This window comes from Flavobacterium qiangtangense (genome assembly GCF_042658345.1).
Classification (GTDB): Bacteria; Bacteroidota; Bacteroidia; order Flavobacteriales; family Flavobacteriaceae; genus Flavobacterium; species Flavobacterium qiangtangense.
On sequence record NZ_JBHSQB010000007.1, the window covers coordinates 1 to 230,686 of the forward strand.

Below are 230,686 nucleotides of genomic sequence, written 5' to 3' on the forward strand. Positions count from 1 at the left end.
GAATTGCGTGTGCTGGCAAAAGAAAGGCCTTTCGCTGCCGGGAAAAATTACATATATATAAGGAAGGGGTTTTGTTTTCTGTTTTGGGGAATTGGCCTGGGGTTGCCGCGCAAATAAAAAGACAGCCTAGTGGGCTGTCTCTACGATAAAATCCATACACATATATAATGTATGAATTTATAGTGTACATATATATTGTATGTGTTTTCAGAATCGTTTATATTTGCGCTCATAAATTTTATAACATGATAAAGATTACGTTACCCGATGGGTCGGTTAAAGAGTTTGCGCAGGGCGTGACTCCGATGGATGTTGCAAAAAGCATTAGTGAAGGATTGGCAAGAAATGTTATTTCTGCTTCTTTTAATGGAACTACTGTGGAAACCGCGACGGAACTGACGACGGATGGGTCACTCATATTATATACTTGGAATGACAAAGACGGGAAGAAGGCTTTTTGGCATTCGACTTCTCACGTTATGGCGCAAGCCTTGGAGGAATTGTTTCCTGGAATCAAACTAACATTAGGACCTGCGATTGACAACGGATTTTATTATGACGTAGATTTTGGCGACCAAAAGATCACCGATGCCGATTTCAAGAAAGTGGAAGATCGCGTTCTTGAAATTTCAAGAGGAAAATATGAATTTACAATGCGTTCGGTTTCAAAGGCGGAAGCTCTAGAAGTATATAAGGACAATGAATATAAGACAGAATTGATTTCAAATCTGGAAGACGGAACGATTACTTTTTGTGATCATGCTGACTTTTTTGATTTATGCCGCGGTGGGCATATTCCGAATACCGGAATTATCAAGGCTTTTAAAATCATGAGCGTTGCTGGTGCGTATTGGAGAGGTGATGAAAAGAACAAGCAATTGACTCGTGTTTATGGAATTTCATTTCCTAAGCAAAAAGATCTGACGGATTACCTTGAATTGCTTGAAGAAGCAAAACGTCGTGATCATAGAAAACTTGGAAAGGAATTGGAATTGTTTGCTTTCTCTCAGAAAGTAGGTCAAGGGTTGCCATTGTGGTTACCAAAAGGTGCTGCTTTGAGAGATCGTTTGGAACAATTTTTGAAAAAAGCACAAAAGAAAGCGGGTTACGAACAAGTGGTTACGCCACACATCGGGCAGAAAGAACTTTATGTAACTTCTGGACATTATGAAAAATATGGGGCAGACAGCTTCCAGCCTATTCATACTCCGGCGGAAGGCGAGGAATTTTTATTGAAACCGATGAACTGTCCGCATCACTGTGAAATTTATAATGTGAGACCTTGGTCGTATAAAGATTTACCTAAGCGTTATGCTGAATTTGGAACTGTTTATAGATATGAGCAATCTGGAGAATTACACGGTTTGACTCGTGTTCGTGGGTTTACTCAGGATGATGCGCATATTTTTTGTACTCCGGAACAATTGGATGAAGAATTCAAAAAAGTGATCGACCTTGTATTATACGTATTTGGATCTTTAGGCTTTGAAAACTTTACGGCTCAAATTTCTTTGAGAGATCAAGAAGACAGAGCAAAATATATTGGTTCTGATGAAAACTGGGAAAAAGCCGAGAATGCGATTATAAACGCTGCAAAAGATAAAGGACTAAATACTGTTGTTGAATATGGCGAAGCGGCTTTCTATGGTCCGAAATTGGATTTCATGGTAAAGGATGCTTTGGGAAGACAATGGCAATTAGGGACGATTCAGGTGGATTATAACTTGCCAGAACGTTTTGACCTGACTTACAAGGGTTCAGATAATGAATTGCACCGTCCGGTGATGATTCACAGAGCACCTTTTGGTTCGATGGAACGATTTATAGCGATTTTATTAGAACATACAGCAGGAAATTTCCCAATTTGGTTGATGCCTGAGCAGGCTATTATATTGTCTTTGAGCGAGAAATATGAAAATTATGCTAAAAAAGTTTTAGATTTGCTAGAAAATCACGAAATTCGCGCCCTAATTGACAACAGAAACGAGACCATCGGTAAGAAAATTAGAGAAGCCGAAGTACAAAAATACCCGTTTATGCTGATTGTAGGCGAGGAAGAAGAGAAAAACGGTACGATTTCAGTTCGTCGTCACGGACAGGAAGGAAAAGGAAATATCACTGTTTCTATCGATGAATTTGCTTCAATTATCAATGAAGAAATAAAAAAGACATTAAAAACATTTACAGTTTAACTTAAATTTTAAGGCCATAGCAATAAGAAACAACAGAGGTTACCAGCCTCGAGTAGAAAAAAAAGACGCACATAGGATTAACAATTTAATTCGTGTTCCAGAAGTGCGCCTTGTTGGAGACAACGTAGAGCCAAAAGTTTATAAAACTTCAGAGGCTTTGAGAATGGCAGAAGAGCAAGAACTTGACTTGGTTGAGATCTCTCCAAATGCTGAACCTCCGGTATGTAAAATTATGGATTATAAAAAGTTCGTTTACATGCAGAAAAAGCGTGATAAAGAACTTAAGGCAAAATCTACTCAAATTACAGTAAAAGAGATTCGTTTTGGTCCTCAAACTGATGAGCACGATTATGAATTCAAGAGAAAAAATGCTGAGAAATTCTTAAAGGAAGGTTCGAAGTTGAAAGCTTTTGTATTCTTCAAAGGTCGTTCAATTATCTATAAAGATCAAGGACAGATTCTTTTGCTTCGTTTGGCTCAAGATTTAGAAGAATATGGTAAGGTGGAAGCATTGCCTGTTTTGGAAGGAAAAAGAATGATTATGTTCTTAGCTCCAAAGAAGAAAAAATAAATTATTTGCTGTAAGCAATAAGCAATAAGCAATAAGCAAAATGTTTTCAAGACAACTTTGCTTAAAGCCTAAAGCCTAAGGCCTAAAGCTTTTGAAAATAAGTAAGTAAGACAAATTAAATACACTAGGAAAAAATGCCTAAAATGAAAACCAAATCTAGCGCTAAGAAACGTTTTAAAGTTACTGGCTCTGGAAAGATTAAAAGAAAGCACGCTTTTAAAAGTCACATCTTGACTAAAAAATCTAAAAAGCGTAAGTTAGCTTTGACTCACTCTGCTCTTGTTCACAAGACAGATATGAAAAGCATCAAACAACAATTAAGAATTATCTAATAAAGGCTTAAGGTAAAAGGTTCAAGGCACAGGGAAATCCCTAAACCATAAATCCAATACCATAAACCCAAGATATCTTTAGGTTAAAAAACAATTTCATAACCTTGGAGTATGGCCAATAAGTTCCTTTGATTAAATTCAGGACGCCTGCTACAAAAACACATTAAAATTATGCCAAGATCAGTAAATTCAGTTGCTAAAAGAGCAAGAAGAAAAAAGATAATGAAGCAAGCCAAAGGTTTCTTTGGTAGACGTAAAAACGTTTGGACAGTTGCTAAAAACGCGGTGGAGAAAGCCATGGTTTATGCTTACCGCGATAGAAAGCAGAACAAAAGAAATTTCCGTGCATTATGGATTCAACGTATCAACGCTGGAGCTAGATTGGAAGGAATGTCTTATTCTCAATTCATGGGGAAAGTAAAAGCTAACGGAATCGAATTGAACAGAAAAGTTCTTGCAGATTTAGCAATGAACCACCCAGAAGCTTTCAAAGCAGTACTTAATAAAGTAAAATAAACGTTTTATAAATCTATTTGTCTTACTTACTTATAGAAAAACCATCTCAAAAGAGGTGGTTTTTTTGTTTTCATTATATTTGTTTTATGAATCTGCTAATCCAACATATAGAAAAATTCTTTTCCTTGACTTCAGAAGAAGCCGAGATTACGCTTTCTTATTTTAAGCCAGAAAACTTCAAGAAGAAAGAAATCCTTTTAAGCGAAGGACAGATTTGCAACAAGCAATATTTTATAACCAAAGGATGCATTAGGTTTTATATCAACAATTCAAAAGGCGTGGAACAGACAATGCAATTTGGAATTGAAAATTGGTGGATTACCGATTACTTAAGCTTTCAATATCAAACTCCGACTCGCTTCAATATTCAAGCCATTGAAAATATCGAAGTACTTTCTATCGACAGGAAATCATTTGATGAATTATTAGAACAAGTTCCAAAGCTGGAAAAATACTTTAGATTAGTTATCCAAAAATCATTTGGAGCTTCGCAAGTTCGCATTGCTTATCTTTTTACAATGTCTGCCGAAGAACGTTTTCATCACATGAACAAGATGTTTCCGGAGTTTATCCAACGCGTACCGCAATACATGGTTGCCTCCTATTTGGATTTTTCTCCTGAATTTATGAGTAAGATTCGTGCTGGAAAAGTATAAATTCATTTCTTGAAGTACTTCAAGTTTTTTGAAAAACCTTTGGCGGAAATTTGTAATGAACTTAAAAACACATTCAAAATGGAAACCAGAGTAAACATTTTACAGACACAACCGGAAGCTTACAAAGCAATGATTGGATTAGAAAAATACATTGCATCAACTTCCTTAAATCCAATTCACAAAGAGCTGATCAAGATTAGAGCTTCACAAATTAACGGCTGTGCTTTTTGTATCGATATGCATACAAAAGATGCCAGAAAACTAGGATTTACAGAACAGCGAATCTATCTTTTAAACGCTTGGAACGAAACAAATCTTTATACCGATGAAGAAAAAGCAATCCTTGCAATGACCGAAGAAGTGACTTTGATTCAAAAAAATCATTTGACTCAAGCCACTTATGACAATGCCAAAAAGTATTTCGATGAAAATTATATCGGTGCGATAATCATGATGATTACCATTATTAATGCTTGGAATCGTATTGCAATTACAACAGAATTACAGCCCGCAAACTAATCAACGTTGATTTACAGTCAAAAAAAATCCTGATGAAAAATGAATCATCAGGATTTTTTTATTTATTTCTATAATTTCTTACTGAAAAACTTCTTCTTTTTCTCCGTCGAAACTAGCAAAAACCATACTTGGATGTGAATCTTGATGAAAGATATTTCCATCTTTGTCAATTGCAATTGCTCCTGCAAATCCGTCAAAAGGTTTTAATTCTGCGAAAGTTTTTGCAAAAGCTTCCTTCAAAGAAAATCCGTCGGTTACGCGAGTTACAATTTTTGCAGCAACGGCTCCGCTGACAATATCTTCTCCCACTCCTGTTAAACTTACGCCACAAAATTCATTGGCATAATTTCCTGCAACGGTTGCAGAATCTGAAATTCGCCCTGGAATTTCAAAACCTTTTCCACCAGTGGAAGTTGCCACAGCAATTTTTCCGTCTTTGTCTAAAGCTACACAACCCACAGTTCCGGTTCCGGCGGAAGCTAATTTGGCTTCATATTCAGAACGCCGTTGCGGAATTTCCGTAGAAAAAACTTCAAAACCATGTTTTCTGGCAAAGTTGGTAGCACCGCTGCCACCTAAAACTTTATCATCAAAATCAAGCAAAACCTGAGCAACTTGCACCGGATTTTTCACTTCTTCGATATTAATAACACCGCTCATTTTTTGCGTAAAGCCATCCATTAAAGAAGCACTCATTCTGATTTTTCCGTCGCTTTGAATTTGAGAACCAATTCCGGCGTTGAACAATTCATCATCCTCCAATTGAGAAACTGCGTAAACTACCGTTTCTAAAGCCGAATGTGTTTTCAAAAACTCATAAGAATCTTTCGCAATTCGCACCAAAGCATTTTGCTTTGCTACTTTTGTCTCGTGATTTGTGGACGATTCTGAGAAAAATCCGCCGTGAATTATTATTTTCATTTTACTGATTCTGGATTTTTATGAAGAAGGTCCACTTCATATTGCGACGATTGGATGTGCATTTTATTCGTTTTCAAGTCATAAGTATCATATTTACTCATCACATGAACCACCAAATTGTTGATAGAAACAGGTTGCCCCAGTTCCACTTGTGTCAAATTTGTATCTTTAATTTGCCTTCCATCAACTAAAATTACCAGTCCAGAACCAATTGCTTCCATCTTATTTTCGATTATCAGCAAACCTGTATCTTCTCCCAAACCAATTCCAAGAACCCTTGGATTTCCAACAACAGCTTGAAATAATCTGCCAATTCTGCCCCTTTGAACAAAATGCGTATCAATAGTTACATCGTCAATTAAGCCTAAACCGCTTGTGATCTTCACTTCGCCTTTCAGCAAAGCTTCTGAACTGCTTCCTTGATAAATCATATTATTTGAAGCTGCAGCAGCTCCAGCCGAAGTTCCTGCGTACACAAAATCTTCGTTTCTATATTTGTCTAAAATAATATCGTGAAGTTCAGTTCCTCCTAAAATTGAAGTCAGTCGAAGTTGGTCTCCGCCAGTAAACATTACAACATCAGCTGCTTTAATTCTAGCCAAAACCTCAGAATCAGTCGCCTGTTCGCGTTTTTCGATGTGCAAAACATCCACATTGTTGGCATTTAAAAACTGAAACGCTTTTACATATTCTGGCCCAACTTCTCTTGGTATTTTTGAAGCGGTTGTAATCACTTCAATTCTTGAATTTTCTTTGTGTTTTGATTCTAATATTAGTCGTTTTAAAATTCCCGTTTCGAAGAAATTTAAATTGTTAGCAACATTTGCGTCAAAACTGGCTTCTGTAAAACTTCCTTTATCTACAGCACCTCCGATAATCATTAATTTTCCTTGTATATTCATTCTATATTGGTATGTCAATTCGGTAAAAATAACCAAAAAGTTAAAAAAACTACTGAAAACATCGAAATTTTATAATAATTTTTTAAAACTAATTTCATATAGAAATTAATTTCAAATTAATTAAAGAAATATTTTGATTGATATTTAAAAAAAATTATTTTAGTACATTAATATTATAATTTTTTTAACTAATTTTCTAAAAATTACTTATATATTTTTGAAAGAGTTTAGAAAAACTATCAAAGTTCTTAGAGTCAAACGATTACCTTAATAATACCAAAGCAAACACATCAATTTATGAAAATATTAAAAATACAAGCCTTACGTGGTCCCAACATTTGGAGCGTACAGAGAAAAAAATTAATCCAAATGCGTTTGGATCTGGAAGAAATGGAGCAATTTCCAACCAATAAAATTGATGGCTTTGGAGAAAGGATTCAGGCGATGTTTCCAACAATGTATGATCACCGCTGTTCTGAAGGAGTTCCCGGAGGATTTTTCTCGAGGATTGAAAGAGGAACTTGGATGGGTCACGTCATTGAACATATTGCTTTAGAAATTCAGACTTTGGCCGGAATGGAAACCGGTTTTGGAAGAACTCGCGAGACAAAAACTTCGGGTATATATAATGTAGTATTCAGTTATACGGAAGAAAATGTTGGGCTTTTTGCTGCAGAATCTGCTGTTGCGATTGCAGAAGCTTTGATTGCCGGAACAGATTATGACTTGGAAGCTGACATTCAAAAAATGCGTGAAATTAGAGAACGCGTTCGACTCGGACCAAGTACGGGAAGTATTGTGGAAGAAGCCGTTGCGAGAGATATTCCTTGGATTCGATTGGGAACAAATTCCCTCGTACAGTTAGGTTACGGAATTAATCAAGTTCGTTTTCAAGCCACAATGACTGCAAAAACAAGTAGCATCGCCGTTGATATTGCCTGTAATAAAGAGGAAACAAAACGAATGTTGAGCAATGCTTCGATTCCCGTTGCTGGCGGAGATATTTGTGTGGATAACGAAGGTTTAGAAAAAACAATTGCTAAAATCGGTTATCCAATCGTGATAAAACCTTTAGACGGAAATCACGGAAAAGGCGCTTCTATTAATGTGATGAATTTGGAAGATGCGAAAGAAGGATTGATTTATGCCCAACAATATAGTCGTCGCGTAATCGTTGAAAAATTTATTACCGGATTCGACTTTAGAGTTTTGGTGATAGATAATAAAATTGTTGCAGCCGCACAAAGAGTTCCGGCGCACGTTAAGGGAAATGGAACGAGCACGATTCAAGAATTAATTGACACTGAAAATCTAGATCCAAGACGTGGTTATGGTCACGAAAATGTTTTGACTGAAATCACAGTTGATCGTGATACCACAGATTTATTGGCAAAAATGAATTATACTTTGGAAACAATTCCAAGGAAAGGTGAAATTGTATATTTAAAATCGACGGCAAATTTAAGCACCGGCGGAACTTCTGTTGATGTGACGGATATGATGCATCCAGAAAACATCTTTTTATCCGAAAGAATTTCGCGTGTAATTGGTCTTGATATTTGCGGAATTGATATTATGGCCGAAAATTTGACGCAACCTTTGAACGAAAATGGAGGTGTTATTTTAGAAGTAAATGCTGCGCCAGGTTTTAGAATGCACTTGGCTCCGTCAGAAGGTTTGCCTAGAAACGTTGCCGCACCAGTAATTGACATGCTTTATCCACCAGGAAAACCGAGCAGAATTCCGATTATTGCGGTTACCGGAACTAATGGAAAAACTACTACTACCCGACTTTTAGCTCATATTGTAAAAAATAACGGGTATAAAGTTGGCTTCACAACTTCGGATGGAATTTATATCCAAAATCACATGTTGGAAAAAGGTGATACAACCGGACCAGTTAGTACCGAATATATTTTAAAAGATCCAACCGTGGAATTTGCCGTTTTAGAGACAGCTCGCGGTGGAATTCTTCGTTCTGGATTAGGCTTTAGTCGTTGTGATATTGGAATTATTACCAATATTTCTGCAGATCATTTAGGCTTAAACGACATCGATACATTGTCAGATTTGGCAAAAGTTAAAAAGACGGTTGTCAGAAGTGTGAAGAAAGATGGTTGGGCAGTTTTAAATGCTGACGATGCTGAATGTGTGAAAATTGCTGGCGAATTAGATTGCAACGTAGCTTTTTTCAGCATGGATGAAGAAAATCCGTTGATTAAAAAATTAGGAAAAGAAGGAAAAATTGTAGCAGTTTATGAAAACGGATATGTTACAATCAAAAAAGGCGACTGGAAAATCAGGGTTGAAAGAGCGACTCACGTTCCATTGACTTTAGGCGGAAAAGCGAAATTCATGATTGCGAATGTTTTGGCAGCGACTTTGGCTTCGTATTTATATGGTTTCAAAACCGAAGATATTAGCTTGTCACTTCAAACTTTTATTCCGAGTGTGGCACAAACTCCTGGAAGAATGAACATTTTTGACTTCAAGAAATTTAAAGTTTTGATTGATTTTGCTCATAATCCTGCTGGCTATATGGCAGTCGAAGATTATTTGAACAACGTGGAAGCCACTAAAAAAATCGGAATTATTGCCGGAGTTGGTGACAGACGCGATGAAGATATCAAAGAATGTGGCTTGATTGCAGGAAGAATGTTTGACCATATTATCATCCGTCAGGAGAAATATCTAAGAGGAAGAACTGAAGAAGAAATCATCAATTTGATTTTGGAAGGAATCGAATCTTCGGGAAGAGATATCACTTATGAAATTATTCCAAAGGAAACTGAAGCTATTAAACATGCCATAAATAGCGCTGAAGAAGGTTCTTTTATCACAGCTTTAAGCGATGTCGTCACAAATGCTATCGATATAGTTCAGAGATACTTAGATAAAGAAAACGAAGAAAATATTTCATAATACAACTAAAGCCGTCAATTTTGTGACGGCTTTTTTTATTTCGTATTTTGTAACTTTTTATTTATAAATTTGAAAATACTTCACTTCAAATACTTTATAAATAATTAATAACTACAATTTTATGAAAAAAATTACACTGCTTATTTTATTTATCTCAACTTATGCAAACATGTCTGGACAAGAATGGGTTTGGGCAAAAAGTTTTCAAAGCAATGATTACTCGGCCTTTTACAACACGTTTATTGACTCAAACAAAAACATTTACACGCTTGGCACTTTTAACACCAGCACTGCAACAATAGGAAATGTGACACTCACAAATTCCAGCGAACCTCCAACTGTTCCCACAATTCAATATTCAGACGCGTTTATTACAAAGCATGATTCTGACGGAAATTTGGTATTTGCAAAACATTTTACTGGTTCAAAGTTTGAATCTTTTTCATCGATAACATTTGATGGCGCTAATAATTTTTACGTAACCGGATATTTCAACGGAAATATTGTTTTAGGTACAAATACTTATGAATCGCAAAATAATGAGACAAAGTCATTTATCGGAAAATTTGATCTTGACGGAAACTTGATCTGGACAAAACAAATAAATTATCACGGAAATTCGATTCTAAAAACCAAAAATGGATTTTTATATTTAGCGGGAACGCATTCCGGAAACACTTATACTTACGATAATTTAGTTACGCCATCGGCAAATTATACTGCGGTTGTAGACTTTATGGACAAAACTTTTGTAGCAAAATTAGATCTTTCTGGAAATGCAATTTGGCTAAAATCTTCCACTTATAATGGAACTGCAAGCATTCAAAATCCGCACAGAGTTGGAACGCAACCAAAAGGCTTGACAGTTGATACTAACGGAAACGTATTTGTAGCAGGACATTTTTTCAGCAATTCCACAACTTTCGGAACCCAAACTTTAACTAGAAATGCATCATCCGGAAACGCAAATTTATTTATAGCAAAATTCGACAGCTCCGGAAATTTTGGCTGGGCATCAACTGCGGTTACTTCGTCGAGCTCTCACAGCCAAGTTAATGATATTCAAGCCGACAACTCAAATAATATTTTCCTTATTGGAACGGTTTATAATTCGACAGCAAATTTTGGCGGAAGTACCATAAGTTTCTTCGGAAATTCAGGCTCATACCTTACAAAATATAACACAAACGGCGTGGTTTCGTGGGTAAAAGGCGGAAGAATTGCAACCGATGCGCTACCAAACGCCAACTTGGGCAACAATTCTTTCGATAAAATTTATTTTGATGCTTCCAATAATATTTATGTTTCTGGAGTATTTTCAGGATATATAAATTTCGGAAACAATTATTTTGTGCAAAACCAAAATTTTGCAACGAATTTATTTTCGGTAAAATTTGACCAAAGCGGTCTTGCTTCTGATTTTTATAAAATAGCCGATGTTGCACAATCGCGAGAAGTGAAAATTTTAGATATACAAGGAAGTACCTATTATTATTCAGGAAGATTAAATGATCCCACGCTGACATTGGGAACAATAAATTTGCAAAACGCCACAAGTGGCCAAACGTTTTTAGCGAAAAGAGATGCCAGCTTAGCAACAAAAGAATTCTCTCTTTCCAATTCAATTTATCCAAATCCAGCGAATTCATTTGTAACAATTTCAAATTTTCAGGAAAATATGCAATACAAAATTTTCGACATCACCGGAAAACTAGTGAAAGAAAACAAATTAGATTCTGCAAACTTGTCTGTTGAAGAACTTTCAAGTGGCAATTATATTCTTCAAATTGAAAACGGAAAATCAAAAGAAAGTTTTAAATTGGTCAAGAATTAAATCAAACAAAAAAGTCCTAACATTTAAGTTAGGACTTTTTTTATGTTTTCAATTTCTTTTTTCTCGCTGCAGGAAATAAAACGTTATTTAAAATCAATCGATAACCTGGAGAATTTGGATGCAAATCTAAAACCGTCGGCGCATCGCCCACTCGATGTTGATAATCTTCGGGGTCGTGGCCTCCAAAATAAGTGAACATTCCTTTTCCTTTTGTTCCGTGAATGTATCTCGCTTCGTTATTCACTTTATTTTCGCCCATCACCAATACATTTGATTTGATTCGTTGGCCATCAAAAGAAGTCGTTTGGCCCATAAAACCTTTAACCAATTGCGTATGATTTTGGCACAACATACTCGGAATTGGATCCCATTTTGCAGAATAATCCATCAAAGTAAAATAATCTTTGTCGGGCATTATGCTTCTTTTCATCGTCATGTCAATATCCGAAAATTCATAAACAACAGGATTTCTTTCTAAAATATAATCTTTGAAAGCAAAACTATTATTGTAATCGATTTTCGATTGGTAATTTCCTTCGCTTTCGTCTCCGTCAAACATCGGTTCGCAAATATCAACACCCTCTGCCGCCAAAGCAATGTCAAAACTATCGGTCGCCGAACACATTGCAAACATAAAACCGCCACCGATTACAAAATCGCGAATCTTTTTTGCTACCGCTAATTTTTCTTCAGAAACTTTACTATAACCTAATTTTTGAGCCAAAGCTTCTGCATCATTTTTTTGTTCGATATACCAAGGCGCATTTTTGTAAGCTCCAAAGAATTTTCCGTATTGGCCGGTAAAATCTTCGTGGTGAAGATGCAACCATTCATATAAAAGTAATCCGTCAGATAAAACCTCTTCGTCATAAATTGGTGTAAACGGAATTTCCGCATACGTTAAAACCAAAGTCACCGCATCGTCCCAAGGCTGTTTTCCTTTTGGAGTATAAACCGCAATTTTCGGCGCTTTTTCCAAGACCACAGTTTCCATATTTTGTGACGGACTGCTGATTTCATCCAAAATAGAATTGGCTTGACCATCCGATAAAAGTTCAAAACTCACGCCTCGAATTTGGCATTCTTTTCTAATTTCTGGAGCATCAGGCAAAAGAAAAGAACCTCCGCGATAATTTAAAAGCCAACTGACTTTGTAATGTTTATCAAGAGACCAATACGTGATTCCATAAGCTTTCAAGTGATTTTGCTGTGAACTTTCATCCATCGGAAGCAAAATAAAAGATGCCCAAGACGAGATTGAAATCAGGAAAAATAAAAATATAAAAGATAACTTTTTATGCATTCTAAAAATTTTTAAGCTTCGGAAGATTGCGAGGCTTTTGTCAAAGATAACGGTTTTTGACAATGTAAATTATAAAATTTGCTCTCTCAAAACACATAATTTGATATAATAAAAAAAAAAAATAGATTATTTTTAAGATTAAAAACAATATCGTAATATTGCAATATTAAAATTAATCTTATGGGAGCTTCTAAAACAGAACACTTTACAGCACATCAAAACCAAATTGCAACAATCGCTAAAGCGTTAGGACATCCTGCTAGAATTGCCATAATTGAATATTTATTAAGTGTGGATACTTGCATTTGTGGTGATATTGTGAACGAGCTTCCTTTGGCGCAACCCACAGTTTCACAGCACTTAAAAGAATTGAAAAATGCTGGACTCATAAAAGGAAGCATCGATGGAAATGCTATTTGTTACTGTATCGATGAAAATACTTTCGATATTCTCAAAAATTATTTCTCAATGATTGTCACAACGGCTACGAAACAAAAATGTTGTTAGCCTTTTTTTAAAAACAAACATCGCAATATTGCAATAAACAAATTTATACGATTATGAAACTATCCCAAATTAAAGAGATTTTGCCAAATTTAGAAAATGTTGCATTTCAGTTAGAAAATGGAAAATTTGTACCCGAACATTTTCACGTAACCGAAATAGGTCAAATTACTAAAAACTTCATTGACTGCGGTGGCGTAATTCGTAAGGAAACTGTGGTGAATTTCCAATTGTGGAACGCAGACGATTTTGAACACCGCTTAAAACCTAAAAAACTTTTAAATATTATCCAACTTTCTGAAAGAAAATTAGGCATTGAAGATTCAGAAATTGAGGTCGAATACCAATCTGAAACTATCGGAAAATATGATTTAGAATTCAACGGGGAAAATTTTATTCTGAAAAACAAAACGACAGCTTGTTTGGCACAAGATGCTTGCGGTATTTCTGAAAATCAAATTACTATAAAGTCAAGTGAATGCAGTCCAAATTCTGGATGCTGTTAAAATTTAATCGAATTATTATGTATCCAAAATTATCAGAAACTGTCAAAGATTTGTTGAAAGATCAGGAAATTGAAAAAGACCGTAAAAATATCCTACAACCTTTAATTGATTATATTCGACAAAAGTCAGATACAAAGTCGCCAATAAACATCAATTTTATTTGCACCCACAATTCTCGCAGAAGTCATTTGTGTCAAATTTGGGCACAAGTCGCTGCTTATTTTTACAGCGTCAATAACTTGCATTGTTTTTCTGGCGGAACAGAAGAAACAGCATTATTTGCAAAAGTTGCCGAAATTTTACAAGAACAAGGCTTTAAAATTGAAAAAATTTTTACAGAAAAAAATCCTGTTTATGCTATCAAATTCAATGAAAATTCGCAACCAATCATTGGATTTTCTAAAAAATACGATCATTTTTTTAATCCAGTTTCAGAATTTGCAGCAATCATGACTTGCTCGCAAGCTGACGGTGGCTGCCCATTTATTACTGGCGCTGAAAAACGCATTTCCATTACATTTGAAGATCCAAAAATTTCAGATGGATTACCAAATCAAAGCGAGGTTTATGCTAGCCGAAGCTTAGAAATTGCTTCTGAAATGTTTTATGTTTTTTCACAAATTAAAAAATAAAGAATGCAACCAAAATTAAAATTTTTAGACCGATACCTTACGCTTTGGATATTTTTAGCTATGGGAATTGGCATTGGCTTAGGTTATTTATTTCCAGGAATTTCGAATATTACTGACAAATTATCTGCTGGAACTACAAACATTCCTCTGGCAATTGGATTGATCTTAATGATGTATCCGCCTTTGGCAAAAGTGGATTATTCTTTACTCTCGAATGCTTTTAAAGACAGAAAAGTGATCAGCATTTCATTATTATTGAACTGGATTATAGGTCCGATTTTAATGTTTTCGTTGGCCATTTTATTTTTAAGAGACGAGCCTGATTATATGATCGGCTTAATTTTAATTGGTTTGGCAAGATGCATTGCAATGGTTATTGTTTGGAATGACTTGGCCAAAGGAAATAGAGAATATGCGGCAGTTTTAATCGCTTTAAATAGCATTTTTCAAGTACTAAGCTATAGCTTTTTTGTATGGCTTTTTATTAATTTTCTTCCAAAAAAGCTAGGTTTGGCAAATTTCGATGTAAACGTATCCATGCAAGATGTGACTGAAAGCGTTTTAATTTATTTAGGCATTCCTTTCATCATGGGATTTTTAACACGATATATTTTAGTAAAAACTAAAGGAATTGAATGGTACAATCGAAAATTCATTCCGAAAATTTCACCGATTACCTTGTACGCATTGTTGTTTACAATTGTTCTGATGTTTAGCTTAAAAGGTGAAAAGATCCTTGAATTGCCAATGGATGTAATAAAAGTCGCTATACCGCTAATCATCTATTTTGTCATAATGTTTTTGATAAGTTTTTTTATAAACAAGTCAATGAAAATACCTTATGACAAAAATGCATCGATAGCATTTACGGCAACTGGAAATAATTTTGAATTGGCAATTGCGGTTTCGATTGCGGTTTTTGGCATCCATTCTCCACAAGCATTTGTTGGCGTAATTGGTCCTTTGGTCGAAGTACCTGTACTAATTTTACTAGTAAAAATTAGTTTGTGGTTTAAGAGAAAATATTATTCTGGCATTCAAAACTGAATTAAAAAAATCCGCACAAAGCGGATTTTTTATTTTGAATCTTAAATTTTTAATTAAAACGGAACATCGCTGTCATCGTCAATACTATTCATATTGCTTCCGAAAGCATCATTTGCCGAAGGAAGATTTTTTGTCAAGAAAGGCGCGTCCATATTCATTTTTGAAGGAAGATCGTCAAAAGATGTTCCGTATTCGTCAAGGTTGTCGAACTTACCGAGATTTCCGATGAACTTTAAACGAACGTTTTCCAAACTACCATTTCTGTGTTTTGCAATGATAAATTCGGCTTGACCTTCAGTTGGCGAATGCTCATCATCATCCCATTCATCAATTTTATAATATTCTGGACGGTAAATAAACGAAACAATATCGGCATCCTGCTCAATCGCTCCAGATTCACGAAGGTCAGAAAGCAAAGGTCTTTTGCTCGATCCACGCGTTTCAACCGCACGAGAAAGTTGCGAAAGTGCAATTACGGGAACGTTCAATTCTTTTGCTAAAGCTTTTAAGTTTCGGGAAATTGTAGAGATTTCCTGCTCACGGTTTCCGCCACCTTTTCCATTTCCACCGGCTGTCATCAACTGAAGATAATCGACAATAATAAGACGAATACCGTATTGTGAAGCCAAACGTCTTGCCTTCGCACGCAAATCGAAAATCGAAAGCGAAGGCGTATCGTCAATATATAAAGGTGCTTTTTCTAAGTTTTTAACTTTGATACTCAATTGCTCCCACTCGTGTTTCTCTAATTTTCCGGTACGCAATTTTTCAGAAGAAAGTCCGGTTTCCGAAGAAATTAAACGTGTAATCAACTGAACAGAAGACATCTCCAAAGAAAAAAGTGCAACTGCGTGTCCAAAATCGATAGAAATATTTCGAGCCATCGAAAGTACGAAAGCCGTTTTACCCATACCCGGACGTGCCGCGATAATAATCAAATCTGAAGGTTGCCATCCTGAAGTAATTTTATCTAATTTTTCAAAACCTGTGGCAACACCGCTCAAACCTTCTTTTCCTGCAATTTCTTCAATTCGCTTTTTTGCTTGGATTACCAAACTTTGTGCTGTTTCAGAACTACGCTTGATATTTCCTTGCGTAACTTCGTATAATTTAGATTCGGCTTTATCTAGCAAATCAAATACATCAGTTGATTCATCATACGATTCTTCGATGATTTCTGAAGAAATTTTAATCAAACTTCTTTGGATAAACTTTTGAAGAATAATCCTTGAGTGAAATTCAATGTGTGCCGAAGACGAAATCTTTTGCGTCAGCTGAATCAAGTAAAAATCACCACCAGCTAAATCAAGTTTTGCCGTTTTTCTCAACTGCGCCGAAACTGTTAATAAGTCAACAGGTTGCGAATCGTTGAAAAGTGTGACGATTGCTTCAAAAATGTGCTTGTGCGCTTCTTTATAAAATGCTTCGGGCTGGAGAATATCGATCACCTCGTCCACCCCTTTTTTATCAATCATCATCGCACCTAAAACTGCCTCCTCCAAATCGAGCGCTTGTGGCGGGAGTTTTCCTTTTTCGAGATTGATTATTGTAGTTTTATCTACTCTAACCGGGTTTATATTCTTGAGATTTTCCATAGTGCGAAAGTAGCTAAAAAATAAAAAAAATAACTCTTGACTTGTTAGCTAGTTTTGTTTATAAGTAATGATTTTTTGTTGATAACCAAAAAAAAATCCGAAACCACGGGGCTTCGGATTTTATATCTGTTTGTAAAGAATTACTCTTTAAACTCGCCCATCTTGCTGTATTTGTCCATTCTTTTGGCTACTAAATCAGCTGTTGATAAGTCTTTCAATTCGTTGAATCCTTTCAAAATATATTTTTCAACCGCCGCAAAAGCAGTTTCTCTGTCATAATGCGCTCCACCAAGTGGTTCTGGAATAATATCGTCAACCAACTTTTGTTTTTTCATATCAAAAGAAGTCAATTTTAAAGCTTCTGCTGCTTGCTCTTTATATTCCCAGCTTCTCCATAAAATTGAAGAACAAGATTCTGGAGAAATTACAGAATACCAAGTGTTTTCCATCATATATACTTTATCTCCAACACCAATTCCGAGTGCGCCACCTGAAGCTCCTTCACCCACAATTACTGTGATGATTGGCACTTTTAAGCACATCATTTCAAAGATATTTCTTGCAATTGCTTCTCCTTGTCCTCTTTCTTCAGCTTCTAAACCTGGATAAGCTCCGGGAGTATCAACTAAAGTTACCACAGGAATCCCGAATTTCTCTGCCATTTTCATCAAACGCAACGCTTTTCGGTACCCTTCTGGATTTGCCATACCAAAATTGCGATACTGACGTGTTTTTGTATTAAAACCTTTTTGCTGACCAACAATCATAAAAGACTGACCGCCAATTTTTCCTAAACCACCGATCATAGCTTTGTCATCTTTAAAACTTCTGTCTCCAAAAAGTTCTAAGAAAGTATCGCCACATAAAGCGCGAACGTGATCCATCGTGTAAGGACGGCTTGGGTGTCTTGATAATTGAACACGTTGCCAAGCGGTTAAGTTTTTGTATATATTTTTCTTAGTTTCTTCTAATTTTTTCTCGATTTGCTTACAAGTATTAGACACATCAACATCAGATTCTGCTCCAATAATTTGGCATTTGTCTAACTGGTCTTCAAGTTCTTTTATAGGGAGTTCAAAATCTAAATATTCCATAGGACTTGTGCGTTATAGTTTTTTGTTCGAACTGCAAAGATAGAATTTTCATTTTTAAACTTTAGCAAAATTTCAAGATTTATGATTTATACAAAATTTTATATTTAGTTTTTTTTAAGAAAAATATTTTGTACTATATTTGTAAATGGTTTCTTCTAAATTCATACTCCCCCCAGTATTTTTAGGATTGCTTTTATGTCTAAATGTAAGAGCTCAGAGCTATTCTACGCGAGAAATTGACGCTATGCTTTTTTCAGCTAGATCAACATTGACTACGTACCCAGAACAAACAATTGAACTTTCTGAAAAAATTCACAAACTAAGCGTCGAAAATAATTATGCTCAAGGGGAAGATGATAGTTTATTGTTACTTTATACTGGTTGCTTAAATTCTTACAAATATGATTTTGTTATTAAGAATCTATACGAGCTGGAAGAGTCTGCTAAAAAACATGGAAACTACCAAGTTTTGGCAAACACAAAACTCATTAAAGCCTGCGTATTGAGTAAAATTCAATACTATAAGAGAAGCGTGGAAGAAGCACAAAATACACTTCCACTTGTTCAAAAAATTGATTCTAAAAATTCAAAAAACATTTATAACGGATTGACTTACCAAACGTTAGGATGTCTAAAACAGACCCAAGTGGAGAGTCGCGACAGTGTTCTTCACTACCTTTTGCTAGCGAAAAATGAGTTTGAAAAAGTGCAAAATTTCGAAACAGACGGTTTTACAATGTATACTCGAGATGACCTTTTATATAACAATTATGCAAGCTTAGCCAATGAGTTTATGGCGCAGAATATTGGGTTTGATTCTGTTGACTATTACCTGAACAAAGCCTTAAAATTAAATCCAAAATACGAAAACAGTACCAGCAAAGCGGTAATACTCAACAATATTGGTTGCAGCCTTTTGCATAAAAAAAATTTTAACGGAGCCATACAAAATTATAATGTGAGCGTTAATATCTCTAAAAAATATAATAACACAGAAACTCTTATTGCGGCTTATGATGGATTATCAATAGTGTACCAAGAGATGAAGGATTATAAAAACGCATCCAAATATGGCAATCTTATGAAATTGCTACAGGCTGAATTTATCGATTCAAATAAAAATATGATAAGCTCTTCTGTAGATAATGTTTTTTCTCAAAACGAGAGTGCTTTTAAAAAAACCAATAACAATCTTTCCCGGATCATTATTTTGATAGCAATATTGACATTTCTTTGCCTCTACGCTGCTTTTTTATTTCACAAAAAATTTAAAGATGAAAAACTTACGAAAAAAGAAATCGAATCACTGCTAGAAGAAAAGATCGCGCAACTTTCAAATTCGATAGAGGAAAATGAAGTGATATTAAAAAAAGTAGACGTCGAACAAATTGTTAACCTCGCGATGTGTGACGAAGCCACATTTTATGTGAAGTTTCAAGAAGCTTTTCCTACTTTTAAAAAAAAATTGACAGATATTGCCCCTACACTTGTGGCATCTGAATTAAAATTTGCAGCTTATTTAAAACTTGATTTTTCTGCTAAAGAAATTGCTATATATACCAATTCTTCGGTTAGAGCAATTGAAGCTAAAAAATATAGACTTAGAAAAAAATTAAATATTCCTTCGGAAATTGATACCAATGTTTGGTTTTCACGAATCTAAATTTCTTCAATTTCAATGATTTCTTTTGGCTTTTTATAGTTTTTCAAAACTCCGTTTAAGATAACTGTTGCCAATATTATCAACGCACCGATATAAAAACCCGGACTCATTTGTTCTTTGTCTCCGAGTATGAAAAAGGCAAGAATAATTCCATAGACGGGTTCCATATTTGTGGTCAACATTACAGTGTAAGGCGACAATTTTTTCATGACATTTACTGAAGCGGTAAAAGCATACGCCGTACAAACCGAAGAAAGAATCAGCAGCAAAACCCAGTCTCTAGTTGAAACGTCAAAGAATTCAGATGTGAATTTTTGTCCAAATAAAAGATATAATGAAACAAACGAAACTCCGGCAAAAAACTCATATAAAGTGATTACAGAAGGATCATATTTTTGGATTAATTTTCCGTTGAATAACGTAAACATTACGCCTAAAAATACCGAAAGCAAAGCGTAAGCCATTCCTAAGATATACTTGGTTTCCACTTGCATAATCATCAGTAATCCGCCGATAATTATCAATCCGAAGAAAACTTCATACCAAAGCATTTTTCTGTTAAAAAAGATTGGTTCCAAGATAGATGCAAAGAAGGCTCCGGTTGAAAAAACAGCCAAAGTAATCGACACATTCGAAACATTTATGGCCTTAAAAAAGAAAATCCAATGCAATGCAATCAGCAACCCAACGCCAATTAAATGAGCAAATGATTTAAACGGAAGTCGCCACGGTTTCTTTGTTACCAAGACATAAATCAACATAAAAATTCCGGCCAAGAGCATTCTGTACCAAACTACAGCTTCTTCCTTTACAGAAATTAATTCGCCTAAAATGGCGGTAAATCCCCAAATAAAAACGATTAGGTGAAGATTTAGGTAACTTTTTAAATTGGGATTATCTTTTTGCATTTCGAAGTAAATAAACAGCTAAAATTCCAAACACAAAATTTGGCAACCAAACTGCAACAAATGGTGGAATACTCGACTTTTCGGCAAGCGTTCCAAAGATTTTATCGAAGAAAATAAAGGTAAACGCCAAACCAATTCCAATGGCAAGATTCATCCCCATTCCTCCTCTTCTTTTCATTGAAGAAACCGCCACAGCAATGATTGTCAGGATAAATGCTGAAACCGGCAAGCTATATTTTCGATATAAAACAACCAAATAGGTGTCAATATTTGACGAACCTCTATCGCGTTCTTTGTCAATAAATTCATTTAATTCTCCAACGGTAAGCGTTTCTGCAATGTAAATTACCGGCGTTAAATCTTCTAAATCAAATTTAAAAACGGTGTCTTTTTTCTTTTCAGAAATCAGCTTATCATCCAAATCACCAACTTTTCTTTTCGTGTAATTGTATAACGTGTAAGTCGTATCTTTTTCGTTAAATTTTATGCGGCTGGCGCCAATGATAAAATCTAAATTTTCGCCTTTAAATTTCTTCAGTGAAAAGTCAAATGCGGTCTTTGAATCTGGATTAAAATTACTCACATAAATAAATTCACCCGGACTAATTTCTCTATAAACATTCGCGGTTTCACGAGTCTGCTTATTACTTTTCAAGAATTTATACCTAAAATCATTGAATCCCTGGCTCGCTTTTGGAACAATAAAAAATCCCATCAACAGGGCAAAAACAGAAATAATTGTAGCTCCAATGATATAAGGACGCAAAAATCTGGTAAATGAAATTCCAGAACTTAAAATCGCGATAATCTCTGTGTTATTGGCCAGTTTTGAAGTAAACCAAATTACGGACAAAAACAAAAAAATCGGAAAAAGTAAATTGGCAAAATAGATAGTAAAGTGCAAATAATACAAAGCCACATCAGGAAACGGCACTTTATTGGCCAGAATCTTGTTGATTTTTTCAGATACGTCAATGACAATCCCAATTGGAATGAACAAAAAAAGCATCACAAAAAACGTCGCTAAATACCTCTTTAATAAATACTTGTCAATTATTTTCATTTAATCTTAAAGTCTGTTATCCATTTGTTTTACCATCATTTCTTTCCAAACTCGGAAATCTCCGGCTAAGATATGTTTTCTCGCTTCACGAACCAACCACATATAAAATCCAAGATTGTGAATTGTGGCAATTTGTTTTCCAAGATATTCGTTCGCTGCAAAAAGGTGTCTTAAATAAGCTTTTGAATATTCTGTATCGACAAAAGTATGCGCCATTTCATCAATTGGAGAAAAATCATCTTCCCACTTTTTATTCTTGATATTGATGGTTCCATAAGCCGTGAAAAGCATTCCGTTTCTGGCGTTTCTCGTCGGCATCACGCAATCGAACATATCGATTCCCAACGCTATATTTTCTAAAATATTGATAGGTGTCCCCACTCCCATCAAATATCTTGGCTTATCTTCTGGCAAAATTGCAGTCACAACTTCTGTCATTGCGTACATTTCTTCAGCTGGTTCTCCTACTGAAAGTCCGCCGATAGCGTTTCCTTGAGCGCCTGCATTTGCAATATATTCCGCTGATTGCTGACGTAAATCTTTATATGTACTTCCCTGCACGATTGGGAAAAAAGTCTGCTCATAACCATATTTAAACGGCTGTGTTTCCAAATGTTTTATACATCGGTCTAACCATCTGTGCGTCATGTGCATCGAACGTTGCGCATAACGATAATCACACGGATAAGGCGTACATTCGTCAAAAGCCATAATGATATCGGCCCCAATGGTGCGCTGAATTTCCATTACATTTTCTGGCGTAAAAACGTGGTAAGAACCGTCAATATGCGACTTGAACTTCACTCCTTCTTCCTTAATTTTTCTATTTGAAGAAAGCGAATACACTTGATAACCTCCAGAATCGGTCAAAATATTTCGGTCCCAATTCATAAATTTATGCAAACCGCCGGCTTTTTCCAAGATTTGAGTCTGTGGACGAAGGTATAAATGGTAGGTATTTCCTAAGATAATATCCGGATTTATTTCCTCTTTCAGCTCTCTTTGGTGCACTCCTTTTACCGAAGCAACCGTCCCAACAGGCATAAAAATAGGCGTTTCAATAACTCCGTGATCTGTGGTAATCTTTCCAGCTCTTGCCTTTGACGCAGGATCTGTGTGTAATAAGTCAAATTTCATTCTTCTCTTTTTATCGCAATCCCGAAATTTCGGAACGGTGGCAAAGATAATTTATTTGTGATTTATTCTTGAAACTTCGTGATGCGATTTATGATTTAATTTAACATCCTTTTGAAATTGTGGAAGTTGATACAAAAAAGTGGCGCAATTGCCCATAGAAATTGTCCGTTTCGCACAGCTAATTTTGCTATAAAAAAAAATAACTTTGATAGAAACAAAACTAAAAATCAATTTTATGGCAACAATGCAAAAAATAACGCCGAACTTGTGGTTTGACAACGTGGCTGAGGAAGCAGTAAATTATTACGTTTCCATTTTTAAAAATTCCAGCATCGGAAGGAAATCATTTTACACAAAGGAAGGTTTTGAATTTCACCAAAAACCCGTTGGAACACCGATGACAATTGAATTTCAAATCGAAGGACAAGAATTTGTAGCACTAAACGCAGGGCCAGAATTTCAATTTACTGAAGCCGTTTCATTCATCGTAAGTTGTGAATCTCAGGAAGAAATCGATTATTATTGGAATAAACTTTCTGAAGGAGGTCCGGTTGAATCGCAACAATGTGGCTGGCTGAAAGATAAATTCGGAGTTTCTTGGCAAATTATTCCAACGATTTTAACCGAAATTATGTCGGGAAATGATTCTGAACAAATGTCAAAAACAATGAACGCGATGTTTCAGATGAAGAAATTAGACATTGAAAAATTAAAAAACGGATAAATTTAAACCGAAGCCTTTCTAACCCGAAAGGCTTTTTATTTGGAAATAAATCTGATAAATCATTACTTTTAGCCTAGAAACAAAAAATAAATCTATGAAAAATCTAGTTTTTATTGCCTTAGTTTTTCTCACCTCAAAAATTTACAGCCAAGAAATGAAAACAGATTGGGCAAATATTTTAAAATATTCGAATGAAAATCAAAACCTGCAGGTACCTTCTAAAAACGAAAAGCGAGTAGTTTTTATGGGAAATTCAATTACCGAAGGTTGGAAAATGAGCAGTCCAGAATTTTTCTCTCAAAATAAATATATCAATCGAGGAATCAGCGGTCAAACGACATCGCAAATGCTTGTTCGATTTCGCCCAGATGTGATTGCGTTGAAGCCAAAATTGGTTGTTATCCTTGCCGGAATCAACGACATCGCACAAAATAATGGCCCAATTGAGTTGAAAGATGTTTTTGGAAATATAGTTTCAATGGCAGAATTGGCAAAAATTAATAACATCAAAGTAATTCTTTCTTCGGTTTTGCCAGCAAATGATTTTTCTTGGAAAAAAGGAATGGAACCCGCAGAAAAAGTGATTCAGCTAAATTCGATGCTTGAAAAATATGCTTCAGAAAATAAAATTCCTTTTGTAAATTATTATCTAAAAATGGTTGATTCTGAAAAAGGCTTGGACAAAAAATACACAAATGATGGCGTTCACCCAACGCTTGCTGGTTATAAAGTGATGGAACCAATTTTGCAAGAAGCGATTCTGAAAGCTTTAAAATAATATAAGATTTTGCCAATTTTATAATGAGTTTAAGGAAATTAGGATTTTGATTTCTTAACTTTAATTAAACCTAAAAACAAAAAATATGGCAACTCCAGAAAATACTAGAGCAAAATCAAAGTTGAAAAGAAACATCGGACTTTCAATCTTATTTATCCTCCTCGGGATTTATTTGACCACGAAGAAAGCAAATGATAGCACAGATTTTAATCCGACGATTGTCGTTGGTCTTGGCGTTTTATTGATTGTCGTGTTTTTATTAGTGATTATTTTAAGCGTGAAAAAGCTGAATAACTACAAAGACAAAATCTAAGCGATGAGCAAACGTGTCAAAAAAGCAAAAAAGCGAAGTAAGAAAAATAAGCTTGGAGTAAAAAACTCTTTAGTAAACAATATCAATGCCAGAAAGAAAAAAGGCAAATCACGAAGCAAAAGAAAATCCACAATTTCAAAGAAATCTTACAAAGAAATGAAGGACAATTGGGGAAAAAAGAAAGATTGAGTTTCACTTCAGAATAAAAAATTAAAAGGCCTTTTATAAGGCCTTTTTTTATTGATAACCTTTTGACAACTTTATGAAAATCTAAAATTCCAATTCTTTATTAATCCAAATATCTGATTATCTTTGCGCCAGTTTAACTTTATCACATAAAATGAAACCTAACACACAACAATTAAACAACTTAACTATTCAAGTACGAAGAGATATTCTTCGAATGGTTCACGCTGTAAACTCTGGGCATCCGGGTGGTTCGCTGGGCTGTACTGAATTTCTTGTAGCCCTTTACCAAAACATCATGGACAGAAAGCCAGGATTTGATATGGACGGAAAAGATGAAGATTTATTCTTCCTTTCAAACGGACATATTTCTCCACTTTTTTATAGCGTTTTGGCAAGAAGCGGTTACTTTCCGGTAGCTGAATTGGCAACTTTTCGTTTATTAAATTCTAGGCTTCAAGGACATCCAACAACTCACGAAGGTTTACCAGGAATTCGTATGGCTTCTGGATCTTTGGGTCAAGGAATGTCTGTGGCAATTGGTGCTGCATTGACAAAAAAATTAAACAATGACACTCACTTGGTTTACAGTCTTCACGGAGACGGTGAATTGCAAGAAGGTCAAAACTGGGAAGCGATGATGTATGCTTCTGCTTATAAAGTGGACAATTATATCGCAACAATCGACTTGAACGGAAAACAAATCGACGGACCAACAGACGAAGTGTTGCACATGGGAAGCATCAGAGCAAAATTTGAAGCTTTTGGTTGGGATGTTTTAGAAATTGAAAAAGGAAACGACATCGAGGCAGTAATCGCGGGAATGACTGACGCCAAGTCAAGAACAGGAAAAGGAAAACCAGTTTGCGTTTTGCTTCACACTGAGATGGGTAACGGCGTTGATTATATGATGTTCAGCCACGCTTGGCACGGAAAAGCGCCAAATGACGATCAATTGGCAACAGCTTTAACTCAAAACTATTGCGAAGGCGAAAGCGACTATTAATTAGGAGTTATGAATTATGAGTTATGAGTTTTTCTCGTAATTTTTAAATTCTTAAATCTTTCAATTTTTAAATTCATTATGAAGAAATACACAAATACAGGAAATAAAGATACTCGTTCTGGTTTTGGAGCGGGATTGACTGAATTAGGTCAAAAGAATGAAAACGTAGTAGCACTTTGCGCTGACTTGATCGGATCTCTTAAAATGGACGATTTTAAAAAGAATCATCCAGAGCGTTTTTTCCAAATCGGGATTGCGGAAGCAAACATGATTGGAATTGCTGCAGGAATGACCATTGGTGGAAAAATTCCTTTCACAGGAACTTTCGCTAACTTTTCTACAGGAAGAGTTTACGACCAAATTCGTCAATCTGTTGCTTATTCAGATAAAAACGTAAAAATCTGTGCTTCTCACGCTGGTTTAACTTTGGGTGAAGACGGTGCAACTCACCAAATTCTTGAAGACATCGGTTTGATGAAAATGTTGCCTGGAATGACTGTAATCAATACTTGTGATTACAATCAAACTAAAGCGGCTACAATGGCAATTGCAGATCACCACGGACCAGTTTACTTGCGTTTTGGCCGTCCATCTGTTCCAAATTTCACTCCAGAAAACGGAACTTTTGAAATCGGAAAAGCAATTCTTTTAAACGAAGGAACTGACGTAACAATCGTTGCAACCGGACATTTGGTTTGGGAAGCTTTGGTTGCTGCAGAAGCTTTAGAAGCAAAAGGAATTTCTGCCGAAGTAATCAATATTCATACGATTAAACCTTTAGACGAAGAAGCAATTTTGAAATCTTTGGCTAAAACAAAATGTATCGTTACAGCTGAAGAACACAATATTTTAGGAGGTTTAGGAGAAAGCGTTGCCAGAGTTTTGGCTTTGAACAATCCTGCTCCACAAGAATTTGTAGCAGTAAATGATAGCTTTGGAGAATCAGGAACTCCAGCACAATTGATGGAAAAATACAAGCTAAACAATCAAGCGATCGTTGAAGCCGTTGAAAAAGTAATCAAGAGAAAATAATTTCTTCTTACTATAAATAAAAAATCCCGTTCAAATTAATGAACGGGATTTTTTTATACTTATTGGTTAATTATTGACAACTTGGATCTAAGTGTTTCTTCAAACCACCCGTTGTGCCTTGACAATTCGGAATCAAATCAAAAGGATATTTATTTCCAAATGAATCTGAAATCTCATACAAGGTCAACATTCCATCGCCATCATCATCGTTATCTAAGAAATTTGGAAAACCATCACCGTCAGTGTCATCATCAAAAAGATCGCCATTACCGTTCACATCCTCATAAATAGAATAAATTCCGTCGCCATCATTATCGCTATATTTTAGAGCAATCAAATTAAACGTAAAAACCATTGGAGAATAGGCAGGCAAATTCGTTCTCGGAACAGCAAAATAACCAAGACCAGAAGGAATAAACATTACTCCAATTCCGTGATCCGCAAAAATTACATTTCCAGGATTTTCAGGATCTTCAGTAGCACTTCCTGTTTTAAATTTTTGCATCATTTTTCTCCAACCAGAAACAACAGATGACTGGTTTATCCAAACTGGATTTTCTCTATAATCAAAGTCAACATCACTCAAGTTCGTTCCTCTATATGAAATAAAAGTAGAGTCAACCTGAGATGGCGAATTACCATTTCCTTCTCTTAATTTAATATAATAAAATTTATATTCCACTGATTCATCAACCAATTCTCCGACATAAGGATTAGCTTCAGTAGCAATACGTTCATCACTCTTAAGCATTTCAAATTGCAATGGATATTCTGTTTGATCCCAAATTGAAGTTTGCGGCGTTCCTTCTCCAATGGCAAATATCCTTGGTATTGGATTTCCGTGAGCATCTGTAGTAACTTCCAAATAGTGCGTATGCAAATAGTCTTCGATAGAAATTAAATCTGCTGCATATTGTGTAGCACGGTCTCTTGGAGGCGCAACATAAACACCGTCATCATCCTTTTTACACGAGAAAAGCGACGCACTCGCAACAATTGTTAGTATAAGAAACTTAATTCTGTTCATTATTCATAGATTTTAGAGGCGCAAGATACAATTTTGATTTATTTTTGTAAACTAATTAACGTAGATTTTCAGTTTTAGTATGAGAGTAGACAAATACTTATGGTGCGTTCGATATTATAAAACCAGAAATATGGTGACCGAAGCTTGCAAGAAAAATCATATCACCGTAAATGGTCAGGTGGCAAAGCCGTCCAAAGAAGTTTTTGCAACCGATAAAATCACTTTTAGAAAAGACCAGATTACTTATAAAATTTCGGTTTTAGACATTCCTGCCAATCGCGTGGGAGCAAAATTGGTTGATATATATAGGAAGGATGAAACGCCGGCAGAATCTTTTGAGCATTTAGAATTATTAAAACTTTCAAAAGAACATTACAGAAAACATGGTGAAGGTCGCCCAACGAAAAAAGACCGCCGTGATTTAGATGATTTTGGTTCTGATTTTAATGAGGAAGAAGATTCAGAATAAATTCTTATAAAATAAAACAGTTTTTTATCTTTGGTAAAAATTAGCACAATGAGCAAAAATATCATTCTTAACAATCAAGAAATAGCCCACAAAACAAAGAGAATCGCTTACCAAATCTATGAAACTTTTGTAGAGGAAGAAGAAGTGGTTATCGCCGGAATCTCAAAAAGCGGTTATGTTTTTGCCGAAAAAATTGCTCAAGAACTCACTGCTATTTCAGAATTGAAAGTGTCTTTGTGCGAAGTTCATATCGATAAAAATAATCCAGCCAACGAAATTACGACGTCGTTAGATAAAAGCGAATATGAAAACAAAGGATTGGTTTTGGTCGATGATGTTTTAAACTCAGGAACTGTTTTAGCATACGGAATTCGATTTTTCCTAGACGTTCCGCTAAAGAAATTCAAGACAGCGGTTTTGGTGGACAGAAATCATAAAAAATACCCGGTAAAAGCTGATTTCAAAGGAATTTCATTGTCAACTTCACTTCAAGAACACGTGCAAGTGGTTTTCGAAAAAGACGACAATCACGCTTATTTAAGCTAATTTTTCTAAAATAGCATTTACGACATCTTCTATTGATTTCTCGTCAATAGAAATTTTATGTGTCGCTTGATTGTAGTAAAAACTGCGGTCAAATAAGTGCTTCGCGATATATTCTTTCATTTCTTCCTCGCTTTGGTCAGCAATCAACGGACGATTTTCTTTTATGGAAATTAATCGTTTATAAAGCGTTTCAATTGAACCTTTCAAATAAAACGAAGCGATCCCGTCGCCGTTCAACATTTCGTGATTATTTGCGTAGCAAGGTGTTCCTCCGCCCAAACTAATAATTGATTTTTCATCGGAAGCAATTAATTCTTTAAAAATTTCGTGTTCTAATTTCCTAAAATAGACTTCGCCTTTGGTTTCAAAAATAGATTTTATCGACAAATTTGTTCTGTCTTCAATAATTTTATCCAAATCAAAAAGCTTGATTTGCGTTTTTTCAGACAACGATTTTGCAATTGTTGACTTTCCGGAACCCATATATCCTAATAAAATAATTTTTGCCATTGAAATAAATCCTTATAAATTAAGGCGTTAAGAGATAATTAAAAAAAAAGACAAATTTAAAGCAATTTTACTTGGAAAAATAAATAATAACGCCTTATATTTGCACCCGCATTCAAGGAAATAAAATGACTCGATAGCTCAGTCGGTAGAGCACATCACTTTTAATGATGGGGTCCTGGGTTCGAGCCCCAGTCGGGTCACAAATGACCAGTCATTTAAAACATTTTCTTGAAAGCAATGACTCGATAGCTCAGTTGGTAGAGCACATCACTTTTAATGATGGGGTCCTGGGTTCGAGCCCCAGTCGGGTCACAAAAAGAAAGTTATTTGCCTTGGTAAATAACTTTTTTTGCTTTAAGGCCACGTGGAGAAACGGTAGACTTGCCATCTTGAGGGGGTGGTGCTCGAAAGGGCGTGTGGGTTCAAATCCCACCGTGGTCACGAATTAATTTTTTAAAATAAAAAGCGCCAAGTTTACTTGAGCGCTTTTTATTTTAAAAAAAATTTTCAAAGCGGAGCTTTGTGGGAAAGACAGAGTCAATCCCACCGTGGTCACTTTTTAAAATGCAAACATCTTATTTTTAGGCGTTTGCGTTTTTTATACCCTTACTTGCCCGACATCTTCCCTATTAACACTTTCTTTAAAATTAAAAAAATCGAATAGTTGAGTAAAGAGATTTCTCTAATCTCTCTAATTTTTAAATTCCGTGTTGCAAACAACAAGTAATTTAAACAAACACAGATTTGAGAAATTTTTAAATAAAATTCGTTATTTTTGTTTAGGAAACTTACAAAAACAATGAACAGTATCAAGAGCGTATTTAGCATAAAAGACCTGGAAAACCTTTCGGGAGTCAAAGCCCACACCATTAGAATCTGGGAAAAGCGGTACAATATTCTTGAACCGATGCGAACAGATACAAACATCAGGCTTTATGATATTGAAAATTTGCAACGCCTTTTGAACATTACGCTACTTCACAGTCACGGCTACAAAATTTCTAAAATATCTAAGTTTCCACCAGAAAAAATTCCGCAATTAGTCAAAGACATTATTTCTGAAAAAAGCGCCAAGAATCATGCTTTAAATGCGTTCAAAGTCGCGATGATGAACTTTGACCAAAGCCTTTTCTTGAATACTTACAATAATTTGCTCGCTGAAAAATCGTTTAGCCTGGTTTTTAACGAAGTTTTTATCCCGCTGTTGAACGAAATGGGCTTGTTGTGGCAAATTGGAACCATCACGCCTGCGCACGAGCATTTCATTACCTATTTGATTCGCCAAAAATTATTGAGCAATATTGAATCACTGCAACTCCAGGAACCCACGAACAACGAAAAAGTATTCGTGCTTTATTTACCGCACAACGAAATCCACGAATTAGCGCTGATTTACCTCAACTTTGAGATTTTATCAAAAGGTTATAAAACGATTTATTTGGGCCAATCCATTCCTATGGAAAACTTGAAGGAATTTTCGGCTTATTTTGAAAAAACCGTTTTTGTAACCTATTGGTCGGTTTATCCAGAGACGGATCAAGTCGATGCTTACGTGCAAAAATTCCAAAATGAAATTGTATCTAATTCAGAATCTGAGATTTGGATTTTAGGGAAGATAGCGAAACACATCGACAAGAAAAACCTCAACAAGACGACGTCAGTTTATTTCAATTTGCAAGACGTAATAAACAAACTTTAAATGTTTCTTAAAACCGAAGTTTTGTTTATCTTTTTGCTATATTTGTTAAACAGATGAATAAAGATATTAAAATAATAGGTTCCGGATTTTCAGCCTTGGCAGCTTCTTGCTACCTGGCGCAACAGGGACACACCGTAACGATTTACGAAAAAAATGCCACGATTGGCGGAAGAGCGCGTCAACTAAAACGAGATGGTTTTACCTTTGACATCGGCCCAACTTGGTATTGGATGCCTGATGTTTTTGAAAGATTCTTCGCCGATTTTGGTAAGAAACCTTCAGATTATTATGAGTTGACCAAACTTTCTCCTGCGTATCAAGTATATTTTGGGATCAACGAATTTGTAACTATTTCAGATAATTTGGAAGAAATTGCAAACACCTTCGAAAGCATCGAAAAAGGAAGTTCTGTTGCCTTGAAAGAATTTATGGCCAATGCCAAAAGCAATTATGACATCGCCATAAAAGATTTGGTTTACAGACCCGGAGTTTCTCCCTTGGAACTAATTACTTTGGAAACCGCGAAAAAAGTCAGTCAATTTTTCGGAACTATTTCAAAAGATGTTAGAATCAAATTCAAGAATAAAAAGCTCATTCAAATATTAGAATTTCCGGTTTTATTTCTCGGAGCAAAACCTTCTGATACGCCATCGTTTTATAGTTTTATGAACTACGCTGATTTTGGGATGGGAACTTGGCATCCAAAAAACGGAATGTATTCGGTGATTTTAGCGTTGGAAAAATTAGCAAAAGAACTTGACGTTGAAATAATTACAAATGCAAACGTCGAGAAAATTATTGTAATAAACGGGAAAGCCGACAGCCTTGTTGTAAATGGTGAAGTTATCGAAGCCGACATCATTTTAAGCGGCGCCGATTATCACCACACCGAAACATTGCTCGACGAACGCGATCGGGTTTATTCTGAAAAATATTGGGAAAGCAAAACTTTTGCGCCTTCTTCACTCCTATTTTATGTCGGTTTTGATAAAAAAATAGAAAATGTAGAACATCATTCATTGTTTTTTGATGTGGATTTTGACATCCACGCCGAAGCAATTTATGATAATCCAAAATGGCCTGACGAACCATTATTTTATGCCAGCTTTCCGTCAAAAACAGATTTGAATGCGGCGCCTGAAGGACAAGAAGCTGGAATTTTCTTGATTCCGATCGCTCCAGGAATTGAAGATCTTCCCGAAATTAGAGAGATATATTTTGAAAAAATTATGACTCGTTTTGAGAAATTGACACAGCAAAATTTAAAAAATAATGTTATATTTAAGGAATCGTTCTGTGTGAAAGATTTTATAAAAGACTATAATTCTTATAAAGGAAATGCTTATGGAATGGCTAATACGCTCTTTCAAACAGCATTTTTAAGACCGAAACTGAAAAGTAAAAAAGTCAAGAATTTATATTTTACCGGACAATTAACGGTTCCCGGACCTGGTGTTCCCCCCGCTTTGATTTCTGGAAAATTAGTATCAGAATTGATTCGCAAGGATAGATCATAATAATATTGCCATTTCAAACTACCACCAATGAAAGCTATTTTTGACACAATTTCTTTTGAATGCAGCCAGAATGTGACGAAGTCATACAGCACATCTTTCGCCTCGGCTGTAAAAATGTTAGCGCCGAGCATTCGCCAAGACATTTATAATATCTATGGATTTGTGCGTTTTGCTGACGAAATTGTGGACAGTTTTCACGATTATAACAAAGAAAATTTGTTTGAACTTTTTGAGCAAGATTTTTATCGCGCTTTAGAAAATAAAATTAGCTTGAATCCCATTTTAAATTCGTTTCAGCATACGGTTAGAAAATACGATATTTCATTAGAATTGATTGACGCTTTCTTAAAAAGTATGAAACTTGATTTGGTTAAAACAGAATATAAAACGACTGAAGAATACCAAGAATATATTTATGGTTCGGCCGATGTTGTGGGCTTGATGTGTCTGAAAGTTTTTGTAAAAGGTGACGAAGCAAAATATGAAGAATTAAAGAATGGCGCGATGAAACTGGGTTCTGCGTTTCAGAAAGTAAATTTCTTAAGAGATTTGAAAGCCGATTTTGAAGGATTAAGTCGCACTTATTTTCCGAATACGAATTTGAATCAATTAGACGAAATTTCAAAACAGCAAATTATTGCTGAAATCGAAGCTGATTTTGCTTTAGGTTACGAGGGAATTTTGGGTCTTCCGCTGGAAGCTAAATTTGGCGTTTACACGGCTTATGTTTACTATAAAAAATTATTGTCTAAATTAAAAAAGACACCTTCCGCTGAAATTAAAAACGCAAGAATCAGGGTTCCAGATTATGAAAAGTTTGGTCTTTTTGCCAAGTGTTATTTCAGTTATAAATTAAATATTATCTAAGTTATGTGGATTCATATATTGGTATTTTTCCTGACGTTTATTTTTATGGAATTTATGGCTTGGTTCAGCCACAAATACATCATGCACGGATTTATGTGGCATTTTCACGCCGACCATCACAAGAAAGACCACGATTCTTGGTTTGAAAGAAACGACGCTTTTTTCATCATTTATGCCGTAATCAGCATTGGTTTTTTTCTGCTTTGGCGATATGATATTTTTGAAATTGGTTTGGCAATTGGCCTTGGAATTTTTGCTTACGGATGCGCTTATTTTATGGTTCACGATATTTTCATCCACCAAAGATTTAAAATGTTCAGAAATGCTGATAATCCTTACGCGAAAGCGGTCAGACGTGCGCACAAGATGCACCACAAACACACGGGAAAAGAAGATGGAGAATGTTTTGGGATGCTCGTTGTTCCTTATAAATATTTTAGAGAAAGTTTCAAAAGCAAAAAGCCAATTGCTAAAAAAAATACCGCAGATTCACAGATTTAATCAACTTGGAATAATTAAGAAAACAAAAAAGCGTCTCGAGAAATCAAGACGCTTTTTTCATAACCAAACCAACCTAAATTTTATTGCGGAACCATTGCTTGCAACGGTTTCAATTGTTCTAAATCAATATTTGATTTTTTTAAAATGGATAGCATTGTCATAATCGACGCGGGATTCATATCGTCTCCCAAAACTCTTACGACTGCAAAACCAGCTTCTTTTTTATTTGCAAAAAGAACAAATTCGTCAATGGCATTGTCTTCGCCCACGAAGTAAATGGCGCCACCTTCTTTACCAGAACTCACTTTCATCAATTCTTGATACTTTGGGTCTTTTAGAATTGTTTGCACTTTTGCTCTTTCAGTTTCAAATTGTTTCAAATTCGTGCTATCTGATTTGAAAGCCAGAATATTCATTTTCTCTAAAGTTTCTAACGCTTTATTTTCTTCTGGAGACAATTCTGTTTTTTTCAATTGTAAAATTCGGGTTGACAAATCAACAGCAATAAAATCTTTTGATTCTGTGCTTTCCACGAAATACTTTTGAAGCGTTGGTTCTGAATTGCAACTCATTAGCGTCAAGCTCAATCCAATTGCAAGTAATGCTACTTTTTTCATCTCTAAATTATTTTGGACCTTTTGAGCCTTTTGTTCCTTTTTTCAACGCATCGCCACCCGGAAGATTCATTTTTTCTGTCAACATCGAAAGCTCATTCAAGTCAAAATTTCCTGTCAATGACATCAAAACCGTTTCGTCTTTTCCGCCACCTTCGATGAACATTAAAAGTTCTTTTACTTTCGTGGAAGTTGCACCAGATTTGACATAAATCTTGATGTTTTTTCCTCCGTCGTTTACGCGCATCAATTCTTCGAGCGCGGCAGTTTTTAAATATTTTGTGGATGTGGCTTTCATGTCAGCGGTTAACTTTGGGCTTGAAGTCACAAACACTTTCAGGCTTTCCAGTTTTTTGACCAAGTTCATATATTGCTGGGCATCCTTGTCATTTGATTTGACATTCCCCATCATTTCGAACATTTTTTTGCCAATTACCACTGCTGTTACACCATCTTGGCCGTCGTACTTATCAAAAGCACTTTGCCCAAAAAACAACGATGGCATAAAAGTCAAGACGAGTGTTACTAAATACTTTTTCATTTTCTTTTTATTTTAAATTGTCTGCTTATTTTGTAAAGTCACCAAGACTCGCCAAATCAATATCTCCTAATAATGAGATCATTACTGTTTCTTCTCCTTTTTCATCGCCACCTTCAATAAACATTAAAAGTTCTTTCACTTTTGAAGCGCCGTTTCCTGATTTCACATAAATCTGAACATTCTTACCTTTGTCATTCACTCGCATTAATTGCTCTAAATTTTCTTTTTTGCGATATGCTTCAAAAGTAGATTTCATGTCAGCCGCAGCTTTGATGCTTGAAGTGGAAAACATCTTGAAATTCTCGATGTTGTTTGCCAAATCCATGTATTTCGCCACAGCTTTATCTTTAATGTCAGCTTTAATTCCGCCAAGCATTTCAAAGGTTTTCTTGTTTACAACCACCGAAGTGATGTTTTCTTGTCCGTCAAATTTATCAAAAGCCGCTTGTCCAAAAAATAATGTTGGAACTAAAGCTAAAACCATGGTAACTATAAATTTTGTCATTTTTTCTAATTTTTAAATATTAATTCTTTTGATTCTTGGTACTCATTAACGTATTCCATACTCTGAACGCCTACATTCACATTTTTTGACAACAGATTCAAGGCTTTTTGGGTTTCCTCAAAAGCTTTTTGAGGATCATCATACGTTCCTAAATCTTGATTCTGGTTCATATTATAATTGTAAAAAGTAAACATCCCAAGCAAAACAACAATCGAAGCTGCAATTGATAACCACGCCACATTTCGTTTCGTAGTTTGTAGTGGAATCTTTCGCTCAAACTTTTGCTCTTTTGCCGATGAGAAATAGCCAAACATTGCTTTATACTGGTCTAGATGCTGCGCAACATCATTAGACGAAAAATAAACTTTTAGTTCTTTTTCTTCAGCAATCGTTGTTTCTCCCTCAAAGTATTTTTCTAATAAATTTTCTATTCTATCTAATTCCATAGCTGTGTGTTTTTGTCATAAATTCTCTAATTGTCTTCCTTGCTCTTGAAAGCGCGACGCGAACCGCGGTTTCATTCATGTCCATCATTTTGGCAATTTCTTCAAATTCATATTGTTCGATATCCCTGAATTGAACAATCATTCGTTGTTGTTCTGGGAGTTCATTTATTATTTTTTCGACCCAAGTCAAACTGTCAGAATCTTCAAGTTGCTGTTGCATCAAAGGCGTTCGGTCAGTAAAATGATTGTGGACGATTTGCAGATTGCTGGCTCGTTTTGATTTTAATTGGTCCAGACAATAATTTTTAGTCATTGTCATCGCAAAAGCTTCCACACTATTGTATTTATCCAAACCTTGTTTTTTGTCCCAAAGTTTTACCAAAACTTCCTGAGTGGCATCTTCCGCTTCCTCCGTACTCACCAGCAAACGCTTGGCAAGTCTAAAGACTTTATCCTTAAAAGGAGTGATGAGATTGACAAACTCAAGTTGGTTCATTTGACGGTTATTGGTCGGTTATATTAGAAAGACGAGGCACAATACTTTTTGTTACAAGAAAAAATATTTTTTTGAAACTAAATGCCATAAATTTACGTTAATATTTATTCTGACCAATAAGAACACCAAGAATGAAAAAGACTTTTATAATCACAATCGCACTATTTATAGGGATTTCCACATTTTTTTCGTGCCAAGATGACCTTGACGATATTGAAGTTCCTGCGAGTCTTCAAGTACGAGATTTTATTTGGAAAGGATTAAATCTTTACTATTATTGGCAAGAAGATGTTCCAAATTTGTCAGACGACCGTTTTTCTGGTCAAGCCGAATTGAATACTTTTCTGCAAGGATACGCTTCTCCAGAAACATTGTTCCAAGAATTAAGATTTGAACCAGGACAAACCGATAGATTCAGTGTAATGTATAGCGATTATACTGCGCTGGAAGGAGTTTTGAGTGGCGTAACCACAAATAACGGCGTCGATTATCAATTAATCAGAAAATCAGAGGGTTCCAATGATGTTGTGGGCTGGGTTCGATATATTATTCCAAATTCTGATGCTTCGACCAAAAACATTCAGCGTGGCGATATATTTTATGCTGTTGATGGTACCGCTTTGACCGTTGACAATTATCGAACTTTATTAGGAAGTCAGACTTACACTTTAAATCTAGCCAATTATGACAACGGAAACTTTACGCCAAACGGCGAATCGGTTTCTTTGACCAAAACGCAGTTGTCTGAAAATCCAATTTTATTGAGCCAAGTTTATGATTATGCGCCAAAAAAGATTGGTTATTTGATGTACAACGGATTTTACAACGAATATGACGGACAATTAAATGCTGTTTTTGGGCAATTTCGTTCACAAGGAATAACTGACTTGGTTTTAGATTTGAGATATAACGGAGGCGGTTCGGTTCAAACTGCAACATATTTGGCAAGTATGATTACCGGCCAATTTGACGGTCAGGTTTTTGCAAAACAGCAATGGAATTCTAAAGTAGAAGCGCATTTTTCTCAAAATAATCCGGAGAATTTAATCAATAGATTTACAAGTTCTATTTCTGGAGTTGGCGCCATCAACAGCTTAAATTTAACGAAAGTCTATGTCTTGACCACCGGAAGCACGGCTTCTGCAAGCGAATTAGTCATAAACGGATTGGCTCCTCACATTCAAGTTATCAAAATTGGAGAAAAAACAATCGGGAAAAATGTGGGCTCGATTACCTTATATGATTCGCCTACTTTTCAAAAATCGGGAAGAAGTTCTCGACATAAATATGCGATGCAACCCATTTGTTTTAAAGTCATAAATTCTGATGGTTTCGGGGAATATCAAGATGGAATTGACCCAACAGGAACTCCTTTGGAAGAAGATTTAGGAAATTTGGGACAATTAGGCGATGTAAATGAACCTTATTTGAGCAATGCAATTAGTCAAATTACAGGAAACGGCAGAATTAAATCGCCAGCTCCGTTAAAATCCTTTGCACGACTGAAAGACAGAAAAGCATTGCAACCTTTTGGGAATGAAATGTATCTGAACGAGATTCCGTTTGAATCTTTAAATATCAAGTTTTACGAAAATCAATAAAAAAAGGCTTCCGAATTGGAAGCCTTTTTTCTGATTGAAAATTGAAACTAAAAACTAATCGTTGAAATAAAATCCAGCCGGAGTTACACCAACAGTGTATTCTTTTTCAAGGCTTCCTGTCAATGAATAAATGTAAACTTTTCCGTTTGAACTGTAATCTCCCGCGTCTCCAACAAAGATTTTATTGTTTTCAACTGCAAAGCTGTACACGCCGTAAACACCTTGAGAAGTCGTGCTGAACAATGGTTGGGTTGGTAAAGTTGCATTTGTCGTTTTCACGAAAATATCAGAATCTACCGTATAATACATTTTATTGTCTTCAATTACCAAGTTTGAAGGATGTTGTCCTGCTGGAAAAGCGTAGCTAGTATTTTGGTTTCCGTTTAAGTTAATTTGGTGCAAAGCTCCAGGTGTTTCGTCGTTTGTCCAAGATGCTTTTCCTGCACATAAAACGTAAAGAACGCCATTTTCAATTTCCAAAGAATTTGGAACATCGCCTACAGCAATCGTTGAAGTCACGGTGTTTGTTGAAGCAGAAATCACAGAGACAGAATTACCGTAACCATAACCGCCTTGGTGCGCCACATACAGTTTATTATCTTCTTCAATGATTCTTTCTGGACCTTCAACAACCGGAATTGTTGCTGTAACCGCATAAGAATTTAAGTCTAAAACAGCTACATAATCATCGGTTGCAACACCGCCGTCGCCCCAGTTTGTCACGTATCCTTTTCCGTTTGCAAACGCAATATATCTTGGATTGCTCAATCCTGTGGTAATTGTAGCAAGCGTTTCAAAAGTATAACGATTTACCACTTGAATGCTGTTTGAACCGTTTAAAACGATAAACGCTTTCTCATCGTTAAAACCAATATCTTGACCTGTATCGCCCAAAGTCGTTGGATTTACCGTAGAAAAAATTTCGTTTTGTTGTGTTGCAAAATCATTTGAAATATAAGTAACTTCAGAATTTCCTGCTAAAAAATTTCCTTGGTTTAAAACCAAAAACCCATTGTCATAAGCGCCTAAAGGCAATTGTGGTGCTTTGTCATCGTCAGAATTACACGAAACAAAAAATACGGCACCTGTTAAAGCAACTAAAAATAATTTGCTGAACTTCATTGTATTAAAAATTAAAGGTTAGATTCACAGAATAATTTCGCCCTGGCAACGGACGATTTAAGGTACTTTGGTAATTTTCATTCCAAAGATTTAAAACTTCAAAACCAAGGTTGGCAGTTTTGAAAAAAGTATAATTCACACCCACATTTGAAACCGAATATCCATCAAGAGTATACGCATTATCCGATGAAGTAAACACTTCTCCGTTAAATAAATATTGATAATAAGCGGTAAAATTTCCAAAAGAATACGAAGCCGAAGACGTCAATTTATGATACGGAACGTAAATCAATTGCTTGTCTAATTTCTCGTCTTTTGAAATCGTGTACGCATACGAAGCATTAAAATCGAAAGTGTTTTTGCCAAAATTTTTGTTCCAATTTAAATAGCCTTCAGCGCCATAAGTTTCCACTTTTGCAACATTATTTGGTGTCCAAATTCCACCAGTTCCTGGTGACCAACGAAGCATATCGTCGATTTTAATGTAATATCCAGTTGCCGAAAAAGTGAATTCTCTATATCTAAATTCATTTCCAATTTCTGCCTGATACGAACTTTCTGGATTCAAATCTGCGTTCCCGCTTCCTTGCCAGTACAAATCGTTAAACGTTGGAATCCTAAAATTTCGTGACGCATTTAATTTAACCGTATAAAATGAAGCTATTTTGTAATTTGTTCCAAGAGAAAACAAAACCGGACTTTCATAAGTATTGGTCAGCTCTTTTCTCACCGATATTTCATATAAAAATTTATCTGAAACGGAATGTTTGAAAAGCAATGTTCCTGCGCCAATTTCTCGCGTAGTTTCTTGAATATCCGAACCAAAACCTTTGGTTTGATTGTATTCAAAAATAGAATTAATAGAAATATTTTCGCTCAGATTAAACGCCAAATCATACTTTGCGATGGCAGTTTCGGCTTTTCCGTGCGTGAAAAAATCAGCCTGCGCATTTTCAAAGTACTTATAGTTTTCACTGATAAATGCGACTTTCAGCTTAGACGTAAATTTGCTGTAAAGTCCAATCCATTCCAGCATATTTCGAGTATTCAAATCTTGATATTTACTTTTTGAAACTGCATTTATGGTTCCTGAAAAGTGTCTTTCGCTATCAAAAACTTGGCTATAAAGCTTGAAAATATTGGAGTCATTTAATTTATAACCTGCAACAACATTGACGCTCGTATTATAAAATTGCCCATTTTCGTTTTTCTTATTGGTGTCTAAAAACTCATAATCATTATCAGAAGAATTTCTGGAAACGCTCGCTTGAACCGAAAATTTTCCATCAGAAACATCTACTTTATAATTTCCACCAAAAGTGTTGAAACTGCCATAATTCAAACGAAGTTCGTTATCAAAATGATTGCTGAAACTTATATTATTATTTAGGTGAATGCTTCCGCCAATGGCGCTGCTTCCATAAATCGAGCTTCCTCCACCCGCTCTGACTGTGATATTGTTAAAATTCCGAGTAGTCAAAGTGTTGAAATCCGTCTGTCCGTTTAACTGCGAATTGATGTTGATTCCGTTCCAAATCACTGCAGTTTGTTGTGCCGTCGTTCCTCTAAAAGACGGCGAAGAAACCATCCCAAATCCGTTTTCTTTGAAATAAATTACGGTGTTGTAATTCAGCAAAGAAGTCAGCGATGATTGATTTTTGTTGATGATGGAATCGTTCAGTTTTTGAACCGACTGAGAATTAGAGTAATTTTTTAATTGCAAATCAGAAATTTCGACAACCTCCAAAGTGCGGATGCTGTCATTCTGTGCCAAAGCGAATTGGCATGCAAAGAAAATAGAAACTAAAAACAGCTTTTTAAAAGTCATAATTTCCGAAACCTTTTTCCCGAAGGTTTGATAATTGTTAGAAAAAAGGCAGGTCTCCTGGCTTGCGTCTTGCTGTTTACCTTCCCATTCGATTTTAGAATTTTGATTTTAGATTTTAGATTGAATCTAAAATCTAAAATCTACAGTCTAAAATTAGAACAGTGGTTTTGTAGATAACAGCGAGCTTTGTAGCTTACAGTTGCGGGAACAGCTTTGGTTTTAAACCAAATTCCCTTTTAATGTGATTTCTAAAAATGTAAATCACAACCTTAATTCGGGTGCAAATATAGCAGATTAGATTGAATTTTTATCGAAAATGTATTTATTACAACCAAATCATTTAAAAAATTATCAATAATTAATTCTGACATTTGTTCTTTGTAAAGCATAACTTTTATCTTTGCGCACTCCACAAATACCTTTTTATGAAATTATTTCTCTCAAAATATTCGGTTTTCCTGTTTTTAATCTTTGCCGTAAGCTGTAAAAAAAACGAGGGAAATCAAGCGGTTTCCAATCAAAAAATTGAAAATTCAATTCAATATGCAAAAGGTTTGGAAATCTATAAATATGATGGATATTCAGTTGTAAAAGTTTCACATCCGTGGCCGGAAGCGGAGAAAGGATTTTCGTATGTCTTGCACAAAAAGGATGTTACAGTGCCAGATAGCTTAAAAAATTATACCCAAATTCAAGTTCCGATAAAGTCGATTGTAGTCACTTCAACAACGCACATTCCTTCGTTGGAAACGCTGGGCGTTGAAAACACACTTTTAGGTTTTCCAAATACCAATTATGTTTCTTCCGAAAAAACGCGAGCTTTAATCGATGCTAAAAAAGTCAAGGAAATCGGTACAAATCAAAGCTTAAACACAGAAGTTTTGATTGATTTAGCACCCGATGTCATCGTTGGTTTTAGCATCGACAATAACAATAAAACCTATTCCAACTTAGAACAAAACGGTCAAAAAATAATTTATAACGGAGATTGGACGGAACAAACGCCACTTGGAAAAGCAGAATGGATTAAGTTTTTTGGCGCTTTGTATGGCTTGGAAGAAAAAGCCGACGCTGAATTTAAAACCATTGAAAAAGAATATAATGATGCTTTGGCTTTGGCCGAGAAAACGACTTCAAAACCAACCGTGTTCAGCGGCGCGATTTATCAAGACAAATGGTATTTGCCAGGCGGAAAAAGCTGGGCTTCGTTGTTCATAAAAGACGCCAATGCAACGTATCTTTGGGCGACAACTCCAGAAACCGGAAGCCTTTCTTTATCATTTGAAACGGTTTTGGAAAGAGCTGAAAACGCTGATTTTTGGATTGGTCCAGCACAATTTACAACTTTGAAAGAAATGACAGATACCAACCCAAATTACAAGTTTTTTAAAGCTTATAAAAACGGAAATGTGTATTCTTTCAGCAGTAAAAAGGGAAAAACAGGCGGTGTTTTATATTATGAGTTGGCACCAAATAGACCAGATTTGATATTGAAAGATTTGATAAAAATTATGCATCCGGAGATTTTGCCTGATTATGAATTATTCTTTTTTGAAAAATTAAAATAGAAGTGACCGCAGATTCGCAGATTATTAAAAATTATAATTATTTCGAAAATCTAAAATAAAATCTGCGGTAGAAAAAAATGAGCACAAAAAAAAACAATATTATTTTCATCGGATTGCTGGTTTTTCTGGCAGTTTGTTTCTTGCTGAACATCAGTTTGGGTTCGGTAAAAATTCCGGTGGATGATATTGTCAGTTCCCTTTCTGGCGGTCAGGCGACTAAAAATTCTTGGGAAATAATCATCTGGAATTACCGACTTCCAAAGGCGATTACTGCAATTTTAGTGGGAATGGGATTGTCAATCAGCGGATTATTAATGCAAACTTTATTCAGAAATCCGCTTGCTGGGCCAGATGTTTTGGGACTAAGTTCTGGAGCAAGTTTGGGCGTGGCTTTTGTCATTCTTGGCGCAGGATTTATGCCTTCGTTTTTGAGTGAATTTTTTCTTTCTGCTTATGGAATGGTTTTGGCATCCATCTTGGGAAGTTCCTTGGTTTTACTGGCCGTTTTAGTGGTTTCGCAAAAGCTTCGGGATACAATGGCAATTTTGATTGTCGGCTTGATGTTTGGCAGTTTTGCAAACGCAATAATTGGCGTCCTCACCTATTTTAGTTCTGCCGAAGAATTGCAAAAATTCACTTTTTGGTCACTCGGAAGCCTAGGAAATCAATCCTGGAACAACATTTTGATTTTAGGAATCACTTGTTTCATCGGATTATTTTTGAGCGCGATTTGTATAAAACCCTTAAATGCGTTGCTTTTGGGGGAACGTTATGCCAAAAGTTTAGGAATAAATTTCAATAAAACACGATTGTTAATCATCATCGCAACCAGCATCTTAGCCGGAAGCATTACCGCTTTTGCAGGACCGATTGCCTTCATTGGTTTGGCCGTTCCGCACATTGCAAAAATGATTTTCCAAACCAGCAGTCATTACATTTTATTTTGGAGTACGTTGCTCTTGGGCGCAATTGTTTTGCTGATTTGCGATACGATTGCTCAAATGCCTGGAAGCGATTTCACGTTGCCAATCAACGCAATTACGTCAATTATCGGAGCTCCGATTGTCGTGTATTTATTAGTCAGAAAACGTAAATTTATGGTCTGATGAAAAACAAAATTATACTTTCGGCAGTAAAATTAAGCACAGGATATTCTTCCAAAAAAGGCAAGAATGTAATTGGTTCAGAAATTAATTTGGAACTAAAATCCAAAACTTTAATCTCGTTAATTGGCGCCAACGGAATCGGGAAATCGACGTTGCTCAGAACCTTGACTGGTATTCAGAAACCGCTTTCAGGCGAAGTTATTTTGAACCAAAAAAATATAGACAGCTATAATCAGAAAGAATTGGCGCAACAATTGAGCATTGTTTTGACCGAAAATCTTCCGCCGAGCAATTTGACTGTTTTTGAATTAGTCGCACTCGGCAGACAACCTTACACCGATTGGATTGGGAAATTGACTCCAGAAGATATTTCAAAAGTAAACGAAGCCCTTTCTTTGACGCAAGTCAGTCATTTGGCGACCAAAAAACACTTTGAAATCAGCGACGGACAATTACAAAAAGTGCTGGTAGCGAGAGCTTTGGCACAAGACACGCCTTTAATAATTTTAGATGAACCAACAACGCATTTAGATTTGGTTCACAAAGTATCACTGTTGAAATTATTAAAAAAATTAGCTTCCGAAACCAACAAATGTATCTTGTTTTCAACGCACGATTTAGATTTGGCCTTGCAGTTAAGCGATGAAATGATTGTCATGAATTCCGAAAAAACGGTGATGGATTCTCCGGAGAATTTGATTGAAAATGGCATTTTAAATTCTTTGTTTGCAGACGAAATGATTTATTTTGACAAAGAAAAAGCCAAATTTATTCTTAAAAACCTTTAGAATAAAAATCGCTTCCGCTATCTTTATGAACATAAACGACTTTGCGATGAAACGAATTTTACAATTATTTTTGATATTTTCTGCTTTTGCAGGTTTTGGCCAAATTAATGTTGAAGTGACTTCAAACGGAATTAATCCAAATCCCGTTACCGGAACGCTTCCCGCTATGACCGACGAGCGATTTATTGAGTTGACGCAAATGTGGGCTCCAGAATTTTCGCGCGGTGAATTTGACATAACTGAAGTCACAGAAAATTCAATTACAATCGATGCTTTTCGCGACAACGCTTTTTTGTACAGAAATAAAGGCGAAACATTTTTTCACAAAATAAAGTACCAATTAAAGGTTTCAAAAAATGGAAACTCTTACACTTCTTCGTTTAAAATCTTAGAAATTTATGCCAATAAAGTACTTTTAAAATCCACAATTTCTGATTATTTTTTATCAAACGAAAATTTAAAAGAAGGTTTTGAAGAAGTAAAACCAACGCTGGAAAGGTCGGTGAATATCATCTTAAATTCGTTTGACAGCTATTTAAAAAACACCAAATCTTAAAGCTCAATCTGTCTTTTTGCTTCACCAATTGCAAAAGCTACCGAGTTTGCCAAGTTATAACTTCTGACCAAAGGCGAGATTGGAATGCTGAGATGATTTTCGAACAGAGCCAAAACTTCTTTACTTAAACCAACTGATTCTTTTCCAAAAACCAACCAATCTCCATTTTGAAAATTCTCTTTCAAATATGATTTTTCGGCATGTGAACTAAACAGAAAAACACGCGATTTATCCGGAATTTGTTGCATCCATTCGCCAACATTTTGGTACTCTTTCCAATCTAAATGTACCCAATAATCCAAACCAGAACGTTTTAAATTTTTGTCAGTAATTTGAAATCCGAATGGATGAATTAAGTGGAGACGATTCTCTGTTCCCACACAAAGACGGCCGATGTTCCCTGTGTTATTTGGTATTTCTGGTTCAACTAAAACGATATTGAGCATTGATTTTGGTTTTATTTTTTGGATAAAATTTTTATTATTTTTTGTCTAAATCTCTAAAGTTTCAACTTCCTGAACTTCTCCCGATTTTAAGTCGTTTAAATGTATGTTTCCTATTCTCACACGAACCAATCTTAAAGTTGGAAAACCAACTGCGGAAGTCATTTTGCGCACTTGCCGAAACTTCCCTTCATTTAAAGTAACCGAAAGCCAGCTTGTTGGGCCGTGTCGTTCGTCTCTAATTTTCTTGGAACGTTCTGCGAAATTTGGATTATCAATTTTAAAAGCGTCACATTTTCTTGTGATATATTTTTTTCCGTCGAAGCCGATTTCCACACCTTTTTTTAAACTTTCAATCGCTTCGTCAGTAACAATTCCGTCTACTTGCACATAATATTCCTTGCTTACTTTTTTGCCTCTGACGATTTCGCTCATCATTCCGTCGGTCGTTAAAAGCAACAAACCTTCCGAATCTTCGTCGAGTCTTCCGATGGCCATCGTGCCTTCTGGAAAATTGTGAAGTTCTCCCAAAAGTTTTTTCTTGCGTTTCAATTCATAAATAAATTGGCTCAGATAGCCATAAGGTTTATGAATTAAAAAATGCTGGTGCGACATAAATTGTTTTTTGCAAATTTACTATTATCCTTTTAAAACACGACACAATTTAAAGCAATGTTAAACCAGTAGCATTTAAGTTTTTATAGCTGTAACTTAACAATATCAACTAAAAAATAACCAATTATGTCATCAGAAAAAGATCAAGATTTAAACGACAAAAAGTGGAACGGACAGCAAACGGAAGCAAATAAAGACGTGAACGAAGGATTTAGCGGAAAAAATATTCCGGATGATTATGATCCATCGAAAGGGAAATTGAAGCCAGAAACTGAAAAAGATGAATCTGGAGAAAAGGAAACCGTTAAGCGCGCCCGCGACGTGGACGATTATGACGCTGAAGCAGAAACTTCTGGCGAAGGAATTAAGTCGCAGAAAAACCCAGAAAACCGAGATAAAAACTCAGATTCTGATCCAAATCGATATCCTTCTGGTCATCCTGAAAATGAAAAAGACCGCGGAAATATGGATTTAGATGATGAATAAATAAAAAAAACAGGCTCGATTGAAGCCTGTTTTTTTTTGTTTTTATGTGTAGATTAAAATTAATCTTCCTCTTTGTCAAATTCAATATTTGCATGAATTTTTATTTCATCCCCGACGATTAAGTTTCCTGTTTCTGTTCTATCATTGGTCAAAATTCCGAAATCGTTTCTGTCTATTTTTCCCGAAATCTCAAAACCAGCTTTCATCTTCCCGAAACCATCTTTGGCCTGACCGCCAAATTCTACGTCAAGAATAACTTCTCTAGAAACACCTTTTATCGTCAAATTTCCATACAATTTATAATCGTCTCCTTCTATTTTTTCTAATTTTGAAGAAGTAAAATTAATTTCCGGAAATTGATCGGCATCTAAAAAATCCTTTGACTTGATATGTTCGTCGCGCTCAATATTATTGGTATCAAAACTATAAACATCGATGGACAGCGAGATTTCTGCGGTCTCAAAATTATCTGTGTCGGTCGTCATTTTTCCGTTAAAAATCTTGAAAGCGCCAGAAATTTGAGAGATAAGCAAATGCCTAATCTTAAATTCAATACTGGAGTGATCTGGGTCAATTGACCATTGAGTAGTAAAATTCATAACTTTTTTTGATTGGTTTTCTTCAACTTAAAGTTACACTTTCATAATCTCAAATGGTTAACAATCAGCGTGAATTGTTTGTTAAAGTTTAAACGCGGTTATAATCGCCTTTCCAGTTTTTAATGCTTTTTTTGATTTGAGTTCCCGATAAATTTTCTGAAATAGTTCTTTGAATCAAATCGACAAGTTCTTCATCAGGCGCAAAACGAAGCGCAAATATCTGCGAATCATTCAAGTTGTTTTCTAACAATTCTAATCTTTGACTGGTCAATGTAAAATAACGGTAACGCAGTTCTAATCGCACGATTCTGTTTTGCAAAATCAACGAATAATGCTGGCGTAACATAAATGCAACCCAAATAATCAAAGCGATTAATGTGGCAATAAATATCCAGATTGCTCGCTGATCTTCGCAAGTTGAAGCAAAATAAATACTTATTCCGAGTAAAATTAGCGTGATCGGATAAAACACAAAATGGTGCGGTGGATAAAACCGAATATGATTTTCTAAGTTTTGCTTTTTCATACTGTTTAAGAATTTTATTACCTAAATATATGGAAAAAAGCGCAATTATTAATTTAAAGCGAATATTGACTTTCTACTTTATCAAATTTTTCAAAAACTTTTTCTTCTGAAAGTGATTTTGCCAAATTCATTTTGAATGATTTTTTTCTAAAAAATCCATAAACAATAATTTCGATGTTTTCTGGAGATTCGTTTTCAGAGAAAATAAATTGTCTTTTCTCAGTGCGCTGATTATTTATTTTGTACCAAATCGCATTTCTGAATCGAAAGTTAAGGACATAAAAATTGTTTCCGAGGGAATGTTTGTTTGAATAATCTGAGTAAATCATTTTGATTTTTTTATCAGACCGAAGCATAATTTTAAAAAATCTGACAAAGACTTGAGAGACGAATTCATAGTCAATAGACGAATTGGTCACCTGTTGAGGAGATAATTGTGGTAGCATTTTGGTAGTTTTTTGATAGTTTTTAGCAACGCAATGATAACTAATCTGAATTCTTTTACACAAAATTTCCGATGAACGGCAGAAATAAACTTTGAAATGCTGTTGTAAAAAACTTAAGATTATGGAAAGTGAATATTCTATAAATAAAGTACTACAAGAATTATTTTCTTAAATAATGTGGAGTTTATGCAACGTTGGGAAGTGATAACAAATATTCGAAAATGACTCTCAAATAGCCCTGATGATGGCGAGTATCCTTTTATTTTTTTCTTTAAAAAATAAAAGATACTGCCAATCAGCAGGAATTGCCTTTGCTGAAAATGCCTGACGATTCGCTTCAAAAAAAAACAATCGATTGCTATTTAATTTTTTACTTTTACTAATTGAACTACAAACGAAATCTGATGAACGAAACCGTCTTGACCGCCATAACTTTTTGCATCGCCTTATTTATTGGAATCTTCATTGGAAAATTACTGTTTTCTTCAAAATCTAATTCGGAAAAAGCGGGTTTGGAAGAGCGAATTAACGGACTGATTTATCAGTTGGAACAGTTTAAATTGCAACAACAGCAAGAGCGCTTGTCGTTTGAAAAGCAGTTGCAACAGGTTTCTTCAGACCGCGAAAACATTAGGATTGAAAAGGAATCTTTGGCGATTCAATTGTCGAAAAAAGAAACCGATTTTGAAAATCTTTGGGAGCGAAATAAGGAGCAAAAACAGGAAGTGGAACAGCTTCAGGAGAAATTTACGAAGGAATTTGAGAATTTGGCCAACAAGATTTTAGAGGAAAAATCGAATAAATTTACCGAGCAAAATAAGGAGAATTTGAAAAGTATTCTTTCGCCATTGCAAGACAAAATTCATCTTTTTGAGAAAAAAGTGGAAGACACGCACAAGGAAAGTATTGATTATCACGCTGCGCTTCGTCAGCAAATACTGGGACTTCAGGTGATGAACGAGCAAATGAGCAAGGAGACGATTAACCTGACCAAGGCGCTGAAAGGCGACAGCAAAATGCAGGGAAACTGGGGCGAACTGGTACTGGAGCGCGTTTTAGAAAAATCTGGTTTGGAAAAAGGGCGTGAATATGAAGTGCAACAAAGCTTCACAAATGATGAAGGTTCGCGCGTTTTTCCGGATGTGGTTATCAATCTTCCTGACGGAAAAAAGATGGTTGTGGATTCAAAAGTCTCGCTGGTTTCGTATGAAAGATATGTAAATGAGGAAGATAATCCGTTGCGATTGGTTCATTTAAAAGAGCACGTTAATTCGATAAAAAGGCACGTGGAACAGCTTGGCGACAAGAATTACCATGATTTGTACCAAATTGAAAGTCCGGATTTTGTGTTGTTATTTATTCCAATCGAGCCGGCGTTTGCGATTGCTTTGAACGAAGATGCGTTTTTGTATAATAAAGCGTTTGAGAAAAACATTGTGATTGTAACTCCGTCCACGTTACTGGCGACTTTGCGAACAATTGACAGCATGTGGGCCAATCAAAAACAGCAAGAAAACGCGTATGAGATTGCGCGACAAGCGGGCGCTTTGTATGATAAATTTGAAGGTTTTGTGAATGATTTGGTGAAAATCGGGAAGAAAATGGACGAAGCCAAATCAGAATATGGAAATGCGATGAACAAGCTTTTTGACGGAAAAGGAAATCTGATAAACAGCGTTGAAAAATTGAAAAAAATGGGCGCAAAAGCTAAAAAGGCATTGCCGGAAAATATATTAAAAAGAGCGGATTCTGAAGAATCTGACGATTAAAAAAAACTACAAATGGAAAAGAAATACAAAACGATTAAAAGTTCAAAAGTCACAATTTCAGAATTGATGCTTCCGTCAAATACCAATTTTAGCGGAAAAATTCACGGTGGTTACATCTTGTCATTGATGGACCAGATTGCATTTGCTTGTGCGTCAAAATTTTCGGGTTCTTATTGCGTGACAGCTTCTGTGGACACGGTTGACTTTTTAAATCCGATTGAAATTGGCGAATTGGTGACTATGAAAGCTTCGGTGAATCATGTGGGAAACAGTTCGATGGTGATTGGGATTCGAGTGGTTTCTGAAAATATCCAAACAGGAAAAGTGAAACATTGCAATTCGTCTTATTTTACGATGGTGGCAAAAGATAGCGAAGGAAAAAATGCTATAGTTCCTCGATTAATTCTTACAAATCATGAAGAAGTCAGACGATTTTGTGAAGCTTTACATAGAAAAGAAGCGAAACAGGACAATAAAAACATCAAGAAAACCTTTGACTACACGTCTCCAGAATCGTTGAGAGATATTGAATCTATGGATATAAAAATTGAGCTGTAATTATTTTATTTACAGTCAAGTAACTTTTTCTTCATTTTAATTTTTTGAATTAACTTTTATAATATATTTGCTAAATATTTCCCAATATTTTCAAATATACCTATGAAACAAAACTACTTTTTAAGAAATTACTTATTATTATCTTTATTCTTTATCATTCTCTCTTGCGGAACGGATGATAGCCAATATGTTGCTGTGCCCGAACCAACGTCGCCAGTGACGGTTGATTTGACACAAGTTCCTTATCAAAAACTTTCTGATTATCATTTTTTTGACGGAGAAATAAAAAACCAAAGTCCGTCGCTGAATGTGCTTCCTTATGAACCCGCAAGTTCACTTTTCACAGATTATGCACACAAAAAGAGATTTGTTTGGATGCCAGACGGAACCTCAGCTACTTTTAATGGCGATGAAAAAGTTTTAGAATTGCCAGTTGGCGCAGCGCTAATCAAGACGTTTTATTATACAAATGTTCAGAATACAACTCCTGTTGGTGGCACTAGAATCATTGAAACCAGAATTATGATTCGAAAAGCATCAGGATGGATTTTTGCGAATTATGTTTGGAATACTGAACAAACCGAAGCATTTCTTGATTTAGAAGGAAGTTACACCGACATTTCTTGGAAAGACGAAAACAATGTCATTAAAAGCACAAGCTACAGAATCCCAAACGAAGTTCAGTGCATTGTTTGTCATAAAACGAATCAAGTTGTGAATGGAATTACGACTTCTGTAAACATCCCGATTGGTATCAAACCTCAGAATTTAAATTTCGCAAAAACGTATGGAACTTCAAGCGCCAATCAATTGACAAAATGGATTCAGGAAGGCTATTTGGAAAGCAATTTTAGCTTGCCGACTACCGCAAATACTGTGATCGATTATAATGATGTTTCAAAATCAATTTCACTTCGCGCCAGATCTTATGTGGACATCAATTGTGCACATTGTCACCAAACCAATCAACATTGTGATTACCGCCCGATGCGATTTGCGTTTAATGAAACTGGTGCGCAAAATGGTTTGACAAATATGGGCGTTTGCGTGGAAACACAAGATATGCAAGATTTTGACGAAGCGCTTTCGCAAATCGTAAATCCAGGAAATATCAACCGATCGATGATGCATTTTAGGCTAAATACAACGAACGAAGCTTACAGAATGCCACTTCACGGACGAACAATCATTCACGAAGAAGGCGTGCAACTTGTGGAAGCTTGGATCAACTCGCTTTCTTCTTGCCCATAAACTGATTACAAACAACCAACAAAACTACCAAATATGAAAAAAATTACATTATTATTAATTTTACTGTTAGGCGCAAAATTATCATTTGCCCAAAATTCGTGCGCCGGCGCAACTCCCATCACGGCAGGAACTTATGTTATTGACGCAGTTAATGGAGCGCAGATTACAACATCTTGTTTTGGAACCGGACTTGGAACTGCGGCAGAATGGTATGCCTACACTCCTACTCAAAATTATTCGGTGACGGTGACTACTGATTTGCAAGTTAACATTTGTAAAGACACGCGCCTTCACGTTTACACAGGAACTTGCGGTAACTTAACTTGTTTTGCTGGAGACGATGACAGCGGCGTAATTTCTTGCAATTCAGGAAATACAAATTCTTATTTGTCAACTGTAACTTTCAGCGCTGTGGCCGGAACCACTTATTATATTGCCTTTGACAACAAATATCAATCGACAGGATTTTCATTTCAGTTGATTCAGGGTGCTGTGGTTGTGCCGGTTCCAACGCCAATTTCTTATACAACTCAAACCATTTCCACTGTCAACAGCGCCTACAATTACTGTGTTGTCGATATGAATAATGACAAAAAAGACGATATCGTTGGCGTAAGTCCAAATAATTTGAGAATTCATTTTCAATCTACGCCAGGAAATTTCACGATTTCTGATTTTGCAATTACTGGCGTTAGCAAAATGCCTTATTGGAGTATTGCTGCGGGAGATTGCAACAAAGATGGTTTTAACGATTTGGTTTTAGGGGCAAACGACGGACTTTCTGTCTGGAGGTCAAATAACACCGGAACCGCTTACAGTAATTTCACTCCCGGAAACTATATTTTCTGCCAAAGAACAAATTTTGCCGACTTGAATAATGACGGAAATTTAGATGTTTTTTCTTGTCACGATATCGCTCCAAACGTATATTATTTGAACAACGGCGCGGGAACTTTGACGTATTATCAATCAACAGTTACCCCGGGTGCGATGAGTATCGGAGCAATTGGAGGAAATTATGCAACGCTTTGGACCGATTTTGATAACGACGGAGATTCTGATGTTTTTATCTCAAAATGTTCCGGCCCAGCTTGTGAATTGCATAGAAATGATGGAAACGGAATTTTTACGGATATTTCTGCAGCGGCGCAAATCAACATCACGCCAATTCAAACGTGGTCTTCTGCAATTGCAGATTTTGACAACGACGGCGATATGGATATCATCATTACAGCAAGTTCTGGAACGCACAAATATTTTAGAAATAATTTATCAAACGGAACTTTGGGCGCTTTCACGAATATCACCGCAGGTTCTGGCTGGGACACAAATACTTCAGTAAATATTGACAATGTGGCGTATGATTTTGACAATAACGGCTATGTTGATGTTCTTGGCGGTGGCGGAAAAATTATGTTCAACCAAGGAAACGGAACATTCTCACCGGCAAATTACAGCGGAATCAGTGTTGGTGCGGTTGGAGATTTAAATAACGACGGTTTTCTTGATATTTTAAACGGATCAACTGTTCGCTACGCAGTTCCAAATACTAACAAATGGCTAAAAGTTGCATTAAACGGAATTCAAAGCAATAGCAATGGAATTGGCGCTAGAGTTGAAATTTATGGCACTTGGGGAAAACAAATTCGTGACATCAGAAGTGGCGAAGGTTTTAAATATATGAGTTCTTTAAACGCACATTTTGGCCTTGGCCAAGCGACAGCAATTCAGCAAGTAATTATCAGATGGCCGTCGGGGATCGTTGATACCATTACAAATCCAGCGGTAAATCAAACTTTAAATATTACTGAAGGAGCCACTTTAGGTTTATCAGAAAACAATAGCAATCAATTTGCTTTGTACCCAAATCCTGTGAAAGACTTCATTAATATTCAGTTGAAAGACATACAAGAAATTGCCGATGCAAAAGTTTATGACATCAACGGAAGAATGGTTTCTAATCCAAAAATTTCTGACAATAAATTAAACGTTCAAGAATTGACAACCGGAACTTACATCTTGATTTTACAAGATCTTTCAGGTAACAAATTCTCGCAAAAATTCATCAAGCAATAGTTTCCCCTTTTGTAAATTCAAGTCCCGATTAACCTCGGGACTTTTTTATTTTAAAAATTTCTGTTTCAATTTTTATCTGCCAAAAAACCAAATTCTTATCTTTGAAAATCAATAACTGAACGATGAGAAAAATTCAATTCCTCTTGCTATTATTTACAATTTGCTTCAACGGATATTCCCAAGAAAATACTTTTGAAAGTCCAAATTATAAAACTATTGAAACAAATATAAAAGACAAAAAATCAGAGTTTTATTATCCAAAACTTTTGGCAAAATATGAACTTTCTGATTCAACTATGACTTTGCAACAAAAAAGACATTTGTATTACGGCTACATTTTTCAGCCAAAATACAGTCCGTATAATCCATCAGAAGCTTCTGAAAAACTAAGTGAAGTTGTCAATAAGGAAACACTTTCTCCAGAAGATTTGGCAGAAATTATCAAACTTTCCAATCAAGCTTTGAAGGAAAATCCGCTTGATATTCGCTCTTTAAATTACCGACTGTACAGTTTAGAGCAGCAACAAAAATTTGACGAACTTAAAAAAAACCTCATCAAATTAGAAATTATCGTTGACGCTCTGGTCAGTTCTGGCGACGGAATCAGCAAAGAAACTGCTTTTTATGTCATCGATACTTCCCACGAATATGACTTGCTGGCGATGTTTGGTTTCCGTTTTGGAGGTGAACAAAATCTGATAGAACATTTTGATTATCTGACCGTTGCACAAAATGACGATAATATAAAAGGATTGTATTTTGACGTTTCGCCGTGTTTAGAACATTTGGCTAATCATAAGTAGAAGCTATTTCCAGCTTTTTCTGCAAGCTTTTTAGGTAAAGGTAATTTTTGTAAGCTGAAAAAAGAGCTTCCTCTGGTCGCTTTTTTACAGCACAAAAATAAACCTTTCCCTGAAAAAGACTTTCCGTGTAATCTGGGCTAGTGATGCAGTTTGTCGCAAAAATTGAACATAAAAAAAGCCTCCAAATCGGAGGCTTTATTAGTTATTTCTCAATACTCAATTCTAATAGCTGAATACTATTTACTCAAGTACATTTTTCTTCTTGAATACAACTCATAGAATTGATCGTCTTTTAAATCATCAATAAACAAGATGCTTTCTCCCGTTGATTTCATCTCTGGACCTAAAGCTTTGTTGACACCGGCAAACTTGCTGAAAGAGAAAACTGGTTGTTTGATCGCATAACCTTTCAACTGCGGATTAAAGTTAAAATCAGTCACTTTATTGTGGCCTAACATCACTTTTGTCGCATAATTCACATAAGGTTCGCCATACGCTTTTGCAATAAAAGGAACCGTTCTCGAAGCTCTTGGATTTGCCTCAATAATATAAACCGTGTCGTCTTTAATTGCAAATTGGATGTTGATCAAACCAACAGTTCTCAAAGCCAAAGCGATTTTCTTCGTATGATCTTTAATCTGCTGCATCACAAATTCACCTAAATTAAATGGTGGCAAAGTCGCGTTTGAATCTCCAGAGTGAACGCCACAAGGTTCTATGTGCTCCATGATTCCGATGATGTACACATTTTCACCGTCGCAGATTGCATCAGCTTCCGCTTCAATCGCTCCGTCTAAATAATGATCTAAAAGCAATTTATTTCCAGGAATCGATTTCAATAAATCAATCACGTGCTCCTCCAATTCTTTTTTGTTGATGACAATTTTCATTCCTTGCCCGCCCAAAACATACGAAGGACGAACTAATAACGGAAAATCTAAAGTATCTGCCAAAGCCGAAGCTTCATCAGCACTTTCTGCAATCCCAAATTGTGGAAAAGGAATTTTTAATTCGGTCAACAATTCAGAAAAACGTCCTCTGTCTTCTGCCAAATCCAAAGCATCAAAGCTAGTTCCGATGATTTTGATTCCGTATTTAGACAATTTTTCTGCTAATTTCAAAGCCGTTTGACCTCCCAATTGAACGATTACACCTTCTGGTTTTTCGTGCTGAATAATGTCATAAATATGTTCCCAAAAAACTGGCTCGAAGTACAATTTATCTGCCGTATCAAAATCGGTCGAAACCGTTTCTGGATTACAGTTGATCATAATCGTTTCATAACCACATTCTTTCGCTGCCAAAACTCCGTGAACACAAGAATAATCGAATTCAATTCCCTGCCCAATTCTATTTGGTCCTGAACCCAGAACTACGATTTTCTTTTTGTCTGTTACGATGCTTTCGTTATGCGTATATTTTTTTCCGTCAGCAGTTTCGATTTCTGCTTCAAAAGTAGAATAATAATAAGGCGTTTTTGCCGTAAATTCTGCTGCACAAGTATCCACCAATTTATAAACTCTGTTGATGTTTTTGTCCTCGCGAAGCTTGTGAACTTGGCTTTCAAGACATTTCATCATGTGTGCAATCTGCCTGTCTGCGAAACCTTTTTGTTTTGCTTCAAGCAATAATTCTTTTGGCAAAGTTTCAACCGTGTAGTTTGAAATTTCTTTTTCCAAAGAATATAATTCTTCATATTGTTTCAAAAACCACATATCGATTTTAGTGATTTCGTGGATTCTGCTCAACGGAATTCCCATTTGAATCGCGTCATAAATCACGAAAACTCTGTCCCAACTCGCATAAGTTAGTTTTTCAATAATTTGGTCGTAATTGGTATAACTTTTTCCGTCAGCGCCAAGACCATTTCTCTTAATTTCAAGGGATTGTGTCGCTTTGTGCAAAGCTTCTTGGAATGAACGGCCGATTCCCATAACTTCTCCAACAGATTTCATCTGAAGTCCTAAAGTTCTGTCAGCACCTTCGAATTTGTCAAAGTTCCAACGTGGAATTTTTACGATTACATAATCCAAAGTCGGCTCAAATAAAGCAGAAGTTGATTTTGTAATTTGGTTTTGCAATTCATCTAAGTTATAACCCAAAGCTAATTTTGAAGCGATTTTTGCAATTGGATAACCTGTCGCTTTTGATGCCAAAGCCGAAGAACGAGACACACGAGGATTGATTTCGATCGCCACGATATCTTCTTTTTCATCTGGAGAAACCGCAAACTGAACGTTACATCCACCTGCAAAATTCCCGATACTTCGCATCATTCTGATCGCCATATCACGCATCTTTTGAAAAGTTGCATCTGATAAAGTCATCGCTGGCGCAACCGTGATCGAGTCACCAGTGTGGATTCCCATTGGATCCATATTTTCAATTGAACAGATAATCACGACATTGTCATTTTTATCTCTCAATAATTCTAGTTCGTATTCTTTCCAACCAAGCAAAGCTTTGTCTATCAAAACTTCGTGAATTGGCGACATTTCTAAACCATAAGTCAGCTTGTCGTCGAATTCTTCTTTCGTATGAACAAAAGCCGCTCCGGTTCCACCCAAAGTAAATGACGGACGAATTACCAACGGAAACCCAAATTCTTGTGCAATTTCTTTTCCTTGCAAGAAAGAAGTTGCTGTTTTTGCTGGCGCCGCAGGAATTCCAATTCTTTCCAAAAGCTGTTTGAACTGCTCTCTGTCTTCGGTAATATTAATCGCATTGATATCAACACCGATTAATCGCACTCCAAAATCTTCCCAAATTCCTTTTTCATCTGCTTCCAAACATAAATTTAATGCAGTTTGACCTCCCATTGTTGGCAAAACGGCATCAATTTGTGGATGTTCTTTAAGAATTTCAATGATAGATTTGGTTGTCAAAGGTTTCAAATAGACGTGATCGGCCATTGACGGATCGGTCATAATTGTCGCTGGATTTGAATTGATCAAGATAACTTCAATTCCTTCTTCTCTAATAGAACGCGCAGATTGTGAACCAGCATAGTCAAATTCGCAGGCCTGACCGATAACGATTGGACCTGAACCGATGATTAAAACTGATTTAATTGAATTGTCTTTCGGCATTGTTGTGTGTTGTTGTAGTTAATTTTTGGGTAAATGGTTATGGGTTTTGGGCACAAGGAAATCCTTGATGGTAGTTACAAAATCCTTAACCTCTCGTATTCTTTAATTTTAATAATCTGAATTTCTATTTTTGAACACGGATTTGAGAAATTAGAAAAATTTAAAAAAATCTTTTCTTCAAACTCTTTTTTTGGATTTCAAACTCGGTACTTTCACTAAGAAAAGCCCTTGAACCTGAAACCTATATCCCTGAACCTTCGGTTTTTACCGACAAGGTATAAAAAAAGGCGATACTAAAAAAAAGTAACGCCTTTATGTATGTTTATTCAAACATTATTTTTTGTGTCTTGGTTCAGAAGAAACAGTCAATTTGTGTCTTCCTTTAGCTCTTCTTCTAGCAAGGACTTTTCTTCCATTGGCAGAAGCCATTCTGTCCATAAAACCGTGCTTATTTCTTCTTTTTCTTTTCGATGGTTGAAACGTTCTTTTGCTCATTGCTTTGTATCTTTAAAAATCTTTGTTAAATATCTTTTTATAGGTTCGAAATCAATGCTGTTCCAAAACCGAGTGCAAATATACAAAGACTTTTTTTTCTGGCAAGTGGTTTTTGAAAAATATTTTTAATTCATTTTACTACCTTTGCAAACTTAAACACAAATATTATGTTTCACAGAAATATCAAACTAATTTTAGCCGGACTTATCATCGCCACAGGCATTTGGCAATTTACAGAAAACAATATTGGAAACGGTATCTTCCTTATCTTGTTCTCTTTAATCTTCATTTTGCTTTATTTCAAGAATGAATTTATCCTTTTGGCTTTCCTTAAATTAAGAAAACAAGACTTTGCTGGCGCTCAAAAATGGTTGGCTTACATCAAAAATCCAGAAACGTCTTTGGTCAGAAAACAACAAGGTTACTATAATTACCTTCACGGATTGATGCTTTCGCAGACAAATTTAACGCAAGCGGAGAAATATTTCAAGAAAGCAATCGAACTTGGACTTTCAATGGATATGGATTTGGCCGTTGCTAAATTAAATCTTGCCGGAGTTGCAATGTCTAGAAGAAGAAAAATCGAAGCAACAAATCTTTTGGCGGAAGCTAAAAAATTAGACAAACAAGGAATGCTGAAAGATCAAATCAAGATGATGAAAGATCAGATGAAGAAAATTTAATTTAGACCAGTTAGACTCCTTAGATTGTTAGACTTTTTAGACTATCTAAAAAATATACTTTAAAAAAAACCACTTTTAGATCAAACTAAAAGTGGTTTTTTATTTTTACGAAAGTCTAAGAAGTCTAAAAATCTAACTTTCTAAGAAGTCTGAAATTAATATCCTTCCGTAGGAATTTCAAGAACATATTTCTTTTTAGTTGCATTTGTCAACTTTCTGTCGCGTAACCACGGATTGTGGATTTTCAAAACTTTATAATTGATTCCTTGTGATTTTGCAAAAACAGCCAAGTCTTCAATCGTGCTGTCAATTTCAATTTTTCTAGTTGGAATCAACGGATACAATTCTGTCGGATTTACTGTAAAACCATATTGCACCGGATTTTTCATAATTTCTTTCAAAGCAATAATTCTAAAAACATAACGCGCGGTTTCATCCGTCAAAAGCAAATCATAATAGTTGTTTTCGCCTTGAAAAGTAATTTGTTTGTTCACGCCGCCAAGTCCGCCGTTATAAGAAGCTGCCGCTAAAGTCCAGCTTCCGAATTTTTTGTAGGCACCTAATAAATATTTACAAGCGGCTTCGGTTGACATTTCAAGATGATAACGCTCGTCAACAATATCATTGACTTCCATTCCGTATTCCTTTGCCGTTGCGGGCATAAATTGCCAAAAACCTTTTGCGCCAGCAGAAGAAGTTGCGTTGATCAAAGCGCTTTCGGCCACAGCCAAATATTTAAAATCATCAGGAACTCCGTTTTTCTTTAAAATTGGCTCGATGATAGGAAAAGCTCGGTTGGCTCTTTTTATAATCAACAAAGTTGAGGCATCAAGATTGGCATTTACAAGCAATTCTCTATCAAAACGTTCTTTTACGTCAGCAATATTTAAAGGCGTTTTTTCTCCTGCAAAATTCACCTCCGTTGGAAAATAATGATTTTTTACAATCGAAGTTTTATCTTTTATATTTTCGTTGGAAACTGCGTGAATTAAAATTCCGCTTACCAAAACTACAGAAGCAATCAGGCCTGTTTTCTTAATCAAATTCATATTCTTTTTCTTTTTTGAGTGTATTTTGTAAACCTACAAACTTTTTTTGTTTTCGCTAATCTTTGAAATAACTATTTCAAAAACCAAACCGAAATTATTGTCTGGTAAAAATTATCGAATTAATCAATTTTCTAAAATAATCCTCGGCAAATTTTCATTCAGCCATTTGAATTTGTTGATAATCATAATATGTGTTCCGCCTTTTATCGGAATAAAATTCTTGATGTATTTTGGCGGAAAAACCTCGTCAGCATCGCCGTGGATGTGAATCACTTTTTCGTCTGGTTCTGCCCTATCCCAAAGAATTATTTTCTCCAAAGCCCAATCGAGATATTTTTTATCGCGCATCGACAGAAACTTTTCATACAATTTTAATCGCTGATTCATTTTTCCTTCGCCAAAAGGAAGTTTCGCCAAAAGTTCTACGTTTTGCGCCCATCCGGTCGGGAAAACTTTATATGCTTTTATGGTTTTAGCCAATTTCATTCTCCTCGGAAATTCCGCATTGCTTTTTACGCTAGAAATGATAATTACTTTTTTTGCTTTGACAATTTTGCCCATTTCCTGTACCAAAACACCTCCGAAGGAAACTCCGATCAAAACTGCATTTTCGTGTTTGATATCCAAGGCGATTCGTTCGGCATATTCTTGCAAAGTTTCTTTATCCAAAGGCAAAACCCATTCTAAAAGATGGATTTCAAATTGGTCTTTTGGAAGTTCAATTCGCTCAAAAATTGTTGAACTTGCTGCCATTCCTGGCATAAAATAAACGTGTGTTTTTTCCATCAGAATTGTTTTAACGGTATCATAACAGCAACAAAAGCTTTTTATTACGAAATTTGTATAAAATTATGGTTTTTATCTGAAAACTCACTTCTCATTATTTTAATTAATCAACAAATTATGCAAACGCGACTGTTTCCAAAAAGCGAACGAGGAAAAGCAGATTTTGGTTGGCTTCAGGCCAATTTTTCATTTTCATTTGGCAATTATCAAAACCCAGAAATGGTGCAATTCGGAATGCTTCGTGTTTTAAATGACGACACAATTGCTGGCGGCATGGGCTTTGGAACACATCCTCACGACAATATGGAAATCATCACGATTCCGCTGGAAGGCGGTTTGACGCATCGCGACAGCATAGGAAATCAAGCGACGGTTTCTTTTGGCGAAGTGCAAGTAATGAGCGCCGGAACCGGAGTTGAACATTCTGAAATGAACGCGAGCCAATCGGACAATGCAAAAACGTTGCAACTTTGGATTTTTCCTGAAAAAGAAGACGTAACACCAAGATATGACCAGAAATCTTTTGACCTAAAAAACAATTTGAATTCCTTCGTAAACATAGTTTCTCCTGCAGCTAAAAATGACGGAAATGCGCTTTGGATTCACCAGCAGGCGTTTTTGCATTTGGGTGTTTTTGAAGAAAACCAAACAATAACTTACGATATAAAAATACCTTCAAACGGAATTTATATTTTCTTGATTGAAGGCGAAATCGAAATTGAAAATCAGACGATTAACGAGAGAGATGCTTTTGGAATTATTGATTTTGAGTCTTTTCAAATCAAGACAAAAGCCAAATCAAAAATCCTGACGATTGAAGTTCCGATGCGATATAACTAGAAATTAAACAATTATGGAAATTAAAGACAATACTTTTTCAAGACAATTTGAAACCCAAAGTGAGGATGGAAAATTAATTTCTGTGGAATATTCTTTTCAAGAGCGAAAAATATTCTTGACGAAAGTAAATCTTCCGGAAGCTTTTGATAATGAACAATTTCTGACTGATTTTTTAAAAGAAATCATGGCTATTGCTGTTGAACGAAAACTAAAAGTAGTTCCGACACATCCAAAAATCGCTTCGTTTTTTAGGAAAAATCCGGTTTATAAGGAATTACTTCCACCAGGAATTCGAATATAGTTTAGTCACAAAAAACACATGATTACCTTAAATGTTCTTATATGCCTTATATGGTTGGCTTTACTTTTACCATATAAGGCATATAAGAACATTTAAGTTTTAACTATTGGGAGAATGTTTGGCAAGGATTTTTTATTATTTTTATCAAATGACTGAAGAAATAAATACCAAAATCCTCCACTTCTTCGAAAACATCGAAAAATATTACGGAAGCAAAACCGAAATAACTGAAGGTTTATACAGCCTGACGGAAAGTTTTGACAGCCATTCCACAACTTGGAATTTATCTGAATTTAATTTGATTCGTTCTGGATATCGAAAAACAGGCGAAAGATTAATGCTGGAAGGCGAAAAAATGTATTATGAAATTTCGGCAGCACTGATTGTAAGCTTTGAGCAAAAAGGAAGAAATTCTTTCGAGTTTGTAGAAAAATATGGCGATTCTGTTTTTAGAGTGACTAAGATTAGCTTTCAATATAAATATTAGGTTAGACTTCTTAGATTTTTAGACGAATTAGACTTCTTAAACTTTGTAATTTAGACTATTTAGATTTTTGGACTGGTTAGATTCTAGACTTTGTGTAAAGTATAATTTATATTTACACTTCTTCGTTTTTAGACATTTTAGACCATACGCAAAGTCTAAAAAGTCTAAAAATCTACTTTTCTAACAATCTTAACTAAGCTTCCACATTCAAAAACTCCAATCTTACCGAACCGTCGTCATCAATTTTTGTCAGGTTGATTTCGTGTAAAGTATTCACCAATTCTGGATTCCACGGTGTTTTTACTTTTACATAATTTTCTGTAAAACCGTGAATATAGCCTTCTTTATTTTCTCCCTCAAACAAAACCGTTCTATTTGTCCCGATTTGAGTTTCGTAAAAAGCACGACGTTTTTTCACCGAAAGGCCTCGTAACATCTTGCTTCTTTTCGCTCTGACATTTGCCGGAACCGGATTTGGCATATTCGCCGCTTCGGTATTATCTCTTTCAGAATACGTAAAAACGTGCAGATAAGAAATATCCATTTCGTTCAAGAAATTGTATGTTTCCAAGAAATGTTCGTCGGTTTCACCCGGAAATCCAACGATTACGTCCACGCCAATACAAGCGTGTGGCATCACTTCACGGATTTTATTTACTCTTTCTGTATAAACTTCTCGCAAATAACGACGTTTCATTTTCTTCAAAATATCGTTGCTTCCTGATTGCAACGGAATATGAAAATGAGGCACAAAAGTTCTTGATTTTGAGACAAATTCTATGGTTTCATTACGAAGTAAATTTGGCTCAATCGATGAAATTCTCAAACGTTCAATTCCTTCAATTTTATCTAATTCTTGAACCAATTCATAAAAAGTATGCTCGTGTTTTTTATTCCCGAATTCGCCTTTTCCGTAATCGCCAATGTTGACGCCGGTCAAAACGATTTCTTTTATATTTTGCTGTGAAATTTCCTTTGCATTTGTCAAAACATTTTGCAAAGTATCGCTTCTAGAAATACCTCTGGCCAGTGGAATCGTGCAATACGTACATTTATAATCACAACCGTCTTGTACTTTCAAAAATGCTCTGGTTCTGTCTCCGATGGAATAACTTCCTACGTAAAAATCGGCTTCAGAAATCTCGCAAGAATGCACTTCGCCAAAATCATTTTTGGACAAATCATTGATATAATCGGTAATTTTAAATTTTTCTGTCGCGCCTAAAACCAAGTCAACGCCATCAACTGACGCCAATTCTTCAGGTTTCAATTGTGCATAACAACCCACTGCCGCAACAAAAGCTTTGTCGTTCAATTTCATTGCTTTTTTCACCACTTGCTTGAATTGCTTATCCGCATTTTCTGTAACCGAACACGTGTTGATTACATAAATATCAGCAATATCTTCAAATTCAACGCGGTCAAAACCTTCGTCTTGAAAATTACGAGCAATGGTGGATGTTTCTGAAAAATTCAGTTTGCATCCCAATGTATAAAAAGCGACTTTTTTTCTGTTCTCTGTCATTATAAATCCTCCCGAAAATTGGGAAATTGGTATCTTTAGCTATATTTACATTCTGCAAATAGCCTGCAAATTTACATACAATATTTTTCAAAATGAAATCAATAATTCACTACATATCAATATTTTGCATATCGTTAACTTTATTCTCCTGCGGAAAAGACACTACTAAAAACCGCGACAATCAAGTTTTTCGATTTAATCAAGATGCAAATGTGAGTTCTTTGGATCCTGCTTTTGCGAAATCTCAGGACAATATTTGGATGTGCAATCAGCTATTTAACGGCTTGGTTCAATTGGATGACAGCTTGAACATAAAACCAGATTTGGCTAAATCTTGGACGATTTCTGAAGATGGAAAAACATATACTTTTACTTTAAGAAATGATGTTCGTTTCCATAAAAATAAAGTTTTTAAAGATTCTACACGTGTTGTAATCGCTGGAGATTTTGAATTTAGTTTCAATCGGCTTTTAGATGAAAAAGTAGCGTCGCCTGGTGGATGGATTATGCAGAATGTGGAAAATTTTAAGGCTAAAAACGATACAATTTTTGAGATAAATTTGAAGAAATCTTTTCCTGCTTTTTTAGGATTGCTTTCGATGAAATATGCTTCGGTGGTTCCGAGGGAAGCTTTTGTTTCTGGCTATGATTTTCGAACAAATCCTATTGGAACCGGTCCTTTTCAGTTTAAGCTTTGGGAAGAAAATGTGAAATTGGTCTTGAGAAAAAATCCGTTGTATTTTGAAAAGGATGAAAACGGAAAACAATTGCCTTATTTGGAAGCTGTTGCCGTGACTTTTTTGCCTGATAAACAAAGTGGATTTTTACAATTTGCGCAAGGAAAAATCGATTTTATTTCGGGTTTGCATCCTTCTTATAAAGATGAAATTTTGACGCAAAGCGGTCAATTGCAGGAGAAATATAAAAACGATGTGAATATGATTACAGGTCCGTATTTGAATACCGAATATCTGGGTTTCAGAATGGATGGAAGCGATAAAACGGTTTTGGACAAACGAATTCGTCAGGCTTTAAATTATGGTTTCGACCGGCAAAAATTGGTTACCTATTTAAGAAACGGAATGGGAACTCCGGCGATAAACGGAATAATTCCTGCTGGACTTCCTGGTTTTGACGAGACTAAAATTGGATATAGTTATGATATTCAAAAAGCTCGAAGTTTGGTTGCCGAATATAAAAAGGCGACCGGCGATTTGAACCCAAAAGTGGCTTTGAGCACGAACGCTACTTATCTAGACATTTCAGAATATTTGCAACGCGAGTGGAAGAAAATTGGTGTTGATGTTTCGATTGACGTGAATCCGCCGGCGACTTTGAGACAGGCGATTTCCACGGGGAAAGTCTCGTTTTTTAGAGCGAGCTGGATTGCCGATTATCCTGATGCGGAGAATTATCTTTCATTGTTTTACAGTAAAAACTTTGCTCCGAATGGACCGAATTATACGCATTTTAAAAATGCTGAGTTTGATGAATTATATGAAGATGCTTTTTTGGAAACGGATGATTTGAAACGGTTTGTTTTGTATCAAAAGATGGATCAGCTGGTAATGAAAGAAGCGCCGGTTATCCCTTTGTTTTATGATAAGGTGGCGCGATTTACAAGAAAAAATGTGGTTGGTTTGGGAATAAATCCTTTGAATATGTTGGATTTGAGACGAGTAAGAAAATTGGATAATTAGATAATTTTTGGATTGTGGTGATTGAATATCGGTGACTTTAATTCAAGATTTTTGCTAGGTTTTTTTTAGAACGCGGATGACACGGATTTCGAGGATAAACGCGGATTTTTTAAATGTATTTCAAATTCATTCTTATTGCGTAAAGTTTATCGATAACGATTGGTCCAGAAGACAACAAAAATTCGGAAAGTTTCTCAAATAGCCCCGATTGCAGGGGAAATCCTTTTCATTTTTTCTTTAAAAATGAAAAAATTGCACCGGAAAGCGGGAATTGCCTTTCCTGAAAATGCCTTTTGTTTCGCTTCATAAAAAAAACCTTAGAAATTAAATCTATCTTAAATGAATTGCTTCTGGAAATATGATTTTGTAAATTCGGGTAAACAACTTGATTTATGAAAACAATCTTACTTTCGGCATTTATATTTCTTTTTGGGATTGGTGCCAACGCTCAAGAAACTCCGATAAAAAATACTGAATTGCCTGCTGAATCGATGGCTTTTATCAAGAAATATTTCGGCAAAAACACGATTCATCACGCGATTAAGGATCAGGACAAGTCGAAAATTACGTATGAGGTGATGCTGGATAATATGACGGAACTGGAATTTACCGAAAAAGGAACTTGGAAAGAAGTGGACGGAAAAGACAAGGCGATTCCTACAGGTTATATCTTAAAACCGATTTTAGACTACGTAAAAAAGAATTATCCAAAAGCTTCGATTACGCATATTGACAAGGGTTTGAACGACATCGATATTGATATGGATAACGGAATTGAACTTGAATTTGACTTAAAAGGAAAGTTTTTGAGAATTGACAAATGAAATTTCTACCTAATATGTAAAGTCCCGAGGCAAAGTTGTTTTGGGACTTTTATTTTGGGAAAAAATTCCTAATTGTTTCCAAAATTGGGCTTTAATTTGGTCCTCAAATCCTACTTTTGGATTGCAAAATTTGCGCTTATGAAAATTTTAATCATCGAAGACGAAGCCGGACTGCGGGAAGTGATTCAGCAATCGCTGGAAAAAGAAAAGTATATTGTGGAAACGGCTCATGATTTTATTTCGGGTTTAGATAAACTTGGGAGTTATGATTATGACTGCGTTTTGATCGATATTATGTTGCCCAACGGAAGCGGTCTTGACTTGCTTGCAGAAATAAAAAAACAGCGAAAACAGGAAGCTGTGATTATAATTTCGGCGAAAGATGCGGTGGATGACAAAGTAAAGGGTTTGGATTTAGGCGCGGACGATTATTTGAGTAAACCATTTCATTTGGCCGAATTACACGCCAGAATAAAATCGGCGATTCGAAGAAAAAGTCACAATGGCGATACTTTAATTACGTTTAAAAACCTGACTTTATCGCCTGAACAACGAACTGTTTCTGTGGAAAATAACGACTTGGTTTTGAATCGAAAAGAGTTTGATTTGCTGTATTATTTTGTCATCAATCCGAATCGTTTGATTAACAAAACCGCGCTTGCAGAATATGTTTGGGGCGATCACACCGACCAGGCTGACAACCTGGATTTTGTATATTCGCAGATAAAAAATCTTCGTAAAAAACTAAAAGATGCCGATGCCGATGTTGACCTCCAGGCGGTTTATGGAATTGGGTATAAAATGAGCTGATGAAATTACAAAACTACACGCTTCGCTATCTGGCAATCACGCTTTTGGCCGTCATCCCAATTTGGGCTGGGCTTTTTTATGTGCTGATTTTAGACGAAGTGTATGATAATATTGATGATGATTTGAAAAACTCGAAAATCATCATTATTCGTCAGGCTTTTGCGGATGAAAAACTGCTGAATACGCCCGAATTTGGGATTAATAAATTCACCATAAAACCCTTGCCGAAAGGCAATTATTCGTTAAAAGACAAGTTTAAAAATTCGAAAGAATTTATGGAATATGACGATGATGATGAACCAATCAGAACATTAACAACCGTTTTTAACGACAAAAAAGGAAACTCTTTTGAACTGAACATTAAAGCTTCGGTTGTGGAAGAAGATGAACTTTTAGAAGATTTGTTTTTGGCCTTAATCGGTTTGTATATTATGCTTGTCGTGAGTATTTTGGTTGTAAATCATTTTCTTTTAAAACGAATTTGGAAATCATTTTATGGGATTTTGGGCAACCTGAAAAACTTTAGATTAGGAACCGGAATTCGCTTTGAGGAAGTTAAAACTCCGATAGATGAATTTAAAATTTTATCGAACGAAGTGGAAGAAATGTTGCACCGAAATGAAGTAATTTATTCAAGTCAGAAACAATTTATTGAAAATGCTTCGCATGAACTTCAGACACCATTAGCAATCAGTATCAACAAGTTAGAACTTTTTGCAGAAAACAATATTCTTCCGGAAGAACAAATGATGGAAATTGGGAAAATCACGGATACTTTAAATCGTTTGGTTCGAATGAACAAATCACTTTTAATGCTTTCGAAGATTGAAAACCAGCAATTTGGTGATGAAGAAGTTGTAAATTTCAATGAACTTATTATTCAATTGACCGAAGATTTTTCTGATTTAGCCGAATTCAAACAAGTGAAAATTTCCATTGTAGAAAATGCTATTTTGAAGTTTAAAATGAACCGAGGTTTGGCCGGAGCTTTGATCAACAATCTCTTGAAAAATGCTTTGGTTCACAATCATCCCGAAGGTTTTGTAGCATTTTCTATCGATGAAAACAGTTTTTCAATTACCAATAGTGGTGTCAATTCTCCGTTGAATTCTGAGGCCATTTTCAACAGATTTTATAGACATACGACTACAAATGAATCGACTGGTTTGGGCTTGGCAATTGTAAAGTCGATTATCAACTCCTACTCTATCTCGATTTCTTATTCGTTTAAAAGCAATCACACTTTTAAAATCACTTTCCCGAAAAAATAATTTGATTTTTCTTTTTTATTCCTAATTGTTTCCAAAATCGTATTCGACCTTTGAGTATAATTTAAAAACAAATACTATGAAAACGCACATAACTTTAGGCTTGAGCCTTGTTGCCGGATTATTTTTCAGCTTTTCGGCCAACGCACAGAAAACGACAATTACAATGGCAGAACTTCCTGCGAAAGCGCAGACTTTTTTGAAGAAACATTTTGGAACTGAAAATCCTACCTATATTATTAAGGATAAGGAAACTTTTTCGACAGATTACAAGGTGCAATTTGCCAATAAAATTGAAGTAGAATTTGACGGAAACGGCGATTGGGAAGAGATTGACGGACATCACACCGCAATTCCGGTAGCGGTAATTCCTGTAAATATCGCTTCTTATGTGAAAACGAATTTCAAAGATTCACAAGTAACAAGCTTGGACAAAGGCCGTTGGGGTTATGAAATAAACTTAAGCAACGGACTTGAATTGGAATTTGATTCTAACGGAAAATTTATCAGAATTGACGATTAGCCAAAAAATAGAATCCAAAAAAAAACCGCAATTTCAGCAATCGCGGTTTTTTTATTTTATTCTTTTCTCCACTTTTTAGTTTCCTCAAAAACGTGCTCTAAAATCGAAGCGTCTTGTTCGCTGAATTCGATATTTCTTCTGGCCATCACGATTTTTGCGGTATCAAAAGCTTTTTTAGTAATGTAAGTTGTGAAACCTGAAGCACCGCCCCAAGAGAAACTTGGAACAAAATTTCTTGGAAAACCGCTTCCAAAGATATTTGTGCTCACTCCCACGACGGTTCCGGTGTTGAACATCGTGTTGATACCACATTTGCTGTGATCGCCCATCATCAAACCGCAGAATTGTAGTCCGGTTTTTGCAAAGTTTTCGGTTTCATAACTCCACAATTTCACTTCTTCGTAATTGTTTTTTAGGTTGGAATTGTTGCTGTCGGCTCCAATATTACACCATTCTCCCAAAACAGAATTTCCTAAAAATCCGTCGTGACCTTTGTTTGAATAGCCAAAAAGAACCGAATTGCTGACTTCTCCTCCAATCACAGAATGTGGACCTACAGTCGTTGCGCCATACACTTTTGAAGCCAATTTCACTCTTCCAGATTCGCACAAGGCAAAAGGCCCGCGAATAACAGAACCTTCCATTATCTCAGCATTCTTTCCGATATAAATTGGTCCGGTTGACGCGTTTAAAGTTACAAATTCCAGCTTTGCTCCTTCTTCGATAAAAATATTTTCGGGAGAAATTACGTTGACGCTTTTCGGAATGGGCTGTGAAACTCGGTCTTCCGTCAAAAGCTCAAAATCCTCACGAATTGCTATATCATTCTTTTGGAAAATATCCCAAGTATGTTCGATTTTTAAACAATCTTCATTGTATTCTAAAATTTCATAACTGTCAAAATCAACTTCTTCTTGAGATTCTTCGGCGAAAAAAGCGATAACTTCTTCTCCTTTAAATATAGCTTGATTTTTTTCTAGCGATTTCACCATTTCTGCCAAAACATCATTTGGCAAAAATGAAGCATTTATCATCACGTTTTCCTCCATTTCCACCATTGGAAATTTTTCAGAAAGATATTCTTCGGTAACCGTTGTGGTCGTGTAACCCAAATATTTTTCCCACTTTTCTCGAATGGTCAAAATTCCAACGCGGATTTCTGCGACAGGTCGTGTAAAGGTAAATGGCAGTAAAGAATTTCTAACGGTTCCGTCAAAAAGGATATAGTTCATTTTGTTTTTGTTTCAGTTTGAAGTTCAAAGTTACAAAGAAATCATTGCGATGAAATTATTTGAACAAAAAAAAGCTTCTCGATGGAGAAGCTTTTCATGTAATATTTTTAAAATTATGCTTTTGTAAACGTGATTTCAGAAATTTCTGTATCTCCTTCAAAAGTATCTGAAGACCTTAAAACTAATTTATTAGAAGTAACTTCAACGATTTCCAAAGTAACCACATCGCCATCTTCAGTTACAGTTAAGGAATTTCCGTTAAGGGTATAAGTACCTGCATATGTATCAACATCACAATCACTATTGAAGTAATCTGTTTCTAATGTAGTACCATTCTGAAAAATTTCAATGTTATCAGACGCGCATCCCACTTCGTTATCTTGATAAGGACCGTTGTAAGCAACTGTTCCATTCACGGTAAATTTTTCGGAACTGAAATTCCATTTCCCAACGATTGAATCATTATTTGAACTATCATCATCTGAAGTACAAGACGTAAATGACAATCCCATTACCAAAGCCGAAGCGACTAAAATACCAAATTTTTTCATTTTATTTTTTTTGTTTTGTTCATGCAATTGTACAAATAAATCTCTAATTAGCAATTACATACTTCTATTTTTTCTTAAAAAAATATTGTTAATTTAAAAAATACAGTTTTCTGATTTTTATTTTAATTTTGGAAGAAATCATTACTAATGAAAACATTAAAGATTCAACTTATTTTTTTCCAAATTTTAGGTACTTTATTTATCATCTTTGGGTGTTTTAGAATAGTCTATTATTTTTATTCCGATTTTTATAAATCTTTAATTAGTAATAAAAGAATGGACATGAATGTTTATTCAGAAATCACTAACGTTCAAATGACTTTAGCCTTAATTGCGCCAATATTAATTGTTTTAACTGTTTCCATTTTAAACTACAAAAGAAAAATTTCAGCCTTAAATTCAATCCTTCTTTTTGTTTTAATAATTCTTCTTTTCTTATTACATGCTGTCAACAATCCATATTTAAATCCTTACATAAATTCCTTTGGATACATTTTCGTAAATGATTTTAAAACAGCTTTCCTTATAACATCACTAACTTGCTTCATTCTGGGCGGTATTTTCATAAAGAAATCATACGATTGGGATTCCTTAGTCACCTTTCGTAAAAAAGAGAAAAAAGAAATAGAAACAATCGACGACATAAAAGGAAATCTTTAACGGACTTGTGAAACATTTCCCAAAAAAACAAAAACCACTCTAAATTAAATTTCTATTTTTGCCAAAAGAAAACATAACACAACTTTTATGCTCATCATTGGAATTGCCGGAGGAACCGGAAGCGGAAAAACAACTGTCGTTCAACAAATTATGAACGAATTGCCTCAAGCAGAAGTGGGAATTATTTCACAAGATTCTTATTATAAAGAAAACCACGGACTCAGTTTTGACGAGCGCGCGCTCATTAATTTTGACCATCCGCGCGCCATCGATTTTGAATTATTGGTCGCGCAGTTAAAAGAATTAAAAGCCGGAAACAACGTTGAACAGCCCGTGTATTCGTTCGTAACTCACAACAGAACAGACGATACCATCAACACGCATCCCAGAAAAGTAATGATTGTGGAGGGAATTTTAATCCTTGCCAATCCAGAACTTCGCGATATGTTTGACATCAAAATTTATGTCCACGCCGATTCTGACGAAAGATTGATTCGCCGTTTAAAACGTGACATCGCAGAACGCGGTCGTGATATGCAAGAAGTTTTGAATCGCTACCAAAACACGCTTAAGCCAATGCACGAGCAATTTATCGAGCCAACAAAAGCCTTTGCCGACATCATTATTCCAAATGATAAATACAATACCGTGGCCATTGACGTGGTTCGCGCCGTAATTAATCAAAGAATTCTATAAAATTTGCCTAAATTTATCAAGTGAAAAATCCATTCAAAAAAACCGCAAACCGCTATCCGTTGTTCAGATTCTTGACCAACAGGTACTTTCTTGTGTTTGCCATTTTCGTCGTTTGGATGATTTTCCTTGACAATTATTCGTTGCTTGACCACCGAGTTCTCGACAAAGAAATCGACGAACTAAACGACAACAAAGAATATTACAAAGACGAAATAAAAAACGACCAGCAAAAGATAAAATTGCTCAAAAATCCAGACCAGATAGAAAAATACGCCCGCGAAAAATATTACATGAAACGCGACAGCGAAGACATCTATATCATTGAATTTGAGGACGATTTGCCACCAGACGAAAAAGGAAAATCGCTTTAAGGAGCGAACCATCTGGCATTTTCAGTAATTGCAATTCCCGCTGGAGCCACTCGCTTTGTGCCAGCTTTTTAGGCTGGCACAAGAGCTCAAACAAAGGCACCATCGGGGCTATTTGAGAATGATTTTCGTATATTTGGAAACGCCAGTTCGCCAATAGAAACGGTTACTGCCGTAGTCAAAAGTCTGAAAGTTGTAAAGTCAAAAGTAGAAAATCAAAGAATTCTAAAAATCTAAGCAGTCTAAAAATCTAAAAAAAATGGCCGAAAATCTATTTGACGATTTCAATCCCGTTTCCTCAAAACAGTGGAAACAGCAGATTCAGTATGAGCTCAAAGGCGCAGATTACAACGAAACCCTCATTTGGGAAAGTCCCGAAGGCATCAAAGTCAAGCCTTTTTACCACATCGATGAATTTGAAAAAACAATCACATCAAATCCAAACGAGCAATCTTTTAAAATAACCCAAGACATTTTTGTCCACGATTTAGATAAATCCATCGGTCGTGCCTTAGAAACCTTGAATCGCGGCGCCGAAAGCATTCGCTTTTCTATTGAAGATGAAACTATCAACGTAGAAAAACTATTGGAAAAACTTCCTCTAGAAAAAACATCTATTTACTTTCATTTATCGTTTATTTCAATCGATTTCGTAAAAAGAATTGATGCCATTGCCAAAAGCAGAAATTCCCAGATTTTTGTGCAAATTGACCCAATTTCTAACCTCGCAAAAGATGGAAATTGGCACAAAAACTTAGAATCAGATTTTGACATTTTAAACACGATTTCCATTTCGTGCCAAAACATCAACTTTTTGAGTATCGACGGAAGTTTATATCAAAACGCTGGAGCCAATATTGTGCAACAAATTGCGTACACATTAGCACACGCAAACGAATATTTCAACCGAATCGCCACAATCTCAAAACCAATTGTGTTGCAAGTTGCCGTTGGAACCAATTACTTTTTTGAAATTGCAAAATTGCGTTCGTTGCGATTGCTTTTTGATTTGATTGCTAAAGAATACGACCATAATTTAAGCTGTCACATTTTAGCAATTCCCACGAAAAGAAACAAAACCTTGTATGATTATAACGTGAATATGCTTCGCACAACGACAGAATGCATGAGTGCAATTTTAGGCGGAGCCGATGCAGTTTCGAATTTGGCTTATGACGCGTTGTATCACAAAGACAATGAATTTGGAGATAGAATTTCCAGAAATCAGTTGCTTGTTTTAAAACACGAAAGTTATTTTGACAAGGTTGCAAATCCCGCAGACGGAAGTTATTATATCGAAAATCTGACACAACAATTGTCTGAAAAAGCATTGACTTTATTTAAAGATATTGAAGCAAATGGCGGTTTCATCACGAAATTAATCGAAGGAACTATCCAGAGAAAAATTCAGGAAAGTGCTCAAAAAGAACAAGAATTGTTTGACTCAGGCAAAGAAATTTTATTAGGAACAAATAAATATCCAAATAAAAATGACAGAATGAGCCACGATTTAGAGCTTTTTCCGTTTGTAAAATCAAAGCCAAGAAAAACTTTGGTTTCACCAATTATCGAAAAAAGATTGGCAGAAAAAATGGAAATAGAACGTTTGGAAACTGAAAAAGAAGCTCAATAGATTTCACTATATTTGAAGTAAATAGAAATAATTATGGAAGCCATCAGAAAAATAGTTACGGTAAAAAATCATCAGATAAACATCACATTACCAGAGGATTTTTATACCGATGAAGTTGAAGTGATTATTTTGCCAAAGCAAAATGATTTTGAATTGACGGAAGAAATGAAACAAGTTCTTGACAATCGAGCAAATGAACCAACTGAAGATTATTTGACTTCAGACGAATCTTTATTGAGAATTAAGAAAAAATAAGTCTAGAAGCCCAAAAAATTATCCAAAATAGATTTTCTATTTAAAATGAAAAGAAAAAACATCCAACATATAAAAATAGTCGAAAGTCGAAAGTCGAAAGTCGAAAGTTTAGCAGAAGAAAATTTCTTGACTGCTGAAGGAATTGAACTGAAGAAAATTTATTCTGAAAGTGACATTGAAGGTTTGGAACATCTGGAATTCGGGGCTGGTTTTGCACCAAATTTACGTGGCCCTTATTCCACAATGTACGTTCGCCGTCCGTGGACCGTTCGTCAATATGCCGGATTTTCAACTGCCGAAGAAAGTAATGCTTTTTACAGAAGAAATCTTGCAGCAGGACAAAAAGGACTTTCCATTGCATTTGATTTGCCAACGCATCGCGGTTATGATTCTGACCACGAACGTGTTGTTGGAGACGTAGGAAAAGCTGGCGTCGCCATTGATTCTGTGGAAGATATGAAAGTGCTTTTTGACCAAATTCCTTTGGATGAAATGTCGGTTTCAATGACAATGAACGGCGCCGTCTTGCCGATTATGGCTTTTTATATTGTTGCTGCAGAAGAACAAGGCGTAAAACCAGAATTACTTTCGGGAACAATACAAAACGATATTTTGAAGGAATTTATGGTTCGGAATACCTATATTTATCCACCGACGCCATCGATGAAAATCATTGCCGATATTTTTGATTTTACGAGTAAAAAAATGCCCAAATTTAACTCAATTTCTATTTCTGGATATCACATGCAGGAAGCTGGAGCTACCGCCGATATTGAGTTGGCATACACTTTGGCAGATGGTTTGGAATACATCAGAACTGGTTTGGCTGCGGGAATGAAAATCGATGAATTTGCTCCTCGCCTGTCATTCTTTTGGGCGATCGGGATGAATCATTTCATGGAAATTGCAAAAATGCGAGCCGGACGAATGCTTTGGGCAAAACTCTTGAAGCAATTTAATCCGAAGGATGAAAAATCATTGGCTTTAAGAACGCATTGTCAGACTTCGGGTTGGAGTTTGACAGAACAAGATCCGTTCAATAATGTGGCTAGAACTGCGATTGAAGCTTCGGCTGCCGCTTTTGGAGGAACCCAATCCTTGCACACAAATGCGTTGGACGAAGCGATTGCTTTACCAACCGATTTCTCTGCCAGAATTGCCAGAAACACACAAATTTTCTTGCAAGAAGAAACAAAGATTACGAAAACTGTTGACCCTTGGGCAGGAAGTTATTACGTCGAAAAATTGACGGATGAAATTACCAAAAAAGCTTGGGAATTAATTTTGGAAGTAGAAGAATTAGGCGGCATGACAAAAGCCATCGAAGCCGGAATTCCAAAATTAAGAATTGAAGAAGCGGCCGCAAGAAAACAAGCTAGAATTGATTCGAGCCAAGATATTATTGTTGGTGTCAATAAATATAGATTGGAAAAAGAAGATCCGCTACATATTTTGGATGTTGATAATCAAATGGTTCGCAAACAGCAATTGGAACAATTAGACAAAATAAAAGCTTCGAGAAATACCGAGAAAGTCAAAGAACTTTTAAATAAATTGACAGAATCTGCAAAATCGGGTAAAGGAAATTTATTAGAATTAGCAGTAAATGCAGCGCGAGAAAGAGCTACTTTGGGCGAAATCAGCGATGCTTTAGAAACTGTTTTTGGAAGATATAAAGCGCAAATTAAATCTTTTAGCGGCGTGTACAGCAAAGAAATTAAGAATGATGAAAGTTTTGCCACGGCAAAGCAAAAAGCCGACGAATTTGCTCAATCAGAAGGTCGTCGCCCAAGAATTATGATTGCCAAAATGGGGCAAGACGGTCACGATCGTGGCGCAAAAGTTGTTGCCACAGGTTATGCTGATGTCGGTTTTGACGTGGATATTGGTCCCTTATTTCAAACTCCGGCGGAAGCCGCAAAACAAGCTGTTGAAAACGACGTGCATATTTTGGGTGTTTCTTCTTTGGCTGCTGGACACAAAACTTTGGTCCCACAAGTTATTGAAGAATTGAAAAAATATCGCCGTGAAGATATTATGGTGATTGTTGGCGGCGTGATTCCAGCGCAAGATTACCAATATTTGTTTGACGCTGGTGCTGTCGCTGTTTTTGGTCCTGGAACTAAAATTAGTGAAGCGGCGATTACCATTTTGGACATTTTATTACAGGAATAATTTTTAGCCACGAATTACACGAATTGTTTTATGTAAATTCGATTAATTCGTGGCTAACTTCTATTACTTTATCACAGATTTCAATTCTTTTCGATATTGCGAAGCACTTTTTCCGGTGAATTCTTTAAATAATTTATTGAAGTGACTGAAATTATTAAAACCGCTTTCATAACAGATTTCTGTGATTCCGATTGGCTTTTCTGCCAGTAATTTTGAAGCGTGAACCACACGATATTCGTTCACAAATTTGGTAAAAGTCTTCTTCGTGATTTTTTTGAAATAACGACAAAAAGAAGGAACGGTCATACTTGCCATTTCGGCCACTTTTTCCAAGCTAATTTCTTCCTGAAAATGATCTTTCACATAATTAAAAACCATATTAATTCGGTCATTATCTTGCACTTGCGTTTCCATTGAAAAACCAGAAGCGTTCAAAATCTTATACTCTTTTGAATTTTCCAACTCTTTTAAAACAGCAATTAAGCTCAAAAGTCTTTCAAAAGGCAGTTGATTTTCCATCAACTCAATTGTTTTGCCAACCGCTTTTTTGGTTTCTCCACTGAAAGCAATTCCACCTTTTGCTTGCGAAAATAAATTGTGAATTCCTTTAATTTCTGGCAAAGCCAAAAAGTCGCTTCCGAGAAAATCTGGCTTCACTTGAATTACTGTTTCATTTTTATTTCCGGTGTGATCGTCCGTAAAACCGCAATGTGGCAAATTGCTTCCGATTAAAATAAGATCGCCATCGGTATAATAAGAAACGTGGCTACCAATTTGCCTTTTTCCAGAACCGCCGTTTACAAAAACCAATTCAATTTCAGGATGATAATGCCAAACGTGTGCTTTGTTATTTGCATTTTCATCATATTTAGAATAGTAAAACGAGCTTCCGAAAGATGGCTCAATAATTTCAAAACTAGGTTTCAGCGTTTTCATATCCAATTAATTTCTACTTTCAAAATTAACTAAAAAATGTATTTTATTACCATTTTTAACACTATAACGTTTTAGTAAAGACAATATAGGATAGAAATAAGAAAATATAAAAGTACTATTTTGACTTTATCAAATGTAATTTAGCATTACAATAATTGTTAACTCAATAAACTTATAACTATGAAAAATTTCTTGAAAGTCAGTTTAATAATAGCGGTATTTTTTACGGCTTTTGTTGCAAATGCAAGTGAGGAAGATTTTTCCCTTAAGGTGAAATCAGAAAAAGGAAAAACGGTAAGCTTTTCAATTAACGATGCGAAAAACGTAAATCTATCAATTTATAGCCTCGAAAATGAAACGTTATTTGGCGAAAAGATTAACAGCAAAGGGATTGTAAACAGAACATACGATTTGAAAGCTTTTCCAGAAGGAAATTACATTCTGGAAGTTGAAACAAGTTCAAAATTAGCACAATACGCGATCAAAGTTGTTGGAAATACGGCTTCAATTTCAGAAGTTGCTATCTCAGAAACATTCAAACCAGTATTCAAAAATGAAAACGGAATGGTTTATGTTGACATCGCAAACGCTGACAAAAGTGACGTGGAAATCAGCCTTGTGGATGAATTTAACACACAACTTTATACCGAAACTTTTAATGGAAAAGCTACGATTTCAAAGAAATTTGATATCAATCAAGCTTTATCAGACAAACTTACTTTTGTTGTAAAATACAAGAATCAAATCTTCGCGGAAACTATCGCTACAAGATAATAAACCCCTCAATACAACGATCATAAGACAGCTTCACGGCTGTCTTTTTTTTGTCCTAAATTTTGAAGCTAAATATTTATAAAAAAACTTCGTATCGAATTTGAAATGTGTATTTTAGTAAAAACAAAATAGCAATCAAAACAAACTAAAATGGATTTTAAAAAGAAAATGCTTCGCGATGACGCTTTGGAAGGAAAAGTAATCGTGGTAACCGGCGGCGGAAGCGGTCTGGGGAAAGCAATGACCAAATATTTCTTAGAACTTGGCGCAAAAGTTGCCATTACTTCTCGCGATATCACAAAATTACGCGATACCGCCGAGGAACTTGAAAAAGAAACTGGCGGCGAATGTCTTCCGATTTCTTGCGACGTTCGCGATTATGCGCAGGTGGAAGTGATGCGTGACGAAGTTTTGAAAAAATTTGGAAAAATTGACGTTTTGCTAAATAATGCAGCCGGAAATTTCATTTCTCCAACCGAAAGATTGTCGGCAAATGCTTTTGATACCATTATTGATATTGTTTTAAAAGGTTCTAAAAATTGCACGTTGGCTTTTGGAAAACATTGGATTGACAGCAAACAAGAATCTTCAACCATTTTAAATATTGTGACGACTTATGCTTGGACAGGTTCGGCTTATGTTGTGCCGTCTGCTACTGCAAAAGCTGGAGTTTTGGCAATGACAAGAAGCCTTGCTGTGGAATGGGCAAAATACGGAATTCGTTCAAACGCAATTGCACCAGGACCGTTTCCGACAAAAGGCGCTTGGGACAGATTGCTTCCGGGTGATTTAGCGGAAAAATTTGATATGGCAAAAAAAGTGCCGTTGAAACGAGTTGGCGATCACCAAGAATTAGCCAATTTAGCTGCTTATTTGGTTTCAGATTTTTCGGCTTATGTAAATGGCGAAGTTATCACGATCGATGGTGGCGAATGGCTAAAAGGAGCAGGACAATTCAATTTATTAGAAGCAATTCCGGAAGAAATGTGGGACCAACTGGAAGCTATGATTAAAGCAAAAAAGGATAAATAGCGAAATCATTCCTGCTAAATATTTTATAATTAGAGGATTATAACGTAATATTATTTTTACGTTATAATCCTCTAATCTTATTTAGACTTAATTTAAATTGACATATATTTGCAGCCAAATAATTTTAACTTCAAATATATCGGATATGAAAAAAACTTTACTTTCTATTGGCTTATTTTGCCTTTCTTTTGCCAGCAACGCCCAATGCAGCGCGGTTGCAACTTTAAATGAAAATTTTGAAAATTTTGTTGAAGGAGCATTTCCGCAAAATTGCTGGACGTCAAATGATGTTTTTCCACGACTTTCTATCGCAACTGTCGGCGGAAGCAAAGTGGTTCAAACTTATACTTCCTCTACTCCAACAACGCCAATTTATGTGGTAAGTCCAGAATTATCTACCATGGACGGAAACCATAAACTTTCATTCAACATCGGTGCGCCATCAGCTCCGGGAACTTTAAAATTACAGGTTGGTACAATGTCTTCACCAACAGCTTACACGAGTTTTGTCGCCGTTGGATCTGAAATTACGGTAACTGCTACTTCTGCGCAATCAAACATTATTATTCCTGCATCGACGACTCAAAAACATATCGTTTTTAGAATTACGTCAACTGCGCCACACTCTGTAAGTAGCATTGACAATGTGGTTTATGAGGCAAATCTTAGTGTTGCAGAATCAAACTTGACTACTTTTAAAGTGTATCCAAATCCTTCTGTAAATAAAATTGTTACTATTTCTCAAGACAATACTTTTTCTGGAGATAAAAATGCCGTTGCAATTTACAGCTTGACTGGTGCAAAAGTTTTTGAAACCGAATTTTCTGAAAGCACAAATACTTTAAATCTTTCTGAATTGGCTTCGGGAGTTTATGTATTGAAAATAAATTCTGGCGATGCTGTAACGACTAAAAAGTTAGTTCTGAAATAATTATTTTGGCCAATGCCAAGACAAAAAAAAATAAAAAGCTAGGAGATTTCTTCTGGCTTTTTTGGTTCCCAAACTATTTAGAATTGTTAACAAAATAGATTTTCAAAACCCATAAATAATTGTATTTTTACGGTTCAAAATTTTAGAAATTAAATGGGCAAAATCATTGCTATTGCAAATCAAAAAGGCGGCGTTGGAAAAACGACTACGTCAGTAAATCTAGCGGCTTCGTTAGGAGTTTTAGAGAAAAAAGTTTTATTGATTGATGCTGACCCTCAAGCAAATGCGAGTTCAGGTTTGGGCATTGATGTGGAAACTGTGGAAATTGGTACCTACCAAATTTTAGAACACAGCAACACTCCAGATGAAGCGACAATTTCTTGCTCTGCTCCAAATGTTTCTGTGATTCCAGCCCATATTGATTTGGTTGCGATCGAAATTGAATTGGTTGACAAAGAAAATCGCGAGTACATGCTAAAACAAGCGTTGGCGAGCGTAAAAGATAAATATGACTATATTTTGATTGACTGTGCGCCTTCGTTGGGTCTTTTGACGTTGAACGCTTTAACGGCTGCAGATTCAGTTGTGATCCCCATTCAATGCGAATATTTTGCTTTGGAAGGTCTCGGAAAATTATTAAACACGATTAAAAGTGTTCAAAAAATCCACAACCCAGATTTAGATATCGAAGGTTTGCTTTTGACGATGTATGATTCTCGTCTTCGCCTTTCAAACCAAGTGGTTGAAGAAGTTCAAAAACATTTTAACGATATGGTTTTTGATACCATTATTCAACGAAATGTGAAGTTGAGCGAGGCGCCAAGTTTTGGCGAAAGCATCATTAATTATGACGCAACTAGCAAAGGAGCAACAAATTACCTTCATTTAGCAGAAGAAATAATTAAGAAAAATTCGAAATAGATTTTATGACAAAGGCGATTAAGAAACAGGCATTAGGAAGAGGTTTATCTGCGTTATTGAAAGATCCTGAAAACGATATCAAATCGGTTGAGGATAAAAATGCAGATAAAGTTGTTGGAAATATTATTGAGCTTGAACTCGATGCTATTGAGATAAATCCGTTTCAGCCGAGAACCAATTTTAATGAAGATTCACTTCAAGAATTGGCAACTTCAATTAAAGAATTGGGTGTAATTCAGCCAATTACAGTTAGGAAATTAGAATTTAATAAATTCCAATTAATTTCTGGGGAACGAAGACTTCGTGCTTCCAGATTAGCAGGATTGACTTCGGTTCCGGCATATATCAGAATTGCAAATGACAATGAATCGCTGGTTATGGCTTTGGTCGAAAATATCCAAAGACATGATTTAGACCCAATTGAAATTGCACTTTCTTACCAAAGATTAATGGACGAAATTCAGCTGACGCAAGAGCAAATGAGCGATCGCGTTGGAAAAAAACGCTCTACAATTGCCAATTACCTTCGCCTTTTAAGATTAGATCCAATTATTCAAACCGGAATTCGTGATGGTTTTATTTCAATGGGTCACGGTCGCGCGATCATCAATATTGAAGATCAAGACGCTCAGGCAGATATTTACCAAAAAATTGTAAGCCAAAATCTTTCGGTTAGAGAAACAGAAACTTTGGTTAAAAATTACCAAGAAAGCTTAAAACCTGCGCCACCAAAACCGGCTAAAGGAAGTTCTTTTTCGATCGATGAATCTGAAACGAAAGCAATTGGAAGTTATTTCGGAACGAAAGTTGATGTAAAAGTGGCCGGAAACGGAAAAGGAAAAATCACAATTCCGTTTCATTCTGAAGAAGATTTCAACCGAATTATCAAATTAATAAAAGGCTAAGTGAATAAATTATTTGCCATAGTTTTCTTTTTATTTCTTTCTGCAAATACATCTGTTTTTGCGCAGGAAGAAGTGACCATTGTGGTTCAAGACAGCTTGAATGTGGAAGATATTGATCCGCTTTCTCCATCAAAAGCAGCGTTTTATTCGGCTATTCTTCCAGGTTTGGGACAAGCTTACAACAAAAGCTACTGGAAAATTCCGCTTGTTTATGGCGCAATTGGAGGTGGAGTTGGAATTTATGCTTGGAACAATAAAAATTACCACCGTTATCGCGACGAATTTAAAAGACGTTTGGCTGGCACAGATGATCCAACCGGAAAATATGCTTATTTAACAGACGCACAATTAATTTCTGCTCAAAAACAATATCAAAAACAGCGTGACCTTTCTTTAATTATAACCGTTGGCCTTTACATTTTAAATATTGTGGAAGCCAATGTTGACGCGCATTTGAAGCAATTTAACGTGAATGACAATCTTACTTTAAGACCCGATATTTATCAAAATGATTTGAATAACAAACAAAATCTCGGTCTTACTTTAAGTTATAAATTTTAATTTCCTACAATGAAAATAGCACTTTTAGGATACGGCAAAATGGGCCAAGTGATTGAAAGAATCGCATTGGAAAGAGGCCACGAAATTGTCTTAAAAAAATCCAGTAAAGACACTTTTGACGGTTTAGAAAATGCCGACGTTGCCATAGATTTCAGTGTTCCAGATGCTGCGGTTACCAATATTTCTACTTGCTTAAATTCAAATATGCCAGTAATTTCGGGCACAACTGGATGGCTAGAAAATTATGATAAAATGGTTTCGCTTTGCAATGAAAAACAAGGTGCTTTTATTTATGGTTCTAATTTTAGTCTTGGCGTAAATATTTTCTTTGAACTAAATGATCATTTAGCGAAGATTATGGCAAAGTTCAGCCAGTATAAAGTGGAAATGGAAGAAATTCACCACACTCAAAAACTCGACGCTCCGAGTGGAACTGCGATAACTTTAGCTAAAGGAATTATCGATAATTCAGATTATTCAAGTTGGGCTTTAGAAAATGCAAAAGACGACGAAATCTTAATTGATGCCAAAAGAATTGAGGGAATTCCAGGAACTCACAGCGTTTTTTACAATTCAGAAATAGATTCTATTGAAATTAAACATACCGCGCACAATCGTGAAGGTTTTGCTCTTGGCGCTGTAATCGCAGCAGAATGGATTGTTGGCAAAAAAGGAATTTTCACAATGAAAGATGTTCTTGATTTAAGGTAACAAATTTCAAATTACGCAGACAAATACAAATAAAAACATACGAAGATGACATTAGCACAATGGTTTATATTTTTCCTAATTATGCAAGTCGTGCATTTTGCAGGAACTTGGAAATTATATAAAAAAGCAGGAAGACAAGCTTGGGAAGCAGCAATTCCGATTTACAATGCAATTATTTTGATGAAAATCATCAATCGACCAAAATGGTGGGTCATTTTGCTTTTCATCCCGATTGTGAACTTGATCATGTTTCCTGTGGTTTGGGTTGAAACGCTTCGTAGTTTCGGGAAAAATTCGACTTTAGATACCGCTTTAGGAATTTTGACTTTAGGTTTTTATATTTATTATGTGAATTATACACAAGATGTTACATACATTGAAAACAGAAGTTTGCACCCAAAAAACAAGACTGCTGACACGGTAAGTTCGTTGCTTTTTGCTGTGGTTGTTGCGACTTTGGTTCATACCTATGTGATGCAACCGTTTACAATCCCAACAGGTTCGTTAGAAAAAACGCTTTTAGTGGGAGATTTTTTATTCGTAAGTAAAAATCATTATGGCGCCAGAACTCCGATGACAACGGTGGCAATGCCGATGGTTCACGATACAATTCCTGTAATTAATACAAAATCATATTTAAACAAACCGCAACTTCCTTACTTCAGATTTCCTGCTTTTGAGCAAGTAGAAAAGAACGATATTGTGGTATTTAACTGGCCGGTTGACACTGTTGTCGATTTCAAAGGAACGTATTCAAACGGAATCAGAAAGCCAATTGACAAGAAAACAAACTACGTAAAACGTTGCGTGGGCGCTCCTGGTGATAGCCTTTCTTTCAGAGATGGCGTGGCTTTCATCAACAATCAAGAATTAAAATTATCTGACAGAGCGCGCGTTCAGTATTCATATAAAGTGGCAACTGTTGGTGGCAGTATGTTAGATCCAAATTATTTGATGAGAGATTTGAAAATCTATCCAACAGATATGGGATTTGACCAATCTGACAACACTTATTTCTTTATTTCTTTGACTGCTGAAAATGCTGAAAAATTAAAGAATAATCCAGCTGTTCAGAGTGTTACAAAATTAATTTCTAAAAAAGGTGAAAATCCAGATAATAGAATTTTTCCTTACACAAAGAACTGGAATCAAGATAATTTAGGTCCAATTTATATTCCACAAGCCGGAAAAACGGTAAAACTAGACAAAGAATCATTGCCTTTTTACAAAATGATCATTCACGAATATGAAAGAAATGATTTAAAAGTAAACGGTGATGAAATCAGAATTAATGACAAAATCGTTACTTCTTACACTTTCAAACAGGATTATTATTATATGGTCGGAGACAACCGCCACAACTCGTTAGACAGCCGTTATTGGGGATTTGTTCCGGCAGATCACATCGTTGGAAAACCTGTATTTATTTGGATGAGTTTAGATCCAACAATTCCTTGGAGTAAAGCGTTTGACAAAATTCGTTGGGAACGTTTATTCACGACTGTTGGTGGTGATGGCGAACCTGTTTCTTACTTTTTAATTTTCGTAATTCTTTTGGGAGGTTATATCGTTGCTGACTTTGTAATCAAAAGAAAGAAGAGAAAAGAATCAAAATATTAAGCGATGAATGTGCTTTTGCTTCCTACGTATTTTCCATCAGTGAGCCAGTTTGTTGCGATGGTTCAAGCGGATTCGATCACCTTTGAAATGGAGGATAATTTCCAGAAACAGACAAACAGAAACCGGATGTATATTTATAGTCCGAATGGTGTTCAGTTGCTGAATATTCCTGTAAAACATTCAAAGGAAAATCATCAAAAGACAAAAGATGTGAAAATCGAAACTGCTTTTGATTGGCAGAAACAACATTTCAAATCGCTTGAAGCGGCGTATCGAACTTCGCCTTTCTTTGAATATTTTGAAGATGACCTCGCTCCTATTTTCCAGAAGAAACATACTTTTTTAATGGATTTGAATTTTGAGGCGATGGAAATTGTTTGTGATTGTCTTGGACTTGATTTCAAATTTGGAAAGACCTCAGAATATTTTCACGAAACTACAGAATTCAGCGATTTTAGGCATTTGGCCAATGGCAAAAAAGACATATTGCAATTTGAACCTTACACTCAGGTTTTTGAAGAAAAACACGGTTATTTGAACAATTTGAGCATTTTAGACTTATTGTTCAACGAAGGAAGATATGCAGTGGATTATTTGAAAAAACAACAATTGTAAATTGAAATAATTTAAATTAAAACGAGCTTCTTGCTCGTTTTTTTGTTTTTAAATTTGACTAAACCGAATTGAGATTGCAAATTTGTAAACAGGCAAAAGCGAGATTTAATTCATCTTGTTTTGTATAAATTTCTTCCCCTAAGTTTATTTTTTATTTTCGTTTCAAAAAAATGAATAGAAGCGGGATTTAGCCCGTTTTTAAATTGCCAATCTCAATTCGGCTTTAGCAAAATTTATCACTTATCTTAAACTCAAAGTGTCGACAATCTTGGTCCAGTCCCGAAACTTCGGGATACAAAAAATTAAAATGGTTTCTCCTCAAGCCCCGATGCAAGGGAAAATCTCCCGATTTTTCATCGGGAATTTGGAAAAGCAGCGGGAATTGCGATGGCTGATAATTCACCGACCATTCGCTCCAAAAAAAAATTATTTGGCCATTGAAAGCCTTGTCATTATTGGAAAATGGTCTGAGTTGACGAAGTCTGGATAGTTTTCAAAACTTTTGACTTCCATCTTTTTATCGGCAAAAATGTAGTCGATTCTTGCGGGATAATAATTGAAATTGTAGGACTTCCCGAAACCGGTTCCGGCTTCTTCAAAAGTATCGTTGAGATCGCCACGAATGCTTCGGTAAACGAACGAAAACGCACTGTTATTCATGTCGCCGCAGATAATTTCTGGGAGTTTGCTGTCTTTTTTGTGGTTCATTAAAATTTCGGCCTGCTCTTGTTGCGCCTTAAACGCAAGGCTCATACTTTTAATCATTTTCTTCGATTTCTGCTCATTGATTCCGTTGATATCTTCATTTATTTCGTGAACGTCTGGCGTGATTTTGATGGATTGCAGGTGCATATTATAAATGCGAATCGTGTCTTTTCCCCGTTTTATATCGGCATAAATTGCGTTGTTGTTGGAATTTGGAAAGACAATATCGCCTTTGTTTATAATCGGAAATTTAGAAAAAATGGCTTGCCCGGTAAGCGTTTTATCGCCTTTCATCAAGATAAATTTGTGCTTGTAAGCGCGGAGATTGATTTTGCCTTCAGAATATTCTTGAATGCAAAGAATGTCTGGATTTTTGTCATTTATAAATTCGGCAATCAACTCTGGAACGTCGTCTCTCTCAATCCATTTGTAAAGATTTAAAAGGCGAACATTGTAACTCATTACCGTAAAATCATTGTCAGATTCGGCAATATCGGTGCTTGAAAACTTATAAAACTTGTTGATAAACGTAATTCCCATCAATAAAACCAGCGAAGAAAGCAGGATTTGTCGCTTCATCTGAATTCCCCAATAGATAAAAAAGAGCAAATTGAAGATCAACATTAACGGCAAAACCAATGTCAAAACCGAAAGAAAAGGAAACAGTTTTGGCGCCAAAAATGGTAAAATATAAGCAAGGAAAGTCAACACAGTCAAGACGATGTTGAGCACAAACATTACTTTATTGAACCACGAAAGTTTTTTCATTTATTGGATTTACTACTAATTTAAACGTGCAGAAAAGCGACTTATTTTCCGGCTCTGAAAAGAAATTCTTTTTCGTCTTTTGTGAGGCTGTCATAACCAGATTGGCTGATTTTGTCTAATATTTCGTCAATCTGTTGTTGCGTTCTGTCTTTTACCACAATCTTACTTACGGTTTTTTCTTTTGGCTGGGTTGGATTTCTGTGGACTTTTTTGAACGGAGTTCCTTTTTTTGGTTTGAAAATATTGGTGAAAAAGTTGATGATATTCGTTATGATCAAACTCAAATCGGTTCCGTTTTGCAATAACTTGATATATAAGAATCCGAAGAAAGCACCGCCAAGATGTGCGATGTGTCCGCCCATATTGTTAGTCGGCAATTGGATTAAATCTAAAATTAAAAATACAGCAGCGATGTGCCACAATTTTACGTTTCCAATCAGCAAAAGTCGCAATTGATAAAATGGTGCGTAAGTTGCTGAAGCGATAACTACAGCCATAATTGCACCAGACGCTCCGATTAAAACGCCTGCGCCTGCAAATAAAAAGTAAGTCAGAACGAAAATTAATCCAGAGAAAATCGCGGCTAAAAGGTATAATCCGAAGAATTGTTTTTGCGTAAAAAATGTAAGAAACAATCTCGCTGCAAAATTTAAAACCAAAAGATTAAAAATCAAGTGCATTATTCCTCCATGGAAAAAAGCATAAGTCAATAAAGTCCAAGGCTTGAAAATCAACTCTGACGGAGATGAAGAAAGCAAGAGCCAATAGTTGACCTGCACTATTGCTTGCGGTGAAAATGCTTCAACCAAAAAATAAATTATCGCAAGACCGATGTTCCAAAAAATTAGCTGGACTTCTATTCCACCCGATTTGTATTGCGATTTTAAATCATCAATAATTCCCATAAATAAAAATTATTAGTTCCAGCGTCTATCGTTAAATTGATTTTTTTTCCAATACCACATCATTATGAAACCGATTATGGCACCGCCGATGTGGGCGAAATGAGCAACACCACCAGGCCCATCTCCAAATATTGAATTTCCTGCAACTCCTAAAAATAAATCAAGACCGATAATTATTGGCACAAAAAATTTAGCTTTAATTGGAACCGGAATAAACATCATCATCAATTCTGCGTTTGGAAACATAAATGCGAAAGCAACTAATAATCCGTAAATTGCTCCAGAAGCACCGACCATTGGTGTTTGATTTTGAGCTGCTGCTTGAAATAAAGCCGTGATATTTGATTGATTAGCTAATTCAACTTTACCAACGCTCTGCAAAATTGGCTCAAGTCCTTTAATAAATAAATCTGACCTGTAGCTAACTCCATCTGAAAAACTAATATTTAAAATCTTGTGTAGTGTCGCATTGGTAAGTTCTAAATCAGAAGCAGCTTTTAGCGCATTCTGCAACTCTAAATAGTTAACTCCTAGTTGCAATAATGCCGCACCAAGTCCGCAAGAAATATAAAAAAAGATAAACTTTTTGCCTCCCCAAAAATGCTCAAGAGCACTTCCAAAAGAATACAACGCAAACATATTGAAGAAAATATGCATGATATTTCCGTGCATAAACATATGCGTAATCGGTTGCCAATATTGAAAATGATTGTTCTGTGGGTTGTAAAGTGCAAAAAGCTCTTCTGCCAAAGGCGCAAATTGCGATCCAATAAAAAAGATTACGTTTATAATCAGCAACTGCTTGACTACGGGCGTGATGTTCATCATACTGCGAATTTTTTATCTAAATCTTCAACACGCATTGTGATGAAGGTGGGTTTATGAAAAGGCGAAACATTTGGTTCTTTACAAGCAAAAAGTCCGTTGACAAGGTTTTCTTGTTCTTTTTCAGTCAAATAAGTTCCGGTTTTTACGGCAAGGCTTTTTGCCATTGATTTTGCAATCGTATCGTTTTGACTAAAACTGCTTTCCGGAATTCCGTCTTGTAAGTCACTCAATAATTGTTCCAACAGAATTGAAACCTCGCTTTCTGTCACATTGACGGGCAAACCCGAAATTACAACAGAATCTTCATTAATTTCTTCAAAAACAAAACCAGTATTTACTAAAGAAAGTTCTAATTCTGTAATCAAATTAATTTCATTTGAAGAAAAATACAGATTCAACGGAAACAATAATTGCTGACTTGAAGCTTGATGAACTGTCATATTCGTCAGAAATTGCTCATATAAAACACGCTGATGCGCACGTTGCTGATCGATAATCACCATCCCAGATTTTATCGGGCTGACGATATATTTTTTATGAATTTGATACGTTCTATGAATTACTTCCTCAATTTCTTTATCGTTAAAAAGCGAGCCTGTCACTTCTTCCGATTCAAATTCGATGTCTTCGATTTGCGTAACGGTTTCGGTATCTTGCTTTAAACCAACGTATAAACTTTCCCAACTTGATGGTTCTGGTTTTTTATACGAAGAAAAACTGCCGCTATTCGATGAACTGCTGTAATTGCTTCCTCCAGAATATGATTTAGACGAAGTTGGATCTGGATTTCCAAACGGATTGAAATTCGCATCTACCTGAATAATCGGCATTGACGCTTCCTTTCCTTCGTAATCATAAGGCGTATCTAAATTTGAATCTCTGTCAAAATCCAAAACCGGAGCGACGTTAAATTGTCCCAAACTATGTTTTACAGCTGAACGCAAAATCGCATACAACGCATGTTCATCGTCAAATTTAATTTCTGTTTTTGTCGGATGAATATTGATATCGATTGTGTTTGGCGGTACATTCAAGTAAATAAAATAACTCGGTTGCGCGCCATCTTTCAATAATCCTTCATAAGCCGCCATGATTGCGTGGTGCAAATAACCGCTTTTAATAAAACGATCGTTCACAAAAAAGAATTGCTCTCCCCTATTTTTCTTTGCAAATTCGGGCTTGCTTACAAATCCTTGAATTCCAACAATTTCAGTACTTTCTTGAATCGGGACTAATTTTTCATTGGTTTTGCCCGAAAAAATATTCACGATTCGCTGTCTGAAATTAGACTGCGGCAAGTTAAACATTTCGCTCCCGTTGTGATACATCGTGAAATGAATATTGGCGTGCGCCAAAGCTACACGCTGAAATTCATCTAAAATATGACGATGTTCCACAGTATCAGATTTCAAGAAATTTCTTCGAGCCGGAATATTAAAAAACAGATTTTTAACCGAAAAAGAAGTTCCTTTTGGCAAAACAGCTACATCTTGCGTGATAAATTTGCTTCCTTCGATAACCAATTGAGTGCCCAATTCATCTTGGTCCTGGCGCGTCTTCATTTCCACATGGGCAATCGCCGCAATGGAAGCCAAAGCCTCACCACGGAAACCTTTTGTGCTTAATGAAAACAAATCTTCAGCCAAACGAATCTTTGAAGTCGCATGACGCTCGAAACACAAACGCGAATCGGTAACGCTCATTCCCTTGCCATTGTCAATGACTTGTACCAAGGATTTTCCGGCATCTTTAATAATTAATTTGATATCTGTGGCACCCGCATCCACCGCGTTTTCAAGAAGTTCCTTGACAACGGAAGCAGGTCTTTGCACCACTTCTCCAGCAGCGATTTGGTTGGCAACGTGATCAGGAAGCAATTGGATTATACTCGACATTCTATGAATTTGATTAACTCGCTTCTCTTAAAAAAGCTTGGGAAACGACTTTCAAAGTTACGGAAATAATGTAACACTTGAAAAATTTGAAATTGCGAAAACCAGAAAGTTTTACACATAAAAAAAGCCTATTTCTAAATTTGAAATAGGCTTCTTAAATTTATTTTTTAGTTCTTACAAAGAAGATTGCTGTCTTAAATAAGCCATTTTCAAAGCTGCAATTGCCGCTTCGGTTCCTTTGTTTCCGTGAATTCCACCGCTTCTATCGATTGATTGCTGTTCGTTATTATCTGTCAAAACACAGAAAATCACAGGAACATCAGTTTGAACATTCAAATCTTTAATTCCTTGCGTAACGCCTTCACACACAAAATCAAAGTGTTTTGTTTCGCCCTGAATTACACATCCAATCACAATCACAACATCCACTTTTTGAGTTTCAATCATTCTTTTTGCTCCATAAATAAGCTCAAAGCTTCCCGGAACATTCCATCTCACAATATTATTTGGAACCGCATCACAATCTAAAAGCGCTTTTTCTGCACCAGAAAAAAGTCCTTCCGTTATTTTGTCATTCCATTCTGAAACAACAATCCCAAACCGAAAATCTTTCGCGCTTGGGATTGTGTTTTTATCGTATTCTGATAAATTTTTATTAGCTGTAGCCATTGTATTTTAGATTTTAGATCTTAGACTTTAGATAACAGTTAAACTGAAATCTGGAATCTGCAGTCTAATTTATTGCGCCAAACCGATCATTGCGTCAACGTTCGATGCTTCAATAGAAGTTGCGTAATTTTCTTTGATTTTTGTAAAATATTTCAAAGCGTCAGCATTTTGTTTCAAAGTTAAAGCTGTTTGTCCAGCTTTCATTAAGAAACGTGGTGTTGTCACGTCGTTTTCATTAACTTCAGAAGCTTTTACATAATATTCTAAAGCTTCTTTTGGTTGGTTCAATTGAGAAAAAGCATCTCCAATTGCACCTTTTGCAAGAGCTGACAAGAATAAATCTTTAGAAGAAAATTTCTCTAAATAATCAATAGCTTCCTTATATTTTTTAGTATTCAAGTAAGCAATTCCTGCGTAATAATTTGCGATGTTTCCAGCGTCAGTTCCTGAATAATCTTCAGCAACTTGAACAAAACCTGGCTGTCCTTCAGAAACTTTCAAAGAAAGCGCATAAAGTGAATCTGAAACTTTTGGATCTTGAGAATCAGTAGCTTCTTGAAAATGTTTTTGAGCCACGAACATAACGTTTGCCGCTTCGTCTTCTTTTGGTTCAGACACAAATTGTTTGTATCCTAAATATCCAAGCGCACCAAGAGCAATAACTCCGATAAAAATGAAAATACCTTTTTGGTTTTTAGCAACAAACTCTTCGGTTTTTGAAGCACCTTCGTCCAAAGAATTGAAAACTCCAGCCGTTGTACTATCTTTTTCTGAGATGTTATCAATTGGGTCTGGTTCGAATCCTTTTTCTTCTTCAGGTTTTGGAGCTTTATATCCTCTTTTATTATACGTTGCCATTAATATTTAATTTAGTGAGGTGCAAAAATAAAATTTTTATTCAAAACTAAAAGATGTTTTGTCGTTATTTTTGAATAATTTGCACCCTCTTAAAAAAAAGATTGTAATTTTTCCAAAGTTCTCACTATCAGTTGGGGTTTGCAGATGTATTTAAAAAAAATTTCTTTATTCAATTATAAAAATTTCTCCGAGGCTAACTTCGAATTTGACAACAAAATCAATTGTTTTGTTGGAAAAAACGGCATCGGTAAGACAAATGTGCTCGATGCGATCTATCATTTGTCTTACGGAAAAAGCTATTTTAATCCGTTGGCAGTTCAAAATATTAAGCACAATGAAGAGTTTTTCGTAATCGATGGCGAATTTGAAAAAGACGGCAGAAACGAGCAAATCGTCTGCAGTTTAAAAAAAGGCCAAAAGAAAATATTGAAGCGAAACGGAAAACAATACGATAAGTTTTCTGACCACATCGGTTTTATTCCTTTGGTGATTATTTCTCCGGCCGACCGCGATTTAATTGTGGAAGGAAGCGAAACCAGAAGAAAGTTCATCGATTCAGTGATTTCGCAATTGGATTCAAATTATTTGCAAGAATTGATTCAATACCAAAAAATTGTCAGTCAAAGAAATGCGCTTTTGAAGTATTTTGCCTTGAATCACGTTTTTGAAAACACTACCTTAATTATATATAACGAACAGCTTCATCATTTGGGACATTCGATTTTTGAAAAAAGGAAGCAGTTTTTACAAGATTTTATTCCGATTTTCAACAAACATCATCAAGCGATAACAGGCAATGCAGAAACGGTTCAAATCGTCTATGAAAGTCAGTTGCACTACAACGATTTGATGACTTTATTTGAAGAAACTCTAGGCAAAGATCGTGTGTTACATTACACAAGCACTGGAATTCACAAAGACGATTTATCTTTTGAAATTGACAATCATCCGATTAAAAAATTTGGTTCGCAAGGACAGCAAAAATCATTTTTGATTGCTTTAAAACTGGCGCAATTTGAATTCGTAAAAAAACAAAGCAAGCAGAATCCGATTTTGCTTTTTGATGATATTTTCGATAAGCTCGATGAAACGCGCGTTGGAAAGATTATTGAAATGGTAAATAATGAAGATTTCGGGCAATTGTTTATTTCAGACACGCATCCAGAAAGAACGGAAACTATCGTGAAATCAATGCACCAGAGTTATAAAATCTTCCAGCTTTAAGATTAATTCCTTCTTAAAAAAAATCCCAATTCTATATTTTTTCATAATATTGTTACAGTACTGAACTCATAATTCATTAAATCATAACTTATAATTGTCAAAAAATGGTTTCTACGAAAATATTTCAATTTTTAAATGATATTAAAGAAAACAACAACCGCGAATGGTTTCACGATAACAAAGCATATTACGAACAATATAAAAAAGAATATTCAAAATTAATCCAAGCTTTTTTAGACGAAATGATTCCGATGGATAATTCGCTTCGCCATTTAGAAGTCAAAGATTGTTCGTTTCGTATCGCCCGAGACATCCGTTTTTCAAAAGACAAAACACCTTATAAAACGCACATGGGAATTTGGCTTTCGGGCGGAACAAAAAATACCAATTTACCCGGATATTACATTCATATCGAGCCCGGAAAAAGTTTTATTGGCGGTGGCGTTTGGTGGCCAGACAATAATGATTTAAAGAAAATCAGAAAGGAAGTTGCGTATTTTCATGAAGATTTGGAAGAAATTCTTGAAAATAAAAAGTTCAAAAAAGAATTTGGCTCATTTGAAAGAACAGAAACAAATTCGTTAAAAACTTCTCCAAAAGATTACGAAAAAGATCACGTTGCCATTGAATATTTGAAACTAAAAAGCTTCACGGCCGGACAAAATATCGATGACAAATTGCTGACCGACAAAGATTTCGTAAAGAAAATTTCAGAAAAACTAATCGCTTTAAAGCCCTTAAACGAGTTTTTGACACGCGCGCTCACGACCGAAGATTAATTATGATTTCAAAAAGGTTTAAAGTACTTTTGTCATTCAAATTTATCATTTCATTCAATGGAAATCATCGAGAATTTTTCGCTTAAAAAACACAATACTTTTGGCATTGAAGCCACTGCAAAACAATTTGCATCCGTTCATTCTGTTGAAGAATTGAAGCAAATTTTACAGGAAAACACTTCGCAGAAAAAATTCATTTTGGGTGGCGGAAGCAATATGCTTTTGACCCAAAACATCGATGCCTTGGTAATTCACGTGGATTTGAAAGGAAAAAAAATAGTGGAACAAAACGATAACTTTGTTCTTGTGGAAGCACAAGCTGGTGAAAATTGGCATGAATTTGTTCTTTGGGCGATCAACCAAGATTTTGGCGGATTAGAAAACATGTCGCTGATTCCGGGAAATGTAGGTACGACTCCCATTCAAAATATTGGCGCTTATGGAACGGAGATAAAAGACACTTTTTTTTCTTGCGAAGCGATTAATATTCAAACTTTTGAGACTAAAAAATTCACGAAAGAAGAATGCAAATTTGGCTACCGCGAAAGTATTTTTAAGAACGAAGCGAAAGACCAATTCGTCATTACTTCAGTAGTTTTTAAATTGACAAAACAGAAACACAAAATCAATATTTCGTATGGAGATATTGCTGCAGAATTGACAAAAAAAGAAATCGTAGTTCCAACATTAATTGATGTTAGCAATGCAATTATTGCAATTCGCCAAAGCAAATTGCCAGACCCAAAAGAATTGGGAAACAGTGGCAGTTTCTTCAAAAACCCTATTATTCCGAAGAGTGATTTTGAAAGAATTCATCTTTTGCATCCAGAAATGCCGAGTTATTCGGTGTCAGAAACAGAAGTTAAAGTTCCAGCGGGATGGCTTATTGAAAAAGCTGGCTTTAAAGGAAAACGCTTTGGTGACGCAGGAATCCATAAAAATCAAGCCTTAGTTTTAGTGAATTATGGAAACGCAACTGGCCAAGAAATATTGAATGTTTCGAAAGATATCCAAAAAACGGTGAAAACACTTTTTGATATTGAAATTGAAGCAGAGGTGAATGTGATTTAAGACAGAACTGATATTTCATTTATAGACAAAAAAAAGAGACCCGAAAGTCTCTTTTTTTTTTATTTGGCAGAAATTTTTATCTTTCTCCAATAGTCTTAACATTTGAACTATTCAATTTATAAGCTGTCATTACCGCGTTATAATCTGTTAAATCAACGCTATTTGAAACTTTTCCAACACCTGAATAATAACCTGGAATAATCACAACTCTAAAAACTTGGTTTACTGAAAATGCTGGTTCTTCTTCTGGAGCAAAATTGCTTTCTAAATAAATATTTATATTATTTACGGTAAAATCAAACGTGTATTGCAAAAACTCAGCGCCACCTCCAAAAAAGTAAGTCTGTGGTAAAGCTTCCCATACATCATTTCCCCCAGAAGTTCCTGACAATCTGTAGATCAAAATCATATCAGAACTATAAATCTGCGGATTTAATGTGTAATTAATTTGGTAATTATTTGCTGCGGTAAAAGATGTGTTTTGATTAATCTCAAAAACCTCTGCAATTGTATCATTGTCAACACGATCATCGTCGCTTGAACATCCTGTAAATGCCGTCATTGCGGCAACTGTCAATAGTAAAAATATTCTTTTCATAACGTTTTATTTTATTTGTTTATAAATGTATTCCAAAAATAAAGCCAAAAAAATTTTTTTAGAGAATTTTAATAAAAAAATTTAGTAATTTGAGGTTATGGAAAAATTTAAGCTTTACATGGTCATCATTGGCTGCACTCCAGATGGGCGATTGACTGAACAACACGATACTTTTTTTGGAATTGCAAAGTCTTTAAGGGATTTGGTTCCGCAAATGATTGCTTTTTGGCCCGAAGCAAAGGGCGAAATCCACATTGATGCTTGGCGCGAAGTGACTTCAGTTGACGGTAATTTGATTGAAATTGTTCCAAAACAAGAAAACAATTCGTCGGTTGAAAAGCTTTTTTTTATGAATCTGGGTGGTTACAAACCAGGCGAATTTGAAGAATATCATTATAAATTACTGACTGTTGCCGAAACGCTTTCCATCGCCACAAAAAGCAGTAAAGAAAACGCGTTTTACAAACATTATGGCTTTAAAGGCGCGACTTCGCACATCGATGAAAAATACGGGATTGATATTGACAACGCTTATAAAGTGCAGGATATTTTGTCGTCAGAATTTAAGGAAAACTTTCAATTGAAAATCACGAAGCAAGAGAATATTGCAGAAGACGAATTGCATATTGGTTACTTAAAAATTTCGAAGTTGTTAAAATCTAACGATTTATAATTTCTTCTAAATTGATTTCGTGTAATTTTTGAGTGGCGTTTATGAAAGGTTTCCGAACAAATTGTTCGTTGGTAAAATAGATTTTTTCTCCGTCAGAGGTAATTCCTTCGATTTGATGAAAAGGCAATTTCAATTTGATTTTCTTTTTATTTCCAGAGAAGAAATCGGTCAAATTATAATCTGACAAAACATACAGAAAAGGTTTTAATTTTTTGGAATAACCGCAGAGAACAACTTGATTTGTACCTTCTATAAAGGTGGCATCCGTAATTAATCCATTGACATTATAAGTAGATTTTAAATTTGCAATGTGATTTCCCGGATTCTTTGGCAATGAATAAACGCTGGTTTTTCTTGATTTCCATTGCTTTGAAAAAATATAAATGCTGTCTTTTGAAACAATAAAAGCTTCGCCGTCGAAATCAGTTTCATTAGATTTTTTTGCGGTGAAGTCGTTTTGGTCAGAATAATTGAATTGTATCGAATCAATCTTTTGAATTCCTTGTAACAACGATTCTTTTTCAATTCTTAAGAGATGCAAATCAGTTCTATTTCCGGTGACATTATTTCCAAAATCCCCGATATAAATATAATTTTCATCTTGCGAAATGGATTCCCAATCTTTATTTATAACCTTTTTTAAAGCAATTGTTTCTAAAATCTCACACGAATTTTTGTCTAAAGCATATAAATTGGTATCTCCGTCGTCATTATGCGTCCACAATTTATCATTCCAAAATAACAATCCAGAAGTTTCATGCACTTTTTGGTCTATAACATTTGAAGAAGTTGGCTTCAAACGTTGACCAAGAACAGAACTACATCCGAAGAAAAAGATTAGTAAATAAAAAATTGATTTCATAAGGTCTAAAAATAAGAAAAGCCACAGACAACTGCAGCTTTTCTTGATTATTATTTTCGAAAATTATGGATTTGCTTTCAAAATTTTAGAGAAAAAATAAACGTGATATGGAACTGAGTTTTCCCAATATTCCCAAGTATGCGCGCCCGGACGTTCTGTATAATCGTGCGGAATTTTTTCATAAACCAGTCGTCTGTGCAATTCTCGATTTGATTCAATCAAAAAATCATCCACCCCGATATCGATTATCAAAGGCATTTTGTTCGCTTTAATTTTGTCGATCATTCCAAGCACCGCGTTGGCTTCATACAACTCTTTATTTCCAGATTCATCGCCAAAAACAGGTTGCATCAGTTTTTTAACTTGGTCGGCGTTGTCTCGGTTTAACATCGAGCCCATGTCGAGCGCGCCACTCATACTTCCCGCCGCCAAATATAACTCTGGATGTTTTGCTGAAAGCGAAAGTGCGCCGTGGCCTCCCATCGATAATCCGGTGATTACGCGTCCTTTTTTTTCTGCAATCGTTCGGTAAGTTTGGTCAATTTTCTGAACGACTTCCTTAGTAATATACGTTTCAAATTGACTTTCTTTATTCGACTTACTGTCTAAATAAAAGCTGAACGTCTCGCCTTCTGGCATTACAATTATCATATTATATTGGTCGGCAAGATCTTTCACAACCGATTTATTTGGAGTGCTTTTCAACCAATCTCTGAAATGTCCATAAGCGCCGTGCAAAAGATACATCACGGGATATTTTGTTTTTCCTTTAGCATAAGAATTTGGAAGAACGACGGCTGCATTATATGTTTTTCCCATCGCCACACTTGGAATCGCAAGCGTATCAACTTTTGCCGCGTGAGAAAAATTAGCGTGAGTTATTAGAAAGACAAATAAGAGAATTTTTAAAGTTTTCATTTTTTAAATAGTATTGGTTTTCAAAGTAAAGGCATTTTCTCAAGATTTAAAAATAAAATCTAAGGATTTGTTGCCCAAACTGTGGCATCGGTAATGAACCTTTGTCTTTGTTTAAATTAAGGTTCATCACATTCACTTTTTATGTTGCTGAATAGTTTTTCGAATTCGTTTTGAGGCGTTCCGTCGTCTTCAAAATGATAAACGACGTGATTGGCACAATTCCACCAACCATAAGTCATGAGTTGTTTTCTCGCAAAAAATAGTCTGTCGGAAGAAGCATTTTCTTGGTTGTATTTTTCCAAAACTCTATCTGGAGAACCATTTTTTTCCATTTGTCTTTCTATCAAATTTTTCCAAGTTTTCAGCAACAGCTCATCATCCGAAGAAGATAAAGCTAAAGCATATTCTCGACAATGCTCTGTGAAACGGTTTTTCATTAAAATTTGAGGATTTGTGTAAGCTTGAATCGCAATCTTTTTCAATTCATAACTTTCAGTCAATTCTCTCATTTTATTCTTTTTCAATTGAATCCAATAAGGCTCGTTAATTATTTTGAGATTTTTGAACACCAATAAACTTTCGTTGTATTTTTCGTCTAAAATTTCGACACTCAAATTGGCGACATCTTCCTCTTTACTTGGCGTTACATCATAACTCAAATAACCGCTGAACCTCCACCAAAGCTCATAAGTTGCTTGCAATTCAGACGCCGTATATTTTTTTGAATCGTAAGTTCCTTCTTTGAGGCACAATTCAGTTTGCCATTTAAAAACAGCTTCCTTTGTTGGATTAACTGTGGTAGAATCAACTTCAATTGACGGATTTTCCTGATTAGTTACTACGTTTTCTTCTTTCTTTTCTGAACAGCTAAAAATTGCTAAAAGAAATACGATTTGGAAGATTTTGTTTTTCATTTTAAAATCTGAAATTCATTGATTGCTAATTTACCACAAATTTTAACCGAATAATTTTTCTTGTATTAAATTTCTCTAACATAATTTTATAGCTTTCCTTGCCGCTTTTATAGTATATTTAATAAAAATTGCAATTTTCTTATGCCTAAACAAATCTATTTTTTCCTTCTACTTTTAGTTTTATCAAGCTGTGGCGCCAAAAAAGCAGACCGCATTGATGATTATGTTTTTAAAACAAAGTCAGCCAAAACCGAATATTTAAAATCGTATAACGGTGCATTAAAACTTTGGAAAATCAACTTTAAAGAGGAAGATTTAATCACAAGTTATGGAACGGCTCACATTATTATTTCTGGGCCAAAAGATGCGTCGCCATTGATTTTACTTCACGGAATGGACGCCAGTTCCACGATGTGGTATCCAAATATCGAAGCGTTTTCTAAAAATCACCGCGTTTATGCCATCGACTTTTTAATGGAACCCGGAAAATCAGTTTCTTGCGGAGAAACTTTAAATAAAACGGAAGTTGTGACTTGGTACAACGAAATATTTGATCATTATAAACTAAAGAAATTTAAGCTTGTTGGTGCGTCGCGTGGCGGTTGGATCGGAACTTTGCTTGCAATTCAAGAAGAAAGTAGAATTACCAAATTAGCACTTTTAAGTCCGGCGCAAACTTTTGAAACCATCGACAGCAAAAGAAAAGCGATGCCTGCGCTGATGCTGAAATTGTTTCCCAATAAAAATAAACTTCGACGCACTTTGAAGGCGTTTTCATATTATCCGAAAAAGATTGACACTTTATATAAAAAGCAGTTTTATTTGGCAAATAAATATGCAAAAACCAATACAAGTATGCTTCAAATGACGCCTTTTTCTAAGGATGAATTGAAAAATATCACAATTCCTGTACTAATTTTAATTGGCGATCATGATGTTATTAATTCAGACGATACCGTAGAAAAAGCCCAAAACCTGATTCCAAAAAGCGAAGCAGAAGAAATTAAAAATGCAGGACACTTTCTTACAATCGATCAATCAAAAACTGTAAATCAAAAAGTGGTTGACTTTCTTAAAGATTAAAATTGCACATAAAAAAAGAGATGCATTGCTGCATCTCTTTTTACCCATACATATTCTTACTGAATTTAACTATGCAAACTTATAAGCCCCCCAGCCTGTAAATTTCTTACAATATTAAGGCTGATTTTCGATTAAATTCTTACACTATTTTAGTAATAGTTTATACTATTCCAATGTTTTTCAAAATTTAACTTTTTACGGACGTAAAATTTTAGGTTTATAAAATTATCGTTGTAAAATATACCAGAAATAAAAAGACCTCAACGAAGCGAATATAAATACGATTACTAAAATCCAATCTTTAAATTTCAATAATTTGCTTATTGCGGGATGTAGATCTTGTTGATTAGATTGTGGATTTTGTCTTCTCCAAAGAATCAAAAGATAAAATAAAACTGCCGGAATTAAGAAAATAAAGGCGTTAACTAAATGGTTTTGCGTAATCATTTCATTTAAAATTTATTATTCTTAAAATACAATTTTTAGGATTTTTTTCTAAAAACTACTTCTTTAAAGATTTATATACCCAAAGATTTTCCTTTGCAAAAAAGTACAAATACACCGCCCCAAAAAATACTGTAAAATAATTCACAAACGGAATTTTAAAATCTAATGCAATTCGCGCCGCGCATGAGATAATCAAAAATGCCAAACCTGCGTACATTAAAATTCCTACCACCAAAAATGATGCTTTTGACTCTCTGTAATATTTATATCCCAAAACTATAATTGCTATTAATGCTATAAAAGACACCGCTTTTCCAAAAAGGTTTTCGATGCTATTTATCCCAAACATCGATAAAAATGCCAGCAACAGAATATATAAAAACGAAGGAAAAAAATAAAGCATATTCATCACAATTCGATCTTCAGCTTCCTCCATCTGCTTCGACATTTCTTCATTGATTTCTGAAATATCAAAGCCATCATTTTGAAGTCTTTCGATGATTTCTTTCCTGAGATAATTATTGCTGGTGTAACGCTCGAGCTCTTTTTTTATGTCTTTCATTGTATATTTTTCTTGTTGCAAAAATAATCCGTTTAAATCAAAAATATCGATTTCTGAAAGTTTAATTTACTGATAACCTCTGGCCTGCAAGGCGAACAATTCGGCATATCTTCCTTTTAATTCGAGTAATTCTGAATGTGTTCCAATTTCAAGTAATTCGCCTTTGTCTAAAACTAAAATTCTGTCGGCCAAACGCGCTGTTGAAAATCGGTGCGAAATCAAAACCGCAGATTTCCCTTTTGTCATTTGAGAAAAACGCTGAAAAACCTCATATTCAGCTCTAGCATCTAAAGCAGCAGTTGGTTCGTCTAAAATTAAAACCTGCGATTCTTTCATATAAATTCTTGACAGCGCCACTTTTTGCCATTCGCCACCCGAAAGTTCTACGCCATTATTAAATCTTTTTCCTAAAGCTTGTTCAAAATTATTTGGAAGTTTTTCTGCCAAAGTATCTGCCGTACTTGCTTTTGCAGCGGTTTTTATTAGTTCTAAATTGTTTAATTCAGAAATATTTCCAACGGCAATATTGCTCGAAAGCGTCATCTGATATCGCAAATAATCTTGAAAAATCACGCCTATATTTTGCTGTAAATCTTTTGGATCATATTCTTTTAAATCAATTCCGTCTAAGAGAATTCTTCCTTCCGTAGGCTCATAAAGTCGCGCCAAAAGTTTTACTAACGTAGTTTTCCCAGCTCCGTTTTCTCCAACCAAAGCGAGGGTTTCACCCGGATTTAGCGTAAAATTCAAATGTCTGTTTGCCCAGTTTTCGCTATGGCGGTATTTAAAACCTACATTTTCAAAAGTAAATCCTTTCAAAATTGGATTTGGAAACGGAATCGGATTTTTGTTGACAACGATATTCGGCTGAATTTCGAAAAAATCTAAGAAATCATTCAGATAAATGGCACCTTGAGAAATTGTTGTAAATCGAAGCAGAATTCCTTCAGTCAAAGTTCGAAGTTGACGAAATGATCCGGCAAGAAAAGTCAAATCTCCCACAGAAAGTTGTCCGTTAATCGTTCTGATAATTATAAAAACATAGGCTCCATAATATCCAGTACTTCCCAATATCGAGAAGAAACCGCCCCAAAAAGCGCGTCTTTTTGCAAGTTTTGTGTTGTCTTTATAAAATTTATCAGATAATTTTTTGAATCGATTTATGACAAAATCAGCCAAATTAAAAATCTTGATTTCCTTTGCTGTTTCATCGCTTGCGCCTAAATATCTGAGATAATCAAGCTCTCTTCGCTCTGGAGTTTGGCTTCTCGTAAGTGAATAATTCTGGTTGTTAAAATAAGATTCTCCTAAAAAAGCAGGAAGAATTGTCAACACTAAAATCGCAATCAACCACGGATTAAAAGTGAATAATCCACCGATTAAAAATGCCATCGAAATCAAATCTTGTATTTGTCCCATGACTTGCGAAAGCAACATCGTTCTGCCTAAAGTTTGCTGTCTGGCGCGTTCTAATTTATCATAAAATTCAGAATCTTCAGTTTGTTCTAAATCTAAAATGGCTGCATGACGCATAATTTTTACCGAAGTGTGATTCGAAAAACTATCGCCTAATAAACTGTCCAAAAGACTGACGATTCGGTTCAAACCATCGGTAATTATGGCCAGTAGAAATTCTAAACCAACAAGTTCCCACAAATAAGTTGTGTCGTTCAAACCTCCCGAAGTATTCAGTATAATAACCTCATCAACAATTAGTTTTCCAACGTATAAAAGTGCCACAGGCATTGCAGAACGCAAGATTCTGAAGAAAAAACTAAAAAAAGTTTTCTTCGGACTGCTTTGCCAAACTAATTTAAAAAATGCCGGAAGATTTGACAATGCAGAAAGTCTTTGTTTAAATGTTGGCTTGTAAACTGGTGGCGGATTTCGGTTTTGTTTCATAGTGCAAATTTACACTTGATTTGCTTATTATATTTTAATCTTAACAAATTATAACATTGAAAAAAATGCATCTTCTTTCCAATTTGCCGGATTATTTTCAATATAATTCTGAATGCGCTCATAAGATTCAGAGTTTCTAATGATGTGGTCGTGAAATCGAGATTGCCAGCCAAAATCAGTATTTTTCTGGCGAGACATTTTTGTGACAATCGATTTATAAGAACCGACCATTGTGGATATGGTAGAGGCAGAAAACTGCTCTTTCTGTGAGCGTAAATTTGAATTTATAATCAAAATTCCATGTACATGATTCGGCATGACAACGAAATTCCCTAATTCCACGGATTGAAAATGATTCGGAATTTCTAACCAAAATTGAACTGCAAGTTTTCCAATATCAGACAATTGCATTTCTCCTTTTAAAATTTTTCCAAAATAATGTTTTCGTGATTTTGTGCAGATTGTTATAAAATAAGCGCCATTATTAGAATAATCCCAAGATTGAAGACGCGCCGACGGAATGCGGTATTTGTTTAAATATTTATTTGACATGGCGTTGATATTATTTTACAAATGTGGATTGTTTTTCTGAAAATTAATATGATTTGGTGATTTTTTTTTCGTTGTCCGTAGAGACATGGCATTGCCTTGTCTAAATTAACGGTTTTTGCAAACATTTTGTTTCCAAAAAAAAGACAGGGCAATGCCCTGTCTCTACCGTAAAAAAATAAATATTTTTACATATTCCTTCTATACTGTCCACCCACTTCAAACAACGATAATGTGATTTCTCCCAACGAACAAATCTTGGTAGCTTCCATCAATTGCTCAAAAATATTTTTATTGTTTATGGCAACGTCTTGGATAATCGAAAGTTGTTGCTCGGTTTCATCTGCGTAGAATTTATGAAGATTGTCCAACATCGTGATTTGAAATTGCTTTTCCTCTTCCGTCGCACGGATTACTTCCGCAGGAATCACCGTTGGAGAACCTTTCGAGCTCAAGAACGTATTCACACCAATAATCGGGAATTCGCCCGTATGTTTCAGCATTTCATAATACATGCTTTCCTCTTGGATTTTCGAACGTTGGTACATCGTTTCCATTGCGCCAAGCACGCCACCTCTTTCGGTAATTCTGTCGAACTCCAATAATACGGCTTCTTCCACTAAATCCGTCAATTCTTCAATGATGAACGAACCTTGGATTGGGTTTTCGTTTTTCGCCAGACCTAATTCCTTGTTGATAATCAACTGAATGGCCATTGCTCTACGAACCGATTCTTCCGTTGGTGTCGTAATTGCTTCATCATACGCGTTGGTATGCAACGAGTTACAGTTATCGTAAATCGCATACAAAGCCTGTAAAGTCGTACGAATATCATTAAAATCAATCTCTTGGGCATGCAACGAACGACCCGAAGTTTGAATATGGTATTTCAACATCTGAGCTCTTTCGTTTGCTCCGTATTTATTTTTCAACGCTTTCGACCAGATTTTTCTGGCTACTCGACCAATCACCGCATATTCAGGATCGATTCCGTTTGAGAAGAAAAACGATAAGTTTGGTCCAAAGTCGTTAATATCCATTCCTCGGCTCAAATAATATTCCACGTAAGTGAAACCATTGGCCAAAGTAAACGCCAATTGCGTGATTGGATTGGCACCAGCTTCCGCGATATGATAGCCCGAAATCGAAACCGAATAGAAGTTTCTGATGTTATTCGTAATAAAATATTCCTGAACATCACCCATCAATCTCAAGGCAAATTCTGTTGAGAAAATACACGTGTTTTGAGCTTGGTCTTCTTTCAAAATATCCGCTTGAACCGTTCCTCGAACTTGCGAAAGTGTTCTTACTTTGATTTCTTCGTAAATTTCTTTTGGCAAAACCAAATCTCCAGTAACCCCCAAAAGCATCAAACCTAAACCGTTATTGCTTTCTGGAAGATCGCCGTTATATCTTGGTCTTTCGAGACCTTTTTTCTTGTAAATCTCATCGATAATTGCCTCAACTTCATCTTCAAGATTATTTTCTTTGATGTAAATTTCGCACTGCTGATCAATCGCTGCGTTCATAAAGAATCCAAGCAACATTGGAGCCGGACCGTTAATCGTCATACTCACAGAAGTCAGCGGATGTGCCAAGTTAAAACCAGAATATAATTTTTTCGCATCATCCAAACAACAGATGGAAACTCCGGCATTACCGATTTTCCCATAAATATCCGGACGTAAATGCGGGTCGTTTCCGTATAAAGTCACACTGTCAAAAGCCGTTGACAAACGTTTTGCAGGTAGACCGGCACTCACGTAATGGAAACGCTTGTTGGTTCTTTCTGGACCACCTTCACCAGCAAACATTCGCGATGGATCTTCGCCTTCACGCTTGAAAGGATACAATCCCGAAGTGAATGGAAATTCTCCCGGAACATTTTCTTGCAGGTTCCATTTTAAAATATCGCCCCAAGCTTCGTATTTAGGCAAGGCCACTTTTGGAATCTGTGAATGCGACAACGATTCGGTATGCGTTGCAATCTTGATTTCCTTGTCACGCACTTTAAAAGTATAGACAGGGTTTTTGTATTTGTTTACTTTTTCGTCCCAAGTCAAGATGATTTCCCAGTTGTAGGGATCCAAATCCATCTTTACTTTGTCAAATTGATTTAAAAGTAAATTTAGGAAGATTCTGTTTTCATCTTCTTCAGTTGCACTTTTGTAAACCGAATCATCGTTGATTCCTGTTTTAGTAATCTCAGGTTTTTTACCCGAAACCGATTCGATGGTTTTGAAAATTCCGTATAATTTTTGAGCAACCTGCTGTTGTGTCAAAGCGGTAGCATCATATTTTCTATTGTTTTCAGCAATTTCTGAAAGATAACGTGTTCTGTGAGGCGGAATCACGAAGATTTTTTCGCTCATTTCGCGTGTGATTTCGAAAGTAGATTTCAAGTCAGATGCTGTCTTTTCTACAATCTTGTCCATGATTGCTTTGTAGAGCGTGTTCATTCCTGGGTCGTTGAACTGAGAAGCAATTGTTCCGAAAACCGGCAAATCATCTGGATTGGCATCCCAAAGATTGTGGTTTCTCTGGAATTGTTTTTTCACATCACGCAAAGCATCCAAAGAACCTCTTTTGTCAAACTTATTAATCGCAACCAAATCGGCAAAATCAAGCATATCGATTTTTTCCAACTGCGTTGCGGCACCAAATTCTGGCGTCATCACATATAATGAAACATCAGAATGGTCCATAATTTCAGTATCAGATTGCCCGATTCCTGAAGTTTCTAATATGATAATATCGTATTTCGCTGCTTTTAAAACCTGAATTGCTTCGGCAACATATTTTGACAAAGCCAAATTTGATTGACGGGTTGCCAGCGAACGCATGTAAACACGAGGATTATTGATGGCGTTCATTCGGATTCTGTCTCCCAATAACGCACCGCCGGTTTTTCTTTTTGAAGGATCGACAGAAATCAATCCGATAGTTTTTTCTGGAAAATCTATTAAAAATCTTCGAACCAATTCATCTACCAATGATGATTTTCCCGCTCCACCGGTTCCGGTAATACCCAGAACTGGGATTTTGCTGGTTTCATTTTGCTTGTGGATCGTATCTAAAGTTTCCTTTGCAATTTCAGGGAAATTTTCGGCAGAAGAAATTACGCGGGCAATTGCCGTTGGATTTTTTTCCTCCAAATGATTGATTTCTCCATTCAATTTATCTCCAATTGGAAAATCAGATTTTTGAACCAAATCGTTGATCATTCCCTGCAAACCTAATTCACGTCCGTCATCGGGAGCATAAATTCTTGTAATTCCGTAGTCCTGCAATTCCTTGATTTCATCCGGAAGAATTACACCGCCGCCACCGCCGAAAATCTTGATATGTCCTGCTCCTTTTTCGTTCAAAAGGTCATACATATATTTGAAATATTCGTTGTGACCGCCTTGATAAGAAGTCATTGCGATGGCATTTGCATCTTCTTGGATGGCCGTATTTACAACCTCTTCCACACTTCTATCGTGACCTAAATGAATAACTTCCACTCCGGTAGACTGGATGATTCTTCGCATTATGTTGATGGCAGCATCGTGTCCGTCAAAAAGCGCTGCTGCAGTTACAATTCTTACTTTATTTTTAGGAATATAAGGTTTTGCTTGTTCCATATTAAAATATCTGTCGATTTTAGGTGTGCAATTTACGAAATCTTTAAAAATTTGGAAGTATTTGGCGCTGGAAATTGTGAATGAATTAATCAGACGATTTTGGTTTGGGTAGAATTCAACTTGGATAACATAGATTCTGCGAATTCCTGAAATTTCTAAAATATAAATATTCTCGTATAAAAAAACCCTTCCGAGCTAAATCGAAAGGGTTTCTGGGAAAATTCTGGGTATTTAATTTGAAAATTATCTAAGCATACTTGGGTCAATTTGAACTCCAAGGCCTTGTGCAATTCCCATTCCCAATCTTGGGTCAGCTCTAAACCAATGGCAAAGCTGGCGGTTAATGATTTCTTCCCGTTTTGGTCCGTCGATTCCTGACATGGCGCCCACAACATTGCTGATCAAATTTTGCTGTTGTTCTGGAACCATCAATCTGAATAAGTTTCCTGGTTGCGTGTAATGATCATTTTCTCCCGCTGCATTTCGATCGTACCAACCAGAAACATTGCTTTCTAACTCTTGAGATGGCTCTTTATAGGATTCATCAACCGCGATATTGTCAAAACTATTCGGGAAATAATTTGGCATTTTTCCACCGTTTCCATCGATTCGCATTTGTCCGTCTCGTTGGTAATTATTTGTAAAATAAGGACATCTATTTACCGGAATTTGCTCATAATTGGCTCCTAATCTATAACGTTGCGCATCTGGATAAGACAAAATTCTTCCTTGCAACATTTTATCCGGAGAAAAACCAATTCCGTCCACAACGTGAGCTGGGGCGAAAGCCGCTTGTTCCACATCTTGGAAATAATTGTCTGGATTTCTGTTCAATTCGATAACTCCAACATCAATTAAAGGATAATCTCCGTGGGGCCAAACTTTTGTCAAATCAAACGGATTTATATGATAAGTTCTTGATTCGGCTTCAGGCATTACTTGAATTTTCATATCCCAACGCGGGAAATTTCCTGCATCAATATTATCTAATAAATCTCTTTGTGCAAAATCTGGATCTTGTGATTTCATCGCTCCAGCTTCAGCATCGGTGAAATTCTTGATTCCTTGTTTGGTCAAAAAGTGAAATTTTACGTAGAAACGCTCATTATTACTATTGATAAAAGAAAAAGTATGCGAGCTGAAACCGTGCATGTGGCGGTAACCGTGCGGTGTTCCTCGGTCAGACATTAAAATCGTAACTTGGTGCAAACTTTCTGGATTTAACGACCAAAAATCCCACATCATCGTTGGCGATTTCATATTTGTGTAAGGATCACGTTTTTGCGTGTGAATAAAATCTCCGAATTTCTTTGGATCTTTTACGAAGAAAACGGGTGTGTTATTTCCCACCAAATCCCAATTTCCATCTTCGGTGTAATATTTCATGGCGAAACCTCTTGGATCTCTTTCTGTATCTGCCGAACCTTTTTCACCACCAACAGTTGAAAAACGAAGCAACATATCTGTCTTTTTCCCTACTTCGGAGAAAATTTTTGCTTTTGTATATTTTGTGATATCGTGTGTTACCGTAAACGTTCCGAATGCTGCAGAACCTTTTGCATGAACAACTCTTTCTGGAATTCGCTCTCTATTAAAGTGCGCCATTTTTTCGTGAAGGATGAAATCTTCCAATAAAAGCGGTCCTCTTGCTCCAACAGATTTTGAGTCCTCATTTTCTGCATAAGGTTTTCCAGAGGCCGTCGTCAGTTTGTTGTGATTGTCTTGATCTTTCATAAGCTGTATTGTTTATTTGTTTTACCCAAATTTAAGCAATTTATTTGTCGATAGCTATAACTGAAATTGATTGTTTTTATATTTTAATAAATTTTAACTATTTAACAACGGTACGATCTTTGCTTATCTTTGAAAATCTTAAATTTCATACAATGAAAAAAATTTTCCTTTTAGCATTATTTGTTCCGATGTTTAGCTTTGGACAATTTGGAGATCTTTTAAAGAAAGCCAATGAAAAAGTGCAAGCTAAGAAAACGACGACAACTTCGGGTTCCAAAACATCGATTACAGATTTACTGGGAAGTGCCGATATTGGTGCCGGTCTGAAAGAAGCTTTGCAAAAAGGAGTTACGGAACAAGTCACAAAATTGACTGCAGTTGATGGTTTTTATAAAAATGACGCTGTGAAGATTTTGTTCCCAGAAGAACTTCAAAAAGTGGATAAAACCTTGAGAAATATCGGTTTGTCAAGTCTTGCTGACGAAGGCGTGAAAGCTTTAAATCGCGCAGCGGAAGACGCCGTGAAAGAATCAACACCCATTTTTGTAAACGCAATTACAAGTATGAAAATCACGGATGCTAAAAATATTTTGACCGGAAATGATTCTGCTGCAACAACTTATTTAGAAGGAACGACTTCTACATCTTTAGCTGCAAAATTTAGTCCAGTGATTCAGAGTTCGTTGAGCAAAGTTGGCGCAGATAAAATTTGGGCAACGATTATTTCTAAATACAATTCGGTTCCGTTGGTAACAAAAGTGAATCCTGATTTAACCAATTATGTTACCGAAAAAGCAATGGATGGCGTTTTCAAAATGATTTCTGTCGAAGAGAAAAAAATTCGTACTGATATTGGTGCAAGAACTTCGCCGTTGCTTAAAAAAGTATTTGCGATGCAGGATTAATTTAGTACTTTCAATAAAAAATAATTATGAAAAAAGTTTTAGTATTAGCCACGGTTTTCTCACTTTTTGGATGTGCGGAATTACAGCAAGTGGCAAGCCAATATCCAAACATCGGAACCACACTTGGAAACCCAGATATTGCCGCTGGTTTAAAGGAAGCACTGAATAACGGAATCACGAAGGAAGTAACCAAATTGACCGCAACAGATGGTTTTTTCAAAAACCAAGCGGTAAAGATTTTGCTTCCTACAGAATTGCAAAAAGTCGATAAAACTTTGAGAAACATCGGATTATCAAGTCTCGCTGACGAGGGTTTAAAAGTTTTAAATCGCGCTGCCGAAGATGCAGTAAAAGAAGCGACGCCAATATTTGTTTCGGCTGTTAAAAATATGACTTTTACCGATGCGAAAAATATCCTTTTGGGAAGTGATAATGCGGCGACAACTTATTTACAAAGTTCAACTTCCACGGCTTTGTATTCGAAATTTAGTCCGGTTGTGAAAAATTCTTTGGGAAAAGTTGGCGCTGATAAAGTTTGGGAAAACATAATTACAAAATATAATGCAGTTCCGTTGACGAATGATGTAAATCCAGATTTGACAGATTACGTGACCGATAAAGCGATGGAAGGCGTGTTTAAAATGATTGCTGTTGAGGAAAAAGACATCAGAACAAATTTAGCCGCGCGAACTTCAGATTTGTTAAAAAGAGTATTTGCTATGCAAGATAATAAGTAATGACTTACAGAGTTAAAATTTTAATTATCAAATAGATAGAAATAACATTAGCTTAACATATCAACTAAAAAAAAATGCTGACCTTTGCAGAGAGATTAATGGTTTTCTCATTTGGTTAGGGTTAGTTAGAAAAAAAATGCCAGCACTTTTTAAAGTACTGGCTTTTTTATTTGGTGTAAATTAGACTAAAAAATTTTACAGCGAATTCAAGAAAGCAAGAAGCGCATTTCTTTTTTCTAAAGATAATTGTTTGAATTTTTCTTTTGATTGTTGCGCTTCTCCTCCGTGCCACAAAATTGCTTCTAGCTCATCAGTTAATCCGTCTTGACCATTTGATTGATTATGCCCAGTTTCGTTAGGAAATACAAAACTCGTTATTCCCGTATCTTCAACATAAGCGGCCGAGCATTGCATTGTGTGAAATTTCTAGGAATATTTTTGGTAGCTGCAATTGCTTCATTAATTTTAATTTTAACTGCTGTATCTAATTTTAGATTAGAGCCATCCAAAATAAAGGAGTGGTTTTTTTTTATAAAATCGATTTGGATAATTTAGTAGAAATTCATAATTTAATTTGTAAATGACAATTGAAATTAAACTTTTCAATTGTACCTTTGCACACATTTTTTTAAGAACACCAAGCCTATATGTTGACCATTATTTTTTATGCATTTATCGGAGTTATAGCCATTCAACTATTCTATTACATCATAGTTTTTGGAAAATTTTCTTTCGGGAAACCGCAAAAAAGCACTCCAAAAAGAATTCCGATATCTGTGATCGTGTGCGCTAAAAATGAGGAGGAAAACGCAAAGAAATTCATTCCGCTTTTAGCTGAACAAGATTATCCAGATTATGAAATTATCTTGATTGACGATGCTTCCAGCGATTCAACTTTGGATATTTTTGAAGAATTTGAAAAGCAATATTCCAATGTTCGTTTGGTAAAAGTTGAAAATAACGAAGCATTTTGGGGAAACAAAAAATTCGCTTTGACTTTAGGAATTAAAGCTGCCAAAAACGAATATTTGCTTTTCACGGACGCTGATTGTTATCCTTCATCAAATCAATGGATTAAAGAAATGAGCTCGCAATTTACGATGAGCAAAACGATAATTTTAGGCTACGGAGCTTATGAAAAAGTGGCGAAATCTTTCTTGAACAAAATCATCCGTTTTGAAACTATGTTGACTGCTATTCAATATTTTTCTTGGGCAAGAATGAAGCATCCTTACATGGGCGTTGGACGAAATTTGGCCTATAAAAAAGAAGAATTTTTCAACGTAAATGGTTTTATCGACCACATGAAAATCCGTTCTGGAGATGACGATTTGTTTATCAATCAAGCTTCCAACGGAAAAAATACGACGATTAGTTTTACGCCAGAAAGCTTTACTTTTTCTGAACCAAAAAAGACTTTTAAAGAATGGTTTGATCAAAAGAGACGTCACGTTTCAACGGCAACATTTTACAAATCTTTTGACAGAATGCAGTTGGCGGTTTTCTTTTTGACGCAATTTCTGTTTATTTTACTAGCGATAATTTTGTTAGCTTTTCAATTTAATTGGATGATTATCGTTCCGATGGTTGTGGGAAGATACATTTTCACTTGGATTTCTTTAGGTTATGCTTCAAATAAATTACGCGAAAAAGACGTTATGTACTGGTATCCGATAATCGAAATCGTGCTTATTTTCACGCAATTGAATATCTTTATCACTAATCTTTTTTCAAAACCCGTACATTGGAAATAAAAAAGCAAATAGAGAAAGCGAAAATTGGCGACCAAGTTGCATTCACTTCTCTTTTGGATTATTACTGGAACGAAGTCTATGGTTTTATGCTCAAACGCACTGAAAATGAAACAGATGCAGAAGACATTACGATAGAAACTTTTGCAAAAGCATTTGACAAAATCGCTACTTACAATCCTGAATTTCAGTTTAATACTTGGCTGATTGCGATTGCAAAAAATGTACACATCGATATGCTCCGCAAGAAAAAATCTACCGTATTTTTAGACATTACTGACGAAGAAGACAATCAAGCTTATAATGTAGCCGACAGTTCGCCGTCGCCTGAAGATAAGATTATTACAGAGCAAAATCTTTCCCGACTTTTGCAATGCATAAAAGAATTAAAGCCTCATTATCAAGAAGTTATACAGCTTCGTTATTTCCAAGAACTTAGTTATCAGGAAATTTCAGAACAACTCAAAGAACCTTTAAGTAACGTGAAAATAAAATTGCTTCGGGCAAAAAAGCTTTTAGCCGAAATCATTCACAATCGAAGATAAATCATAGTTAAATTAGGCTTTAAAGATTATAAAAAATCGTAATTTTAACGTCTAAAATTTAAAACTATGAATCAAAAACTACTCTACTTTGTATTTTTTGTGCTTGCAACTACCACATCAAAAGCACAGTTTACAACTCCGAATACCGGTGTCGCCTGGAACTTAACAGATTTGGTAACAAATGCTCCTTCGGCAATTTCTTTTTCTGGCGGAATTTATACGCTATCGCAAAACTTGACAATTGCGCCAAATGACAATTTGCTGATTACCTCTGACGCGACAATTAATATCAATGCTGACGTTCAAATTATTGTGCAAGGAGCTTTTACCGCAGATTCAAACGCCATTTTAATTACAGCAACAAATCCTGCGACACCTTATAATAGCATTATTTTTGAATCAGGTTCAAGCGGGTTTATGAGAAACACAACTATAAATTATGGCAAAGGAATTCGTCTTTCTACAGGAGATTTTGAAATGCAATCTTGTACAATGTCTTATCATATTCCTGGAACTACAACAAGTTCTGCCATTAATTTTTCTACAGGAAGCCCAATAATCAACAACTCAACTTTTACTTTTAATAATTATCCCGCATTTAGTTCTGGCGCAAATCAAGAAACGTCGCCAACTTTAAGCAATAATTATTTATTTGCAAATAATCAGTCAAATACAAATCGTCCGCAAATTAATATGGGACCGAGTGGCGCTGATACTTTAAGAATTGTTGGTAACACAATTATTGGTGATCCAACAAAAATTATGGTTGGAGGAATTGCTGCTTCGAGCTTACTTGGAAATCCTAATAAAGTAATTATTGACGGAAATACAATTAGAGACAATCGATATGGAATTACCGTTGTTGGAGCAAATTCTTCAGGTTTTATTCGTAATAATATAATTGAAGATAATGACACTCAAAATTCTCCAAACCTTGGCGGAAGCGGGATTTCATTAAATGCTTCTGGAGCAACAACCATGAATATCATCACAACAAACAACCAAATCAGAAGAAATCTTTGGGGAATCACAGTTCTTGGAACTGCAAGGATTAATCTGGGCGACGGAGGTTCAAATCTGGGTGGGAATGTTTTTGCTGATAATGGAAATGGCGGCCAAACTTATGCACTTTTCAACAACACGGCTTTACCGATAATGGCGATGAATAATTGCTGGATCGAAGGAACAACATTGACGCCAACAAATGTGGAAAACGTTATCAGTCATCAAGTTGATGATGCAAATTTAGGGTTGGTAACTTTTAACCCTTTTGGATGCGATGCTTTGTCAACACCGAATTTCGCCATTGCAAAACCTAAGATTTATCCAAATCCGAGTAATGGAATTTTAAATATTTCAATGCCTGAGAATGGAACCGCATCTGTTTTTGCAATCAACGGAATGTTTGTCCAAAAAATTAATTTAACCGAAGGAAATAACACTCTAAATTTAAACTTAGCTTCAGGTATTTACATTTTGAAAACAGAAACTTCTGAAGGAAATTTCAATCAAAAGCTAGTTATTCGATAAAAATTAGATTTGTAAGAATTTAAGGCAGGCTCGATGTAGCCTGCCTTTTTTGTTTGCTATGAAATTTATTACAAAATATTTAAAAAATTTCTAGCTTTTCACATACTACACTTTTTATATTTTACGTTATATGTTAAAATAGCAAGCTTATGACAACATATTTACGCAACTTTTAAACTATGTATTATGTCAAACCTAAATGTTTTCAACCAAAGCTGGAACGAAATTGTCTTCGAAGGAAGAAATAAAGAATATGGCGCTTTCCAGTTGCGCCAAGAAAATCCAAAAACAACATTAAAAGCTTTGTTTTATGGAACACTCGTCGTTGCGTCTTTAGTAAGTATTCCCCTTATTTCGAGTTTACTGAAAGGCGAGGTTGCTGGTGTAATTTCTGAACCAAATGAATTGCCTCACGTAGTTCCTGTAACTTTTGAGAAATTCCCTGAAGTAAAACCAGAAGAAAAAGCGGCAGAAGCGCAACCAGAAAAATCTTCGGCAAAAGAAACGAAATTTGTAAATACAACAATTACCGATAAGCCGACAACCACAACTGAATTGCCGGTTTTAGATTTAGACAAGCCGATAAAAACGGGTGCTGTTGACAACGCGGGAGATAATCAAGGCGCAGTTTCTTTAGGTCAAGGAACGCTCGACGGAACCGGAAAAAAGCCTGTTGACGAAATTATCGGAAACGGTGGGGGTTCTGGCGAAGGTGAAATTGTTGGGAATTTTGGTTTGGAATCAAGCCCAGAATTTCCGGGTGGATTAAAGAAATTTACCGAAACATTTGTCAGCAATTTTAAAACTCCTGACTTATCGGAAGCAATGACGATGAAAATCTTTGTGTCGTTTGTTGTGGAAACTGATGGTTCCCTTTCTAATATTAAAGTGGCACGAGATCCAGGTTATGGTCTTGGGAACGAAGCAATTCGCGCACTGAAAGCTATAAAAACCAAATGGAAAGCTGGCGTTCAAAACGGAAAAAAAGTGAGAGTTTCTTATAATTTACCGATTAGCGTGGTTTTAAAAAATTAAGTATTTTCCAAATTTAAGTTAGTTTATAAATCCTGCTGAGCTTTTGCTTTGCAGGATTTTTTTGATAAAATTTTATATATTTACAGGTAATTAATTCTCTTTCATTTTGATAAGATATTTTTTAATCGTTCTGTTCTCTGTTTTGTTTTGCGGTTGTAAAACTGATCAAAAAAGTAATTCTGTAATCGAAATAGATTATGAGAAAAAAATTATCTTTTATCGAGATTTGATTTTGAAAGAAGAATTGGCAAACCCAACCATATATTCTAATTCCCCTCAACCTTCTATTGAAAATTTTTCGAAAAAGGCAAAAGAAAAACTTAACCGCAGAATATATGACATTGTATATTTAGACAAGAGAAATCTATACGACACGATTTATCCAGAATTAAAAGAAAAAACCGTCTTACAACAGTTATTTTTGGTCGATAGTTTATATACTAATAAAAGAAATTACAAGCGGGAATTACACAACTTATTTTTCGACAATTGGAGGCATTTGATGTTTATTGAAAAAATCGAAAATAATATCGTTACTATAAGTGATGCGCCAGGAAATGTTGGAAGTTCTCAGTATTTTGAGAAATATTTAGTAGATGGCGATAACGTAAATGAGATTAAATTTCCTGAAACTGAATGGGCAAAAATGGAAAAAATAGTAAAAGAAAAACTTAACGATTATAGTCATATCTCTAGATCAAGTGATATGATAATTAAGCCAAAATCAAATGGAATTTTTGAAATTAAAAGAATGGGTTTAAAAGATGGTGATGGCGAAGCGTATCCAGCTGTGGAAATTACTTTTGAATCCAAAGATTTTAAAACAATTGACTTGAATTCAGTAAAAGTTAGAAAACTTTAGCCTAACAAAAATATTCTTATAATCCCGCGGAGCTTTTCGCTTTGCAGGATTTTTTTTTTGTAAAGATTGGTCTACGCAGTACTGGTCCAAAAGCTAACAAAATGCAAATGGTTTCTCAAATAGCCCCGATTGGCGGCAGTAGTCTTTTCTTCCCGATTTTTATCGGGGGAGAAAAGGCTACTGCAGAAAGCGGGAAAATGGATGCCTAAAAATCACCGTCTTTTCGCTTCAAAAAAATCACAAAATCAAGCGGTTTTCGCTAACACGACATTAACGTATTTAATAAAAACATTGCTTATCTTTGTGGCTTGAAATCGAGACTATGGAAACTGTTTTAGATACTGCTGTTTTGCCTACTGGAAAGCCTAAATGGCTGAAAGTGAAGCTACCTATTGGCCAAAAATATACTGAACTTCGCGGCTTGGTGGATAAATATAAGTTGAATACCATCTGTACTTCAGGGAGTTGCCCAAATATGGGCGAATGCTGGGGCGAAGGTACGGCGACGTTTATGATTCTTGGGAATGTTTGTACGCGTTCGTGTGGTTTTTGCGGTGTGAAAACGGGACGTCCTGAAACGGTGGACTGGGACGAGCCTGAAAAAGTGGCGCGTTCGATCAAGATTATGAATATCAAACATGCGGTTGTAACGAGCGTTGACCGTGATGACTTGAAAGATATGGGTTCGATTATTTGGATTGAGACGGTGAAAGCCATCAGAAGAATGAATCCGAATACAACTTTGGAAACTTTGATTCCTGATTTTCAAGGAAACACCAGAAATTTAGACCGAATTGTGGAAGCAAATCCTGAAGTGGTTTCGCATAATATGGAAACGGTTAGACGCTTGACTCGTGAAGTTAGAATTCAGGCAAAATATGATAAAAGCCTAGAAGTTTTGCGCTATTTGAAAGAGAAAGGCATCAACAGAACAAAATCTGGAATCATGCTTGGATTAGGCGAAACGGAGGAAGAAGTGATTCAGACGTTGCATGATTTGCGCGATGCCAATGTGGATGTGGTAACGATTGGTCAATATCTGCAACCGAGTAAAAAACATCTTCCGGTGAAGGAATTTATTACGCCAGACCAGTTTGCTAAATATGAGAAAATTGGATTGGAATTAGGTTTCCGCCACGTGGAAAGTGGTGCGTTGGTAAGATCTTCTTATAAAGCGCAGAAACATATACTTTAATTTTAGATTGCAGATTTTAGATTTCAGATTTAAAGACTGTCATAAAATAAATGATAAAAACTAGAATTGCCATAAACGGTTTTGGAAGAATCGGGAGAAATTTATTCCGTCTTTTACTGAACCACCCGACTATTGAAGTTGTTGCGATTAATGATATTGCGGATAACAGAACGATGTCGCATTTGATTAAATATGATAGTATTCACGGGGTTTTGCCGTTTGAATGTTCATATGATGCTGACGGAATTATCGTTGATGGAAAACATTACACTTTTTTTCACGAAAGAAGCGTTTCAAATTTAGATTGGAAATCGCTTGACATTGACGTGGTTGTAGAATCTACAGGCAAATACAAAACTTTTGAAGATATTAATTTTCATATTTTGGTTGGAGCAAAAAAGGTAATTCTTTCTGCTCCGTCAGAAACTGAAAAAATAAAAACCGTGGTTCTTGGTGTCAACGAACATATTCTTGACGGAACTGAAAAAATAATCTCAAACGCCAGCTGTACTACAAATAATGCAGCGCCGATGATTAAAGTGATTAATGATCTGTGCGGTATTGAACAAGCATACATCACAACTGTTCACTCTTACACAACCGATCAAAGCCTTCACGATCAACCACATAAAGATTTAAGAAGATCGCGTGGCGCAGCGCAATCTATTGTTCCAACAACGACTGGCGCGGCGAAAGCGTTGACCAAAATTTTCCCTGAATTAGATGGAAAAATTGGAGGAAGCGGGATTCGTGTTCCGGTTCCGGATGGTTCTTTGACCGACATTACTTGCTATGTGAAACGCGAAGTTTCGATTGAAGAAATAAACACCGCTTTTAAAGAAGCTTGCCAAAATCACTTTAAAGGAATTATGGCTTATACCGAAGATCCAATCGTTTCTGTGGATATTATCGGAAACACGAATTCGTGCCTTTTTGATTCTGATTTGACTTCAGTAATTGACAAAATGGTGAAGGTTGTGGGCTGGTATGATAACGAAATCGGATATTCTTCGCGCTTAATCGATTTAATTTCTTTGACGAATAAGAAATAATTACATTTATCGTCTCAAGAACTTTAAATGAGTCGGTATTTTACACTTTTCTTTGCAATTTTAAGTTTCCCGCTTTTTTCGCAGGTAAAATCTGTTGTGCCTTCAAAGATTGACAGCGTTGATTATTATCTTGAAATTGCAGATTTTCATTTAAAAGGTGATAATTTTCAGCCAGCTCTAGAAAATTCCCAAAAAGCAATTGATGTTGCTTTAAAATCAGAAAACAAAATTGACGAAGCAAATGCCTATACTTTTTTAGGAAGCATCTATTTTGAACTTCAAAAATATGATGACGCGATTGAAACTTACGTCAGAAGCACCACTATTTATAACGATCTGGAACCCAATACTGAACAAGCGTATTCTTACTATAATTTAGGCTTGTGCTATATGGAAAAAAGTGATTACAGCACCGCCGAAATCTATTTTGACAAAGCGAGTACCATCTATGAAATCATTAATATTCCTGACGCAAAAGAACTTTTAAATCTCCAAAAAGGAATTTTGTACAAAGCAAAGGGAAAAGGAAAATTGGCTTCGGGTATCTTCAATAAAATTATCGCAAAACCAGATTCTGACGATCAATTTAAAACAAAAGCCGAAGCATTGTACCAAATGGGTTGCATTGAATATGAATCAGGACTAAGTTCTCTTTCAATGAATTACCTAAATCGAGCATTAGAATTAAATCAAAAAAATGGCAATTTAGAACAGAAATCTAAGATTTTTAAAAAGATTAGCGAAGTCTATGAAAAAATGATGGACATCGATAATTCGTTTGTTTTTTTGAAGAAACATTTGGTCTTGCAAGATTCAATTACCACACTAAACAGCAGAAAAATTGGCGCGCTGCAATTTGAAAAATTCAAAGAAAGCGAACGAATGAAAACCATAAAACAGCAAGACAAAGAAAATCGGGAAGCTCAAAAATTGATCAAAGTTTCAAAATTAACTAGCATTTTGAGCATTGCTTTGATTTCGATTTTATCGCTGTTGAGTATTTCGCTGTACAAGAATAACAATATCAAGAAAAAATCAAACAAATTACTTCAAGAGAAAAATTCTGAACTGGAAATTGCCAAAGATAAAGCCGAAAGAGCGCTTCAGGCAAGAGCAGAATTTCTTTCGACAGTAAGCCACGAATTGCGAACGCCGTTAAATGCAATCAACGGAATTACGCATTTGATGATTGAAGAAGATCCAAAAGAATCTCAGAAAGAATACTTGAAATCCTTGAAATTTTCGGGTACGTATTTGCTGACTTTCATCAACGAAATTTTAGAAATCAATAGAATTGAATCAAATAATATCGAGGTTGAGAAAATTGGTTTTAACCTGAAGCAACTATTAATTGACATCCAAAATTCGCTGAAAGAATTGGCAAGCCAAAATAATGTGGATTTTGAATTGGAATTTGACGAAGACATCTGTGCTATTTTCAACGGAGATCCCACAAAACTTTCTCAGATTTTCATGAATTTAATCAATAACGCCTTGAAATTTACTGAAAATGGAAAGGTGATAGTAAAGGCAAAACTTATTGAAGATAACGATATTTTTCAGAAAATTCACTTCGAAATTGTGGATAATGGCATCGGAATTCCTTTAGAAAAACAAGAAATTATATTTGAAAGTTTTTCACAGGGTTCGGTTTCGATTAACAGAAAATATGGGGGAACCGGTCTTGGTTTGGCAATTGTAAAAAGGCTTGTCGCATTGCTTGGTGGCACCATTAAATTAGAAAGTATTCCGCAACAAGGTTCTAATTTTAATTTTACGCTTACGATAGAAAAAGGCGTGGAATGCGATGACGACGTTAAATTCCATACCAGCGATTCTGATTTTATTAACAAAAAAATACTTTTGGTCGAAGACAATAAAATCAATCAAATGGTCACTAAAAAAATGCTGGAGAAAAAGAAAATCTTCTGTCAAATTGTTGATAATGGTGAAGATGCGATTGAAGCAGTTCGCAATAATAAATATGATCTGGTTCTGATGGACGTGCATCTTCCTGGAATTAACGGAACGATCGCCACGCAAAACATCCGTGTTTTCGACAGAAAAACTCCAATTATTGCATTAACCGCGATTTCCTTGAACGAAAATCGCGAAATGCTTCTTTCTTTTGGGATGACCGATGTTATCACCAAGCCATTTAATCCTGATAATTTTTATAAAGTGATCGCTGAAACAATGCGAAATTAATTTCTGGCAATCAATTCTTTAATTAAAGTTCTCACTTTTGGTTCTGCTTTTTGCGCCGCCTCTAAAACCTCTTGATGTGAAATTGTATCGATGCTGTGTTCGTCGCCGATGTCTGTAATCACTGAGATTCCGAAACATTCAACCCCCATGTGTCTTGCCACAATAACCTCTGGAACTGTGGACATTCCAACGCAATCTGCTCCCATTATTTTCACCATTCTATACTCAGAAAGTGTTTCAAAAGTTGGTCCTTGCAATCCATAATAAATTCCATCTTTTACCTCGATATTTAAATCAATTGCAATGTTTTTTGCTTTAGTAATCAATTTGCGCGAATAAGGCTCGCTCATATTTACGAACCTTGGCCCAAATCTTTCGTCATTTTTTCCACGTAAAGGATGTTCTGGCATCATATTTATATGATCGTAAATAATCACGATATCGCCCACTTTGTAAAACGGATTCACGCCGCCGGAAGCATTTGAAACCACCAGTTTTTCTACGCCAAGAAACTTCATAACGCGAACCGGAAACGTCACTTCTTTCATATCATAACCTTCATAATAGTGAAAGCGACCTTGCATTGCAACGACTTTTTTGTTTCCGATTGTTCCAAAAACCAAAGCGCCTTTATGACCTTCGACCGTGGAAACTGGAAAATTCGGAATTTCATTGTAAGGAAGCGTAAACTCTACTTCAATATCTTCTGTAAAACCTCCTAAACCGGAACCTAAAATAACTCCAAATTCTGGAGAAAAATTTGTTTTTGATTTGATATAATTAACTGTTTCTTGAACTTTTTCGTACATAATTTTATATGATTTGTGAATGGCAAAATTTGTAAAGTTCTCAACACAAGATTAATAAACTTCCTAAAGATTTTAGCCAAAAGTAAAAATACACAAAATGATTTCATTGGAGAAATATTAGCCATTATGAAATTGACAATCATAAAAAAATACTAATTGTGATATCAGTTAATTGAAATATCGGAAATTCCCGATACATTTGTACTATGGAAAACATAGAAATTTTTAAAGCCTTATCGAACAAGTCTAGATTGCAAATGCTGGAATGGCTGAAAGATCCAAGAACCAATTTCCCAGAGCAAGAAGCTGCAGGTTTTGAGCACGGCGTTTGTGTGGGTCAAATCCAAGCAAAAGCTGGTTTGACGCAATCCACAGTTTCTGAATATTTGTCGATTTTACAGCGCGCTGGTTTCGTCGAATCCACTCGTGTTGGGCAATGGACGTACTATAAACGAAACGAAAAAGCATTTACTGAGCTAATAAAAATAATTGAATCTAATTTATAAATACAAATCAAATGAGCACAAATAGTTTATTCACGCCTTTTAAATTAAAGACGCTTGACTTAAAAAATAGAATCGTAATGGCGCCGATGACACGTTCGTTTTCTCCAAATGGAATTCCTACTGATGAAGTTGCCGCTTATTACCAAAAAAGAGCCGAAGGACAAGTCGGGTTGATTTTGTCAGAAGGAACGGTTATTAACAGACCTTCGTCTTCAAACGATGCAAATGTTCCTCACTTTCACGGCGATCAAGCTTTGGCCGGTTGGAAAAAAGTGATTGATGGCGTTCACAATGCAGGTGGCCAAATGGGCCCGCAAATTTGGCATATGGGAATCATGGACAATCATCACTCGGGATGGGTTCCTCCAACGCCTTTTGAAGGTCCGTCAGGATTAAACCGACCAGGTTTCAGCAACGGAAACACGATGACCTCAAAAGATATCGAAAACACAATTTTAGCGTTTGGACAAGCTGCAGCGGATGCAAAAAACTTAGGTTTTGATACCATCGAAATCCACGGAGCGCACGATTATTTGATTGACCAATTTTTTTGGAATGCAACAAACTTAAGAACAGACGAATATGGCGGAAAAACGTTGTCAGAAAGAACCCGTTTTGCCGTTGCTGTCATTAAAGAAATCAGAAAAAGAGTTGGTGAAGATTTTGCAATTATCATCAGGCTTTCACAATTTAAACCAGCAGATTACGATTACAAGTTAGCGAAAACTCCACAAGAAATGGAAGCTTGGTTGACACCTTTAGTTGACGCCGGCGTTGATATTTTGCACTGTTCGCAAAGACGTTTTTGGGAACCAGAATTTGAAGAATCTGATTTAAATTTTGCGGGTTGGGCTAAAAAATTAACTGGGAAAGCTACCATTACGGTAGGTTCAGTTGGTCTTTCTGGAGATTTCTTCGGAGCTTTTGCAGGAGAAAGTTCACAACCAACTTCCTTAGAAGAATTAAACAGAAGATTTGACAGAGGTGATTTTGATTTGGTTGCCGTGGGAAGACCAATCTTGGCTGATCCGAATTGGGTTGCAAAAATCAAAGCTGGAAAGACAGAAGAATTGAGAGAATTTACCAAAGAAGCTTTAGGAGAATTATCTCTTTCATAATTTCAGAATAAATTAAAAGACCCGCAAATTTCAAATTTAGCGGGTCTTTTTTTAGCTATTATTTTCTACGTAAGACAAAATTGTCTGGTCAAAAACTTCTCTATTTTGAAGGAATTCACTTTTAATCGGAAGATAAAAAAGTTGTTGCGAAGGAAGATTTCCTTTTAATCTGACATAATCTTTTTCAGTTGTAATTATGATTTTGCCATCAGCGTTTGATTTAATTTCTAAAATATCTTTATCGGAAAAATGATGATGGTCTGGATACGTTAGAATTGTATCCTTTTCGTTTTTCAAATAATCAAAAAACGGTTCCGGCTTTGCAATTCCAGCCAAAAGCAATTTTTCTGAATTTTTAATTTCTGAAAACGAAAGTTGCTTTTGTTCCGAAAAAATAAATTCGTCGTAAGCAATTGAAGTGAAAAATAATTTCTGGCTTGATTCTAATTGCAATTTTCTTTCGATATAATTTCTTTCTTTTTCAGAAAGATCTCCCGGACATTTAGTAACAATTACAATGTTTGCTCTTTCCGCTCCACTCCTGCTTTCACGAAGATTTCCGGTTGGCAGAATAAAATCATCAGAATACAAATCATTGTAAGTTGTAAGCAAAATATAAAATCCAGCTTTGACTTTTCTATGCTGAAAAGCGTCGTCCAGCAAAATTACATCTGGTTTTGAGATTTTGATCAATTGTTCAATTCCGTTCTTGCGATTCGCATCAACTGCAACTAAAATATTTGGAAATTTTTGATAAAATTGAAAAGGTTCGTCGCCTAAAATTTCAGCATTTGAAGAGGCATCAGCCAATATAAAACCTTCCGATTTTCTCTTATAACCACGACTCAACGTAGCAATTTTATAACTTGGAGAAAGCAATCGGATTAAGTATTCTATTTGAGGCGTTTTTCCAGTTCCGCCAACACTCAAATTTCCAACAGCGATAATTGGCAAGTCAAAAGAATGTGATTTCAAAATGCCTTTATCAAAAAGAAAATTACGAAAAGACGTTATAAAACCATACAGTATGGCAAAAGGAAAAAGTATTTTTCGGAGAATATTCATAGTACGAAAATATAATATTTTATCTTTGAAACATAATTAGAACACATATTTCACAGATTAGCACAGATTTTTAATCAAAATTTATGCTGTCTTTTTAATCTGTGAAAATTAGTAAAATCTGTGTTTATGAAAATTAAAGAAATAATTTCTGTCCTTGAAGAAATGGCTCCGTTGGCTTATGCCGAAGATTTTGACAACGTCGGATTGCTCGTCGGAAACCAAAATGATTATTGTACCGGAGTTTTGGTTTGCCACGACGCTTTGGAAAATGTAATCGAAGAAGCAATTGCTAAAAAATGCAACTTTATTGTTTGTTTCCATCCTATTTTATTTTCGGGTTTGAAAAAAATTACTGGCAAAAATTACGTAGAACGTTCCGTTTTAAAGGCTATTAAAAATGACATTGCGATTTATGCAGTTCATACAGCTTTGGACAATCACCAAAATGGCGTAAACAAGATTTTCTGCGATGCTTTGGGATTGACAAACACAAAAGTTTTGATTCCGAAGGAAAGTTTTATCCAAAAATTAGTGACTTATACCGTTCCAGAAAATCATACGAAACTGCGAAATGCTTTATTTGAAGCTGGTGCAGGAAATATCGGAAACTATGAAAATTGCAGTTTCAACTTGCAAGGAATTGGTACATATCAGGGAAACGAAAATAGTAATCCAGAAATTGGCGAAATCGGTGAATTTGTAGAAAATACAGAAATAAGAATCGAAGTTACCTTTGAAAAACATTTGCAATCAAAAATTTTAAAAGCCTTATTTTCAAATCATATTTATGAAGAAGTGGCTTATGAAATTTACAATTTAGAAAATTCCCACCAAAATATAGGACTCGGTATGATTGGCGAATTTGAAACTGAAATGCAAGAAAAAGAATTCCTTTTATTTGTAAAAGACAAGATGAAAGCTGACGGAATTCGTCATTCAGAATATCTTGGAAGACCTATAAAAAAGGTTGCAGTTCTTGGCGGTTCGGGAAGTTTCGCCATAAAAAAGGCAATTCAGGCCGGAGCTGATGCTTTTTTGACCGCAGATTTGAAATACCATCAGTTTTATGAAGCTGAAAATCAGTTGCTTTTGGCCGATATTGGACATTTTGAGAGTGAACGCTATACAAAAAATTATATAGTTGAGTATCTTACGAAAAAAATTCCTAATTTTGCAATCATTTTATCGGAAGAAAATACAAATCCAGTTAAGTACTTATAGAATATGGCGACTACAAAAGAATTGAGTGTTGAAGACAAGTTAAGAGCGATTTACGATTTACAATTAATCGACTCAAGAATTGACGAAATCAGAAATGTTAGAGGTGAATTGCCTTTAGAAGTGGAAGATTTGGAAGATGAAGTAGCTGGTTTAAGCACACGTCTTGACAAATTGAAAAGTGATTTGGAATCTATCGAAGAGCAAATTAAGAACAAAAAAAATGCTATCGATGAGCACAAAGAGAGCATTAAAAAATACACAAAACAACAGGAAACTGTTCGTAACAATAGAGAATTCAACTCTTTAACTAAGGAAGTTGAGTTTCAAGAGCTTGAAATTCAATTGGCTGAAAAGCAAATTAAAGAAATGAAAGCTTCTATTGAGCACAAAAAACAAGTAATTGGAGATTCTAAAGAAAGATTAGAAGCAAAATCAAACCACTTGAAACACAAAAAATCAGAATTAGACGCAATTATGTCTGAAACTGAAAAGGAAGAAACCTTTTTGTCTGAAAAATCTGCTGAGTATGAAGCTTTGATCGAAGAAAGATTATTGCAAGCTTACAAAAGAATCAGAGGAAGCGTTCGTAACGGATTGGCTGTAGTTTCTATCGAAAGAGGTGCTTCTGCAGGTTCATTTTTTACAATTCCACCACAGACTCAAATGGAAATCGCTTCTCGCAAGAAAGTGATTACAGATGAGCATTCAGGACGAATTTTAGTAGATTCTGCCCTTGCAGATGAAGAAAAAGAAAAAATGGAACAGCTGTTTTCAAAATTCTAAATATCTTTAAGCCTCGATAATTATCGGGGCTTTTTTTTATGAAAAAATTTTTAAACTTCTTACTCGCAAAATCCATCGGATTGTATATCAATCTGCTGAGCTATGTTTTTCCAAGGAAAGCGTCGCAATTGGCGTATGGATTTTTCAGCGAGCCAAGAACCGGAAAACTTTTTTCAGACAAATTGCCAGAAGTTTTAAAATCGGCGAAAACCGAAATCTTGGAAAAAGGCGAACACCAATTTCCAGTTTATATTTGGGAAGGAAACGAAACAATTGTGTTGTTAATTCACGGTTGGGAAAGCAATGCTTCGCGCTGGGAAAATTTCCTTCCGTATCTTCAAAAATCAGGAAGCACCATCATTGCACTTGACGCTCCAGGCCACGGATTGTCTTCTGGAAAAGAATTTAATGTGCCAAGATATGCCGAATTTGTGGACGTTGTGGTTGAAAAATTCAAACCTCAATATCTTGTCGGACATTCGATGGGTGGCGTAACTTCGCTGTATTATCAGCATTTGTACCAAAATAAAAATGTTGAAAAATTGGTGGTTTTAGGAGCACCTTCTGATTTAGAAATTTTGATTTCAAATTACGCGAAACTTTTAAGCTTAAATATGAAAGCCACTAGTATGATTGAAAATCATTTTTTGGAACATTTTAAAATCAAAATGGAAGAATTTTCTGGGAGAGTTTTTGGTTCCAAAATAAAAATAAAAGGTCTAATTGCGCACGACATTGATGACGATGTGGTTTCTTTTGAGGAAGCTAAAAAAATTGCAAGTAATTGGAAAGATGCCACTTTTATTGAAACAAGAGGTCTCGGACACAGTATGCACGACGATGTTTTATACCAAAAAATTTACAGTTTCTTATTTGAGAAAAAAACGCTTAACGACGCAAAAAGAGCTTCTTAAATTCTCAAATTAAGGCTACCTTTGCACAATGGAAGATAATTTAAAACGTCTAAATAAATTCATCGGCGAAACAGGCTATTGTTCTCGCCGTGAGGCAGATAAATTAATTGAGGAAGGACGCGTGACGATAAATGGCGTTGTTCCAGAAATGGGAACAAAAGTTTCTCCAACGGATGAAGTTCGAATTGACGGAAAATTGATTGTGGAACAACGCGAAAAACCAGTCTATTTGGCTTTTAACAAACCTGTCGGGATTGAATGCACGACTAATTTAGATGTCCGAAATAATATTGTTGATTATATCAATTATCCAAAGCGAATTTTCCCGATTGGAAGATTGGACAAAGCCTCGGAAGGGTTGATTTTTATGACCAATGACGGCGATATCGTCAACAAAATTCTTCGCGCCAGAAACAATCACGAAAAAGAATATATCGTTACTGTAAATCGCCCGATTACCGACAGATTTATCGAAAGAATGGGCAACGGCGTTCCGATTTTGGACACAATTACCCGAAAATGCAAAGTCGAACAAGTCAGTAAATACATCTTTAAAATTATCTTGACGCAAGGTTTGAACCGTCAAATTCGTAGAATGACTGAGTATTTGGGTTATGATGTTACGGCTTTAAAAAGAACAAGAATTATCAATATTTCATTGGATGTTCAAGTCGGAAGATATCGAGATTTAACGGATGCGGAGATTAAAGAATTGAACCAATTGATTGAACCTTCGAGCAAAACGGAAGAAGCGAGCTTACCAAAAGTAGAAACGCAACGTCCAACGCAGAGAGTTATCCGAAGAATTCCTCCACGAAATAAATAAAAATACCGCAGATTCGCAGATTTTTTAATGTTTGTAAATAATTAATCTGTGAATCTGCGGTCACTTTTAAAACCATTTTCGCTTCATAAATAAAAATACGCCGAGAGCAGAAAATGCCAGCGAAACTGCAATAATTATCGGCAATCCAAAAGGATTTTCTTGCAATGAATTCGGCACATTCATTCCGTAGAAGCTTGCAATCACTGTTGGAATCATCAAAATAATAGAAATTGAAGTCATCTTTTTCATAATATCGTTCATATTGTTTGAGATTACAGAAGCATACGCATCCATCGTTCCTGTTAAAATATCGCTGTAAATATTAGTCATTTCTAAAGCTTGACGCAATTCAATGTCAACGTCTTCTAATAATTCTACATCTGGATTTATATTTTTCATATTTTTGATTCGGTGCAAAACAATACTGTTTCCTTTCAACGAAGTCATAAAAAACACCAGTGATTTTTCGATTTGTAGCAACGCTTGAAGCTCTTCATTTTTTATGGATTTTTCCAAATTATCTTCGGCGAGTTTAATCTTTTGGCTGACTTGCTTCAAGTATTTTAAGTACCAAACGCTTGAAGAAAGTAATAATTTTAAAGTCAAATCGAAATTATCTTTTACATCGATTTTCTTTCTTTGCGTATAATTTACGAAGTCAGAAAGCACTTCATTTTTGTGGAAACTTACCGTCACGCAAATTTCATCCTTGAATACAATCCCAACGGGAATCGTATAAAAAGGAATCTTCACGTCTTCGCTAACCACCGGAATTCTGAAAATAATTAAATGCCAACCGTTTTCGATTTCAATACGTGGTCTTTCGTCAATATCGTTGATGTCGTTAAAAAATGCCTGTGGAATCTGAAGTTCATTGAGGAGATAGTTTTTCTCGTCTTCAGTAGGATTTTCGATGTTGATCCAGCAGTTTGGTTGCCAGTTTTTGATGGAAATTAATCCGTTGTCATTTTTGTAAAATGCTTTCATACAAATCTCTAAACTATTATGAATAGAGGATTCACTAGAAGTCGCCTCTATTCCAAATTAAACTTATCCGAATAATAATCGTCCATTGTGAATTTTTAAATCGGTGCAAAAGTACGTTTTAAACTTGCATTTAAAAGTTTCTTTAAGTTTAATTTAATAGCAAGAAAAAAGCCTCCGATTTCATCGAAGGCTTTCTTGTTTTTTTATAAATTTCTTTCTTTTCTCTGTTCTCTTGCTAAAAGCGTATTTTTAAGCAACATTGCAATGGTCATCGGTCCAACTCCACCAGGAACTGGCGTGATAAATGATGTTTTTTTGCTCACCAAATCAAAATCAACATCACCTGTAATTCTGTATCCTTTTTCGCTGTCGTCAGCAACACGCGTGATTCCTACGTCAATTACAACTGCGCCGTCTTTTACCATTTCCGCTTTTAAATAGTTTGGAACTCCAAGAGCTGTGATGATAATATCCGCTTGCGTTGTGATTTGTGCAATATTTTTGGTATAACTGTGTGTCAAAGTAACTGTAGAATTTCCAGGGAAACCTTTTCTTCCCATCAAAATACTCATCGGACGCCCCACGATATGGCTTCTCCCGATTACAACGGTGTGTTTTCCTTGAGTTTCAACGCCGTATCTTTCTAATAATTCCAAAATTCCGAAAGGTGTTGCAGGAATAAAGGTCGTCATATCCAGAGCCATTCTTCCGAAATTCTCAGGATGAAAACCGTCAACGTCTTTGCTTGGATCAACCGCCATCAAAACTTTTTGTGTATCAATTTGTTCTGGCAAAGGCAATTGCACAATAAAACCGTCGATATTGTCGTCTTGGTTTAATTCCTTGATTTTTTTAAGCAATTCTGTTTCTGAAGTTGTGCTTGGCATTTTCACCAAAGTTGATTCAAAACCCACCTTTTCACAAGCTTTCACTTTGCTCCCAACATACGTCAAACTTGCTCCATCGTTACCCACAATAATTGCGGCAAGATGTGGCACTTTTTCGTTGTTGTCTTTCATCTTCTGCACTTCGGCAGTGATCTCATTTTTGATGTCTTCAGAAATCTTTTTTCCGTCTAATAGTTGCATTGTTTGTTGTTTAATGTTTAAAGTCTGAGGTTGTGAATCAAACTTAATTTAGTTGTAGTAGTTATTGTTTATTTGTTTAAAAGTTTAATCGGTGAATCGTTTCTGTTTTGGTCAAATATATCCGACTTAACAATTAAACAATTCACCGATTAAACTTTTTGTATTATCTCATCCCTTTCATGCCTCCCATCATTCGCATCAGATTTTTTCCTCCGCCACCTTGCATCATTTTCATCATTTTGCTCATTTGGTCGAATTGTTTCATCAGCTGATTGACTTGCTGTACGTCTGTTCCAGAACCTTTTGCAATTCTGTTTTTTCTTTTCACGTCGATGATTGCCGGTTTGCTTCTTTCCGTTGGCGTCATCGAGTGGATGATTGCTTCGATATGTTTAAAAGCATCATCTTCAATTTCCACATCTTTCAACGCTTTTCCAGCACCAGGAATCATTCCGACAAGATCTTTCATGTTACCCATCTTTTTTACCTGCTGAATTTGCGTCAAGAAATCGTCAAAACCGAATTCGTTTTTGGCAATTTTCTTCTGTAATTTTCTAGCTTCTTCTTCGTCAAATTGCTCTTGAGCTCTTTCTACCAAAGACACAACGTCTCCCATACCAAGAATTCTTTCTGCCATACGAACCGGATAGAAAACGTCAATCGCTTCCATTTTTTCTCCTGTTCCGATGAATTTGATTGGCTTGTTTACAACCGATTTAATCGAAATTGCAGCACCACCGCGCGTATCTCCATCTAATTTGGTAAGGATAACTCCGTCGAAGTTTAATCTGTCGTTGAAAGCTTTTGCAGTATTTACGGCGTCTTGACCAGTCATCGAATCCACTACAAAAAGTGTTTCTTGCGGTTGAATTGCAGCGTGAACATTGGCAATTTCGTTCATCATTTCTTCGTCCACGGCCAAACGACCAGCGGTATCGACAATGACTACATTGAAACCATTTGCTTTTGCGTGTTTAATTGCGTTTTGAGCAATTTCCACCGGATTTTTATTTTCTGGCTCAGAATAAACTTCCACCCCAATTTGATCTCCAACAACGTGAAGCTGATTGATTGCCGCCGGACGGTAAATGTCGCAGGCAACCAACAATGGTTTTTTGTTCTTTTTAGTCTTAAGGAAGTTGGCCAATTTTCCAGAGAAAGTTGTTTTTCCAGAACCTTGAAGACCTGACATCAAGATAATTGACGGATTTCCAGAAAGGTTGATTCCGGCAGCATCGCCACCCATCAATTCTGTTAATTCATCTTTTACCAATTTTACTAAAAGTTGCCCTGGTTGCAACGTCGTTAAAACGTCTTGACCAATGGCTTTTTCTTTTACTTTTGTGGTAAAATCTTTAGCAATCTTAAAGTTAACATCGGCATCAAGCAAGGCACGACGCACTTCTTTTAAAGTATCGGCAACATTGACCTCGGTGATTTTTCCGTGTCCTTTTAGTATGTGGAATGCTTTGTCTAACTTATCACTTAAATTATCGAACATAGTATCTTTCTTTATTAGAAGTGCAAATATAAGTTTTAAAGTCGAAAGTTGAAAGTCATAAAGTTGCAAAGTCAAGAAGTTTCAGGGTTGCAAAGTTTTAAAAAATTTTGGCTTTTTTGAGCGTGGGTTAGATCGACAAAGTTTTTCGACAAACTTCGTCACTAGCCCCGATTGAACCGGAAATCCTTTCATTTAAAAAATCTATTTTTTCTTGGTGCAAAAAAGCGACCAAAGGAAGCTCTTTTTGTGCCTCAGAAAAAAAGATTTTTTGATGAAAGATTGAAGGGAAAAGCGGGAAATAGCTTTTGATAAAACTAAAAAACCAGCCATTGCTGACTGGTTTTTCGCTACTAAAACTATTTAAAAACTACTTAACTACATATTAAAAACAGGTGTTTGTATCGCCTTCAAGCTCAAATAAAATATTGATTTCGTCTTGATTCAAGAGCCTTTTGTACACTCGCAAATCATCGAGGTGCGCCTGAAGCTCTTTTCCAATGAAATAATTGAACGCTTGTGTATTGGCAAAAAGTTCAAATCCTTCGCCTGAATTTCGGAGCACGCCATCTCGATAAAGTCTGATGACTGTACCATTTGCAGTTGGTTCGACGGTTAAAACGATATGGTGCCAGTTTTCGGTATCGTTTGGCAAGGTTTGGCTTTGGCTCCAAGAGGTATCAAAAACATTGGTGATTTCTGACGAAGTATTGAAGAAAAACGGTGCGTTTAAATCGTAAATTCCTAGACCAAAATTTGGCTGGGCATTTGAAACTTCTCCATTTGATTTTTCAAAAATTCGTTCGAGATTCGATAGATTTGTATTCTGCATTTTTACCCAAACACTGATGGAAAGGGAATCCCCAACTTGAATATTTCTGTTTTCTGTTGTTAAAAGTGTCAAGAAATTTTCCCCATTAAACGAAATCGCGCCGTTTGCATTTCCGCTTCTATCGGTTACAAAGGTTGGATTTGATTGCGAAGTTGCATAATCTAACGAAATTAAATCGCGCGTTTCACTGGCGAACGGCATATAAATAATAAGGTCGTTAATCAAAACATGTGGATTTGGGCACGTTGGTTCTGAATTACCACAAAGCGGAATCGTTTGTAAAATCAAGGCTTCCAGCTCTGAATTATTATTTATGACGATAGTTTGTCCGTTTGAATTTACAACAGAAATCGGGTACGAAATAGAATAATATTCGTTAGCTTGCAGGTTTAAAATCAGTAGAAAAAGTTCCAAATCATTGTCAACAACATACGTCTGTGCGATTTGAAAATTACTGTTATAACCAAAAACCGTAATTGGATATTGAATTGAAAAACAGCCAATTGGCGCTTCTTCCGGCGGTTGCGCGTTGCAATTGCTTAATTGGTTGAATTGCTGTTGCGATGTCACAATTTCTTCGCTATAATCTGGAAAAATTACGGTTATTGGAAACGTAAAGTCGATTGTTCCATTGCCGGCTGGAGTTTGCAAAAGCTGTGCGACATCTTCAAAATCATCTTCAGAATTTACCGTAAAAGTCTGTTGCCCGTTTAACACAACGTTCACTGGCAATTTCACTTTAAAACAACTTGTACTATCCAAAACATTATCATCGCTGGTATTTTGCATCGAAACTCGGCTCAAAAGCTGAGATAAATTTGAACTTTTATTTAAAGTCTGAGAATTCGTGCCGGTACCCAAATCCACTTCTTCATTTTGGCAGGAAATAAATAAACTCGAGCAAATTATGGCCAGCCAGATGAGCGATTGTAAGATTCTTTCCCTATTTTTCATTAGTGCAAAAGTTTTGGTTTGGGATTAAAACATTTCAATTTCAAAAAACCCTACCTCAGAAATTTATTTTTTCAATTAAAAACTATATTTGACGATATAAAAAAATCTCGACATAAAAGTAGGGTTTTTATCAACTTGCCTGTTATAGTGTGAACTGACTTTTTATAAATGGAGGAAATCAAAAAAAGTATCGGCGTTTGCGAAGAAATGGTTTTCAGTAATTTCTTTCGGTTAAATGTGAAAACATTGCGGAATTATTTGTTCTATAAGTTTGGAAATCAAGAACAAGCCAATGATATTTCGCAGGAAGCTTTTGTGAAATTATGGGAAAATTGTGCGGAAGTTCCTTTGGAAAAAGCAAAATCTTTTGTTTATAAAGTTGCCAATAATGCTACGTTGAACCAAATTGCGCATCAAAAAGTGGTTTTAAATTATTCCAAAAAAGAAAATCTAGTACATTCCACGAATGAAAGTCCTGAATTTATTTTGGAAGAAAGTGAATTTAAAACCAAACTTGAAAAGGCAATTTCGAATTTAACCGAAGCACAACGAACTGCTTTTCTCTTAAACCGAATTGACGGAAAGAAATATGCCGAAATCGCTATCCTTTTAGAAATCAGCGTAAAAGCGGTTGAAAAACGAATTCACGGCGCTTTGGTTTCCCTTCGAACCGAAATTGAAAATTTAAAGTAGGGTTTTTAAAACCGAAATTGTTTTATAGAAAAGAATAAAAAATGGAAAGCAAATTTGACTTGGCGAAATGGCTGGCGGGCGAAATGACGAAAGCAGAATCTGATACTTTTGAACAGTCGCCAGAATTTGAAACCTACCGAAAAATAAAGGAATATTCCTCAAAATTAGAGGCTCCTGAATTTGACTCAGAAGAAATTTTGCAGAATGTGATTACTCATAAAAAGGAACCAAAAATCATTAAACCAAGATTCAATTGGATAGTAAAAATGGTTGCCGTTTTGGTTATCGGTTTGGGAATTGGCTTCTTTTTTCTTCAAAGTTCTTCGAAGACAGAAATGGCTTTGGCGGGAGAAAAAAACACCTTTTCGCTTCCTGATAATTCAGAAGTTGTACTAAATTCAGGTTCTGAAATTGAATATAAAAAGTTCAATTGGAAATTCCGTCGTGAGCTTAATTTAAAGGGAGAAGCTTTTTTTAAAGTTGCAAAAGGCGAAAAGTTTGATGTCAATACAGAACTTGGAAAAGTGACCGTCGTAGGAACCCAATTTAACGTAAAGTCGAGAAATAAAAACTTTGAAGTTGAATGTTTTGAAGGAAAAGTAAAAGTTTCGTTCAACGGAAAACAAGTTGTATTGACCAAAGGAAAATCTATTTTCATCCAAAATGGACAAGAAATCGAATCGAGAGATGATATTTCTGAAACACCGAATTGGTTGCAAAACGAAATGGAATTCAACAATAATTCGCTGTCAGAAATTATCGCGGAAATGGAAAGACAGTATAATATTTCAATCGAAAATAAATTGACGTTGGATAAAAAATTTAGTGGTATTTTGCCTTCTGATAATCTGGAAACCGCTTTAGAAATTTTGAGTAAAACCTATAAATTAAGCTATTCACAACCCACAAAAACAAAGGTTATCTTGACAAAGAATGAGTAAAAGCTTTACGCTGTTTTGGCTGTCGTTATTTTTAATTTTGAATTCTTTTGGAGTAAATTCCCAAGAGAAAAGCAAAACTATTGCCTTAAAACAGATTCTTACTTCCATCTCAAAACAGCACAAAGTTCAGTTTAATTTCATCGAAGAAGAAGTTGAAAATGTCAAAATTATTCCGCCGAATAGAAAACTTTCCTTGACTGAAAAATTGATTTATCTGAATCAAAAAACGAATTTGGATTTTGAAAAAATCAACGAGAAATACATTGCAGTTTCGTCCAAAGTAAAAGATAAAACCCGACAAATAATTACAGATTCTGCTTCGGTAAATATTAATGAGATTTCAATCGAAAGGTATTTAGCCAGAGGAATTTCCAAAAGTCTAAATGGCACTTTTGTGGTCAAGCCAAAGGATTTTGGGATTCTTCCTGGATTGATTGAACCTGATGTTTTGCAGACAATGCAACAGATTCCCGGAATTTATTCGGCCGATGAATCGGTTTCAAATATCAATGTTAGAAGCGGAACGCACGACCAGAACTTATTTTTATGGAACGGAATTCGGATGTATCAAACGGGACATTTCTTTGGGATGATTTCAGTTTTCAATCCGTTTTTGGCTAATAAAATTTCCATTCACAAGAATGGAACTTCGGCATTTTATGGCGAAAGCGTTTCGAGCGTGGTGGATATTTCTTCCAATGCAAATTCGGTTGAAAATACGGTTTCCAGCATCAGTTCTAATTTGATAAATGTCGAATTTAATACAAGAATCAAGACTTCTGAAAATTCAAGTTTGCAGATTTCAGGACGCCGTTCGCTGACCGATTTGGCTTCTACCCCAACCTATCAAAATTATTTTGACCGCGTTTTTCAAAACACGATGGTAACTGATTTGAATTCAGATGAAAATGTAAACTACAATTCTGACGAAAAATTTTATTTCTATGATTTTACGGCCCAATACCAACAAAAACTGGATGCAAAAACAGAGCTAATTGCCGATTTTATTGGCATAAGCAATTCTTTAGCGGTCAATCAAAATACCGATTTTGGAGGTAATTTTAGTTCCAAAAAGAGTAAATTAGAACAGCAGAATTTCGGCGGAAGCCTTTCCATAAATAGAAAATGGAACGACAATAATTCGACAAAAATCAGCTCGTATATTTCCTATTACAATTTAGATGCGACGAATAATTCCGTTGAAAACAATCAAGTTTTAGACCAAACCAATAACGTTTTAGATTTTGGATTACGCTTACAAAACCGGCATTTCATCAATGATAATCTGACTTTTAACTCGGGCTATCAATACAATGAAATTGGGATTACCAATTATGAAAAAGTAAATAATCCGGAGTTTCAGAAAGACGCGAAAGAAGTTTTGAGAACACATTCGTTGGTTTTAGAAGCAGAACTTTCTTCGCCAGATAAAACGGCATTTTTGAAAACAGGATTACGTTCCAATTACATCGAAAAATTTAAAGAAGTTGTTATCGAGCCAAGAATTCAATTCAATTATTTGTTTTCAAATCAATTTTCGGCAGAAATTTTGAGCGAGCAAAAAAGCCAAACTACTTCGCAGGTAATTGATTTGCAACAAGATTTTTTGGGCGTAGAAAAAAGGCGTTGGGTTTTGTCAGACAATGATGAAATTCCGATTCAAAAAAGCAGCCAGATTTCTTTAGGATTTACTTTTAAAAACAAAAATTGGCTTTTAACTTTGGATAATTATTACAAAAACGTTACCGGAATTTCCACCAGAAGCCAGTCGTTTCAGAACCAATTAGAATTTACAAAATTAAATGGAGATTATTCTGTTTTGGGAAGCGAAATCTTGGTACAACGTAATTTTGAAAAATTCCATACTTGGATAAGTTACAGCTTGAGCAACAGCAACTATACTTTTGACAGTTATTTTCCCGAAGAATTTTCGAATAATTTTCAAATTGTGCACAGCGTTTCTTGGGCAGGAATTTATGAATGGAAAAATATAAAAATAGCGCTGGGTTCAAAATGGAATTCGGGACGACCAGAAACGACGCCACTTTTGAGCAATATGCTTGATTTTTCAAATCCGGTGAAGCCAAAAATAAATTATAATCTTCCGAATAATAATTCGCTTTCTGATTATTTTCAAGTCAATTTTTCAGCTGGATACCTTTGGAAATTCAGCGAAAAAAGCAACTTAGATATTGGAATTTCTGTCTTAAATATCTTGAACAAAAAGAACATAATCAACCGATATTATCGCATAAATCAACAAGAATTTGTGCAAAGCGTGAATACTTTTTCATTGAAAAGAACGCCGAATATATCATTGAAATATAATTTTTAGAAAAAAATTCATCTATCATTGGCTAATTCTGAAAACAGCTTATCTTCTAAAAACGTCTCGAAATTGATATAATAATCTCTCAATCAACCTCAAGTCCTCAGTAACAATATCTGCTGTTCCTGTCATTTCTTGTTGAAAAATTATTTTTTTATGGTAAGAAGTCTCCAGTTTATTTGGAAGTGAGACGTCTATTAATAAATTACCGTCCTTATCTGGAGTTAGTGAAATGGATTGGATTTTTCCTTTAATTATACCAAACTCATGATCGGGGTAATTTGATAATCTGATATTGACTTCTTGGCCTTCTTTTATTTTACCAGAATTCAGGGCTTTTGCTTTGACTTTTCCGATATAATTTTCTTTATTTTTTGGGATGATTGTAAACACGTTATCCCCTGAAGTTATTGTTTGATTTTCTGTCCAAATTTGCAAAAAAGAAACTTCGCCCGAAACCGAAGAGCGTAAAACATAAGCCAATTCCCAGTCTGCAATTGCTTTTTTTAATTGGTTAAAAGACTGAATTACATTTCGATAAAGGCTGACATCATCTTTGTTTTCGTTAATTTTAGTTACCTTTTTATTTCTTGATAAATCATTAATTGAAGATTTCATTTGAGAAATGGAAGCATTTGTATTTCTGAAGTTTTTTTCAATCTGAAGATAATCAAGGTTTTTTGTTTCCCATTCTTGCGTAGCAATTATTCCTTTTTCATAAAGCTTTTTATAACGATCTAACTCTTTTCTTTTGAATTCCAGTTCTTTTTCATTTATCTCTTTTTGTTGTATCAAGAGTGACAGCCTTTCTGTTAACTCGATTGCTTCTAAATTTTGGGCAACACCTTCGGCTTGATAAGGTTGCAAATTTTTATTTAGCTCATAAGCAACATAATCTTTTTCAAAAACAGCAAAACTGCCTTCAATTTCACCTAAGTTTAAGGAAGTTATTTTTTCAAAAGGAAAATAAAATTGTTTATCAGAAATATCAATTTTATCCACAATATCTTTCAATGCAAATACATCTTTATAATCTGCACTATTTTGAATAACGGCCAAAGGCATATTTTCAGAAACCGCAACTCTATTGCCTACAAAAATTTTTTCGATCTTGCCCGAAGTTCTCGCAACTAATTTTTCTGGTGGCGTTTGAGTCGTAATAGTGATTTCGGCAGTTATAATGTCTGGGTATTTGACAATGCAAGACATTAAAAACAAAAGTAGCAAGACTGTCAAAATCACCAAATTTCCCCATCGGATCATCCAGTGTGGAATGCGAGTCAAGATTTCTTGAACTTCTTCGCTTCTTAATTCTATTTCTTTGCTTTCAGGCATTTAATTTCCTAATTGAAGTTGGTTTTTTACTAATTCATAATAATTGCCTTTTTGTTTTATCAAGTCATTATGATTGCCAATTTCTATTATTTTTCCTTTTTCAAGAACCACAATTTGGTCTGCATTCATTACCGTGCTTAGTCTGTCGGCAATCACAACAACAGTTTTGTTTTTAAAGAAAACATTTAACTTTTCCATAATTTCTTTTTCATTATTGGCATCAAGTGCTGAAGTGGCTTCATCAAAAAAAAGCATTTCGGGATTTTTGTAAACTGACCTTGCAATTAATAAACGTTGCTTTTGTCCTGTGCTCATGCCAATTCCTTCCATTCCGATTTTTGTATTGAATCCCAAAGGATAATCTTCAATAAAATTCTTTATATTGGCAACATCAGAAGCATACGCCAGTCTTTTTTTGTCAATAAGATCAACGCCAATAGCAATATTGTTGGCAATTGTATCATTAAAAATATAACCTTCCTGCATTACAGAACCAATGTGATTGCGCCATGATTTTTGGGCGATTTTGTTTAGTGATGTTTTTCCGACTGAAATGGTACCCGAATTTGGTTCATAAAATTGCTGTAGTAATTTCATCAAAGTTGTTTTACCGCTGCCACTTGTACCAACAATTGCTGTAATTTTATGAGCTGGAATTGTCAGATTCAAGTCTTCCAATACATTTGCCTCAGAACCAATGTAACGAAAAGATAAATCTTTGATTATTATGTCCTCATTTTCGGGTATGTCTTTTATTTTCTCGCCAATATCATTTGTCTCGTCTTCTTTTTCATGAATTTCAGAAAGCCGTGCGAGCGATATTTTAGCATCTTGCGCTTCCCTTATAAAACCAATTAGCTGTACAATGGGACCATTTAAGCTCCCTACAATACTGCTGATTGCCATCATCATTCCCAACGTAATTTGACCGTCAATTACCAGGTTTGCTGAAAGGAAAATGATAATAATATTTTTTAGTTCATTTATAAAATTAGAACCAATGGTTTGAGTCTGTTCCAATACCAAACCCTTCATTGAAACTTTAAACAGTCTTGCCTGGATATATTCCCAGCCCCAACGTTTCTGCTTCTCAGCGTTATGAAGCTTGATTTCCTGCATTCCGTTTATGAGTTCAATGACTTTGCTTTGTTCTTGGCTGACTTCAGAAAATCGTTTGTAGTCTAACGCTTCCCTGCGTTTTAAAAATAATGTGACCCAGACAAAATATAAAAAACTACCTATAAAAAATACGGCAAATATTTTTAAGTTATAATAAGCCAAAACGCCTCCCATAATAAACATGTTGATTACAGAAAACAGCACGCTCAATGAAGATGTTGTCAATATTCTTTCAATTCTATGGTGGTCATTGATTCTCTGCATGATGTCTCCTGTCATTCTTACGTCAAAAAAAGAAATGGGAAGGTTCATCAACTTGATGAAAAAATCAGAAATCAATGAAATATTGATTCTTGTGGAAAGATGCAGTAATATCCAACTTCTAATTAATTCTAAAGCTGTTTTCCCAAAAAATAGAAATAGCTGTGCTCCTAAAATCATGTAGATAAAATGCACATTTTGATTTTGAATACCCACATCAACAACACTTTGGGTAAGAAAAGGAAAAATAAGCTGTAAAAGGCTTCCTGCCAATAACCCAATTGCTAATTGGTAAACGAAAGACTTATAAGGAAAGATGTATTGCAATAATAAACCAAAGCCAAATGTTTTTTTATCCTCAAATGCAAGAGACGAAGCGGTATCAGATTCATAAAATTTAGGTGTTGGCTCTAAAAGCAATGCAATACCTTCTTCCGTAGTCTCGTCAGCATTATTACCAATCCAAAATTTCAGAAAATCTTGAACAGAATATTCTAACAATCCAAAGGCTGGGTCAGAAATAAAAAGCCTTTCGACTTTTGCCTTTCTACTTTTTATTTTATACAAAACCACATAATGTTCATTGTTCCAGTGAAGAATGCAGGGCAAAGGAGCTTCTTTAATCTTTTCTAATGATAACTTTACACCAAGCGTCCGAAAACCCACGCACTCCGCTGCGTCGCTCAATAACATAAGATTGCTTCCTTCTCTTGTCGTTTCAGAAAGGCTTCTTAACGTTTGGATGTTTAAATATTTTTTGTAATATTTTGCTATAATTTTTAAACATGTTGGTCCACAATCTTTTGAGTCTGCTTGTTTGTAAAAAGGAAATGTTCTAGACATAAAATTAAATTAAACTCAATTGACAACATCAAAAGTCATCTTCTAAGATATCGTATACAAAATATTCTAAATTTTCTCTGGCGAAAGCCTTTGGATATTTATAACCATTTATAAAGATTGTTGGGGTAAGATGTACATTATTATCTAAACACCATAAATTCTGTATTTTATAGACAGAATCTAGCTTTTCAGTGTCGTATGTTGACTTATGCAAATCTAACCAATTCTTTATGTCTTTATTTTTAAACCAATTACTTAATGCTTCTAAAAATAAAGTCTCTCCATCATTAAAATAAATTGACAACAAAACTCTAAATAATTCCCTTTTTTCGTGATCTAAACTTTCCATATCCGCATTGAACACAATTTTAATTTTAAGATTCTTATCCCTATTATTTATTAAAATTTTTTCAAGGATTTCATGTGCATTTTTACAATGTCCACAAAATGGGCTCGTTACTATTGCTATTTCAGTTTTACCGTTCCTGTTACCTAGTATTATTGGACTATCAGGCAAGAAAATCTTCTTTGTCGAAATTAATGTATTTTTAAAAATTTGATAATTTCTCATAAATCTAAAGTTTACAATCCGAGATTCTTGCATTTCTTTCATATTTACGAAAATATCTTTAAGCTTATACCATGCGAAAAATGTAGTAGCAATAATAAAGCTATAAGGAGCTATTATAACAAATGAAAAAAAAGATTTATTCTCTATCAAAAGTTGTAAATACAAAAACTCAAAAATCGTCACCCCAATTATTGACAAACAGATTGTACACCATTTTCTTTCAATATATTTTTGGTAGTAAATTGAAAGTAATAAAATTGGAATTGATGCAATAAGTATAATTTTTTGTAAGAATAAAAAGTTATTTATGTCGCCGTTTAACATAAACACGTACATCGAAATTAATTGAGATGCAAAAAATACAATACTTAAATCGCTTAAATTGATAAACTTAAAAATTTTCCATTTACCTGAGTTTATAATCTCGGAACAATCGTTCGCACCATTATTATTACAAAAACTATTTATTAATTTACTTTGTCCCCCAAATAAACTTTTTACAGCAGCAATTGACAAAAACATACCAAGTGCGGGGAAAATTGAAAATATTTTTATCCCGATGTTTAAATTTAACAAAGAGATTGACAAAAAAAATAAAATTGAAGAAATCCACGGAAGTACCCACTTCTGATTTGTCTCATTTTTAAAACTATTATCTACTTCTAAATCTTCAATTAAAATCACCACCGAATTCCATCTTTTTTCCAGATTCCCCTCGTTAATTTCCTTAAATTGTTGGCCTTTTGAATAAAAAAACTTATCGTCATTTTTTTTAACAAGATTTAGTATCTTACTGTCATCATGTTGCGTCAAAAGAGCTAAAAAGAAATTGGGCAGTAAATGAATTTTTGAAAAATCAACTCTAAATACCCCGTTTTTAACATTAAAAAAATTTTAAGTATCTGATACAGCTAACATCGATGGAAAATTTGGATGCGAATTTAATTGAAACAAGAATTCGACTTTATCAATATTTATTTTTTTTCGTTCCAAATATGAGAAAAGTGAATCAAAATCGTTATTCATTTTAATCTATATAAATAATTAATATTAATGTATTTTATTTAAATTTTAAAAATTTCGAAAAGTAGTTTTTCTAACTCTTTCTGATTTTCTTTCCCCCCTCCTCGCCATCTACCCACAATTAGCCCATCTTTATCGATTAAAACTTTTACGGGTATAGCTGTCACAAAATAATTATCTTCTATGGTCGAAATCTTTCTACTTCCAATATTCTCATTTTCTTTTATAGAAATATGTTTCCAACTTCCAATTTTATCTTTAATTATAGCTGATTTCCATAATTCTAAGTTCTTATCTGTAGAAATACTAATAATTTCTAATCCTTTTTTTCTATACTTATTATAAATTCCGCTTAGAAACGGAGCTTCCGATCTACAAGGTGCGCACCAGCTTGCCCAAAAATCAATAAGTATGTATTTTTTATTTTTGAAATCCGAAATTGATACTTTTTTGTTATTTAAATCAACTGCAGTAAATATAGGAGCTTTACTGCCAATTCCACTTTTTTTGAAATCTTCGAGAGATTTACTTAAAACTTGCCCATTCCTACTGTTTTTTACATCACTGTCAAGTCCTTTATATAATTGATTTATTATTGAATAATATTTGACGCTTTCTCTTCTTCGAATTCTAAATAAAAGCAAATCAACAGCTATAAATGACCCAGGATTTTGCTCTACAAAAATAAACTCTAATTCAGCCTCATTAGAAGTGTACTTATCAATTAATTTTTCTAAATTTTGCAGCTCTTTTATTAATTCCTTCACTAACACAGAATTACCTTCACTTTGTAATGCACTCTCTCGTTCATTTTTTAAATTATATATAGAATCAAGTTTCTCGGTAATAAATCGTTTTTTACCTCTCAAATCCAAATATTCATCTTGCGTTTTAGAACCCTCTAATTTCATTGTCGTAAAGTCAAAAAAATTAAAACAAATGTTCATTTTTTTAGGCTCTAAGTAAATTTGTTCTGAACTATATTTATTTAAGTTAAATTTATTATTATTACTTATATAAGCTTTTGTGGGAGTATTTATTGAACCTCTAAAAGTAAACTTATTGTCTACTATATCTGCAGAATCAATTATGGTTACATTCTTTTCATTCTTGTAATTTAAAAATATTTTTGTGTTAGATGTTGAATCATTAACAATTCCATTTAATTCGAACGTCTTGTCTTGAGCAAAAATTAAATTAGAAAAAGACAGCGCAAAAGAGAAAATTAAAAGTTTAATCATAGCATATATATCATAAAAATTAAAAAAATGGAGGACTTTATATCCTCCATTAAATCTACTGCTAAGCACCACATTTTCCTGCATTGCAACATCCGCAACTTGTATTGCCCGAACAAAAAGAATCAGATGTACATTCTTCTCCACACTCCGGCGTTAAAACAGGACCTGGTTTCCCAGCAAAAATCAACTTCATTTCATTTCTGCTTAAAGCGTTGTCAAAATTAAATTCCATTTTTTTTTAATTTAAGTTAATAAAATTTACTTGAAATCGCAATGTGTTTCCTATGTCCTAATTTGCGATTCAATATACCAATATTACAATACAAATCAAAAAACCCTTATTCATCACATAACTAAATAAAAAATATTTAAACTAATATTATTTTGTATAATTGCAACAGTTTCCCAACAATAATAACTGCCAAAAAAATAAAATTATAAAAAGAGAAAATATGGAAACAATTGTAAGACAAAACATTTATAAAATACGCCTTGAAAAAAAGTTCACACAAGAATATATGGCAAATGAGCTGAATATCTCACAATCTCAATACAGCAAAAAAGAAAAAGGTATTCAAAAATTTTCTTTAAATGAAATTGCTAAAATTGCAAACATATTAAATATTGATATGAAATTTTTAATGGAAGAAAATCAATAACCTGATTCCAAAGAAAAAGCCAGACAATATTTGCCTGGCTTTTCCACTTATTGATAAAACAAAACTAATTTTTCTCGAAAGTAAGATAATCTGTATCGCCGTTTCCACCGCTCACATCACGCAGTCTCACCTTTGTGGACGTACGTTCCACAACATCCCAATCATCTGATAAATCTTGGAAAGAAGCTGGCGCTGGCGATGAAAATAGAATGTCAAAATCCAAGTCATCGGCAGAATCATCGTCATTGGTCACTGACCAGATTCCAGAATAATTGTTGGTTCCGTTGGTCGCGTTCAAAACATTGCTTGCGCCAAATGTAAAATTGTAGCCAGCAAAGTCAGCAGTTTCGTCTTGACCGCTGTCAAGATAGCTCGTGATGCGCCACGTTCCCGAAGAGACGGTGTTGATGACATCATTTGCCGAAGGATTCGTTGTTGACGGATTACTGTCGTCATCTGAACTGCACGAAGTCGCGAAGAATAACCCTCCGACGATGAATGCGAAAATTGCGTTCTTTTTCATTTTCTCAATTTTTTGGTTGTTAGTAATTGTGGTTAATTGCCTTAACAACGACCTAAAAAGAGAGTTTAGTATATAATTTTCTTGATTTTAAGAAATCTTTAAGCTTTTAATCTAGAATTGAAAATAGATAAAAGGTTGTGGTCCAGCGGTTGCCGTTGCGTAAACAATCCAATATACAAAACCTAAAATAATGGCTTTCCCAACCAAAGGTGTTCGGTCAAAAGCCAATTTCATATTTCGAGTGATTCCTGTTGGAAGGAAATGCCAAACATAGCCAGCCAACATTAGCCAGAAAACATTTTTGTAACCTTGAATGATAACCAACCATTGTTGTGGGTCGAATTCCAAATCGCCAATATTTCTCATAATTTGCAATGCCGTATCGAAGTCTTTTGCTCTGAAAAACAACCAGCAAAATGCCACAAAGTGGAATGTCAAAAGTACCGAGAAGAATCTCCAGATGTAATCCCAAGCATTCTTTTCTCTTTCTTTATTTGGAAAGAATTCAACAAAAATTTTGTGAACTGCCAATCCCATTCCGTGTAAAGCGCCCCAAATAATAAAGCGCAAACTTGCTCCGTGCCACAAACCGCCAAGTAACATCGTGGTCAAAAGATTTACGTTGGTAAACATCGTTTTTTCTCTGTCTTTTGAAAGTATAAAAGTCAAGCCAAAAACGATTAGAGACGAAACCGCAATTATTAATGGAACGTGACTTACTGAGGAATACGAAATTCCCCAAATGATTAATCCGAAGAAGAATAATGCTGGAAATAAGAATCCGGCGAACGAACCTTTTCGGTTTCCTCCGATTGAAATATATAAGAAATCTTTCAGCCAAGTGGACAATGAAATGTGCCATCTTCTCCAGAATTCTGTAATCGAAGCTGATTGATAAGGTGTCCTAAAGTTGGTCGGTAATTTGAAACCTAACAACATCGCCACACCAATTGCCATATCAGAATATCCTGAGAAATCACAATAAATTTGGATGGCATAACCATACGAAGCCATTAAATTTTCGAAGGCCGTATAACTCGTTGGCGCGTCAAAAACACGGTCGACAAAGTTGATAGAAATATAGTCTGAAATTACTGTTTTCTTCAACAATCCACCGATAATCAAGAACAAAGCGTTGTTTACGTCGTCTTTTGTCAGGTGTAATTTTTGATAAATTTGAGGCAAAAAATCTTTGGCACGAACAATCGGACCAGCGACCAATTGCGGGAAAAAAGACACAAAAAACAAATATTCGATGTAATTATTAGTTGGAACAATTTCCTTTCTGTAAATCTCAATGATGTAACTTATCGACTGAAACGTATAGAAAGAAATTCCCACCGGAAGCAGGATTTTATGTAATGCGAAATCGCCTTGGAACAAATCATTATAGGTTCCAATCATAAAATTCATATACTTGAAATAGCCCAAAAGTCCTAAATTCAAGATGACGCTGATGACGATGTAGAACTTTCTCCAGCTTTTGCGAGTTTCCCGATAAATGACGCCACTCAAGTTATAATCAACGACCGAAGATAGAATTAAAAGCAAGAAATAAATACCGCTCGATTTGTAATAAAAGAAAAGCGAGAACATAATCACGTACACCAAACGCAGGTAAAATGTCTTGCGAAGGAACGCGTACACAAAGTAAAAAATCAGGAACATTCCCAGAAATAATCCGGTGTTGAACAGCAGTGGTTCTTTTGGATTGTAAACAAACCAATTTTCCACCGTTTCTAAAGTGACTGTCCCGAAGGCTTGCGTGAACCAGTTTTGTATGCTGTTAATTGTCATTATTACTCGGTACCTGATTTAAAATTGTTGAACGCTGACAAAATTGCTTCTGCCAATAAATTTCCTTGTTTTTCGTAACCCGCTTTTGAATAATGTACTTTATCGCCAGCCATCAAACCTCTTGAAGCGTTTCTGTTTACGCCATATTCTCCTCCAAATTGAGAATATAAATCCCAAACTGCAAAGTTATTTTCTTCACTTGCCCCGAGAATTTTTTCGGAATAATCGGCTGCAAATGTATTTGGAAATTTTCGTTTAAACAACGATGGTGATGGCGTTGAAATCAATACCGGAACTTTAATTCCTTGTGATTTCATATTGGTCAAAAACGATTGCAATTGAACCATAAATTCTGAAGAAATCATCTTATCAAACGTTTCATTTGTTCCCAAAGACAAGACAATCATGTCAGGTTTTAGCGCTTTCAATTGCTCAAAAAACAACGGATATTTGTTATAATCCGAAAATTTTGCGCCATTAACACCAATGCTACTATAAATAATTCCGGGTTCATCGTTTTCTAAAATCAATCCGTTTAATTCAAAATCATTGCTTTCATTGTTCGGAATCAGATAAATTTTATCCAAAGGAATTTCGCTATGGTAATAATGCGTCAGCTCGTCAGATTTGATTTCCAAAGGGATAAATTCAGAACGAGAAACTGATTTTGGTTGCATCTCACCTGTTGGAATTTTCAGCGTTTTTCCGGCTTGGATATTATTCGAACGAAGATTATTCGCACGTTTTAATTCGGCAACAGAAATATTATATTTATCGGCGATAATTGAAATCGCTTCGCCTCTTTTAATTTTATGCGTAATCTTTTTTGGAACTTGAGATTCTAAAATTATCGTCTTTGAAGCTGTTGCAAAATCAAATTGATTCTTATTTTTTGGCGTAATTATTTTTATCGTCTTGAAGTCATACGAACTGTCTTTCACGTTGATTTCCACGGCAAAATCCTTGCTTTTTGTCCACAAACCGATGCCACTCAAACCCACAGGATTTCCTTTGTCTGGATAAATATTTCGGTAGCTTTCCCAAGTTTTATTAGATTTGAATCTTTCATTGTAAGAACCATTTGTCTTAGCCAAACTATACGGAAAAATAAAACCTCTTCCTCCGTTTCCAAATTCGCCTTGCAGTTTTTTTCGGATAACGTTTGTCATCAAATCTGCCTGAATGTGCGAATCTCCAATGTGAACGATATTTATTTTCCCCAATTTGTTTTTTTGCATCAAAGCAATTTTCTCAAAAAACGGCTTCAAAACTTTTGAATTATAAAGTCGGTTTTCAGGAATAATTTCTACGTCGGCAGAATCAATTGATGCGACCGTGTCGATTTCCACAAATGTAGAATCGACTTCTTGCGCAGTGATTTTGCCAGCAAAAATTAAGAAAATAAGAAAAAATAAAGATTTTAATTTATGCATTTACGCTGTCGTTTTTAACCACAGTCGAATCTTTCGGCTTTTTTGCAGTTGGTTTTCGCTTCATTCTCAAGGCTTTGTATTTTTCATAACCTTGATTCAATTGTTCATATAATAAACCGGCGATTTTTTTGGCTCCGCGATGGTTAAAATGCGTGTAATCTTTGTTTGCTTTTGCCGGATCTTCTTCCACCCATTTCACCATCGAACCGTCGCCACCCATCAAAGTATAAAGATTTACGAAACCAGATTCGGTTTTTAAAGCATATCTTTTTTGGGCAACTGTCAATGGCACAACCGCTGAATCGGTCTTCATTTCTAAGTCGTATTTGGTCGATTTATCAGCCGTGGAAACAATCAAAATAGACACTCCTGGAAAACATTCTTTCAAATGGTTCACCGTTTTCGTCATACTTCTGTCATACCAAGTGTAATCTTTTGTGCCGTAATTTAAGACGTTAGTTCCATAATGCAAAACGATTAAATCATAACCTAATTTGGCATTAAAAGCCTGCATCACCGAAGGATTGAAAGTTGAAATCGGCAGTCCAGAATTTCCTCTTTGCGAGAAATTATCCACGTGAACTCCTTTTCCGTCGTCAAAATTAAATCCGAAAATTGGAATAGAATCTGCTTTTATAAAATCAGCTTTGAATGATTTCAAACTGCTTCCTGACATTTTTAAAGTATTCACCAAACCACTTGGATTCAACGATTTTGTAACTGTATCTTTCCCGACAATCACATTGACTTTTCCAGTATAATTATTTCCTCTTCCGTAAAAAAGCGTTGGATTATCAAGCATTGTCGCAAACTTTGTGTTGTTCGCTTTGAAACGAATCCATTCAATATGCGCCGTATCATTTGCAAAAAATACGTGACCATTCACTCCAAACGGACTTCTCGGGCGTTTTACATTCAAATACGATTGGGTTTTCCAATTTTTAGAATATTGATGCGTAATCGTGCTTCTTGACGCAGCAGATTCTGACGTAATCGACACAAAACCAACGCCTTGTCCGCCAAATTGCGTCTGATAATTTGCTCTTAAATCTTGAACAATCATATCGCCATCGGTCATCGAATCTCCAAAATAGGCAATTCTTACGTTGCTCGCTTCTGGATTTTGTTCCAATTGATATAACTTCTCGAAAAACGAAATCAAGTATTGATATCCTTTATAATCTTCAAACTTTTCTGGCGGAAAAAGAATCCCCTCGGTTTCATCAAATACAATTTTTTGATTGATTAAGGTATCTTTTGAAGTTGGCGTATCTTTTGCCACAGCATCCAAAAGCATGCTGTCAATCAAAACATTCTTTGAATCCACAGTACTTTCTGGAAACAGTTTCTTCGGAAGAAATTGCTTAAATCCAATGAATGCACCCGCCGCCAAAAGCACGATTAAAAAAGATTGAAAAAAATAAGATTTGTTCACTTGGTTAATTATGAGTTATGAATTATGAGTTATGAGTTGCTTTTCGTTGTCAAAATAATACTTCTTATTATTTTTAAAATTTCTACAGCATCGTCGTTCCTACTTATAAATTCAGTTTCATTGATATATTTTGTTTTTTTTTAAAAGCTCCAATCGGCACTCATAATGAATTTACATACGTTCAGGAACCTCTATTCCTAAAAGTTGAAATGATGAAGCAATCACATCCGCAACTTTTTTAGACAATTGAACGCGGAAAATCTTTTCTTCCAAATTATCTGAACCTAAAATTGGCACGGCTTGATAAAACGAATTGTATTCTCTAACCAAGTCATACGTGTAATTGGCAAGCAAAGCCGGACTGAAATTTTCAGCAGCATTTTGGATTACTTCCGGAAACAATTCCAGTTGCTTCAATAATTCTTTTTCTTTTTCGTGTAAAGAAATTGTCGTTGAAACATTTGAATAATCGAAATCAGCTTTTCTGATAATCGACTGAATTCTGGCGTAAGTATATTGAATAAACGGACCCGTATTTCCTGCAAAATCAACTGATTCCTCTGGGTTAAACAAGATTCGTTTCTTTGGATCAACTTTTAAGATGTAATATTTTAAAGCGCCAAGACCAATTGTTTTGTACAATTTTGCCTTTTCTTCTTCTGAATAATGGTCTAATTTGCCTAATTCTTCTGAAATATTTTTAGCCGTATCAGCCATTTCTTCCATCAAATCATCAGCATCCACAACTGTTCCTTCACGAGATTTCATTTTTCCCGAAGGCAAATCAACCATTCCGTATGAAAGGTGAAATAAATTTTGAGCCCAGTCAAAACCAAGCTTTTTCAAAATTAGAAATAATACTTTAAAGTGGTAATCCTGCTCATTTCCAACAGTGTACACCATTCCACCAACATCCGGCAAGTCTTTAACACGCTGAATAGCAGTCCCAATATCTTGCGTCATATAAACTGAAGTTCCGTCAGAACGCAAGACTAATTTCTCGTCAAGTCCGTCTTCTGTCAAATCAATCCAAACCGAACCGTCTGGTTTTTTGTAGAAAACACCGCTTGCCAAGCCTTGCTCCACAACGTCTTTTCCTAACAAATAGGTATTGCTTTCATAATAATACGAATCAAAATCAACGCCCAGATTTTTATATGTGGTAGCAAAACCGTCATAAACCCAACCGTTCATTTTGCTCCAAAGCGCTTTTACATCTTCATCGCCAGCCTCCCATTTTAATAGCATTTCTTGTGCTTCTAAAATAATTGGAGCTTGTTTTTTAGCTTCTTCTTCAGTTTTCCCTTCAGCAACTAGTTCGTTGATTTGCGTTTTGTACGCTTTGTCAAACTCCACATAATATTTCCCAACCAATTTATCTCCTTTCAAACCGGATGTTTCTGGAGTTTCATTGTTTCCGAATTTCTCCCAAGCCAGCATCGACTTGCAGATGTGAATTCCTCTGTCGTTGATGATTTGAGTTTTGTACACTTTTTTACCCGAAGCTTTGATAATTTCGGCCACAGAATATCCCAAAAGATTATTTCTGACGTGACCTAAATGCAAGGGTTTATTGGTATTTGGCGAAGAATATTCCACCAAAGTCGCTTTATCATTTTCATTTGGACTTACAAATCCAAAGTTTTCTTTGTCTTTAATTTCGGCGAAAAAGTCGAGATAATGCTTGTCTGCAATCACGATATTCAAAAAGCCAGAAACCACATTGAATTTTTCCACTTCGGGAACATTTTCAACCAAATATTTTCCGATTTTATTTCCTAATTCCACCGGATTGCTTTTAACCAATTTCAATAATGGGAAAATTACCATCGTGATATCGCCTTCAAATTCCCTGCGAGTTGCCTGAAATTCTACTTTGTCAATAGTAATTTCAAACAAAGCCGAAACGGCCTTTTCAATCTGCGGTGTAAGAATTTGAGATAATGTCATTTGTCTATATTTTTTTTAAGCGTGCAAAGATAGGAAATCTGCCCGAATTGAAGAAAAAGAGCATCTATTTATTAAAATTTTAATTTAAAACCTAAAGCATTGATAATCAGAACATATAAATTTTCTTTCAAAATTATTGCAATTTGTAAGATAAATTAGATACAAAATCATAAAATACTGTATTTCATCGGATTAATTTGCTTTTAATCGGATTTTCGTTGTATGTTTGCACCGAATATTCCATAAAAGAAGAACCCCAAGTCTTTGTAATAAAAGAGTATCAAATAATTGATTTGCCCAGATTAATTTTGATATGAAAAAACTCCTACTGATGCTAGTGGCCATTGTGCCACTATATGGCTATGCCCAAGCCATAACTGTTGACACGTCAACACATTCTGTGCCTGATTTAGTAAATCAGGTGCTTATCAACTCGCCTTGCACGCAAGTCAGCAATATCAGCTGGCGAACGGGAACCAATTTTGGCTCCAGCAATGGTATTGGTTATTTTCAAAATACAAACCCGAGTTTTCCTATGCAAAGCGGTGTGATTCTTTCCACCGGAAATGTTGCCAATGCCCCAGGCCCAAATAATTCGACGTTGAGCGATGGAAACAACGATGCCTGGATTGGAGATCCCGATTTGGAAAATGTTTTGCAACAAGCCGGAATCCAGATGAGTTCAGTAAATGCGACCGTTTTAGAATTTGATTTTATTCCGGTTTCAGCGAATTTCAGTTTTGATTTCCTTTTTGCTTCAGAAGAATATGGAAATTTCCAATGTGATTTCTCGGATGCGTTTGCTTTCTTGCTTACGAATCAAAACGCAGGACAGACTACGAATTTAGCCGTAATTCCGAATACGAATACGCCGATTTCGGTTCTGACAATTCGTGATTTTCTGTACAATTCATCGTGTCCTTCTGTAAATCCGGAGTATTTTCACAGCTTTAACGGAGGTTCTGAAGCGATGGCTTCGCCGATAAATTACAACGGAGAAACGGTGGTTTTTCAAGCATCTTCGACATTAATTCCAAACACGCCTTACCATATTAAGCTGGTAATTGCTGACCGTTCTGACTATCAATTTGACTCTGCAATTTTTCTGTCTTCCAATAGTTTTAACGTGGGACAAGAAGTTTTGGGAGCTGATTTGACAGTTCAAGACAACACCGCAATTTGCTTCGGCGGAAGCCACACTTTAACAACCGGTTTAGACGCTTCAAATTATTCTTTTATTTGGAAAAAGAACGGACAAGTAATTGCTGGTCAAACTGGCCCAAACTTGGTTGTAACTTCTCCCGGAACGTACACAGTGACTTTTAATAACATAGTTATGCCGTGCGAAGTTGCTGTCACAGATTCTGTGGTAGTTGAATTTTATCCAGAGTTTGTAACGCCAAATCCTGTAAATTTATACAAATGCAATACTGGTCAAAGCTCTCATAACTTTGATTTGGATTACAATACGCCGATTGTGACTGCTGGCTTAAATTCAGGCGTTTCAGTTTCGTATCACGCCAATCAAACCGACGCAAATAACAATGAAAATCCGTTGCCGAATATTTTTGCTGGTGTAGGAAACGAGACGATTTATGTTCGAATCGAGAACACAAATGGTTGCGCGACCGTAAAATCATTTCAGTTGCTTTTAATTGCACCTCCAACTGCAACGCAACCTTCTGACATGACAAATTGTGTTGCTACTTTTGGAGGAACGACTGCGCTTTTTAACTTCGCTTCACAAAATGCTTCGGTTTTAAATGGACTTCCTGCTAATGTTTTTAACATTTCTTACTATACAACATTGACAGATGCGCAAACGGGACAAAATCCTGTGGCTTCAACAAACTACTCTTCCATTGGAAATGTGACGATTTATGTGCGTTTGGAAAATAAAACCGACACGGATTGTTTTGCAACAACAAGTTTTCAGATTTTCACAAAAGAATTGCCTCCGGTGGATATCTTAGAAAATACTATTGTTTGTGACCAACACGTTTTGCCTGCGTTAATTCACGGAAATTATTTTACCGGAAGCAATGGAACCGGAACGCCACTTTTTGCAGGAAATGTGATTTCCACTACACAAACTATCTATATTTATGCCGAATCTGGCGGGATTCCAAATTGCCCAAACCAAAGCAGTTTTCAAGTAACCGTTATCGACCCTTCGTCATTGACGCCGCCAGACGGAAGATATTGCACGAGCTACACTCTATCAAGTTTGTCTTATGGAAATTATTTCACGCAACCGCACGGACAAGGTCAGCAAATTCCTGTGGGAACGGTTTTGACGCAAAACCAGACGATTTATGTGTATTATCAATTTCCGATAGCGCCATTTTGTATTGTAGATTCTAGTTTTGATGTAGAAATTATTCCGTTTCAGCCTTTGCCGAATTTCTCAACTATTTTTGATTGTGATTCTTATGTTTTGCCTGCTTTATCTAGCGGAAATTATTATTTGCAACCAAATGGTGTTGGCGCTCAAATTCCGGCGGGAACCGCGATAACTTCTACACAAACGATTTATGTTTACTCTAAAAATGACATTTGTGAAGACCAAAAATCGTTCACCGTTTTCGTTGGAATTGAAACTCCTCCAAATGCTTCAAATTGTTCCAGTTATACTCTGCCAGCACTACCAATCGGGAATTATTTTACAGGTCCCGAAGGTTCTGGAAGTCAGATTCCGGCAGGAACTGTGATTACGGCAACACAGACAATTTATGTGTTTGTTGCCACAACTGAAACTCCTAATTGTACTGACAATATTCATTTTCAAGTGACTATTTCGCAACCTTTTCCGACAATTCCGGATGATGTCACAATTTGCGGAAGCTATGAATTGCCAGCGATTTCGGTTGGGAATTATTATACAGGAACTGGCGGAACCGGAACACTTTTGCAAGCCGGACAATTCATCACAAATACACAACGAATTTATATTTACAATCCTGTGGAACCGGGACAAAATTGCACAAACGAAATCAGTTATATGGTAAATATTTTGCCGATTCCGCAAGTGAGTTCGCGCTCTGACATTGGTCCAACTTGTAATCCTTACACATTGACACCTTTGCAAGTTGGCGATTATTACACTGAATCTGGCGGAAATGGAACGATGCTTCCGGCTGGAACTGTGATTACCTCAACGCAAACTATTTATATTTACGAAGCGACTCCAACGAATCCTGTTTGTAGTGCCGAAAGCAGCTTTACGATTACAATTGTTGGCATTGAAGCTGACGAACCAGATGCTGTAATCGCTTGTGATAGTTATGTTTTACCACAATTATCTGTCGGAAATTATTTCACGCAAACGGGCGGAACCGGAACAATGTTGCAAGCCGGACAAACGATTACGCAGAACCAAACGATTTATATTTATGCCGAAATTATCAATCGTGGCATCAAATGTACTGACGAAAATATTTTGCCGATAACCATTGTCAGAACGCCAATTGTCAATACTATTCCTGCCGATATCAGAACGATTTGCGATGAAGACAATACAAATGATGGAATCACGAACTTTGATTTGACCACGTTAAGCGATTTTGCTTTAGGAACGCAAGACAATACGGCTTACACTGTTCAATATTTTGAATCGCAAAACAATGCGGTTTCCGGAACAAATCCGGTGACTTCGACGACTTTGCCTACGGTTTATGTGAAAGTTGTGAGCACGATTTCAAATTGCAATGCCATTCGGGCTTTTGCTTTGATTGTCAAAAAACTTCCAGAACCAAATGTTGTGGGTGGTACCATTTGCATCGACAGCAAAACCAATGAATTGATGAGTTCGTACACAATTCACACCGGATTGGCGCAACAATCGCATACATTTCAATGGTTTAAAGAAGAAACTTTGATTGCAAATGCAACGTTGAACAGATACGAAGTAACCGAACCAGGATTTTATACGGTAATTGCCACAAATAACGTAACCGGATGTGCTTCTAAACCAAAAACGGCGGAAGTAATTCGCTCAGAGCAAGCGACGGTGACGTATGAAGTTAGCAGTGAATTTGAAGACAATCAAAACATTACGATTAATGCGACTGGAGTTGGTGGCGATTATTTGTACCAAATGGATGAAGGTGCGATTCAATCGAGTCCGGTTTTTGAGAACGTTTCTTCGGGAGAACACACAATTACGGTTTTCGATAACAATGGTTGTCAAAGTACTACGATTACTGCTTTCGTTGTAAATTATCCTAAATATTTTACGCCAAACGGCGACGGATATAATGATTATTGGAACATCAAAGATTTGGCGCACCAACCAGAATCTGTGATCTATATTTTTGATCGTTTTGGGAAATTAATCACGCAAATCAAACCTTCGCAACCAGGCGGATGGGACGGAACTTACAACGGCGAAAGATTATTTTCAACTGATTATTGGTTCACCGTTACGTATTTTGTCAACGGAATTCAAAAAGAATTTAAAGCACATTTTGCGATGAAACGATAACATAAAAACTTCATATTGAAAGGCTTCCTGATTTGGGAAGCCTTTTTTATTGTTTAGAATTGTTTTAAATACTTATTTGACTGTAACATTTGTAACAAGACAGAGTCTATTAAGCAAATAAATACTCAATCAAAAAATTTAAAAATGCGATTTAAATTATTATTTCTATGCCTTGTCTTGCCTTTGCTTTCATTGCAGGCTCAAAACAACTTGACCATTTCTGGAAAAGTGACAGACAAATCAAACCAGCCGATTCCTTATGCGACGGTAACGATCAAGGAAGGACAAACGGTAATCTCAGGAAGTATTTCTGATGAAAACGGAGCTTTTGAAGTAAAAAGCCTTGCTCCAAAAAATTATACGGTAGAAATTCAATTCATTGGATACAAAGCTTCAACAACAAAAGCAGATTTGACTTCTGGTAAAAGCATTACTTTAAACAGAATCACGTTGGCAGACGAAGCAACGATGCTTGAAGGTGTTGAAATCGTGCAAGAACGTTCTACGATCGAACAAAAAATTGACAGAAAAGTAATTAATGTGGGTCGAGATTTGACAACTGCGGGCGCGACGGCTTCTGAAATCATGAACAACATTCCGTCTGTGAATGTGGATCAAGATGGTAAAATCTCGTTGAGAGGAAATCAAAACGTGAGAATTTTGGTGGACGGAAGACCTACAAACATTGACCCAGCGCAATTGTTGAAACAAATTCCTTCGACTTCTATCAAGAAAATTGAGTTGATTACCAATCCAAGTGCAAAATACAATCCAGAAGGAATGTCTGGAATCATCAACATCGTTTTGAACAAAAACGCGAATGACGGTTTCAACGGAAGCTTGAATGCCGGAATCACTTTTGCAAAAGAGCCAAAATTCAACAATTCGCTTGATGCAAATTACAGAACCGGGAAAGTGAATTTCTTTGGAAATGTGGGAAGTAACTTCGGGAAAAGATTAAACGAAGGAGAAATCAATCGTTTTGACAACAATTCTCGCCAAGATTTAAATATCGTGAACGACGATGATTCTTACCTCTACAAAATTGGGATGGATTTTTACATCAACGATAATAACACGCTTTCGTTTTACACCAATCAAAATAAAAGCGACGGTCACGGAGACATCAGCACTGACATCAACTATTTGAGTTTCACACAGCCAAGAGTTCTGCAATTCGCTGAATATTTGACAGATAATCAAACCGGAGCTTACAATTTAGCTTACAAGCATAAATTTGAAAAAGAAGGCCATACCTTAGACTTTGAAGGAAATTACAACGATTACAAGCAAACTCAAGACGCTAATTTTAACACGACGACGTTTAATACACCTTCTGAAAACGTAATTTATTCGGATAAAATAAAGGATTCTAGACAGTTATCAACTTTCAACGTTGATTATGTAAATCCGTTAAGTGACAAAACAACGCTTGAATTGGGTGCGGAAGCAAGATTGACACGAACTGAAAATGATTATTTGACCGCAAATCCTGCAATTGAAGAAACGAGCAGAATGTCAAATTACACGTATGATCTTGATATTTATTCAGCTTACGTAACTTTTGGCCAGAAATTTGAAAAATTCAGCTACCAATTAGGAGCTCGTTTTGAAAGCTATAAAGCAAAAGCGAACTTAAACAAAGGCGCAACTGTTTTTGAAGACGATTACTTGACACTTTATCCTTCGGCATATTTGACGTATAATTTGAACGAAAAAAATATGTTCCAATTGAGCTACAGTCGTCGCGTGGATAGACCAAGTTTAGAACAAACAAAACCAATTAGAGAATTTTCTACGCCATTGGTAACAAGTTTTGGTAACCAAGAATTAGAGCCACAATTTACCAATTCAGTAGAACTAAACTATACAAAAACTATTGAAAAAGGGTCGATTACTGCTGGAGTTTATTACCGATTGATCAACAATGAAATCAACCGAGTTTTGTATCCAAATGAAACAACTGACAATCCAGATGACTTGATCATGAGTTTTGACAACTTTGATAATAACAAAGCTTTTGGGTTTGAAATCTCTGCAAATTACAAGATTACAAAATGGTGGGACGTGCAACCATCGATTGATTTCTCAAGCATTTCACAAAAAGGTATTGTTTCTGTGTTGAGAGCGGGAACTGAAAATGAATTTGATTTCGTAGAAAAAGAAATTGATGCCAATGCTTTCAATGCCAGAATAAACAGCAACTTTAAAGCGAACAAAAGATTGAGCTTTTTACTTTTCGGATTTTACAGAGGCGGTGTTGACGGAGTTCAAAACGATTCTAAAGAAATGTACAAAATTGATGCAGGTTCAAGATATTCTTTGTTGAATAACAAAATGTCGTTCAGTTTGCGTTTCAACGACGTTTTCAATACCATGAAATTTGGTTTTGAAGGAACCAATCCTTACCCAAATCGTGGTCAATTTATGTGGGAAAGTCAAAGTTTGTATTTCGGAATCAACTATATGTTTGGTGGCGGAAAAAACAGGGCAATGCAACGCAAATACCGTGAAGACAACACAAAACAAGGTGGTGGCGGTATGTTCTAAAAAAGAATTTTTAGGTTAGAATTATATTTTGGAGTTAGAAAAAAAACCNAAGTAATTTTTAAGGAAAATATATTTAATTAATTATTTTTTTGTTTTATTTATAACATATTAATAAATTTTATATTTTTAAAGAATAATTTTTTTAAAAATATAAGCCATTAAATTTTATTCACTATGCTTCAAGAAAACAAAAATCAACTCACTTTATATAGATTTGTGAGTTTAAGAAGTCCAGAATTGTTAAAAAAAGAAAATCAAAAACAAAGATTTGTTTTTCATCCAGATAATAAAAGCGGTCATTTTTACACAGAATTGGATAGTAATCATCTCCTCACTGAAGAAAAATGGGATGCATTGCATATTATATCTCAAGGTTTTAACGGGTTCCAGAGCAACGATGAACTCGAGAATGCCTTTGGAGAATTCTACATTCTTTCTGAATGGATTACTCGAAGTAAAAATGACCTTGATGCCTTAGAGCTTATTAGAAAAATAAAGCATCTGAAGTTATTAGATTCCAATAAAGAATTTGAAATATGGGATAACTTATTTTATCAGATTGTAACTCAAAAGTCGTTTTACATAAGAGAGGCACTGATACAAATTTTGATATTGCAAAATTTATTGAAACAAATTGAACTTCTGGACAATGACGATGAGAAATTAAAATCTTTAGCTATATTAGTTAACGCAAAAGTCGTACTCCCAGAATACCTTTTTAAGGAAAATCAAAATGTAAATTCGGCAAAAAAAACGAAAAAAACGCAAAAAAATGAAGACGACGTTATTCTGGAGAAAGAATTAGTCGATGCTCAACTCATTCAGCTCTCAAAAATTAATATCGAAAATCTTGAAAATCTAACTGAAAAACTAGAAGAGTTTGAAAAAAGGTATTATCAAAATTACCAGCAAAAACATGATAGTTATTTAAAAGATTATCAAGAAAATTATTCGATTGTCGTCAATAAATACATTGCCGACTATGATGAAGAACGCAGAAATCTTTGCGACTCAGTGAAAGACGAGCATTATGACCCTAACGATTTTTGCTACCAACCGAATATAAAAATCGACGAGCTACCTCGATTCGATTTTTCATTTCAAGACGAATTTAGTCTCGAAGAGTTAGCTCCCGAACTATCAGAAGAAGATTATGGACTATTAAAAAGTATCATATACAGGAAAAATGTTTCAACTTTTAAAGAAGCAATCGCGTTAGTATCAAAAGAAATTGAAAAAGAAAGCGCATCCATTTCCCAAAGAATTATTACATCTGAAAAGACAGTAACTTTTGGAGATACCGTAATATCCGCTTCTCAGCCCGCACCATTGTCTACTGCAATTCCATTTCAAATTTGCTCCTCAAGATTAAGTAATGGGAATGCTTCAATGTATCTCTCGATGCAATTGCCTGATAATACATATGACGTTCGTTACTTCCACTACATATTGCACTATTCAACAGGCGAAAACAGTGGACACCTTGAATTTGTAAAAACAAAGAATGGTAACGTAATAACGTTAAGCAATTTGTTTAACAACACCATTCAATTTAGTTTAACCGATAAAGTTGTTGAGATAACTGGTAAAATTAAATTTTCAAACGGTCAAGAATTTACACTTTCCGTTAGGCCTTTTTCGCTGCGAGGGTGCTACTCAGGTAAACTAGAAACGACGACAACTAACTCCGAGAGCGGAGCAACCGACGGCCAAACTTCATATACTCCCAAAGGGTTTGGATACAAGCAACTGGGTATTGCTGACTACAAAAAAGTAGTTGCTGAAGTTTGCTGCTATGAGCCAGGCGAAGTAGCTCACATTGAAAATGTAATGGCGTCGGAATTACGCAGCAAAGTAACTACAAAATCGTATAAATCTGAAGTTACCGATTTTGAAAGTTCTGAAATTGAAAAAGAAAACATGACTGATGTAGTTTCAACTGAGCGTTTTGAAATGCAAACGGAAGTGGCAAAACTTTTAGCACAACAAAAGCAATTATCTTCTTATGCTGACGTACACACTTCCTGGGGAAATACAACACTAGATGCCGGAATAGCTTATGCTTCGAACACGTCAAAAGAAGAAAGTAACCGTCAGGCGGTAATACAAGCCAAAGAATTGACTCAAAGAGCTGTTGAAAAAATAGTTTCAAAAGTCAGAACAGAAAAAACAGTTAAAATCACCAATGAATTTATTGAGGAAAATACACATGCATTTGACAACAGAGGAAATTCTTCCCATATTTCAGGAGTTTTTCGTTTTATAAATGCAGTTTATAAAAATCAAATATTCAACTATGGAAAAAGATTGATGTATGAATTTGTGGTTCCACAGCCTAGTAAGTTGCACCGTCTGGCAATGTTATCAAGTCAAAACAATGAAAATACAGTAATTATTGAAAAACCTATTGACCCAGCAACCTTAGGAATTACCGACTTTACAAAAATCTCTGCTTCAAACTACCAACATTTAGCTTCAAAATACGATGCAGATACAGAGGTATATCCTAAAACACAAATTTTTTTAAATAAAACTGTATCTTCGGTTCACGATGGACCGCATGAAATTATTGAGGGTTCGGCAGAATTGCAAATCCCAGAAGGCTACCAACCAATCAGTGCAAAATTAAAATTCTCGGCAAAATGGGATAAAGATGGCGGTCAATTACATTCAGCAAATATCGCTTTTGGAAATTATGCCTTATATGGTCAAAACCTTCATTCAGATATAAAAGAAATAAATTTAAGTGGTTATCAGTATGAATATCTGCTGGATAGCTTTACCGATAAAATCAGCTTTAGTTACGGATTAATCAATTACACCAGTTGCAACATTTCGCTATCTATTAAAAATCAAATAGCACCAGAAAAAATTGAAAGTTGGAAGAAATCAACATATAATGCAATCATAAAAGGATACCAAGAACAATTGCGCCTTTACAATGAAAAAATATCAGAGGCAAAGACAACGGGAGTTCAAATTTTAGACAGCAATCCACTATTTTATAGACAAATTGAGCAAATGGTACTGCGTAAAAACTGTATTTCATACCTGTTAGATAATTCTGTAAATTCAAACAGGCGTTTCGGAAAAAAAATGTACACCGGTGATTCCATCATAAACCATCACATAACAGCCAATCAAGAAATGGAAGACTACGCAAGTTTTGCAAAATTCATGGAACAAGCCTTTGAGTGGAATTTGATGAGCTATAACTTTTACCCTTATTATTGGGGTTATGATGGCGAATGGTCTTCATTATACCAGCATGAAAGTAACGACCTTACGTTTAGAAGTTTTATGCAAGCAGGAATGGCAAGAGTTGTCGTCACTGTTAAACCCGGTTTTGAAGATGCTGTGATGCACTATATGGCAACGGGACAAATCTGGAACGGAGGACAAATACCAATCCTGGAGGACCCTTTATATCTTTCCATCGTTGATGAGCTAAAAGAACAAGAATATACTGTTCAAGAAACTTGGAAAACAGTGGTACCCACACATTTGATTGGTTTACAAACAAGTGGTGTTTCAGTGGATGAAGGCGGCTTGCCTTGCAACTGCCCTGCCGTTGACGAGCTGAATAGCACGCTGGTTAAAAACAGTAACATCTTAATTTCAAAACCTGAGTAAAGCAAAAAACCAACGGGTTACTTGTAAACCCCTTGGTTTTCTTTATTAAAAAATGGAAAAACATGAAACGAGACACATTTGAACGGTTAAAAAAAATGGGCATTGCCTTTGATGATGATTTTGAAAATTTGATGGTGAAGCCACTGGAAAAACTCACAGAGAAGGTTGAGGAAAAGGAAGCATTATCAATAAAATATATTTCAAGCACAGCAGATGACGAGAATATCTACCTCAATTTTGAAATAACGGCAAAGAAATTAACAAAACTTGACGCTGTTATTTTTGTTCAAGAGATGAATGCCACGAATGAAGAAGCTATAAACAAAAAAGTAAAACTGCAAAACACAACAAGTCAACGAATAAAAGTATCCTTTTTAAAAGAAACAACTTTTGACAGATACAACTGGCAGGATGGATTTGCGTATCAAGCGACAATTACATGCGACGGGTTGTCGGCTCAAACAGATGAGTTTACTTTGAAGTTTGAGAAAGAGAAAATCGAAAAAGTAGAAAAATGTCTTTGCAAAAAAACTTCATGGACGGCTGATGATTTGAGGTATATTGTGACNCTGAACAGCATTTTATTAACAAAAATAATGGATTACAAACTTTTTTTTTCAAAAAAATAAAAAGTAAAGATAGTTTAACCGTTATAGTTTTTGGTTCAAAAAAAATTAAAAATGATGATTTAGATTATTCTTTAGTTAAAGAAAAATCTTTAACAGAATATAGAAAATCAATAATCATTGAAGATTATCAAGATATAAAATTTAAAAAAACAGAATTATATAAAACTATAGTAATGAATATTGAAAAAGATTCCATTTTTTTTCAATTCACAAATCGTGATAAAAACATTGATTATTATAAAGTTGGAATTTTAAAAGGAAAAACATTTTTTACTGATGATAAATCTAAAAAGTAACCCAGTAAGTTTTGCGTTTGCATTATTAAACGAAGCCGTTATAAAACCCACAATACAAGAAATGAAAGATGATTGGAATAAAGGTTTAGAAGAAGATTTTGAAATTATACATAAACCCAAAGGTTTAAAAGCGTGTAAAGTTTTTGTAGATAATAGAAATATAAATTCACCTTTGGACTATTTAGATATTTATACTCCAACATTACAAAAACTATTAAAGAATGAATTTTTAAGCTTAGACGATATGGACAAATAAAATAAAAAGATTAAAGAATATAAATTTATTAGTCATACAGTTTTCTATAAATATGAAAAAAATAAACATAGTTTGAATGATGATGCTTTCATAAATTCTATTTTTATAAATAATAAACTTCTAAAAGAATAGTTATGAAAAGCATTTTATCAATATTCATATTAGTTTTATCAATAAGTTGTTGTCCTAATTTTAAAAAAGAAATTTCTGTTACCAAAAATATTAATACTGATGAAATTTGGATTAAATATTATGGAACAAAAAAAGATACCCTTGCTATAAATTGGTTGCTGTCTTATCAAATAAATAATAAAACAAATGGAACGGTAAAAATTGACTGGATTAGAAAACGACCTGAGTATTTATGGCAAAGTGATTTAATGAAAATTACCGATTCTATATCAATGTATAATAGTTCAATATATAAAAATAAATCCAGAGAATTACTTTTATTTTGTTCTAAAGTAGTTTCTGTAAAAGATTTTCCAAATAATTATTTAGATAAGATGAATTTAATGTTTACTTCAAATCAATCTGAAATAAACATTTCGAACGTTCTAAATGAACAAATAAAGTTTAAAGACAGCCAATATTTTAAAAACATTTTAAAGGAAATACAAAACGATTCAATAGCCATTGTTTTTAGAGATTCAGTTTGCGGTGATTATTTTCAGTTTAAAGGAGTTATTGAAGACAAAGAATTAAAGTTTTCTCAACAATTAGACAAATATTCCCACAAGTAAAATGGCAACCCAGTAAGGTTTGCGTTTGTATTATTAAACGAAGTTGTTATAAAACCAACAATAAAAGCTATGAAAGATATGGGAATAAAGTTTGGAAGAATATTTTTCATTATTATTTTTTTGATTTATTTACAATATATTGGTGAATTTTATATTTTATATGATAAATTTTAGTAAAATCAGAATTACCTACACATTTGATTGGTTTACAAACAAGTGGCGTTTCGGTTGATGAAGGCGGATTGCCTTGCAACTGCCCTGCCGTTGACGAGCTGAATAGCACGCTGGTTAAAAACAGTAACATCTTAATTTCAAAACCTGAGTAAAGCAAAAAACCAAGGGGTTAATTGTTAACCCCTTGGTTTTCTTTATTAAAAAATGGAAAAACATGAAACGAGACACATTTGAGCGATTAAAAAAATGGGCATTGCCTTTGACGATGATTTTGAGAATTTGATGGTTAAACCGTTGGAAAAACTCACAGAGAAGGTTGAGGAAAAGGAAGCATTATCAATAAAATATATTTCAAGCACAGCAGATGAAGAGAGTATCTACCTCAATTTTGAAATAACGGCAAAGAAATTAACAAAACTTGACGCTGTTATTTTTGTTCAAGAGATGAATGCCACGAATGAAGAAGCAATAAACAAAAAAGTAAAACTGCAAAATACATCAAGTCAACGAATAAAAGTATCCTTTTTAAAAGAAAAAACTTTTGACAGATACAGTTGGCAGGATGGATTTGCGTATCAAGCGACAATTACGTGCGACGGGTTGTCGGCTCAAACAGATGAGTTTACTTTGAAGTTTGAGAAAGAGAAAATCGAAAAAGTAGAAAAATGTCTTTGCAAAAAAACTTCATGGACGGCTGATGATTTGAGGTATATTGTGACGCAGTTGAGAAAATTAGACGTAGAGATTCTTAATAATATTGATAGACATGATATTACATTTCACGAAAAGTGGCTTGATAAAGATGGAAAATTAATACCCGATACAGACACAGGAAAAAAGCCAAAAAATGGAGATAGAAAAAAGTATAAAAATGTAATCAGTTCATTTTACGATAAAGAAGATTCAAATAGGGAACAAATAAAAGATAGATTATTTTATCTGAAAAATAATGAATTAAATATAAAATCATCCGAAGCAAAGTATGAAAAATTTGTTAACCAATTGAATAGAATATTTGTAGATTATAAAATTGACAACTGTTTAAGGAAACTACATTTTATAGCTCAAATTTATCAAGAAACACAAAGATTTACCAAGACGTATGAACAAACCGATAGAATATATTTTGGAGGCAATTTTTACCAAGGTAGAGGATTAAAGCAAATTACACACGATTATAACTATTTAAAATATTACTGTCATAAATCAAAAGATGTAAATCAAAAGAAACTATTTGATATTTACATAGAAAAAAGAAAAAACGATTCTGAAGGTGTTAATGAATTTAATAAAAGAACATCTAACGAACATATAACTGTGCAAGATATGGAAGGTGTTAATGAATTAGCAAAAAAAATATCCACAGATATTTATTATGCTGCTGATTCTGCAGGTTGGTATTGGAATGATAATAATATTAATGAATATGCAGATAAGGATAATATCATTGGTGTTTCTGCAAAAGTAAATAACCCTAGTGCTAAAGACCAAAAAACATCAGATGGTATTAATGGATTTTCAGACAGAGAAAAATATTATAATTTATTAAAAATAATTTTTGACTATGAAAACTGCAAATAAGCTTATATGCCTACTCCTTAGTATTTTTATTTTTTCTTGCAATAATAAAACTAACATAATTCCTGAAGTAGATTATGACGCCGATAAATTGATCTATAAATTAGAAATTCTCGATAATTATTCCGATTCTATCTATAAAACAGATAAGCATAATAAATGTACATTTTTGGTAACTAAAAGCATATACATAAAAGGTAAATTTTATCAAGAAGGAACAAAACATATGAATGTGATGATAGATTATTGCAAAAAAAATAAACTTGAAATCAACAACCCTTATGATGTAAAGAAGAGAACAACCATTAGTATCAAAACTAATGATAGTAATAATAAGTATAAAGAAGTTTTTACATGGGAGGATCCGATTTTTCTAAATTTTGCTTTAAATAACCAGGAAGAAGATTCTTTTGCAGAGAGAGACAGTAAGATTAAATTAGAAACAGGATGGGTAAAAGAAAAAGAAGAAATTAGAATTTGTTTGAAAATAATATTTGATGAACTTGATAATGCTGGAGGTTTCAAACAAAATATCTTAAATTTTGCTCGTACAGGAAATACTTGGAAATTATTAAAAAGAGAAAGAATAAATACAATGCAAAATGATCCTAATAAACAAAAGATGGGATATTGTTATGATACTATATTTTATAATTGCGAGAGTGTTATTAAAGACTCAAAAAATATTTATAATATTACAAGTACAATGATGTTTGATTTACAAGACCCAAAATGTTATTAAGGTCACACCTATTCAAAATCGTTGTTAACTCCTACTGCACGAATCCCTTTGCGTGGTTATTAATTTTCTACCAGCTCTTATTAAAAAACATGTATTTATTATATTTGAATAAAAAAATGAGCAGAAATTATAAATTCCATAATCCCGAAGGTCTTTATTTTGTGAGTTTTGCAGTGGTAGGCTGGCTATATATTTGTATAAGGAATGAGTGCAACGATACCGTCAGATATAAGGGCTTCAGCGAGTTTAAGATTAAACATAGTTATTGTTATGAAAATAAGTTAACCACCACCTGTGAGAATATCGTTGTTGACTTGATGATCCAAAGTGGAGATGACTTTCCTCAATATATTAAATATTACAAGAGCATTTATAGATAAACTTTTAAATTTAAAGCTAAAAATAACATGTAAATGCTTTATCCCCTTACAAAAATAAAATTGAAAATACCACTAAAACGCTTAAAAAATCTAAAAATTAACGAATTTCTTCAAAGCGAAAATAGATCTGGTACTTTTTTGATTACATTTTCAGTTAAAAAAAAAACCTCGGAGAGTGATGCCTCCGAGTTTTTTTGTTTTTTCTCATTATTCCTTTATCTCAATCTTCGCTCCAATCTTCACATTTTCATACAACTCATCCACTTCGTCGTTCGTCACGGCAATACATCCGGCGGTCCAATCTTTCCACCTTTGAAATTTAGAGATATAGCCATTGCTGTTTCTGATACCGTGGATTTTTATGTGTCCGCCCGGAGATTTCCCCAAAGATTTTGCGTGTTCAATATCTTTCTCATTTGGATACGAAACACCCAGATTTTTGTGATAACCGCTATTTGGATTCTTCGCATTGATTTCATAAATTCCTTCGGGAGTTTTAAAATCGCCTTCAAATTCTTTGTGCCCTTTTGGGTTTCTTCCTAAGGATATTTTATAGGTTTTTAAAAGTTCTCCTTCCGAATAGACAAGCATTTTTCTTTGGGATTTAAACACTTCAATTCGGTCGATGATTTTTCCTTTCGGAAGCTTTGCCTCGGGATAGAAATAATAAATTACAACTCCGAAGATTAATAATAGAATTATATAAATCATTTTTTTCATAGAATTTTTTGAAAATAAAAATGCTTTATATGGAAATGTTTTTAACCATATAAAGCATTTAAAAACTTTGTCATTGTGATGTTATTGTCATTGCGAGGAACGAAGCAATCTCATAATCAAAGTCGACAAACTGCATCGATATGCGTGATAAGATTGCTTCCTTCGTCGCAATGACTGTATCGATTCAGATTATGTGATTGCTTCGTTCCTCGCAATGACCAAGGTATGAAACAACAGTACTTACCATTTAATCACTGCACTTCCCCAAGTAAAACCACTTCCGAATGCGGCCAAAACAACCGTATCTCCAGATTTGATTTTCCCTTGTTCCCAAGCTTCCGTTAAAGCAATTGGAATGGACGCTGCAGTCGTGTTTCCATATTTTTGGATGTTATTATAAACTTGGTCATCCGTCAATTTGAATTTCTGCTGGATGAATTGAGAAATCCTCAAATTCGCTTGGTGCGGAATCAGCATATCAATGTCAGAAACTTCTAAATTACTTGCTTTCAAACCTTCCATAATTACTTCGCTGAAACGAACTACGGCATTTTTAAACACGAATTGTCCGTTCATATAAGGAAGATAACTTTCATCATTTGGATCATTATCTGCCAAAATATCAGTTACCCAACGGCCTCCCATTCCGGGCGCTTTCACGATTAATTCTTCGGCATGCTGTCCTTCAGAATGTAAATGCGTTGACAAAATTCCCTTAGTCACATCTTCTTCTCTTGACAAAACTGCCGCTCCTGCTCCATCGCCAAAAATCACTGAAACCCCGCGTCCGCGAGTCGTCATATCTAAACCTGTCGAATGAACTTCTGAACCAATAATCAGGATGTTTTTATACATTCCGGTTTTGATATATTGGTCGGCAACTGAAAGCGCATAAATAAATCCAGAACATTGATTTCTTACATCCAAAGCGCCAACGGTTTTCAATCCCAAATCTCTTTGCACCAAAACTCCTGGCCCAGGAAAATAATAATCTGGACTTAAAGTCGCGAAAACCACAAAGTCAATATCTTCTTTGGCGACTCCAGAACGTTCAATTGCAATTTCGGCCGCTTTAACGCCCATTGAAGTAGTCGTGTTTCCGTCTCCTTTTGTGATGTGGCGTCTTTCTTGGATTCCTGTTCTTTCTTGAATCCATTCGTCATTGGTGTCAATGATTTTTGATAAATCATCATTGGTAACTATATTTTCAGGGACATAATATCCTAAACCTGCAATTTTTGAATGATACATATTTTTACTATTTCGTTAAAAATCAGGGTACAAATTTAAGCATCTGTACATTATCTACTGCACAAGTTAGCAAATTTTTAGAAATCTGCACTATTTTAAAAAACCAATTTCTCTAAAATGATTGCTGTAAGAATTAATTTTTTTTTTGGAACTGTCGAAAATTTTAAATTGATTTATCGCATCCACAATTTATATTATCGCATCCGCAATTTATATTATCGCATCCGCAACTTATATTCTCGCATTCGCAATTTATATTATCGCATTCGCAACTTATATTCTCGCATCCGCAATTTATATTATCGCATTCGCAACTTATATTATCGCATCCGCAATTTATTTTATCGCATCCGCAACTTATATTATCGCATCCGCAACTTATATTATCGCATCCGCAATTTATATTATCGCATCCGCAACTTGTATTATCGCATTTAACAAAAAAATAAATTACACAATGTAACAACCTTGCCTTAAATTAGACCAATAATTATCAACCCATAAAACACTTCATATGAAATTAAAGTTTTCAATGCTTTTTCTTCTTGTCGGATTATTAGGATTCGCGCAGGAAGAGCTTACGTATCAAAAGCCTTCAAAGGAAATTTTGGATTTAGCAGACTATGAAAGAGCCCCATCCGTTTCGATGGATACTAAAAAAGAGTACATGCTTCTTTCTTATCGAAATACATACAAGACACTCGATGAATTAAACCAAGAAGAATTGCGTTTGGGCGGTTTGAGAATCAACCCAATCACCAATATTTCAAGCACGGTTACTTATATCAACAATATAAAAGTGCGCAAGATCAAAGACAAGAACGAAATTCAAGTCACAGGTTTGCCACAGAATCCAAAAATCAGCAATATTACTTGGTCGCCAGACGAAAAGAAAATTGCTTTTACACATACGACTGCAACTGGCGTTGAATTGTATGTTTTAGATATGGCTTCCGCCAAAGCGACTAAATTGACCGATGCCAACTTAAACGCAAACATGGGAAGTCCGTTCAGTTGGTACCGCGACAACCAAAGTTTATTGGTAAAAATGCTTCCAAAGAATCGTCCGGCTTTAATCGATGCCAAAAAAGATTTGCCAACCGGACCAACAGTTTCTTCTTCTGACGGAAAAAAATCATCCAACAGAACTTACCAAGATTTATTGAAAAATAAAACAGACGAAACCAACTTCGAAACTTTGGTAACTTCTGAATTATACAAATTAGACCTCAACGGAAAAACTACTTTGTATAAAAAAGCAGACTTATACGCCGGCGAAGGTTTTTCTCCTGACGGAAATTACATCTTGATCACAACAATCAAAAAACCATTCTCTTACATCGTTCCATTGAGCCGTTTCCCGATGACTTCAATCGTGTATGATTTATCAGGAAACGAAGTAAAAGTGGTGAATGAAGTAGCACTTTCGGAAATTATGCCAAAAGGTTTCATGGCAACAAGACCCGGAAAAAGAAGCATGAGCTGGAGAGCTGATTTACCTGCAACTTTATCTTTTGTGGAAGCTTTAGACGGCGGAGATCCAGCAAATACTGTTGAATTTAGAGACGAAGTTTTCTTGTGGAACGCTCCGTTTACTTCAAACCCAACTTCTTTGGCAAAAACAAAACAGCGTTATGCCGGAATCGTTTGGGGAAATAATACGACTGCGATATTATATGACCAATGGTATGATACTCGTAATGAAAAAACCTATTTGATCAATCCGTCAAATCCTGAGCAAGCGCCAAAAGTGATTTTTGATAGAAATTCTCAGGACATTTATTCTGATCCTGGAAGCTTTGAAACGATTAAAAACCAATATGGAAGACAAGTTTTGGCCCTTGAAAATGACAATGCTTTTCTTATCGGAGAAGGTCATACAAAAGAAGGACAGTTTCCGTTCATCGATGAATTCAATATGAAAACGTTGAAGCCAAAACATTTGTACCAATCGGCTTACAAAGACAAAAAAGAAAGCATTTTTTCTATCGAAGATTTCAAAAAAGGAGATGTTTTGGTACAATTGCAATCAAAAAGTGATTACCCAAATTACTACTTCAGAAATATCAAGAAGAAAAATCAATTGACACAAATTACCGATTTCAAGAATCCTTTTGAAAGTATCAAAAACGTTCACAAAGAAGTAATCAAGTACAAAAGAAAAGACGGTGTGGAATTGTCTGGAACATTATATCTTCCGGCTGGTTATGACATGAAGAAAAAAGAGAAATTGCCGTTGTTGATTTGGGCGTATCCAGAAGAATATAAAGACAAAAACAGCGCTGGACAAAGTTCTCAAAACCCAAATGACTTTACGTTTCCTTACTATGGTTCGTTTGTGTACTGGGTAAATAAGGGATATGTGGTTTTAGACGATGCTTCGTTCCCAATCATTGGTGAAGGAACAACAGAACCAAACGATACATTTATTCCGCAATTGGTTTCAAATGCTGAAGCGGCGATTGACGCAGTTGACAAATTGGGTTACATCAATCGCAAGAAAGTAGCCGTTGGCGGGCATTCTTATGGTGCTTTTATGACGGCAAACTTATTGACACATTCTGATTTATTTGCTTGTGGAATCGCAAGAAGTGGCGCTTACAATAGAACTTTGACGCCGTTTGGTTTCCAAAGCGAGCAAAGAAATTACTGGGAAGCAACTGATGTTTATAACACGATGTCTCCGTTTATGAATGCCGAAAAGATGAAAACGCCAATGCTTTTAGTTCACGGTGATGCAGACAATAATCCGGGAACTTTCACACTGCAAACAGAAAGATATTTCCAAGCGTTGAAAGGTTTGGGAGCGCCGGTTCGTATGGTTTTATTACCAAAAGAAAGCCACGGATATGCTGCTAAAGAAAATATTTTGCACTTGCTTTGGGAACAAGATCAGTTTTTGGAAAAATATTTGAAAAATTAGTTTTAGGCAAATGAAAAATCCCCGAAGTCAGCTGATTTCGGGGATTTTTTTGTGTAATTACGAAGAAAATCATACCTTCATTGCGAGGAACGAAGCAATCATATCAAGTCTTGACTCAGATTGTTGATTCAGATTATGTGATTGCTTCGTTCCTCGCAATGACTTTAAAGTACTTTGTTATTTACTTCTAAATAAACCAAGCTTTCATTTTCTAAAGCGGTATTATGTTCAAAGAAAATAACCTGTCTTTCAAGAACCGATTTGATTAAATATCTATTTCCTTTGAAGAAAGACTGCTTGACCAAAACCTGAATAAATCCCGAAGTATTTATCTTCAACTGGTGCGGATATAAAAGTAATTTTGTAGTTTCTCCGTTTTCATCATCAACAGCAATTTCGTTTATTTCTCCAAATAAAGAAGCTACATATTTGTTCGTTGGATTAAAATATAATTCTTTTGAAGGTTGTTTTTCAATCAGATTTCCTTTTTGCATGACGATAGTTTCATCTGCAAACGAAAGCGCGTCGGCACTATCGTGAGTGGCAACAATTACCGTGATTTCTTTTCGTTTTAAGTAGGCAAAAAGATTTCTTCGTAAGGCATTTTTTCTGAAATTATCAATGTGACTGAAAGGTTCATCAAGCAATAAAACTTTTGGTTCAACTGCTAAAACTCTCGCCAAAGCGACACGTTGCATTTGTCCTCCGCTTAAATATTTTGCTTTCACATCAGCATATTCCGACATTTCAACCATCGCCAATAAATCGGCTACGCGTTGGTCTTTTTCTTCCTTGTACATATTCGAAAGATATTTCCCCACGTTTTCAGCAACAGTAATGTAAGGCATCAAGTCGAAATCCTGCGCCAAATATTTGATGAAATCTTCACCCGGAACCAGATTGAATTTTGGGCCAAGGACTTGATTTCCGTCATAAAAAATTTCGCCTTCGCTTAAATCATATAATCCGTAGATTAATTTTAAGAGCGTACTTTTTCCGCAACCGCTTTCGCCAATTACAGCAATATTTTGTCCTTTTTCAACATTGAAACTTATATTATTTATGACTTGATTTTCGGTGTAACCAAAAGAAATATTTTGAACTGATAACATTTTACGTTTTAATTGAGGAGCGCAAAGTTACAAAGTTTGTGGGCAAAGAATTGCCAAGAACTACTTAAGGTTTTATAAATTTCTATAAAAAAAGAAGCCCTTTTCTTAATTAGAAAAGGACTTCTTACCTATTAACAATAAAACTGCCGAAAAAACCTATAATATTATTTTTTTAGAAACAATTATTCCTTCGTTTGTTTTCACTTGAACAATCAAAACTTGATTCACGTCTGGAAGATTTTTTACCACTGACTGCTTGTTATTAATTTTATCTTCGAAGTGGATTAATTTTCCTTGAATATCGAATACTTTTACTGATTCTAGATATAATTTTCCGGAATTTATGAATACGTTTTTATCCTTTTTATAGACAATGATTTGATTAGAATCCGCCACCGGATCGTTAATTCCCAATTGGGTATTTTGATAAATTATTTCGAAACGATCATTAAAAGTTCCAACCGCCGTCGCAAATTCATAGCCACCATTTTTTAAATTATGAGTCACATTCAAAAGTTTGTCTTTTAAGAAAATATCTTGCTCTAAAAACAATCCGTCGAAGCCGTCCAAACTAATTGAAAATGTTCCGGCAATAGTTGTATTTAAGCCTAATGGAACTACATCAGAAGTTTCAAAAGGCAATGCGCGTCCTTGTATTGTTAGATTTTTATCGGAGTTCAAAGAATAAATTGAAACATAATTTCCTCCAAAAAGTTCTCCGTCATAAGCATCGTCAATTTCATTGGTCGCACCATTTAAGTATCCAACCAAAGTTTGATTGAAGGCGCCTTCATTATTTCTTAAATTAATCCAGATTCTGCTTTTATCGTTTGTATTTTGAGTTGAATTCGCCGTCCTAAAAAACTGATTGTTTCCAGCTTTCTCACGCATGCTGTTTGTAAATTTCACCGAAGAAGCCGCATTTGATTTTCCTCCAACGAAAAATGATTGTCCTGAAGCCAAATAACCATTTGGCACGTTTGGATTTGGACTCGAATTTACTATCGGATGTAGCGGATTTACGATCGCCGCACTCGTCGCGGTTCCTCCCACACCGTTGTACGCCGCATAATCGCTTGAGGTATAATTATAAGCTGCGTCTCCCACAATTGCGTTAGTTGGTGGCGAATTGTGTGTCCACAAATAAATTGTTCCGCTGATTTTTGGGCTGTTAAAGCTATCGGTCAAAAATTCGTCAATTAAAATCGCGGATGGATACGGATTTCCGATCAAGTTCCATTTTAAAGTTGTTGCGTTTCCGACAACGCCAATGGTGATGTCACCACTATTTGGAACTCCAGTAAAATTTCCTTCAAAATTGGTGGAATTTACCACATCAATCGGATAAGATTGTGGCGCCCTTGCGATGTAACCTTTTCCAGAAACCATATTAACCGCGCCATTATAGTGTATCAACCAAGCTTGCGCATCAGCATCCCAACTATAATATTTGTCACCCAATGTGTTTGGCGAAAGGTTATATAAAGTTTGTGGAGAAACTGGCGAAGACCAATAGGTGAAATCATAACGCTTCATTGGCTTTGCGTTGCGCTTGGCAATAATATTTCCTGAATTTGTGTTTGTAGTTCCTTCCTGAACAAGACTTGCTCCATCTTGTAAAGTAAACGTTGCGCCACTGCCCACGGTTAATGCGCCTTGTAACGTGACACTGCTTCCTGAATTAACTGTAAAATTTCCTGCGCTCACATCTAGTGTTTTCCCAACGGCGTGGCTTCCGGTGATTGCCATCGTTAGCGTGCTTGGCACATCAATACAATCATCAGAAGTTGGAACTCCAACCGGAATCCAATTTGATGCAATGCTCCAGTCTCCGGTTGGTCCGCCGTTCCAAGTTTTGTTTCGGTACATTTTTACAGTTGAGCAAGAGGTTGTTGCAAAACATGTTGACTCTGCAACTCTTAGAGCATAATAATCAGTTATTGCCGCTGTGGGAAGTACCGAAATTATATTTTCATTAGCGTTCGTATTTTCTAAAACTGCTCTATCGGTTAAAGCGATGTAGTCAATTTCCATTTTTACATTTGGACCTCTTGTATAATCAAAACGCCAACCAGTGATATTTCCACCAGTATTGTTCCAATAACTATTTGTTGACATATCTAAATTAATGATGTGCCAGTTATTATCGTTATTCAAATTAGCACGTACTACTTTGTCTTCTGCCAGACTTTGTGTTCCTTTTTTAAAGTAAATTTCACAGGCGATAGCATCTCCTGAAACCACTCTGTATCTGATTGCAATATTTTTGTAAGTCGCAGGAACAAATGCAGTACTAAAAATAGTTTGCATATCAATTTGTGCATCCGCGCTAGCTGCAGCAACATTATGTGAAGTAACAGTTAAAACACCACCACTAATTGAATTAACTGTAGTTTGCCCTGAAGGATAAGACAAACTACCAGAGTTCCATTCTTCTGAAAACAACACGTTGCCGCAATTTCCTTCAAACCAAAGAGTTGAAGCAGACGTTGTTCCGCCAACTGCTGTTAACGTTGTACTTGATCCCGCACAAACCGATGCTGATGGTGCTGTAATAGAAGTTGGTGCCGTCAATGAAGAGTTTGGCAACCAAGTAAATGTTGTACCTGATGCTGGAAGAGATGTGTTAATTGAATTTACGGATGCTGAAGCAGATGTTCCTCGCAAGGTATTATTAAGCCAACTAGATGCTGGTATCAAACTTCTATTGTTAAAATCAGACGTTGAGCTACCTCTTAAACCTATTTGACAAGTTCGTGAAGTTGTATTTGTTATAGTACAAGTCCCATAAACAATATCTATTTTATTTGTTGTTTCATAAAGACGAATTTGGAAATTCAAATTATCTCCTGCTATTGACGAACCTGCATATCGTCTTGCATTATTCCATTGAATAACAAAAACTCGATTTGGTGACGAACCTTCGATTCCTCTGACAACTGTCGAACTATTAGAAACCAAGTCTCTCCCGAAAGCACTTACCGCTCCATTATAAGAACCAGAAGAAATTGGATCGTAATTAGTTGTACCAGACGCTGACCCAAATGTCAAATATCCATTTGAATTAATAAAACAATTGGTATAGTCTGATCCATTAAACTTAAAAGTGAAACCAATCGGAGTTGAAGCACTAATATTGTCATCCCAGCCTCCTGAAAACAAAGTTGTTGTCGAACTTAGAGGTGAGTAGATTCCTGCAGACTCGCTAAATGCATAACAATCAACTTGGCTATATCCTTTTATCGAGAATAAAAATGTCAAGAGGAGAACTTTGTAATATTTGTTTAAAAAAAAGTTAGTTAGAATTTTACAAGGGGGGCTGTAATTTTTCATATTTTTAGGGGATTTTACCTTACAAAAGTTGTCAATAAAATCCACAATTCAACTAAATGTCAACAGTTTAATGTTAAAAAGTTAGTAAAATCGTTATAATGTAATATATTACCGATAAACAACATTTTTTTCGATTTTAAAAAATTGACAAAATGTGATTATAAAAAAAGAGCGATTCCAACCAAAGAATCGCTCTCAACCAAACCAACCAATAAAAACAAAAATTATGCCTTCATATATTTTATATATTGTTCTGTATCTACTCTTGCTTTTAAGTCGTGAAGCAAGCTGTACAATCCAAAGAAAGTTCTGTTGATGTATAAAAAGTGTTTTGAACCTCGATTTCCATTCATCTTTCTCAGCTTTGGATCTTTGCTGAAATCTTCACTTAATTTCGCCATTTCTCCGAAGAACTTCTCATCCGAAAAATCAAAAAAATCAGCCTGAAAAGGTTTTGTAAATAATTTTAAAACTTGCAAAAACAAATCTGAGAAATAAGCAATTTCTTCTGGACTGTCATCTTTTCTCAAGATTTCCAATTCGTATAATTTCTCCTCGAAAATTACCGGATTGTCAATGATTTCGGGTCTTGCCAATTCAAAATACGGAACATAAAAATCTTCGGGAACTTGTTTGATACAGCCAAAATCTATTGCAATTAAATTTCCTTCTTTATCAATCAAAAAATTCCCAGGATGCGGATCAGCGTGGACTTGCTTTAATTGGTGCATCTGAAACATATAAAAGTCCCAAAGTGCTTGCCCAATTTTATCACCCAATTCACGATTTTGATTGTAAGCCGTGAATTCAGACAAATGCTCGCCATTCATCCAATCCATCGAAATTATTTTCTTCGAAGACAATTCTGGATAATATTTTGGGAATTTTAAATTAGAAATTTCCTTGCAGGCATCAGCAATCATTACGCCTTGTCGCAATTCAAGTTCATAATCGGTTTCCTCCATCAATTTATATTCGACTTCCTTAAAATAGCGCTCAGAATCCTTTCCTTGCAGATTGAACATTTTAATGGCAAAAGGTTTCACAATCGCCAAATCAGAACTAATGCTTTCGGCAACACCCGGATATTGGATTTTTACCGCCAAATCTTTTCCGCTTTTCGACGCTTTGTGAACTTGGCCAATACTCGCCGCGTGCATGGAATCTGGCGTAAAAGTATCGAACACTTCTTCCGGAAAAAGTCCGAGATATTTTTTGAAAGTCTTTCGAACCAAAGGTGCTGACAACGGCGGAACCGAAAATTGCGCCAGAGAAAATTTCTCTACATAAGCTCTTGGCATAATATTTTTGTCCATGCTCAGCATTTGCGCCACTTTCAACGCACTTCCTTTTAGGTTTTTTAATCCGTCATAAATATCTTCAGCATTATTTTCGTTCAATTTTTCTTTGGTCAACGACGGATTTACCATTTTTTCGCCATAATAAGCGATGTAATTTCCGCCAACCTTAAACCCAGTTTTTACAAGCTGTCCGGCGCGTTCAATTTTATTTACAGGTATTTTATCTAAAGTTTTCATCTTGTCATTTTTAAATTAATTGGCAAATATTATCCTCTTTCCTTCCAAATGAATTTTCCCAAATCAAACAAACTTTCTAACGGAGTTGTATCTAAAATATCAAAAGTCGCTTTCACTGCTTTTTCAATCATAATGTCGGTTTTCTCAAAACCTTTCGACGTGTCATCTACCCAAAATTTCAAAATAAACAAAAACTGAAACCAAGCACCTTCCGAGAAAACGGGTCTTGTCAATCGCTTCATCTTGTTTTCTTTTTCATTTTCTTCCGACTTTAAAATATTTACGATATAATCCTTGAATTGGATGCGCAATTCTTTTAGCTGTTGCAAGTTGCGCAACCCTTCCTTATTATCTTTTAAAGCAAAATAAACATACGTTCTGTTCAAATTCAGGATTTCAAAAAGCGTAAAATAGAGCGATAGCAATTTATTTCTGCTTTCATATCCAGCATAATTTGCATCTCTATGCAAAGCATCGATTGTATTCTCAAAAAACTTAACCCAAATATCTTCTTTTACAGCATCCAAGGAATTGTAAAAAGAATAAAAATCAGCTTCTTCGATACTATTGTGCTTGCAAAACAAATACACATTTTTTGGAGCTTCATTGGTTTCCAAAACAGAATTCATATATAAGCTTATGATTTGACTGTCGTCGATAAGCTGTTTTTTATTTTTGGGATTCTTTGCAATTGCCATAATTTGAAGTTTTAAATTCTTCTGTAAATTTACGTTTCAATTATTTCTGAAACATATAAATAGCTGTTAAATATCTTTCAAAAAAATTGACAGTTAATTGATTAGAAAATCTGAAAATTAGAAAATTAGACAACGGGTTGTGGAGCTTCCCCCTTCGTCGGAATGATAATTTAGTTTTAATTTAAAATTATAAAAACAAAAAAAAGACCGCCATTTCTGACGGTCTTTCCAAATAAATATATTTTAAATTAGTTCTTTTGCGCTTCTTTTTGAGCGTCTTGAACCATTTTTTCGTTTGCAGTAATCGCGAATTCCACACGACGGTTTTGAGATCTACCTTCCACTGTTTCGTTTGAAGCAATTGGATCAGCAATTCCTAAACCTGTCGTTTTAAATCTCGAAGAAGAAAGTCCTTTGCTTGCCAAATAAGTTTTCACAGCATCAGCTCTCTGTCCTGACAAAGTCAAGTTATATTCTGGTTTACCAGTTGAATCTGTGTAACCATAAATTTGGATGTCAGTATCAGGATATTGGTTAAAAACTGTCACCAATTTATCAAGATTTGTTTTTGCAGCAGCAGTCAAAGTTGATTTATTTGTATCAAAACGCACTGCATTTTCGTTCAATGTCAATTTAATTCCTTCTCCAACTCTTTCCACTTCAGCTCCTGGAAGCGCGTTGTCAATTTCTCTAGCTTGTTTGTCCATTTTGTTACCAATAACTCCACCGGCAACTCCTCCAACAACTCCTCCAATTACAGCTCCAAGCGCCGTGTTTCCACCTTTTCCAAGGTTATTTCCAAGAACACCGCCAATTACAGCACCGGCAGCAGTACCAATTCCGGCACCTCTTTGTGTGTTATTTGTATTTTTTACAGCTTCACAACTCGTAAAAAACGAACCTACTGCGAACATCGCCGCGATTGAATATATACCTAATCTTTTCATTGTCTTTAGTTTAATTGTTATTTTGAGTTTAGTTTACTTTTGTAAATTGATATACAACGTCTGTCATTTTTCCGCCAACGTCAATTTTATCAACCAATTGGAAAGAATTTTCTGTTGCGTTTGAAATGTTCAAAACATATCCGTCTCTTACTTTTTTCGCTTTTTCACCAGCGTCTAAAACTTTCAAAACAAATTGTCCGTCTTTGTTCACAAACCAAGTAATTGGCGAGCTAAACGCAGGACATCCTGTCTTTGTTAAGGCCATTTCACCTTTATTATTATTAGAAACGAATTTCCAAGTACTTCCAACGAAACATTGCGAATCTGCTAATTGAAAAGCGTTCACTTTGATGTATTCAGAACCTGGATAATCAACTGAACTTACCACGAAGTTCCCTTTAATTAATCGTTCTGTTTTGTTGTCAAGCTTTGTGTTTGTTACTGATGTCGACTTGCAGGAAAGAAATGTCACTGCAAAAGCGGTCATTAAGATTAATTTTTTCATAGTTGGTATTTTTTAATGTTCATTCTTACACAAATATACAACTCAGATGTTTTTTATGTTAAAATTACAGCGTTTATTATCTTAAAATTAACAATTCAGCCAATTTGTCATTTTGTATTTCTTTGGTATTCTATTTGAAATACAGAATCTCGAAAATAATTAACATTAATATCATCAATAGATTATGACAACAGGAAAAATCAATGTATCCGTAGAGAACATTTTCCCGCTTATCAAGAAATTTTTATACAGCGACCACGAGATTTTCTTGCGTGAATTAGTTTCAAATGCGACTGATGCCACATTGAAATTGAAACACTTGACTAACATCGGTGAAGCAAAAGTGGAATATGGAAATCCAATTATCGAAGTAAAAATTGATAAGGAAGGAAAGAAATTGCACATCATCGACCAAGGTTTAGGTATGACATCGGAAGAAGTTGAAAAATACATCAACCAAGTCGCTTTTTCTGGAGCAGAAGAATTTCTTGAAAAATATAAAGATTCTGCCAAAGATTCAGGCATTATCGGACATTTTGGTCTAGGTTTTTACTCTGCTTTTATGGTGGCAGAAAAAGTGGAAATCATTACAAAATCGTTCAAAGATGAGCCAGGAGCACATTGGACTTGCGACGGAAGCCCAGAATTTACGTTAGAGCCATCTGACAAGACTTCTCGCGGAACTGAAATCATCCTTCATATTGCTGAAGATTCTTTAGAATTTTTAGAAGAAGGAAAAATTGCGGGACTTCTTGAAAAGTACAATAAATTTATGCCTGTGCCAATTAAATTCGGAACTAGAACCGAAAAAATTGAGCAGAAAAAAGGCGAAGAAGTTGCTCCGGAAGATAAAGATGAAACTTTCAAAACTGTGGAAGTTGACAATATTATCAACAATCCAAATCCAGCTTGGACGAAACAGCCAACTGAATTATCGGATGAAGATTACAAGAGTTTTTACAGAGAATTGTATCCAAATCAATTCGAAGAACCGCTTTTCAACATTCACTTAAACGTTGATTATCCGTTTAATTTGACTGGAATTTTGTATTTCCCAAAAATGACTGGCGATTTGCAAATTCAGAAAGACAAAATTCAATTGTACCAAAATCAGGTTTATGTTACTGATAATGTAGAAGGAATTGTGCCAGAATTTTTGACAATGCTGAAAGGTGTGATCGATTCTCCAGACATTCCGTTGAACGTTTCGCGTTCTTATTTGCAAGCTGACGGCGCGGTGAAGAAAATTTCAAATTACATCACTAAAAAAGTGGCGGATAAGTTGAAGTTTTTGTTCAACGAAAACCGTGAAGATTTTGAGCAAAAATGGAATGACATTAAAATTGTTTTGGAATATGGAATGCTTTCAGAACCAAAATTCTATGAAAAAGCGGGAGCTTTCACATTGTATCCAACAGTTGACAACAAGTATTTTACACTTGACGAATTAAAAGAAAAAATCAAGGACAACCAGACGGACAAAGACGGAAAGTTGGTGGTTTTATATGCTTCAAACAAAGACGCACAGCACAGTTACATCGCTGAAGCTCAAACAAAAGGTTATGAAGTTTTGATTTTAGATTCGCCGATTATCTCGCATTTGATTCAAAAATTAGAAGCAGATAACGAGAATTTGACTTTCACTCGCGTCGATTCTGATCATATCAACAACTTGATTAAAAAAGACGAAGAAACGATTTCAAAACTTTCTGACGAAGAAAAAGAAAAGTTGAAAACAGAATTGGAATCTGTGATTTCAGACAAAAAATACTCTGTTCAATTAGAAGCTTTAGACAGTCAATCAGCGCCATTTTCAATCACACAGCCAGAGTTTTTGCGTCGTATGAAAGAAATGAGCCAAACCGGTGGCGGTGGAATGTTTGGGATGGGAAATATGCCAGAAATGTATAATCTTGTCGTAAATACCAACCACGAATTGGCTTCAAGCATCTTAAATTCATCGGATAAATCACATCAAGAAGCGTTGGTAAAACAAGCTTTAGACTTGGCAAAATTATCTCAGAATTTATTGAAAGGAGAAGAATTGACAGCTTTCGTAAAAAGAAGCTTTGAGTTGATTAAATAATTTTAGTTTGCAGATTGCAGTTTTCAGATTGCAGTTTATAAACTTTGAGCAAAAACCTGTGAGTTTAACTTGCAGGTTTTTTTATGCCTAAAAAATTTGCATATCAAATCCGTTTGTCGAAATTTGGATAAAAATCATTAAAAATGACTTTAAGTTTAGAAACTCCGGCCTTATTATTTTCAGCAACTTCGTTGATTTTATTGGCTTATACAAATAGATTCTTGACCATTGCCACGATAATTCGAGGATTGAAAACGTCGTATGATCAAGGTGAAAAAAGCTATATTTTAGACCAAATTAAAAACCTCAACTTACGATTGACTTTGATTCGTTATATGCAACTTTTTGGCGTTTTGAGTTTGTTTCTGTCGGTTTTTGCAATGCTTCTTTTGTTTTTGGAACATCAATTGACGAGCATTTATCTCTTTGGATTGAGCTTGCTTTCGTTGTTAATTTCCCTCGGAATTTCGTTTTGGGAAATTAGCATTTCAGTAAAAGCATTGCGTTTGCATCTGAAAGATTTGATCGAGAAGAAGTAAGTTAAATTATAAATTTTAAGAATCCTCAAAGCAATTTGGGGATTTTTTTTACCTAAATTTAAAGTAATCTTTTGATTTTTAGATTAAACCAAATCCAATTTTGCGAGTCTTAATTTTTGAACCCAAATTATTGAACGATGAAAACGAGCCATCTTTGGTCACTCCGATTAGGATTTTCTGGAAAACAGGCACCTTTAATTGAAAGGGGTTTGGATAATTTCCTGAAAAAATCTTTTGCTTCAAAAGTCGATGAAACCGTGCCTGATTTATTGCAAAACAGTCCGGGAACTTTAGAAGAATTGAAAGAAAATCGCGAGCGTTTAAAAAATGCAGACCAAACTTTAAAAAAAGAATTTCTGACGCAAGAAGTGAAAGTAAATCTTGAATTGAAAGCGTGGTGGCTGAAAAAAATGCGTGACGAAGAATTTCCGTTGCGAGAAAAAATGACTTGTTTTTGGCACAATCATTATGTTTCAACATTTCAAAAAGTCAAAGTCAATCATTGGATTTATCAGCACAATCAACTGCTTCGGGAAAATGCTTTTGGGAATTTCAGAGAATTGACCAAGCAAGTTTTGAAAACCAACGCGATGGTGAAATATCTTGATAACAACGAAAATAAAAAAGGAAAATTCAACGAAAATTTAAGTCGGGAATTGCTTGAACTTTTTACTTTGGGCGTTGGAAATTATTCTGAAGAAGATATAAAAAATGGTGCAAAAGCCTTAGCCGGATTGGGATTTGGCGACAAATCAGCTGTTTATCGCCCACGGCAGAAAGAAGATTCTAAGATGACTTACTTCGGGCAAATTGGAAATTTTGATTCGGATGAAATCGTCGATATTATTTTCGAGCAAAAAAACATTCCTTATTTGATTACTAGAAAAATATTGAAGTGGTTTTTGTATGATAATCCAAAGGAAGAATTGGTTGTTTATTATGGAAATTACCTGCGCGAAAAAGATTTTGAAATCGAGCCATTGTTGACCAAAATTTTCTTGGAAGAAGCAAAAAAAGACACTTCCGGAAGCAAAATTAAAGATCCTTTGGTTTATATCTTCCAGCTTTTTGACGAGTTAAATATTGATGAAGGAAACATGAAAATGACTGCTTTTTTCTTGAAAGAACAAGGAATGGATTTGTTCAATCAGCCCAATGTTAAAGGCTGGGACGGCGGAAATAATTGGCTGACTTCACAGATTTTCTTGCAACGAAATAATGCTTCTGATTTGCTGACAAGCGGGAGAATCTTGAATAAAAAAGGTCTTAAAAATGAAGGCGAAAACACGCAATCAAATTTGCCGAAAATCGACATAAAATTAAATTGGAATACGTCAGGAAACAGCAAAGAAATCATCGCAGATTTAAAAGACAGATTGCTTTTTGCGACGGATGAAAATTTACAAAAAGACTTTGAAAACATCCTCAAATACGACTTTAATCCGAAGAATCCTGGTGCCGAAAATGCGGTTTTGAGGTTATTTAATTTCATCACAAAAACCCCCGAATATCAATTGATTTAATTTTAAATTTTGGAATTATGAACAGAAGAAATTTTTTATCGTTGACGGGAACTTTTACTGGTGGCGCCTTGCTTCTGCCCGATTTTTTGTATTCTTTTGCGACTCAAAAAAATCTGGTAGTCGGTGAGCAATGTCTCGTTTTTATCCAATTAAATGGCGGAAACGACGGACTGAATACCTTTATTCCTTTTGAAAATCCTTTGTATTATGATCTTCGTCCAAAAATCGCTTTGAGCAAAGACGAAGTTGTCAGTAAAACCCAAGGAATGGCGTTTCATCCCGCTTTAAAAAACTTCGCCGACATCCAGCAAAACGGAGATTTATCGGTAATTCAAAATGTGGGTTATCCAGAACCGAACCGCTCGCATTTTAGAAGCCAAGAAATTTGGCAAACCGCATCGGCTTCAAGCGAATATAAATCAGAAGGTTGGCTCGGACGTTATTTAGATTTGCAATGCAATGAACATCAACCAACTGCGGGAATAAATATTGATACGATTGACAATTTGGCTTTGAAAGGTTTAGAACCAAATTCTATTACGGTAAAAGATCCAAATCGTTTTAAAACAAAAAATAATGGCGAAGACGGTGGAAAATTGTCTGAAAACCCGCAATTAGATTTTGTTCGAAAAATAGCAACTTCGTTAACAGAAGGTTCTGACGAAATCCAAAAAGCATTATCTAAATCAACTGCGGAAAATTCGTATCCAAAAACGGCTTTGTCAAAAAATCTAGAATGGATTGCGCGCTTGATCAAAGGAAATTTGAATTCAAAAGTTTATTATTCTTCTTTGGGCGGTTTTGACACGCACGACAACCAACTTTCAATCCATAAAAATAAATTATCAGAATTAAATGACGCTGTTTTTGCTTTTTACAATGACTTGAAAGAAGCGTCTTTATTACAAAATGTGACCATTGTAGTTTTTTCAGAATTTGGACGTAGAGCAAAAGATAACGGTCGCGGCACTGATCATGGCACCGCAGCACCAATGTTCATAATTGGCGGACAAAATAAAGGAAAAATCATCGGAAAAAATCCAAATTTGGATGATTTAGACAACGGAGATTTAAAACACGAAATTGACTTTCGAAGTGTTTATGCGAGTTTGCTAAAAGACAAATTAAGCTTTGATCACACAAAAATTGGAATACAAAATAAAGCGCTACAAGGTCTGTTTTAAACAAAAAAAGACGCCAATCACGACGTCCTTTCTCTTCTAAAAACTAACTAAAAATTATTTTTTTGTAATCTTTAAAGTGTTTTGGTTTCCAGAAATATCGGTTGCTACCACTAAATAATTTCCAGAATTTAATTGTGAAACGTCTATTGAAACATTTTCTGTCCCAAAAGATTTTTGCATTACTTTTTGTCCCAAATAATTGTAAATCACCACATCAGAAACAGCTGTTTTCCCAGCAATATTTAAGACATTTTCAACTGGATTTGGATATGCACTGAACTTGATGGCTGTATTTTCTGCAACGCTCAATAACGGTTGATACGTCACGGTAACTGTCCAAGTTCCTGCCGCAACTTTATTATATTCTTTACTGCAACCTTCTCCTCCGTAAGTTCTCCAAGTTCTTAATTCAAACTGCACCGCGCCTGTTGCTCCATTTGCGATATTCAAATTAGAACGTGAGTATTGATAGGTTCCTGTGCTTCCTCCGACTCCGCTCGATACGGCAGTTTCTTTTAGATTTGTCGTAGTACACGCAAGCAGTGATCTTTGTTCAGACATCCAGCCATTTGATGCGGTTTCCATTGAATAAGTTGTTTTTACAGACGCTACTTGAAAACCAGTCGGAACATTTACAGTTAAAACACCTGGACAAGTCGTTGCGCTATTTGCCGTTACGCTATCGCTATAAAGTGTTGACAATTCGCCAGTTGTGTAAGTTGATGTAACTTGTCCTGTTGTGAATTGCGTTGGCTTCCATTGTCCTGAATCTGTCGCTGAACAATTTGATCTTACCCAAACATAATACGTTTGACCAACTGTTAGGTTTGCAATCGTGACAGTCGAGGTAGTAACATTTCCTGTCGGAGATGTAGTATTGGTTGGCGCAACATTGGTTGGTGAAACATAATAATCATAACCTCCAGCAGGCGCGTTTGTTGGTGGTGTCCAAGAAACGGTACCTGTTGTTGCAGTTGTAGAAGTTACCAAATCTGTTGGCGACGGACAAGTTGGCGTAATTTCTGCACTCACCGCAAATAAATTCACTACACCTTCTGCGCTTGAAGATTTTGTAATTGTAATTCCCGTAATGGTTTTGCTTTGGTTTGCCGTTGCAACGGCAATTTGCAATTGATAAATTCTCGGATTTCCTGTTGGAGTTTCTACCACGTTGTCTGCTCTTCCAACTCTTCCGATTCCAGAAATTGCTATCGGCAAAGCTGTTGAATTAAACCAATCTGGAACAACAGATGACGTGATCGCCTGTGTCGTATTGTCAGAAAAAATAATCGTTCCGGTGATTGAAGCTTGACCACTTCCTGTTGTGGCGAGTAGAAACATTCTGGTTGCCGAAATTTGGTTTGTGAAGGTTAAAGTTCCAGAAGTATTCTGCGTAGCAATTCTAAGCGAATTATTCCCAGAATATGGCGCCATCTGAAATTGCATTCCCACAACCGCAGAACTTGCAATCAATCCGCTGGTTGGCAACGCAGTTGAAACCGTTGGACTTGAAGAAGTTGCTTGAAAATCTGTGGTAATAAAAGCGAAATTTGCATTGTCAACTGCCATTGTTGTAGAATTCATGGCACTTCCAACACCATTTGCAATTACGTCAGCATTAAATCCAGAAGCCACTTGCAAAGGCGCAAATTCCTGAGCTTGGGCATAAAAAGAAAATAGAGATGCACAAAAAAGTAGAGTTTTTTTCATTTAAAATAATTTAAGTTGGTTGAATTCGGTTTAGTAAATTACCTTAAAATGACTTTTAAGAGCCGTCATAAATTTGGGGAAACTATTTATGACAAAATCATCAATAAGTTAATTTGTTTCGAAACTACTTAAATATTTTAGATAACTAATAAATAAAATTTATCAAAAACAGCAAAACTCAACTTAATCACAAAATTCAAAACTCCTTTTAAAACGGATTAATTTCTAGTCAATTAAACTAAAAAAATCATATTCAGCATAAAGCAAACTGTAATCTTACAAAAATTGTTAAATTAATCTAAATTTTTCAAGGCATTTTTCTCAAGATCAATCAATTATCCAAAGAAGAACAGGCTTTTTTGTTTTTTGTAATTTTGCATCCAAAACTCGCATAAAGTCATCTGAAACTGCAGGACAACCCCAACTCAAAGGCGAATATCTGGGATAAATTTCATTATCAGAAACAGCGGTCCAAGAATGCAAGACCACGACTCTGTCAACGGCATTTGAATTTGTTTTTTCTAAGCCGTGAAGCCAATATTTGACCTTAATTCCCCACGAACTTGAATCTCTTTTCCCGATTTTATATTTGCCTTTGGCAGAACAATGGCTGTTATCTGCGTTGCTAAATTTCGCCTTTTCCCACTTGGTTTCATTGACTTGGCCCACATCACAGCTTCCGTGAGTTGCTAAATTTTGCTTTGAAACTTTCTTGTCTTTGAAATCATAAACAAAGAATCTATTTTTACCAGAATGAATGCTCAAGTCTACCAAAAAATAATAATCTTGGCTGTATTTATTTTCCTTGCAAAATTTTAAAGCTTCCTTGTGAAAATCAGAATAATTGCGTTTTTCAGTTTCTCCTTTTAAAGAATTTTCGGGAGATTTTTCACAACTGAGAAATTGAAGAAATAAGACGAGAAATAATTTTTGAACCATTTTATGCTGAGGGATTTAAGTTTGAAGAACGTCTTTTTCTTATTAACTTAAATCTTGTTAAAATAGTATTTTCTAGCTTGAATTTTGGCCAAAAAAAAACCTCCGTAAAAGAAGATTTTAACTTATGTTCAGATTAATTTCGAATTGATTTTAATCTTGTATCGAGATAAAAAGTGTAATCCACAAGCGATTCGTCTCTGTAATGGCTTCGGTTTGCGATGAATTTCATGTCGATGTCAAAGTTCTGAAAGAAGCTTTTATTGTCTTCCACTACATCTTTTACAGCATCTAAAATTTCTGGCGTAGATTCTTTAAAAAGGCGCAAACAATCTTTTGAAGTTTCTTCGTCCTTTGGAAAATATCGAACGCTGACAATGTCTAATTCATTTTTCAAAATACTCAAATCATTGCACTCATTAAGATAAATTAATGTGAAATGGCGGTCATTTATTTCTATAACTTTTGTGTTCATACGCACGATACTCATTTTGTAAAAGTATGCATATGAGTACCATAAAAATTATACGCCTTTACATTTTTTTTACATAATTCTAACATTTGATAAAACCAAGGTATAAATCTTTACGTAAATTAAGTAAAACTTAAAATTTCCCGAGCATTAATTTCCCTAATCTAAAATTAAACCGAAAGAGCCACTTTTACCACGAGTGGCTTTTTTTATTCAATTTCTAGCAACTGCTTTTTCGGAAGCAAAATTGTAAAAATTGCTTTTTCGCCTCTGATTCCGGTGGCAGAAATAGTTCCGTGGTGTCTTTCTACGATTTTTTTGCAGAGTGCTAATCCCAAACCAGTTCCTTCATAATCATCTTTTGCATTCAATCTTGAAAACACGTCAAAAATCTTTTCTGAAAAACTTGGATCAATTCCAATTCCGTTATCAGAAACAGTAATTTTCACCATTTCGTCGCCGTCTGTTGAAGTATCATCTTCGGAATTAATTTCGATAACTGTTGGAACATCGCTTTTTGAAAATTTCAACGCGTTATTGATCAAATTATAAAATAACTGGTGAATTAAAACATCGGCGCCTTCAATTTCTGGAAGATTTTCCCTGATAATCGTAGCATTTTTTTGCTGGATTAAGAGTTCCAAGTCAGATTCAATATTGTCAATAATTTTATCCAAATAAATAATTTCATTCTTTTGTTCGGCCGAAGTAAACTCAGAATATGCCAAAACGCCTTCAATCATTGAGAACATTCTGTCGGTGGCGTTGTGCACTTTGTTCAAATATTTCATCCCGCGTTCTGGCAATAATTCGCCATAATCGCTCTGCAACATACTGCTGAAAATCTTGATTTTTCGAACCGGTTCTTTTAAATCGTGACTTGCAACGTGCGCAAATTGCAACAAATCTTCATTCGATCGATGCAATTCTAAAGTTCGTTCTTTTACTAATTTTGTCAGTTGTTCTGCAAATTGTTTTTGCTCTGTAATATCCTGAACCACACCAATTAACGCAATTGGCGTTTTATTTTCGTCATAAATCAACTTTCCTTTTACGCGCGCCCATCGAATAGATTTATCTTTTCTTAAAAGTCGCGTTTCATATTCTAAAACTCCAGACTCTATTGACTTTTTATGCGCCTCATTTCGAATCGGAAGATCTTCTGGATGAATATACGACGCCAATTCACTTCTAAAAGTGCTGTGTCCGCCCCAAATTTCATCAAATCGTTCTGAAGTTGACATTTCGTTTGTCAATAAATCTACCTCATACGAACCTAAATCTGCAGATTCAATTGCTAATCTCGCTTTTTCTTCTGCTTCTTCTATTTTTTTTCTGGCCAAAACTTGTTGCGTAACGTCAATTGCAACGGCCATAATTCCGGAAATTGAACCGTCAGACTCGCGAAACGCTTCATATACAAAATCAACATAAATTAATTTCAAATTTTCTTCCCTCGGAAGATTTACCGGAACTTCATTAGCATTTATCGTCTTTCCAGTTTCAAAAACTGAATCTAAAAGCGCTTCAAAACCTTGTCCTACAATTTCTGGAAGGCCTTCAATAATTGGCTTCCCAGAAACTTGAGACGTTGTTTTTCCCCACAATTCTAACATTTTATCATTAGCAATTTCAACCGTGTGCTCTTTTCCTTTGAAAATACACATTGCGACCGGCGCTTTTGAAATCGTATTTCTAAGATTTATTTCACTTTCTTCAATTCTTTTTTGCGCTAAAACATTTTCGGTAACGTCAATTGCAATGTCTAAAATTGCGTACACTTTTCCTTGAGAATCAAAAATTGGAGTGTATGTGAAATCATAATAATTGTATGTCAACACGCCATTTTGAACGATTTTTACTTGAGTTCCAAAAGTTTGAAACATCTTTCCGCTGGTAAAAACATCGTCTAATATTTGGAGAAAAGGTTGTCCTTCGGTCACCAACTCTGGCATTGCTTCAATTAATTTCCATCCGGTGACGTCGCCTTTTCCAACGATTTGATTAAAAATTTCGTTTTGGTTTTCAATGACCAAATCTCTTCCCACAAATAATCCGATGGCAATTGGCGCAGAAGCAATCAAAGTTCTGAAACGCTGTTCACTTTCTTTAATTTGAACTTCGGCCAATTTCTGTTCATGAATATCCACAACGGTTCCCACAAAGCCTTCATATTCGCCATTGTCGTCAAATTTGGGCGTTGCGCTGTCCATTACCCAGCGGTATTCTCCATTTTTATTTTTAAGACGGTACGCAACGCTAAAATATTCTTGATTTTTATTTGCTTCTAAAAAAGCTCTTCCCGCCTCTTCTTTATCATCAGGATGCGTGGCGTTCAACCAGCCAAAACCTTCGGCTTCTTCCTTTGTTTGTCCGGTGTGATCGTACCAATTTTTGTTCAAAAATGTGCAGTATCCGTCAGCTCGCGTAATCCAAATGATTGCAGGAACGGCGTCAGTAAGTCTTCTGAAATAGTTTTCTTTCTCAACTTCAGCTTTTCGAATTTCCAATTTATCTGTGATATCCTGTAGCGTTCCGTTAAAACGATACGCAATTTTATCTTCGTTAAACCAAGCTTTTCCTTTAGCGACAACTGTTCTCTCTGTTTTTGTCTTTGAATTTACAATCGTATATTCAATTTCATATTTTTCTCCTGGATATTGAAGTGCCTTTGAAATAGCTTCGGCGACAGCCTCACGATCTTTTTCTGCAATAGTATTTACGGCATCTGGAAGATCAATTTCAGCTTCTTTTGGAAGTCCAAACCATTCTTTCAATCGATCATTTCCTGTAAATTTATTGGTAATCGGATTTAAATCCCAAGTTGCCAATTCTGCCGATTCAATGGCAAAACTTAACAAATCTTCACTTTCTTTCAGCTTTGCATAATCTTTAACTCGGTCAGTATTTTCGGTACAAACCACAATTACTCCGGCAACTTTTTCAGCTTCATCTTTAACTGGGCTGTATCCAAAAGTCCAATAAGCATCGCCCATTTTTCCGTTTCTATATAAAGGAAGCATCAAATCTTCGATATAAACCGATTCACCTTTTTTAGTAACTTGATCAATTAAAGGACTGATGGAATTCCAAACTTCTGGCCAGCATTTTTCAGCAGTTTGACCCAGCGCGCCGGGGTGTCTTCCGTCAACGCCTAAAATTTTTCGATAAGCATCATTGTAAAATTGCACCAAATCATCTCCCCACCATAAAAACATCGGGAAATTTGAATTGATGATAATGCTTAAAGTTGTTTTAAGACTTTGGGGCCAAGTCTCGATCGCTCCCACTGAAGTTGAAGACCAATCATAGGCGTGAATTCGCTCTCCCATTTCTCCGCCTCCAGCTAAAAATTGTACTGATTCCATTTGAAAATTTGAAAGAGGAAAGTTAATCTTTTTTTACAATAACTAAATTATATCTTGATTAGATTTATTTGCTAAATTTTCCTAAAGATTTTAGAAACCATAGGATAAAAATGTTAAATTTGATTTACTACTACATTTAAAATATGACTCCCCGTGCAGAAAAATAATAGATCTAACTCAAAAACTGAAAAGTTTATATTTCCAAAAACTCCAACAGGCGTGGAAGGCTTGGATGAAATTACCGACGGAGGTTTTCCCCAAGGAAGGCCTACCTTAATTTGCGGTGGCGCAGGATGCGGAAAAACGCTGTTGTCAATGCAATTTTTAATTAGAGGAATCACTGAATATGGTGAATCTGGCGTTTTTATGTCGTTTGAGGAACCTTCGAAAGATTTGTCTTTAAACGTAAAATCTTTGGGCTTTGATTTGGAACAATTAAAGGCTGATAAAAAATTAGTTGTAGATCACGTTCGTGTGGAACGTTCTGAAATTGAGGAAGCTGGCGAATATGATCTTGACGGTTTGTTCGTGAGATTAGGTTACGCTATTGACACTGTAAAAGCAAAACGAGTTGTTCTTGACACCATCGAATCGCTGTTTGCTGGTTTAGACAATCAGACTATTTTGAGAGCCGAATTGAGACGATTGTTTCACTGGCTGAAAGAAAAAGGCGTTACAGCAATCATCACCGGCGAGCGCGGTAATGGCACTTTAACCAGACAAGGACTTGAAGAATATGTTTCTGATTGCGTGATAATGTTAGACCACCGCGTGATCGAGCAGGTTTCCACAAGACGTTTAAGGGTTATAAAATATAGAGGTTCTACCCACGGAACCAACGAATATCCATTTTTAATTGATAAAGACGGAATTTCTGTTTTACCGATTACTTCACTGAAATTAGACAATAGCGTTTCTTCTGATATTGTTTCTACCGGAGTTCCTGGATTAGACGAAATGTTTGAAAAAGGAGGCTTTTATAGAGGAAGCAACATCTTGGTTTCGGGAACGGCGGGAACGGCGAAAACCACAATTGCCGCTTATTTTGCAGACCAGCAATGTTTGAAAAAAGAGAAGACGGTTTATTTTGCTTTTGAAGAATCGCCACAGCAATTGGTTCGAAATATGAAATCGATTGGTATTGATTTAGACCGACATATAAGAAACGGTTATTTAGAAATTCATTCTTCGAGACCTTCATTAAACGGGTTGGAATTACATCTCTTGACATTGCGAAAAATGATCAAAGAATTTAAACCGACAACTGTTATTATTGATCCAATTAGCAATTTAATTACCGTTGGAAGCATGCACGAAGTTCGATCAATGCTGGTTCGGTTGATTGATATGTTGAAAATAAATAACATTACGGCATTGTTTACGTCATTGAATAAACAGACTGATAATATTAGACCAGATTTGGCAGAAGAATCTGTTTCATCTTTGGTTGATACGTGGATTACGGTTCGAGATATGGAAGGAATTGGCGAAAGAAATCGTGGTATTTTCATTATAAAATCCCGAGGAATGGGCCATTCAAATCAAGTTCGAGAATTTGTAATTAAGAAGGAAGGAATTAAACTTTTAGACGTTGAATTAGGTCCAAATGGAATCTTAACTGGCGCCGCGAGAAAATCGCACGAACTGAGCACGATCGTGAACAAAATGAAGCTTCAAGATGAGCTAGACAGAAAAGATAGAGAAATTTTGAGAAAACGAAAAGTCTTGGAAGCCAACATTGAAACCTTGAGAAACGATTTTGAATCTGCGGTTGAAGAACTGAGCATCTTGAAGGCGAATGAAGGTTTGAAAGCGAGCGCTTCTGGAGAAAAAAATACGAAAGGAAAGAAAAAATGACAAAGCAACCCGCCGAATGGCAACTATTATTATACATCGCAGGACGAACTCCAAAGTCTGAAAAGGCTTTAGAGAACATTAAAAAATATGCCGAAGAACATCTTGCGGGAAAATATTCTATTGAGATAATCGATCTTTTGGTCAATCCACAATTGGCCGAAGGCGATCAAATATTGGCAGTCCCAACTTTGGTGCGAAAATTTCCAGAACCGATCCGAAAAATCATCGGCGATTTATCCAATGAAGAACGCGTTCTTGTTGGCTTAAATATTAAACCCCTAAAATAGCCAAAGTGGAAAACTCCCAAAATAATATGGCCGATTCTGGAAGGTATAATTTTATATTATTTATCTCTGGAATGTCCACAAAATCAAGTCGCGCTATTGAAAATCTTCGGGAAATTTGCGACGAGCATCTTCCCGATAATTTTGATTTGCAAATCGTGGATATCACAAACGAAGAGCATCAGGCTGTTAATTATCAGATTGTTGGAGTTCCTACTTTGATAAAAACAAATCCAAATCCACGACGCACGATTTTAGGCGATTTGTCTGATACTGAAAAAGTTTTAAGAATTTTAGACCTTGCTTAGCTTTGAAAGAAAAAGAAAAAAATACCGACCAATTGCTTTCAGAGATCGAAGAACTGAAAAATCAGCTTTTTGAAGCCCACAGTATAATTGATTCTATAAAGCAGGGAGAAATTGACGCACTCGTGGTTCATCAGCAAGGAAAAGCGCAGATTTATTCGCTTGAAAGTGCCGATTATACTTACAGAATTCTGATTGAAAAATTTGGCGAAGGCGCGTTAAGTATCGCTGACAATGGAATGATTTTGTATTGCAATGAATATTTCTCAAAGCTAATTGGGATAAAAGCTACAAATATTATTGGAACTTTATTTGAAGATTATGTAGAATTTCCTTCGGAATATAAAAAGCTTAAAAATTCGCTTAAAAACGGAAATGCCAAGGGCGAAATCAATTTGAAATTCAAAAATAAGACTGTTCCGGTTTATGTCTCTTTGAGTGATTTACATCCGATGGTTTCTGCTTTTGGAATTGTTTTAACAGATTTATCCGAAAAGAAAAAACACGAAAAAGCGTTAGATTTATACCAGCGTCAATTGGAAGCAAAAGTCAATGAATTGAACCTTTCCAATATAAATTTGGAACAATTTATTCACGTAATTTCACACGATTTAAAAGAGCCGTTGCGAAAGATTTTGACCTACACTTCGTTGCTGAACGCTACAAAATCACAAATTTTTTCTGAAAAAGAAATTTCTAATATGAATGTGATCAGTTCGTCTGCGCAACGATTAAATTCTTTGGTCGATGATTTGGTAAAATATGCATTTAGCGCAGTGAAAGAAGACACTTCCACTGTGGATTTGAATGAAGTTTTGACTGAAGTTTTAGACGATTTAGAACTTCTTATTAAAGAAAATAACGCGAAAATTAATTGCGACGGACTTCCAAAAATCAAGGCTTCGAAAGTTCAAATGCGACAATTATTCTCCAACTTGATCTCAAATGCCATAAAATATAGCAAGAAAGAAATGATTCCTGAAATCACTATTTTATCCGAAAAAGTGGACGGAAATTCAATTCAAATGCCTGAAGACAATTACTTTAAAATTTGTTTTACCGATAACGGAATTGGTATGAATCCTGATCATTTGGGCAAGATTTTCACTATTTTCCAACGACTTCACATGAAAAACGAATACTCTGGAAACGGAATCGGGCTGGCGATTTGCAAGAAAATAATGGACAATCATTCAGGAAAAATTGATGTGGAAAGTTCGCCAGATGGTAGTATCTTTAGCCTTTATTTACCAATATCTCCCCAATAATGAAAAAACTGAGAAACCTCCATATTTTAATTGCAGAAGATGACTTTGATGACGGCGAAGTTATTTTGGAGAGTTTTAAAAAACATCCTCTTTTCTTAAAAGTGGAAATCCTGAGAAACGGAAAACAGCTTTTAGATTATTTAAATGACGAAACAAAATCAAAACCAGACTTGATTTTAACCGATTTAAATATGCCAATCATCAACGGATTGGAAGTTTTAAAGGAAATTTGCCATCATCCAGAATTCAAAAAAATCACGACTTTTGCGTATTCCACTTCCAGCAATCCAGTTTATCAGGCAAAATGTATCGATTTTGGAGCAAAAGCTTTTTTGACAAAACCCACCGAAATAAGCGAATTCGATGAAATTCCGCAGAAAATCATCCAAGTAGTTTTGCAAAACTTATAACGTTTAATTAGCATCTCTATACCAGTTATTCTTTTCTCAATCCTTATCTTTGTCGGCTTTTTAAATTTTAAGAAATGACAAATAATAACGTGTTGAAGGGAGTTTTTTTGGTCGGTTTAGGTGCCACAAGTTATGGCATGCTGGCCACTTTTGTGAAAATGGCATATGGCGAAGGTTACACGACAGCAGAAGTTACTTCCTCTCAATTTGTTTTTGGAATCATCGGAATTTTGCTGATCAATGCTTTCCAAAGAAAACGAAATAACAATACTGCTGTTCAAGCAAGTAGCAAAAATAAAACCCAATTAATGCTCGCCGGAACTTCCACAGGTTTGACGAGTATTTTCTATTATTTGGCCGTAAAATTTGACATTCCAGTTTCAATTGCCATCGTTTTGTTGATGCAAACCGTTTGGATTGGTGTTTTGCTTGAATGGTTTTTAGAGAAAAAATTACCTTCAACCGTAAAAATAATTTCGGTAATAATTGTTTTGATCGGAACAGCTTTCGCTACAAATTTGATCAATTCTGATATAAAATTAAATCCGCTTGGCTTATTTTTCGGAATGTTGGCTGCGGTATCTTTTACAACCACAATGTTTACGGCAAACCGCATTGCGACTGAAATTTCTTCGGCACAAAGAAGTTTGTACATGCTTTTAGGCGGAGGAACAATGGTTTTAATTTTTACGCTAATTACTCAAATTATCCCGAATCAATCTGCTGAAATGGCCGAAGCGTTGGGAGTTTTTTCAACTGCAAAAGATTTTAACTTCGAGATTTTCTTGAAATGGGGAATCGTACTTTCTTTATTTGGAACCATAATTCCGCCGATGCTTTTGAACGCTGGTTTTCCGTTAACCGGAATTGGTTTGGGAAGTATCGTTTCGTCGTTAGAGCTTCCTGTTTCTGTGTTGATGGCTTACTTTTTACTACACGAGCAAGTGCTTTTTGTACAATGGATTGGAATTTTGCTAATCATTTTGGCCATTGTAATTATGAATGTAAACTTCAAAAAGAAGAAGAAAGAAATTCAAGTTCTTTAAATGTCAGCAATTTAAGTTGTAAATTATTTTCCGTATATTCGTGAGAAACAACTCTTATGGATTTTCCTTGGCATTTGTATTTAATGGCGTCAATTTATATTTTGGCCGGAATAAATCATTTCAGGAAACCCAAAATGTATGAAAGAATTATTCCTCCCTATTTTCCAAATGCAAAATTGCTCAATCTTTTAAGCGGCTTTGCAGAAATTGTCTTCGGAATTTTATTGATGATTTCAGGCTATTCAAAATTTGGCGCTTGGGGAATTATCTTCCTTTTAGTTGCTTTTTTCACCGTCCACATTTATATGTTGCAAGACAAAAAAGCAAGTTTCGGATTGCCGAAATGGTTACTTTGGTTGCGAATTCCTCTGCAATTTTTACTTATTTATTGGGCTTATCTTTACACTTAAAAACCTAAAGTCGTTTTTCTTCGTAGCTATGAATTAATTGCATTAATTTTGCAGTGATTTTAGTGGCAGAAATGCCTCGAAAACAAATACCACAAAACCCGAAAAATGAAAAAAATTTCGTTGAAAACGAGCATCGATCTTACCTTTGCCGTATTTCTTGTAGCCTTTGTTGTGCTCGCCTACTCTACTTACAATCGAGCGCAATCCGTTCACCATAACCGTTTGATTGTCAATCAAACCAGCAATATAAATACTGTTTTAGAAAAAGTTTTATCGAGTGCGATCGATATTGAAACCGGCGCGCGCGGTTTTACGATTACAGGCGATACAAGTTATTTAGAAGTTTACAAAACTGGCGATAAAAACCTCGCAGTTTGGATCGATTCGCTTCATTCAATGAACGAAACAGATGCTTTGCAATTGCAAAAATTAGACACGATCAAACGTCTTGTTGAATCTAGAAAAATCATCAGCGCCCACATCATCAAAACTCGAAAAGAGGAAGGAATGGAACAGGCGGTTTCTATAGTAAAAACAGGCCGTGGCAAGGAAGTTATGGATTCTATTCGCGCTTCAATTTCAAGTTACCAAAATGAATCGGTTCGAATTTTATCTAAAAATTTAAGCGAGACCGAAGAAAATGTAAGAGCCAGAAATGCAAATTTTATTTTGTTTGTGATCATCGCATTTATCGTTGTGGTTTTTGCTTATGTAAAAATTAGACAGAATGCAAAACAGATGGTTTTTGATAAAATTATTCAAGAGAATTTGATGAACGAATTGACAGTTCAAAATCAGCAACTAAATGATTTTGCGAACATTACTTCTCACAATTTACGTTCTCCTGCTTCAAATATTACAGCGTTAATTTCCACAATTGAAGAAAATAGTACGGTGGAAGAATACCAGATGATTTTTGAAATGCTTAAAAAAGTCGCGCAAAACCTGAATGATTCCTTAAATCAATTGATGGAAGTGCTTCACATTAAAAAAAATAAAATAATTGACAAAGAATTATTACCTTTTCAGGAAATTTTTTCGCGCACTTTAGAATCGCTTCAAGGCGAAATTTTAAAATCAGGTGCGATTATCAAAGCCGATTTTTCTCAAATTGCACAGGTAGAATATTCGAAAATTTATTTGGAAAGTATTTTCCACAACTTGATTAGCAATGCGTTGAAATATCGCGACAAAGTAAGAATACCGGAAATAAATATCAGAACCGAAAAGAAAAACGGAAACATTTTTCTGCATATTTCTGATAACGGACTCGGAATTGATTTGGAAAAAAACGGCCATAAAATTTTTGGGATGCACCAAATTTTTCACAATCATCCCGACGCGAAAGGAATTGGTCTTTTTATGACCAAAACCCAAATTGAAAGTATGAAAGGAAAAATCACTGTTAGCAGCGAAGTCAATGTTGGCACGACTTTTACGGTAATGTTCGTTCCATAGCAATTTAAAAATAACGGAATATGAATGAGATAATTAATTATTTTTCGACAATTCCTTCCTTGCACCGCGCGCTCATTCTCGTGGGCGGAATTGCGATTTTTTGGATGATTGAAAATGCGTTTCCGTTGTTTAAATTTGAATATAAAAAATGGAATCACGCCGGAATCAACATCTTTTTTACGTTGACAACCATCGTTGTGAATTTTGTTTTGGCTTTTATTTTATTGCTTTCCGCAGATTTTGCGGTTGAAAAAAAGTTTGGGTTGTTGCAATGGCTTCCTGAAATTCCGTTATGGCTGTTTACGTTGATCGGATTGCTTCTTTTGGATTTAATCGGAGCTTATTTGGCGCATTTAGTTCAACATAAAACCAAATGGATGTGGCGTTTTCACTTGATTCACCATACCGATACTTGGATTGACACGACTTCTGCAAACCGCCATCATCCTGGCGAAAGCGTTATTAGGTTCGTTTTCACTGTTTTTGCCGTCATAATTTCTGGCTCGCCGATGTGGCTCGTTTTTTTATATCAATCAATGTCTGTTGTGTTTTCGCAATTCAATCACGCCAATATTTCGTTGCCAGAAAAACTTGATAAAATCATCAGTTATTTTATCGTTTCACCAAATATGCACAAGGTTCATCACCATTATATGTTGCCTTACACCGATTCAAATTATGGAAATATCTTTTCGATTTGGGATCGTTTATTCGGAACCTTCACTTCTTTGCCCAAAGAAAATATTATTTATGGAGTTGACACGCACATGAAAACTGCAGAAAACAACCAGCTTTCAAATTTAATTCAGATTCCGTTTCAGAAGCATCGGTCGCCTCAAAATTAAATCTTTAAAAAATTTTCATACTCTTGAAAAAGTAATTATTTTTTTTCTTAATATTGGATAACTATTAATCAACAAAAATTTATCTGAATTAATTTTCAAGTAATGAAAAAAGGGAAGAATATTGAATTGACTCGCGAGGAACACGAAAAGCTTGTGACTTTGGCTTTAGAAGAACGAAATCCTTTTGAGATTATTAAAAAAGAATTGGGATTAGCCGAAAAAGAGGTAATCGAAATTATGAAAAAAAGGCTTACCGCAGATAAATTTGAACTGTGGAAGAAAAAAGCTATGGCCAGCAAGCCAAAACCAAAACCGCCAAAAATCGATGATTTCGATGATGATTTGGATGGAAAATACTACATCAAAAATAAATTCGACTAAGATATGAAGCTTCCTTATTGGAAGCTTTTTTTATAAAAAAAATGGTAGTTCGTTTCAGAAATCTTATTTTGCATCGAATTCCTAATTAACCTCTCAATTATGAAAAAAGCTTTACTGACTTATCTCTTTTTATTCTCTACAATTATTTTTGCTCAAGAAAAAACTTTTAAAACCGAAGAAATTTCAATTGATCCGATGTTAAACGGAACGCTTTACAAGCCAAACAAAAGTTCTAAAAAGACAAATCTTGTAATTTTAATTCCGGGTTCTGGAATTCCTGACAGAAACGGAAACCAGCCTGGCGCGAGCAATAATTCGCTAAAATTTTTATCAGAAGGATTGGCTTCAAAAGATATCGCCGTTTTTGCTTATGACAAACGTGCTATCGCACAATTAAAAGCAGGAAATATTTCAGAAAAAGATGTGACTTTTGACGATGTAATTGCCGATGTCAAACAAGTTATCCAATATTTTAAAACAAAAAAAGAATTTAATAAAATCATTATTTCAGGCCATAGTGAAGGTTCTTTAGTCGGAATGATTGCTTCAAAAGACAATGCCGATGGCTATGTTTCCATTGCTGGAGCTGGAAGACCCATTGACGAAATTTTGGAAGAACAAGTTGTAAAACAAGCGCCTTTCTTGAAAACTGAACTACGAAAAAACCTTGATATTTTAAAAAGCGGACAAACTTTTAAATTAGAAAACAAAATGTTGAGTTCGTTGTTTCGAGAAAGCGTTCAGCCTTATTTGATTTCTTGGTTTAAATATGATCCGAGAGTGGAAATCAAAAAACTTCAGATTCCGGTTTTGATTATTAATGGAACCAAGGATCTTCAAGTTCCAGAAAGCGATGCGGAATTATTGCACGAAGCTTATCCAAAATCTGAATTGGTGATTATCGAAAATATGAATCACGTTTTTAAAGAAATCAAAGAAGATTCAGAAAATATGAAAAGTTATAACGACTTGACATTGCCGGTGGTACCAGAGTTGATCGAAAAGATTGCTACATTCGCAAAAAAGCTTTAATTTGCTGAAAATAATTGGTAGTAACTGTAACAAACACGAAAGTCGCGCTACCAATAGAAATAAATTTATTGAATATGAAAAAAATATTTTATTCACTGGCAATCGCTTCTTTGATTTGGAGCTGTAAACCAACTGAAAACGCGGTTTCAAATACTGCTAAAATTGAAGTTCAAGTGGATATTGACTTGACTAATGTGACCAATGACAAAGTGATGGTTACCGTGACGCCTCCGGCAATTAAAGAGGATAAAATCACATATCATATTCCAAAAATCATCCCTGGAACATACTCTGAAGACGATTACGGAAAATTTATTGAGAATTTAAAAGCTTACGATAAAAGTGGAAAAACATTAGTTGTTGCAAAAGTTGACGATAATTCTTGGTCAATTTCTGATGCAAAAAAGCTTGCAAAAATCACTTATTTAGTAAACGATACTTACGATACTGAAGGAGAAAGTGAACACGAAATCTTTTCACCGGCCGGAACAAATATTGATGCAGGAAAGAACTTTATGTTGAACACGCACGGTTTTGTTGGTTATTTTAAAGAATTTCAAGAAACTCCTTACTCAGTAAATATTGCGCATCCGGCGACGCTTTGGGGTGCAACTTCAATGACTGATACTGATGCGAGCGATTCAAAAGATACTTTTATAGTTTCAAGATATTCTGAATTGGTGGAAAATCCAGTTATGTATTCGAAACCAGATTATACGACGTTCACGGTTAACGGAATGGAAATCTTGATCGCAGTATATTCTCCAAACGGAATTATCACGGCAGAAAGCATCACTCCAGAAATGAAAACGATGATGACTGCGCAAAAGAATTTCTTAGGAAAATTTAATTCTACGAAAAAATATAGCGTTCTTATTTATCTTTCTGATACACAATCTGGTAAAGATGCGCAAGGTTTTGGAGCTTTGGAACATCCAACAGCAACGACAGTTGTAATGCCAGAAATGATGCCGAAAGAACAATTGGCAGAACAATTAAAAGACGTGGTTTCTCACGAATTTTTTCACATTGTTACCCCGTTGACAATTCACTCAAAAGAAATTCAATATTTTGACTACAATAATCCAAAAATGTCTGAACATTTGTGGATGTATGAAGGTGTGACAGAATATTTTGCAAATTTATTCCAAATCAATCAAGGTCTGATTACTGAGGAAGAATTTTATACAAGAATGGCTGGCAAAATTGCAAATGCTTCAAGAATGGATGACACAATGCCGTTTACAAAAATGAGCGCAGAAGTTTTGAGAAAACCATATAAAGATCAATACTTAAATGTGTATGAAAAAGGAGCGCTGATCGCAATGTGTTTAGACATTCAAATTCGTCAAGATTCTAACGGAGAAAGAGGAATTTTAGATTTGATGCAAAAACTTTCTAACGAATATGGCTCTAAAAAAGCATTTGACGACAGCGAGCTTTTTGACAAAATTGGTTCATTGACATCACCAGAAGTTCGCAAATTTTTAGATACTTATGTTTCGGGATCTACTCCTATCAATTACGCAACTTATTTCGGAAAAATGGGCGTAACTGAAGGAAAATCGAAAGAACCAGGAAATGTTTTTATCAAGGGACAAACGCCAAATATCACTGTAGATCAATCCACTAAAGAAATTATTTTGCTTCCAGGTGCTGAAAACATCGACTTTTATAAAGCAATTGGCGCTAAAGCAAATGACGTAATTTTAGAAGTTAATGCCACAAAATACAACCTTGACAATATTTATGAAATGATTATGGGAAGTGTTGCTTGGAAAGAAAACGATCCGATTACTGTGAAAGTTAGACGTGATAAAAAAGAATTAGTTTTAAAAGGAGTTGTAAAACTTCCTTACGAAGAAGTTGACAGCTGGAAAGCAACTGACGCCAGCAAGGCAAAATTGAGAGAAGCTTGGTTGAAAGGTTAATCAAAAAAACATTGAATTAATCCCTGATTTAGATCCTAAATCGGGGATTTTTTTATTATTTTGCCACAAATTAAAAAACAAAAAAATCACGATAAAAAGTCGTTGGAAACATCAAAACAAACTATGAAAAAAATACTTTTTGCTTTTGCCGCATTAGCCATAATTTCGTGTAATGACGAGAAAAGCACCGAAGGAAACCTTCACATTACCGGAAATATTAAGGGCTTAAAGCAAGGGACGCTTTATATTCAAAGAATTGCGGACACTTCTTTAGTTTCGATTGACACGATTCAAATCAAGGGCGATTCTAAATTTGAGAGCCATATACATATCGATTCTCCAGAAATGCTATATCTATTTGTTGACAGAGGCGAAACTAATAGTATTGACAATAATCTTATGTTTTTTGCGGAACCAGGAGTTATGACTATCGATACAAATCTCGACAAATTCTTTGCTGATGCTAAAATAACAGGTTCAAAAAACCAAAAGTTATATGAAGATTACAAAAAAATAATGGCGCGCTTTACAGAAAAAGATTTGGAAATCACGGAGCAAAAGTTACGTGCCTTTCAATTTAATCGAGATGCGCCGATTGACACAGACGCAAAAAGCAATGAATTATTGAAAAAAAGATATTTGGTAAGCATCAATTTTGCGATGAACAATAAAGATCATGAAATTGCGCCTTTCATTGCGCTTTCAGAAGTTTATAACGCAAATATAAAATACCTTGATACCATAAACAATTCTTTGACTCCAAAGGTTGCGGGTTCAAAATATGGTAAAATGCTGAACAAATTTATCGCTGATAGAAAAAAAGCAGAGCAATAAATAATAGCTGAATATTTTCAAAAAGCCACTTAAAATCAAGTGGCTTTTTTATTTTTAGACGAAAATTGATACACAAAAAAAAGCCTCCCATAATTGGAAGGCTTTCTATATTTAAAAACAAGCTTAAATTATTTAGCGTGTTTCGCGTATTTAGTTTTGAATTTATCGATACGTCCTGCAGTATCAATTAATTTAGATTTACCTGTGTAAAATGGGTGAGACGTTCTTGAGATCTCCATTTTCACAACTGGATATTCAACACCTTCGTGAATGATAGTTTCTTTTGTATCTGCAGTAGATTTAGTAATAAACACTTCTTCATTTGACATGTCTTTGAAGGCAACTAATCTGTAATTTTCTGGGTGAATTCCTTTTTTCATCTTAATTATTTTTTATTCGATTGAATTATAACTTGTTTTGCAGCTTTCCAATTTCTGAAAAGGTATAAACTCATTATAACTTTTTAGTTTTTAAACTTTTATTATTTTGAGTTTGCAAATTTACACTAATTTTTCAATAAACAAATCTTTCGCTCTCTTTTTTTTCTGTCATTATGAATTGATTTTTAGCTGACTGTAAATTGGGAATTGTTATATTTGTAGATTAATTTAAAAATATAAAAACATGAGCGAAATTACATCTCCTGCAAAATCAGCAGTTCAATACGGAGTTATTTTTGGAATAATTATGATTTTAGAATTTGTGATTCCTTACGCAATGGGATTAAACTTAATGGAAAACAAAACATTAGGTCTAGTTTTAAATCTTTTGAATTACCTTTTCTTACCAATCATCTTAATTTACATTGCCGTAAATAATTATAAAACTAATATAAACGGTGGGTTTCTATCGTTTGGTCAAGCTTTAAAAACAGGAGTTACTGTAACTGTCGTTGCTGGTTTAATTGTAGGTGTTTTTACAATAATCTTTAATATGATATTTCCGGAATACATGGTAGAAATTATGGAAACTACAAAAAAAATGATGGTGGAACAAAATCCAAATATGACTCAAGAACAACTTGATATGTCAGTTGCCATGATGGAAAAATTTTCTAGCCCATTTATTGCAGCTCCAGTTACTGTTGCCATGTATGCTTTTATTGGACTAATTTATTCACTTATAATAGGTGCAATTTTAAAAAACGATCGACCACAAGGTTACTAATAAATGAATCTATCCATTATAATTCCGCTTCTTAACGAAGAAGAATCTTTACGCGAACTTCACACTTGGATTGTCAAGGTGATGAACGCCAATAATTTTACATACGAAGTTGTTTTCATCGATGACGGAAGCACCGACAATTCTTGGCAATTAATCGAAACGCTTTCACACGAAAATCCAAATATCAAAGGAATTCGTTTTCTTCGTAATTATGGAAAATCTCAGGCTTTGCACGCTGGTTTTGCAAAAGCTTCGGGTAACGTAATTATCACGATGGATGCCGATTTACAAGACAGTCCAGATGAAATTCCAGAATTGTACCACATGATTATGGCGCAAAACTATGACTTGGTTTCAGGTTGGAAAAAGAAGCGTTTTGACTCCGTAGTTTCAAAAAATCTACCTTCAAAATTATTCAATTGGGCGGCACGAAAAACGTCTGGCGTTCAATTAAACGATTTCAATTGCGGACTGAAAGCCTATAAAAATGTAGTTGTAAAAAACATCGAAGTTTCTGGCGAAATGCACCGGTATATTCCGGTTTTAGCTAAAAATGCTGGATTTGGAAAAATCGGCGAAAAAGTCGTGGTTCACCAAGCCAGAAAATATGGCTCGACCAAATTTGGGATGGAACGTTTTATCAACGGATTCTTAGATTTGATTACGATTTGGTTTCTGTCAAGATTCGGAAAAAGACCGATGCACCTTTTTGGAGCCTGGGGACTTTTGATGTTCATCATCGGATTTTTCTCAGCCGGTTACATCGGAATCATGAAATTATACCGATTGTATGACAAACAAGACACCATTTTAATTACCGACAATCCTTGGTTTTACATCGCTTTAACTACGATGATTATTGGAACGCAATTATTCTTGGCCGGGTTTTTAGGCGAAATTATTTTGCGAACTAAAAATAATGAAGAGCGATATAAAGTTTCTAAAGAAATAAATCTCTAAATTTAAATATTGAATTTTTAAATTTCTATCAAAAATGCACATCGAAAAAAACATATTAGACAACGTAAACATTTGGCTTACGCCAACATTCGACGAAAAAACACAAACTGAAATCAAGGAAATGATGACTTCTTCTCCAAAAGAATTGGAAGAAAGTTTTTATAAAAATCTTGAATTTGGAACTGGCGGCATGCGCGGCGTCATGGGTGTTGGAACCAACAGAATCAACAAATATACGCTTGGAAAAAATACGCAGGGAATTTCAGATTATATGAAAACCGCTTTTCCTGGCGAAGAATTAAAAGTTGTGATTGCTTATGATTGCCGTCACAACAGCGATACTTTGGCAAAAGTCGTGGCTGACGTTTTTTCTGCCAATGGAATAAAAGTGTATTTGTTTTCAGAATTGCGCCCTACTCCAGAATTATCTTTTGCCTTAAAATATTTAAATTGTCACGCCGGAATCGTGTTGACAGCTTCACACAATCCGCCAGAATACAACGGATATAAAGTATATTGGCAAGACGGTGGACAATTGGTTCCTCCTCAAGATGGAGAAATTATTCAGGTAATCGAAGCGTTGACTTACGATCAAATTAATTTCAAGGCAAACGAAAACCTGATTGAATATATTGACGCAAAAATTGACGAAGCTTTTGTGAAATCTACCATTGAAAACGCAAGCTTTGATACTCCGGCGGAAGCTAAAGATAATTTGAATATCGTTTACACTTCTTTGCATGGAACTTCGATTAAATCGATTCCTGATGTTTTGTCAAAAGCGGGTTATTCTAATGTGAATATTGTTCCAGAACAAGCGATTCCTGATGGAAACTTTCCTACGGTAAAATCTCCAAATCCAGAAGAACCAGAAGCTTTGACTATGGCTTTGGCTTTGGCAGAAAAATTAAATGCCGATATCGTTGTGGGAACTGACCCAGACGCTGACCGTCTTGGTGTTGCCGTTCGCGATAATGACGGAAAAATGGTTTTGCTTAACGGAAACCAAACGATGGTTTTGATGACCGCATTTTTGTTGGAACAATGGAAAAAAGCTGGAAAAATTACCGGGACAGAATTTATCGGAAGCACGATTGTTTCCACACCAATGATGCTAGAACTTGCTTCAGCTTACGGAATTGAATGCAAAGTTGGTTTGACAGGTTTCAAATGGATTGCCAAAATGATTAAGGATTTCCCGAACCAAAAATTTATTGGCGGTGGCGAAGAAAGTTTCGGTTTTATGGTTGGCGATGCTGTTCGCGATAAAGACGCTGTTGGTGCTACCTTATTAATATGTGAAATCGCGGCGCAAGCAAAAGCAAACGGAAGCTCACTTTACAAAGAACTTCAAAACCTTTATGTTGACCACGGATTTTATAAAGAATACTTGATTTCATTGACCAAAAAAGGAATTGAAGGTGCCAACGAAATCAAACAAATGATGATTGATTTGCGTGAAAAACCTTTGAAAGAAATCAACGGACAACGCGTGATTATGGTTGAAGATTATGATAATTCTACAGCTAGAAATCTTTTTACCGATGAAATCGAAGAATTGAAAATTCCAAAATCAAATGTTTTGATTTATTATTTGGAAGACGGAACTAAAATCTGTGCGAGACCAAGCGGAACTGAACCAAAAATCAAATTCTATTTCAGTGTAAACGAACCGTTAGATTCTATTGAAAATGCAAAAGAAGTAGAAAATAATTTGGATCAAAAAATTAAAAATATCATTGCTGAAATGCAATTGCAATAATTCGCCAAAATATAAATGAGCAATTTTAAAAAAATAATTCCTTTTGTAAAACCGTATAAAAAATATGCTTATTTAAACATATTTTTTAATGTTCTTTTTGCATTGTTCAGTACACTGTCTTTCATTTCTTTAATTCCAATGATGCAGGTTTTGTTTGACCAAACGAAGAAAAAAACGGCTGAACCAACATACAAAGGCATCTTCGAAATCAGGTCATATCTAGAAGATTTTATGAGTTATAAAATCACTACAATTACCGAAGAACACGGCATTCAGACCACTTTGGCTTTTATGGTGGTTATCATTATTTCAATATTCTTGCTTAAAAACTTGTTTGATTATTTGGCGATGTTTTTTATCACGTTCTTAAGAAATGGCGTTTTAAAAGATATGAGAAATGCGATGTATAAAAAAACAATTGAATTACCGCTTTCCTTCTTCTCTGAAAAAAGAAAAGGTGACGTGATTTCAAGAATTTCTGGCGATGTAAACGAAGTTCAAAATTCATTTCTTTCGATTTTAGAATTGGTTGTAAAAGAACCTTTAACAATTGTTTTTACGATTGTAGCGATGTTTGCAATTAGCACAAAACTGACAATTTTTGTATTTGTTTTTATTCCAATTTCTGGCTACATTATTTCTTTGATTGGAAAACAACTAAAGAAAAAATCAACACGAGCTCAAGAAGAACAGGGAATTTTTCTATCAACTATTGAAGAAACTATCGGCGGATTAAAAGTGGTAAAAGGCTATAATTCTGAAAAGCATTTTGGCAACGTTTTCCAAAGGTCGACAGAACGTTTTTTTGAACTGTCAAATAGTATTGGAAACCGACAAAATTTGGCTTCGCCAGTAAGTGAATTTATGGGAATTACCGTAATTGCTATGTTATTATGGTATGGCGGAAATATGGTCCTGGTCGATAAAACCCTTGAAGGCGCCGCTTTTATCGCTTATATGGGATTAGCTTACAACATCTTGACTCCCGCGAAAGCAATTTCAAAAGCGTCGTATAGCATCAAAAGAGGAAATGCCGCTGCAGAGCGCGTTATGGAAATTTTGGAACAAGAAAACTATATCGAAGATAAGATTGATGCTTTTGAAAAACATTCTTTTGAGGATAAAATAACAATTGAAAACATCAACTTTAGCTATGAAAAAGAGAGGGTTTTAAAGAATTTTTCTTTGGAAGTAAAAAAAGGACAAACCGTTGCGCTTGTCGGACAATCCGGAAGCGGAAAAAGTACCATTGCCAATCTTTTGACTCGTTTTTATGACGTTCAAGAAGGAACGATTAAAGTGGATAACATCGGAATTAAGGATTTAAAACTAGAATCGCTTCGCGGTTTGACAGGATTGGTGACGCAAGACAGTATTTTGTTTAACGATACTATCAAAAACAATATTCTTCTAGGAAAACAAGACGCGACAGACGAAGAAATTATCGATGCTTTGAAAATTGCAAACGCTTATGAATTTGTAAAAGATTTACCACTGGGAATCAATACAAATGTCGGTGACAGCGGAAACAAACTTTCTGGCGGACAAAAACAACGATTGAGCATCGCAAGAGCCGTCTTGAAAAATCCACCGATTATGATTTTAGATGAAGCAACTTCTGCGTTGGACACTGAAAGTGAAAGATTGGTTCAAGTGGCTTTGGAAAATATGATGCAAAACAGAACGTCCATCGTTATCGCGCACCGACTTTCTACTATTCAAAAAGCAGACAAAATCGTCGTGATGCAAAAAGGTGAAATCGTGGAACATGGAACGCATGACGAACTTTTGGCAAAAGACGGTGTTTACAGAAAATTAGTAATGATGCAATCTTTCGAATAACTAAAAATGTATAAAAACAATCCAAATATTAGCATTCCCAATTCTGATACAGTTGTCTGGAAATATTTGGATTTATCAAAATTCCTAGACTTGTTGATGTCGCAAAAGCTTTTTATGTCAAGGTCAGATAAATTTGAAGACCAATATGAAGGCACTTTCAGCGAACCCACTTTTGAGGAAATCAAGAAAATTGCAGAAAATAATCCTGAGTTTTTAGACGTTTACAAAACGCAACGAAAAAATGTGGTCATCAGCAGTTGGCACATTAACGAATATGAATCTTTTGCGATGTGGCAGATTTTTACGCAAAACAGCGAAGGTTTGGCGATTCAATCCACGATTGGTCGAATCCAGGAATCATTGCATTTAGAAAATCAATTTGAACAACATATCGGCGAAGTGAATTATATCGATTACAAAAAAGAATACATTCCGTTTGATGATGATTTCTTTCCGTTTTTGTTTAAGCGAAAAAGTTTTCAATATGAAAGAGAAGTTAGGATAATTTCCAATCTTTCTTCTCGCAATTTGAACATTAATGAAGGCGTAAAAATTGAAGTGGATATTAATAAATTAATTGAAAAAATTTATATCCATCCAAAATCTGAGAATTGGTATAAAAATCTGGTGATTCAATTGGTAAAGCAATTGGGTTTTGATTTTAAGATTGGAAAATCAGATTTGGAAAGCGACATTTTGATATAAAAAAATCCCTAAGCAAAACTTAGGGATTTTTTTTATTCTTTATTTCCGTTTTCAATCGGGTCGTATTTTTCAGTTTTCCAATCTGGAGATAATAAATCTACGTAGTAATAATGAACCAAATCATTTTTATCGAAAGCACCGTTTTTATTGATATCTTCGATAGTTCTGTAGTACAATCTGTTTTGTGCTTCCACGATGTTCCAATCGATTAATTCTTGGAATTCGGCTGAAAGTTTTTGGAAATTTTTTCCGCTGATGTCACTGATGTAAAGACATTTGATATCGTTGGCATCCAATTTTCCATCTTTATTGGTATCCATATCCACTAACGAATAGACCAAAATCTGCTTTTTCGTTTTATCAGAAATCGTATTCAAAAACGTCACCGTTTGCATTTGGATTTTCTTGTCTGTCAAAGGTTTTAAAGCCGTTGAATCAATGTGTTGAAATTTCAAGTTTTCAAAATATCCGGTTAATTCAAATCGGTTGTAATTTGAAATCGCATAACTCACAGAATTGGTCTTGCTTGAACCATAAGTTCTGGTATTCCCATCATAAATTCTCACATCGCCAATTGCATGAATCAGGTATTTTGTGCCTTCCATGTGAATTGGCAAATCAGCAATTTTTATTTGAGAAGAATCTGCTTTGGCAGTTGGTTTTGCTTTTGCATCTTCATAAATCACCTTTGGCGTTGTTTTTTCCTTTTCGGTACAACTCGCTAAAAAAGCCGTAATCGCGATAATATATAGTGGAAATTTTTTCATTTTGTAAACTTAAATAGTCATTCAAATATAAAGATAAAACTTCAGAATTTCAATTTATAATTTCGCCGTAAGCTTCACATTGAAAACTCGCGTCGTCATATAATTCGGAATTCCGTATTGTACTTTTGTGTAAACATCACGAACCCAAGTATTTGTTATCGCATTTTGGTTGTTGAACAAGTTAAAAATTTCTAATCCCAGCGACAAATCTTTAAATTTCTTTAACCAATGTCCTTCTGGTCTTGCCTTGTTATTTTCAGTGAAAACATACGAAAATCCAACGTCAGCACGGCGGTAATCGCGCAATCTGCTTTGGTACAAATAAGGGTCAGCATACGATGGCGAACCACCCGGAAGCCCTGTATTGTAAACTAAATTCAGGTATAATTTTAAGTTTGGAATGTTCTGTACATAATCTTGAAATAAAATCCCAAACTTCAATCGCTGGTCCGTTGGTCTTGCGATATATCCTTTGTCGTTAATATTTTCTTCGGTTTTCATGTATCCAAAGCTAAACCAAGATTCTGTTCCCGGCACAAATTCTCCGTTCAAACGCGCGTCAAATCCGCTGGCAAACGCCTTGGCATCATTGTTTGCAGAATATCGAATTCGCACGTTATCCAACGTATATGTATTTACGTCAGACATCGATTTGTAATACGCTTCTGTTACCAATTTAAACGGTCGTTCCCACATCTGGAAACTGTAATCATTGCTCAAAACATAATGAATCGACTGTTGCGCTTTCACATCTGGATTCACCATTCCGTCATAACCGCGAAGTTCTCGGTAAAACGGCGGTTGGTGGTACATTCCCACAGAAAGGCGGAAAACCATATCGCTTTCCCAATCTGGTTTTATGGCAAATTGACCTCTCGGACTAAAAGTAGTTTGGCTTTTTCCGTCTAAATTATCTCCAGAAACTTGCCAATTGTGTGCTCTTACGCCTAAATTATACCACACATCGTGGTTTCCGATTTCGCTTTTTTTGCTCCATTGCACGTAACCCGAAAGGCGGTCGATTTTAGTAAAATTCAAAGCTCTCACATTTTGGTAAGGAACCAATGGTCCCAAATATGGATTATAAGGTTGGTCACGCGGAACATCAATAATCGGCGGATTCAATGAAAAACCAGCAGAATCAATCACTTCCCATTCCACCACTCTATCGCGAATATCTTCTCTGGTGTATTTAAAACCCCACTCAATTTTGTTCTCATTAATATTATGGAAACCTTTTACTTCAGCATTTACAATCAACGCGTCGAGATTATTTCTGGCGTGGCTCAATTGCGAACCTGCCTCCTGCGTAAAAACAATATCTCCAACGGTATCTGAACCGATATTGGTATCTAATTCTCCAAAACTATAGTTCGATTGAATGTCAAAATGTTCCTGCTCCTTTGTGTGATACGCAGACGCAATCAACTTCAACGTAAAATTCTCATTCGCTTGATACGTTGTTTTTAACGCTCCAAAATAAGTATCATATCTGTCTTTTTCTTGTCCTTCATAAAAAACCAAAAGCGCTTTTGGGTCATCAATTGTTCCAAAATTTGTCTGGCGCGTTAACGGCTCGTAGTTGTATTTATTTTGAGAAATATTTCCTAAGAATCCGATTTCCCATTTATTATTCGGTGTGTACGTTATGTAAGTTTGAACATCGGCAAAAGTTGGCCTGAAGTTGGTTTCTGTTTCTTGACTGTTTACAAAAAGGCTGTTGTCTCGATATCTTAATCCAACAATTCCTGCCCATTTTTGATTTTTTGAAGCAGATTCAACCATCAAAGCGCCACCCAAAAGACTTGCTTCTAATGATGCTCCAAAGCTTCTTGGTCTTCGATACGTGATATCTAAAACCGACGATAATTTGTCACCATATTTGGCTTGGAAACCACCCGCAGAAAAATCCACGTTTTGAATCATATCAGTATTGGTGAAACTCAAACCTTCTTGCTGACCAGAACGCACTAAAAACGGACGATAGACTTCAATTTCATTGACATACACTAAATTTTCATCGAAATTTCCCCCACGAACGTTGTAACCACTACTCAATTCGCTGTTGGAATTCACACCAGGAAGTGTCTTTATTAAGTTCTCAACTCCTGCATTTGCACCCGGAATCAACTTGATATCTTGAGAAGCAATGTTGGTAATTCCCTCTACTCTTTTTCTATTGTCAACAATAATTACCGCACCAATTTCCTCAAACTTTTTATTCAAAATCGGATTGAATTCTAAATCTTCGTTCGGTTTTAATTCCACTTCAACAGTTGTTCGTTTATTGGCGATATGCGAAAAAACAACTGTAACTTTTTTGTTTGCCGGAACTGTCAAAATGTAAAATCCTGTTTCGTCTGAAGCCGTTTTTTCTCCGCTTGAGCGAACATCAACATCTTCAACAGGCTGATTATTTTCGTCTAAAATTACGCCTTTAATCCTTGCTGTTTGTGCCATTGCCGAAAATCCGAGCAAGAAAAAAAGAGTTGCGAATAAACTATATTTTGTTTTCAAATGTGTACGCTTTATTGTTGTTTACTTCTAAAAAAATGCGATTCAAAGGTAGCAGAATTTCCCGTATTATCAGTCACGACGACCTTTAAATCATTTCGTCCGTCGTCTGCAATATCGTCTGAAAAATCATAAGAAAGTTTTTTTGTTTTGTAATCGTACTCAAACAATATCCACTTTCCGTTCAAATATCCGTTATATTCTGCAATTCCAGACAGATTATCTGAAATATAAATTTCTAATTTTTGCTGTTTGCTAATCCATTTTCCTTCTACAAAATTGGCATCGCTGATTCTTGGCGCCGTAGTATCTTTGGCTAAAATAAAAGCGCCAAGATCTTTTGTATAAGTCGTAAAAACAGTTCCTTTTCGATAGGTTTTATTATACCCAAGACGTTTTCCTTCACGCGACGCGATGAATGTTTTGGCCCTGTCTGCTTCGGTTAAAGTCGTATCTTCAAACGTAATCGTGATATTATTGTGAACGGGAATCGATTCGTTGTGCAATAAAAGTACAGAATCTTTTACGTCAAAATCTAAATAAAAATCATCATAAAAAGTTCCTGCCGGAATAAAAACCGTCACGTTATCTTTGGCATAACTATGATCTTTTCTCGCTTTCAAGAAATAACTAGAACGTTTTTCATCCTTAAAAGTTGTCGTGGGAAGATTTGAATATTGAATTGGAATATTAATCACGCTTTTGTTTTTGTGATAATCGGATACTTCAATCTGCAGATTTTGGTACAAATTCGGCTTTACTTCGATCATTCCATAGGTATTATTGGACGTAATTATGCTCAGCAAATAAGGTTCTTCCATAAAAAGTTGTTGCACGCGCTGACCCGTTCTTTTAAAACGCGTATAATCAATTAAAGCGTTGATATATCTGCTTTCGTCGAATGCAAAAGTGTCGAATTTATATCCAAAGAAAGGCTTTCCGTTGCAAACCGCTTGCACTTGAAACACGCCATTTTTATTATACGATTTATCAAAAAGATCATACGTGTTCACTCCGAAGCCAATTTTTCCGTTGGCAATAATTTTTTCGCTGATATAACTTCCGTCTTTTTGCTGTGAAAGACTTACTTCAAGAGGTTTTTGGGACTGATTTACGCTAGAACTATCGCCAATTGGATAAACAACCAAATTATTGATCACGGGAGATCTTGTGTCAGAAATCATTTTATCAAAACCAAAAAGCATCGGGTTAATCGTTTTTTCCGTTTTAGAATCTCTCACTTCAAAATGCAAATGAGGTCCGCCAGAACCACCAGAATTTCCAGAAAATGCAATGATATCGCCTTTTTTTACGATTATTTCGCCCTCGCCCGGCGTCATTTCTACCTCAAAAGCTTTTTGGGCATATTGATTTTTCTTGATGTAAGCTTCGATAACCGGCGACGCCTTTGAAAGATGTCCGTAAACTGTCGTAAATCCGTTGGGATGCGTTATATAAACTGCTTTCCCATAACCCCAAGTTGAGATTTTTATTCGGGATATATATCCGTCGGCCGACGCATAAACGTTGAGTCCTTCTTTTTGCTGGGTTTTAAAATCTAATCCGGAGTGAAAATGATTTCCTCGAAGTTCACCAAAAGTTCCTGACAGAAAAAGAGGAACGTCAAGCGGTGAACGGAAGTAATCTTGAGGGTAATTATTCTGTCCAAAAACGGACATTGAAAGCAATAAAAATAACAGGCTGTTTCGCATAGTAAAGGTTTTTGCTAATATAAAAAAAATAGCAGTAATTTTTAATAGAATTTGAAAATCTTATAACACGCTATTTTACAAATTATTACAACAAAAGGTTCGTTTTATTTGAAAATTTAAGGAATTTTATTGCAATAATAAATTGAGAATTGTAGCTTTGTAAATTATGTAATGAATTTTGATTCAAATGAGTGAAATTGCGCAAATCATTGATACTCTTGAAAGCAAGCTCGAAAAATTATTAGCGAAGATTGATGGTTTGGAAAAAACCTCGAGAGCATTGCAACAAGAATTAAATCAAGCCGCAATGGTGATGCAAAAGCAGTCAACAGAAATTGAGACGCTGAAAGCACAACATGATTCACTTAAAATTGCAAATTCATTATTGGGCAGTGAAGAAAATAAAAGAGATACAAAGCTTAAGATAAATTCATTAATCCGTGAAATCGATTACTGTATAGCACAGCTTTCAGATTAGCAACTATGGACGACAAGCTACGAATTAAAATATCAATCGCCGACCGAGTTTATCCTTTGACAGTAGATATGTCTCAGGAAGAAGGACTACGAAGCGCTTCGAAAAAAATTGATATTATGATTAAGCAGTTTGAAGAAAATTATGCGGTTCGGGACAAACAAGACGTTTTAGCCATGTGCGCATTGCAATTTGCATCGCAGTTAGAGCAAAAGCAGATTGATTCTTCGACAGACAATGTGGAAGCTAATGAAAGATTGAAAAAGATTAATGACTTGATTGCAAGCTATCTAGATAAATAAAAAACGTTCTTTAACATAGACTAAAATACTGCCTACATTAGTTCATATTTGGTAAACTCAACACTAACAATTTAGAATGAGCAAATCATCGCTACTATAGCAAGCCTTTTAAGTAAGGAAGCTTGAACAGCGAGTTAGCTCAAAACTTGTCTTAACGAGTTTATACAATCACCTAATGTAGGCTTTTTTTATATATAAATTTCAACAAACATGGACAGTACATTAATTATAATCATTTCAGGAATCGTGGGCCTTGCGGGCGGTTTCATCATCGCAAAAATGCTAGAAAAGAGCAACGTCTCTAATCTGATAAAGAATGCGAAAAAAGAAGCAACTTCAATCTTAAAAGATGCGAAAGCCGAAGCTGAAACTACAAAACAGACAAAAATTCTTCAGGCGAAAGAAAAATTTATCGAATTGAAAGCAGAACACGAACAAGTGATCCTTTCAAGAGATAAAGCGATCATAGAAAAAGAAAAAAAGACAGCTGAATCAGAAAAAAGAGCTAGAGATAAAGAATCTCAAGTTTCAAACGAATTGGCAAAAGCTAAAAAAACTACAGACGAATTTGAAACTAAAATCAGCGATTATAATGCAAGAATCGAGGTTTTAGATAAAAAACAAGCTGAAATTGACAGACTTCACAAAAGCCAAGTGGAGCAATTGGAAGTAATTTCTGGATTGTCTGCCGAAGAAGCTAAAGAACAGTTAGTAGAAAGTTTGAAAGCGGAAGCTAAAAGCGGTGCAATGTCTTATATTCAAGATACGCTTGAGGAAGCAAAACTTACTGCACAACAGGAAGCTAAAAAAATCATCATCAACACCATTCAAAGAGTTGGAACGGAAGAAGCTGTGGAAAACTGCGTTTCTGTTTTCAACATTGAATCTGACGATGTAAAAGGTAGAATTATTGGTCGTGAAGGTAGAAATATCCGTGCATTAGAAGCGGCAACTGGTGTTGAAATCATCGTTGATGATACTCCAGAAGCGATTATACTTTCTTGTTTTGATCCTGTTCGTAGAGAAATTGCGCGTTTGGCTTTGCACAAATTGGTTACTGACGGACGTATTCACCCGGCAAGAATTGAGGAAGTTGTGGCAAAAACAGCTAAACAAATCGACGATGAAATCATTGAAGTTGGAAAAAGAACTGTTATCGATTTAGGAATCCACGGTTTACACCCAGAATTAATTAAAGTTGTGGGAAGAATGAAATACCGTTCTTCTTATGGACAAAACTTATTGCAACACTCGCGTGAGGTTTCTAAGCTTTGCGGAATTATGGCTGCAGAACTAGGCTTGAACGTAAAACTAGCAAAAAGAGCTGGTTTGCTTCACGATATTGGTAAGGTGCCAGATACAGAAAGTGATTTGCCACACGCATTATTAGGTATGCAATGGGCTGAAAAATATGGTGAGAAAGAAGAAGTTTGTAACGCTATTGGAGCTCACCACGACGAGATTGAAATGAAATCATTGCTTTCTCCAATTGTTCAGGTTTGTGATGCAATTTCTGGAGCGAGACCTGGCGCAAGAAGACAAGTTTTAGATTCTTACATCCAAAGATTGAAAGATCTTGAAGATATTGCTTACGGATTCCAAGGTGTGAAAAGTGCTTATGCAATTCAAGCTGGTAGAGAACTTCGTGTGATTGTGGAAAGTGAAAAAGTTTCTGACGATAACGCTTCAAGTTTATCTTTTGATATTTCTCAAAAAATCCAAACGGAAATGACTTATCCTGGTCAAGTAAAAATTACAGTAATTAGAGAAACGAGAGCGGTAAATATCGCTAAATAATCTCCAATTGATTCCATAAAAAAAGCTCCTCATTAAATTTGAGGAGCTTTTTTATTTTATAGAGATTCTATTCGATTTTAGTTCAAAAATATCTTGCAAATATCTTCCAAACATACTGGTTTCAAGAAATAATCTTTCACTTCATTCGGAAATTCTTTCGCTCTATCCAAGTCAAATGGGCTGTTTGAAGAACTGATCATATAAATAACCGTTTCCTTATTCAGCGTTCCTTTTATCTTTTTATATTCTTCGAGAAATTGCCAACCATCCATAATTGGCATGTTGATATCTAACAGAATCAAATCTGGAAGACCGCTTTCATTATTAGAATTTTCCTTCAGTCCATTGATGGCTTCCTGCCCGTTTTCAAAAAAACGAGAATTCACTTCGATGTTATTTTTTTTCAGTAAATTTTTAAGTATAAAATGATAAATTTTATCATCGTCAACTACATAAACATCATTAAACTTTTTCATTAAAATATATTTTAAATGCTGTACCTACTCCAACTTCGCTTTCCACTTCAATTTTTCCGCCCATCGCTTCAATTTGGTTTTTTGTAATAAAAAGACCAATTCCTCGCGCATCTGGATGATGGTGAAATGTTTGATACATTCCAAAAAGCGACTCTTTATTTTTATTCAAATCAATCCCAACGCCGTTGTCAGAAATCGTCAAAATTTTTCTTCTTTCGATAGATTCTAATGAAAATTTAACTTCCAATTTTCTATTAGGATCTGAATATTTAATTGCATTTGTGGTAAGATTCAAAAGAATGCTTTCCAAATATGCCGGATTATAATCTATAAAAACATCCTTCGGAATTTCATTAATGATTTTTACACCATTACTATTTATTTTCTCGCTCAAGACATTTAATGTTCGTTGAAAAAACTCATCTAAATTCAAGCTTTCTCTGGTAATTTTAATCTCCGTATGAATGCTCACCAAATCATTCAAATGGTTTATTGTTTGCGTCAAATCGTTTGAAATTGTTCTCAAATGAACCAGCGCTTCTTCTCTTTCTTCAGTATCATCAATATCATCAACTAAATCCAGCAACATCGATAAATTGCCGGCGTGCGAACGAAGATTATGCGAAACAATATGTGCAAAATTCAGTAGTCTACTGTTCTGTTCACCAACAATATCAAGCGTTCGTTGCAACTCAACTTCTTTTTCTTTTTGCGAAGAAATGTCGGTGTGCGTGCCAATTAATTTTATAGGATTTCCTTTTTTATCGGTTTCAATTACTTTTCCGCGATCTAAAATCCATTTATAAATTCCGTTTTTTCCTTGAACTCTGTGCGAGTTTTCATAGAAAGAAGTTTCTCCTTTTAAATGCAGTTCAATATCATTTAGATATTTTTCAACATCTTCTGGATGCACTTTTGAGATACATTTTTCAAAAGAATCTACGGAATCGTCAAAATCTAAGTCAAGAATTTTCAACGATTGTGGTGAATAGAAAACAGAATTATCATTTAAATTCCATTCCCAAACACCTCCTAAAGAAGCTTCAAGTGCCGATTCAAAACGTCTTTCAGATAAAATCAATTTCAATTCTTGCTCTTTATTGGCCGTTACATCTGCAATTCTTCCGTAGAAAACAACGCTTCCGTCTTCGTGGGCTTCTGGTTTTGCAGAACCTCTGAGCCAGCGAATTCCTTTATTTGGAAGATGTACTCTATATTCGTGGTTCCAACGTTCAAGATTTTCTTTAGATTTCAAGACTGATTTTAAGAAACCAGGAACATCTTCTTTTAAAATCCTGTCAGTGATGACAACTCCAATGTTTTTTTCTAATTGCTCACGACTGAAGCCGTAAATTTCCATAGCAGAATGACTTACAAAAGGCATCGTGTATGAATTGTCTTTCTCAATTTTAAACTGAAAAATCAAATCTGGAATTTCTTTCAGAAGTTTTTCATAAAATTGGTTCAGAGCTTCAGATTCATAAGAATTTGAGCTATTATCAAAAAGCATTAAAGGTTTATTTTTGGTTTGGTAGCACAAAAGTAGAGAGGTAATCTTACGTGACAATAGCTTTTTTTACAAAAAAAACTTAAAATCGTTGAATGGTTACTTTCTTGGGTGAAATGCGTTGATGACTTGAGTTAAATGCCTTCTATCGAGGTGGACATAAATTTCTGTGGTGGTAATCGACTCGTGACCAAGCATCAATTGTATCGAACGAAGGTCTGCGCCGTTTTCTAACAAATGTGTAGCAAATGAATGTCTAAAAGTATGCGGACTGATGCTTTTATTGAGATTTATTTTTACCGCCAAATCTTTTATAATCGTAAAAATCATTGCACGCGTCAGTTGTTTTCCGCGTCTGTTTAAGAACAAAGTGTCTTCGTGGCCTTTTTGAATCGAAAGCTTCGAGCGATCTGTAGATTTATAAATGTCTATATATTTTTGGGTCAAATTTCCAATCGGAACAAATCGCTGTTTGTCACCTTTTCCGCTGACTTTAATAAACCCTTCTTCAAAAAACAAGTCGGAAATCTTAAGCGAAATTAATTCTGAAACCCGAAGTCCACAACCATAAAGTGTCTCTAAAATAGCACGATTTCTCTCGCCTTCGTTCGAAGAAAGATCCACGGCGTCAATCAAACTGTCAATCTCATCGGTTGATAACGTATCCGGAAGCTTCCTCCCTATTTTTGGAATTTCAATTAATTCCATCGGATTATCAGTTCTATAATCTTCAAAAATTAAATACAAGAAAAAACTACGCAACCCAGAAATAACGCGCGCCTGCGAACTTGGATTCACCGATTTTGAAGTTTCATAAATAAACTGCTGCACGATTTCCTCAGTAATATTTATGGGATTATACGAAAGATTGTTCGTTGCCAAATATTCAATTAATTTTTCAATATCAAAGGTATAATTGGCAATCGTGTTTTTTGACAGACCGCGCTCGATCGTCATATACGACTGAAAACTTTTTATGTATGTGGACCAATTTGACATCTATCAAAGTTATGTTAAAAATTCCGGCAAGCCCTTTTAAATGAGGTAACTTAATATTACCAAACAAAAATAACTAATTATGAAGTTTTTCAAAACTATTTGCCTCACACTTGTGCTTTCTTCGGCGACATTATATTGTCAGGAGGAAAAATCATCTGACAGCACCGAAGTTGTCATTACAAAATTGGGCATCGGGGTCAAAGCCGGATTCAATTTTGCCACGGTTTCTAAAGGAGATTTGCAAAAAGCGCCCGATGCCAGAACAAGTATATATATAGGAGTACATTATGAAATTCCGATAATTGAAGATGTTTTTTCAGTACAACCCGAATTGATTTACTCTCAGCAGGGTTTTGAGAAACGATACGAAACAGAAGAAGGCCGAAAAAAATCGATTTATAAACTTGATTACGTCAGCGTTCCAATTATTGCGAGATATTATGTAGTCAGAGGTTTTTCCTTAGAAGCTGGACCACAAATCAGTTATAAGGTTTCTGATAAATTTGAACGCGATGTTTCCGATACCGAAGCGGTTACTTTAAACGATGCAAATGACTTAGATTTTGGCATAATTGCGGGTCTAACTTTTCAATTTGAAAGCGGTTTTTTTGTAAACGGAAGGTACAATCGCAGTTTTTCTGAAATAATTGAAGATACAAAGTCAAAAAATACGGTCATTCAAATGGGAGTTGGTTATAAATTTTAACTTTTTATATTTTCAAGACACATTTTTCTTGAATTTCGAAAGTATGCGTGCATATATATTTATACTATTACCAAAAAAGATTATACCATAACCATATTTTTTATATAATTAGCAATTAAATAGTTAATACTTTGTGAATTAAGAAAATTTTAGATTTTTGAGGCTGTTTCTCCTACTAATTTTGAAATACAAACCCTTAAAAATTATAATTATGAAACTATTAAAACAGATTACAGCAGGCACAATGATGTTGGTAGCAATTTCAGCAAGTGCACAAGAAGCAGACAACACAAGATCAATGTCACCAAGCTTTGGTGTAAAAGGTGGTGTTAACTTTGCAACAGTAAACGGTGATGGCTTTGACAGTCCAGATTCAAGAACAAGCTTCCACGTGGGTGCTTTAGCAGAATTTCCTTTAGCAGAAATGTTTTCTGTGCAGGTTGAGGCATTATATTCTGGTCAAGGATTTGAGTATAACTACAATCTTCCAATCGTTGGATCTCAAACAGTAGAATACCAACTAGATTACATCAACGTACCAGTTCTTGCGAAAGTTTATTTATTTAAAGGATTCAGTCTTGAAGCAGGTCCGCAATTTAGTTTCTTGGTAAATGAAGAAATTGATTCAGCACCAAATGACAACGAAGGTGACACAAATACTGACAACGCTAAAGATTTTGAATTTGGTTTTGCAGGTGGTGTAACTTTTCAAACTGATATGGGATTGTTTGCAACTGCAAGATATAACCAAGGTGTTACTGAAATCTTTGAAGACAGAGAAAATGCTGACAACAAAGCTTCAAACTCTGTGTTTCAAATCGGTATCGGTTTTAAATTCTAAAAAACTAAAATATCCAAAAACAGAAAAAGCCTCTCAAATTGAGAGGCTTTTTTTATTTGAACTCTAAGAAAGATTAGAAATGTAGCGCAAAACCAATCCTTACTTGGAAAACATCCTCATAAAAATCGTCATTTAAGCTTTTATTAAATCTTAATCCTGGCTCGATAGATACATTTGGACCTAAAAATATGGCGTAACCACCTTGGATTCCTAAGTAAGATGGATTTTCATCGGCGTCTTTGTAAGAAGCTCCTGAATAATCAACTTGCACTGGAATTTGGCTTAAGATGTAATATTTTGCTCCAACTTTGTAAGAGAAAGCAGTCATATCATCACCCATGTCATTATAACCAAGACCCGCTTTGATAGCTAAATCATCCATTATAAAGTAACCTCCTTCAGCTCCAATAGACCAAGCTGTTTCACCGTCAACAGAAGATAAACCAAATGCTGTATCTGCAGAATGTGCCGCTCCAAATCCAGTATTCGCTTCAATTAACCATTTCCCTTTTGCAGTTTGACCTCCGTTATCGGTTTTGTCCTGTGCATTTGCAAATCCAAAAGCAAAAACTGCTGATACTGATAAAATTAATTTTTTCATTTTGTTTGAGTTTGAAAATTATTAAACAAAGTTATTTGAAACTATATACGTGTTTTTTCTTACTAAAACGAGTTGTTAACAAAATTATTAACAAGTTTTCAACAATTATTAATTATAATACAACATTTAAGTTGCTAATTGTTAGTAATTTAAAAATCAAAATCAGATTACGAAAGTGGGCATTTTTAACTTTTTCTTAATTTTAAATGAGAATAGTATTGCTAAATTTGAATACAAATCTAATTTTCTTTAAACCACAATTTAAAAATGTCAACTATGAAAAAATTAATCTTGGCCGTATTATTTGTATTCGCGGCAATAACAAACTCGAACGCACAAGTTGTACAATTTGGAGTTAAAGGAGGAGTAAACTTCTCAAACTTTAGCGGAGGTCCAGATGGAATTGACTACAAAAACAAAACTGGTTTTCATGCTGGTGCTTTTGCAGAAATAAAATTGTTACCAAATTTCTCTTTACAACCAGAAGCATTATTCACGTCGCAAGGTGCAGAAGTCGAAGGTGTGGGAGATTTTGAGACAAGTTACATCTCGGTTCCAGTATTGGCAAAATTCTATTTGATTACAGATAGATTGAGTATTGAAGCCGGTCCACAATTTTCATTCCTGGTAGATGATTCGTTTGAGGCCTTTGATAGTGCTGTTGACGGCGACCCAGACACACAATCATTTGACTTTGCCGTTGCAGGTGGTTTGGGTCTAAAAATAGCAGGTGGACTTTCTGCTCACGCACGTTACACTATTGGTTTGACGGAAGCCTCTAAAGATGCTGAAGTTAAAAATGCTGTGTTCCAAGTTGGTTTAGGATACCAATTCTAAAAGAAAACAATTTATAGTTAAGCCGTTGTGTTCATTCGCAACGGCTTTTTTATTGGCCTACCATTTTATAAAGAAAGAAATTTACCTATTTTTACCAAAACATCAATCATGAAAGTCATCATTATCAACGGCCCCAACTTAAATCTTCTTGGCAAACGCGAACCCAAAATCTATGGTAGCCAGACTTTTGAAGAGTATTTTACGTCTTTGCAAATTGAGTTTCCTTTGGTAGAAATGCATTATTTTCAGAGTAATATCGAAGGTGAAATCATTGGAAAAATTCAAGAAACAGGTTTTGATTTTGACGGAATTATCTTAAATGCGGGCGCGTACACGCACACGTCCGTGGGAATTGGAGATGCCGTAAAAGCGGTAACAACTCCGGTGATTGAAGTTCATATCTCTAATACTTTTTCTCGAGAATCGTTCAGGCATCAGTCATTTATTTCTCCAAATGCAAAGGGAATCGTAATCGGTTTTGGGTTGGAAAGCTATAAATTGGCTTTAAAATCCTTGGCAGAAAAATAATTTTTTGGCCGATGCAACCATTTCGTAAAAATTTTCGTCTATTAAAGTAATTCAACATAAATCCTCCAAATGAAAAACCTTTACGCATTTTTATTACTTCTAATTTCAGTTTCGGGCGTTGCCCAAATCAAAGGAAAAATTACAGATTCAAGTGGAAACCCCCTTCCTGCCGTAAATATTTATATCGAAAACACGTACACAGGAACATCTTCAAACGAAAATGGATTCTACGAATTGAACATAAAATCTACCGGAAAGCACACCGTTGTTTTTCAATATTTAGGTTTCAAAACACAAAAATCGGCCGTCAATGTGGATAAATTTCCGTTTACATTGAACGCCACACTTGCCGAAGAAAATATTTCGGTGGCCGAAGTTGTCATCAGCACCCAAGAAAATCCGGCAAATGCGGTAATCAGAAGTGCCATTGCTTCCAAAAAGGAAAATTCAAAAATGACCGATAAATTCACCGCTGATTTTTACTCCAGAGGAATTTTTAGAATCAAAGACGCTCCGAAAAAAATCTTAGGCCAAAAAGTAGATGAAGATGGAATTTTAGATTCTACAGGAACCGGAATCATGTATCTTTCTGAAACCGTTTCCAAAATTACTTTTCAAAAACCAGACAAATTAAAGGAGCAAATCATTGCTTCAAAAATCAGCGGAAATGACAGCGGTTTCAGCTATAACACGGCGATGAACACGAATTATGACTTCTACGAAAATTATATCGATTTCAATATCAATATGATTTCCCCGATTGCTGACAATGCTTTCAATTATTACAAATACAAAATCGAAGGCACTTTTTTAGACGATAACAACAACACAATCAACAAGATAAAAGTAATTCCGCGTCGTGATAACGAACCCGTTTTTGAAGGTTACATTTATATTGTGGAAGATACTTGGGCGATTTATGCGGTCGATTTAGACATAAAAGGTTACAGAATGCAGGTTCCAATTTTGGAAACTATGAACTTGACGCAAAATTTTAGTTACAATTCAAATTCTAAGATTTGGTCAAAAAGCTTGCAGACTTTAGATTTTAAAGCTGGACTTTTCGGAATTGGTTTTACCGGAAAATTTACGCACGCTTTTAGCAATTATGAATTTAAGGAAGCTTTTGAAAAGAAAACGTTTACCAGAGAAATCGTGGCGATTGACAAGGAAGCCAACAAAAAAGACGATTCTTTCTGGAACGCTTTTCGCCCGGTTCCATTGACAGAAGAAGAATCAAAAGATTACATCAAAAAAGACAGCATCCAAACGATGAAAAAGTCGCAAACTTATTTGGATTCTACCGATAGAAAAAATAATAAATTCAAGATTTTTGACGTCATCAGCGGTTACAGTTACAGCAATTCATTTAAAAATTGGTCATTGAAATACGACGGAATTCTTCAATTTCCGGGTTACAATACGGTTCAGGGTTGGAGTTTGAACAGCGGTTTTTCTTTTACCAAAAGAAATCCTGACGACAGAACGTACACTTCATTTGGAACAAAATTAAATTATGGTTTTGCCGAAGACCGATTGCGAGCAATTGGTTATTTCACGACCCGTTTCAACAATCAAACGAACGCTATTTTTACGGCTTCCGCCGGAAGTGAAATTGTTCAGTTTAATCAAAATCCTGCAATTCCGGAAATTTTAAATATGGCAAGTACATTATTTTTTAAAGACAATTATGCCAAGTTATACGATAAGACTTTTGCAAGAGTTAATTACCAGCAAGAAGTTTCAAACGGATTGACTTTATTTGGAAATGCAGAATATTCCAGAAGAAAATCGCTTTCAAACAATACCGATTATGTCTTGATTAAAAATGACAAAGAATTCACGTCGAACAATCCGCTGTTTCCAGCATTAGATATCCCGATTTTTGAAACACACCGTTTGGCCAAAGCTTCGGTTACCGCACGATTTAATTTTGCACAGGAATACATCACTAGACCTGACGGAAAGCTTAATTTGGGCAATGATAAATACCCAACGCTTTTTTTAAGCTATGAAAAGGCTTTCGCCGGAAGCGAGAAAAACTTTGAGTACGACGCGATTTACGCAAAAATGACCTACGATTTGAAACTAGGAAACAAAGGCGAATTAGGAACCAATTTTAAAGCCGGAAAATTCTTTGGCGCAGACGGAATTTCGTTTGCAGACTACAAACATTTTAACGGAAACCAAACCCACGTGGGAATGGCTGAACGATATTTGAACGTCTTCAATTTGCTTCCGTATTACACCCGAAGCACGAATGATTCATATTTAGAATTGCACGCAGAATATAACGACAAGGGATTTATTATGAACAAAATTCCGTTATTGAGTTTATTGAAAACCAATTTGGTTTTGGGAGTTCATTCGCTTGGAGTTCCAGATACCAAGCCCTACACCGAGTATTCTGTTGGTTTGGATAACTTAGGTTTCGGGAAATTCAGGTTGCTTCGTTTGGATTATGTGCGCTCCTACAACGGAAGCGGATATGCCGGCGACGGAATTATTTTTGGATTGAAGTTTCTGAATGTTTTGAACTAAACACAGATTTACTTCGTCAGTTCGAACTTTGTTCTCGTGTCACAGATTTCACAGATTAAATTATAGAAATTTATTTTATAAAATCGTATAAAAAAAGGCGTTTCAATCGAAACGCCTTTTTTTAAATCTAAACTTACCCGCTTGGTGTCATAGTTTTTTTTTACTAATTATCGAGAAAAAGTAGTTGAATTTACCCAAACTTGTCATTCCGACGAAGGAGGAATCTCCGCAACTTTAGCTCCTAATGGAGATTCCTCCTTCGTCGGAATGACAAAAATCTCATATTTCCCAATTACACGAAACGGAATAAAACTTATTCTGTTTCAATCACAGCTCCAAGCGCTTTCAAGCGCTCTTCGATGTTTTCATAACCTCTGTGGATTTGTTCGATATTTTGGATTTTGCTCACTCCTTTTGCAGAAAGCGCCGCAATCAATAATGAAATTCCCGCACGAATATCTGGAGAAGACATTGTGGTTGCTTTCAATTGAGATTTGAAATCGTGACCAATAACAACCGCTCTGTGTGGATCGCAAAGAATAATTTTTGCACCCATATCAATCAATTTGTCCACGAAGAACAAACGACTTTCAAACATTTTTTGGTGAATCAAAACGCTTCCTCTCGCCTGTGTTGCCACAACCAAAACGATGCTCAACAAGTCAGGAGTGAATCCTGGCCAAGGCGCATCTGAAATGGTCAAAATTGATCCATCAATATAATTTTGGATTTCATAACCATCTGTGTGAGCCGGAATAAAAATATCATCGCCTCTTTTTTCTAACGTAATTCCTAGTTTTCTGAAAGTTCCCGGAATTACGCCAAGATTTTCCCAACTAACATTTTTGATCGTAATTTCACTGCGAGTCATTGCCGCCAATCCAATCCAAGAACCGATCTCGATCATATCTGGAAGAATCGTGTGCGTGCAACCACCAAGCGAAGCAACTCCTTCGATTTCTAATAAATTTGAACCTACACCGCTGATTTTTGCACCCATAGAATTCAGCATTTTACAAAGCTGTTGCAAGTAAGGTTCGCAAGCCGCGTTGTAAATTGAAGTTTTTCCTTCGGCTAAAACTGCCGCCATCACGATATTTGCAGTTCCGGTTACAGAAGCTTCGTCAAGCAACATCGCGGTTCCTTGCAATTTATCAGCTTCCACACCATAAAAATGGTCTTCTTTATTGTAACGGAAAGAAGCACCAAGACTGATGAATCCTTCAAAATGCGTATCTAATCTTCTTCTTCCAATTTTATCACCGCCTGGCTTTGGAATATATCCTTTTCCGAAACGAGCCAAAAGCGGACCAACAATCATAATAGAACCACGCAAAGAACTTCCTTCTTTTTTGAAAGCCTCTGATTCAAGATATGCCATATTTACTTCATCAGATTGGAAAGTGTAAGAACCTTTTCCAACTTTCTCGATTTTTACACCAAGATTTTTTAATAAAGTAATCAGTTTGTTCACGTCAATAATATCTGGAATATTATTAATCGTTACTTTTTCTGGAGTCAACAAAACAGCACACAAAATTTGCAATGCTTCGTTTTTCGCTCCTTGTGGCGTGATTTCTCCTTTTAACGGAACGCCACCTTCAATCTTGAAAGTTTCCATTTTCTTTAATTATAAGTTATGAATTATGAGTTATGAGTTGGTGTAGAGAATCTGAGAAACTCATAATTTATAACTCATAACTCATAACTTTAGGGTTTTCTGTTATTGTTTTTGTTCTGGTTGTTTGGCTTTTTCGGCATTATTTTTGGCTTGGCTGGCATTTGGCTTTTGTTTGAAAGCTTTTTATTGGTACGCATTAATTCTGTCGTGTTCAACAATTCTTCTGACGACGACTTCATATTGATTTTGCCTCCAGAAAGTTCGTATAAATGCTCAAAAATTACCTCGTCTTTCACGGTGTCTTTGTTCCAACTCAAGTAAGATTTTTTCATGTGATTTGCAATCACGATGATTAATGCGCTTTTAAGTTCGCCATCTTCCCATTTGTTTGCCACGTCAATCATATACTTGATATTATTGCCATAGAAACGGTATTTTGGGAAATTCTGCGGATAATTTAAACGCTCTGGTTTTTGCTGCAACATTTCTCTCGAAGGCACCGGATATGGAGAATCAACGTCTAATTTAAAATCAGACATAATGAAAATCTGATCCCAAAGTTTGTGCTGAAAATCAGGAACATCGCGCAAATGCGGATTCAAGCTTCCCATTACCGAAATGATGTATTTTGCGGCTTTATTACGCTCAACTCGGTCTTCAATTTCAGTTGCCTGATCGATCAATTTTTGCAAATGACGGCCATATTCTGGAATAATCAAATGCGGTCTTTCGGCATTGTACTCCAAATGATGAACGATGTCGTGTGGGTTTTCTTTTATATACATAAAATTTTGTGCTGCTTAAAGCGAGATAATTCCCGGTATTGTGGAAACTTCTAAATATTTATCGATGATGCTTTGCGAACTTTTCATTCTCACGTTTACTGAAATACTGGTAAACTTGGCATTCTTAGATTTTGTAGTCTTAATCACGGCTCCCATGTCATTGAAAGCGTTTTCAACTTTTTCGACGTTTCCATCTTCTGTTGGGACAATAAATTTAAAAAGATATTCTGCGGGCCAAACGTTTGCATTATCCAACTCCTCTTTTAGCCTTTCATAAAATTCTTGGGTCTTCTTATCCATCTTCAAAATTAAAATAAAAGCAAATATAGTGTATTGATTTTAGATTAAATAATTATGTAATTAATTTAATATGAAATGAGCAGTTCGATTTTTTGTAGATTAGCAAAAATATTATTTATGAGGATTTTAAAATTCATTTTATTGGCTATTTGATTTTCAATTTCAGCAAGTTCTTATTCTCAAAACAGCGTTGACTCAATTAATATCAAGAAAAAAGAATTTATTTTTCCAGCAGTAAACGATTTTGTTAATGACAACGAAAATATTTTTAAAAAGCATGAAAAATTAATACTAAACACGACACTTGAAAACTTTGAAAGAAGTTCTAATAACAAAATTATTATTGTCACGGTAGCTTCTATTCTTCCTTACGACGATATATTTAAGTATTCATTAGATATGGCTAATTTTCTAGTTTCTGAAAAACAATTGGGAACAAAAATTTTAATTGTTTTGAGTAAAAATTTGAGACAAATCCAGATTCAAAATTCTGATTCAATTGCAAATTTACTTACGGATGAGGAAACAAAAAATATTCTCGAAACTTTTATAATTCCAGAATTTAAAAAAGGCGATTACTTTAAAGGCTTGAAAAAAGGAATTTCGGAAATAAAAAAGGAGTTAAACTGAGTCATTTTACAACCAATCGCTTTTCACACAACGATTCCCAACCTTCCAAAAATTCTACACACTTTCTCAAATAGCCCCGATGCAAGGGAAAAGCTCCCGATTTTTC

The 230,686-nt window shown here is 35.3% G+C and carries 209 protein-coding genes, 3 tRNA genes and 1 riboswitch; of the genes, 128 read left to right on the forward strand and 84 right to left on the reverse strand.

Translation table 11 applies throughout. The features are described 5' to 3' along the window. Positions 1–245 precede the first annotated feature (245 nt). From thrS to ACFPVY_RS07840, 6 genes are all read left to right on the forward strand, one after another. Positions 246–2,192, forward strand: a complete 1,947-nt coding sequence (gene thrS / locus ACFPVY_RS07815) for a threonine--tRNA ligase (RefSeq protein ID WP_379791410.1) — start codon at positions 246–248, stop codon at positions 2,190–2,192. Positions 2,193–2,214: 22 nt separating this feature from the next. Next, a complete protein-coding gene (infC, locus tag ACFPVY_RS07820; protein WP_379792002.1) occupies positions 2,215–2,763 on the forward strand; it encodes a translation initiation factor IF-3 in 549 nt (182 codons plus the stop codon). 134 nt (positions 2,764–2,897) lie between these two features. Continuing rightward, positions 2,898–3,095, forward strand: coding sequence for a 50S ribosomal protein L35 (gene rpmI, locus ACFPVY_RS07825; RefSeq protein ID WP_022827375.1), 198 nt, complete (start codon positions 2,898–2,900; stop codon positions 3,093–3,095). A 171-nt stretch (positions 3,096–3,266) separates the two neighbouring features. Next, positions 3,267–3,611 carry a 50S ribosomal protein L20 gene (gene rplT / locus ACFPVY_RS07830; RefSeq protein WP_125012090.1) on the forward strand — a complete coding sequence of 115 codons (345 nt, stop codon included), beginning with the start codon at positions 3,267–3,269 and terminating at the stop codon, positions 3,609–3,611. Between the two features lie 86 nt (positions 3,612–3,697). Beyond that, complete coding sequence (locus ACFPVY_RS07835; protein ID WP_379791411.1) at positions 3,698–4,267, forward strand: Crp/Fnr family transcriptional regulator; 570 nt, start codon at positions 3,698–3,700, stop codon at positions 4,265–4,267. A gap of 78 nt (positions 4,268–4,345) precedes the next feature. Next, positions 4,346–4,786, forward strand: coding sequence for a carboxymuconolactone decarboxylase family protein (locus tag ACFPVY_RS07840; protein ID WP_379791412.1), 441 nt, complete (start codon positions 4,346–4,348; stop codon positions 4,784–4,786). Positions 4,787–4,864: 78 nt separating this feature from the next. Here ACFPVY_RS07840 and ACFPVY_RS07845 read toward each other — a convergent pair whose 3' ends face one another. Further along, entirely contained in the window at positions 4,865–5,707 is an 843-nt protein-coding gene (locus tag ACFPVY_RS07845) for an isoaspartyl peptidase/L-asparaginase (protein ID WP_379791413.1), read from the reverse strand. Beyond that, the gene (locus ACFPVY_RS07850; protein ID WP_379791414.1) at positions 5,704–6,609 is read right to left on the reverse strand and encodes a cyanophycinase; all 906 of its coding nucleotides are present in this window, start codon (positions 6,607–6,609) and stop codon (positions 5,704–5,706) included. The genes ACFPVY_RS07845 and ACFPVY_RS07850 overlap by 4 nt, the downstream gene beginning before the upstream one ends. A gap of 297 nt (positions 6,610–6,906) precedes the next feature. Here ACFPVY_RS07850 and cphA point away from each other — a divergent pair, with 297 nt between their 5' ends. Beyond that, positions 6,907–9,531 carry a cyanophycin synthetase gene (cphA, locus tag ACFPVY_RS07855; protein WP_379791415.1) on the forward strand — a complete coding sequence of 875 codons (2,625 nt, stop codon included), beginning with the start codon at positions 6,907–6,909 and terminating at the stop codon, positions 9,529–9,531. Between the two features lie 121 nt (positions 9,532–9,652). Then, complete coding sequence (locus ACFPVY_RS07860; protein ID WP_379791416.1) at positions 9,653–11,365, forward strand: T9SS type A sorting domain-containing protein; 1,713 nt, start codon at positions 9,653–9,655, stop codon at positions 11,363–11,365. Between the two features lie 40 nt (positions 11,366–11,405). Here the strand turns inward: ACFPVY_RS07860 and ACFPVY_RS07865 are convergent, their stop codons facing one another. Further along, entirely contained in the window at positions 11,406–12,668 is a 1,263-nt protein-coding gene (locus tag ACFPVY_RS07865) for an asparagine synthetase B (RefSeq protein WP_379791417.1), read from the reverse strand. A gap of 180 nt (positions 12,669–12,848) precedes the next feature. On the opposite strand from ACFPVY_RS07865, the gene ACFPVY_RS07870 reads away from it, so the two are divergent. Genes ACFPVY_RS07870 through arsB form a run of 4 tightly spaced genes read left to right on the forward strand, consistent with a single transcriptional unit; the run spans position 12,849 to position 15,357 of the window. Further along, a complete protein-coding gene (locus ACFPVY_RS07870; protein WP_379791419.1) occupies positions 12,849–13,175 on the forward strand; it encodes an ArsR/SmtB family transcription factor in 327 nt (108 codons plus the stop codon). A gap of 53 nt (positions 13,176–13,228) precedes the next feature. Beyond that, positions 13,229–13,678 carry a DUF6428 family protein gene (locus tag ACFPVY_RS07875; RefSeq protein ID WP_379791420.1) on the forward strand — a complete coding sequence of 150 codons (450 nt, stop codon included), beginning with the start codon at positions 13,229–13,231 and terminating at the stop codon, positions 13,676–13,678. 17 nt (positions 13,679–13,695) lie between these two features. Further along, positions 13,696–14,310 (forward strand): arsenate-mycothiol transferase ArsC, encoded by a 615-nt coding sequence (locus ACFPVY_RS07880; RefSeq protein ID WP_379791421.1) that lies wholly within the window; start codon positions 13,696–13,698, stop codon positions 14,308–14,310. Positions 14,311–14,313: 3 nt separating this feature from the next. Further along, entirely contained in the window at positions 14,314–15,357 is a 1,044-nt protein-coding gene (arsB, locus tag ACFPVY_RS07885) for an ACR3 family arsenite efflux transporter (RefSeq protein ID WP_379791422.1), read from the forward strand. Between the two features lie 53 nt (positions 15,358–15,410). Here arsB and dnaB read toward each other — a convergent pair whose 3' ends face one another. Both dnaB and ACFPVY_RS07895 read right to left on the reverse strand, forming a co-directional pair. Then, positions 15,411–16,952 carry a replicative DNA helicase gene (gene dnaB, locus ACFPVY_RS07890; protein ID WP_379791423.1) on the reverse strand — a complete coding sequence of 514 codons (1,542 nt, stop codon included), beginning with the start codon at positions 16,950–16,952 and terminating at the stop codon, positions 15,411–15,413. Between the two features lie 140 nt (positions 16,953–17,092). Then, a complete protein-coding gene (locus tag ACFPVY_RS07895) occupies positions 17,093–18,046 on the reverse strand; it encodes an acetyl-CoA carboxylase carboxyltransferase subunit alpha (protein WP_379791424.1) in 954 nt (317 codons plus the stop codon). A 145-nt stretch (positions 18,047–18,191) separates the two neighbouring features. Here ACFPVY_RS07895 and ACFPVY_RS07900 point away from each other — a divergent pair, with 145 nt between their 5' ends. Then, positions 18,192–19,709: a hypothetical protein gene (locus ACFPVY_RS07900; protein ID WP_379791425.1), complete on the forward strand. Its 1,518-nt coding sequence runs from the start codon at positions 18,192–18,194 to the stop codon at positions 19,707–19,709. Here the strand turns inward: ACFPVY_RS07900 and ACFPVY_RS07905 are convergent. From ACFPVY_RS07905 to tgt, 3 genes are read right to left on the reverse strand one after another with little or no spacing between them, the layout of a single operon-like run. After that, positions 19,706–20,617 (reverse strand): DMT family transporter, encoded by a 912-nt coding sequence (locus tag ACFPVY_RS07905; RefSeq protein ID WP_379791426.1) that lies wholly within the window; start codon positions 20,615–20,617, stop codon positions 19,706–19,708. The two genes, ACFPVY_RS07900 and ACFPVY_RS07905, sit on opposite strands and share 4 nt — an antisense overlap. Continuing rightward, on the reverse strand, positions 20,604–21,680 hold the full coding sequence (locus ACFPVY_RS07910) for an LptF/LptG family permease (protein ID WP_379791427.1): 1,077 nt from the start codon (positions 21,678–21,680) through the stop codon (positions 20,604–20,606). Before ACFPVY_RS07910 ends, ACFPVY_RS07905 begins: the two co-directional genes overlap by 14 nt. Before the next feature lie 6 nt (positions 21,681–21,686). Beyond that, positions 21,687–22,817 (reverse strand): tRNA guanosine(34) transglycosylase Tgt, encoded by a 1,131-nt coding sequence (tgt, locus tag ACFPVY_RS07915; RefSeq protein WP_379791428.1) that lies wholly within the window; start codon positions 22,815–22,817, stop codon positions 21,687–21,689. Between the two features lie 235 nt (positions 22,818–23,052). On the opposite strand from tgt, the gene ACFPVY_RS07920 reads away from it, so the two are divergent. From ACFPVY_RS07920 to ACFPVY_RS07945, 6 genes are all read left to right on the forward strand, one after another. Continuing rightward, positions 23,053–23,541 (forward strand): VOC family protein, encoded by a 489-nt coding sequence (locus tag ACFPVY_RS07920; protein WP_379791429.1) that lies wholly within the window; start codon positions 23,053–23,055, stop codon positions 23,539–23,541. Between the two features lie 94 nt (positions 23,542–23,635). Further along, a complete protein-coding gene (locus ACFPVY_RS07925; RefSeq protein ID WP_379791430.1) occupies positions 23,636–24,319 on the forward strand; it encodes an SGNH/GDSL hydrolase family protein in 684 nt (227 codons plus the stop codon). Positions 24,320–24,404: 85 nt separating this feature from the next. Then, positions 24,405–24,632, forward strand: coding sequence for a hypothetical protein (locus ACFPVY_RS07930; protein ID WP_379791431.1), 228 nt, complete (start codon positions 24,405–24,407; stop codon positions 24,630–24,632). 3 nt (positions 24,633–24,635) lie between these two features. Continuing rightward, on the forward strand, positions 24,636–24,821 hold the full coding sequence (locus ACFPVY_RS07935; RefSeq protein ID WP_379791432.1) for a hypothetical protein: 186 nt from the start codon (positions 24,636–24,638) through the stop codon (positions 24,819–24,821). 151 nt (positions 24,822–24,972) lie between these two features. Beyond that, on the forward strand, positions 24,973–25,824 hold the full coding sequence (locus ACFPVY_RS07940; RefSeq protein ID WP_379791433.1) for a transketolase: 852 nt from the start codon (positions 24,973–24,975) through the stop codon (positions 25,822–25,824). A 78-nt stretch (positions 25,825–25,902) separates the two neighbouring features. Further along, positions 25,903–26,856 (forward strand): transketolase family protein, encoded by a 954-nt coding sequence (locus ACFPVY_RS07945; RefSeq protein WP_379791434.1) that lies wholly within the window; start codon positions 25,903–25,905, stop codon positions 26,854–26,856. Between the two features lie 70 nt (positions 26,857–26,926). On the opposite strand, the gene ACFPVY_RS07950 is transcribed toward ACFPVY_RS07945, so the two are convergent. Then, on the reverse strand, positions 26,927–27,883 hold the full coding sequence (locus ACFPVY_RS07950; protein WP_379791435.1) for an FKBP-type peptidyl-prolyl cis-trans isomerase: 957 nt from the start codon (positions 27,881–27,883) through the stop codon (positions 26,927–26,929). A 79-nt stretch (positions 27,884–27,962) separates the two neighbouring features. Here ACFPVY_RS07950 and ACFPVY_RS07955 point away from each other — a divergent pair, with 79 nt between their 5' ends. After that, positions 27,963–28,352, forward strand: a complete 390-nt coding sequence (locus ACFPVY_RS07955) for an RNA-binding S4 domain-containing protein (protein ID WP_379791436.1) — start codon at positions 27,963–27,965, stop codon at positions 28,350–28,352. Positions 28,353–28,400: 48 nt separating this feature from the next. Then, positions 28,401–28,898, forward strand: a complete 498-nt coding sequence (locus ACFPVY_RS07960) for a phosphoribosyltransferase family protein (RefSeq protein WP_379791437.1) — start codon at positions 28,401–28,403, stop codon at positions 28,896–28,898. Here the strand turns inward: ACFPVY_RS07960 and ACFPVY_RS07965 are convergent. After that, a complete protein-coding gene (locus ACFPVY_RS07965; RefSeq protein WP_379791438.1) occupies positions 28,890–29,408 on the reverse strand; it encodes a shikimate kinase in 519 nt (172 codons plus the stop codon). The two genes, ACFPVY_RS07960 and ACFPVY_RS07965, sit on opposite strands and share 9 nt — an antisense overlap. A 127-nt stretch (positions 29,409–29,535) precedes the next feature. On the opposite strand from ACFPVY_RS07965, the gene ACFPVY_RS07970 reads away from it, so the two are divergent. From ACFPVY_RS07970 to ACFPVY_RS08000, 7 genes are all read left to right on the forward strand, one after another. Then, a tRNA-Lys gene (locus tag ACFPVY_RS07970) sits at positions 29,536–29,608 on the forward strand. Between the two features lie 39 nt (positions 29,609–29,647). Further along, a tRNA-Lys gene (locus tag ACFPVY_RS07975) sits at positions 29,648–29,720 on the forward strand. Between the two features lie 46 nt (positions 29,721–29,766). Further along, positions 29,767–29,849, forward strand: a tRNA-Leu gene (locus tag ACFPVY_RS07980). A gap of 358 nt (positions 29,850–30,207) precedes the next feature. Further along, the gene (locus ACFPVY_RS07985) at positions 30,208–31,107 is read left to right on the forward strand and encodes a MerR family transcriptional regulator (protein WP_379791439.1); all 900 of its coding nucleotides are present in this window, start codon (positions 30,208–30,210) and stop codon (positions 31,105–31,107) included. 53 nt (positions 31,108–31,160) lie between these two features. Further along, positions 31,161–32,624 (forward strand): phytoene desaturase family protein, encoded by a 1,464-nt coding sequence (locus tag ACFPVY_RS07990; RefSeq protein WP_379791441.1) that lies wholly within the window; start codon positions 31,161–31,163, stop codon positions 32,622–32,624. Positions 32,625–32,651: 27 nt separating this feature from the next. After that, positions 32,652–33,491, forward strand: a complete 840-nt coding sequence (locus ACFPVY_RS07995; RefSeq protein WP_379791442.1) for a phytoene/squalene synthase family protein — start codon at positions 32,652–32,654, stop codon at positions 33,489–33,491. A gap of 3 nt (positions 33,492–33,494) precedes the next feature. Next, the gene (locus ACFPVY_RS08000) at positions 33,495–33,992 is read left to right on the forward strand and encodes a sterol desaturase family protein (protein WP_379791443.1); all 498 of its coding nucleotides are present in this window, start codon (positions 33,495–33,497) and stop codon (positions 33,990–33,992) included. 80 nt (positions 33,993–34,072) lie between these two features. Here ACFPVY_RS08000 and ACFPVY_RS08005 read toward each other — a convergent pair whose 3' ends face one another. The 5 genes from ACFPVY_RS08005 to ACFPVY_RS08025 are packed head-to-tail and all read right to left on the reverse strand — an operon-like array spanning position 34,073 to position 36,594. Continuing rightward, the gene (locus ACFPVY_RS08005; RefSeq protein WP_379791444.1) at positions 34,073–34,609 is read right to left on the reverse strand and encodes a DUF4252 domain-containing protein; all 537 of its coding nucleotides are present in this window, start codon (positions 34,607–34,609) and stop codon (positions 34,073–34,075) included. A 7-nt stretch (positions 34,610–34,616) separates the two neighbouring features. Further along, a complete protein-coding gene (locus ACFPVY_RS08010; RefSeq protein ID WP_379791445.1) occupies positions 34,617–35,147 on the reverse strand; it encodes a DUF4252 domain-containing protein in 531 nt (176 codons plus the stop codon). Between the two features lie 25 nt (positions 35,148–35,172). Beyond that, positions 35,173–35,652, reverse strand: coding sequence for a DUF4252 domain-containing protein (locus ACFPVY_RS08015; RefSeq protein ID WP_379791446.1), 480 nt, complete (start codon positions 35,650–35,652; stop codon positions 35,173–35,175). Between the two features lie 5 nt (positions 35,653–35,657). Next, positions 35,658–36,098, reverse strand: coding sequence for a hypothetical protein (locus ACFPVY_RS08020; protein ID WP_379791447.1), 441 nt, complete (start codon positions 36,096–36,098; stop codon positions 35,658–35,660). Then, complete coding sequence (locus tag ACFPVY_RS08025; protein ID WP_379791448.1) at positions 36,085–36,594, reverse strand: RNA polymerase sigma factor; 510 nt, start codon at positions 36,592–36,594, stop codon at positions 36,085–36,087. Before ACFPVY_RS08025 ends, ACFPVY_RS08020 begins: the two co-directional genes overlap by 14 nt. A 131-nt stretch (positions 36,595–36,725) precedes the next feature. On the opposite strand from ACFPVY_RS08025, the gene ACFPVY_RS08030 reads away from it, so the two are divergent. Continuing rightward, positions 36,726–38,195: a S41 family peptidase gene (locus tag ACFPVY_RS08030; RefSeq protein WP_379791449.1), complete on the forward strand. Its 1,470-nt coding sequence runs from the start codon at positions 36,726–36,728 to the stop codon at positions 38,193–38,195. 54 nt (positions 38,196–38,249) lie between these two features. On the opposite strand, the gene ACFPVY_RS08035 is transcribed toward ACFPVY_RS08030, so the two are convergent. Further along, positions 38,250–39,317: a YncE family protein gene (locus ACFPVY_RS08035; RefSeq protein WP_379791450.1), complete on the reverse strand. Its 1,068-nt coding sequence runs from the start codon at positions 39,315–39,317 to the stop codon at positions 38,250–38,252. A gap of 4 nt (positions 39,318–39,321) precedes the next feature. Next, on the reverse strand, positions 39,322–41,145 hold the full coding sequence (locus tag ACFPVY_RS08040; RefSeq protein WP_379791451.1) for a TonB-dependent receptor plug domain-containing protein: 1,824 nt from the start codon (positions 41,143–41,145) through the stop codon (positions 39,322–39,324). A 30-nt stretch (positions 41,146–41,175) separates the two neighbouring features. Then, positions 41,176–41,432: riboswitch (cobalamin riboswitch) on the reverse strand. Between the two features lie 138 nt (positions 41,433–41,570). Here ACFPVY_RS08040 and ACFPVY_RS08045 point away from each other — a divergent pair. From ACFPVY_RS08045 to ACFPVY_RS08060, 4 genes are all read left to right on the forward strand, one after another. Further along, complete coding sequence (locus tag ACFPVY_RS08045) at positions 41,571–42,713, forward strand: ABC transporter substrate-binding protein (RefSeq protein ID WP_379791452.1); 1,143 nt, start codon at positions 41,571–41,573, stop codon at positions 42,711–42,713. Between the two features lie 77 nt (positions 42,714–42,790). Continuing rightward, entirely contained in the window at positions 42,791–43,819 is a 1,029-nt protein-coding gene (locus ACFPVY_RS08050) for an iron chelate uptake ABC transporter family permease subunit (RefSeq protein ID WP_379791453.1), read from the forward strand. Continuing rightward, positions 43,819–44,607 carry an ABC transporter ATP-binding protein gene (locus tag ACFPVY_RS08055; RefSeq protein ID WP_379791454.1) on the forward strand — a complete coding sequence of 263 codons (789 nt, stop codon included), beginning with the start codon at positions 43,819–43,821 and terminating at the stop codon, positions 44,605–44,607. The genes ACFPVY_RS08050 and ACFPVY_RS08055 overlap by 1 nt, the downstream gene beginning before the upstream one ends. 46 nt (positions 44,608–44,653) lie before the next feature. Beyond that, a complete protein-coding gene (locus tag ACFPVY_RS08060) occupies positions 44,654–45,163 on the forward strand; it encodes a hypothetical protein (protein WP_379791455.1) in 510 nt (169 codons plus the stop codon). Here the strand turns inward: ACFPVY_RS08060 and ACFPVY_RS08065 are convergent. Next, positions 45,160–45,609, reverse strand: coding sequence for a tRNA (cytidine(34)-2'-O)-methyltransferase (locus tag ACFPVY_RS08065; protein ID WP_379791456.1), 450 nt, complete (start codon positions 45,607–45,609; stop codon positions 45,160–45,162). The two genes, ACFPVY_RS08060 and ACFPVY_RS08065, sit on opposite strands and share 4 nt — an antisense overlap. Positions 45,610–45,654: 45 nt before the next feature. After that, positions 45,655–46,221: a pseudouridine synthase gene (locus ACFPVY_RS08070; protein ID WP_379791457.1), complete on the reverse strand. Its 567-nt coding sequence runs from the start codon at positions 46,219–46,221 to the stop codon at positions 45,655–45,657. A gap of 126 nt (positions 46,222–46,347) precedes the next feature. Between ACFPVY_RS08070 and ACFPVY_RS08075 the strand changes: the two genes are divergently transcribed. Beyond that, the gene (locus tag ACFPVY_RS08075) at positions 46,348–46,707 is read left to right on the forward strand and encodes a hypothetical protein (RefSeq protein WP_379791458.1); all 360 of its coding nucleotides are present in this window, start codon (positions 46,348–46,350) and stop codon (positions 46,705–46,707) included. A 59-nt stretch (positions 46,708–46,766) separates the two neighbouring features. Here the strand turns inward: ACFPVY_RS08075 and ACFPVY_RS08080 are convergent, their stop codons facing one another. The 3 genes from ACFPVY_RS08080 to ACFPVY_RS08090 form a co-directional block, all read right to left on the reverse strand. Continuing rightward, positions 46,767–47,306, reverse strand: coding sequence for a YceI family protein (locus tag ACFPVY_RS08080; RefSeq protein ID WP_379791459.1), 540 nt, complete (start codon positions 47,304–47,306; stop codon positions 46,767–46,769). An 88-nt stretch (positions 47,307–47,394) separates the two neighbouring features. Beyond that, positions 47,395–47,832 carry a DUF6526 family protein gene (locus tag ACFPVY_RS08085; RefSeq protein ID WP_379791460.1) on the reverse strand — a complete coding sequence of 146 codons (438 nt, stop codon included), beginning with the start codon at positions 47,830–47,832 and terminating at the stop codon, positions 47,395–47,397. Positions 47,833–47,885: 53 nt separating this feature from the next. Beyond that, complete coding sequence (locus tag ACFPVY_RS08090; RefSeq protein WP_379791461.1) at positions 47,886–48,278, reverse strand: hypothetical protein; 393 nt, start codon at positions 48,276–48,278, stop codon at positions 47,886–47,888. A gap of 404 nt (positions 48,279–48,682) precedes the next feature. On the opposite strand from ACFPVY_RS08090, the gene ACFPVY_RS08095 reads away from it, so the two are divergent. From ACFPVY_RS08095 to ACFPVY_RS08115, 5 genes are all read left to right on the forward strand, one after another. Continuing rightward, positions 48,683–50,047, forward strand: coding sequence for a DNA recombination protein RmuC (locus ACFPVY_RS08095; protein WP_379791462.1), 1,365 nt, complete (start codon positions 48,683–48,685; stop codon positions 50,045–50,047). A gap of 12 nt (positions 50,048–50,059) precedes the next feature. Then, complete coding sequence (locus ACFPVY_RS08100; RefSeq protein ID WP_379791463.1) at positions 50,060–50,605, forward strand: acyl-CoA thioesterase; 546 nt, start codon at positions 50,060–50,062, stop codon at positions 50,603–50,605. Positions 50,606–50,707: 102 nt separating this feature from the next. Then, on the forward strand, positions 50,708–51,856 hold the full coding sequence (locus ACFPVY_RS08105) for a hypothetical protein (RefSeq protein WP_379791464.1): 1,149 nt from the start codon (positions 50,708–50,710) through the stop codon (positions 51,854–51,856). A gap of 33 nt (positions 51,857–51,889) precedes the next feature. Beyond that, positions 51,890–53,932, forward strand: coding sequence for an FG-GAP-like repeat-containing protein (locus tag ACFPVY_RS08110; protein ID WP_379791465.1), 2,043 nt, complete (start codon positions 51,890–51,892; stop codon positions 53,930–53,932). 122 nt (positions 53,933–54,054) lie between these two features. Then, positions 54,055–54,735, forward strand: coding sequence for a DUF4919 domain-containing protein (locus tag ACFPVY_RS08115; RefSeq protein WP_379791466.1), 681 nt, complete (start codon positions 54,055–54,057; stop codon positions 54,733–54,735). Between the two features lie 236 nt (positions 54,736–54,971). Here the strand turns inward: ACFPVY_RS08115 and carB are convergent, their stop codons facing one another. Together carB and rpmH are read right to left on the reverse strand one after the other, a co-directional pair. Beyond that, on the reverse strand, positions 54,972–57,824 hold the full coding sequence (gene carB / locus ACFPVY_RS08120) for a carbamoyl-phosphate synthase large subunit (RefSeq protein ID WP_379791467.1): 2,853 nt from the start codon (positions 57,822–57,824) through the stop codon (positions 54,972–54,974). A gap of 333 nt (positions 57,825–58,157) precedes the next feature. Next, complete coding sequence (gene rpmH / locus ACFPVY_RS08125) at positions 58,158–58,319, reverse strand: 50S ribosomal protein L34 (protein WP_008464848.1); 162 nt, start codon at positions 58,317–58,319, stop codon at positions 58,158–58,160. Positions 58,320–58,486: 167 nt separating this feature from the next. Between rpmH and ACFPVY_RS08130 the strand changes: the two genes are divergently transcribed. After that, complete coding sequence (locus ACFPVY_RS08130; RefSeq protein ID WP_379791468.1) at positions 58,487–59,002, forward strand: DUF2892 domain-containing protein; 516 nt, start codon at positions 58,487–58,489, stop codon at positions 59,000–59,002. A 155-nt stretch (positions 59,003–59,157) separates the two neighbouring features. Here ACFPVY_RS08130 and ACFPVY_RS08135 read toward each other — a convergent pair whose 3' ends face one another. Next, on the reverse strand, positions 59,158–60,051 hold the full coding sequence (locus ACFPVY_RS08135; RefSeq protein WP_379791469.1) for a lytic transglycosylase domain-containing protein: 894 nt from the start codon (positions 60,049–60,051) through the stop codon (positions 59,158–59,160). 123 nt (positions 60,052–60,174) lie between these two features. Continuing rightward, the gene (locus tag ACFPVY_RS08140) at positions 60,175–60,837 is read right to left on the reverse strand and encodes an alpha/beta hydrolase family protein (protein WP_379791470.1); all 663 of its coding nucleotides are present in this window, start codon (positions 60,835–60,837) and stop codon (positions 60,175–60,177) included. A 117-nt stretch (positions 60,838–60,954) separates the two neighbouring features. On the opposite strand from ACFPVY_RS08140, the gene ACFPVY_RS08145 reads away from it, so the two are divergent. The 3 genes from ACFPVY_RS08145 to ACFPVY_RS08155 all read left to right on the forward strand — a co-directional run bounded on the left by ACFPVY_RS08145 (position 60,955) and on the right by ACFPVY_RS08155 (position 62,465). Beyond that, positions 60,955–61,677, forward strand: coding sequence for a pirin family protein (locus tag ACFPVY_RS08145; RefSeq protein ID WP_379791471.1), 723 nt, complete (start codon positions 60,955–60,957; stop codon positions 61,675–61,677). A 13-nt stretch (positions 61,678–61,690) separates the two neighbouring features. Continuing rightward, positions 61,691–61,978 (forward strand): GNAT family N-acetyltransferase, encoded by a 288-nt coding sequence (locus ACFPVY_RS08150; protein WP_379791472.1) that lies wholly within the window; start codon positions 61,691–61,693, stop codon positions 61,976–61,978. A 148-nt stretch (positions 61,979–62,126) separates the two neighbouring features. After that, complete coding sequence (locus tag ACFPVY_RS08155; RefSeq protein ID WP_379791473.1) at positions 62,127–62,465, forward strand: hypothetical protein; 339 nt, start codon at positions 62,127–62,129, stop codon at positions 62,463–62,465. Between the two features lie 193 nt (positions 62,466–62,658). Here the strand turns inward: ACFPVY_RS08155 and mtaB are convergent, their stop codons facing one another. Then, complete coding sequence (gene mtaB / locus ACFPVY_RS08160; protein ID WP_379791474.1) at positions 62,659–63,990, reverse strand: tRNA (N(6)-L-threonylcarbamoyladenosine(37)-C(2))-methylthiotransferase MtaB; 1,332 nt, start codon at positions 63,988–63,990, stop codon at positions 62,659–62,661. Positions 63,991–64,082: 92 nt separating this feature from the next. Between mtaB and ACFPVY_RS08165 the strand changes: the two genes are divergently transcribed. The 5 genes from ACFPVY_RS08165 to ACFPVY_RS08185 all read left to right on the forward strand — a co-directional run bounded on the left by ACFPVY_RS08165 (position 64,083) and on the right by ACFPVY_RS08185 (position 69,115). Continuing rightward, a complete protein-coding gene (locus ACFPVY_RS08165; RefSeq protein WP_379791475.1) occupies positions 64,083–65,690 on the forward strand; it encodes an ABC transporter substrate-binding protein in 1,608 nt (535 codons plus the stop codon). A 392-nt stretch (positions 65,691–66,082) separates the two neighbouring features. Continuing rightward, entirely contained in the window at positions 66,083–66,514 is a 432-nt protein-coding gene (locus ACFPVY_RS08170) for a PepSY-like domain-containing protein (RefSeq protein ID WP_379791476.1), read from the forward strand. A gap of 138 nt (positions 66,515–66,652) precedes the next feature. Beyond that, complete coding sequence (locus tag ACFPVY_RS08175; protein ID WP_379791477.1) at positions 66,653–67,324, forward strand: response regulator transcription factor; 672 nt, start codon at positions 66,653–66,655, stop codon at positions 67,322–67,324. Continuing rightward, the gene (locus tag ACFPVY_RS08180; RefSeq protein ID WP_379791478.1) at positions 67,324–68,595 is read left to right on the forward strand and encodes a sensor histidine kinase; all 1,272 of its coding nucleotides are present in this window, start codon (positions 67,324–67,326) and stop codon (positions 68,593–68,595) included. The genes ACFPVY_RS08175 and ACFPVY_RS08180 overlap by 1 nt, the downstream gene beginning before the upstream one ends. 76 nt (positions 68,596–68,671) lie before the next feature. Beyond that, positions 68,672–69,115: a PepSY-like domain-containing protein gene (locus tag ACFPVY_RS08185; protein WP_379791479.1), complete on the forward strand. Its 444-nt coding sequence runs from the start codon at positions 68,672–68,674 to the stop codon at positions 69,113–69,115. Positions 69,116–69,171: 56 nt separating this feature from the next. Here the strand turns inward: ACFPVY_RS08185 and ACFPVY_RS08190 are convergent, their stop codons facing one another. Both ACFPVY_RS08190 and ACFPVY_RS08195 read right to left on the reverse strand, forming a co-directional pair. Beyond that, positions 69,172–70,347 (reverse strand): GlmU family protein, encoded by a 1,176-nt coding sequence (locus ACFPVY_RS08190; protein WP_379791480.1) that lies wholly within the window; start codon positions 70,345–70,347, stop codon positions 69,172–69,174. Between the two features lie 113 nt (positions 70,348–70,460). After that, positions 70,461–70,898, reverse strand: coding sequence for a lipocalin family protein (locus tag ACFPVY_RS08195; protein ID WP_379791481.1), 438 nt, complete (start codon positions 70,896–70,898; stop codon positions 70,461–70,463). Between the two features lie 147 nt (positions 70,899–71,045). Between ACFPVY_RS08195 and ACFPVY_RS08200 the strand changes: the two genes are divergently transcribed. The 6 genes from ACFPVY_RS08200 (at position 71,046) to scpA (ending at position 76,685) form a co-directional block, all read left to right on the forward strand. Continuing rightward, the gene (locus ACFPVY_RS08200) at positions 71,046–71,558 is read left to right on the forward strand and encodes a hypothetical protein (protein ID WP_379791482.1); all 513 of its coding nucleotides are present in this window, start codon (positions 71,046–71,048) and stop codon (positions 71,556–71,558) included. Positions 71,559–71,645: 87 nt separating this feature from the next. Beyond that, positions 71,646–72,254, forward strand: a complete 609-nt coding sequence (udk, locus tag ACFPVY_RS08205) for a uridine kinase (protein ID WP_379791483.1) — start codon at positions 71,646–71,648, stop codon at positions 72,252–72,254. 20 nt (positions 72,255–72,274) lie between these two features. Then, positions 72,275–72,625 (forward strand): FtsB family cell division protein, encoded by a 351-nt coding sequence (locus tag ACFPVY_RS08210; RefSeq protein WP_379791484.1) that lies wholly within the window; start codon positions 72,275–72,277, stop codon positions 72,623–72,625. 256 nt (positions 72,626–72,881) lie between these two features. After that, entirely contained in the window at positions 72,882–74,255 is a 1,374-nt protein-coding gene (locus tag ACFPVY_RS08215; protein WP_379791485.1) for a methylmalonyl-CoA mutase subunit beta, read from the forward strand. Between the two features lie 33 nt (positions 74,256–74,288). Continuing rightward, positions 74,289–74,510 carry a hypothetical protein gene (locus ACFPVY_RS08220; protein ID WP_379791486.1) on the forward strand — a complete coding sequence of 74 codons (222 nt, stop codon included), beginning with the start codon at positions 74,289–74,291 and terminating at the stop codon, positions 74,508–74,510. 45 nt (positions 74,511–74,555) lie between these two features. Continuing rightward, a complete protein-coding gene (gene scpA, locus ACFPVY_RS08225; RefSeq protein WP_379791487.1) occupies positions 74,556–76,685 on the forward strand; it encodes a methylmalonyl-CoA mutase in 2,130 nt (709 codons plus the stop codon). 63 nt (positions 76,686–76,748) lie between these two features. Here scpA and ACFPVY_RS08230 read toward each other — a convergent pair whose 3' ends face one another. Further along, the gene (locus ACFPVY_RS08230) at positions 76,749–77,621 is read right to left on the reverse strand and encodes an AraC family transcriptional regulator (RefSeq protein WP_379791488.1); all 873 of its coding nucleotides are present in this window, start codon (positions 77,619–77,621) and stop codon (positions 76,749–76,751) included. 180 nt (positions 77,622–77,801) lie between these two features. Here ACFPVY_RS08230 and ACFPVY_RS08235 point away from each other — a divergent pair, with 180 nt between their 5' ends. From ACFPVY_RS08235 to ACFPVY_RS08275, 9 genes are all read left to right on the forward strand, one after another. After that, entirely contained in the window at positions 77,802–78,395 is a 594-nt protein-coding gene (locus tag ACFPVY_RS08235) for a hypothetical protein (RefSeq protein WP_379791489.1), read from the forward strand. Positions 78,396–78,545: 150 nt separating this feature from the next. Further along, positions 78,546–79,427 (forward strand): SDR family oxidoreductase, encoded by an 882-nt coding sequence (locus tag ACFPVY_RS08240; RefSeq protein ID WP_379791490.1) that lies wholly within the window; start codon positions 78,546–78,548, stop codon positions 79,425–79,427. A gap of 145 nt (positions 79,428–79,572) precedes the next feature. Further along, entirely contained in the window at positions 79,573–80,358 is a 786-nt protein-coding gene (locus ACFPVY_RS08245; protein WP_379791491.1) for a T9SS type A sorting domain-containing protein, read from the forward strand. Positions 80,359–80,511: 153 nt separating this feature from the next. After that, complete coding sequence (locus tag ACFPVY_RS08250; protein ID WP_379791492.1) at positions 80,512–81,279, forward strand: ParA family protein; 768 nt, start codon at positions 80,512–80,514, stop codon at positions 81,277–81,279. Positions 81,280–81,284: 5 nt separating this feature from the next. Beyond that, positions 81,285–82,184: a ParB/RepB/Spo0J family partition protein gene (locus tag ACFPVY_RS08255; protein ID WP_379791493.1), complete on the forward strand. Its 900-nt coding sequence runs from the start codon at positions 81,285–81,287 to the stop codon at positions 82,182–82,184. Next, the gene (locus tag ACFPVY_RS08260; protein ID WP_379791494.1) at positions 82,185–82,745 is read left to right on the forward strand and encodes a DUF5683 domain-containing protein; all 561 of its coding nucleotides are present in this window, start codon (positions 82,185–82,187) and stop codon (positions 82,743–82,745) included. A 9-nt stretch (positions 82,746–82,754) separates the two neighbouring features. Continuing rightward, complete coding sequence (gene dapB / locus ACFPVY_RS08265) at positions 82,755–83,456, forward strand: 4-hydroxy-tetrahydrodipicolinate reductase (protein ID WP_379791495.1); 702 nt, start codon at positions 82,755–82,757, stop codon at positions 83,454–83,456. Between the two features lie 45 nt (positions 83,457–83,501). Further along, a complete protein-coding gene (gene lepB, locus ACFPVY_RS08270) occupies positions 83,502–85,076 on the forward strand; it encodes a signal peptidase I (protein WP_379791496.1) in 1,575 nt (524 codons plus the stop codon). Between the two features lie 3 nt (positions 85,077–85,079). Further along, a complete protein-coding gene (locus ACFPVY_RS08275; RefSeq protein WP_379791497.1) occupies positions 85,080–85,691 on the forward strand; it encodes a WbqC family protein in 612 nt (203 codons plus the stop codon). Positions 85,692–86,117: 426 nt separating this feature from the next. Here the strand turns inward: ACFPVY_RS08275 and ACFPVY_RS08280 are convergent, their stop codons facing one another. The 6 genes from ACFPVY_RS08280 to ACFPVY_RS08305 form a co-directional block, all read right to left on the reverse strand. Continuing rightward, positions 86,118–87,164 (reverse strand): endonuclease/exonuclease/phosphatase family protein, encoded by a 1,047-nt coding sequence (locus ACFPVY_RS08280; protein WP_379791498.1) that lies wholly within the window; start codon positions 87,162–87,164, stop codon positions 86,118–86,120. Positions 87,165–87,205: 41 nt separating this feature from the next. Next, positions 87,206–88,069, reverse strand: coding sequence for a rhomboid family intramembrane serine protease (locus ACFPVY_RS08285; RefSeq protein WP_379791499.1), 864 nt, complete (start codon positions 88,067–88,069; stop codon positions 87,206–87,208). Positions 88,070–88,081: 12 nt separating this feature from the next. After that, positions 88,082–88,897, reverse strand: coding sequence for a rhomboid family intramembrane serine protease (locus ACFPVY_RS08290; RefSeq protein WP_379791500.1), 816 nt, complete (start codon positions 88,895–88,897; stop codon positions 88,082–88,084). Further along, positions 88,894–90,792, reverse strand: coding sequence for a DNA mismatch repair endonuclease MutL (mutL, locus tag ACFPVY_RS08295; RefSeq protein ID WP_379791501.1), 1,899 nt, complete (start codon positions 90,790–90,792; stop codon positions 88,894–88,896). The genes ACFPVY_RS08290 and mutL overlap by 4 nt, the downstream gene beginning before the upstream one ends. 174 nt (positions 90,793–90,966) lie before the next feature. Beyond that, positions 90,967–91,461 (reverse strand): 6,7-dimethyl-8-ribityllumazine synthase, encoded by a 495-nt coding sequence (gene ribH / locus ACFPVY_RS08300; protein ID WP_379791502.1) that lies wholly within the window; start codon positions 91,459–91,461, stop codon positions 90,967–90,969. Positions 91,462–91,530: 69 nt separating this feature from the next. Then, positions 91,531–92,319 carry a tetratricopeptide repeat protein gene (locus ACFPVY_RS08305; protein ID WP_379791503.1) on the reverse strand — a complete coding sequence of 263 codons (789 nt, stop codon included), beginning with the start codon at positions 92,317–92,319 and terminating at the stop codon, positions 91,531–91,533. A 144-nt stretch (positions 92,320–92,463) separates the two neighbouring features. Here ACFPVY_RS08305 and recF point away from each other — a divergent pair, with 144 nt between their 5' ends. The 3 genes from recF (at position 92,464) to murB (ending at position 95,393) form a co-directional block, all read left to right on the forward strand. Then, positions 92,464–93,543, forward strand: a complete 1,080-nt coding sequence (recF, locus tag ACFPVY_RS08310; RefSeq protein WP_379791504.1) for a DNA replication/repair protein RecF — start codon at positions 92,464–92,466, stop codon at positions 93,541–93,543. Between the two features lie 104 nt (positions 93,544–93,647). Next, positions 93,648–94,322, forward strand: coding sequence for a DUF2461 domain-containing protein (locus ACFPVY_RS08315; protein WP_379791505.1), 675 nt, complete (start codon positions 93,648–93,650; stop codon positions 94,320–94,322). 57 nt (positions 94,323–94,379) lie between these two features. After that, complete coding sequence (gene murB / locus ACFPVY_RS08320; RefSeq protein ID WP_379791506.1) at positions 94,380–95,393, forward strand: UDP-N-acetylmuramate dehydrogenase; 1,014 nt, start codon at positions 94,380–94,382, stop codon at positions 95,391–95,393. A 76-nt stretch (positions 95,394–95,469) separates the two neighbouring features. Here the strand turns inward: murB and ACFPVY_RS08325 are convergent, their stop codons facing one another. Next, positions 95,470–95,991 (reverse strand): hypothetical protein, encoded by a 522-nt coding sequence (locus tag ACFPVY_RS08325; protein WP_379791507.1) that lies wholly within the window; start codon positions 95,989–95,991, stop codon positions 95,470–95,472. Between the two features lie 97 nt (positions 95,992–96,088). Here ACFPVY_RS08325 and ACFPVY_RS08330 point away from each other — a divergent pair, with 97 nt between their 5' ends. Beyond that, a complete protein-coding gene (locus tag ACFPVY_RS08330) occupies positions 96,089–96,664 on the forward strand; it encodes a DUF1543 domain-containing protein (protein ID WP_379791508.1) in 576 nt (191 codons plus the stop codon). Here ACFPVY_RS08330 and ACFPVY_RS08335 read toward each other — a convergent pair. The 3 genes from ACFPVY_RS08335 to ACFPVY_RS08345 form a co-directional block, all read right to left on the reverse strand. Further along, the gene (locus ACFPVY_RS08335) at positions 96,651–97,526 is read right to left on the reverse strand and encodes a T9SS C-terminal target domain-containing protein (RefSeq protein ID WP_379791509.1); all 876 of its coding nucleotides are present in this window, start codon (positions 97,524–97,526) and stop codon (positions 96,651–96,653) included. The two genes, ACFPVY_RS08330 and ACFPVY_RS08335, sit on opposite strands and share 14 nt — an antisense overlap. 63 nt (positions 97,527–97,589) lie before the next feature. Continuing rightward, entirely contained in the window at positions 97,590–98,444 is an 855-nt protein-coding gene (locus ACFPVY_RS08340) for an alpha/beta hydrolase (protein ID WP_379791510.1), read from the reverse strand. A 116-nt stretch (positions 98,445–98,560) separates the two neighbouring features. Continuing rightward, the gene (locus ACFPVY_RS08345; RefSeq protein ID WP_379791511.1) at positions 98,561–99,358 is read right to left on the reverse strand and encodes a hypothetical protein; all 798 of its coding nucleotides are present in this window, start codon (positions 99,356–99,358) and stop codon (positions 98,561–98,563) included. 141 nt (positions 99,359–99,499) lie between these two features. On the opposite strand from ACFPVY_RS08345, the gene ACFPVY_RS08350 reads away from it, so the two are divergent. After that, positions 99,500–100,441 carry an alpha/beta fold hydrolase gene (locus tag ACFPVY_RS08350; RefSeq protein ID WP_379791512.1) on the forward strand — a complete coding sequence of 314 codons (942 nt, stop codon included), beginning with the start codon at positions 99,500–99,502 and terminating at the stop codon, positions 100,439–100,441. Between the two features lie 502 nt (positions 100,442–100,943). Here ACFPVY_RS08350 and ACFPVY_RS08355 read toward each other — a convergent pair. From ACFPVY_RS08355 to ACFPVY_RS08375, 5 genes are all read right to left on the reverse strand, one after another. Beyond that, positions 100,944–101,450, reverse strand: a complete 507-nt coding sequence (locus ACFPVY_RS08355; RefSeq protein WP_379791514.1) for a hypothetical protein — start codon at positions 101,448–101,450, stop codon at positions 100,944–100,946. 66 nt (positions 101,451–101,516) lie between these two features. Next, entirely contained in the window at positions 101,517–103,352 is a 1,836-nt protein-coding gene (locus tag ACFPVY_RS08360; RefSeq protein ID WP_379791516.1) for an ABC transporter ATP-binding protein, read from the reverse strand. A gap of 48 nt (positions 103,353–103,400) precedes the next feature. Then, complete coding sequence (locus ACFPVY_RS08365; protein ID WP_379791517.1) at positions 103,401–103,904, reverse strand: transposase; 504 nt, start codon at positions 103,902–103,904, stop codon at positions 103,401–103,403. Between the two features lie 185 nt (positions 103,905–104,089). Continuing rightward, positions 104,090–107,527: a methylmalonyl-CoA mutase family protein gene (locus ACFPVY_RS08370; RefSeq protein WP_379791518.1), complete on the reverse strand. Its 3,438-nt coding sequence runs from the start codon at positions 107,525–107,527 to the stop codon at positions 104,090–104,092. Between the two features lie 243 nt (positions 107,528–107,770). Continuing rightward, positions 107,771–109,261, reverse strand: a complete 1,491-nt coding sequence (locus ACFPVY_RS08375; RefSeq protein ID WP_379791519.1) for a catalase — start codon at positions 109,259–109,261, stop codon at positions 107,771–107,773. Between the two features lie 152 nt (positions 109,262–109,413). On the opposite strand from ACFPVY_RS08375, the gene ACFPVY_RS08380 reads away from it, so the two are divergent. Next, positions 109,414–110,166, forward strand: coding sequence for a DUF4197 domain-containing protein (locus tag ACFPVY_RS08380; RefSeq protein ID WP_379791520.1), 753 nt, complete (start codon positions 109,414–109,416; stop codon positions 110,164–110,166). A gap of 26 nt (positions 110,167–110,192) precedes the next feature. Further along, positions 110,193–110,903 (forward strand): DUF4197 domain-containing protein, encoded by a 711-nt coding sequence (locus ACFPVY_RS08385; RefSeq protein WP_379791522.1) that lies wholly within the window; start codon positions 110,193–110,195, stop codon positions 110,901–110,903. Between the two features lie 195 nt (positions 110,904–111,098). Here the strand turns inward: ACFPVY_RS08385 and ACFPVY_RS08390 are convergent, their stop codons facing one another. Further along, entirely contained in the window at positions 111,099–111,317 is a 219-nt protein-coding gene (locus ACFPVY_RS08390; RefSeq protein ID WP_379791524.1) for a di-heme oxidoredictase family protein, read from the reverse strand. 233 nt (positions 111,318–111,550) lie between these two features. On the opposite strand from ACFPVY_RS08390, the gene ACFPVY_RS08395 reads away from it, so the two are divergent. The 8 genes from ACFPVY_RS08395 (at position 111,551) to ACFPVY_RS08430 (ending at position 121,081) form a co-directional block, all read left to right on the forward strand. Continuing rightward, complete coding sequence (locus ACFPVY_RS08395; protein WP_379791526.1) at positions 111,551–112,657, forward strand: glycosyltransferase; 1,107 nt, start codon at positions 111,551–111,553, stop codon at positions 112,655–112,657. Beyond that, complete coding sequence (locus ACFPVY_RS08400; protein WP_379791527.1) at positions 112,648–113,199, forward strand: RNA polymerase sigma factor; 552 nt, start codon at positions 112,648–112,650, stop codon at positions 113,197–113,199. The genes ACFPVY_RS08395 and ACFPVY_RS08400 overlap by 10 nt, the downstream gene beginning before the upstream one ends. Before the next feature lie 66 nt (positions 113,200–113,265). Next, on the forward strand, positions 113,266–114,729 hold the full coding sequence (locus ACFPVY_RS08405) for a T9SS type A sorting domain-containing protein (RefSeq protein ID WP_379791528.1): 1,464 nt from the start codon (positions 113,266–113,268) through the stop codon (positions 114,727–114,729). A gap of 186 nt (positions 114,730–114,915) precedes the next feature. Further along, positions 114,916–115,764 carry an energy transducer TonB gene (locus tag ACFPVY_RS08410; RefSeq protein ID WP_379791529.1) on the forward strand — a complete coding sequence of 283 codons (849 nt, stop codon included), beginning with the start codon at positions 114,916–114,918 and terminating at the stop codon, positions 115,762–115,764. Positions 115,765–115,870: 106 nt separating this feature from the next. Further along, positions 115,871–116,626: a hypothetical protein gene (locus tag ACFPVY_RS08415; RefSeq protein WP_379791530.1), complete on the forward strand. Its 756-nt coding sequence runs from the start codon at positions 115,871–115,873 to the stop codon at positions 116,624–116,626. A gap of 322 nt (positions 116,627–116,948) precedes the next feature. Further along, a complete protein-coding gene (gene lipA / locus ACFPVY_RS08420; protein ID WP_379791531.1) occupies positions 116,949–117,821 on the forward strand; it encodes a lipoyl synthase in 873 nt (290 codons plus the stop codon). A gap of 53 nt (positions 117,822–117,874) precedes the next feature. Continuing rightward, positions 117,875–118,873: a type I glyceraldehyde-3-phosphate dehydrogenase gene (gap, locus tag ACFPVY_RS08425; RefSeq protein ID WP_379792003.1), complete on the forward strand. Its 999-nt coding sequence runs from the start codon at positions 117,875–117,877 to the stop codon at positions 118,871–118,873. A gap of 27 nt (positions 118,874–118,900) precedes the next feature. Continuing rightward, positions 118,901–121,081, forward strand: a complete 2,181-nt coding sequence (locus ACFPVY_RS08430) for a tetratricopeptide repeat-containing hybrid sensor histidine kinase/response regulator (protein ID WP_379791532.1) — start codon at positions 118,901–118,903, stop codon at positions 121,079–121,081. On the opposite strand, the gene ACFPVY_RS08435 is transcribed toward ACFPVY_RS08430, so the two are convergent. After that, positions 121,078–121,890 (reverse strand): purine-nucleoside phosphorylase, encoded by an 813-nt coding sequence (locus ACFPVY_RS08435; RefSeq protein WP_379791533.1) that lies wholly within the window; start codon positions 121,888–121,890, stop codon positions 121,078–121,080. The two genes, ACFPVY_RS08430 and ACFPVY_RS08435, sit on opposite strands and share 4 nt — an antisense overlap. 206 nt (positions 121,891–122,096) lie before the next feature. Here ACFPVY_RS08435 and ACFPVY_RS08440 point away from each other — a divergent pair, with 206 nt between their 5' ends. Beyond that, positions 122,097–122,396 (forward strand): ArsR/SmtB family transcription factor, encoded by a 300-nt coding sequence (locus tag ACFPVY_RS08440; protein WP_379791534.1) that lies wholly within the window; start codon positions 122,097–122,099, stop codon positions 122,394–122,396. A gap of 11 nt (positions 122,397–122,407) precedes the next feature. Then, positions 122,408–123,514, forward strand: a complete 1,107-nt coding sequence (locus ACFPVY_RS08445; RefSeq protein WP_379791535.1) for an NADH:flavin oxidoreductase — start codon at positions 122,408–122,410, stop codon at positions 123,512–123,514. A 51-nt stretch (positions 123,515–123,565) separates the two neighbouring features. Here ACFPVY_RS08445 and lpxK read toward each other — a convergent pair whose 3' ends face one another. Then, positions 123,566–124,579 carry a tetraacyldisaccharide 4'-kinase gene (lpxK, locus tag ACFPVY_RS08450; protein ID WP_379791536.1) on the reverse strand — a complete coding sequence of 338 codons (1,014 nt, stop codon included), beginning with the start codon at positions 124,577–124,579 and terminating at the stop codon, positions 123,566–123,568. 126 nt (positions 124,580–124,705) lie between these two features. Here lpxK and ACFPVY_RS08455 point away from each other — a divergent pair, with 126 nt between their 5' ends. From ACFPVY_RS08455 to rluF, 4 genes are read left to right on the forward strand one after another with little or no spacing between them, the layout of a single operon-like run. Beyond that, positions 124,706–125,800, forward strand: a complete 1,095-nt coding sequence (locus ACFPVY_RS08455) for a Nif3-like dinuclear metal center hexameric protein (RefSeq protein WP_379791537.1) — start codon at positions 124,706–124,708, stop codon at positions 125,798–125,800. 3 nt (positions 125,801–125,803) lie between these two features. Next, complete coding sequence (locus ACFPVY_RS08460) at positions 125,804–126,583, forward strand: zinc ribbon domain-containing protein (RefSeq protein WP_379791538.1); 780 nt, start codon at positions 125,804–125,806, stop codon at positions 126,581–126,583. 38 nt (positions 126,584–126,621) lie between these two features. Next, positions 126,622–127,497 (forward strand): alpha/beta fold hydrolase, encoded by an 876-nt coding sequence (locus ACFPVY_RS08465; protein WP_379791539.1) that lies wholly within the window; start codon positions 126,622–126,624, stop codon positions 127,495–127,497. Positions 127,498–127,525: 28 nt separating this feature from the next. Continuing rightward, positions 127,526–128,323: a 23S rRNA pseudouridine(2604) synthase RluF gene (gene rluF, locus ACFPVY_RS08470; RefSeq protein ID WP_379791541.1), complete on the forward strand. Its 798-nt coding sequence runs from the start codon at positions 127,526–127,528 to the stop codon at positions 128,321–128,323. A 66-nt stretch (positions 128,324–128,389) separates the two neighbouring features. Here rluF and ACFPVY_RS08475 read toward each other — a convergent pair whose 3' ends face one another. The 4 genes from ACFPVY_RS08475 to ACFPVY_RS08490 form a co-directional block, all read right to left on the reverse strand. Next, positions 128,390–129,310 (reverse strand): magnesium transporter CorA family protein, encoded by a 921-nt coding sequence (locus ACFPVY_RS08475; RefSeq protein ID WP_379791542.1) that lies wholly within the window; start codon positions 129,308–129,310, stop codon positions 128,390–128,392. A 203-nt stretch (positions 129,311–129,513) separates the two neighbouring features. Then, on the reverse strand, positions 129,514–130,398 hold the full coding sequence (locus ACFPVY_RS08480) for a bifunctional 5,10-methylenetetrahydrofolate dehydrogenase/5,10-methenyltetrahydrofolate cyclohydrolase (protein ID WP_296146183.1): 885 nt from the start codon (positions 130,396–130,398) through the stop codon (positions 129,514–129,516). Positions 130,399–130,561: 163 nt separating this feature from the next. Beyond that, on the reverse strand, positions 130,562–131,899 hold the full coding sequence (gene ffh, locus ACFPVY_RS08485; RefSeq protein WP_379791543.1) for a signal recognition particle protein: 1,338 nt from the start codon (positions 131,897–131,899) through the stop codon (positions 130,562–130,564). Between the two features lie 382 nt (positions 131,900–132,281). Beyond that, positions 132,282–133,682: a LamG domain-containing protein gene (locus tag ACFPVY_RS08490; RefSeq protein ID WP_379791544.1), complete on the reverse strand. Its 1,401-nt coding sequence runs from the start codon at positions 133,680–133,682 to the stop codon at positions 132,282–132,284. A 168-nt stretch (positions 133,683–133,850) separates the two neighbouring features. On the opposite strand from ACFPVY_RS08490, the gene ACFPVY_RS08495 reads away from it, so the two are divergent. Genes ACFPVY_RS08495 through ACFPVY_RS08505 form a run of 3 tightly spaced genes read left to right on the forward strand, consistent with a single transcriptional unit; the run spans position 133,851 to position 137,651 of the window. Beyond that, the gene (locus ACFPVY_RS08495; RefSeq protein WP_379791545.1) at positions 133,851–134,375 is read left to right on the forward strand and encodes an RNA polymerase sigma factor; all 525 of its coding nucleotides are present in this window, start codon (positions 133,851–133,853) and stop codon (positions 134,373–134,375) included. Between the two features lie 41 nt (positions 134,376–134,416). Beyond that, entirely contained in the window at positions 134,417–135,316 is a 900-nt protein-coding gene (locus ACFPVY_RS08500) for a FecR family protein (protein ID WP_379791546.1), read from the forward strand. Continuing rightward, positions 135,309–137,651 (forward strand): TonB-dependent receptor plug domain-containing protein, encoded by a 2,343-nt coding sequence (locus tag ACFPVY_RS08505; protein WP_379791548.1) that lies wholly within the window; start codon positions 135,309–135,311, stop codon positions 137,649–137,651. The genes ACFPVY_RS08500 and ACFPVY_RS08505 overlap by 8 nt, the downstream gene beginning before the upstream one ends. Before the next feature lie 39 nt (positions 137,652–137,690). Here the strand turns inward: ACFPVY_RS08505 and ACFPVY_RS08510 are convergent, their stop codons facing one another. The 4 genes from ACFPVY_RS08510 to ACFPVY_RS08525 form a co-directional block, all read right to left on the reverse strand. Then, entirely contained in the window at positions 137,691–138,980 is a 1,290-nt protein-coding gene (locus ACFPVY_RS08510) for an HlyD family secretion protein (protein WP_379791549.1), read from the reverse strand. Then, entirely contained in the window at positions 138,981–141,203 is a 2,223-nt protein-coding gene (locus ACFPVY_RS08515; RefSeq protein WP_379791550.1) for a peptidase domain-containing ABC transporter, read from the reverse strand. A gap of 28 nt (positions 141,204–141,231) precedes the next feature. Beyond that, entirely contained in the window at positions 141,232–142,587 is a 1,356-nt protein-coding gene (locus tag ACFPVY_RS08520; RefSeq protein ID WP_379791551.1) for a vitamin K epoxide reductase family protein, read from the reverse strand. A 251-nt stretch (positions 142,588–142,838) separates the two neighbouring features. Further along, positions 142,839–144,182: a redoxin domain-containing protein gene (locus tag ACFPVY_RS08525; RefSeq protein WP_379791552.1), complete on the reverse strand. Its 1,344-nt coding sequence runs from the start codon at positions 144,180–144,182 to the stop codon at positions 142,839–142,841. A 308-nt stretch (positions 144,183–144,490) separates the two neighbouring features. On the opposite strand from ACFPVY_RS08525, the gene ACFPVY_RS08530 reads away from it, so the two are divergent. Beyond that, positions 144,491–144,697 carry a helix-turn-helix domain-containing protein gene (locus ACFPVY_RS08530; RefSeq protein WP_379791553.1) on the forward strand — a complete coding sequence of 69 codons (207 nt, stop codon included), beginning with the start codon at positions 144,491–144,493 and terminating at the stop codon, positions 144,695–144,697. A gap of 64 nt (positions 144,698–144,761) precedes the next feature. On the opposite strand, the gene ACFPVY_RS08535 is transcribed toward ACFPVY_RS08530, so the two are convergent. The 5 genes from ACFPVY_RS08535 to argS all read right to left on the reverse strand — a co-directional run bounded on the left by ACFPVY_RS08535 (position 144,762) and on the right by argS (position 151,835). Continuing rightward, entirely contained in the window at positions 144,762–145,220 is a 459-nt protein-coding gene (locus ACFPVY_RS08535; protein ID WP_379791554.1) for a hypothetical protein, read from the reverse strand. A gap of 111 nt (positions 145,221–145,331) precedes the next feature. Continuing rightward, positions 145,332–147,017: an MBOAT family O-acyltransferase gene (locus tag ACFPVY_RS08540; RefSeq protein WP_379791555.1), complete on the reverse strand. Its 1,686-nt coding sequence runs from the start codon at positions 147,015–147,017 to the stop codon at positions 145,332–145,334. A gap of 2 nt (positions 147,018–147,019) precedes the next feature. Next, the gene (locus ACFPVY_RS08545; RefSeq protein ID WP_379791556.1) at positions 147,020–148,450 is read right to left on the reverse strand and encodes a LysM peptidoglycan-binding domain-containing protein; all 1,431 of its coding nucleotides are present in this window, start codon (positions 148,448–148,450) and stop codon (positions 147,020–147,022) included. Beyond that, positions 148,443–149,885, reverse strand: coding sequence for an SGNH/GDSL hydrolase family protein (locus tag ACFPVY_RS08550; protein ID WP_379791557.1), 1,443 nt, complete (start codon positions 149,883–149,885; stop codon positions 148,443–148,445). Before ACFPVY_RS08550 ends, ACFPVY_RS08545 begins: the two co-directional genes overlap by 8 nt. Before the next feature lie 171 nt (positions 149,886–150,056). Continuing rightward, complete coding sequence (gene argS / locus ACFPVY_RS08555) at positions 150,057–151,835, reverse strand: arginine--tRNA ligase (RefSeq protein ID WP_379791558.1); 1,779 nt, start codon at positions 151,833–151,835, stop codon at positions 150,057–150,059. Positions 151,836–152,148: 313 nt separating this feature from the next. Between argS and ACFPVY_RS08560 the strand changes: the two genes are divergently transcribed. The 8 genes from ACFPVY_RS08560 (at position 152,149) to ACFPVY_RS08595 (ending at position 166,919) form a co-directional block, all read left to right on the forward strand. Then, a complete protein-coding gene (locus ACFPVY_RS08560; RefSeq protein ID WP_379791560.1) occupies positions 152,149–156,318 on the forward strand; it encodes a T9SS type B sorting domain-containing protein in 4,170 nt (1,389 codons plus the stop codon). Between the two features lie 144 nt (positions 156,319–156,462). Next, on the forward strand, positions 156,463–158,868 hold the full coding sequence (locus ACFPVY_RS08565; RefSeq protein WP_379791561.1) for a TonB-dependent receptor: 2,406 nt from the start codon (positions 156,463–156,465) through the stop codon (positions 158,866–158,868). A 174-nt stretch (positions 158,869–159,042) separates the two neighbouring features. After that, entirely contained in the window at positions 159,043–162,501 is a 3,459-nt protein-coding gene (locus ACFPVY_RS08570) for a hypothetical protein (RefSeq protein WP_379791562.1), read from the forward strand. Positions 162,502–163,406: 905 nt separating this feature from the next. Then, positions 163,407–163,682 (forward strand): hypothetical protein, encoded by a 276-nt coding sequence (locus ACFPVY_RS08575; RefSeq protein WP_379791563.1) that lies wholly within the window; start codon positions 163,407–163,409, stop codon positions 163,680–163,682. 134 nt (positions 163,683–163,816) lie between these two features. Continuing rightward, a complete protein-coding gene (locus ACFPVY_RS08580; protein ID WP_379791564.1) occupies positions 163,817–164,425 on the forward strand; it encodes a hypothetical protein in 609 nt (202 codons plus the stop codon). A 197-nt stretch (positions 164,426–164,622) separates the two neighbouring features. Beyond that, positions 164,623–164,751 carry a hypothetical protein gene (locus tag ACFPVY_RS08585; RefSeq protein ID WP_379791565.1) on the forward strand — a complete coding sequence of 43 codons (129 nt, stop codon included), beginning with the start codon at positions 164,623–164,625 and terminating at the stop codon, positions 164,749–164,751. A gap of 94 nt (positions 164,752–164,845) precedes the next feature. Then, positions 164,846–166,180 (forward strand): hypothetical protein, encoded by a 1,335-nt coding sequence (locus ACFPVY_RS08590; RefSeq protein WP_379791566.1) that lies wholly within the window; start codon positions 164,846–164,848, stop codon positions 166,178–166,180. Beyond that, positions 166,164–166,919 carry a hypothetical protein gene (locus tag ACFPVY_RS08595; RefSeq protein ID WP_379791567.1) on the forward strand — a complete coding sequence of 252 codons (756 nt, stop codon included), beginning with the start codon at positions 166,164–166,166 and terminating at the stop codon, positions 166,917–166,919. Before ACFPVY_RS08590 ends, ACFPVY_RS08595 begins: the two co-directional genes overlap by 17 nt. A gap of 587 nt (positions 166,920–167,506) precedes the next feature. Here ACFPVY_RS08595 and ACFPVY_RS08600 read toward each other — a convergent pair. Together ACFPVY_RS08600 and ACFPVY_RS08605 are read right to left on the reverse strand one after the other, a co-directional pair. Continuing rightward, positions 167,507–168,019, reverse strand: a complete 513-nt coding sequence (locus tag ACFPVY_RS08600) for a L,D-transpeptidase family protein (protein WP_379791569.1) — start codon at positions 168,017–168,019, stop codon at positions 167,507–167,509. Between the two features lie 240 nt (positions 168,020–168,259). Next, positions 168,260–169,270 carry a 3-oxoacyl-ACP synthase III family protein gene (locus ACFPVY_RS08605; protein WP_379791570.1) on the reverse strand — a complete coding sequence of 337 codons (1,011 nt, stop codon included), beginning with the start codon at positions 169,268–169,270 and terminating at the stop codon, positions 168,260–168,262. Positions 169,271–169,784: 514 nt separating this feature from the next. Between ACFPVY_RS08605 and ACFPVY_RS08610 the strand changes: the two genes are divergently transcribed. Then, the gene (locus ACFPVY_RS08610) at positions 169,785–172,193 is read left to right on the forward strand and encodes a S9 family peptidase (RefSeq protein WP_379791571.1); all 2,409 of its coding nucleotides are present in this window, start codon (positions 169,785–169,787) and stop codon (positions 172,191–172,193) included. Between the two features lie 164 nt (positions 172,194–172,357). On the opposite strand, the gene ACFPVY_RS08615 is transcribed toward ACFPVY_RS08610, so the two are convergent. The 6 genes from ACFPVY_RS08615 to ACFPVY_RS08640 form a co-directional block, all read right to left on the reverse strand. Beyond that, positions 172,358–173,305, reverse strand: a complete 948-nt coding sequence (locus ACFPVY_RS08615; RefSeq protein ID WP_379791573.1) for an ABC transporter ATP-binding protein — start codon at positions 173,303–173,305, stop codon at positions 172,358–172,360. A gap of 156 nt (positions 173,306–173,461) precedes the next feature. After that, the gene (locus ACFPVY_RS08620; protein WP_379791574.1) at positions 173,462–176,566 is read right to left on the reverse strand and encodes a hypothetical protein; all 3,105 of its coding nucleotides are present in this window, start codon (positions 176,564–176,566) and stop codon (positions 173,462–173,464) included. 296 nt (positions 176,567–176,862) lie between these two features. Next, positions 176,863–178,176: an ABC1 kinase family protein gene (locus ACFPVY_RS08625; protein ID WP_379791575.1), complete on the reverse strand. Its 1,314-nt coding sequence runs from the start codon at positions 178,174–178,176 to the stop codon at positions 176,863–176,865. A gap of 29 nt (positions 178,177–178,205) precedes the next feature. Beyond that, positions 178,206–178,874: a TetR family transcriptional regulator C-terminal domain-containing protein gene (locus ACFPVY_RS08630; protein ID WP_379791576.1), complete on the reverse strand. Its 669-nt coding sequence runs from the start codon at positions 178,872–178,874 to the stop codon at positions 178,206–178,208. 248 nt (positions 178,875–179,122) lie between these two features. Further along, a complete protein-coding gene (locus ACFPVY_RS08635; RefSeq protein ID WP_379791577.1) occupies positions 179,123–179,821 on the reverse strand; it encodes a YiaD family glycine zipper/OmpA-like lipoprotein in 699 nt (232 codons plus the stop codon). Positions 179,822–179,849: 28 nt separating this feature from the next. Further along, a complete protein-coding gene (locus ACFPVY_RS08640; protein ID WP_379791579.1) occupies positions 179,850–180,326 on the reverse strand; it encodes a hypothetical protein in 477 nt (158 codons plus the stop codon). Between the two features lie 184 nt (positions 180,327–180,510). Here ACFPVY_RS08640 and htpG point away from each other — a divergent pair, with 184 nt between their 5' ends. From htpG to ACFPVY_RS08660, 4 genes are all read left to right on the forward strand, one after another. After that, on the forward strand, positions 180,511–182,412 hold the full coding sequence (gene htpG / locus ACFPVY_RS08645) for a molecular chaperone HtpG (RefSeq protein WP_379791580.1): 1,902 nt from the start codon (positions 180,511–180,513) through the stop codon (positions 182,410–182,412). Positions 182,413–182,555: 143 nt separating this feature from the next. Further along, positions 182,556–182,951: a DUF2721 domain-containing protein gene (locus ACFPVY_RS08650; RefSeq protein ID WP_379791581.1), complete on the forward strand. Its 396-nt coding sequence runs from the start codon at positions 182,556–182,558 to the stop codon at positions 182,949–182,951. A gap of 137 nt (positions 182,952–183,088) precedes the next feature. Then, positions 183,089–184,474: a DUF1800 domain-containing protein gene (locus ACFPVY_RS08655; protein ID WP_379791582.1), complete on the forward strand. Its 1,386-nt coding sequence runs from the start codon at positions 183,089–183,091 to the stop codon at positions 184,472–184,474. 17 nt (positions 184,475–184,491) lie between these two features. Beyond that, positions 184,492–185,658, forward strand: coding sequence for a DUF1501 domain-containing protein (locus ACFPVY_RS08660; protein ID WP_379791583.1), 1,167 nt, complete (start codon positions 184,492–184,494; stop codon positions 185,656–185,658). 54 nt (positions 185,659–185,712) lie between these two features. Here the strand turns inward: ACFPVY_RS08660 and ACFPVY_RS08665 are convergent, their stop codons facing one another. From ACFPVY_RS08665 to ACFPVY_RS08680, 4 genes are all read right to left on the reverse strand, one after another. Then, on the reverse strand, positions 185,713–187,368 hold the full coding sequence (locus ACFPVY_RS08665; RefSeq protein WP_379791584.1) for a T9SS type A sorting domain-containing protein: 1,656 nt from the start codon (positions 187,366–187,368) through the stop codon (positions 185,713–185,715). Between the two features lie 327 nt (positions 187,369–187,695). Beyond that, positions 187,696–188,307 (reverse strand): murein L,D-transpeptidase catalytic domain-containing protein, encoded by a 612-nt coding sequence (locus tag ACFPVY_RS08670; RefSeq protein ID WP_379791585.1) that lies wholly within the window; start codon positions 188,305–188,307, stop codon positions 187,696–187,698. A 133-nt stretch (positions 188,308–188,440) separates the two neighbouring features. Further along, the gene (locus tag ACFPVY_RS08675) at positions 188,441–188,779 is read right to left on the reverse strand and encodes a hypothetical protein (RefSeq protein ID WP_379791586.1); all 339 of its coding nucleotides are present in this window, start codon (positions 188,777–188,779) and stop codon (positions 188,441–188,443) included. Between the two features lie 206 nt (positions 188,780–188,985). Further along, on the reverse strand, positions 188,986–192,144 hold the full coding sequence (locus ACFPVY_RS08680; protein ID WP_379791587.1) for a PAS domain S-box protein: 3,159 nt from the start codon (positions 192,142–192,144) through the stop codon (positions 188,986–188,988). A 153-nt stretch (positions 192,145–192,297) separates the two neighbouring features. On the opposite strand from ACFPVY_RS08680, the gene kaiC reads away from it, so the two are divergent. From kaiC to ACFPVY_RS08745, 13 genes are all read left to right on the forward strand, one after another. After that, positions 192,298–194,001 carry a circadian clock protein KaiC gene (kaiC, locus tag ACFPVY_RS08685; protein WP_379791588.1) on the forward strand — a complete coding sequence of 568 codons (1,704 nt, stop codon included), beginning with the start codon at positions 192,298–192,300 and terminating at the stop codon, positions 193,999–194,001. Further along, positions 193,998–194,288: a circadian clock KaiB family protein gene (locus tag ACFPVY_RS08690; RefSeq protein WP_379791589.1), complete on the forward strand. Its 291-nt coding sequence runs from the start codon at positions 193,998–194,000 to the stop codon at positions 194,286–194,288. Before kaiC ends, ACFPVY_RS08690 begins: the two co-directional genes overlap by 4 nt. A gap of 5 nt (positions 194,289–194,293) precedes the next feature. Continuing rightward, the gene (locus ACFPVY_RS08695) at positions 194,294–194,593 is read left to right on the forward strand and encodes a circadian clock KaiB family protein (RefSeq protein ID WP_379791590.1); all 300 of its coding nucleotides are present in this window, start codon (positions 194,294–194,296) and stop codon (positions 194,591–194,593) included. 2 nt (positions 194,594–194,595) lie between these two features. After that, a complete protein-coding gene (locus ACFPVY_RS08700) occupies positions 194,596–195,858 on the forward strand; it encodes a sensor histidine kinase (RefSeq protein WP_379791591.1) in 1,263 nt (420 codons plus the stop codon). Continuing rightward, on the forward strand, positions 195,858–196,268 hold the full coding sequence (locus tag ACFPVY_RS08705; protein WP_379791593.1) for a response regulator: 411 nt from the start codon (positions 195,858–195,860) through the stop codon (positions 196,266–196,268). Before ACFPVY_RS08700 ends, ACFPVY_RS08705 begins: the two co-directional genes overlap by 1 nt. Positions 196,269–196,342: 74 nt before the next feature. Beyond that, the gene (locus ACFPVY_RS08710) at positions 196,343–197,314 is read left to right on the forward strand and encodes an EamA family transporter (RefSeq protein ID WP_379791594.1); all 972 of its coding nucleotides are present in this window, start codon (positions 196,343–196,345) and stop codon (positions 197,312–197,314) included. Positions 197,315–197,370: 56 nt separating this feature from the next. Next, positions 197,371–197,724, forward strand: a complete 354-nt coding sequence (locus ACFPVY_RS08715) for a DoxX family protein (RefSeq protein ID WP_379791595.1) — start codon at positions 197,371–197,373, stop codon at positions 197,722–197,724. 105 nt (positions 197,725–197,829) lie between these two features. After that, complete coding sequence (locus tag ACFPVY_RS08720; protein WP_379791596.1) at positions 197,830–199,182, forward strand: sensor histidine kinase; 1,353 nt, start codon at positions 197,830–197,832, stop codon at positions 199,180–199,182. A 20-nt stretch (positions 199,183–199,202) separates the two neighbouring features. Further along, entirely contained in the window at positions 199,203–200,027 is an 825-nt protein-coding gene (locus ACFPVY_RS08725) for a sterol desaturase family protein (RefSeq protein ID WP_379791597.1), read from the forward strand. Between the two features lie 102 nt (positions 200,028–200,129). Then, a complete protein-coding gene (locus ACFPVY_RS08730; RefSeq protein WP_379791598.1) occupies positions 200,130–200,408 on the forward strand; it encodes a DUF2805 domain-containing protein in 279 nt (92 codons plus the stop codon). 99 nt (positions 200,409–200,507) lie between these two features. Continuing rightward, complete coding sequence (locus tag ACFPVY_RS08735; protein ID WP_379791599.1) at positions 200,508–201,440, forward strand: alpha/beta hydrolase family protein; 933 nt, start codon at positions 200,508–200,510, stop codon at positions 201,438–201,440. A gap of 74 nt (positions 201,441–201,514) precedes the next feature. Continuing rightward, entirely contained in the window at positions 201,515–203,371 is a 1,857-nt protein-coding gene (locus tag ACFPVY_RS08740) for a M61 family metallopeptidase (RefSeq protein ID WP_379791600.1), read from the forward strand. A 123-nt stretch (positions 203,372–203,494) separates the two neighbouring features. Further along, complete coding sequence (locus tag ACFPVY_RS08745) at positions 203,495–204,205, forward strand: DUF4369 domain-containing protein (RefSeq protein WP_379791601.1); 711 nt, start codon at positions 203,495–203,497, stop codon at positions 204,203–204,205. Between the two features lie 128 nt (positions 204,206–204,333). Here ACFPVY_RS08745 and ACFPVY_RS08750 read toward each other — a convergent pair whose 3' ends face one another. After that, entirely contained in the window at positions 204,334–204,585 is a 252-nt protein-coding gene (locus ACFPVY_RS08750; RefSeq protein ID WP_125012278.1) for a type B 50S ribosomal protein L31, read from the reverse strand. A gap of 244 nt (positions 204,586–204,829) precedes the next feature. Here ACFPVY_RS08750 and ACFPVY_RS08755 point away from each other — a divergent pair, with 244 nt between their 5' ends. The 5 genes from ACFPVY_RS08755 to ACFPVY_RS08775 are packed head-to-tail and all read left to right on the forward strand — an operon-like array spanning position 204,830 to position 210,641. Then, entirely contained in the window at positions 204,830–205,372 is a 543-nt protein-coding gene (locus ACFPVY_RS08755; protein ID WP_379791602.1) for a DUF4199 domain-containing protein, read from the forward strand. Between the two features lie 3 nt (positions 205,373–205,375). Continuing rightward, positions 205,376–206,332, forward strand: a complete 957-nt coding sequence (locus tag ACFPVY_RS08760; protein WP_379791603.1) for a glycosyltransferase family 2 protein — start codon at positions 205,376–205,378, stop codon at positions 206,330–206,332. Between the two features lie 34 nt (positions 206,333–206,366). Continuing rightward, complete coding sequence (locus tag ACFPVY_RS08765) at positions 206,367–208,094, forward strand: phospho-sugar mutase (RefSeq protein ID WP_379791604.1); 1,728 nt, start codon at positions 206,367–206,369, stop codon at positions 208,092–208,094. Positions 208,095–208,109: 15 nt separating this feature from the next. Then, positions 208,110–209,936 (forward strand): ABC transporter ATP-binding protein, encoded by a 1,827-nt coding sequence (locus tag ACFPVY_RS08770; RefSeq protein ID WP_379791605.1) that lies wholly within the window; start codon positions 208,110–208,112, stop codon positions 209,934–209,936. A gap of 6 nt (positions 209,937–209,942) precedes the next feature. Then, entirely contained in the window at positions 209,943–210,641 is a 699-nt protein-coding gene (locus ACFPVY_RS08775; protein ID WP_379791606.1) for a hypothetical protein, read from the forward strand. 32 nt (positions 210,642–210,673) lie between these two features. Here ACFPVY_RS08775 and ACFPVY_RS08780 read toward each other — a convergent pair whose 3' ends face one another. The 3 genes from ACFPVY_RS08780 to ACFPVY_RS08790 all read right to left on the reverse strand — a co-directional run bounded on the left by ACFPVY_RS08780 (position 210,674) and on the right by ACFPVY_RS08790 (position 215,634). Continuing rightward, positions 210,674–211,408: a hypothetical protein gene (locus tag ACFPVY_RS08780; protein WP_379791607.1), complete on the reverse strand. Its 735-nt coding sequence runs from the start codon at positions 211,406–211,408 to the stop codon at positions 210,674–210,676. Positions 211,409–211,462: 54 nt separating this feature from the next. Further along, positions 211,463–213,868, reverse strand: coding sequence for a TonB-dependent receptor (locus ACFPVY_RS08785; protein WP_379792004.1), 2,406 nt, complete (start codon positions 213,866–213,868; stop codon positions 211,463–211,465). A 68-nt stretch (positions 213,869–213,936) separates the two neighbouring features. Continuing rightward, the gene (locus ACFPVY_RS08790) at positions 213,937–215,634 is read right to left on the reverse strand and encodes a M23 family metallopeptidase (protein ID WP_379791608.1); all 1,698 of its coding nucleotides are present in this window, start codon (positions 215,632–215,634) and stop codon (positions 213,937–213,939) included. A 187-nt stretch (positions 215,635–215,821) separates the two neighbouring features. Here ACFPVY_RS08790 and ACFPVY_RS08795 point away from each other — a divergent pair, with 187 nt between their 5' ends. The 3 genes from ACFPVY_RS08795 (at position 215,822) to rny (ending at position 218,208) form a co-directional block, all read left to right on the forward strand. Further along, positions 215,822–216,112, forward strand: coding sequence for a hypothetical protein (locus ACFPVY_RS08795; RefSeq protein WP_379791610.1), 291 nt, complete (start codon positions 215,822–215,824; stop codon positions 216,110–216,112). Positions 216,113–216,117: 5 nt separating this feature from the next. Continuing rightward, entirely contained in the window at positions 216,118–216,411 is a 294-nt protein-coding gene (locus tag ACFPVY_RS08800) for a cell division protein ZapA (protein WP_379791611.1), read from the forward strand. Positions 216,412–216,621: 210 nt separating this feature from the next. Further along, positions 216,622–218,208 carry a ribonuclease Y gene (gene rny, locus ACFPVY_RS08810; protein WP_379791612.1) on the forward strand — a complete coding sequence of 529 codons (1,587 nt, stop codon included), beginning with the start codon at positions 216,622–216,624 and terminating at the stop codon, positions 218,206–218,208. A gap of 77 nt (positions 218,209–218,285) precedes the next feature. Here the strand turns inward: rny and ACFPVY_RS08815 are convergent, their stop codons facing one another. The 3 genes from ACFPVY_RS08815 to xerD form a co-directional block, all read right to left on the reverse strand. Beyond that, entirely contained in the window at positions 218,286–218,684 is a 399-nt protein-coding gene (locus ACFPVY_RS08815; RefSeq protein ID WP_379791613.1) for a response regulator, read from the reverse strand. Further along, complete coding sequence (locus tag ACFPVY_RS08820) at positions 218,671–220,194, reverse strand: PAS domain-containing sensor histidine kinase (RefSeq protein ID WP_379791614.1); 1,524 nt, start codon at positions 220,192–220,194, stop codon at positions 218,671–218,673. The genes ACFPVY_RS08815 and ACFPVY_RS08820 overlap by 14 nt, the downstream gene beginning before the upstream one ends. 96 nt (positions 220,195–220,290) lie before the next feature. Beyond that, positions 220,291–221,190: a site-specific tyrosine recombinase XerD gene (gene xerD / locus ACFPVY_RS08825; RefSeq protein WP_379791615.1), complete on the reverse strand. Its 900-nt coding sequence runs from the start codon at positions 221,188–221,190 to the stop codon at positions 220,291–220,293. 79 nt (positions 221,191–221,269) lie between these two features. On the opposite strand from xerD, the gene ACFPVY_RS08830 reads away from it, so the two are divergent. Together ACFPVY_RS08830 and ACFPVY_RS08835 are read left to right on the forward strand one after the other, a co-directional pair. Next, the gene (locus ACFPVY_RS08830) at positions 221,270–221,896 is read left to right on the forward strand and encodes a porin family protein (RefSeq protein ID WP_379791616.1); all 627 of its coding nucleotides are present in this window, start codon (positions 221,270–221,272) and stop codon (positions 221,894–221,896) included. Between the two features lie 211 nt (positions 221,897–222,107). After that, positions 222,108–222,737 (forward strand): porin family protein, encoded by a 630-nt coding sequence (locus ACFPVY_RS08835; protein WP_379791618.1) that lies wholly within the window; start codon positions 222,108–222,110, stop codon positions 222,735–222,737. Between the two features lie 73 nt (positions 222,738–222,810). Here the strand turns inward: ACFPVY_RS08835 and ACFPVY_RS08840 are convergent, their stop codons facing one another. Continuing rightward, positions 222,811–223,338 carry a hypothetical protein gene (locus ACFPVY_RS08840; RefSeq protein ID WP_379791619.1) on the reverse strand — a complete coding sequence of 176 codons (528 nt, stop codon included), beginning with the start codon at positions 223,336–223,338 and terminating at the stop codon, positions 222,811–222,813. Between the two features lie 276 nt (positions 223,339–223,614). Here ACFPVY_RS08840 and ACFPVY_RS08845 point away from each other — a divergent pair, with 276 nt between their 5' ends. The 3 genes from ACFPVY_RS08845 to ACFPVY_RS08855 all read left to right on the forward strand — a co-directional run bounded on the left by ACFPVY_RS08845 (position 223,615) and on the right by ACFPVY_RS08855 (position 227,244). Next, on the forward strand, positions 223,615–224,175 hold the full coding sequence (locus tag ACFPVY_RS08845; protein WP_379791620.1) for a porin family protein: 561 nt from the start codon (positions 223,615–223,617) through the stop codon (positions 224,173–224,175). Between the two features lie 108 nt (positions 224,176–224,283). Beyond that, positions 224,284–224,703 carry a type II 3-dehydroquinate dehydratase gene (aroQ, locus tag ACFPVY_RS08850; RefSeq protein ID WP_379791621.1) on the forward strand — a complete coding sequence of 140 codons (420 nt, stop codon included), beginning with the start codon at positions 224,284–224,286 and terminating at the stop codon, positions 224,701–224,703. Between the two features lie 69 nt (positions 224,704–224,772). After that, the gene (locus ACFPVY_RS08855; RefSeq protein WP_379791622.1) at positions 224,773–227,244 is read left to right on the forward strand and encodes a DUF5686 and carboxypeptidase regulatory-like domain-containing protein; all 2,472 of its coding nucleotides are present in this window, start codon (positions 224,773–224,775) and stop codon (positions 227,242–227,244) included. A gap of 313 nt (positions 227,245–227,557) precedes the next feature. Here the strand turns inward: ACFPVY_RS08855 and murA are convergent, their stop codons facing one another. The 3 genes from murA to ACFPVY_RS08870 all read right to left on the reverse strand — a co-directional run bounded on the left by murA (position 227,558) and on the right by ACFPVY_RS08870 (position 229,950). Next, positions 227,558–228,865 carry a UDP-N-acetylglucosamine 1-carboxyvinyltransferase gene (gene murA / locus ACFPVY_RS08860; protein WP_379791623.1) on the reverse strand — a complete coding sequence of 436 codons (1,308 nt, stop codon included), beginning with the start codon at positions 228,863–228,865 and terminating at the stop codon, positions 227,558–227,560. 89 nt (positions 228,866–228,954) lie between these two features. After that, positions 228,955–229,650: a DUF4290 domain-containing protein gene (locus ACFPVY_RS08865; protein ID WP_379791624.1), complete on the reverse strand. Its 696-nt coding sequence runs from the start codon at positions 229,648–229,650 to the stop codon at positions 228,955–228,957. 15 nt (positions 229,651–229,665) lie between these two features. Further along, positions 229,666–229,950: a DUF493 family protein gene (locus tag ACFPVY_RS08870; RefSeq protein WP_379791625.1), complete on the reverse strand. Its 285-nt coding sequence runs from the start codon at positions 229,948–229,950 to the stop codon at positions 229,666–229,668. Positions 229,951–230,172: 222 nt separating this feature from the next. On the opposite strand from ACFPVY_RS08870, the gene ACFPVY_RS08875 reads away from it, so the two are divergent. Then, positions 230,173–230,580, forward strand: coding sequence for a TPM domain-containing protein (locus tag ACFPVY_RS08875; RefSeq protein WP_379792005.1), 408 nt, complete (start codon positions 230,173–230,175; stop codon positions 230,578–230,580). Positions 230,581–230,686: the final 106 nt, after the last annotated feature.

Excerpts from the sequence above, each read along its gene's own strand:
- thrS (WP_379791410.1), top strand. The coding sequence starts at position 246 with ATGATAAAGATTACGTTACCCGATGGGTCGGTTAAAGAGTTTGCGCAG.
- rpmI (WP_022827375.1), top strand. The coding sequence starts at position 2,898 with ATGCCTAAAATGAAAACCAAATCTAGCGCTAAGAAACGTTTTAAAGTT.
- rplT (WP_125012090.1), top strand. The coding sequence starts at position 3,267 with ATGCCAAGATCAGTAAATTCAGTTGCTAAAAGAGCAAGAAGAAAAAAG.
- ACFPVY_RS07835 (WP_379791411.1), top strand. The coding sequence starts at position 3,698 with ATGAATCTGCTAATCCAACATATAGAAAAATTCTTTTCCTTGACTTCA.
- ACFPVY_RS07840 (WP_379791412.1), top strand. The coding sequence starts at position 4,346 with ATGGAAACCAGAGTAAACATTTTACAGACACAACCGGAAGCTTACAAA.
- ACFPVY_RS07845 (WP_379791413.1), bottom strand. The coding sequence starts at position 5,707 with ATGAAAATAATAATTCACGGCGGATTTTTCTCAGAATCGTCCACAAAT.
- ACFPVY_RS07850 (WP_379791414.1), bottom strand. The coding sequence starts at position 6,609 with ATGAATATACAAGGAAAATTAATGATTATCGGAGGTGCTGTAGATAAA.
- cphA (WP_379791415.1), top strand. The coding sequence starts at position 6,907 with ATGAAAATATTAAAAATACAAGCCTTACGTGGTCCCAACATTTGGAGC.
- ACFPVY_RS07860 (WP_379791416.1), top strand. The coding sequence starts at position 9,653 with ATGAAAAAAATTACACTGCTTATTTTATTTATCTCAACTTATGCAAAC.
- ACFPVY_RS07865 (WP_379791417.1), bottom strand. The coding sequence starts at position 12,668 with ATGCATAAAAAGTTATCTTTTATATTTTTATTTTTCCTGATTTCAATC.
- ACFPVY_RS07870 (WP_379791419.1), top strand. The coding sequence starts at position 12,849 with ATGGGAGCTTCTAAAACAGAACACTTTACAGCACATCAAAACCAAATT.
- ACFPVY_RS07875 (WP_379791420.1), top strand. The coding sequence starts at position 13,229 with ATGAAACTATCCCAAATTAAAGAGATTTTGCCAAATTTAGAAAATGTT.
- ACFPVY_RS07880 (WP_379791421.1), top strand. The coding sequence starts at position 13,696 with ATGTATCCAAAATTATCAGAAACTGTCAAAGATTTGTTGAAAGATCAG.
- arsB (WP_379791422.1), top strand. The coding sequence starts at position 14,314 with ATGCAACCAAAATTAAAATTTTTAGACCGATACCTTACGCTTTGGATA.
- dnaB (WP_379791423.1), bottom strand. The coding sequence starts at position 16,952 with ATGGAAAATCTCAAGAATATAAACCCGGTTAGAGTAGATAAAACTACA.
- ACFPVY_RS07895 (WP_379791424.1), bottom strand. The coding sequence starts at position 18,046 with ATGGAATATTTAGATTTTGAACTCCCTATAAAAGAACTTGAAGACCAG.
- ACFPVY_RS07900 (WP_379791425.1), top strand. The coding sequence starts at position 18,192 with ATGGTTTCTTCTAAATTCATACTCCCCCCAGTATTTTTAGGATTGCTT.
- ACFPVY_RS07905 (WP_379791426.1), bottom strand. The coding sequence starts at position 20,617 with ATGCAAAAAGATAATCCCAATTTAAAAAGTTACCTAAATCTTCACCTA.
- ACFPVY_RS07910 (WP_379791427.1), bottom strand. The coding sequence starts at position 21,680 with ATGAAAATAATTGACAAGTATTTATTAAAGAGGTATTTAGCGACGTTT.
- tgt (WP_379791428.1), bottom strand. The coding sequence starts at position 22,817 with ATGAAATTTGACTTATTACACACAGATCCTGCGTCAAAGGCAAGAGCT.
- ACFPVY_RS07920 (WP_379791429.1), top strand. The coding sequence starts at position 23,053 with ATGGCAACAATGCAAAAAATAACGCCGAACTTGTGGTTTGACAACGTG.
- ACFPVY_RS07925 (WP_379791430.1), top strand. The coding sequence starts at position 23,636 with ATGAAAAATCTAGTTTTTATTGCCTTAGTTTTTCTCACCTCAAAAATT.
- ACFPVY_RS07930 (WP_379791431.1), top strand. The coding sequence starts at position 24,405 with ATGGCAACTCCAGAAAATACTAGAGCAAAATCAAAGTTGAAAAGAAAC.
- ACFPVY_RS07935 (WP_379791432.1), top strand. The coding sequence starts at position 24,636 with ATGAGCAAACGTGTCAAAAAAGCAAAAAAGCGAAGTAAGAAAAATAAG.
- ACFPVY_RS07940 (WP_379791433.1), top strand. The coding sequence starts at position 24,973 with ATGAAACCTAACACACAACAATTAAACAACTTAACTATTCAAGTACGA.
- ACFPVY_RS07945 (WP_379791434.1), top strand. The coding sequence starts at position 25,903 with ATGAAGAAATACACAAATACAGGAAATAAAGATACTCGTTCTGGTTTT.
- ACFPVY_RS07950 (WP_379791435.1), bottom strand. The coding sequence starts at position 27,883 with ATGAACAGAATTAAGTTTCTTATACTAACAATTGTTGCGAGTGCGTCG.
- ACFPVY_RS07955 (WP_379791436.1), top strand. The coding sequence starts at position 27,963 with ATGAGAGTAGACAAATACTTATGGTGCGTTCGATATTATAAAACCAGA.
- ACFPVY_RS07960 (WP_379791437.1), top strand. The coding sequence starts at position 28,401 with ATGAGCAAAAATATCATTCTTAACAATCAAGAAATAGCCCACAAAACA.
- ACFPVY_RS07965 (WP_379791438.1), bottom strand. The coding sequence starts at position 29,408 with ATGGCAAAAATTATTTTATTAGGATATATGGGTTCCGGAAAGTCAACA.
- ACFPVY_RS07985 (WP_379791439.1), top strand. The coding sequence starts at position 30,208 with ATGAACAGTATCAAGAGCGTATTTAGCATAAAAGACCTGGAAAACCTT.
- ACFPVY_RS07990 (WP_379791441.1), top strand. The coding sequence starts at position 31,161 with ATGAATAAAGATATTAAAATAATAGGTTCCGGATTTTCAGCCTTGGCA.
- ACFPVY_RS07995 (WP_379791442.1), top strand. The coding sequence starts at position 32,652 with ATGAAAGCTATTTTTGACACAATTTCTTTTGAATGCAGCCAGAATGTG.
- ACFPVY_RS08000 (WP_379791443.1), top strand. The coding sequence starts at position 33,495 with ATGTGGATTCATATATTGGTATTTTTCCTGACGTTTATTTTTATGGAA.
- ACFPVY_RS08005 (WP_379791444.1), bottom strand. The coding sequence starts at position 34,609 with ATGAAAAAAGTAGCATTACTTGCAATTGGATTGAGCTTGACGCTAATG.
- ACFPVY_RS08010 (WP_379791445.1), bottom strand. The coding sequence starts at position 35,147 with ATGAAAAAGTATTTAGTAACACTCGTCTTGACTTTTATGCCATCGTTG.
- ACFPVY_RS08015 (WP_379791446.1), bottom strand. The coding sequence starts at position 35,652 with ATGACAAAATTTATAGTTACCATGGTTTTAGCTTTAGTTCCAACATTA.
- ACFPVY_RS08020 (WP_379791447.1), bottom strand. The coding sequence starts at position 36,098 with ATGGAATTAGATAGAATAGAAAATTTATTAGAAAAATACTTTGAGGGA.
- ACFPVY_RS08025 (WP_379791448.1), bottom strand. The coding sequence starts at position 36,594 with ATGAACCAACTTGAGTTTGTCAATCTCATCACTCCTTTTAAGGATAAA.
- ACFPVY_RS08030 (WP_379791449.1), top strand. The coding sequence starts at position 36,726 with ATGAAAAAGACTTTTATAATCACAATCGCACTATTTATAGGGATTTCC.
- ACFPVY_RS08035 (WP_379791450.1), bottom strand. The coding sequence starts at position 39,317 with ATGAAGTTCAGCAAATTATTTTTAGTTGCTTTAACAGGTGCCGTATTT.
- ACFPVY_RS08040 (WP_379791451.1), bottom strand. The coding sequence starts at position 41,145 with ATGACTTTTAAAAAGCTGTTTTTAGTTTCTATTTTCTTTGCATGCCAA.
- ACFPVY_RS08045 (WP_379791452.1), top strand. The coding sequence starts at position 41,571 with ATGAAATTATTTCTCTCAAAATATTCGGTTTTCCTGTTTTTAATCTTT.
- ACFPVY_RS08050 (WP_379791453.1), top strand. The coding sequence starts at position 42,791 with ATGAGCACAAAAAAAAACAATATTATTTTCATCGGATTGCTGGTTTTT.
- ACFPVY_RS08055 (WP_379791454.1), top strand. The coding sequence starts at position 43,819 with ATGAAAAACAAAATTATACTTTCGGCAGTAAAATTAAGCACAGGATAT.
- ACFPVY_RS08060 (WP_379791455.1), top strand. The coding sequence starts at position 44,654 with ATGAAACGAATTTTACAATTATTTTTGATATTTTCTGCTTTTGCAGGT.
- ACFPVY_RS08065 (WP_379791456.1), bottom strand. The coding sequence starts at position 45,609 with ATGCTCAATATCGTTTTAGTTGAACCAGAAATACCAAATAACACAGGG.
- ACFPVY_RS08070 (WP_379791457.1), bottom strand. The coding sequence starts at position 46,221 with ATGTCGCACCAGCATTTTTTAATTCATAAACCTTATGGCTATCTGAGC.
- ACFPVY_RS08075 (WP_379791458.1), top strand. The coding sequence starts at position 46,348 with ATGTCATCAGAAAAAGATCAAGATTTAAACGACAAAAAGTGGAACGGA.
- ACFPVY_RS08080 (WP_379791459.1), bottom strand. The coding sequence starts at position 47,306 with ATGAATTTTACTACTCAATGGTCAATTGACCCAGATCACTCCAGTATT.
- ACFPVY_RS08085 (WP_379791460.1), bottom strand. The coding sequence starts at position 47,832 with ATGAAAAAGCAAAACTTAGAAAATCATATTCGGTTTTATCCACCGCAC.
- ACFPVY_RS08090 (WP_379791461.1), bottom strand. The coding sequence starts at position 48,278 with ATGCTACCACAATTATCTCCTCAACAGGTGACCAATTCGTCTATTGAC.
- ACFPVY_RS08095 (WP_379791462.1), top strand. The coding sequence starts at position 48,683 with ATGAACGAAACCGTCTTGACCGCCATAACTTTTTGCATCGCCTTATTT.
- ACFPVY_RS08100 (WP_379791463.1), top strand. The coding sequence starts at position 50,060 with ATGGAAAAGAAATACAAAACGATTAAAAGTTCAAAAGTCACAATTTCA.
- ACFPVY_RS08105 (WP_379791464.1), top strand. The coding sequence starts at position 50,708 with ATGAAACAAAACTACTTTTTAAGAAATTACTTATTATTATCTTTATTC.
- ACFPVY_RS08110 (WP_379791465.1), top strand. The coding sequence starts at position 51,890 with ATGAAAAAAATTACATTATTATTAATTTTACTGTTAGGCGCAAAATTA.
- ACFPVY_RS08115 (WP_379791466.1), top strand. The coding sequence starts at position 54,055 with ATGAGAAAAATTCAATTCCTCTTGCTATTATTTACAATTTGCTTCAAC.
- carB (WP_379791467.1), bottom strand. The coding sequence starts at position 57,824 with ATGCCGAAAGACAATTCAATTAAATCAGTTTTAATCATCGGTTCAGGT.
- rpmH (WP_008464848.1), bottom strand. The coding sequence starts at position 58,319 with ATGAGCAAAAGAACGTTTCAACCATCGAAAAGAAAAAGAAGAAATAAG.
- ACFPVY_RS08130 (WP_379791468.1), top strand. The coding sequence starts at position 58,487 with ATGTTTCACAGAAATATCAAACTAATTTTAGCCGGACTTATCATCGCC.
- ACFPVY_RS08135 (WP_379791469.1), bottom strand. The coding sequence starts at position 60,051 with ATGAATTTGATTAAGAAAACAGGCCTGATTGCTTCTGTAGTTTTGGTA.
- ACFPVY_RS08140 (WP_379791470.1), bottom strand. The coding sequence starts at position 60,837 with ATGGAAAAAACACACGTTTATTTTATGCCAGGAATGGCAGCAAGTTCA.
- ACFPVY_RS08145 (WP_379791471.1), top strand. The coding sequence starts at position 60,955 with ATGCAAACGCGACTGTTTCCAAAAAGCGAACGAGGAAAAGCAGATTTT.
- ACFPVY_RS08150 (WP_379791472.1), top strand. The coding sequence starts at position 61,691 with ATGGAAATTAAAGACAATACTTTTTCAAGACAATTTGAAACCCAAAGT.
- ACFPVY_RS08155 (WP_379791473.1), top strand. The coding sequence starts at position 62,127 with ATGACTGAAGAAATAAATACCAAAATCCTCCACTTCTTCGAAAACATC.
- mtaB (WP_379791474.1), bottom strand. The coding sequence starts at position 63,990 with ATGACAGAGAACAGAAAAAAAGTCGCTTTTTATACATTGGGATGCAAA.
- ACFPVY_RS08165 (WP_379791475.1), top strand. The coding sequence starts at position 64,083 with ATGAAATCAATAATTCACTACATATCAATATTTTGCATATCGTTAACT.
- ACFPVY_RS08170 (WP_379791476.1), top strand. The coding sequence starts at position 66,083 with ATGAAAACAATCTTACTTTCGGCATTTATATTTCTTTTTGGGATTGGT.
- ACFPVY_RS08175 (WP_379791477.1), top strand. The coding sequence starts at position 66,653 with ATGAAAATTTTAATCATCGAAGACGAAGCCGGACTGCGGGAAGTGATT.
- ACFPVY_RS08180 (WP_379791478.1), top strand. The coding sequence starts at position 67,324 with ATGAAATTACAAAACTACACGCTTCGCTATCTGGCAATCACGCTTTTG.
- ACFPVY_RS08185 (WP_379791479.1), top strand. The coding sequence starts at position 68,672 with ATGAAAACGCACATAACTTTAGGCTTGAGCCTTGTTGCCGGATTATTT.
- ACFPVY_RS08190 (WP_379791480.1), bottom strand. The coding sequence starts at position 70,347 with ATGAACTATATCCTTTTTGACGGAACCGTTAGAAATTCTTTACTGCCA.
- ACFPVY_RS08195 (WP_379791481.1), bottom strand. The coding sequence starts at position 70,898 with ATGAAAAAATTTGGTATTTTAGTCGCTTCGGCTTTGGTAATGGGATTG.
- ACFPVY_RS08200 (WP_379791482.1), top strand. The coding sequence starts at position 71,046 with ATGAAAACATTAAAGATTCAACTTATTTTTTTCCAAATTTTAGGTACT.
- udk (WP_379791483.1), top strand. The coding sequence starts at position 71,646 with ATGCTCATCATTGGAATTGCCGGAGGAACCGGAAGCGGAAAAACAACT.
- ACFPVY_RS08215 (WP_379791485.1), top strand. The coding sequence starts at position 72,882 with ATGGCCGAAAATCTATTTGACGATTTCAATCCCGTTTCCTCAAAACAG.
- ACFPVY_RS08220 (WP_379791486.1), top strand. The coding sequence starts at position 74,289 with ATGGAAGCCATCAGAAAAATAGTTACGGTAAAAAATCATCAGATAAAC.
- scpA (WP_379791487.1), top strand. The coding sequence starts at position 74,556 with ATGAAAAGAAAAAACATCCAACATATAAAAATAGTCGAAAGTCGAAAG.
- ACFPVY_RS08230 (WP_379791488.1), bottom strand. The coding sequence starts at position 77,621 with ATGAAAACGCTGAAACCTAGTTTTGAAATTATTGAGCCATCTTTCGGA.
- ACFPVY_RS08235 (WP_379791489.1), top strand. The coding sequence starts at position 77,802 with ATGAAAAATTTCTTGAAAGTCAGTTTAATAATAGCGGTATTTTTTACG.
- ACFPVY_RS08240 (WP_379791490.1), top strand. The coding sequence starts at position 78,546 with ATGGATTTTAAAAAGAAAATGCTTCGCGATGACGCTTTGGAAGGAAAA.
- ACFPVY_RS08245 (WP_379791491.1), top strand. The coding sequence starts at position 79,573 with ATGAAAAAAACTTTACTTTCTATTGGCTTATTTTGCCTTTCTTTTGCC.
- ACFPVY_RS08250 (WP_379791492.1), top strand. The coding sequence starts at position 80,512 with ATGGGCAAAATCATTGCTATTGCAAATCAAAAAGGCGGCGTTGGAAAA.
- ACFPVY_RS08255 (WP_379791493.1), top strand. The coding sequence starts at position 81,285 with ATGACAAAGGCGATTAAGAAACAGGCATTAGGAAGAGGTTTATCTGCG.
- dapB (WP_379791495.1), top strand. The coding sequence starts at position 82,755 with ATGAAAATAGCACTTTTAGGATACGGCAAAATGGGCCAAGTGATTGAA.
- lepB (WP_379791496.1), top strand. The coding sequence starts at position 83,502 with ATGACATTAGCACAATGGTTTATATTTTTCCTAATTATGCAAGTCGTG.
- ACFPVY_RS08275 (WP_379791497.1), top strand. The coding sequence starts at position 85,080 with ATGAATGTGCTTTTGCTTCCTACGTATTTTCCATCAGTGAGCCAGTTT.
- ACFPVY_RS08280 (WP_379791498.1), bottom strand. The coding sequence starts at position 87,164 with ATGAAAAAACTTTCGTGGTTCAATAAAGTAATGTTTGTGCTCAACATC.
- ACFPVY_RS08285 (WP_379791499.1), bottom strand. The coding sequence starts at position 88,069 with ATGGGAATTATTGATGATTTAAAATCGCAATACAAATCGGGTGGAATA.
- ACFPVY_RS08290 (WP_379791500.1), bottom strand. The coding sequence starts at position 88,897 with ATGATGAACATCACGCCCGTAGTCAAGCAGTTGCTGATTATAAACGTA.
- mutL (WP_379791501.1), bottom strand. The coding sequence starts at position 90,792 with ATGTCGAGTATAATCCAATTGCTTCCTGATCACGTTGCCAACCAAATC.
- ribH (WP_379791502.1), bottom strand. The coding sequence starts at position 91,461 with ATGGCTACAGCTAATAAAAATTTATCAGAATACGATAAAAACACAATC.
- ACFPVY_RS08305 (WP_379791503.1), bottom strand. The coding sequence starts at position 92,319 with ATGGCAACGTATAATAAAAGAGGATATAAAGCTCCAAAACCTGAAGAA.
- recF (WP_379791504.1), top strand. The coding sequence starts at position 92,464 with ATGTATTTAAAAAAAATTTCTTTATTCAATTATAAAAATTTCTCCGAG.
- ACFPVY_RS08315 (WP_379791505.1), top strand. The coding sequence starts at position 93,648 with ATGGTTTCTACGAAAATATTTCAATTTTTAAATGATATTAAAGAAAAC.
- murB (WP_379791506.1), top strand. The coding sequence starts at position 94,380 with ATGGAAATCATCGAGAATTTTTCGCTTAAAAAACACAATACTTTTGGC.
- ACFPVY_RS08325 (WP_379791507.1), bottom strand. The coding sequence starts at position 95,991 with ATGAAAAGAATATTTTTACTATTGACAGTTGCCGCAATGACGGCATTT.
- ACFPVY_RS08330 (WP_379791508.1), top strand. The coding sequence starts at position 96,089 with ATGGAAAAATTTAAGCTTTACATGGTCATCATTGGCTGCACTCCAGAT.
- ACFPVY_RS08335 (WP_379791509.1), bottom strand. The coding sequence starts at position 97,526 with ATGAAATCAATTTTTTATTTACTAATCTTTTTCTTCGGATGTAGTTCT.
- ACFPVY_RS08340 (WP_379791510.1), bottom strand. The coding sequence starts at position 98,444 with ATGAAAACTTTAAAAATTCTCTTATTTGTCTTTCTAATAACTCACGCT.
- ACFPVY_RS08345 (WP_379791511.1), bottom strand. The coding sequence starts at position 99,358 with ATGAAAAACAAAATCTTCCAAATCGTATTTCTTTTAGCAATTTTTAGC.
- ACFPVY_RS08350 (WP_379791512.1), top strand. The coding sequence starts at position 99,500 with ATGCCTAAACAAATCTATTTTTTCCTTCTACTTTTAGTTTTATCAAGC.
- ACFPVY_RS08355 (WP_379791514.1), bottom strand. The coding sequence starts at position 101,450 with ATGAAAGACATAAAAAAAGAGCTCGAGCGTTACACCAGCAATAATTAT.
- ACFPVY_RS08360 (WP_379791516.1), bottom strand. The coding sequence starts at position 103,352 with ATGAAACAAAACCGAAATCCGCCACCAGTTTACAAGCCAACATTTAAA.
- ACFPVY_RS08365 (WP_379791517.1), bottom strand. The coding sequence starts at position 103,904 with ATGTCAAATAAATATTTAAACAAATACCGCATTCCGTCGGCGCGTCTT.
- ACFPVY_RS08370 (WP_379791518.1), bottom strand. The coding sequence starts at position 107,527 with ATGGAACAAGCAAAACCTTATATTCCTAAAAATAAAGTAAGAATTGTA.
- ACFPVY_RS08375 (WP_379791519.1), bottom strand. The coding sequence starts at position 109,261 with ATGAAAGATCAAGACAATCACAACAAACTGACGACGGCCTCTGGAAAA.
- ACFPVY_RS08380 (WP_379791520.1), top strand. The coding sequence starts at position 109,414 with ATGAAAAAAATTTTCCTTTTAGCATTATTTGTTCCGATGTTTAGCTTT.
- ACFPVY_RS08385 (WP_379791522.1), top strand. The coding sequence starts at position 110,193 with ATGAAAAAAGTTTTAGTATTAGCCACGGTTTTCTCACTTTTTGGATGT.
- ACFPVY_RS08390 (WP_379791524.1), bottom strand. The coding sequence starts at position 111,317 with ATGCAATGCTCGGCCGCTTATGTTGAAGATACGGGAATAACGAGTTTT.
- ACFPVY_RS08395 (WP_379791526.1), top strand. The coding sequence starts at position 111,551 with ATGTTGACCATTATTTTTTATGCATTTATCGGAGTTATAGCCATTCAA.
- ACFPVY_RS08405 (WP_379791528.1), top strand. The coding sequence starts at position 113,266 with ATGAATCAAAAACTACTCTACTTTGTATTTTTTGTGCTTGCAACTACC.
- ACFPVY_RS08410 (WP_379791529.1), top strand. The coding sequence starts at position 114,916 with ATGTCAAACCTAAATGTTTTCAACCAAAGCTGGAACGAAATTGTCTTC.
- lipA (WP_379791531.1), top strand. The coding sequence starts at position 116,949 with ATGGAAACTGTTTTAGATACTGCTGTTTTGCCTACTGGAAAGCCTAAA.
- ACFPVY_RS08430 (WP_379791532.1), top strand. The coding sequence starts at position 118,901 with ATGAGTCGGTATTTTACACTTTTCTTTGCAATTTTAAGTTTCCCGCTT.
- ACFPVY_RS08435 (WP_379791533.1), bottom strand. The coding sequence starts at position 121,890 with ATGTACGAAAAAGTTCAAGAAACAGTTAATTATATCAAATCAAAAACA.
- ACFPVY_RS08440 (WP_379791534.1), top strand. The coding sequence starts at position 122,097 with ATGGAAAACATAGAAATTTTTAAAGCCTTATCGAACAAGTCTAGATTG.
- ACFPVY_RS08445 (WP_379791535.1), top strand. The coding sequence starts at position 122,408 with ATGAGCACAAATAGTTTATTCACGCCTTTTAAATTAAAGACGCTTGAC.
- lpxK (WP_379791536.1), bottom strand. The coding sequence starts at position 124,579 with ATGAATATTCTCCGAAAAATACTTTTTCCTTTTGCCATACTGTATGGT.
- ACFPVY_RS08455 (WP_379791537.1), top strand. The coding sequence starts at position 124,706 with ATGAAAATTAAAGAAATAATTTCTGTCCTTGAAGAAATGGCTCCGTTG.
- ACFPVY_RS08460 (WP_379791538.1), top strand. The coding sequence starts at position 125,804 with ATGGCGACTACAAAAGAATTGAGTGTTGAAGACAAGTTAAGAGCGATT.
- ACFPVY_RS08465 (WP_379791539.1), top strand. The coding sequence starts at position 126,622 with ATGAAAAAATTTTTAAACTTCTTACTCGCAAAATCCATCGGATTGTAT.
- rluF (WP_379791541.1), top strand. The coding sequence starts at position 127,526 with ATGGAAGATAATTTAAAACGTCTAAATAAATTCATCGGCGAAACAGGC.
- ACFPVY_RS08475 (WP_379791542.1), bottom strand. The coding sequence starts at position 129,310 with ATGAAAGCATTTTACAAAAATGACAACGGATTAATTTCCATCAAAAAC.
- ACFPVY_RS08480 (WP_296146183.1), bottom strand. The coding sequence starts at position 130,398 with ATGCAACTATTAGACGGAAAAAAGATTTCTGAAGACATCAAAAATGAG.
- ffh (WP_379791543.1), bottom strand. The coding sequence starts at position 131,899 with ATGTTCGATAATTTAAGTGATAAGTTAGACAAAGCATTCCACATACTA.
- ACFPVY_RS08490 (WP_379791544.1), bottom strand. The coding sequence starts at position 133,682 with ATGAAAAATAGGGAAAGAATCTTACAATCGCTCATCTGGCTGGCCATA.
- ACFPVY_RS08495 (WP_379791545.1), top strand. The coding sequence starts at position 133,851 with ATGGAGGAAATCAAAAAAAGTATCGGCGTTTGCGAAGAAATGGTTTTC.
- ACFPVY_RS08500 (WP_379791546.1), top strand. The coding sequence starts at position 134,417 with ATGGAAAGCAAATTTGACTTGGCGAAATGGCTGGCGGGCGAAATGACG.
- ACFPVY_RS08505 (WP_379791548.1), top strand. The coding sequence starts at position 135,309 with ATGAGTAAAAGCTTTACGCTGTTTTGGCTGTCGTTATTTTTAATTTTG.
- ACFPVY_RS08510 (WP_379791549.1), bottom strand. The coding sequence starts at position 138,980 with ATGCCTGAAAGCAAAGAAATAGAATTAAGAAGCGAAGAAGTTCAAGAA.
- ACFPVY_RS08515 (WP_379791550.1), bottom strand. The coding sequence starts at position 141,203 with ATGTCTAGAACATTTCCTTTTTACAAACAAGCAGACTCAAAAGATTGT.
- ACFPVY_RS08530 (WP_379791553.1), top strand. The coding sequence starts at position 144,491 with ATGGAAACAATTGTAAGACAAAACATTTATAAAATACGCCTTGAAAAA.
- ACFPVY_RS08535 (WP_379791554.1), bottom strand. The coding sequence starts at position 145,220 with ATGAAAAAGAACGCAATTTTCGCATTCATCGTCGGAGGGTTATTCTTC.
- ACFPVY_RS08540 (WP_379791555.1), bottom strand. The coding sequence starts at position 147,017 with ATGACAATTAACAGCATACAAAACTGGTTCACGCAAGCCTTCGGGACA.
- ACFPVY_RS08545 (WP_379791556.1), bottom strand. The coding sequence starts at position 148,450 with ATGCATAAATTAAAATCTTTATTTTTTCTTATTTTCTTAATTTTTGCT.
- argS (WP_379791558.1), bottom strand. The coding sequence starts at position 151,835 with ATGACATTATCTCAAATTCTTACACCGCAGATTGAAAAGGCCGTTTCG.
- ACFPVY_RS08560 (WP_379791560.1), top strand. The coding sequence starts at position 152,149 with ATGAAAAAACTCCTACTGATGCTAGTGGCCATTGTGCCACTATATGGC.
- ACFPVY_RS08565 (WP_379791561.1), top strand. The coding sequence starts at position 156,463 with ATGCGATTTAAATTATTATTTCTATGCCTTGTCTTGCCTTTGCTTTCA.
- ACFPVY_RS08570 (WP_379791562.1), top strand. The coding sequence starts at position 159,043 with ATGCTTCAAGAAAACAAAAATCAACTCACTTTATATAGATTTGTGAGT.
- ACFPVY_RS08575 (WP_379791563.1), top strand. The coding sequence starts at position 163,407 with ATGATAAATCTAAAAAGTAACCCAGTAAGTTTTGCGTTTGCATTATTA.
- ACFPVY_RS08580 (WP_379791564.1), top strand. The coding sequence starts at position 163,817 with ATGAAAAGCATTTTATCAATATTCATATTAGTTTTATCAATAAGTTGT.
- ACFPVY_RS08590 (WP_379791566.1), top strand. The coding sequence starts at position 164,846 with ATGGGCATTGCCTTTGACGATGATTTTGAGAATTTGATGGTTAAACCG.
- ACFPVY_RS08595 (WP_379791567.1), top strand. The coding sequence starts at position 166,164 with ATGAAAACTGCAAATAAGCTTATATGCCTACTCCTTAGTATTTTTATT.
- ACFPVY_RS08600 (WP_379791569.1), bottom strand. The coding sequence starts at position 168,019 with ATGAAAAAAATGATTTATATAATTCTATTATTAATCTTCGGAGTTGTA.
- ACFPVY_RS08605 (WP_379791570.1), bottom strand. The coding sequence starts at position 169,270 with ATGTATCATTCAAAAATTGCAGGTTTAGGATATTATGTCCCTGAAAAT.
- ACFPVY_RS08610 (WP_379791571.1), top strand. The coding sequence starts at position 169,785 with ATGAAATTAAAGTTTTCAATGCTTTTTCTTCTTGTCGGATTATTAGGA.
- ACFPVY_RS08615 (WP_379791573.1), bottom strand. The coding sequence starts at position 173,305 with ATGTTATCAGTTCAAAATATTTCTTTTGGTTACACCGAAAATCAAGTC.
- ACFPVY_RS08625 (WP_379791575.1), bottom strand. The coding sequence starts at position 178,176 with ATGAAAACTTTAGATAAAATACCTGTAAATAAAATTGAACGCGCCGGA.
- ACFPVY_RS08630 (WP_379791576.1), bottom strand. The coding sequence starts at position 178,874 with ATGGCAATTGCAAAGAATCCCAAAAATAAAAAACAGCTTATCGACGAC.
- ACFPVY_RS08635 (WP_379791577.1), bottom strand. The coding sequence starts at position 179,821 with ATGAAAAGATTAGGTATATATTCAATCGCGGCGATGTTCGCAGTAGGT.
- ACFPVY_RS08640 (WP_379791579.1), bottom strand. The coding sequence starts at position 180,326 with ATGAAAAAATTAATCTTAATGACCGCTTTTGCAGTGACATTTCTTTCC.
- htpG (WP_379791580.1), top strand. The coding sequence starts at position 180,511 with ATGACAACAGGAAAAATCAATGTATCCGTAGAGAACATTTTCCCGCTT.
- ACFPVY_RS08650 (WP_379791581.1), top strand. The coding sequence starts at position 182,556 with ATGACTTTAAGTTTAGAAACTCCGGCCTTATTATTTTCAGCAACTTCG.
- ACFPVY_RS08655 (WP_379791582.1), top strand. The coding sequence starts at position 183,089 with ATGAAAACGAGCCATCTTTGGTCACTCCGATTAGGATTTTCTGGAAAA.
- ACFPVY_RS08660 (WP_379791583.1), top strand. The coding sequence starts at position 184,492 with ATGAACAGAAGAAATTTTTTATCGTTGACGGGAACTTTTACTGGTGGC.
- ACFPVY_RS08665 (WP_379791584.1), bottom strand. The coding sequence starts at position 187,368 with ATGAAAAAAACTCTACTTTTTTGTGCATCTCTATTTTCTTTTTATGCC.
- ACFPVY_RS08670 (WP_379791585.1), bottom strand. The coding sequence starts at position 188,307 with ATGGTTCAAAAATTATTTCTCGTCTTATTTCTTCAATTTCTCAGTTGT.
- ACFPVY_RS08675 (WP_379791586.1), bottom strand. The coding sequence starts at position 188,779 with ATGAACACAAAAGTTATAGAAATAAATGACCGCCATTTCACATTAATT.
- ACFPVY_RS08680 (WP_379791587.1), bottom strand. The coding sequence starts at position 192,144 with ATGGAATCAGTACAATTTTTAGCTGGAGGCGGAGAAATGGGAGAGCGA.
- ACFPVY_RS08690 (WP_379791589.1), top strand. The coding sequence starts at position 193,998 with ATGACAAAGCAACCCGCCGAATGGCAACTATTATTATACATCGCAGGA.
- ACFPVY_RS08705 (WP_379791593.1), top strand. The coding sequence starts at position 195,858 with ATGAAAAAACTGAGAAACCTCCATATTTTAATTGCAGAAGATGACTTT.
- ACFPVY_RS08710 (WP_379791594.1), top strand. The coding sequence starts at position 196,343 with ATGACAAATAATAACGTGTTGAAGGGAGTTTTTTTGGTCGGTTTAGGT.
- ACFPVY_RS08715 (WP_379791595.1), top strand. The coding sequence starts at position 197,371 with ATGGATTTTCCTTGGCATTTGTATTTAATGGCGTCAATTTATATTTTG.
- ACFPVY_RS08720 (WP_379791596.1), top strand. The coding sequence starts at position 197,830 with ATGAAAAAAATTTCGTTGAAAACGAGCATCGATCTTACCTTTGCCGTA.
- ACFPVY_RS08725 (WP_379791597.1), top strand. The coding sequence starts at position 199,203 with ATGAATGAGATAATTAATTATTTTTCGACAATTCCTTCCTTGCACCGC.
- ACFPVY_RS08730 (WP_379791598.1), top strand. The coding sequence starts at position 200,130 with ATGAAAAAAGGGAAGAATATTGAATTGACTCGCGAGGAACACGAAAAG.
- ACFPVY_RS08735 (WP_379791599.1), top strand. The coding sequence starts at position 200,508 with ATGAAAAAAGCTTTACTGACTTATCTCTTTTTATTCTCTACAATTATT.
- ACFPVY_RS08740 (WP_379791600.1), top strand. The coding sequence starts at position 201,515 with ATGAAAAAAATATTTTATTCACTGGCAATCGCTTCTTTGATTTGGAGC.
- ACFPVY_RS08745 (WP_379791601.1), top strand. The coding sequence starts at position 203,495 with ATGAAAAAAATACTTTTTGCTTTTGCCGCATTAGCCATAATTTCGTGT.
- ACFPVY_RS08750 (WP_125012278.1), bottom strand. The coding sequence starts at position 204,585 with ATGAAAAAAGGAATTCACCCAGAAAATTACAGATTAGTTGCCTTCAAA.
- ACFPVY_RS08755 (WP_379791602.1), top strand. The coding sequence starts at position 204,830 with ATGAGCGAAATTACATCTCCTGCAAAATCAGCAGTTCAATACGGAGTT.
- ACFPVY_RS08760 (WP_379791603.1), top strand. The coding sequence starts at position 205,376 with ATGAATCTATCCATTATAATTCCGCTTCTTAACGAAGAAGAATCTTTA.
- ACFPVY_RS08765 (WP_379791604.1), top strand. The coding sequence starts at position 206,367 with ATGCACATCGAAAAAAACATATTAGACAACGTAAACATTTGGCTTACG.
- ACFPVY_RS08770 (WP_379791605.1), top strand. The coding sequence starts at position 208,110 with ATGAGCAATTTTAAAAAAATAATTCCTTTTGTAAAACCGTATAAAAAA.
- ACFPVY_RS08775 (WP_379791606.1), top strand. The coding sequence starts at position 209,943 with ATGTATAAAAACAATCCAAATATTAGCATTCCCAATTCTGATACAGTT.
- ACFPVY_RS08780 (WP_379791607.1), bottom strand. The coding sequence starts at position 211,408 with ATGAAAAAATTTCCACTATATATTATCGCGATTACGGCTTTTTTAGCG.
- ACFPVY_RS08785 (WP_379792004.1), bottom strand. The coding sequence starts at position 213,868 with ATGGCACAAACAGCAAGGATTAAAGGCGTAATTTTAGACGAAAATAAT.
- ACFPVY_RS08790 (WP_379791608.1), bottom strand. The coding sequence starts at position 215,634 with ATGCGAAACAGCCTGTTATTTTTATTGCTTTCAATGTCCGTTTTTGGA.
- ACFPVY_RS08795 (WP_379791610.1), top strand. The coding sequence starts at position 215,822 with ATGAGTGAAATTGCGCAAATCATTGATACTCTTGAAAGCAAGCTCGAA.
- ACFPVY_RS08800 (WP_379791611.1), top strand. The coding sequence starts at position 216,118 with ATGGACGACAAGCTACGAATTAAAATATCAATCGCCGACCGAGTTTAT.
- rny (WP_379791612.1), top strand. The coding sequence starts at position 216,622 with ATGGACAGTACATTAATTATAATCATTTCAGGAATCGTGGGCCTTGCG.
- ACFPVY_RS08815 (WP_379791613.1), bottom strand. The coding sequence starts at position 218,684 with ATGAAAAAGTTTAATGATGTTTATGTAGTTGACGATGATAAAATTTAT.
- ACFPVY_RS08820 (WP_379791614.1), bottom strand. The coding sequence starts at position 220,194 with ATGCTTTTTGATAATAGCTCAAATTCTTATGAATCTGAAGCTCTGAAC.
- xerD (WP_379791615.1), bottom strand. The coding sequence starts at position 221,190 with ATGTCAAATTGGTCCACATACATAAAAAGTTTTCAGTCGTATATGACG.
- ACFPVY_RS08830 (WP_379791616.1), top strand. The coding sequence starts at position 221,270 with ATGAAGTTTTTCAAAACTATTTGCCTCACACTTGTGCTTTCTTCGGCG.
- ACFPVY_RS08835 (WP_379791618.1), top strand. The coding sequence starts at position 222,108 with ATGAAACTATTAAAACAGATTACAGCAGGCACAATGATGTTGGTAGCA.
- ACFPVY_RS08840 (WP_379791619.1), bottom strand. The coding sequence starts at position 223,338 with ATGAAAAAATTAATTTTATCAGTATCAGCAGTTTTTGCTTTTGGATTT.
- ACFPVY_RS08845 (WP_379791620.1), top strand. The coding sequence starts at position 223,615 with ATGAAAAAATTAATCTTGGCCGTATTATTTGTATTCGCGGCAATAACA.
- aroQ (WP_379791621.1), top strand. The coding sequence starts at position 224,284 with ATGAAAGTCATCATTATCAACGGCCCCAACTTAAATCTTCTTGGCAAA.
- ACFPVY_RS08855 (WP_379791622.1), top strand. The coding sequence starts at position 224,773 with ATGAAAAACCTTTACGCATTTTTATTACTTCTAATTTCAGTTTCGGGC.
- murA (WP_379791623.1), bottom strand. The coding sequence starts at position 228,865 with ATGGAAACTTTCAAGATTGAAGGTGGCGTTCCGTTAAAAGGAGAAATC.
- ACFPVY_RS08865 (WP_379791624.1), bottom strand. The coding sequence starts at position 229,650 with ATGTATATAAAAGAAAACCCACACGACATCGTTCATCATTTGGAGTAC.
- ACFPVY_RS08870 (WP_379791625.1), bottom strand. The coding sequence starts at position 229,950 with ATGGATAAGAAGACCCAAGAATTTTATGAAAGGCTAAAAGAGGAGTTG.